This is a genomic window from Lelliottia wanjuensis, assembly GCF_030238365.1.
In the GTDB taxonomy this organism is placed as follows: Bacteria; Pseudomonadota; Gammaproteobacteria; order Enterobacterales; family Enterobacteriaceae; genus Enterobacter; species Enterobacter wanjuensis.
Map to the genome: position 1 here is coordinate 1 of NZ_JASSOT010000061.1, position 230686 is coordinate 230686.

A 230686-nucleotide genomic window follows, 5' to 3' on the forward strand; every position below is an offset into this window, starting at 1 on the left:
GCCAGCGTTCAATCTGAGCCATGATCAAACTCTTCAATTTAAGTTTGATGCTCGTGAATTAAACTTCGTAATGAATTACGTATGTTCACTCAGAGACTTTGGTATTCATTTAGCGTCTTGCGACGTTTAGAATCCATGTCACTTTGAGTGCCCACACAGATTGTCTGATAAATTGTTAAAGAGCAGTGCAACGCGGCTTTCGCTCACCGTTGCGAGGTCCCGTATAATACGTTTTCCTCATTCAGAGTCAAGCGTTTAATTTCGCTTTTCTCTGTCGGCGTTCATCGCTGAACCCCTGCTGCTACGGCGGCTTGCGTGCCGTTGTTCCGTGTCAGTGGAGGCGCATTATAGGGAGTTATTCTGTGGCTGCAAGTGTAAATCAGAAAATAATGACTAACTGCTCACTTTCCAGGCAAATCATATCCCAGACATTGAGTTTCGCCTGGTTTTTAAACAAAAACGAGCCCCGGAGGGCTCGTTTTTCAGGTTTTGTGAATTACTGCACGGCCACAATTCGGTCTTCGTTCACTTCGAGACGAATGACTTTCCCTGGAATCAGCTCCCCGGAAAGGATTTGCTGTGCCAGTGGGTTTTCGATCTGCTGCTGGATAGCACGTTTCAGAGGACGCGCCCCGTAAACCGGATCGTAACCATTCGCACTTAACAGTTTCAGCGCGTCGTCGGAGATATGGATCTCGTACCCACGCTCTTCGAGACGTTTATACAAACGCTGCAACTGAATCTGCGCAATAGAAGCAATGTGTTTTTCCCCAAGCGGGTGGAACACGACCACTTCATCAATACGGTTAATGAACTCCGGACGGAAGCTATGGCTAACCACGCCCAGCACCAGATCTTTCATATGACCGTAATCCAGCTCACCGAAACGTTCCTGAATCAAATCGGAACCCAGGTTCGAGGTCATGATCACCACGGTGTTGCGGAAATCGACCGTTCTCCCCTGCCCGTCAGTCAGACGACCATCGTCCAGAACCTGCAGCAAGATGTTGAAAACATCCGGATGCGCTTTTTCCACTTCATCTAACAAGATGACGGAATAAGGACGACGACGAACCGCTTCAGTCAGGTAACCCCCTTCTTCATACCCGACATATCCTGGAGGCGCACCGACCAGACGCGAGACGGAGTGTTTCTCCATAAACTCGGACATATCGATACGCACCATCGCGTCGTCGCTATCGAACATAAAGTTCGCCAGAGTTTTACACAGTTCGGTCTTACCCACACCGGTCGGCCCCAGGAACAGGAACGAACCAATCGGACGATTAGGATCGGACAAGCCCGCGCGGCTACGACGAATCGCATTCGATACCGCTTCGACGGCTTCATCCTGGCCGATGACACGGTGATGGAGATCATGCTCCATACGCAGCAGTTTTTCGCGTTCACCTTCCAGCATGCGGGCAACCGGGATCCCCGTCCAGCGCGCCAGTACATCGGCAATTTCCACATCCGTCACTTTATTACGCAGCAGACGCATGGTTTTGCCTTCTGACTGCGTCGCCATCTCCAGCTGTTTTTCCAGTTCCGGAATTTTGCCGTACTGCAGCTCAGACATACGCGCCAGGTCGCCCACGCGACGCGCCTGCTCAATGGCAATTTTCGCCTGCTCAAGCTCAGCCTTGATCGTCTGGGTGCCCGAAAGCGACGCTTTCTCAGCTTTCCACTCTTCTTCTAATTCGGAATACTGACGCTCTTTGTCGTCCAGCTCCTCATTGAGCATATCCAGACGTTTTTTACTCGCCTCATCAGACTCTTTCTTCAGCGCCTGCTGTTCAAGCTTGAGCTGAATGATCCTGCGGTCGAGTCTGTCGAGCTCTTCCGGTTTCGAGTCTATCTGCATGCGAATGCTGGATGCCGCTTCATCAATCAGGTCGATGGCTTTATCCGGCAGTTGCCTGTCAGCGATATAGCGATGAGACAATGTGGCAGCCGCCACAATCGCCGGGTCCGTAATCTGCACATGGTGATGCAACTCATAGCGCTCTTTCAGACCACGCAAGATTGCGATGGTGTCTTCCACCGTCGGTTCAGCCACGAACACTTTCTGGAATCGACGTTCCAGCGCGGCGTCTTTTTCAATGTACTGGCGATACTCATCGAGCGTAGTCGCGCCGACGCAGTGCAGTTCACCGCGAGCCAGAGCCGGTTTCAGCATGTTCCCGGCGTCCATTGCGCCATCGGCTTTACCGGCACCGACCATGGTGTGCAATTCGTCGATGAACAGAATGACATTCCCTTCCTGTTTCGACAGATCGTTAAGCACGCCTTTTAAACGCTCTTCGAATTCACCGCGGTATTTTGCCCCCGCCACCAGCGAACCCATATCCAGCGCCAGCACTCGGCGGCCTTTCAGCCCTTCCGGCACTTCGCCGTTGACAATACGCTGGGCCAGACCTTCGACGATGGCAGTTTTACCGACGCCCGGTTCCCCAATCAGTACCGGGTTGTTTTTAGTACGACGCTGCAGTACCTGAATGGTACGGCGAATCTCTTCGTCACGACCGATCACCGGATCGAGCTTGCCTTGTTCCGCACGCTCAGTCAGATCGACCGTATATTTTTTCAAAGCCTGACGTTGGTCTTCGGCTCCCTGATCGTTCACGCTTTCACCTCCACGCATTTTTTCAATCGCCTGAGTCACACTGGCGGTTGTCGCACCGGATGATTTCAGCAGATCGGTCAGCGTACCGCGTGATTCAAGCGCCGCCAGAACAAAGAGTTCCGACGAGATAAAGTTGTCCCCACGTTTTTGCGCCAGCTTGTCGCAAAGATTCAGCACGCGCACCAGATCCTGAGAAGGCTGAACATCCCCACCGGTGCCTTCCACCTGTGGCAGACGGCTCAGTGCCTGATCGATAGCCGTGCGCAGCTCGCCAGCATTAATGCCAGCAGACGTAAGTAAAGGACGTACCGATCCCCCTTCCTGATTCAGCAAGGCGCTCATTAAATGAAGAGGTTCGATAAATTGGTTGTCGTGCCCCAGTGCGAGAGACTGGGCATCGGCGAGAGCAAGCTGGAATTTATTAGTAAGACGATCCAGACGCATAACTCCTCCCATAACAGGTCAAATTTGCTACTGGAGATTAAATGAGGTCATCCCTCAATTATTCAAGGTTAATGACCTGAATTATGCGAAAAGAAAACGGCGCGTGCCGGATCGTCTTGATTCGTTAGGTTATATCAGCCAAATGAAACTTGCCATACGACCTGTGGTTTTGTCGCGACGATAAGAGAAAAAATCACCCTTTTCGGTGAAGGTACAGCGATCGCCACCGAAGATCTGCGTCACACCGACATTGCCCAGACGCTGACGGGCAAGCTGATAGATATCGGCCAGATATTTATCCCCTGTCGGTTGGAACGCGCTGACGGCTTGCGGATCTTGTTCGATAAAGGCTTCCCGCACTTCAGGGCCGACTTCAAAAGCCATCGGACCGATGGCCGGACCGAGCCATGCGATGATATTGCCTGGAGCATCATCAAAGCAGGCGACCGTCTCTTCCAGCACACCCGCGCACAGCCCCCGCCATCCGGCATGGGCTGCGGCCACTTCGGTGCCCGCACGGTTACAAAACAGAACCGGCAAACAGTCGGCGGTCATCACGGCACAAACTGTCCCGGGCGTATTGCTGTAGGATGCATCGGCGCGTTTAGAAGCATAGGGTTCCCCCGTCAGCTTCAACACATCTTTGCCGTGCACCTGCTCAAGCCATACGGGTTTTGACGGCAAATTCCCTGCCGCAAACATGCGCTTGCGATTCTCTTCAACGTCTTCAGGGTTATCACCACAGTGAGCCCCCAGATTCAATGACGCCCATGCATCGTGACTCACGCCACCCACACGGGTTGAGCTACAGGCTGCCACGCCTGCAGGAATTGGCCACTCCGGGACAATCAGTTTGGTCATAACCAGTCCACTTTATCCTTATGTTCTTCAAAGTCTGCGCGCATCGCAGCGATGAGATCGACCATATCCTGTGGGATTGGCGCATGCCATTCCATTTCGATACCGGTGATCGGGTGATAGAGACGCAGCATCGTTGCATGCAACGCCTGGCGGTCGAATTTACGCAGAGTGCTGATAAACTCTTCCGATGCGCCCTTCGGCGGACGCGGACGGCCACCGTAAACCTGATCGCCCACCAGCGGATGGGTGATATGGGACATGTGCACACGGATCTGGTGAGTACGGCCCGTTTCCAGACGCAGACGCAGGCGCGTATGAATGCGGAAATGTTCCATGATGCGGTAGTGCGTTACCGCTGGTTTCCCCATCGGATGCACCGACATATGGGTACGTTTGGTCGGGTGACGGCTGATCGGCTCTTCTACCGTGCCGCCGGACGTCATGTGACCAATCGCCACGGCCTCATATTCACGGGTGATTTCACGCAGCTGCAGCGACTCCACCAGACGGGTCTGGGCAGGGACTGTTTTCGCGACCACCATCAAACCGGTGGTGTCTTTATCCAGACGGTGAACGATGCCCGCACGCGGTACGTCAACAATCGGCGGATAATAATGAAGCAGCGCATTCAGTACGGTGCCATCAGGATTACCGGCGCCAGGATGCACGACCAGGCCGCGCGGTTTGTTGATCACCAGAATGTCGTCATCTTCATAGACGATTTCTAACGGGATATCCTGCGCCTCGAAGCGGACTTCTTCTTCTATTTCAGCATTGATGGCGACGGCTTCCCCACCTAACACTTTCTCTTTTGGCTTGTCCCATACTTTGCCGTTAACCAGCACGCGCTGGTCAAGAATCCATTCTTTTATGCGTGAACGCGAATAATCAGGGAACATTTCGGCCAAAGCTTGATCTAAGCGTTGACCGAGCTGATTTTCGGAGACTGTTGCGGTGAGTTCTACTCGTTGTGCCATAGACTGCTTCTTCGTTTAACGTTGGGTTTTACGGCTTTGCCGTATAATATAGTGTGCTATTGTAGCTGGTCTTAATCGGGAGCAGGAAAGAGATTCTCCCGGACAAACATTTGAGGAAAGTCAAAACGTCATGACGCGCATGAAATATCTGGTGGCAGCGGCCACGTTGAGCCTGGCTTTGGTGGGCTGCTCCGGTTCAAATGAACAGGTCCCTGACAATCCGCCGAATGAAATCTATGCGACTGCACAACAAAAACTGCAGGACGGTAACTGGAAACAGGCGATAACGCAACTGGAAGCGCTGGATAATCGTTATCCATTTGGTCCGTATTCCCAACAGGTACAATTAGATCTCATCTACGCCTACTACAAAAATGCCGATCTGCCGCTGGCTCAGGCTGCCATCGATCGCTTCATCCGTCTGAACCCGACTCATCCGAACATCGATTATGTCATGTACATGCGCGGCCTGACCAACATGGCTCTGGATGACAGTGCTCTGCAGGGTTTCTTCGGTGTTGATCGTTCTGACCGTGACCCGCAGCACGCGCGTGACGCCTTCAATGACTTCTCCAAGCTGGTGCGTGGCTATCCGAACAGTCAGTACATCACCGATGCCACCAAGCGTCTGGTGTTCCTGAAAGATCGTCTGTCCAAATATGAGTACTCCGTCGCTGAGTATTACACGCGTCGTGGTGCATGGGTTGCCGTGGTTAACCGCGTCGAAGGCATGCTGCGTGATTACCCGGATACCCAGGCCACTCGCGATGGCTTGAAGCTGATGGAAAACGCATACCGTCAGATGCAGATGAACGCGCAGGCTGAAAAAGTCGCGAAGATCATTGCCGCTAACAGCAGCAATACCTGATCGTTCCCCAAATGCAAAACGGCAGCCCAAGGGCTGCCGTTTTTTTATCCATTATGGTCACTCGCAGAAGCGGTTTCGTACCGACCAATCCTATCAACTATGGCCGCAATTCCTGAGTTCGACAAGGTAAAATTCGCCTGTTCCTGTCTTTCCTCACAAAAAAGCTTCCTTGACAAAAAGTGACAAAATAACGTGATTTAGATCACACATTTTGACATTAGGACAGGTATGCTGGAATCACCAAGACGGAAAGACAAGAGGTAAAATTTATGACAATGAACATTACCAGTAAACAAATGGAAATTACTCCGGCAATCCGCCAGCACGTCGCAGACCGTCTCGCCAAACTGGATAAATGGCAAACTCATTTGATTAACCCGCATATCATTCTGTCTAAGGAACCACAGGGTTTTACCGCTGACGCAACTATCAATACTCCTAACGGCCATCTGGTCGCCAGCGCGAAACACGAAGATATGTACACCGCTATCAACGATTTGATCAACAAGCTGGAACGGCAGCTCAATAAAGTGCAACACAAAGGCGAAGCCCGTCGTGCCACCACCTCGGTGAAAGACGCAAGCTATGCCGAAGAAGTTGAAGAAGAGTAATCCTTTAAATTGAGTGTCCCGCTAACGCGCCTCCGGGCGCGTTTTTTATTGACAGGATGAAAACAGTACGGGTACTTTAAAGGTCTCAATCACAGGATGAACTCATGACACACACTCCGTTTTTCTTCGCATTCTTTTTTACCTTCCCCTGAATGGGAGGCGTTTCGTCGTGTGATAAAGAATGCGAAGACGAACAACAAGGCCTCCCACACCGGGGGGCCTTTTTTATTGATAACAATAAACGAAATAGGCAACGCTATGACATCGGAAAACCCGTTACTGGATCTGCGAGTAAAAATCAGCGCACTGGATGAAAAACTGCTGGCGCTGCTGGCCGAACGCCGTACCCTGGCCGTCGAAGTGGGCAAAGCCAAGCTGGACTCCCACCGCCCGGTACGCGACATCGATCGTGAGCGCGATCTGCTGGAGCGACTGATCGAGCTGGGTAAAGCACACCATCTTGATGCCCACTACATCACTCGCCTGTTCCAGCTGATCATCGAAGATTCCGTCCTGACCCAGCAAGCGCTGCTGCAACAACATCTGAATAAAACCAATCCGCACTCCGCGCGCGTGGCATTCCTCGGACCAAAAGGCTCTTACTCGCATCTGGCGGCGCGCCAGTATGCCGCCCGCCATTTCGAAGAGTTCATTGAAAGCGGCTGCGCGAAATTTGCCGATATCTTTAATCAGGTCGAAACCGGACAAGCGGACTATGCCGTCGTGCCGATCGAAAACACCAGCTCCGGCGCCATTAACGATGTCTATGATCTGCTCCAGCACACCAGCCTGTCGCTGGTTGGCGAGCTGAACATTCCGATTGATCACTGCGTACTGGTTTCTGGCTCAACCGATCTCAGCCAGATCGATACGGTCTACAGCCATCCGCAGCCGTTCCAGCAGTGCAGCCAGTTCCTGAATCGCTATCCGCACTGGAAAATTGAGTACACCGAAAGTACCTCAGCGGCGATGGAAAAGGTGGCGCAGGCGAACTCTCCACGTGTTGCCGCGCTCGGCAACGAAGCGGGCGGCGCGTTGTATGGCCTGCAGGTACTGGAGCGCAACCTGGCGAACCAGACGCAGAACATTACCCGCTTCGTGGTACTGGCGCGTAAAGCGATTGATGTGTCCGACCAGGTTCCGGCGAAAACGACGCTGCTGATGGCAACCGGCCAACAGGCAGGTGCCCTGGTTGAAGCCCTGCTGGTGTTACGTAATCACAATCTGATCATGACCAAGCTGGAATCCCGTCCGATTAACGGGAATCCATGGGAAGAGATGTTCTATCTCGATATCCAGGCCAACCTGAAATCAACGTCCATGCAGAACGCCCTGCGCGAACTGGGCGAAATCACCCGCTCAATGAAAGTACTGGGCTGCTATCCGGGCGAAAACGTGGTGCCGGTCGATCCGGTTTAACGTTCGACAAGCCGGCTTTTCTTCATCCCTGCCACGCTGACGGGCAGGGTGAAGATCGCCCCGGAGAGCGGATAGTCCGCCACTTCCTGACTATCCATATTTTCGCGCGTAGTGGTGATAAACAGCGTTTTCATCTCATTGCCGCCAAAACAGACCATCGTCGGGCAACGCACCGGCAGGCGATACTCTTCCAGCTGTTCGCCCTGCGGGGAAAATCGCGCAATACGCCAGCCATCAAACAACGCGCTCCAGTAACAGCCCTCGACATCCATCGCTGCCCCATCAGGAATGCCCTCGCCCTCCTCGAACCGGCGAAACACCTCACGCGCCCCCGGCTCGCCCTGCTCATTCAGCGGCGTACGGTAGATCACGCGATTCGGCGTGTCGGAGGTGAACATCCACCGTTTGTCCGGACTAAACGCGAGGCCGTTGTGCCCGTGAATATCACACTGAATCACTTTCGGCGTCAGGTCGTTATCAATGCGCATCAGCATCGCGCCGTTGTAATCGCCCGGCCCCCAAAACGTGCCGGCATAAAAACGCCCGAGGTGATCGGTTCCGCCATCGTTAAAACGAGCCAGCTGAGGATTCGACGGGTTATCGCAGACTTTACGCTGGAGCAGGCCATGCTTATCCGTCAGCCAGATCGCGTTACGCATCGCGACGATAAACCCGCCCTTTTCGCGTATGGCAAAACAGCCGACCTCTTCATGGAAGGAGAGAACAGAGTGTTGACCAGAAGAGAGATGATAGCGATGAATTTCGCCTTCCAGAATATCGGCCCAATAGAGCGCATTCTCGCTCTCGCTCCAGGTCGGGCATTCCGGTAAGTGCCCGGTGTAATCGAATAAAACCTGCGGTTCAGCCATGACAAATCCCCAAAATAAAAAAAGCCAGCAGTGCTGGCTTTTAGTATATACATCATCGGATTACTGGCGACTATCGTTCGCCTGGCGTAACAGGGTACGGCTCTCGCTCTGGAAGCGCTTCGCGTAATCGCCGAACCAGTGCTCCACCTTGCGGAAACTGTCGATAAACGCCTGCTTATCGCCCTGCTCCAGCAGCGCTATCGCTTCACCAAAGCGCTGGTAGTAGCGTTTGATCAGCGCCAGATTATTCTCTGACGACATAATAATGTCCGCATACAACTGCGGATCCTGGGCAAACAGACGCCCGACCATCGCCAGCTCCAGGCGGTAAATCGGCGAGGAGAGCGCCAGCAACTGCTCCAGCTGCACGTTCTCTTCCGCCAGATGCAGGCCGTAAGCGAAGGTCGCAAAGTGGCGCAGCGCCTGAATGAAGGCCATGTTCTGATCGTGCTCTACCGCGCTGATGCGGTGCAGACGTGCGCCCCACACCTGAATCTGTTCCAGGAACCACTGGTACGCTTCCGGTTGACGACCGTCGCAGTAGACCACAACCTGTTTCGCCAGACTGCCGCTGTCCGGGCCGAACATTGGGTGCAAGCCCAGCACCGGCCCGTTATGGGCTGCCAGCATCGCCTGCAGCGGTCCGTTCTTCACGGAGGCCAAATCCACCAGAATGCAATCTTCCGGCAGAGGCGGAAGTTTGCCGATAATCTCTTCGGTCACATGAATCGGCACGCTGACGATCACCATGCCCGCATCGGCCATCAGCTCTGGCGCACGCGCCCAGTCTTCTTTTTCAAGAATGCGCACCTGGTAGCCAGAAAGCGTCAGCATCTTCTCAAACAGACGCCCCATCTGACCGCCGCCGCCGACGATCACCACCGGACGCAGCGACGGACAGAGGGTTTTAAAGCCCTTATCGTTTTCGCTGGAGTAGGATTCACGCATCACGCGACGCAGGACATCTTCAATCAGATCGGGAGAAACGCCCATCGCCTGGGCCTCATGACGTCGGGATGCCAGCATCGACGCTTCGCGCTCTGGCACGTAAATCGGCAAACCGTATTTACTTTTGACTTCCCCGACTTCAGCAACCAGTGACATCCGGCGCGCCAGCAAATCCAGCAGCGCCTTATCCACCTCATCAATTTGATCGCGTAGTGCGGTCAATTCTGCAACCATAACAAACCTCTTAAGCCAGACGCGTCGCCAGCTGGCCGTTCAAATCTTTGTGGATCTCACGCAGCAGCGCGTCAGTCGCTTCCCAACTGATGCACGCATCCGTGACGGAGACGCCGTGTTTCATGGCGCTGCGCGGCTGTTCGGATGACTGATTACCCTCGTGGATATTACTCTCAATCATCAGACCGATAATCGAACGGTTGCCATCTTTGATTTGCGCGACAACGGATTCCGCTACCGCAGGCTGGCGACGGTAATCTTTATTGGAGTTACCATGGCTGCAATCTACCATCAGAGCCGGGCGCAGTCCCGCCTGTTCCATCTCTTTTTCGCACTGTGCAACATCTGCCGGGCTGTAGTTTGGAGCTTTACCGCCGCGCAGGATCACGTGACCATCCGGGTTGCCCTGAGTTTGCAGCAGGCAAACCTGGCCGGCCTGGTTGATCCCGACAAAACGGTGCGGCATCGCCGCAGCGCGCATGGCGTTGATCGCCGTTGCCAGACTTCCGTCAGTGCCGTTCTTAAACCCAACCGGCATCGACAGACCAGAGGCCATCTCGCGGTGAGTCTGTGATTCTGTGGTGCGCGCACCAATCGCGGACCAGCTAAACAGATCGCCCAGGTATTGCGGGCTGTTCGGATCGAGCGCTTCAGTCGCCAGCGGCAGCCCCATGTTCACCAGCTCCACCAGCAGACGACGCGCGATCTTCAGACCGGCTTCCACATCAAACGAGCCATCCATGTGCGGATCGTTAATCAATCCTTTCCAGCCCACGGTGGTACGAGGTTTTTCAAAATAGACGCGCATGACCAGGTAGAGGCTATCGCTGACCTCCTCTGCTAATGCTTTAAATCGACGAGCGTATTCAATCGCGGTTTCAGGATCGTGTATGGAGCAAGGCCCGCATACCACCAGCAGACGCGGATCGCGACCGGCAATGATGTTGGAGATGGTCTGGCGGGAGTGCTCGATCTGCGCTTCCTGTTCAGAGCTCAGCGGGAATTCCTGCTTCAACTGATCGGGCGTGATCAAAACCTGTTCGTCGGTAATATGTACGTTGTTCAGCGCGTCTTTTTGCATGATGGCGATCCTGTAATGCTCGTTTGCGATAGTGGTTTCCTCGATGAGGTGAACACACAATATCATACCTAGTAAAGATTTCAATCCAAAATACGTAAACATTACGTTACATTAGGCACTTTAAGGCAAAAAACATTCGATTAATCCGTAAACTTAAAATTACACAACGATTCTCTCTTGCCAGGCTATGCTCAAGAAAAAGGAGAATGATTATGCGTCCAACGGTTTTCGCCTTGCTGGCACTATTTTTGACAGGCTGTCAGATTAACCCCTACACCTTCCAGCCCACCTGGACGGGCACCAGCTGGTTCACGGCCGGTAAAGAAGATGCCATGAATGGCGTGTCGATCAAAAGTAACGAAACCCTCGCCGATAATTTCAACGATCCTGACGTTGATCGTAACGAATACCTGCGTGGCTATGCCGACGGGCAGAAAAAAATATGCACTGAGGATTTTGTCTACGCCTGGGGAGTATCCGGGAAAGTATTTCCTGCGAGCTGCGATACAGCAGAAAATGCAGACCTGTTACGCAAATCCTGGCAAAAAGGAATGGATGAAGGGATGCGCGGCTCACGGCTTAATTAATTTAATAACATAACCATTTCATTTAGTTGCGAATAAGATTTAACTTAAGTCACCAAAAATTCCACATAATGACTGTTCAGGTAAACAATGGTATTCTGCCCGCAATATTTAAGGACATATATTTCCAGAGCGGTATGGCGGATTCTGGTGAGACATTTTTTTACGTTCCCTTTGTGCCACCTCATTCTGGCGCTCACGTTATGCCTTGTCGGCGGACAGACTTTCGCCGCAGCCATGACAGAAAAAGACAAGTCAGTGCGTTCCATCGTTTCTGGCATCGTCAGCTACACACGTTGGCCGTCGCTTTCTGGCCAGCCTAAGCTCTGCATCTACTCGTCGTCCCGTTTTACACAGGCGCTCAGCGACAGCGGCTCTGCGGCGTTACCCTACGTTCCGCTGATTGTTCACAATGAGACTGAGGCATTAAATGCCACCTGCGATGCCGTTTATTTTGGAAATGAATCGCCTGCTAATCAACTTCAATTATTCAGGAATTATCAGGGCCGGGCGTTACTATTAATCGCCGAACAAAACCCGGAATGCGTTATTGGCAGTGCTTTCTGCCTGATAATTAATGAAGAAACAGTGAGATTCTCCGTCAATCTGGATGCCCTGTCTCGCAGTGGCGTAAGAGTGAATCCGGATGTGTTAATGCTTGCCCGGAATAAGAAGCATGAATAAGGAACTTTCTACAACGCCACGCCCAACGTTTAAAAGAACGCTGCAGCGTATTAGCATGATTAGCGTGGTTATTACCATGACGCTAATATGGTTATTATTGTGTATTGCTTCGGTTGTGACGCTGAAACAATATGCGCAAAAAAATCTCGAATTAACCAGCGCCACCATGAGCCGCAGCCTGGAAGCGTCGTTAGTCTTTAATGATGCGACTGCCGCCAGCGAAACGCTTGCGACGCTGGGGAAACAGGGCCAGTTTTCCGTCGCCGAGGTGCTCGACGCCCGCCGCAATCAGTTTGCCTATTGGTCGTGGAACCCTGACGAGAATACCGACACGCTGAGCCCCCTGGTCAGCCGCTGGCTGTTCCCTGTCCCGGCAACCCAGCCCGTCATGCATAACGGCAAGGTTATCGGGGAAGTTCGCATCACCGCGCGCGACAGCCTGATCAGCCACTTCATCCTGACCTCATTTGCCGTCCTGACGGGATGTATTCTCTTCGCCGCCTTTGTGGCGTTGACCATCACCCGCTCTTTGCATGACGGGATCGTCACGGCGCTGCAAAACATCACCGACGTGGTGCATGACGTCAAAACGAACCGTAATTTCGCGCGTCGTGTAGAAGACGAGCGCATCGAAGAGTTTCACCGCTTTGGTCTGGACTTCAACAGCCTGCTCGATGAAATGGAAGAGTGGCAGCTCAAACTGCAGGCGCGGAACGCACAGCTGATGCGCACGGCGATGCACGATCCGCTGACCGGGCTGGCTAACCGCGCCGCTTTTCGCAGCAGTATTGCGGCGCTGATGAACGACTCTTCCGCCCAAATGAATTCCGCCCTGTTGTTCCTGGATGGCGACAACTTTAAGCAGATCAACGACACCTGGGGTCACGCGGCGGGCGATTGCGTGCTGATTGAAGTGGCCAGCCGTATGGTGGAGTTTGGCGGGAAACGTTATCAATCTTACCGTCTGGGCGGCGATGAATTTGCCATGATCCTCTACGGCATTCACTCCCCGGAAGACGTTCAGCAGATCTGCACTGCGCTTTCGCAGAAATTCCTTCTGCCCTACGACCTGCACAACGGGCATACGGCAAAAATGTCACTCAGCATTGGATTTGCTCTGGCGTGGGAAAATACCTCCGTTGAGGCATTACTGGAGCAAGCCGACCGCAATATGTATCAGGTGAAACACCAGCGTCCAACATTAATTTCGTAAAAAAAGGAACACGTTATGTTAAGGCGATATCTCGCTCCAGTCTTACTGGCCTCAACGATTCTGGCAGGCTGCCAGGCACCGCCTCAGGGTAAATTCAACGCAGAACAGATCGCGGCGATGAAATCCTACGGTTTTAACGAAATGAACGGCGACTGGTCCCTCGGCCTGTCGGCCAAAATCCTGTTTGGTAAAAACGAATATCAGCTACGACCGGAGAGCGAGCAGCAGATCCAGACCATGGCGACCAGACTGGCCGCAACGGGCCTGGTCCACGCGCGCATGGACGGACATACGGACAACTACGGTGAAGAGAGTTACAACGAATCCCTCTCTTTAAAACGCGCTAACGTCGTGGCAGATGCCTGGGCGAAAGGGGCCAATATTCCGCGCAGCAACCTCACCACGCAGGGATTAGGTAAAAAGTACCCGGTCGCCAGTAACGCAACCTCACAAGGACGCGCTGAAAACCGCCGCGTTGCGGTAGTCATCAGCACGCCTTAGGCCATTATTTGGTGGATTCAGACAGGGACAGAATCGACTGCGCGCGCCAGCGCAGCCAGTCAATCAGCACGAAAAAGGCCAGACTGAACCCCATCACCGGCATCATCATTCCCAGCATCACGCTGATAAACAGCGTCACTCCTCGCCCGCTGGCGGGGAGTGCCAGCCAGCACTGGCAGAGCGTGAGCACCGGATTCCCTGCGGCCTGCGCCGGACGACGCATCCACCACATCCGATATCCCCATGCGATCAACACGCACAGCCCTGCACCGAAGACGATCAGGACCAGCTGATTCACCAGGCCAAACAGGATCCCCATATGGAAATCCACGCCCCAACGCGTTAGTTTTGCCATCAGCGGAAAGTCCGCAAAACGCGTCTGATCGAGGATCTGCATCGAATGCGGATCAACGGCAACGGCATCGACCTGCGTTGGCCAACCCCTGTCGATCTCAGTGACGGTCCATGCCTTGTCTGAACTTTTCGCGGGGCGAATTTCGAGTTTGTTCGCATCAATCCCGGCATTTCTCGCCGCGTGCAGGACGTTATCAAACAGCGTCAGATCCATCGCCATTTCAGGCATCATCATCCCGCCGTGATGCCCGCGATGTTCGGCGTGAGGATCAACGTCTGCCGCGGGACCGTGCAGCTGAGTGTTCACCTGCGGCGTCAGCCAGTTCATTTGCGTGCGCAGCTTATCGACGTTTCCACCCGCCCACTGCGACCAGGTCAGTCCGGTGGCCGAAAACAGCAACATGCCACCCAGCAGCCCCCAGCCGAGCGCGACGTGCACACGACGGCGATTCTGGAACCTGTTATTGATGCGCCGCTTCGGACGGGTGTAAAACCACAGTGCAATTCCGCCCAGAGCTGCGATCCACATCCAGGAGGCGGCCAGCTCGCTATACAGCCGCCCAACATCCCCCAGCATCAGCGAGCTGTGCAGATAGTCGATTTTCTGGCGCAGCGGTAAAATTCCGCTGGTGCCGTAGACCGTGATATCGCCGCGAACCTCCAGACTCACCGGATCGATGAAAATCGCCCGGTTTTCCGACGGTCCAAGCATCGGGTCGGCAAACATCACCCGCGTGGTTTCACCGCCGATAAGACCCGGCCGCACGGCCTGCAGGCGCAGGTCTTCCCCAATCGCTTTTTCTGCCACCGCAATTTGCTCAGCCAGCGGTTGAGCTTCCCCGACGGTGTCGGTATGAAGCGCATGTTGATACAACCTATTTTCGAGCTGCGGCGTCGCCACATAGAGCGTACCCGTCAGCGCAGCGAAAAAAATGAACGGGCCGACAAACAACCCGATATAAAAATGGAGGCGTCGCAGCAGGTTTCCCCATGCTGCGCGTGGCGTAATGGCAGTCATACTTTTCCTTTGTGCAGGCAAAACGTTATCGATGCGCAAAAGCGCATTCTTTATGGTTTACAGGGAAAGAGCAGACAGCAGCGGCGGAGCGCGGGTATCAGGATACAACCAGGGGAAAAAGTGCCAGTGACTGACCGCCTGTCGCGGTGGTTTCACGCGCTGGCGCAGTAATACCGCGCACAGCAGCACAATCAGCGCCAGCATCACGCCCGGCACATGGGCCAGAAGCACACAATAGCCACAGGCTTCGGCGTGATCGAGCGGCATTGAGTGCGACGTCTCGCCATGATGCTCAGCCATCGACATCTGGCTCATATCATGGTGCATCCCCGGCATCGCACTCATGGGATCTTTTTGTAGCGAAATGGAAATGAGAGGTGCCACCACGATCAGCAGGATCGCAAACAGCGCGGTCCAGGCCGCTGCGCGTTTCAAGGCTGACTGATGCAGTGCGTTATTCACTTACCCTCCGCTAGAGAGCGGGTATTGTAAATGATTTATGACGAGAGGGTTAACAAGCGGAGCGGATTTAGATAAAAAAGGGCCGGCCTTGCGGCCAGCCCTTTTAACAGGATGTTGCTTAAGCGAGTCTTAGTTCAGACGCTCTTTGATACGAGCAGACTTACCAGTACGCTCACGCAGGTAGTACAGTTTAGCTTTACGTACAGCACCACGACGTTTGACAGTAATGCTGTCAACTACTGGAGAGTGAGTCTGGAAGACACGCTCAACACCTTCGCCGTTGGAAATTTTACGAACAGTGAATGCAGAGTGCAGACCGCGGTTACGAATAGCGATAACCACGCCCTCGAATGCCTGCAGACGTTTTTTGGAACCTTCAACAACCCATACTTTCACTTCCACGGAATCACCCGGACGGAATGAAGGTACGTCCTGCTTCATCTGCTCTTGTTCAATTTGCTTAATAATGTTGCTCATAATTTAATCTCTTATCCTGGGTAAACTGATATATCGGGAGCGTATTACGCTTGCCCATCATGTTTATGTTGCTGTTGTGCGTGCTCTTTTTTGAACTCCGCCAGCAACCTTACTTGCTCTTCAGTCAGAGCCAGGTTTTCCAGAAGTTCAGGTCTTCTAAGCCAGGTTCGGCCCAGCGACTGCTTCAAACGCCAGCGACGTATCTCGGCATGGTTCCCCGACAGCAATACCGCCGGTACTTCCATCCCTTCTAACACTTCAGGGCGGGTATAGTGTGGGCAGTCCAGCAATCCATCAGCAAAAGAGTCTTCTGTTGCTGAAGCTTCATGGCCCAGTACACCCGGAATAAACCGGGCAACGGAGTCAATCAGCGTCATTGCCGGTAACTCACCACCGCTGAGAACGTAATCGCCGATTGACCATTCTTCATCAATTTCGGTCTGAATTACGCGCTCATCTATCCCTTCATAGCGACCACATACCAGAATCAGTTTCTGATTCGTGGCCAGTTCGCTTACGCCCGCTTGATCAAGCTTGCGTCCCTGAGGTGACAGATAAATCACCTTCGCGCCTTCACCTGCCGCGGCTTTTGCTGTATGGATCGCATCCCGTAAGGGTTGCACCATCATTAACATCCCCGGTCCGCCGCCGTAAGGACGTTCGTCCACGGTACGGTGCCGGTCATGCGTGAAGTCACGAGGACTCCAGCTTTCGATGTTCAGCAGGCCTTTTTTTACTGCCCGGCCAGTTACCCCGTAATCAGTAATCGCGCGGAACATTTCAGGAAACAGGCTAATTATGCCAATCCACATAGCGCCGTCTTTTACCGTTTATCCGGAGAATTTAAAAACCAGGATCCCAATCTACTTCGATAGTTCGCGTAGTGAGATCGACTTTCTTGATAACCTGCCCATCGAGGAACGGAACCAGCCGCTCCTTGATGCCAAATGCATCTTTCAGGTTTGCCTTAATGACGAGAACGTCATTTGACCCGGTTTCCATCATGTCGATGACTTTGCCCAGGCCATAGCCTTCAGTGGTGACCACCTGGCAACCCATAAGGTCTTTCCAGTAGTAATCACCCTCTTCCAGCGAAGGCAGCTGCGATGAATCGACGACAATTTCGCAATTGGTCAGCAGATTCGCCGCATCGCGATCGTCAACGCCTTTCAGCTTGATCACGATATCCTGATTGTGGTGACGCCAGCTTTCCAGCTCGACCGCTTCCCACTTACCACCTTTCTGGATAAACCAGGGCTGGTAGTTAAAAATGCTTTCAGCGTCTTCAGTGGAGGAAAACACTCTGAGCCAACCACGGATACCGTAGCAAGAACCCATTTTTCCCAATACGATCGGTTCAACAGGTGCTTTATTGCTCATCATGACCACCGTGACAGATTAAGCTGCTTTGTTTGCTGCTTTGATAAGCGTAGCAACGCGATCGGAAACAGTAGCGCCCTGGCCAACCCAGTGAGCGATACGATCCAGATCCAGACGGGTTTCTTCTTCAGAACCGCTAGCGATCGGGTTGAAGAAACCAACGCGCTCAATGAAGCGACCGTTGCGTGCATTACGGCTGTCAGTCACAACAACCTGGTAGAACGGACGCTTTTTTGCGCCGTGACGTGCTAAACGAATAGTTACCATAACATCCTCTTGTGTGAATAAAACACAGGGCCCCATCGAGGAACGGAGCCCAGTGTCATATTAAAAGCCCGAAAATTTTACTGATTTCTGGGGAAAATGCAATCAACAGTTACTCAGTCTGCTGTAAATGGCAGGCAAGCCAGGCCAATCAGCGGCCCGGGAAGCCTGGGGGCATCATTCCCTTCATGCCACGCATCATTTTCGCCATTCCGCCCTTCTTCATTTTCTTCATCATGCGCTGCATGTCGTCGAACTGTTTCAGAAGGCGGTTAACATCCTGCACCTGCATGCCGCAACCGGCGGCGATGCGGCGTTTGCGCGACCCTTTGATGATTTCAGGCTTCGCACGCTCTTTCAGCGTCATCGAGTTGATGATCGCCTCCATACGCACCAGCACTTTGTCATCCATCTGCGCTTTCACGTTATCAGGGATCTGGCCCATGCCCGGCAGTTTGCCCATGAGGCTTGCCATGCCGCCCATGTTTTTCATCTGGCGGAGCTGCTCGAGGAAGTCGGTCAGATCGAAACCGTCGCCTTTTTTCAGCTTGCTCGCCAGCTTCTCAGCCTGCGCGCGGTCAACCTTGCTTTCGATATCTTCGATCAGCGACAGCACGTCGCCCATGCCGAGAATACGGGAGGCGATACGGTCCGGGTGGAACGGCTCCAGCGCTTCGGTTTTCTCGCCGACACCGAGGAATTTAATCGGCTTACCGGTGATATGACGAATAGAGAGCGCCGCACCGCCGCGGGCGTCACCGTCCACTTTGGTCAGCACGACACCGGTTAACGGCAGCGCTTCGTTGAACGCTTTCGCGGTATTCGCCGCATCCTGACCGGTCATCGCATCGACAACAAACAAGGTTTCAACCGGATTAATCGCGGCGTGAACCTGTTTGATTTCGTCCATCATCGCTTCGTCGACGTGCAGACGACCGGCGGTATCCACCAGCAGCACGTCGTAGAATTTCAGCTTCGCTTCTTTCAGCGCTGCATTGACGATATCCACGGGCTTCTGGGCAACGTCGGATGGGAAGAAGTCCACGCCGACCTGCTCTGCCAGGGTTTCAAGCTGTTTGATCGCCGCCGGGCGATAGACGTCGGCAGAGACCACCAGCACTTTTTTCTTGTGCTTTTCGCGCAGGAACTTACCCAGCTTACCAACGCTGGTGGTTTTACCCGCACCCTGCAGACCGGCCATCAGCACCACCGCAGGTGGCTGCGCGGCCAGGTTCAGGACCTGGTTCTCTTCGCCCATTGCCGCAACCAGTTCGTTGCGAACAATTTTGACGAACTCCTGACCCGGGGTCAGGCTCTTGTTCACTTCATGACCAACCGCTTTCTCTTTTACGCGGCTGATGAACTCGCGCACAACGGGCAGCGCCACGTCGGCTTCGAGCAACGCCATGCGCACTTCGCGCAGCGTTTCTTTCACATTGTCTTCGGTAAGGCGCCCACGGCCGCTGATGTTGCGCAGCGAGCGCGACAAACGATCGGTTAAATTATCAAACATTGTCTCTCGCCTGAGGTAGAAACGTTAGGTCGCGACAGCGACACGTACATAGAATTTTGCCGGAGTATAACATGAAGGCGTCTTTGTTGTTATGCAACGGTTGGAGCGCGCGTCACGTAACGTTATACTGCTTATCTTTCTTATTAAGACAACTGTCGACGCCTATATGCCTGTTTTCGCACTGATCGCCCTTGTTGCCTACTCTTGCAGCCTTGCGCTGATTATTCCTGGCCTGCTGCAAAAAAACAGCGGCTGGCGGCGCATGGCTATTTTGTCGGCAGTGATCGCCCTGGTCAGCCATGCGTTTGCGCTGGAATCGCGCATTATTCCGGGCGACGGCAGCGTACAAAACCTGAGCGTTCTCAACGTTGGCTCGCTGGTCAGTCTGATGATCTGTACGGTGATGACCATTGTCGCCTCCAAGAATCGCGGCTGGCTGTTACTGCCGATTGTCTACGCCTTCGCGCTGATCAACCTGGCGTTCGCCACCTTCGTTCCCAATGAATTCATCACCCACCTGGAAACCACACCGGGCATGATGGTGCACATCGGTCTGTCGCTCTTCTCTTACGCGACGCTGATCATTGCGGCGCTCTACGCGATGCAACTGGCGTGGATCGACTACCAGCTGAAAAACAAAAAACTGGTTTTCAACCAGGAAATGCCGCCGCTGATGGTCATTGAGCGTAAGATGTTCCACATCACGCAGATCGGTGTGGTGCTACTGACGCTGACGTTGTGTACGGGTCTGTTTTATATGCAAAATCTGTTCAGCATTGAGAATATCGATAAAGCGGTGCTCTCCATCATTGCGTGGTTTGTCTATATTGTCCTGTTATGGGGCCATTATCATCAGGGCTGGCGCGGTCGTCGCGTCGTCTGGTTTAACGTAGCGGGCGCTGGCATCCTGACGCTGGCCTATTTTGGCAGTCGCGTCATACAGCAGTTCGTCGGCTAAGCAACAAAGGAGTTCCCCCTGGAACACATCTCCACCACCACGCTGATCGTTACGCTGATCGTCATGGTGGTTATCTCCGCCTATTTCTCAGGTTCGGAAACCGGCATGATGACCCTCAACCGCTACCGGTTACGTCATCGCGCTAAACAGGGCAACCGTGCCGCCCGACGCGTCGAAAAGCTGCTGCGTAAACCCGATCGCCTGATTAGCCTGGTGCTGATCGGCAACAACCTGGTCAATATTCTCGCCTCTGCGCTCGGTACCATCGTCGGGATGCGTCTTTACGGCAACGCGGGTGTCGCCATTGCCACCGGCGTTCTGACCTTCGTCGTCTTAGTGTTTGCGGAAGTCCTGCCAAAAACCATTGCCGCACTTTATCCCGAGAAAGTCGCCTATCCGAGCAGCTTCCTGCTGGGACCGCTGCTGATCCTGATGATGCCCCTGGTGTGGCTACTGAACATGGTCACGCGCCTGCTGATGCGCATGGTCGGCATTAAAGCCGACGTGGTGATCAGCAGCGCGCTGAGCAAAGACGAACTGCGCACCATCGTACACGAATCCCGCTCGCAGATTTCTCGCCGCAATCAGGACATGCTCCTGTCGGTGCTGGATCTCGAAAAAGTGAGCGTTGACGACATCATGGTGCCGCGCAATGAAATCGTCGGGATTGATATCAACGACGACTGGAAAGCCATCGTCCGCCAACTGACCCACTCCCCCCATGGCCGCATCGTGCTTTATCGTGATTCACTCGACGACGCCATCAGCATGCTCCGCGTACGCGAAGCCTACCGCCTGATGACCGAGAAAAAAGAGTTCACCAAAGAGGTGATGCTCCGCGCCGCCGATGAGCTTTACATCATTCCCGAAGGCACACCGCTGAGTACCCAGCTGGTTAAATTCCAGCGCAATAAAAAGAAAGTCGGCCTGGTGGTCAACGAGTATGGCGATATTCAGGGGCTGGTAACGGTCGAGGATATTCTGGAAGAGATTGTCGGTGATTTTACGACGTCAATGTCGCCATCGCTTGCCGAAGAGGTCACGCCGCAAAACGACGGTTCGGTGCTGATCGACGGGAGCGCCAATGTGCGTGAGCTCAACAAAGCCTTCAACTGGCACCTGCCGGAAGACGACGCTCGCACCATCAACGGTATGATTCTGGAAGCACTGGAAGAGATCCCGGCGTCCGGCACCCGTGTGCGCATCAGCCAGTACGATATTGATATCCTGGACGTGCAGGACAATATGATCAAACAGGTGAAAGTTATCCCGGTCAAACCGCTGCGGGATAGCGTGGCCGAACGGTAATGTTGTAGGCCGGGTAAGCGCAGGCGCCACCCGGCACTACAGCGGCAAATTACGCCTTCGCTTTCGCGACAGTCACCATCGCGGCACGGATCGTACGACCGTTCAGCGTGTAACCTTTCTGCATCACAGCCAGCACATTGCCTGCCGTCACCTCTTCAGATTCCACCATCGCAATCGCCTGGTGGACGTTAGGGTCCAGCGCCACGTTGGTATCGGCAACCACTTCCACACCGAACTTACGCACGACGTCGAGCATGGATTTCAGCGTCAGCTCAAGGCCTTCGACCATCGCCGCCATGTCCGGATTGCCTTTATCAGCCACTTCCAGCGCACGATCCAGGCTATCAATCACCGGCAGCAGCTCGTTGACGAATTTCTCCAGCGCGAACTTATGCGCCTTCTCCACGTCAAGCTCAGTACGGCGACGCAGGTTTTCCATTTCCGCTTTGATACGCAGCACGCTTTCGCGCTCGCGATTTTGGGCTTCAGTTAACTGAGCTTCCAGATTCGCAATTTTTTCATCGCGCGGATCCACCTGCTCAGCAGAAGCATCCGGCTCTACAGCCTCAACTTCTTCGTGCTGTTCCATGATAATTTCTTCCGGGGCTTGCCCCTCAGGCGTTTTCTGTTCTTTACTACTCATGAATTTCTCCGCGTTTTTCTGCATTCATCTCGCTAACTTCGCTTATTATGGGGATCAGTTTCCGGGATTCAAGGGAACAAAGCATATTGTCACCATCATTCGGCACAAGGACCTCCAGAAAATGAATAATCATTTCAAGTGTATTGGGATTGTCGGACATCCACGTCACCCTACCGCGCTGACGACACATGAAATGTTGTATCGCTGGCTGTGCGCGAAAGGTTACGAAGTGATGGTGGAGCAGCAAATTGCGCAGGAACTGCAGCTTAAAAATGTGAAGACCGGTACGCTGGCGGAGATCGGCCAGCAGGCGGATCTCGCCGTCGTGGTCGGCGGCGACGGTAACATGCTCGGCGCCGCCCGCACGCTGGCGCGCTATGACATCAAAGTCATCGGCATCAACCGTGGCAACCTGGGCTTCCTGACCGACCTCGACCCCGACAACGCTCACCAACAGCTGGCCGATGTCCTGGATGGTCACTACATCAGCGAAAAACGCTTTCTGCTCGAAGCGCAGGTTTGCCAGCAGGACTGCCAAAAACGGATCAGCACGGCCATCAATGAAGTGGTTCTTCACCCGGGCAAAGTCGCGCATATGATTGAGTTCGAAGTTTATATCGACGAAGTCTTTGCCTTCTCTCAGCGCTCAGACGGCCTGATTATCTCCACGCCGACTGGTTCCACCGCCTATTCCCTTTCCGCTGGCGGACCGATTCTGACACCTTCGCTGGATGCCATCACCCTGGTGCCGATGTTCCCGCATACCCTTTCGGCTCGCCCGCTGGTCATCAACAGCAGCAGCACCATCCGCCTGCGCTTCTCGCACCGCCGCAACGACCTTGAAATCAGCTGCGACAGCCAGATTGCCCTGCCGATTCAGGAGGGGGAAGATGTCCTGATCCGGCGTTGCGATTACCACCTGAATCTGATTCACCCGAAAGACTACAGCTATTTCAACACATTAAGCTCAAAGCTTGGCTGGTCAAAAAAATTGTTCTAAATTTGCATCCAGCACTTTACTGTATATAAAACCAGTTTATACTGTATGAAAATACAGTTATGGTTTTTCATACAGGAAAACAATTATGCTGGCACAACTGACCATCAGCAACTTCGCCATTGTTCGTGAGCTTGAGATCGACTTTCAGAGTGGAATGACGGCCATTACCGGTGAAACCGGTGCAGGTAAATCTATTGCCATTGATGCGCTCGGGTTGTGTCTCGGCGGTCGCGCAGAAGGCGACATCGTGCGTACGGGCGCTAATCGCGCCGATCTCTGCGCGCGCTTTTCCTTAAAAGATACCCCTGCCGCGCTGCGCTGGCTCGAAGTGAATCAACTCGAGGATGGACGTGAGTGTTTACTTCGCCGCGTCATCAGCAGCGATGGGCGCTCCCGCGGTTTTATCAACGGCACAGCGGTTCCTCTCTCTCAGCTCCGCGAGCTGGGTCAGCTTCTGATTCAAATTCATGGCCAGCATGCGCATCAGCAGCTCATTAAACCTGAACAACAAAAAGCCCTGCTTGATGGTTATGCCGGTGAGTACGCGCTCACTCAGCTGATGGCCGAGCACTATCGCCAGTGGCACCAGAGCTGCCGCGAACTGGCACTGCATCAGCAGCAAAGCCAGGAACGCGCCGCGCGCGCTGAGCTGTTGAACTACCAGTTGAAAGAACTCAATGAATTTAACCCACAGCCGGGCGAATTTGAGCAGATTGACGAAGAGTACAAACGGCTAGCGAATAGCGGCCATCTCATTTCGACCAGCCAACAGGCGCTAAATCTGCTGGCTGATGGCGAAGATATCAACCTGCAAAGCCAGCTCTATACCGTGCGCCAGCAGGTCACTGAACTGGTCAGTCTCGACAGCAAGCTGTCTGGCGTGCTCGATATGCTGGAAGAAGCGGCGATTCAGATTTCCGAAGCGGGTGAAGAGTTGCGCCATTACTGCGAACGCCTGGATCTCGATCCGAATCGTCTGTTTGAGCTGGAGCAGCGTATTTCTCGTCAAATCTCTCTGGCGCGTAAACACTACGTCACGCCGGAAGAGCTGCCGAACTATCACCAGTCACTGTTGGATGAACAACAGCAGCTGGACGATCAGGCCGACTCGCTGGAAACGCTCTCTCTGGCGGTGAATGTTCACCATCAGCAGGCGCTGGCTACGGCTAAACAGCTTCACGAAGTGCGTCAGCACTATGCGCAGGAGCTGGGCCAGCACATCACCGACAGTATGCATGCGCTGTCGATGCCGCACGGCGTCTTTACCATTGACGTCAAATTTGAAGTCAATCATCTGACAGCAGAAGGCGCAGACCGCATTGAATTTCGCGTGACCACCAACCCCGGCCAGCCGTTACAGGCCATTTCCAAAGTCGCTTCGGGTGGTGAACTGTCGCGTATCGCCCTGGCGATTCAGGTGATCACCGCGCGTAAAATGGAAACTCCGGCGCTGATTTTCGATGAAGTGGACGTGGGGATTAGCGGCCCGACCGCTGCCGTCGTCGGCAAACTGTTACGTCAGCTCGGCGAGTCAACTCAGGTCATGTGCGTGACCCACCTGCCGCAGGTGGCGGGTTGTGGGCATCATCATTTCTATGTCTGCAAAGAAACCGATGGTGAAATGACGGAAACCCATATGCACCCGCTGGATAAAAAGGCGCGCCTGCAAGAGTTGGCGCGGCTGCTCGGCGGCAGCGAAGTGACGCGCAACACACTGGCGAATGCGAAAGAACTGCTGGCCGCATAAACTTTTTCGGGATCTCAGGGTCATACAGAACAACAAAAACGCCGTCAGACCGGTTTCAAAGTGGGGCAAGGTCTATTATCATCGGCATATAACATATGAGCCGCGTATTGCTCGGGCCCGAAAAGGAATCAAATCACATGCGCTGTAAAACGCTGACCGCTGTCGCAGCGGTTCTTCTGATGTTGACCGCAGGTTGTTCCACTCTGGAGCGAGTGGTTTACCGTCCTGACATCAACCAGGGGAACTACCTCACACCTAACGATGTGTCTAAAGTTCGTGTCGGCATGACACAACAGCAGGTCGCTTATGCACTGGGAACCCCGATGATGTCCGATCCGTTCGGCACCAACACCTGGTTCTATGTTTTCCGCCAGCAGCCTGGCCATGAAGGCGTGACTCAGCAGACGCTGACCCTGACCTTCAACAGCAGCGGTGTGTTGACCAACATCGACAACAAACCGGCGCTCACCAAAGAGTAAGGTTTCAGAAATGCAAAAGGTGCTCACTGAGCACCTTTTTTGTTTCTTACGCTGTTTCGTACTACTTCCCAGCTTTCTCCGCGCGCTGACGGCGCAGTTCTTTAGGATCGGCAATCAGCGGACGATAAATCTCAACGCGATCGCCATCGTTCAGCGCATCCGTCAGTTTTACCGGACGGCTGTAGATCCCCACTTTATTCTTGCTCAGATCGATATCGCTGCGCAGTTCCAGCAAGCCAGAGGCGCGAATCGCTTCTTCAACGGTGGCACCCTCTTCCAGCTTCACGCGCTGCAGATACTGCTTCTCCGGCAGTGCATACGCCACTTCCACCGTTATTTTAGGCGACACTGTAAACCTCTTTGGCGCGGACCGTGAAAGCCTGGACCATGTTCGAGGCCAGCTCTTTAAAGATGCGGCCAAACGCCAGTTCGATCAGCTTATTAGTGAACTCAAAGTCCAGATGGAACTCGATGCGACAGGCATCTGCGCTCAGAGGCGTAAACTTCCAGCCCCCCATCAGCTTTTTGAACGGGCCATCCACCAGATGCATCAAAATGCTTTGATTATCGGTCAGCGTATTTCGGGTGGTAAACGTCTTACTGATCCCTGCTTTAGAGACATCTACCGCAGCAGTCATCTGCGTCGGGCCAGCGTCCAGCACCCGACTCCCGGTACATCCCGGAATAAACTGCGGATAGGACTGAACGTCATTCACTAACTGGTACATTTGTTCCACACTGTAGGGGACAAGCGCAGTACGACTAATCTGAGGCATAGCATTTTCCATGGTCACACAACGGATAAATAATAACATTTATCCCCTGTTAAAAAAACGCTAAGGCTTATCTCGTGCTAAGATAGCGCGTTGGACCTCACAGGATGCAATCGCAATGAGGTTACTTTTTGAACTCAGATTACCTATGGCTTCACGACACTTATGACGAAGAAAAAAGCACATAAACCTGGCTCGGCAACCATTGCGCTGAACAAGCGTGCCCGCCATGAGTATTTCATTGAAGAAGAATTCGAAGCTGGCCTTGCGTTGCAGGGCTGGGAAGTCAAATCCCTGCGTGCAGGGAAAGCTAACATCAGCGACAGCTATGTGATCATGATTGACGGCGAAGCCTTCTTGTTTGGTGCGAACTTTACGCCGCTGGCCGTCGCCTCTTCGCACTATGTTTGCGACCCAACGCGCACGCGTAAACTGCTGCTGAACCAGCGCGAACTGGCTTCACTCTTTGGCCGCATTAACCGCGAAGGTTACACCGTCGTCGCCCTGTCTCTGTACTGGAAGAACGCCTGGTGCAAAGTGAAAATTGGCGTAGCAAAAGGTAAGAAACAGCACGACAAACGTGACGATGTGAAAGACCGTGAATGGCAGGTCGACAAAGCGCGTATCATGAAGCACGCAGGCCGTTAATTTCTGCCTGAATTTTGTACTTTTCAAAGTGATTTAAGAACTTATCGTTCCACGCTGGCATCACCGATGCCAGTTCTGGTATACTGAGTTCAACACATTGGGGCTGATTCTGGATTCGACGGGATTTGCGAAACCCAAGGTGCATGCCGAGGGGCGGTTTGCCTCGTAAAAAGCCGCAAAAAAATAGTCGCAAACGACGAAAACTACGCTTTAGCAGCTTAATAACCTGCTAAGAGCCCTCTCTCCCTAGCTTCCGCTCTTAAGACGGGGATCAAAGAGAGGTCAAACCCAAAAGAGATCGCACGGATGTCCTGCCTGGGGCTGAAGTGTTAAAACTAATCAGGCTAGTCTGGTAGTGGCGTGTCAATCCGCAGGTGCCAGGCGAATGTAAAGACTGACTAAGCATGTAGTACCGAGGATGTAGGAATTTCGGACGGGGGTTCAAATCCCCCCAGCTCCACCAAAAATTCTTGGTTGAAGGTCACCAGAGCCTGATACGAAGTCCTGAAAGCCCGCACGGCGCAAGCCTGCGGGCTTTTTTGTGGCTAAAATCTGTCACGAGAGTTTAAAACCGAACCTCAAAGGCAACTCAGCCTGACACTTCATAGACCATTAACGGTTATCTCAAATAACATAATTGCCAATAATCAATTCATCACTACAGGCGTAATATTTCGATCGTTAATGCGCTTTTCACTGTGCCTTGAGTTGGCGTTTGCCCGGATAATTTCACCAGACCCAGTCCAACAATCGTATTATAAAGATTGGCGCGGAAATAATCGGTGTTCACATTCACCACATTACCTTCCTGATCGTAAACACCGACGCCGACACCCTGAGCGGCCCCTTCGGTTGTATCGGTATTTGCCAGAACTTTTCCGGTCGCTTCATCGGCAGTCCCGACAAATTTATAGGCAATGCGGCTATCCAGCAGCAAATTGTGGCACCCCTGATCACCGGTTACGGACAGTGAAACCCCTTCATCGGGTGTCGTTTTTACGCCCTGCTCGCGCAGGTTTGTCACATCAGTACTTAGATTAACCAGTGCTTTAGAGACATTCACCGTACACGACGCGCTGGTGTCAGGAGTTCCCGTGACATTACCGGCAATATCGATGGTGGCAGATGTATCTATATCTTCAGCATGTGCCGTCGCCATCACAAACAGTGCTGAAATAGCTAAACCTAAAATGCGCTTGTTCATATACAATCCTTATATATTTAATATTTAAAATAGGCGAAATACACTAACTCTTGATGCACAATGTATTTCCCTATTGAATTTAAAGGCGTTTACACCGAATCCGAGAATATAATATTGCGGTGATTGTGTGTCTTACGGACGCGGGTATTTGATCCATTTCTGGATTAAATAAAGGGGAGGTTATCCTGGGCTAAAGAGTTATTGCGCCCGAACGGGCGCTTGCGTTAAAAATCTCTAAACGAGGACGGTCTTCTACAAATTCGCCATCTCATACTTCTTAATCTTCCGATACAGCGTCGCAATCCCAATCCCCAGCTCATCCGCAGCCTGTTTTTTATTGCTGTTACGACTCAGCGCGCCGCGGATCATCTGCCGCTCCATCTCCTCCAGCACTGTCACGCTCTCATCCTCGCAAGTCGTACTCGATCCAGGCAATTGAACCTCGCCAACTCTCCTGCTGCTCACCAGATTTGGCGGCAGTAATGAGATATCAATCACGCTACCGGACGGCACGACGTTCACCAGGTACTCGATCAAATTGCTCAATTCACGAATGTTGCCGGGCCACTGGTACTCTTTCAGAAAAGCGATAACGTCGGGTGCGACGCCGGGATAGACCAGGTTCAGGCGACGGGTATGCAGATGCAGGAAATAGTGGATCAGCAGCTCGATATCCTCCTGCCGCTCACGCAGCGGCGGCAGATTAAGCGGAATGACATTCAGGCGGTAGTAAAGATCCTCGCGAAACTTCCCGTTGCTAATGAGTTGCTCGAGATTCTGATTGGTGGCCGAAATAATGCGGATATCCACCGGCAGCGGATGGCTGGCCCCGACTGGCTGAATCTCCCGAGACTCTATAGTGCGCAGCAGTTTGGCCTGCAGCGATAGCTGCATATCACCAATTTCATCGAGGAACAGCGTCCCATGATTCGCCGCCTGAATCAGTCCGGTTTTACCGTTGGCGAGCGCCCCAGTAAAGGCGCCCTTCACGTAGCCAAACAGTTCGCTCTCCAGCAGCTGCTCCGGGATAGCGGCGCAGTTGATGGCGATAAACGGCTGGTCCCGACGGTCGCTCAGCTTATGAATCGCACGGGCGACCACCTCTTTACCAGTGCCACTCTCTCCGGCAATCATTACGCTGGAAGGGCTCGGCGCGACGCGGCTCATGAGCGTTTTTAACTGCCGCATCGGCGGACACTCCCCCACCATGGCCTCAATCTGCGGCCCCTCCTGAACATGATTCAAATCAGTAGAAGAGTGAGACTGATGAAACGCCATCAAAAACAGCCACTGATCCTGCACCGCATGCAGCTGGCCGATAATCAGCTCCTTCTTATCCTCAATGGAGATGACGTGCTGCATGTGGCCGTGTCTGAAGTTACCTTCAAAAGTCAGAGGGCTGAAATGGATGCTTTTTCCCATAATATTGTTGTGTGTGGCGCCCATGATCTTTAACGCCACCTGATTCGCACAGATGACTTTCTGATCGCGCCCCACCACCAGAACGCCCTGATCCATATTTTCAATCATAGTGGTGAAGAGCTTCTGAATATTGTCGCTGCCCGCCTGATCTTGTAAAAGACGAGCAACAAATATGGAAGAGATATGTCGAACGTAATCAGAAAACGCCTGAATATTGTCATTAATTCGCTCCTGCTGCTCGCAGGTCAGCGCCACCAGGCTAATGACTCCCACACATTGATCCTGGTATATTACCGGCGTTCCCAAAAACGCCTTCTCTTTACAATTCTCTTTATGGGAGCAATCGGTACACAGGGGATCGAAACGCGAATGCGTCACCACCTTCTCTTTTTTTGTTTCTATTATGTAACATAATAACCGGGAGTTTTTGCTGAGTTTTCTCCCCAGAAATTTACCATACGCCCCCGTTCCGGCGACCCTACACAAAGTATTATCAACAATCTCCACCTCAAGCTGCAGCACGCTTGAGAGCATCCTTGCAAACTGTTGAATAGTAGGCTGAATTTGCATAAGAATAGAGGGTGTATTAGAGGAAGTCATAATCAACCTTTTCATATTGTGCATCGGGCGACATATCCGAAAGCGTCATGCCACGTCTTTTCCACAATGATACTACGCTCTCTTTAGCAGGAATTGACATAGAGAGTTTTGTTTCCCGCTTCGTAGCCAAAAATATGCAGCCCTTATCACATTTTCATATCATTATGATATTTAGCACCGGCCTTTTATCAATTTCGCGAAGAGACTCAGCCTAATTTCACTTGATCAACCAGACCCATTGTATTGCCATTAAACATCCTCCTGACTCTCTCGCCTGGTATTACATACGTCTCAAACAAATTCGTGATTAGCTTCGCAAAATCATCACCCTTTCACGCCTGACAGTTCTGCAATTTAGATCTGGCGCACTAATTGCTTGTTGTGCATTAGCGCTGGCTGTCGCTATTTCGGTACCCCCGCACATCCGACCGCACAGCAATCATTAAGCTCGTTACTTACAATCAGGATTGAAAATGAAAACTGTCAACGAATTGATTAAGGATATCAATCAGCTTAATTCTCACCTCCATGAGAAGGATTTCCTGCTGACGTGGGAGCAATCTCCGGATGAGCTGAAACAGGTGCTGGATGTCGCCGCGGCGCTCAAAGGGCTGCGCGCCGAAAACATCGCCACCAAAGTGTTCAACAGCGGACTGGGGATTTCCGTTTTCCGCGATAACTCAACGCGCACCCGCTTCTCCTACGCCTCGGCGTTAAACCTGTTAGGCCTTGCTCAGCAGGATCTCGACGAAGGGAAATCGCAAATCGCCCACGGGGAAACGGTTCGCGAAACGGCCAACATGATCTCCTTCTGCGCGGACGCCATCGGGATCCGTGATGACATGTATCTCGGCGCGGGTAACGCCTATATGCGTGAAGTCGGCGAAGCCCTGGACGACGGCCACCAGCAGGGCGTTCTTCCGCAGCGTCCAGCGCTGATCAACCTGCAGTGTGATATCGACCACCCGACCCAATCGATGGCCGATCTGGCCTGGCTGCGCGAGCATTTCGGCTCGCTGGAAAACCTGAAAGGCAAAAAAATCGCCATGACCTGGGCCTACTCCCCAAGCTACGGCAAACCGCTGTCCGTGCCACAGGGGATTATCGGTCTGATGACCCGCTTCGGTATGGACGTCACTCTCGCACATCCGGAAGGTTACGACCTGATCCCAGAAGTGCTCGAAGTGGCCGAAAGCAACGCCAAAGCCTCCGGGGGCAGCTTCCGTCAGGTGACGGATATGGCCGAAGCCTTCAAAAACGCGGACATTGTTTATCCGAAATCCTGGGCCCCTTACAAGGTCATGGAAAAACGCACCGAGCTGCTGCGAGCCAACGATCACGAAGGTTTGAAAGCCCTGGAGAAAGCCTGCCTGGCGCAAAATGCTAAACACAAAGACTGGCACTGCACCGAAGAGATGATGGCGAAAACCCACGAGGGCGATGCCCTGTACATGCACTGTCTGCCTGCGGATATCACCGGCGTTTCATGTGCCGAAGGTGAAGTGGCCGAAGCGGTCTTCGAAAAATACCGTATCGCCACCTACAAAGAGGCGAGCTGGAAGCCTTACATCATCGCCTCAATGATCCTGTGCCGCAAATACGCCAAACCTGGCCAGCTTCTGGCTGAGTTGCTCAGCGAAGGGCAGAAACGTATCAAATAATTCACCCGGCTGGCAGACCCGCCAGCCGTCTCTTTTACACCAGGGAGAAGGATCGCCTATGTCTACTTTCTCAATGAAGATGGATATTGCCGACAACCATTTTTTTACCGGGGAACACTCGTCGCTGTTCTCTCGCCAGCAGGCGCAGCAGGCCCGTCAGTTCCATCAAAAAATAGCCGGTTACAGGCCAACCCCCCTGTATGCCCTGAATGACCTGGCCGCCCTGTTCGGTGTGCACAAAATTCTGGTCAAAGACGAATCTCAGCGCTTCGGCCTCAACGCCTTCAAAATGCTGGGTGGTTCGTACGCCATCGCCCAACTGCTGTGTGAAAAATACCAGTTAGATATCAACGCCCTCTCCTTCAATACGCTGAAAAACAGCATCAAAGAGAAGATGACCTTCGCCACGACTACCGATGGCAACCACGGACGTGGCGTGGCCTGGGCGGCAAAACAGCTTGGGCAAAATGCGGTGATCTACATGCCGAAAGGCTCCGCGCAGGAGCGCGTTGACGCCATTCTTCGCCTCGGCGCGCAGTGCATCGTCACCGACATGAACTACGACGATACCGTCCGCTTCACACTACAGATGGCACAAAAAAACGGCTGGGAGGTGGTGCAGGACACCGCGTGGGAAGGCTACACCAAAATCCCGACCTGGATTATGCAGGGTTACGCGACCCTCGCCGACGAAGCGGCCGACCAGATGTCCTCCCTGGGGATTGCCCGCCCGACACACGTCTTCTTACAGGCTGGTGTTGGCGCGATGGCCGGCGGCGTGCTCGGTTATCTGACCAACGTCTACGGCGCACATGAGCTGACCTCAGTCATTGTTGAGCCGGACCAGGCCGACTGCATTTATCGCTCCGGCGTAAAAGGCGACATCGTCAATGTTGGCGGCGATATGGCCACCATTATGGCGGGCCTTGCCTGTGGTGAACCCAATCCGCTGGGCTGGGAGATCCTGCGCAACTGCGCCAGCCATTTCGTCTCCTGCCAGGACAGCGTCGCGGCGCTAGGGATGCGGGTGCTGGGCAATCCTCTCGGCAACGACCCCGCCATTATCTCCGGTGAATCCGGGGCCGTCGGCGTGGGGCTACTTGCCGCCATTCACTGCCATCCCGACCGCGATGCGCTAATGCAAAAACTCGGGCTGGACAGCCACTCCGTGGTGCTGGCGATCAGTACCGAAGGCGACACAGACGCGAAGCACTACCGGGAAGTGGTCTGGGAAGGCAAACATCCGGCAGCGCGCTAACGCATTTTCATTTCATCCCGAAACACGGGAAAACAAGGACTGGAGAACAACTCAATGGCTAAGCAAATTCCTTTCAAACTGATTACCGAAAAAGCAAAACATTATCAGGACGATATGACACGTTTTCTGCGCGACATGATCGCCATCCCGAGCGAAAGCTGCGATGAAAAGCGCGTCGTGCACCGCATCAAAGAAGAGATGGAAAAAGTCGGATTCGACAAAGTGGAAATCGACCCGATGGGCAACGTGCTCGGCTATATCGGTCACGGCCCGCGTCTGGTGGCGATGGATGCTCACATCGATACCGTCGGCATCGGCAACATCAAAAACTGGAACTTTGACCCGTATAAAGGCATGGAAACTGATGAACTGATCGGCGGGCGCGGCGCGTCCGACCAGGAAGGCGGCATGGCCTCCATGGTCTACGCCGGGAAAATCATCAAGGATCTGGGGCTGGAAGATGAGTACACCCTGCTGGTGACTGGCACCGTGCAGGAAGAGGACTGCGACGGCCTGTGCTGGCAATACATCATTGAGCAGTCCGGCATCCGTCCGGAGTTCGTGGTCAGTACCGAGCCCACCGACTGCCAGATCTATCGCGGCCAGCGCGGACGCATGGAAATTCGCGTCGACGTTCAGGGCGTCAGCTGTCATGGCTCTGCGCCAGAACGCGGCGACAACGCCATCTTCAAAATGGGCCCAATCCTCAACGATCTGCAGGGTCTTTCGCACAACCTGGGCAACGATGAATTCCTCGGCAAAGGCACCCTCACCGTCTCCGAAATATTCTTCACCTCGCCAAGCCGCTGCGCGGTGGCGGACAGCTGCGCCGTCTCCATCGACCGCCGTCTGACCTGGGGCGAAACCTGGGAAGGCGCGCTGGAAGAGATCCGCGCCCTGCCAGCGGTCAAAAAAGCCGGTGCAGTCGTTTCTATGTACAACTACGACCGTCCTTCATGGACCGGTCTGGTCTACCCTACCGAGTGCTATTTCCCAACCTGGAAAGTGGAAGAGAATCACTTCACCGTCCGCGCCCTGAGCAACGCCTATGAAGGCCTGTTCGGCAAAGCGCCGGTCGTCGACAAGTGGACCTTCTCCACCAACGGCGTCTCGATCATGGGCCGTCACGGCATTCCGGTGATCGGCTTTGGTCCAGGCAAAGAGCCAGAAGCGCACGCGCCGAACGAGAAGACCTGGAAATCACACCTGGTTACCTGCGCCGCCATGTATGCCGCTATCCCGCTGAGCTGGCTGGCAACCGAATAATCGCTTTTCGCATCACCTCCCGCCGCGTCCACGGCGGGAGTCTGGGGTTTTCTATGCGCCTGTTGATTAAAAATGGCCTTGTCGTCAACGCCGACGGACAGGCAAAGCAGGATCTGTTGATCGAAGGGGGTCGGGTTAAACGCCTTGCCCCACGTATTGAGGTTGAGCCGACCTGCGAGATTATTGACGCCGAGGGGTGCTACGTCATGCCCGGCGGAGTCGATGTTCATACCCACTTTAATATTGATACCGGCCTCGCACGCAGCTGCGATGATTTTTTCACCGGCACCCGCGCCGCCGCCTGTGGCGGGACAACCACCATTGTCGATCATATGGGCTTTGGCCCGTCGGGCTGTCGACTGCGTCATCAGCTTGAGGCCTACCAGGGCTACGCCGCCTATAAAGCAGTGATCGACTACAGTTTTCACGGCGTGATCCAGCACATTAACGCCGCCATTCTCGATGAGATTCCGATGATGGTCGAGGCAGGTATCAGCAGTTTTAAACTTTATCTGACCTATCAGTACAAACTGAACGACGACGAGATTTTACAGGCGCTGCACCATCTGCATCGCGCCCACGCGCTCGCCACCGTCCATCCGGAAAACGACGCGGCCATCAAGCAAAAACGCGCCGAGTTTATCACCGCCGGGAAAACCGCCCCACGCTATCACGCCCTAAGCCGTCCGGTGGAGTGTGAAGCCGAAGCCATCGCCAGGATGATCAATCTTGCCCAGCTCGCAGGTAACGCGCCGCTGTATATCGTGCACCTTTCCAACGGTCTGGGGCTGGACTATTTACGCCTTGCCCGCGCCCGCCATCAGCCGGTGTGGGTCGAAACCTGCCCGCAATATTTGCTGCTCGACGACCGCTGCTATGAACGCGACGACGCGCTGAAGTTTATTCTCAGCCCACCGCTGCGTAATGCCAGCAACAACGACGCCCTGTGGTGCGGTATTGCCGATGGTGGAATTGACGTAGTGGCGACCGATCACTGCACCTTCTCGATGGCCCAGCGCCAGCAGATCTCCGGTGGTGATTTCAGCCGCTGCCCGAACGGTCTTCCGGGTGTTGAAAACCGCCTGCTGCTGATGTTCTCCAACGGGGTGATGACCGGGCGTATCACGCCGGAGCGCTTCGTCGCCCTGACCAGCACCAACCCGGCAAAACTGTTTGGCATGTGGCCGCAGAAAGGGCTGCTCGCCCCCGAATCGGACGCCGACGTGGTGATCATCGATCCGAAAAGAACCACCACCATCCGCCACGAGATGTTGCACGACAATGCCGACTATTCGCCGTGGGAAGGCTTTATCTGCCAGGGGGCGATTCGCCAGACCCTTTCCCGAGGCCGGGTGATTTATCACAACGGGAAATTTACCGGCAGTGCCGGACAGGGCCGCTTTATCCGCCGTCAGCCTTTTTCCGCTAAGCACGCTCCCGCCACGGGAACACATTTCAATGAGAGGAATCAATGAGTAAAAAAATTGTTCTCGCCCTGGGCGGGAATGCCCTGGGCGACAATCTTGCCGGGCAAATGCAGGCTGTGAAGCAAACGGCGCACGCGATCGTTGACCTGATTGCGCAGGGTCATCAGGTGGTAGTCACCCACGGCAACGGTCCGCAGGTAGGGATGATCAATCTCGCCTTCGAAGCTGCCGCCAGAACCGAAGCCCACACCCCAATGCTGCCGATGTCCGTCTGCGTGGCCCTGAGTCAGGGTTACATTGGCTACGATCTGCAAAACGCCCTGCGTGAAGAGCTGCTCAGCCGCAACATGCCCATTCCTGTCGCCACCTTGATTACTCAGGTGGAAGTGGATGCCAACGACGAGGCTTTCCGCAACCCGACAAAACCCATCGGATCTTTCTTCAGCAAAGATGAAGCCGACGCGCTCACCCGCCAGGGCTATACCATGAAAGAGGACGCCGGGCGCGGCTACCGCCGAGTCGTCGCCTCGCCGAAGCCACTGGATATTATCGAAAAAGAGACGGTAAAAGCGCTGATGAACGCCGGTCAGGTGGTGATCACCGCCGGTGGCGGCGGAATTCCGGTGATTCGTGAGGGCAACCATCTGCGCGGTGCCAGCGCGGTCATTGATAAAGACTGGGCCAGCGCGCGACTGGCGGCGATGATCGACGCCGATATGCTGATTATCCTCACCGCCGTGGAGAAGGTTGCCATCAACTTTGGCAAGCCTAACGAGCAATGGCTGGAGAAGCTTTCGTTGAGCGATGCCGAGCGCTTCATTGCCGAAGGGCATTTCGCCAAAGGCTCCATGCTGCCCAAAGTGGAAGCGGCGGCCTCTTTCGCCCGTTCACGTCCCGGTCGTCAGGCGCTCATCACGATGCTGAGCAAAGCCAAAGAGGGCATAGAAGGTAAAACCGGGACGATTATCGAAGGTTAATCAGCAACCGCCTCTGCCATCATCAGGCCCCCAGGGGCCTGATTTTTTACCTGCAAAAGCTCCGCCAGCACGCTGATGGCAATTTCATTCGGCGTTTCGGCCCCAATGTCATACCCCACCGGAGCGCGCAGACGGGCGATATCCGCTTCCGCCACGCCGTTTTCCCGCATCTGGCGGACAAACACCTGCACCTTGCGCCGACTGGCCAGCAGCCCAAGCCAGGCCACCGGCAACACAATCAGCTTATCCAGCGCCTCGCGATCCTGGTTATTGGTGGCGATCAGCACAAAGTTTTCCGGGCAAATCGCCAGTTGTTCAACGGCAGTTCCGAACGTGGGGGCATGCAGCAAAGTGGTCGATGGCGGAAAGTAGTCCGGGTTCAGGCTCTCTTCGTGAATATCCGCCACCACAACGTCAAAACCCAGCAGCGCCGCTCCGTGCGCAATCGCCCGATTCACGTGACCGCCACCGATCAAGACCAGACGCGGGCGCAGGCCATGCACGCTGATGTAAACCGACATCGCCCCGCCACAGTCAGACCCCACTGCGTCGCTGCCGTTGCGCGCCATGCGCCCGTGAAACATTCTCGAGGCCTTCTCCTGCATCGCCTCCAGCGCTTCGGTAATCACCCTCCGCTCCACCATTCCCCCGCCAATGGTCCCCACGATAGAGCCATCATCGCGGACCAGCATCTGGGCGGAATGTCTGGGCGTAGAGCCGCGGCTGTCGACGATTTGCGCCAGTGCAAACGCCCGGTTTTGCTCTTCAAGCCGTGCGGCTTCTGCGAAAATATTCATAACGACCTCGATGATTATTCCTTTGATCTCAATCCTGTTTGCCATGCAAGGTTTGTGCTGATTTCCTCCCTGTCGTGCTAAAGCGTGAGCGTCGTCGGCTTATTTGCCTTTTCAGTCCCCTTTTCGTCCTGCCGCGATAATCCCTCGGTGCTTACTATTATCATTCTGATAGCTCACTTCTGTTTTTGAGAAATAAAACCTCGGCTTAAAAAAGAGTGATTTTAATTCGCATCAGGCATTGGGGAATTATTTATCCTATTGCCTCCGACTTTCGATCTGGTTCACAAATTTATTCAATCACGGGCCGTGAGCTAACAGGTGGTGTGATTATTGCTCTCCTTCTCCTCATTCACTGGAATTATCACAACACGAGCAATGTCTTTCTGAAAAATTAAGGAGAAGGTTATGGGGGATATTATGCGTCCCGTTCCGTTTGAGGAACTCTTGACGCGCATTTTTGATGAATACCAGAGCCAGCATTCCATTTTTGGTATTCCGGAACAGCAGTTTTATCAGCAGAAAGCACCACACAGCCTGAGTGTGTTTGGCGAAAACTGCGCAACGCCCGTAGGCCCTGCCGCCGGGCCGCACACCCAGCTAGCGCAGAATATCATTACCTCCTGGCTGACCGGCGGGCGGTTTATCGAACTGAAAACCGTGCAAATACTCGACCGCCTGGAACTGGAAAAACCCTGCATCGATGCGGAAGACGAATGTTTTAACACCGAATGGTCAACGGAATTTACCCTTCTGAAAGCCTGGGATGAATATCTCAAGGCGTGGTTTATTCTGCATCTGCTGGAAGAACTCTTCCCCCTCACTCCCGTCGAAAATGGCAAATCCTTTATTTTCAATATGAGCGTCGGGTATAACCTCGAGGGAATTAAGCAGCCGCCGATGCAGCAGTTTATCGATAATATGATCGATGCCTCCGCCCAGCCTAAATTTGCCGAATATCGCAACACACTCACCCGCTGGTTGCAGGATGAGTCCTTTATTAATCGCGTCAATCCGGCAGCGAAGCGATATCACCTTGCGACGCTGGCCCAGCGCATTCCGGGCAAGTTAGTGCAGAGCATCACGTTGTCCACCATGCATGGCTGCCCGCCGGATGAAATCGAAGCCATCTGCCGCTACATGCTGGAAGAGAAAAACCTCAACACCTTCGTGAAGCTCAATCCGACGCTATTAGGCTACCCGCGCGTGCGCGAAATTCTCGACGCCTGCGGCTTCGGGTACATCAAGCTCAGTGAAGAATCCTTCGAGCACGATCTCAAAATTGATCGGGCGCTGGAGATGCTCAACCGTCTGGTCTCCCTCGCCAAAACGCGCTCGCTGGGCTTCGGGGTGAAACTCACCAACACCCTCGGCACGCTCAACGACAAAGGCGCGCTGCCGGGCGGCGAAATGTACATGTCCGGGCGCGCGCTGTTCCCGCTGTCGATCAACGTTGCGGCGCTGCTGTCGCGCGAGTTCGACGGCAAGCTGCCCATCTCCTACTCCGGCGGGGCCAGCCAGGTCAATATCCGCGAGATCTTCGAAACCGGGATTCGCCCAATCACCATGGCGACGGATCTGCTCAAACCCGGCGGCTACCTGCGCCTGACCGCCTGCCTGCATGAGCTGGAGTCCTCCGACTGCTGGGAGATGCCGCGGATTGACGTCGCGCGCCTGAACGCCCTGGCCGAAAAAGCGACGACCATGGCCTATACCCAGAAAAGCTGGAAGCCGGAGGACCGCATTGAAGTCGCCGAACCGCTGCCAATGTTCGATTGCTACGTCGCCCCCTGCGTCACCGCCTGCGCCATCAAGCAGGACATTCCGGAATACATCAGCCTGCTGGGGCAGCAGCGATACGCCGACGCGCTTGAGCTTATCTACCAGCGCAACGCCCTGCCCGCCATCACCGGCCATATCTGCGATCACCAGTGCCAGTACAACTGTACGCGCCTCGATTACGACAGCGCACTCAACATCCGCGAACTGAAAAAAATCGCCCTCGAAAAAGGCTGGGAGGAGTATCAGCGTCGCTGGCACAAACCGGCGGGTTCCGGTTCACTTCATCCGGTCGCCGTGATCGGCGCGGGTCCGGCAGGGCTGGCGGCGGGCTACTTTCTCGCTCGCGCCGGACATCCGGTCACGCTGTTCGAACGCGAAGAGAACGCCGGTGGCGTGGTCAAAAACATCATTCCTCAGTTCCGCATCCCGGGCGAACTCATCCAGCATGACATCGATTTTGTGGTCGACCACGGGGTGAAAATTGTTTACGGCTGCGACCCGCATTTGAGCGTGGAAAAGCTCCAGCAGCAGGGCTTCCACTATGTGCTGGTCGGCACAGGAACCAACAAAAACAGCGGCGTGAAGCTGCGCGGCGATAACCCGAACGTGCGCAAGTCCCTCGACTTCCTGCGCGAATTTAACCGCGGCGATACTCTGCATCTCGGCAAACACGTGGCCATTGTCGGGGCGGGGAATACGGCGATGGACTGCGCCCGTGCGGCCTTGCGCGTACCGGGGGTAGAAAAAGCCACCATCGTCTATCGCCGCTCGCAGCAGGAGATGCCGGCCTGGCGGGAAGAGTATGAAGAGGCCCTGCATGATGGCGTCTCCTTCCAGTTCCTGAGCAATCCGGAGCAATTTAACGCCGATGGGACGCTTATCGTGCAGGTGATGACGCTCGGCGAACCCGATGAAAAAGGCCGTCGCCGCCCGGTCGACACCGCTGAAACCCGCACGATGCAGGTCGATACGCTGATCACCGCCATCGGCGAACAGCAGGACACCGACGCGCTGGCCGCGATGGGCATTCCGCTGGACGCGCAGGGCTGGCCAGAGGTCAATGCCGACGGGGAGACCCGCAAACCGGGCGTGTTCCTGATTGGCGATGTCCAGCGCGGTCCGTCTTCCATCGTCGCCGCCATCGGCAATGCCCGGCGGGCGACGGACGTGATTCTGGCGCGGGAAAATATCGCCAGTTCTCACGCCAACAAACACTGGAACAACGTCGATCCGGCGCAGGTTTATCAGCGCAAAGGGGCGATTGCCATCGCTGAAATCAGCAAAGACGACAGCGATGCGTTTGTTGCCCAGGAGGCTAGCCGTTGTCTGGAATGCAACTATATCTGCAGTAAGTGCGTCGACGTCTGCCCGAACCGCGCCAACGTCTCCATCGCCGTACCGGGCTTCCAGAACCGCTATCAGACGCTGCATCTTGATGCGTACTGCAACGAGTGCGGGAACTGCGCGCAGTTCTGTCCGTGGCAGGGAAAACCGTACAAAGACAAAGTCACGGTATTCAGCCTGATGCAGGATTTTCTGCACAGCAGCAACCCCGGTTTCTTCGTCGACAACCACAGCGTACACGTCCGGCAGAACGACCAAACCTGGCAGCTCGCGATCGGTCAGGACAGCCAGTTCACCGAGGTTCCACCGGAGCTGAGCGCGCTCTGTCGCATCATCAGCCATGTCCATCAGCACCACAGCTATCTGCTGGGAGGCGTTGAAGTATGAGTATTATCATTCTGAAAAATGCGACGGGCGTGCAGCTGCATCCGGCGAAAGTGTGGGAAAACGTCGACATCGCCATTGAAAACGACGTCATTCTGGAGGTCGGCCCGTCGCTCGCCGCGCGCTATCCGCAGGCGAAAAGCAAAGAGATGAACGGGCGAATCGTCATGCCGGGGATGGTTTGCGCGCATAACCACTTCTACTCGGGACTATCGCGCGGCATTCAGGCGACGATCCCCCCCTGCCCGGATTTTATCTCAACGCTGAAAAACCTGTGGTGGCGTCTCGATCGCGCGCTGGACGAAGAGTCGCTCTACTACAGCGGGCTGATTTGCGCGCTGGAGGCGGTGCGCAGCGGTTGTACCGCGGTGATTGATCACCACGCCTCGCCTGATTACATCGGCGGTTCACTCAGCCAGTTGCGTAACGCCTTCCTGAAAGTCGGCCTGCGCGGTATGACCTGTTTCGAAACCACCGATCGTAACGGCGGCACCAAAGAGCTGGTAGCCGGTGTCGAAGAGAACATTCGCTTCGCCGGGGAGATCGACGCGGCTCGAAAAAAAGGCGAGCAGCCGTATCTGGTTGAGGCGCACATTGGGGCTCACGCGCCCTTTACCGTCCCCGATGAAGGGCTGGGAATGCTGAAAGAAGCGCTCAAAATCACCGGGCGCGGCCTGCATATTCACGCCGCCGAAGACGGGTACGACGTTTCGCACAGCCATCACCGCTACGGGAAAGATCTGCTGGTGCGCCTCGCCGAATTCGACCTGCTCGACAGCAAAACGCTGGTCGCCCACGGCCTCTATCTTTCCGAAACGGATATTGCGCTGCTGAATGCCAGCGACGGTTTTCTGGTACACAACGCCCGCTCCAATATGAACAACCACGTCGGGTATAACCAACATTTACTCGAAATACGCAATCTGGCGCTAGGGACCGACGGCATTGGCTCCGATATGTTTGAGGAGATGAAGTTTGCCTTCTTCAAACACCGCGACGCGGGCGGGCCGCTGTGGCCGGACAGCTTTGCCCGCGCATTGAGCAACGGCAACGAGCTACTGAACCGCAACTTCAACGCTCGCTTTGGCCGCCTTGAAGCGGGCTTCAAAGCGGATCTGACGGTGTGTGACTATCAGCCTCCGACGCCGCTTATTGCCGAAAACATCGCCGGGCATATCGCCTTCGGCATGGGGTCTGCCAGCGTGTGTGGTGTGATGGTCAACGGCGTGATGATCTATGAAAACCGGCAGTTTACCTTCGACTGCGAACCGATCTTCGCCGAAGCACGAAGGGTGGCGAAGAAACTCTGGGCGCGGATGGATAACCTGTCCTGATAAAAAAATCCCCCCGGCGAGACGCAGCGGGGGGATTTTTTCGCGCCAGCCTTCACCAACTGACGGTATCGGCCTGGCGCTTTTGTCGCAGCGCCACAAGCTGCTGTTCAGTCATGAGACTCAGCGCCGCCGTCGGGCAGGCTTCGACACAGGCCGGGCCGCGCTCCCTGCCAGCACACAGACTGCATTTCACCATCGCCGGTAATTCCCCAGCCTTAATCTCAATGGTAATCGCGCCAAACGGACAAACCACCGCACAGCGCTGGCAGCCGATACATTTTCCGGCATCGGCTTCAACCCGCTCTTTCCCCATCGATAACGCTCCGCTCGGACAGACCGCCACGCAGGGCGCGTTCTCGCACTGATGACACATCACCGGAACGCTCAGGGTATCCAGGCGCAACACGGTAAGTCGCGGCTGAAGTTTGCCCCCCGGCGCGCCGTGCTCCAGCGCGCAGGCCAGTTCGCAGGTCCGACAGCCAATGCAAGCTTCCGGGCTGGCAAAAATAAAACGCGTCATGCTTCCTCCTCACGCTTAAACAGCGTCAGCATCTCCTGCGCCGCCTGACGTCCAGCCACCATCGCCGTGACCACCAGATCCGCGCCGTGAACGGCGTCTCCGCCCGCAAAAACCTTGTCATTGCTGGTTTGCGTCGTGCCGCGATCTTTCCCGCCGGTGCAAATTTGCCCCCAGCGGTCGAGCGCGATCCCGTTCCCGCGCAGCCACGGCATATCGTGCGCCTGGAAACCAAAGGCCATGATCAGCACGTCGGCAGGCAGTTCAAATTCCGACCCGGCCACCGGCTGCGGACGGCGGCGTCCATCCGGGCCGGGCTCGCCCATTTCAGTGCGGATCAGCCCAATGGCGCTCACCTGGCCTTTGCGGTTGGACTGAATAAAACGCGGCTGCACGTTGAACTGAAACTCCACGCCCTCTTCGCGTGCGTTACCGACCTCTTTCTTCGAGCCGGGCATACTTTGCTCATCGCGGCGATAGGCGCAGGTGACGCTGGCGGCCCCCCGGCGAATGGCGGTGCGCAGGCAGTCCATTGCTGTATCACCGCCGCCGAGCACTACCACGCGTTTGCCCTTGATTTCGGTCAGCGGGTACTCCGCCACCTCTTCGAGGCCCATCACTTCGCGGGTACTGGCGATCAGGAAAGGCAGTGCCTGAATGACGCCCGGCAGCGTTTCGCCCTCCAGCCCGGCAGCCATCAGGCCATAAGTGCCCACGCCGAGGAACACGGCGTCATAGTTGTCCACCAGCTCATTGAAAGCGATATCGCGGCCCACCTCCTGATTAAGGTGAAAACGAATCCCCATTTCACTGAAAATTTCGCGCCGCACCGCAAGAATATTTTTATCGAGTTTGAAAGGCGGAATGCCAAAGGTCAGCAGCCCGCCAATTTCCGGATGACGATCAAACACATCCACCTGCACACCCGCGCGCGCCAAAATATCGGCGCAGCCCAGCCCCGCAGGCCCGGCCCCGATCACCGCCACCCGCTCTTTACGCGGCACCACTTCGCCGATTTGTGGTCGCCAGCCCATCGCCAGAGCGGTGTCGGTGATATAGCGCTCAAGATTGCCGATCGCCACCGATCCGCCTTCGTTTTTCAGCGTGCAGGCGCCTTCGCAGAGCCTGTCCTGCGGGCACACCCGGCCACAGATTTCCGGCAGCGAGCTGCTCTGATGGCACAGCTCGGCGGCCTCAATAATTTTGCCCTCATTCACCAGACGGATGAAATCCGGAATGGCGTTATGCAGCGGACAGGTCCAGTTGCACCAGGCCTTTTGCGCGCAGCTCAGGCAGCGCTCGCTTTCATATCCGGCATCGCACTCTGCAAGCGGGCGGTAAATCTCGTCGAAATGCTGTTTGCGCTGTTCAGCATCGACCTTTTTCGCCCCGATGCGCGGCGGTTTGTTCAACATCTCCCGGCGTCGGATGCCGTGAGGCGGCTCCTGCTGCTGCCCCAGTGCCGAGCGGATTTGCCGTTCGCGCCTGAGCTGGTTGAGCGCCTTTTCATCTACCAGGCGCAGCGCCTGCGTCGGGCAGTTCGCCACGCAGGCCTGTTGCCCGGAGGCATTTTCACTGCACAGATCGCATTTTTGCGCCAGCAGCGGCGATGACTCGTCGTTCGCCACCATCTCAATGGCCCCAAACGGACAGGCGATGACGCAGTTTTTACAGCCGATGCACGCCTCCTGGCGGAACTGCACGCTGTCGTTGGCGAACAACAGCGCCTGGGTAGGGCAAACAGCGACGCAGGGCGCGTCATTGCAGTGATGGCAGGTAGTGGCGCTGCTGGCACCGCGCTTAAAAATCACATGAATGCGTGGAAGAAAATCACTTCGCTGCTGCGGCCAGCTATCCTGGTGATGGGAGAGAACGCAGGCGACTTCGCAGGCATGGCAGCCAATACAATTCGCCGCATCCGCGACAATAAATTTATTCATTTGCTTCCCTTTATTATTCTGAAATGACTCAGGGAAGCTATGCAATTATCAGGCGATGTTTGGTTGAGGGATTTTTCGAAACGCCATTTTGCGAGCCATATCAAAAACTCGCTCGACAACCCGGATATTTAAAACGTTAACCTTTTGAAAATATGGATGCTATCTGCGACGACCATACCATTATGAGAGATAATTCTTCTCAATGTGATATCGCCAGAGAGTATGTATTGGAATTCGCCTCGCAAACTTATTTCAGGGCATTTCATTATTTCCGACGACGCGTGATTTAATTCACAGAATATATTCATCACGGGTTTGCGCATTCATTTCTGGCACAGCTTACGCATAACACTCTCCGTGTGCGCAACATGCTGGTGATCTCATCAGCGCAGGGAGGCTAAGGCCTTCGAATCGTAACTTCAGCTTTCAACCCAATCGGTGTGCTGGGGTCGTACAGGAGACAACCTTTTTATGAAAGACATGGCCATTCCGGCTCCACGAGCCACAGGGTCAACCGCTCCGGTTGACGAAATTCTGCCCATAACTCAAATGGTCCTCTACGGTCTGCAGCACGTGCTGGTGATGTACGCCGGTGCGGTGGCGGTGCCGCTCGTGGTGGGCAGCGCGGTGGGGCTTCCCCCCGAGCATATTATTCTACTGATCAGTGCCGATCTGTTTGTCTGCGGCATCGCTACCATCATTCAGTCCATGGGCGCGACCCAGTGGCTGGGCTGTAAACTGCCTCTGATTCAGGGGTGTACTTTTGCGGCGTTGATCCCGATGGTGCTGATCGGCAAGCAGTACGGCATCGGCGGGATTTCCGGCGCGGTGATTGTCTCCGGGATTTTCATTCTCTGCTGCGCGCCCTGGATTAGCCGCCTGGTCCGCTTCTTCCCGAAAGTGGTGATGGGCGGGATCGTCACGCTGATCGGCCTGTCGATAATGCCCGTGGCGGGAGGCTGGATTGGCGGCGGCTCAAGCGAAATGCCCGGATTCGGCAATCTGTTCTGCCTGCTGATGGGGGCCATCACCCTGGTGATTATCCTTAATATTTACACCTTCGCCTCGGGGGTGATTAAAAATACCTCCGTGCTGATCGGGCTGGTAATCGGTACCGTGCTGTGGAGTTTCTTCAAGCCGCTCAATTTCAGCCTCGTCCATACCACCCCGTGGATCCACCTGCCGACGGTGATGCCCTTCGCGAAGCCTGAGTTTCACATTATCCCCGTCGCGCTGCTGTCGATGGTGATGGTGGTCGTGATGGTAGAAACCATGTCATCGATGATGGCGACGGGCGATATCGTGGGCAAAAAAGTGGATGCGGTGATGCTGCGCAATGGCCTTAACACCTGCGGGCTGGCGACCACCTTCTGCGGCTTCTTTAATCTGTTCCCCTACGCCGCCTTTGCGCAGAACGTCGGGCTGATCGGCCTGACGGGCGTTCGCAGCCGCTATGTGGTTTCCGTCTCGGGAATGATTCTGGTGCTGATGGGCATTTTCTCCAAAATGGCGGCGCTGGTGGTGCTGATCCCGAAACCGGTTCTCGGCGGCGCGGGGATTGTGATGTTCGGGATGGTGGCCGTGTCCGGCATTCGCACGCTGGGGCAGGTGAACTACCGCAATAATAACAACGGGATGGTGGTGGCGTTGACCCTGGGTCTCGGCATGATGCCGGTACTGGTGCCTAATCTGTTTAGCCAGTTCCCGCCGATAGTTCAGCTGTTCCTGCACAGCGGGATCACCATCGGGACGCTGACGGCGATTGTCGCCAACCTGACGCTAAACGGGAGTGTGCCTTTCCGCGTTTCCCACGACGCACTGGTGCCAGACCCGCTCCCGCCCAGCTCGGCGGCGCGTAATATGGCGGTGAGAACCGTGCGGATGTGGCTCCTGCTGCGCAAAGTGCAAAAAGAGCAGCAGCTTCTGCAGCAGGAAGAGAAGTGATGGCAACCCGACTTTTGGTTGCGGCGATCATTCTGGCGCTGCTGGCGGTTCCCGCCGTTCAGCAGGCCATCGACCTGGGGCTGAGCAGCCGCTTCAGCTTCGGGTTACTCTTTTAACGAGCCAAAAAAAACGCCCCGGCAGGCAGGCCACCGGGGCGATGCAGAAAAAGATTACTTTGAAGTCATCGTGCAGGCTCGACCACTCCATTGCGCGACCTGCGAATACTGCGCTGGCGTATCAACATCCCAGTGAATGCCCTGCTCTCCCACACTCACCACGTGCGTTTCGATCTGATTGATTACGTCTTTTAGCGTGGTACCTTCCGGCGCGTGCGCGATCAGCGCTTTGGCTCGCTGAGGCAACAAAATGGGATGTCCTTTCCCCCGATTGTGTCCGGGGATCAAGCAGACGTCCCGATCTCCGCCAGACCACAGGGTGCGATAAACGTCGGGAGTGACTTCCGGCATATCCCCTAGCGCGAGGAAAAAACGTGCAGAGGTCACCGCAGCCACCCCGCACTGAACGGAGGAAAACATCCCCGCCTCGTAGTCAGGGTTCTGGATAACGTCGATGCGTGGATGATCCTGGTAGTACAGCGCCAGCTCATTGCCGCGATGTCCGGCCACCAGTATCACGCGATCGCAAAACGATAACGCGCTGGCAAGCGCGCTATCGAGGATTGTCCCGTCGCCCCAGGGCATCATCAGTTTCCACTTTCCCATCCGGCTGGAAAGACCCGCCGCCAGCATGACGCACTCTTTTGTTTGCCTGGTACTCACCCTCTTCTCCTCCGGTTACACCGCCGCCTGCGCGGCGGTGTCGGTTCGACTTACCCTTTCAGTACAGCTTTGATGGAGGTGATGATCGGCTGATATCCGGTGCAGCGGCAGAGGTTGCCCTCCAGCGCCTCTTTTAGCTCGTCATCGTCAGGAGTGGGGTTCACGTCCAGCAGCGCTTTGGTGCTCATCAGTACACCCGGCGTGCAAAAGCCGCACTGCACGCCGCCGTGGCGGACAAAGGCATTTTGCAGGCGCTTGCCGACCGGATCGCGATACAGCCCTTCGACGGTCTCAATCTCTGCCCCGTCGCACTGGGCGGCCAGCAGCAGGCATGAGCACGCCGATTTGCCATCGACAACAATCGTACAGGCCCCGCACTCCCCGACGGAGCACCCTTCTTTGGTGCCCGTCAGCTGCAGGTCGTCACGCAGAAAATCGATCAGGCGCTGGTTGTCTTCGACATCACGAGAAACGCGAATGCCATTCACAATAAGCTCAATATGATTCATGGTCATGGCTCCTTATTTGCTCTGCTCTGTCATCACTTCCAACAGCATCTGCCGGAACATATCGATAAATACCGGAATCTTGTACGGGGCAGACCAGCGCCCGCCAATTGCGCCTTCGATCAGGGTATGAAGCACCTGCTCCGCATGCGCGATGGTGTCAGCCGTCAGACGTTGCCCCACCAGGGCCTGCTCGACGACCGTCAAACGCTGCGGCTTGCTCATCAGCGCCCCATCCACCAGCCGACAGACCTGAATGATCCCCGCCGCATCCACGTGGAACTGGCCGGTTAAACTCTGGCGGGTGATGTTGAGGGCGTTTCGCCGCCCCAGCTGCAGATACCGCGTAGTCAGCGGCTGTTTCATCGGGGCCGGAAGATGGATATGGGTCACCAGTTCATCCGGTTCGAGGCAGGTGCGATACCCGCCGGTGACAAACTGACTGACCGGCATGCGGCGCACGCCTCGCAGGCTGCGCAGCTCCACTTCTGCGTCGTAGATAATCAGCGGCGGCAGCGAATCGGCGCACGGTGCGGCGTTGACGATGTTGCCGCCAATAGTCGCGCGATTGCGCAGCTGCAGTGAGCCAACCGTGCGACAGGCCGTGACCAGCAGCGGATAGCGCGCCTGAATCAGCGGATGTTTAACCAGGTCGCTAAAGCAAACGCCCGCCCCGACCGATACGCCGCCGTTCACATCAGCTATCTCTTTTAGCTCCCGCAACGCCGCGATATTGACCAGCGGCACGCCTTCTGATTTCATGCGCGCCTGAACCAGCACATCGGTACCACCCGCAATCGGCACAGCCTTAGTGTCAGCCAGCAGGGTGAGCGCCTCTTCCAGCGTGTGAGGGATTTTTAACGAAACGGAATTGAGGCGGTGGATCTGCTTTTTCTCTTCGGAGTCGAGCATCAGCTCGCTTTGACGTTCCGGTTTTTTCAGGTTGTAGCCGAGCCTGACCTGCTCGAGCGTCAGCGGCAGAGTGCGGTTATGGCGCTCAATGGCAAAACTCACCGCATTGTTTAACGCGGCCGCGCCCAGCTCCAGCACCGGCTCGCCGATCACTTTCGCTCCCATCGGCCCGGCGTTGTCATGGTTCTCAACGGCGATAACGTCGATGTGCGGCATGTCCTTGATGGTCGGCAGCAGGTAGGTATCAAAGTTTTCCGACTTCACCACGCCGTGCTCGGTGTTGAAATCTTCCAGCATGCCATAGCCGATCATCCCCTGCAGGACGCCGCCATAAACCTGGCCGACAAACCCGACCGGGTTGATGACTTTGCCGACGTCGTGGGTCGCCACCACGTCGTTCACCGTCACCTTGCCGGTGCGCGTGTCCACCGCAACGTCGGCGATCTGACAGCCGTAAACCCAGGTAAAGTACGGGCTACCGCTCCCTTTTTCTTCGTCCCAGTGAATATCCGGAGCCACGTGCCAGCCGTAGGATGACAGATTTGCGCCGGTCGCTTTGGTCATGTCGACCACCTGCTGGAAGCTCAGGCTGTGCTCAGGATGATGGCGATGGAACACGCGTCCTTCCCGCCAGACCAGATCCTCATCGCTTCCGGCTTTCAACGTCTCTTTGATCGCCGCCGCCATGCGTTTTTTGATCTTATTGGCCGCGCTCAGAATGGCCTGTCCGCCCATCAACGTGCCGCGCGAGGCCACCGTCGAGCCGCCATCGGCAATCATCGCCGTCGCCGGTTCGCTGAACATCACCCGATCAAGCCCGATACCAAAGGCTTCGGCTGCCAGCAGCGACATGGTGGTTTGCAGCCCCTGCCCGTTCTCCGACACCGACGTGGAGATGTTAACGCTGCCGTCCGCATTCACCTGCATCAGCGCCGACGACGCATCCAGCCCTTCCGCCCCCAGCGAGCAGCCGCGATGGCTTAGGGCAAAACCGATGCCGTAGCGAATTGGGCCGCCCTGCGCATTGAGTTCCCGGTAGTGCGCCCGCTTCGCTTCAAACTCCGCCTTAATCAGCGATTTTTGCAGAACCTCTTCGGCGGAAACCTTGTGTTTATCGAAGACCTGCCCGGCCATGCTGGTATCACCCTGCTGCAACACGTTGCGCAGACGGAATTCCACCGGCGACAACCCGATGATCTCCGCCACTTCATCCATCAGGGATTCGTTGGCAAAAATCACCTGCGGTGCGCCGTAGCCGCGATAGGCCGAGGTGTAGTTATTGTTGGTGTAGACGCCCGTCACATCGACGCGCACGTTTGGAATGTTGTACGGGCCTGCCGCCTGGACCGAGCTGCGCCAGGTCACAAACACCGTCTGCCCGGAGTAGCTACCGCCGTCGGCGATAATCTCGATTTTCATCGCCTGAATGTGGGCGTCGTCGTCGAGCCCGATGCGGTATTTCATTTTATAGGGGTGGCGTTTATAGCTTTCCCGCATCGACTGTTCACGGTTGTAGGTAAACTTCACCGGACGTCCCGTCAGGTGAACCAGTAGCGCCGCGCGACACGCCAGGTTATCAATGATGTCATCTTTGCCGCCAAACGAGCCGCCCAGTACCGAGCGTTTCACGTTCACTTTGGCCTGCGGGAGGTCGAGATATTTGGCCACGATGCCGCGAATACGGTGCGCATTCTGAATCGAGCCGGAAATGGTCATGATCTGCTCGTTATCATCCAGATACGCGGTGATCGATTCCGGTTCGATATAGCCATGTTCCTGGAATCCGACCTCATATTCACGTTCAAAAATGCGCGTGGAAGCGGCAAACCCGGCGTCAATATCGCCTTTCACCGTGTGATGGTGATTAATGATGTTGCTGTCCAGCTCGCTGTGAATCAGCCGGGCTCCGGGCTTCATCGCCTCTTCGGGAGAGGTAATCGGTTCCCAGGGGGTGTAAGTTACCTTGATTTTGTCGACCGCAAGACAGGCGACTTCATAAGATTCGGCAGCCACCACGGCAATCACATCGCCGCGATAGGCGATTTCACGATCGATAATCGGGGGATAGTCGGGAATAATCACGCCCAGGCTGCGTTGACCGGGAATATCTTTCCAGGTCGCGATTTTTATCACCCCAGGGACCTTCTCCGCCTCCGACAAATCCACAGAATCAATTCGCCCGGCGGGGATATCGACATATCGACACGCGCCATACAGCATATTCTTCATTCTGATGTCATCGCCGTACACGGCCTTGCCATTCACCTTCGCAAGCCCGTCTACCCGCGGCACCTCATTGCCAACCAGCAATGTTTCCATGTTGTTTCCTCTCCGCTAACAGAAAAAAGATAGGGTGATGAAGCAATGGCTGTGCCATCTCTCGTGGCAGAGGGAATTTGAATAGCGTTCTGTGAAGTCAATTCAGAAAAAATCGTGCGAGGGGGTAACGTGGGATCGAGGGGCACGACGCGCCCCTATCAAATGGAGAAAACGCGTATCACTATGATAAAACTATCTCTATCGGGAAGGAGGTTAGTTCTTTAAGATCTTATCAACCCAGGCAATCACGCCAAACAGCACAATAAAAGCCAGCTGCGCCCGGCTTGCCACTATTCGCCCGTCCAGCAATCTCACGATTAACATGCAACAGACGACGATAGCGAGCCAGTAGGTCACACTGAGCACGCTGAGTTTTACCGGGTGATTTCTGCGTAGGGTAATCAATCGGATAAGAATAATCAGCAGCGCGGTTATTTCATAGAGAGCGAGATAATCCATGATGACACCTTTATTTTTTGTCTGCTAAGCGTTTTAGTAAAATATCAATGATGGTATTAATCAGTCTGACGGCGATGGCTGCGGTTAATGCGGCGGTAAATGTTTTGTTGAGTTCCGGTGCCGGGCTGATAAATTTATCCATGCCTTTGTTTAACAGGTTGGTTGTGCTTTCGGCACAGCTGACGCCTAAAATAAAGGAGACCACGAAATAAGCGCTGCGCTGCCAAAAGCTCACATATTTGATATTGACGGTGTAGATAATGGCGCCGCAGGCCGCTCCGGCCAGTAACGAAATACTTTCATATTGAGTCAATAATGTCATCGGCATCTCATTCCAAAAAGGAAGTGACGAAAGAGAAGTCAACAAATCCATAGTAGTTCCCCTTTAAATGAGTCAGTCCCGGCCTAAGCCGGGACGATGATTAGGGTGATTATTGAGTGTCAACCAGGCAGGACAGTGTCTGAGAAAGCAGAACGCTGGTGCTCGCCGCAGGCTGTACGGTGTAATAGACTTCGGCGTAGCCTTTATAGCCGGCGCCATTTGGATAGAAGTACTGATTATCCACGGTGAAGACCACTTTGGTCTGTCCGTCGACAACCGCTGCGTTGCCCGTGGTTTCAGTCTGGGTGATCAGGCGGCCCTGCTCGTCAAAACCTGACCAGAAGTAGGTGACAGAATCACCCGCCGCGATGCTTGAGTACTGAATTTCAACGTCAACGCCGTCGCCCGCATCGCTGATGTTAATCCACGGATCGGCATCAGCCACCACCGGTTTAGCCAGACTTGGCATAACCTGACCGTCGTCGGAAACCACAACCGGCACCGGTGAAGAGTTCACCGTATTTCCGGACTGGGTCGTGGAACTGTAATAGACGCTATAAGTGCCATTTTTAAGGCAATCTGGCGACATTTCGTTGGTCACATCAATAATGAATGGCGGATGAACCGTGTCGGTAATAATAAATTCACGGCTGTCAGCCTCGCCCCAGTAGAAGGTGACAATCTGGTTGAGTTCAATATTGTCGTAAATTGGAATTTCCGCCTGCACACCGAATTGCAGATCGTAATGATCGAGAGTGAATAAATCATCGGCGTTAGCATTGGTGATTGTCGGCGCAACATGCGGCGTATAGGTGTTGATGACGTATTTGCGGCCCACGAGATCATCCGCAGTGGTCGCCGTCACGCTGACGGTGCTCGCACCAACGGTGGCGGTAACGTCGATCTTAGCGATACCTGATGCATCGGTTTTTGATGTCACGTCAGAAAGCGCCCCGCCTACAATGGCCCAGTTCACAACGATATCCGCTACCGCAGGTTTACCATCGGTTAAGATGGTTGCAGAAACGTTAGAGACCTGAGAACCATCGTTAGCAATTGGGTTTGGGGTGGCGCTTAATTTTGAAACGGTGTTAGCCATACTATTTACCTTATTAATATAAACGATACCATCTGTATCGGGGTCCATAATAAACAGCCACACCGCACAGCGTTGCGCTTAATACAGTCACCCAACGGGCAATAAATAGTTTTCTGGACAGCGCGCAATAAAAAGCCGCTGATTAAAACAGCGGCTAAAGAAAGGCAGTCATATTTAGAACGGATTATTACTCCAGCCGGTCGATGGGAAATAGCCCCCATTTACCGATGAGAAAAACTCTGCCACGCTAAAATCATCCGCCGCCGTATTTGGCGTGACGGTTAATACGGTGGAAGAGCTGGTCGTTTTCACCGACAGACCATAGATAATATTATCCAGGCCGCGCTTCAGGGCGATATATTTCCCCGTGGTGAAGGATTTGGTCACACCGCCGGTAGTCAGATTCAGCGCATTCAGCACGTGCTTTTTATCCTCCTCGGTGACGTAAAATAGCGTGTTCCCGTCGACGGAAAAGGCGCTCTGGATAAATACGGTGCTCAAACCCGTCACTGATTCAGTCAGATGAACATCCAGCACGTTACCGGCGATGGTGAACTGACCGTACACCAGGCTGGCGTTATTCCGCTGGACAGCGATGTTGTTTTTGCTGATATCAATGCAGGTTGGGACGCCGCCACACGGCAGGAAGACCGCGCTGTGGCTGACCACCTGGTTGTCTTTGCAATAGACATTCACTAGCTTGTACATGCCCTCTTTTTCAGCCACGTAGAACAGCCAGCAGCCGCCGTTGGCGGTATCACCCACAATACTCAGCGGCGAATTGATCATCGCCTCGACGGGCAGTGCGATAATGGCCTTCGCGTCCACCGAGGAGTCATTCATAAGATTGCGCTTGATATGGGCGTAGTTCAGGCCAACGCTGTCGATGAAATACAGGTGGGCATCGTCCGCCGCGCTGGCATCGGGCGCAAAGGCGCAGTTAGCCACATTGGCAGGCAGACTATCAAATAACCCGCTGGCATCGGCGACGGTTTTAAACGTCGAATCCATCAGGTATTTACCCAGAATATAATATCCTGTGCCGCCCGGCAGCGTGATGACATTACCGAAGTTATCCGAATCCACCGGGACCAGCGGGAACCCCGGAGATTCTATTTGCATCACATCATTCGTGAAGTCAAAAATACTGCGGTGATTAGCGCTGCCAGGAAACCAATATTGCTGATACGTTTCAGAATTAAAAGTCATAATATCCTCTCATTTCTACTGGAATGAAAAATCACCCTTACCGAATGGCAAGGGTGAGGACGCTTATTTCAGGGCGTTGATCTGGTATTGAATATTGCCGAAGGTCGCGGAGCTGTTAATGTCCTGGTTCAGCATTTCCGTCACTTCAATTGCCCCTGTTTCAGGGATTTCGGTGATGGTTAATACCGGGTCGATGCTGGTAAACAGGTTCGTGCCGTAGACCGTGCCGTTTGGCGCCAGCTTCAGGGAGAGATACTGATAGCCGTACACATAGCTGGAATCAGCAGAGTAAGAGGCCTGGCTGTCAATCTCATACACCCATACCTGGTTTTTCTTGGCGCTATCCAGCTTTTTCAGGAAATAGAGCTTGGTCGCGGAAGCGTTGAAATCAGGTGTCAGGGTGGCCGTTGAATTACTGACCAGCGCCTGATTGATGACCGAGAAACCGGTCGATACTTTGAGTTCGCCCACCATGATCTGATTGTTGACGGTGACGGCAATCTTATTGCCAAAGGTCACAATCGAGCTGGTTTTGCAGTCCACGGCGGCCGTGATGCTGGAGAACGGCGAGAGCATGATATGCACCGGCGCGGTGGTGCTGACGCCGGTGGTATCGCACTTGTAAGCCACCATGGTGTTCGCATTGGCCAGGGTTAAGACCCAGAACTCATTCTCGTTCACACAGGCCAGGCCAAACGGCGTCGCCACGCCATTGTCATTATTCAACGACTGGGTTCCCACCCAGTTCGCTTTCCCGCCCAGGCCGAACGGGAAATTCACAATGGCATAGTTGAGATGCTTGGTTGAGCGATCCACATAGAAAACATAATAGGTGGGAATGGATTCCGAGCAGCTCGGCGCAATAATACTGGTCAGGTAAGTGTGATCCAGCGTATCGAGCTTATAATCCGGATTAACCAGATTATGGTAGCCATCATAGATATTATTGCCGTCGAAGAATAAAACCCATTTACCGGTTTGCGGGTCGCAAATAGTGGATTCCTGCTGAGCGGTATTGGCTTCAACGACGCCCGGCATAGCGCCCGGCTCACGGTTGAGCGTATTGTTGGCGTTGTTAAAGTTATACAGCATGCGTGCCGTGGAGGTTGAGCTGGTTTGCGGCGTACCCGCCATCCACTGCATCTGCGCCTGTAAAGAAGGGATCTTTGCGCTTGCTTTTAATTCATCCATTTTTATCTTCTCTTGAGATTAGAAATAATAAGTGCAATAGCTGCCGTCGGAAGGATTCACCCGAGAGACGGTAATTGCTGTGTTGTTAAGATTATTTGCGGTAATACTGAATATCACCGGGCTGCTGACATTGACGTTCAGGTCGGTAACGAGACCTCCTTTATTCACTCCATCGATATAAATATCTGCGTTGTTATTGGTACTCAGGGTAAAGTTGCCCGCCTCTTCACTGACGGACAGCTTGAATTCGCGATTGCCGGTGCCAGGGATATAAGGTTCGCTGGTCAGGAGTGGGACGGTGATATCGTTGGTGCGCTCGGTTTCAAAGCCCACCGTGGAAGCAGGAATTGAGCTGCCGATAATCTGCGCGGTAATGGTGTTGTTCAGCGTGTCGCTCCCGGAGATATTGGTTTGCGCATACCCCTGGAAGTCGGTATTGATGGTGATGGTTTTGAGTTTGTTGTTGGTGAAATAGTTATTGCCGAACAGGCTGAACTCCACGGCGACATTGCGCAGCGGCACGCCGTTGTCCATCGCCAGATACTTCACGAAGCATCCCTGAATCACGGTGTTATTCCACGGCGCGTAGCCGGTCGAGCCGCCGAGATAGCTTGATCCGGTGATGACATCGCCCTCGGTATCAATGTTAGCCACGCTGTCGTCGGAGTAACCAATCCCGCCGGAGTGGAAGTTCACCGTGTAGTTAACGACGGCATAACCTTTGCCCGTTGGGGTGATGTATTTCGAAGGCACCGTGAAGGTCATTGTCTGCAGTCGGGCTTCATCCGCCGTGACGCTGCGGGTGGCGGAATAGACCGTGCCCGGCACCGGCGTGATGTCCGTGCCTGTATAGCAAGACCAGAACAGACTGACGCTGTCCCCTTCCGCCATCGACGGATAGCTGACATCGACCGGCGTGCCGCCGTTGCTCATCGCATCCGTTTCCGTGATGACGCCGTCATCCAGGGCTTCCGGCACCGTCGGAGCCGGCAGTTCGAGGCTATGGGTCACGTCGACGCCAATTTCGGCGGCGAGGGAACTGCCCTGCTCACCGGAGGCAAACAGCACGTTGTAGTAGCAGATGCCGTATCCGATGCCAATCGGCAGGATCTCCGCGGTCGGGATGTTAACCACAAAGCCGCCGCTGAGATCCGTCTCTTTCACCAGGGTAATAAACTGCCACTCCGTTCCGGCGACCGGATCGCCATTTTGCGAGTAGCCCTGCCAGTGGGTGGTGACCGTATCGCCCACGCTGATGGCCGGATAAGCCGGGATCTGCACCGGCGTGCCGTTATCGCTGGCCGCTTCGTCCGCATCGATCCACTCATCGTCACCCTCAATAAAGACCGGCGGCGGCAGCGTGTTCCCGCTGGAGGTATTGATGTTGACGAAGCCGTTTTCCGAGCGCTCATTGCGGATGTCCGTGTGGGTCACGACATACCAGGCGCGCGCACTGTCCATATTTTCCGGAATGATAAACGCCGTGCTGATGGTGACGTTGAACCCGCCCAGTTCGCTCTCCTGAACCGTATGCGAAACGCTGGTGATGCTCTCCTGAATCACTTTTCCGTCGCGCGTCCCGACCCAGTACAGGGTGACGTTATCGTCCACGGCGATGCCCGGATAGTTAGGGATGGTGACCGGGGTGCCGCCGCCGCTCATGGCGTCGTCGTAGTCGAGGCTGTTATCGGCCCCCGCTTCCGGGAAGAGTGGCGGAGGCAGCGTGCCGGTGGAGGTTCTGTCGATAATCACTTTGCCGATGTTCGACCAGAAGCTGTTTTGCGCCGCGTCCACCAGGTTGTATTGCACCTTGTAGACTCCGTCGGGGAGCAACAGCGCGGCCTGCGGGTTGATCGCGGACGGCCACGGGAAATATTGCCCCATCGGGCCTTCGCCAAGACCAATAGAGTCAATAGCCACGCTTTCAAACCACAGCTCGAGAAAATCACCCGGTGCCGCATTTTCATACTCGGCAATATTAATAAGCACACCCGATGTAGAGAGTTCGGCCAGGTTGATCACGCCATCATTTTCCATTTGCGGAAATGATGGCGCATATAAAGTTTTTACAGGCATAAATATCCCTTTTAGGAAAATAATGAGTTCGTGACAGAGGCACTATAAGGATTCAGGAGGAGACGAATGGGGCAGAAATGAATAGCGAGAAATGCATTTTTTGCACAGCTACCGTTTCGATGAGTGTAAGAGTTGGCAATCTTTGTAATATTGACTTACATCTTAGCGGTTTTATCACATCGTGCTTTTTGTCGCTTTTCGGATTTTCTCCGATAGAATGTTTTCAAGGATACTCAACGACCGGAAGCCTGATGAATATTCCCCGAAAGCATGTCAACGATATAATCAACCACTTTATTAATAACACCCATCTGACGACAAAAATTAGCGTTTACAATCCAGGCGAAAACGACCGGACGCTGCTCGATGACGACTGCGTATTAATGGTTATTGAAGGGTATATTTCACTGGTTCGCGAAAAAGATGGCATTATCATGGCTTCTTTTGAAGGCCCTTACATCATAAAAATCTGCTCCTCGGGCGTATTTAATAAGATGCGTCTTAGTCAGGACAGTAACTTTTCCTATATCACCTGCAGACGTAGCGATTTTTATCAATACATCGGCGAGAAAGACCTTTGGTATAGCCTGGTCCAGATTCTGGAATACAGCACCTGGCAGCTTTACTCTAAAATAGAGATGATGACCCACGGCAGCGTCTATGACAGCGTGAAGTTCTATTTGGGAAAACTAAACAGTCATCCCGCGCTATGTCAGAAAGAGAATGTTTGTCAATATATTGTTGTCAGAACGGGTTATGCAAAAAGCGGAGTGATGGCGATTCTGAATGAATTACGGAAAGGAGGCTATATCACGATTGTGCGCGGTAAGTTAACCGGGTGCACTAAATTGCCAAATAAATTCTAAATTAACACGAGCGCTCGTGATCGTTATTAGAACAATTTGCTAATGTGCTTGATGATATTGGTTAGTTCTTCGTTGTGCTTAGCGCTCCGACGCGAATAAAAGTAGGTGGTTATTCTGATGTCATCGAGCAAGATGGTATGACTGCGGTTGATGTTCATCATCTCACAGGTGGTGAGCGGCAACAGCATGTACCCCGTGCCGTTGGCTGACATCAGCAGGAAGTCAAGGATGGAGCCGTTGACGCCGCGGATCCGCGGGGTGAAATGCACCGCCTTCTCCAGCACCCCGGACAGACGCATCTGCGCGCTGGTCACCATATTTTCCCTGACCAGCAGCGGTATCTCTGCCAGTTTTTCCGGGTCGTTTTTGAGCTCGCTGTTGGTTATTAATAATAACGCGCTGCTACTGTGGCTCTGGGCGACGACGGTTTGCGGAACGGGAAAATGATGGTTACTGACGATCAACGTATTGTGGCCCAACTCTCCGGCATCAAAATCCTCTTGTGTAATTTTCCTGCGGCTCAGTTGATAAGGTAACAGGCTCTTTTTCAGGCTGGACTCAATAATATCTGCGGGGTTATCAGGGAACGAGCTGTCAAGGATAATCTGTGTGACATTCTTTTTCCGCGTGGTCCCCAGTCGGTCTTCAATATGCATTATCTTTCGATATAAAGGCTCGGTTTGCTCGTATATCTCGAGCGCATATTCCGTTGGCTTAAACAGTCCATGCTGGCGAATAAATAATTTTTCTCCAAAGAGTGTTTCGAGTTCGTTAATCGTTTTACCCAAAGGTGAACGTGTAATAAAAAGTTCTTCACAAGCTTTGTTTAGACATCGCTTCTCCATTACCGTCATGAAATATTTCAGTTTCTTTGTTAATAAGAAGTGCATCAGTCTTTCCCCTTATCTACTCTAAAATTCATTGCAGTCCGCATCATCATATTGGTGTGTGATGGAATAGCAAATGCTGTTTATTTTCTCTCTGTGCCTTTGATAAATGTAAATTATCATGTTAGTCCAGGTTATATGAGCAACTTCTGCCCAAACCCGTGCAAGATTGGACCGGTCTAAGAATTTTCGGATATCGTTAATGTCACGCGGATTAACCTGGCTTCTCGGAAATAATTTTAAACATCTCGCGTTCAAATCTGGAAGTGCGTCATGTAGCGTTTTTTTATTGCAGGTCAGTGTGGTAAATAGTGTGGTGAAAATGGCGGGGCTAATATTTTATTAAAGACAACTGTATTTATCGACGTGGCATTAAACAATGTCTCTCTGAGCCACCGCTCTGGCAAAAGATTTATCCAACTCACCGCAGTGATTCTTGTAAATAGGTTATATTCGCATGTATAAAAAAAGAATCCCGCCGACTCCGGCGGGCTATATTCGGCAGTGGCTGATATGGACGCAAATTGCGCTACAGATTATTTTTCCTTTTTTTACCGTCTTTCCTGCCAGCGCCGGGGAAGTCAAGGATGACGGGCAGGAATACGCCTCCCTGAGCGACAATATTAATCAGGTTGCCAGCACGCTGGCGGCAAATAATCTCCAGCAAAGCCTCTCTCAGGCCAAAGGCAACCTGGTCTCCGGCGTCACATCCTCGGCGTCGTCCTCCGCGCAGGCGTGGCTCAGCCAGTTTGGCACCGCGAAAGTACAGCTGAATGTCGACCAGGACGGCAACTGGGATCAAAGCTCGCTGGATCTGCTGGTTCCGCTTTACGATGACAAAAAATCGATGCTATTCAGCCAGTTTGGTTTGCGTAAACCCGACGATCGATTGACGACCAACCTCGGGATGGGGGTGCGAACCTTTTATCTCGACAACTGGATGCTGGGCGGCAACGCCTTCTTTGATGATGACATGACCGGCAAAAACCGACGCGTGGGCTTCGGGGCGGAAGCCTGGACAAACTTCCTGAAACTCTCGGCCAACGGCTATCTGGGCACCACCCAGTGGCACAGCTCCCGCGACTTTGACGACTACAACGAAAAGCCTGCCGATGGCTTTGATATTCGGGCCGAGGCATATCTCCCCGCACTTCCGCAGCTCGGCGCAAAAGTCATTTATGAAAAGTACTACGGCGATAAAGTGGCACTGTTTGATAAAGATGACCTGCAAAAAAATCCGTCTGCTGTCACCCTCGGCGTGAACTACACCCCCGTTCCGTTGATCACCGTGGGCACCAACTATCGCCGCGGTCAGGACGACATGAACGATATGCAGTTTCAGGTCGATATGCGATTCGACTTTGGCCACGACTGGCGTTATCAGCTCTCCCCGGACAACGTGGCGCTGCAGCGCAGCCTGGCGGGAAGCCGTTACGATGTGGTCGAGCGTAACAACCAGATCGTGATGCAATATCAGAAGAAAGAGACTCAGGGCGTGACCACCCTGCTGCTGACGGCCCTGACGGATTACAGCCCGGCGGATGGTCTGGCGCAGAACACGCTCCAGGTCCAGGCGCTGGATGCCAAAGGGGATAAGGTCAAAGGCGCGCCTGTGGCCTGGTCCGCCTCCGGCAACGCGAAGCTGGACAGAACCGCCGGCTCAACGGATGCCGAAGGGATGATGACGATTAATATTTCCGATGCTCAGAATGAAATCGTCAACGTCACCGCCACCAGCGGCAGCGCCTCCACCACTCTGCCGTCGCACTTTAACGAGGTCAAAGCGGCGAAACTGGTGCTGACGGTGGATAAAAACGGCAGCTTCGCCAACGGCCAGGCGACGGACGATGCCACGGTTCACGTGTCGGACATCAACGATCATCCGGTGGCGAACGCGAAAGTCGCCTGGGCGCTTGAGGCCCCGGCGAAGATCGCGGAATCTCAGGCGGTCACGGATGCCGAGGGGCTGGCGCACGTCAAAGCCACCTCCCTGGTGCCGGGTGAATCTGTGCTGTCGGTCAGTTCAGGTGATCTGTCCGATCAGAAAACGCTGCAGTTTGTCGTCAACGCCGAACAGGCCAAAATCACCGACTTTAGCGTCACCGTCGATAACAGCCCCGCCAACGGCAAAACACAAAACAGCGCGCTGATAACCGTTAAAGATCCCTCCGGAAATCCGGTCAAAGACCAGCCGGTAACGGTGAAAGCGGACAAATCGACGGTCGCGTTTGGCGCACCGGCCAAAGCGCGCGCGGCGACGCCGGGCCAGACCGATGACAAAGGGGAGCTGCGCGTCTCATTCAGCGACACGGTAGCAGAAAACGTGCAGCTCACCGCCACGCTCAGCAACGGCGACAGCAAGCAGACGCAGGCGACCTTCGTGGCCGACAGCGAAAGCGCGACGTTACACGACCTTAAGGTGACGAAGGACGGCGCGCTGGCGAACGGCACCGATGCCGACCACGCAGAGGTGACGGTGCTTGACGGCCAGGGCAATCCGCTTGCTAACCAGCTGGTCACCTGGAGCGCGACGCCGCAGGGCACCAGCTTCCTGCCCGCCAGTACCAGCACCACCGACAGCGCGGGTAAAGCGCAGATCGGCTACACCAGCAAGATCGCGCAAACCATCCAGCTGAGCGCCACGCTCGCCAACGGCGAAAAAGCCAGCACCGCGTCGCTTTTCGTCCCGGATGCCAACAGCGAGCAGATTAAAACCTACACCGTCACCGGCGGGGCGGTAGCGAACGGCACCGCGACCAACAGCGCCACGGTCATCGTGACCGATAGCTTTAACAACCCGGTCGCGAGTGAGAAAGTGACCTGGACGCTCTCCGGCACGGCGGTCGGGTCAGCGCCGGAAAGCACCACCGATACCGCCGGTAAAGCCTCAATCACCCTCACCGACACCAAAGCCGAGACCGTAGGCGTGAAAGTGGCCCTGAAAAATGGCGCCACTGAAACTCAGGACTCGGTGTTTGTCGCCGACAGCGAGCACGCGCTCATCACCTCATTGCAGGTGACGAAGGACGGCAGCCCGGCGGATAACAAAACGCCTGACACGGCAAAAATCGTGGTGATGGATAGCCACAATAATCCGGTGAAAGATGCCGTGGTGACCTGGACGTTCGACAGCGCCTCAGTCACCGCCCCCGCCACCAGCAAGACCAATAAAGACGGCGAAGCCAGCGTGGACTACACGGATGCCATTGCCGAGTCGGTTAATCTCACCGCCACCCTGGCCAACGGCGAGCATAAAAGCGTGGCAAGTCAGTTTGTCGCCGATGTCGCCTCCGCCAAAGTGGCGCTTGCGATGCTTAAGGACAACCAGCTTGCCGATGGGCAAAAAGAAGACGTGGTCAAAGCGGTGGTCACGGATGCGCTGGGCCATACGCTGGCGAATCAGACCATCACCTGGAGCACCAGTACCACCACGGCCTCCGTTGAGCCGACCAGCCAGACGAACATCACCGGTGAGTCGCAGGTGAACGTCACCGATACCGTCGGGGAAGCGGTGAACATCACCGCCACGCTCGCCAACCAGGCCGCGGCGTCGCAGACGGTGAGTTTCACCTCGCACAGCGTGACGGCGATCCAGCAATACCGCAGCCCACAGAAGGCGGACGGCAGCGGGCAGATCTACTTCACGGCGACGGTGACCAACGAAAAAGGGGCGCCGGTAAAAGATTCACCGGTCACCTTTAGCACCACGGGTCATGGCGTGCTGAGCGCCACCACGGTGAATACGGATGGGAACGGCGAAGCAGAGGTCACAGAGACGGATGTGACGCCGGAAGTGGTGACGGTGACGGCGAAATCTGCCGATTACGCGCTGGATGCCGGGAAAAGCACCACCGGGGAGTTTACCCAGGATCAGATCACCGCCCTGACCGCGAACGGCAAGAGTTTTGCCCCTGACGCCGGGTTCCCGAAAACCGGTTTCCTCTCGGGGAGCTTTACGCTGGAGATCGGCAATACAACGGCGAACAACGCCAACTATACCTACACCAGCGATAACAGCTGGCTACGCCCGGACAGCACGCCCGGTAAGTACATCATGGCGTCGCCCCCGACCGTCGACATGAAAACCGTGACCCTGACGGCCACGCCAAAATCCGGTCAGGGGCAGCCGCTCACCTATGTCGTACACCTCGATCACTGGTTTACCAACATCGCGCGGTCATCGAAAGATCCGACGGTCGCCGATCAGGACTGTCTCAATAAAGGGATGACTATCCCGGGTTACAAATTACTGTCCGATGTGCCTCCCAGCAGTCAGGGTGTGCGTGCTGTCGGCAGTTTGTGGGGAGAATGGGGCGATCTGAGCACCTACAGCAACTGGTCGACGGCCAGTACCGCTCAGTCGATGTGGGCGGCGGAAGATGGCGTTCACGAAACCCGCATTTTCGTCCACTGGCGTGATGGCTATGTGAACGAGAACATCCCGTCCGACAATATGGACGAGGTGTGCCTGGCGTTCTAAGCAGCAGAGAAGACTGGCGTTCGCAGAGTGGGCGGACGCCAGACTCAGACCCCTTTGATCCACTTACAGTTTTATCCTAAAGCCATGCCGCTTCGCTCGTGCCATCCTTAATCACGCTCATAACATGAATAACGTGAATTGAGGATATTATGAAAAAGACAATTATCGCATTATCTGCACTTCTGCTGGCTTCCCCTGTTTTTGCCGCAACCACACACGCAACCGACGACACCGTTGCCGCCGCGAAAGCGAACGCTAACGACGCGAAGCAAAAACTGCATGAAGAGCAGAACAAAGGTGAAGAGCTGAAGCTCAAAAACCAGCACGCCGCGGAAGGCAAAAGCGAGAGCTTTGGCAGCAAGGTGAGTGAGGATTCCCAGAAGGCATGGCACAAAACCAAAGAAGGTACCGAGAAAGGTTGGGATGCCACCAAAGAAGGGACCGAGAAAGGCTGGAATAAAACCAAAGAAGGCGCATCTTCTCTGGAAAAGAAAGTCACTGAGTAAGTTATCTCTCCCCGAAAAGGCCGCCATCGCGGCCTTTTTTATTTGCAGGCCGGTGCGGTCTGAATTGCCCGGTGGCGCTGCGCTTACCGGGCCTACAAAAGCCAGTTCGGAGGGTTTTGTAGGCCGGGTAAGGCGAAGCCGCCACCCGGCGCATACACCGCTGCGGCCCCAATTCGCCCGGTGGCGCTGCGCTTACCGGGCCTACAAAGTCCAGTTCGGAGGGTTTCGTAGGCCGGGTAAGGCGAAGCCGCCACCCGGCGCAAACGCCGCTGCGGCCTCAATTGCCCGGTGGCGCTGCGCTTACCGGGCCTACAAAGGCCAGTTCGGATGGTTTTGTAGGCCGGGTAAGGCGTAGCCGCCACCCGGCGCAAACACCGCTGCGGCCCCAATTCGCCCGATGGCGCTGCGCTTACCGGGCCTACAAAGTCCAGTTCGGAGGGTTTTGTAGGCCGGGTAAGGCGAAGCCGCCACCCGGCGCAAACACCGCTGCGGCCCTAATTCACCCGGTGGCGCTGCGCTTACCGGGCCTACAAAGGCCAGTTCGGAGGGTTTTGTAGGCCGGGTAAGGCGTAACCGCCACCCGGCGCAAACACCGCTGCGGCCCCAATTCGCCCGATGGCGCTGCGCTTACCGGGCCTACAAAGGCCAGTTCGGAGGGTTTTGTAGGCCGGGTAAGGCGAAGCCGCCACCCGGCGCAAACACCGCTGCGGCCCCAATTCGCCCGGTGGCGCTGCGCTTACCGGGCCTACAAAGTCCAGACCGGATGGTTTTGTAGGCCGGGTAAGGCGTAGCCGCCACCCGGCGCAAACACCGCTGCGGCCTCAATCGCCCGGTGGCGCTGCGCTTACCGGGCCTACAAAGACCAGCCCGGAGGGTTTTCGTAGGCTGGGTAAGGCGAAGCCGCCACCCGGCGCAAACAGCGAAAGTCTCAACTTTATTTCCCCTCACCCCGAATAAATCTCCCTCCCCGTGCGTTTACCCCTTGCCCGCATACTGGAGATCCGCCCGATGATTCGCCCTTTGATATTTGTGCTCGCCCTGCTCTCCCCTGCCCTTTACGCGCAGCCGGTCAGCTATGTCATCAATACCGAGAAAACCCCCATTACCCTCTCGTGGCACGCCTTCGGCGGTATCCTCTCCTGGGCCAATCTCAACGGCGTGACCGGGAACGTCACCCTGGATCCGAAGAATGAGTTCAGCGATCGCATCGAGGTCACCATCCCCGTCTCGACGCTGGTGGCGTCCAACCGCCTGCTCACCTGGCAGCTCAAGAGCGATATGTTTTTCGATGCCGCGCGTTACCCCACGATCCAGTTCAACAGCACGCGAATCGTCACGCTCGGCGACGGGCATTTCAGGGTGTTTGGCTCACTCAAGGTCAGGGACATTACCCGCCCGGTGATCCTGGAGGCGACGCTGGAAGAGCACAAAGCGCAGGAGTCCATCTCGCTGCACGCCACCACCGCCATCTCGCGATCCGCCTATCAGATGGACAAATTTGCAATGGTGGTGGATGACCGCATCAATATCAAAATTGAGATCCAGGCCAGCGCCTCATAGCAGCGCCAGCTGCAGCTGACGCGCGCTGGCCTTAAGCTGCGTCGCCGGGTTGCGACCAATCAGCACAAACTGATAGTCCCTGTCGCGCCACCAGGCAACATTCATCCCGTGCCGCTGTTCGTTGCTGATATCGGTCACATCCCCCTGCTCAAGGGGGGAAATACACAGCGCCATCGGCCCGAAATCCGCATGCATCCAGACGATCTGAGCGATCGCCGTGCTCTCGTAGCGCAGCATGCGGATCATCTTCAGCTCCGCATCGGCCAGAGCCAGCTGCGGCTCACTCACTTTCAGGCCGATATCCTCGGCGGTGCGCACGATCCCCCTGGCAATGAGCGGCGGTGAGTTGTCCACATCCAGCAGAGTTTCGGCGCTGTAGAGCGACATATACTGCGCCTCAAGATCGCGAATACGTTCGTTCTCCGTGTGCAACGCCACCGACGGACGCGCCAGATAGCCGAGCCCGGAACCGATCAGCAGAAAACTGACGGACGCGGCGATAAGCGCCCGGCGGCTGACACCGGGCCGGGACGCCGGAGTGTTTGCCAGCCAGATCTCCAGCCGTTCCTCCATCTGCGCCGACGGCGCCTCTTCCAGCAAAGGCGCAAACGCGCGCTGATAATCCTGATGGCTGGTTTTCAGCTCCTCCGTGCGCATCGAAAGCCGCTCGTCGTGGTCAAGCTGCTCTGCAAAGACGCGGGCGTCGTTGGGGTCCATCTCGCCATCCAGCCAGGCGACAATCGCATCGTCCTGATAAGGAGGCGTAAAACGTAACGATTTCAAGAGCGTTTCTCCTTTGCTGCCGGGCGGGCGTCCAGGGTTTTCGCCAGTTGGGCCCGCGCCGTGGCCAGGCGGCTCATCACGGTGCCGATGGGGACCGACAGCGTGTCAGCCGCCTCCTGATAGGTAAATCCTTCGACGTAGACTAAAAACAGCGTGTTGCGCTGGGCTTCGGGAAGAGCATTCACCCGCTGCATGATTTTCTGATAGTGAATGCGATCCTCATCCTGTCCGTGGGTATCCGGGGCGATCAGCTCTTCGCTGGGCACAAACCCCTGCCCCTGACGGACGTGGCGGGCGCGCAGATCGGAGATCCAGATGGAGTGGAGAATCGAGAACAGCCACCTGTCGATGCGGGTGCCCGGCGTGTATTGCGCGCTCCGTTCGAGCGCGCGGACGCAGGTCGACTGAACCAGCTCCTCAGCCAGATCCCGGTTTCGCGACAGCACCAGCCCGTAGCGCCAGAGGCGCGTCAGGTGTGCTGCCAGCTGTTGGCGAACGTCACTGGTGGTGATTTTTCATATCCTCCCGCTGCAATCAGGATTCCGGATGACCGTTGATCGCCGCCTGCAGATCGCGATACTCCTCGCAATCCTGGCCGCAAATCCCGGCAATGACTTTCAGCTGCTCTTTCGCCAGATCCGGGCGACCTTTCACCATCCAGGCTTCACCCAGATACTCACGTGCTTTGGCGTAGTTGGGTTGCAGGGCAAGGGAGCGCTGATAATAGCCGATGCCCTCATCCGTGCGCCCCAGTTTGCGGGTCGCATAGCCGCGATAGTTCCACGCCTCTGCCGTATTGGCATTTTTCAGGGAGTCCAGCAGATTCAGCGCCGCCTGGTACTCCCCTTTTTTCGCGAGGTGGTACGCATAATTGGTTTTGTCCTCATCGCTGAGGCTGCTGGTTTTCTCCGGGACACAGGTCTTACTCACGCTGTCGTACACCTGCCCCGACGGGCAGTCCGGCGTTTTACTCTCAGTATCATTATTGCCCATCGCAAAGACCTGCGGGGCCTGTAAGAAAAATAACAGCGCCGGGATGGCGAGGGTTTTAGCGAAGGTACGAGGAAGCGATGACAGAGCGTTCATTTTCTACTCCTGGTTCGGTGGTTGTCAGGTGAACGAGGAGTAAACGCCTGAGCGCCCGCTTCTATTCGACGAAAAGGGAAGATTTATCGGTGCCGAAAATCATACTAACGGCCTATGCAACCTGATAACGGAAAAGGATAAATTGAGCCAACAATAAAGCCCGCATTTATTATTAGCGTATCTAGCAGATTATTGCCGCTTCGCCACTCCTATTTTTCATTCCGGTCGCAAACATAATATATCGTATAAATGATTCATTCACCGCATCTAAAATAACGTTTTAGCCCTCCTTAATTGACCGCGTATTTACATTCAATAAATTCAAATATATTCACTGAATTAATTCGCATTATATCCAAAGCCGAAAAGAGAAAAAAACACCGCAGCCGCACGCCGCGCGGGATACGGTGGGAAACTGGCTTATAGCCATCTTGATAAAACTATTCAATTCAGAAGGGGTTAACTGCAGGTTACCGGTGCTTCATTTGCATAATCTGATATTTATAGCTATATCATTTTTAGTCCATTTAAATAATATCTTTATAAATCACAGGGCTTTATATAACACAAAAAACACCGAATACAAGTCAAGCCAAAGTAAATAAATAGCTTCACCTGATGTTGCCACTCTATTCGCTGGCGGGCATCGGCCGCTCTGAAGAAATCAACGGTAAGCACTATCGTCAAAAATAGTGAATTCGCCGGGGGCGCTCTTTACCCGCAGAAAAGTGATGGCTTCGTCTTGCACGCCATTTCAATAAAAATCTGTTGGGAGTCATCAATATGAGCCAAATCTCTGTCATTTCGAAACTTACTGGCGTGGAAACCACCACAGAAGGCACTCAGGTTACTCTGGATCACTCCTCCATTGTGAAGCTTCACGTCGGCCGGGCCGACATTTCCCACTACACGCGCAGCGGCAACGATCTGATCGTCAGCCTGCACTCCGGCGAAGTCATTACCCTGAAAAACTTTTACCACGGCGACGCACAGGGCGAGAGCCAACTGGTGCTGCAGGAAGGCAACGGCGCGCTGTGGTGGATTGAAGACCCAACCGCCGCAGAACATTACGAGGCGATTGCCTCAACGGATGTCCTGATGGGCTCCTCCGGCGATGGCGGCGGCGCGGCCATCTGGCCGTGGGTGCTGGGCGGTGTTGCCGTCGCAGGCGGGATCGCCCTTGCCGCGGGTGGTGGCGGCGGAGGTGGTGGCGGCGATGACGACAATCCGACCAACCCTGGCAATCCGGGGAACCCGACTGACCCGGACACCACGCCGCCGAACGCGCCAACCAACCTGCAGTTCTCCGGGGATGGGACCTCGGTGTCAGGGACCGCAGAGCCTGGCAGCACTATCACCCTGAAAGATGCCAACGGCAATCTGGTCGGCACCGGGAAAACCGGCAGCGACGGGAAATTCACCATTGAACTCGGCACCCCGCTGACCAACGGCGAGCAGATAACTGCCACCGCCACCGACTCCTCCGGCAACGTCAGCAAAGAGGGTCACGTCACCGCGCCGGATCTGGTCACGCCAGATGCACCGGACATTTTGATTGTTAACGACGATGTCGGGAGCGAAACGGGCCCGCTGTCCAACGGCCAGCGCACGGATGACGCGCGCCCGACCCTGAGCGGGATCGGCGAAGCGGGCACCACCATCACCATCTTCGATAACGGCACCAAAATCGGCACCACAACCGTCGACGCTAAGGGCAACTGGAGCTTTACCCCGCCGAACGCGCTGTCCAACGGCAGCCATACTCTGACCTCTACCGCCACCGATGCGGCGGGCCACACCAGCGCGCCGTCTGCCGGGATCACCATTGTGGTCGATACGGTGGCGCCTACGGCACCGGTGATTTCCAGTGTCACCGATGACGTCGACCCGGTCACCGGGCCGCTCAACAACGGCGGCAGCACCAACGATCAGCGCCCGCTGCTCACCGGCACCGCCGAAGCCAATTCCACGGTGACGATCTACGATAACGGCATCGCAATCGGCACCGTCACCGCCGCCGCGAACGGCAGCTGGACCTTTACCCCGTCGGTCAATCTGAGCGAAGGCAGCCATGTGCTGACGGTTCGCGCCACCGACGTGGCCGGGAATACCAGCCCCGCCTCGCCGGGCTTTACTATCACCGTCGATATCACCGCCCCTGCCGCGCCGTCGGCGTTTGTGGTGAACGATGAAGTCGGCTCGATCCGCGGCGCGGTTTCCGCCGGCCAAACCACCGACGCCAGCCAGCCACGCCTCACGGGCCGCGGCGATCCGGGCAGTACGATTATTATTTACGATAACGGCGTGGAAGTCGGGAGAGTGACCGTCGGCCCGAACGGCCTGTGGGCCGTAGCGCCGAATGGCCCGCTGTCGGAAGGCCCGCACTCGGTCACGGTGCGTGAAATTGACGCCGCCGGAAACCCGAGCGGCCTGTCGCAGGCCATCAACTTTATCGTCGACACTGTCGCACCGACCCAGCCGGTGATCGCCTTAAACCCTGCCGGGAATCAGGTGACCGGCACCGCCGAACCGAACAGCACCATTACCATCACCAACGGCACGGGTCAGAGCTGGACGGGCACGACAGATAGTAGCGGTAACTTCACCATTCCGCTCAGCCCTGCGCAGACCAACGGCCAGACCATTTCCGTCATCGCCTCTGATGCCGCCGGGAACGACAGCATTCCCGCTACCGTCGTCGCCACCGACACTATCGCGCCGAACCCACCGGCCGATCTGACCGTCGCCGGTAACGGCGCCAGCGTCAGCGGCACCGCCGAAGCCAACAGCACCGTCACGGTCAAAGATCCGGGCGGCAATGTCATTGGCACCGGCACCACCGACGGGACCGGCCATTTCACCGTGCCTGTCGCTCCGCCGCAAACCAATGGCGAAGTGCTGGAAGTGATCGCCAAAGACCCCGCGGGCAATGTGAGTCAGCCGGGTCATGCCGATGCACCGGACACCACCGACCCGCTGGCACCGGATAATCTGGCTGTCTCTGACGATGGCACCACCGTCACCGGCACCGCCGAGCCGGGCAGTACCGTCAGCATCAAAGGCCCGGATGGCACCGAGCTGGGTCACGCCACGGCGGGCGATAACGGCGACTTTACCGTCACCATTACTCCGCCGCAGCTCAATGGCGAAACGCTGACCGCCGACGCGACGGATCATGCGGGCAACACCGGGCCAACCGCCTCGGTGGATGCCCCGGATATCACCCCGGCGCAAACCCCGGTGATCACGTCGGTGTATGACGACGTAGCCAACGGCATCGGCGATGTCGCGAACAATGGCCTGACCAACGACGCGACGCCAACCATTCGCGGCACCGGGGAGCCGGGCACCACGCTCTATCTCTTCAGCGGCAGCAATCAGATCGGCACTCTGACCATCCCGCCGAGCGGTATCTGGGAGTACACCCCATCGGTGCACCTGCGCGAGGGCGGGCACGTCCTGACCGCCACCGCCATTGACGCCGCCGGGAACGCCAGCGGCACCTCGAACAGCTGGAGTATTACCGTCGACAGCGCGGCCCCTGCGGCACCTGTCATTACCTCCGTGGTTGACGATGTCCCAGGCAGAACCGGTCCGCTCGATACCGGTGAAATCACCAACGATGCTCGTCCAACCCTCAACGGCACGGGCGAACCCGGGGCGACCATCAGCGTGCGTCTGGACGGCGTGCAGATTGGTACCGCCGTGGTCAGCGATGGCGGTTCATGGACCTTTACCCCGACGCAGGCTCTCCCGGAAGGCGGCCCGCATACGCTCACCGCCGTGGCGATAGATCAGGCCGGGAACGTCGGTTCCCCTTCGAACGGATTTGAGATCATCGTCGACACCACGCCGCCACCGGCCCCGTCGATCGCGACGGTCACCGACAACACCGGGAGCGTCACCGGCCCGGTCACCAGCGGCACGCCGACGGATGAAACCCGTCCAGTGCTGACGGGCAACGCTCCGCCGAATACGATTATTACCGTGTACGACGGCACCACTCTGCTCGGCACCGCCACCCTCAACGGCAGCGGCGGCTGGAGCTTTACCCCACTCACCCCGCTCACCAACGGCACCCACTCCCTGACGGTGGTCGCGACCGATTCCGCAGGCAATTCCACCTCGTCACCGCCATTTAGCCTGGTGGTGGATACCGTCGCCCCGGCGACGCCAGACTCCCCGGACGTGACCGTCAACCCGGACGGCCAGCCAACCGCGCTGAATCCTGGCGAAGCGACGCGCGACACCACGCCGACCTTAAGCGGCACCGGCACGCCGGGCGATACGGTGACCATCTACATTGACGGCGTTAAACAGCCTGATGTGATCACCGTTCAGCCGAACGGCACATGGACCTGGACGCCGACTCAGGCGCTGCCAAATGGCTCTTACGATGTCGCCCTGACCGTGACCAACAAAGACGGCGCGGGCAACGAAAGTGCGCCATCTCAGCCGGTGACCATCATCATTGATACCGATCCGCCAGCGACCCCAACCGCACCGGTGGTGACCGATAACGTCAGCCAAATCACCGGCCCGGTTGCGGATAACACCAGCACCAACGATTCACGTCCGGTGCTGAGCGGCACCGGTACCGCCAACGACGTGATCATTATTTATGACAGCGTGGGCGGCGCGGCGAAAATCGAAGTGGGCCGCGTCACCGTCGGCGCGGACGGCAACTGGAGCTGGCGGCCAGACACGGCGCTGACCCAAACCACCCATGCCTTCACCACCACCGCCACCGACGAAGCGGGGAACGTGTCGGGCACATCGCCGGTGATTACGGTGACGGTGGATACCACTCCGCCGGTCACGCCTGAAATCACCGCAGGTACCGTCGCTAATGGCGGCTCGACGTCAGACGCCACCCCGACCATCAGCGGGACCGGCACCAGCGGCGATACGGTGATTATCTATAACAACGGGGTCGAAGTGGCTCGCGTGCCTGTCACCGGCGGCAACTGGACCTGGACCAGCCCGTCCGTCTCAGACGGCGCGCTGAAACTGACCGTCTCCTCCGTCGATGCAGCGGGTAACGTCAGCGGCACCAGCCCGGTTTACACCATCACGGTGGATACGGTCGCGCCGACCACGCCGCAGATCGATAGCATCTCCAGCAGCACCCTGGCGAACGGCACCCTCTACACCAATGACAACACACCGACCATCAGCGGCAAAACCGAAGTTGGCAGCACCATCACCGTGCGGATCGACGGCGGCGCACCGCAGCAGGCCACCGTGGATGCCAACGGAAACTGGACGCTGACCCTGCCGAACGGCTCAGCGCTGACGGATGCCCCTCATACCATTATCGTCACCGCCACCGACGCCGCTGGAAACAGCTCCCAGAGCGCGCCGGTCACCGTGACGGTTGATACGGATGCACCAGACGCACCGATTGTCAGTAACCTCGCCGTCGAAGGGACGCCGCTGACAGGGACCGCAGAAGCCGGTTCCACGGTGATCGTCAAAGGGCCAAATAATGTTGAACTGGGCCGCGGCGTGGCCGATTCCGGCGGCAATTTCTCCATTGCCCTGTCTCCAGCGCAGACCAACGAAACCACTCTCACCGTCACAGCGACAGACGCCGCAGGTAACGCCAGCGGTACTACGAGCTATCAGGTCACCGACACGCAGGATCTGCCGGATGTTCCGGCGATCACCTCCATCGTCGATGACAATGGTCTCAGCGGTGACGTTGAGGTGAAAGGCTCAAGCTCCAACGACACCACGCCGATCCTCAGCGGGACCGCCGTGGCGAACAGTATTGTGACCATCTATCTCGATGGCAGCCTGGTGCCCTGGGCGGTTGTCACCGCTGGCCCAACCGGAGCCTGGACAGCCAGCTCGCTGATTCCGCTCGGCGAAGGCCCGCACAGCTTTGCCGCCACCGCCACCGTGGGTGCTGAGACCAGCGGCCTCTCTCCTGCCGCCACCGTCACCATCGATCTGAACGCCCCGAACACACCAATCCTCGGCGCGGTCACCGATGACGTCGGGCCTGGCACCGGCCCACTGACCAACGGACAAATCACCAACGACAGCCGCCCAACCCTGAGCGGCACCGCCACGGCGGGCGACACCATTACCATCTACAACAATGGCACCGCCATTGGCACCGTGGTGGTCGGTTCCACCGGCACCTGGAGCTTTACCCCAGGCGGGGCGCTGGGGGAAGGCAACCACGCCCTGACCATTTCCGCCACCGATCCGGCGGGGAATGAAAGCCCGCAATCTCCGCCGTTCAATATCGTGGTCGATACGGTCTCCACCACGCCGGTGATTGTCGGCGCGGACGATAACGTCGGCACCGTGACCGGGAACGTCCCGTCCGGCGGCACCACCAACGACAGCACGCCGACGCTTTCGGGCACGGCGGAAGCCAACAGCAGTATCGCGATTTTCGAAGGCAGCACCCAGATTGGCACCGCCACCGCCAACGGTTCCGGGAGCTGGAGCTTTACCCCGACCACGCCGCTGGGCGAAGGCAGCCACACCTTTACGGTGATCGCGACCGATCCTCAGGGCAACGTCAGCACCAGCTCGAACAGCTACACCGTGATCGTCGATCTCACCCCGCCAGCGGTACCGGTGCTCACCTCCGTTGCCGATGACGTGCAGGGCGGCGCGGTCGGCAATCTGACCTCGGGGCAGCTCACCAACGATTCCACGCCAACCCTCACCGGGACCGGCGTCACGGGCAGCACCATTCACATCCTGAATAACGGCGTCGAAATCGGCACCGCAGTGGTCGTGGGCGGGGCCTGGACCTTTACACCGCCGACCGGACTGGCAGACGGCGTGTACAACATCAGGATCAACGCCACCGACCCGGCGGGTAACGTCTCGGCGAACTCCCCGGTCTTCTCCTTCACCGTGGATACCACGCCGCCTGCGGCACCGGCCCTCACCTCGGTGCAGGACGACGTCGGCCCGGTCACCGGGAATATCACCGACGGCGGCAGCACCAACGACAGCCGGCCAACCTTTAACGGCACCGGCGAGATCGGGGCGACGGTCACTCTGCTCAGCGACGGACAACCCTTCGGCACCGCGGTGGTGAACTCCCAGGGGAACTGGACTTTCACGCCAACGGCACCGCTGGCCGACGGGGCGCACACCATCACCATCAGCACCACCGACGTGGCGGGCAATACCTCCACCACCAATACCACCTTCACGCTGACGGTCGATACCCAGCCGCCAGCCGCACCGCTGATTATTAACGCCACGGATGACGTCGGCGCTATTCTCGATCCGGTGTTAAACGGCAAAACCACCGACGATACGCGACCACAGCTGAACGGTTCGGCGGAGGCCAACGCCACCATCATCATCTATGAAAATGGCGTCCAGGTCGGCACAGTGCAGGCCAACGGCTCGGGCGCATGGAGCTTCACCCCGCCGAGCGCCCTGAGCAACGGCAGCCACACCTGGACCGCCACCGCGACCGACGCGGCGGGCAACGTCAGCGTGGCGTCTCCGGGCTTCACGGTGATCGTCGATACCATCGCACCGCTGGCTCCGGCCATCACCCAGGCGATTGACGATGTCGGCACCGTCACCGGCCCGCTCGGCAGCGGCCAGACCACAGATGACACCCTGCCGCGCCTGATCGGGACCAGCGAACCGAACGCGACCATCAATATCTATGAGGGCAGCACGCTGCTCGGCACCACCACGGCGGATGCCAGCGGGAACTGGGCGGTGACGATCACCACCGCGCTGACGGCAGGACCGCATAACCTTGTCGCGCAGGCCACCGATGCGGCGGGGAATAACAGCGATCCGTCCCCGAGCTTTAGCCTGACTATCGACCTCACGCCGCCAACCATTCCGGTGCTGCTGACGGTGGTAGATGACGTCGGCACCGTGACCAACCTGACCAGCGGCCAGCTCACCAACGACGCCCAGCCAACCCTCTCGGGCACGGCGGAAGCGGGCTCGACGGTGAAAATCTACGATAACGGCGTGCTGATTGGCTCCGTCACCGCCACCGGCGGCGCGTGGTCCTTCACACCGACCCCGGCGCTGAGCGATGGGCTGCACCCGCTGACCATCACCGCCACCGACGCCGCCGGGAACGCCAGCGGTCCGACAACGGCGTTTGTGGTTAACGTGGACGCCACCGCGCCAATTGCCCCGGTGATCTCGTCGGTGGTCGACGATGTCGGCACCATCACCGGACCGGTGATCAATGGCAATCCGACTAACGATACGACGCCGACGCTGAACGGCACCGCCGAGGCCAACACGACGGTGCGCATTTACGACAACGGCGTGCTGATCGGCACCGTCACCGCCGACGGTAACGGCGTCTGGACGCTGCCGCAGGCGACCATCTCGTTGACCAACGGACAGCATAACTTCACCGCCACCGCGACCGACGCGGCGGGCAACACCAGCGCACCGTCGTCCATCACCTCTATTGTGCTGGATACCGTCGCGCCGGGTGTGCCGGGCACGCTGGCGGTCATCAGCAACGGGACGCACGTCACCGGTCTGGCGGAGGCGGGCAGTACCGTTACCATCACCAGCAGCACCGGGACCGTACTGGGCACGGCGACAGCGGACGGCAGCGGCGCGTTCAACGTCACCATTTCACCGGCGCAGACCAACGGCGAAACCCTGCTGGCCTTTGCGACCGATAAAGCCGGTAACGCAGGCGCCACCAGCAACGTCATCGCGCCATTCACTAACCTGCCGAATGCGCCGCTGATTACCACCGTCAACGACAACGTCGGGACCATCACCGGCAATCTGACCAACGGCAAATCTACCGATGACACCACGCCAACCCTGAGCGGGACGGCGCAGCCGAACTCCACCATTACGCTGTACAACAACGGCGTGGCGATGGGCACGGCGACCACGGATGTCAACGGTAACTGGACCTTTACCACGCCGGTGCTGGGCGAAGGCTCCCACGCCTTTACCGCCACCGCCACCAACGTCATCGGCGGCACCGGGCCGGTCTCGCTGCCGACGACGGTCATCGTCGACACCATCGCCCCGAACGCGCCGAACGGCACCTTCAACGCCGACGGCAGCGTGCTGACGGGCACCGCCGAAGCGGGCAGCACCGTCACCATTCGTCTGGCGGATGGCTCAATAGTCACCACGACGGCTAACGCCGGAGGCACCTACAGCTACAGCTTCCTCAATAAACAGACGGAAGGTCAGACCCTGCAAATCACCGCCACCGATGCGGCGGGCAACACCTCGACGCCGGGCTCGGCGCTGGCCCCTGTGGTGCCGCTGTCGGCCAGTTCAAACGTGGAGGAGCTGGCACTTGGCACCACGGCGACGGTGACGAACGCTCAGTACAGCGACTACGGGTCTCTGCTGGTCGGCGCGCTGGGCAACGTCCTGACGCTGCTCGGCAACGACACGGCGCAGGTCGGCTTTACGGTCAGTGCGGGCGGAAGCGCAGATATCTCGATCAACGCCAACGCCACGGGCGTGGTGCTTTCTCTGCTCAATACCCTGGAAGTGGTGGTGCAGCGCTGGGATGCGGTCAATGGCACCTGGACCACGGTGGTGGATACCGGTCTGCCGCAGTTTGCCAACCTGCTGACCCTCGGGGCGAGCGGCGTGACGCTCAACATGACAGGGCTGGCGGACGGGCAATATCGCGTGCTCAGCTACAACACCAACCTGCTGGCAACCGGGTCCTACACCAGCCTCGACGTAGATGTCACCCAGACCAGCGCCGGGACGGTGACGGGCGTCACCACCCAATCCGGAAACGTGATTTATGACGTTGACCCGACCACCGGCAGCGACAACGCCCCGGCGGGCACCCGCATCACGGCAGTCACCGATGCGCAGGGCCACACGGTAAACGTGACCGCAGACGGAACGGTGATCCAGGGTCAGTACGGCACCCTGACCATCAACCTCGACGGGAGCTACACCTACACCCTGACCAACACCAGCGCCGCCGTTCTGGGGCGGACCGAAAGCTTCACCTACACCATCGGCCATAACGGGGCCAGCGCCTCGGCGCAGCTGGTGATCTCGCTCGGGGCGAACACCGTCACCAACAGCGTCACAGCGGTGGACGATACGGCGAGCTTCACCTTCGACACCAGCGTGCACGCCATCAACAACGGCACCTCGTCCCAGGGTGGCTTTACCGTTGTCGGCGTGAACCTCGGCAACACGCTGGGGCTGAACCTCCTCGACGATCTGAGCAATCCGATCATCTATAACGTGGCGGAAGGCACCACCCGCACCATGACCATCCAGGCCTCCGTGGGCGGCGTGGCGCTCGCCTCGGTGTTCGACCTGTACGTCTATAAATTCAACGAGGCGACGCAAACCTTCGAGCAGATGCGCGTCCAGCCAGGCTGGCTGCGTGCGCCGCTGCTGGGCGGAACCTCAGCCACCCTGACGCTCAACCTGCCGGCGGGTGAATACCTGTTCCTGCTGAACACCGCGGCGGGGATCACGGCCCTGACGGCCTACACCCTCAACGTGCTGGAAGACCATGTCTACACCGTCTCAAGCGTCGGCGGCAGCACCACCGGCGATGTGCTGGCGGATGATATCGCTCCTGCCGGGACGCACGTCACCTCGGTGAACGGGGTGACGGTCAACGGCACCGGCGTCACGACCATTCAGGGGGAATATGGCACCCTGACCATCAATGCGGACGGGAAATACACCTACACCCTGAACAGCGGTGTCGGGGCCGATCACATCAAAACGCCGGATACCTTCGTCTACACCGTGACCGCGCCAAACGGCGATAAAGACACGGCGTCGCTGAACATCACCCCAACGGCACGGGCGATGGATGCGGTGAACGACGTCAGTGCGGTGATGGACGTGACCTCGGTTCACCACACCTCGGCTTACTCGGACACCACCGTCGGAAGCGCCAGCTGGCAAGCGGCGCTGCTGGCCTCCACTCAGGGCAGCGGCAGCGGCACCTTTGTGGTCGACCCGAACACGGCGCTGCATAACGTGGTTCTGCACTTCAACGTCGCGTCATTGCTCTCTCTCGGCGGGCTGACGGTGGACTGGGTGCTGTCGAACGGCTCGACCACCATCCGCAGCGGTTCGTTCAACGGCGGATTACTGCTGGGCGGCACCGCGACGGTGAACCTCAGCGGGCTGGATCTGGATGCGGGCACCTACACCCTCTCCTACACCGGGAAAATGGGCGCGCTGGCGGCGGGGCAAATCACCATCACCCCGGACGTGGTGGGGACCACTTACTCCCTCACCCAGTTCGATTCCACCAGCGGCCACACCGTCAACGGCAACATCTTTGACGGGACGGATTCGCAGGGGGCGATGGATCAGCTGCACTCGGTCGATACCCGTCTGAGCATCACCAGCTACAACGGCGTGACCACCACCCTTGACCCGTACACCACCAGCGCCGCTAACGTCACCATTCAGGGGCATTACGGCACGCTCTCCATCGGTGCAGACGGGCATTACACCTACACCATGAACACCGGGGTGTCGCTCTCGAGCATCACCTCGAAGGAGGTCTTCAACTACACCCTGACCGATGCGGCAGGCAAAACGGACAGCGCCTCGCTCACCATCAACATGGCACCGCAGTTCATCAGCTCGGAGCATAACGATGTGATCAACGGGACGGCCTACGGCGATACCCTGATTTATCAGGTACTGAACAACACCGTGGGTAACGCCACGGCGGGCAACAGCACCGGGGATCACTGGACCAACTTCTCCATCAGCCAGGGGGACAAAATCGATATCGGCGATCTACTGGTGGGCTGGAACGGACAGGCATCGACGCTCGGGAACTACGTGCATGTCACCACCAGCGGTAACAACACTGTGATCTCCATCGACCGTGACGGGACAGGGACCACCTACACTAATACCACGCTGGTCACTTTGGACAACGTGCAGAGCAGCTACGACGAACTGGTTAATCAGCACCACAACATCATCACCTGATAGCACAACACAACTGACCCGGGCGTTCAGCGCCCGGGCATGAAGCGGTACTCTTTTATTAGGGATATGACATGGGAATGAAGATGCCTTACTGGTGGCTCTCGTGCTGCCTGATATCTGTGCCCGCGCTCGCTGCCAATCCTGCGGGGGTGATCAACACCGGCTTCCTGAGTGAAGAACAGGAGCTGCCGTCACTGAATGGCCGCGTCGCGCCGGTTGCCGGTAACGCCGCACCCGGCACGCTCAAGCTGGGGGACGCCGTGAACCGCGCCGTCAGCTGGCATCCGACCATCAGCGAAGCGGTCGGGAAACTCTACGAACAATCGGAACAAGTCGACGTCGCCAAATCGAAATACTATCCGCAGGTCAATGCGGGCATGGACGGCGGCTATAGCCACGACGGCAGCAACAACGGCTTTACCCCTTCTTTAGTGCTTTCTCTCTCTCAGATGCTCTACGACTTTGGCAAAGTCGCCAGCCAGGTGCGCGCCGAAAGCGCGGGCGTGGCCCAGCAGCAGGCCAATGTGCTGGTGAGTATTGATACCATCGGCCACGACACGGCGCTGGCGATGGTGCAGGTGCAAACCTGGCAGCAGATGGTGGAAACCGCCAAAGAGCAGCTCGATGCGCTGTCGTCTATCGGCAACCTCGCCCGCCAGCGTAACGACGAAGGGGCGAGTTCCCTGTCGGACGTGGTGCAGACCGACGCCCGTATCGAAGGCGCTCGCGCTCAGCTCATGCAGTATCAGGCGAGTCTCGACAGCTCCCGCGCCACGCTGATGAGCTTTCTCGGCTGGAATAACCTGAACACCATCAGCAACGACTTTCCCGATAACCTGAAACGCAGCTGCGATGTCGCCGAGCCGGACGATCGGCTGGTGCCTGCGGTGCTCTCCGCGTGGGCGCAGGCCAACGTCGCGCAGGCCAATCTCGACTACGCCAACGCCCAGATGACGCCGACCGTCTCGCTCGAACCGGAAGTGCGTCACTATCTCAACGACCGCTACGCGGGCAGTGAGTCGCTGGATCGCACCCAGTACTCCGCATGGGTAAAAGTGCAGATGCCACTCTATCAGGGCGGAGGTCTCACCGCCCGGCGCAACGCCGCCGGACACGCCGTCGAAGCCGCGCAATCAACCATTCAGCGCACGCGCCTCGACGTGCGTCAGAAATTACTCGAATCGCGCAGCCAGGTGATGAGCCTGCTGAGCACCCTGCAAATCCAGGGCCGCCAGGAAGCCCTCAGCGTCCGCACCCGCGAACTCTATCAGCAGCAATATCTCGATCTCGGCTCACGCCCGCTGCTCGACGTGCTGAACGCCGAGCAGGAGGTCTATCAGGCGCGTTTCACCCAGCAGCAAACCGTCGGGCAACTGCACCAGCTGCAGCTGAGCTGCCTGTATAACACCGGCCTTTTGCGTCATTCGTTCGATCTTGAGAACCGCACCATTCAGACTGTGGAGATCCAGCCATGAAGCAAACCGAAAAAACGCTGGGCGAAAGTATTTCTGAAGAGACGCTGGAGCACTGGGCGCAGGCCTTTGGCTATGTCGCCACCCGCTATCGCGTGGCCTGCTCGCCAGGCGCACTGGTCGCCAGCGCGCCGTGGCTGAAGGGCAAACCGATGGTCCCGGCGCTGACCCAGTTGGCGCGCGAAGCGGGGCTCTCCTTTCAGCTTCTGACCGCCACGGAGCAGTCCATCAACAGCTGGAAACTGCCGGTGGTGGTTGAGCTCAACGAAGGAAAAATCGGCGTCATCGAGCACTTCGACGGCGACGATACCCTCGATATCAACTTCATCGACACCTCGCCGCACAACAATCGCGTGTCGATGACCGCCCTGCTGCCAGCCATTCGCCACGTGGTCGCCCTGCGCCCGCTGGCGGCGCTGAAAGACAGCCGCGTCGATGCCTATATTTCCAAATACCGCCCGGACTGGCTCTACCGCCTGGTGATGCGCGACATGCGCCCCTACACCTGGGTGATGCTGGCGGCGCTGTTCATCAACGTGCTGTCGCTCTCCGGGATCGTCTTTTCGATGCAGGTGTATGACCGGGTGATCCCCGCTCAGTCCTACCCGACGCTGTACGTCCTGACCATCGGCGTGTTGATCGCCACCTTGTTCGGCTTTGTGCTGCGCATCGCGCGCGGGCACATTATGGATCTGCTCGGCAAACGCGCCGATCTGCGCGTCTCGGATCGGGTGTTTGGGCACGCCCTGCGCCTGCGCAACAGCGCGATCCCGCGCTCGACCGGGAGCTTTATTTCCCAGCTGCGCGAGCTGGAGCAGATCCGCGAGATGGTCACCTCCTCCACCATTTCAACGATTGTCGATCTGCCGTTCTTCTTCCTGTTCGTGGTAGTGCTGGCGATCATCGCCCCGCAGCTGGCGTGGATCGCCCCCGTCGCCGCGGTGCTGATGGTCCTCCCCGGCCTGCTGCTGCAGAAGAAACTCGCGGCGCTGGCGAAGCAATCCGCCCATGAATCCACCCTGCGTAACGCCGTGTTGGTGGAGAGCGTGCAGGGGTTGGAGGACATCAAGCTGATGCAGGCGGAGAACCGCTTTTTGCAGCAGTGGAACAGCTACATCCAGATCACCGCCGAGTCCGGTCTGCGCACCCGCGAGCTGACGCAGAACCTGATCAGCTGGGGAATGACCATTCAAAGCCTGGTTTACGCCGGGGTGATCGTGGTCGGCGCGCCGATGGTGATCGACGGCACGCTCACCACCGGTTCGGTGGTCGCCGCCTCGATGCTGGCCTCGCGGATGATCGCCCCGATGGCGACCCTGTGCGGCGTGCTGGCCCGCTGGCAGCAGGTGAAAGCCGCCAAAGAGGGGCTGGACAGCATCATGCAGCTGCCGACGGAGAATCAGCGCGAAGAGTCGCCGATCCGCCAGGATGTGCTGCGCGGGCATTACCTGTTCGATCAGGCGCAGTTTCGCTATCACCCGGAAGATCCGCGCATGGCCCTGCGCATCAACCGGCTGGAGATCCAGCCCGGCGAGAAAGTGGCGATCCTCGGGCGCAACGGCGCGGGGAAATCCACGCTGCTGCAGGCGATGTCGGGCGGGATGGATCTGGCGGGCGGCGAACTGCGTCTCGACAACCTCAGCCTGCCGCATCTCGACGTGGCGGATCTGCGGCGCAACGTCGGCTTTATGACCCAGAACGCCCGGCTGTTCTACGGCACCCTGCGAGAAAACATTACCCTCGGGATGCCGTGCGCGACCGATGAGGAGATCTTCGCGGTACTGGAGATGTGCGGCGCGGCGAGCTTTGTACAGAAACTGCCGAAAGGGCTCGACTACCCGATCATGGAGAACGGCGTGGGGTTGTCCGGCGGGCAGCGTCAGTCGATCCTGCTGGCGCGCATGTTCCTGCGCGATCCCAATATCGTCCTGCTGGATGAACCGACCGCCTCGCTGGACGAGCACACGGAGCGCGAGTTTCTCCAGCATCTCGGCGAGTGGCTCGGCAACCGGACGCTGATCGTCGCCACTCACCGCGTGCCGGTGCTGGAACTGGTGGAGCGCGTGGTGGTGCTGAAAGAGGGCATGCTGGTGATGGACGCGCCGAAAGCGCAGGCCCTGAGCAACAGCCGCATGCAGCAGCAGGCAAACGGACGGGAGTGGAAAAATGAAAATCAGTCAGCGTGACGTGGCGGCGATGGACGATCTCGATAACGCTCTCGACTCCGAAAGCGGCTACTCGGGCGCCCGGCGGATCGTGATCCTCTCCCTGCTCCTGTTCATCATCGTCGGCGTGTGGGCGTGGTTCGGCATTCTCGACGAGGTCTCGACCGGGACGGGGAAAGTGATCCCCAGCTCGCGCGAGCAGGTGCTGCAGTCTCTCGACGGCGGGATTTTGACCGAGCTGAACGTGCGCGAGGGGAATCTGGTGCAGGCGGGTCAGGTGCTGGCGCGGCTCGACCCTACGCGGTCGGAATCTAACGTCGGCGAAAGTGCGGCGCGGTATCGCGCATCGCTGGCCTCCAGCGTGCGTCTGACGGCGGAGGTGAACGATCTGCCGCTGGTCTTCCCCCCTTCCCTGAAAAAATGGCCGGACCTGATCGCCGCCGAAACCCGGCTCTACACCTCTCGCCGCGCGCAGCTTGATGACACCCAGCGCGAACTGAGAGCGGCGCTGGATCTGGCGAATAAAGAGCTGGCGATCACCCAGCGGCTGATCAAAACCGGTGCCGCCAGTCGGGTGGAAGAGTTACGTTTGCAGCGGCAAAAAAGCGATCTGGAGCTAAAACTCACCGACGTGCGTTCGCAGTATTACGTGCAGGCCCGCGAGGCGCTGTCGAAAGCCAACGCCGAAGTGGATATGGTCTCGGCGGTGCTGAAAGGCCGCGAAGACTCGGTGACGCGCCTGACCGTGCGATCGCCGGTCCGCGGGATCGTGAAAAACATCAAAGTGACCACCATCGGCGGCGTGATCCCGCCTAACGGCGAGCTGATGGAGATCGTGCCGGTGGACGATCATCTGCTGATCGAAACCCGCCTGTCGCCGCGCGATATCGCCTTCATCCACCCGGAGCAAAAGGCGCTGGTGAAAATCACCGCCTACGATTACGCCATCTACGGCGGGCTACACGGCGTGGTCGAAACCATTTCGCCGGACACCATTCAGGACGAGGCCAAACCGGAAGTGTTCTACTACCGGGTGTTTATCCGCACCAGCCAGGATTATCTGGTCAACAAAGCGGGCCGGAAATTCTCGATCGTGCCGGGGATGATTGCGACGGTGGACATCAAAACCGGAGAGAAATCGGTGATGGATTACATGATTAAGCCGTTCAACCGGGCGAAAGAGGCGCTGCGGGAGCGGTAAAAAAGCCCGGTGTCGCTGCGCTTACCGGGCCTACAGGGTTTTGTAGGTCGGGTAAGCGTAGCGCCACCCGACGGGTTTTCTGCCACTCCATACATTTTTCCTGAAGCCACCTCGCAGGACGAAATTTCTTCTTCATTTCCCCCTTTCAGCCTCACTCGACGAGGCGTATTTTCCCGTGACTTCAGAGGCTGTTTCTGACTGCATTGAGCCAAAAGTCGGGTCAAATTCTGATTAAGTAATAATCGGCAGAAATGCACTTGCGCACAGTGCATCGGTGCAATACCATTAACGCAGCTTCAAAGGGACAGGAGCTAAAATGCATCATGTTGAAGAACATTAATAACTTTCGCGATCAGTGGCTTGAGGATTTCTTCCTGTATGGAAAATCTCACAAAATATTCCCCTCAAGCATTGAAGCCGCCCTGGCGAGAAAACTGGATATCATCAATGCCGCAACGTCCCACAGGGATTTGCGCTCGCCGCCAGGCAATATGTATGAAGAACTTAACCCACCAATGTCAGGGTTTTCTTCCATACGAGTTAACAAACAGTACAGACTGATATTTAAATGGGTGGCCGGTAAAGCCGAAGACCTCTACCTCGCCCCGCATAAATACAAGCCTTATAAATAGTGAGGTATCCTACATGACTTCCCAACAATCCCTCCGCAAACCCACTACGCCGGGTGATGTGTTGCAGTACGACTACCTTGAGCCGCTGAACCTCAAAATTGCCGATTTGGCCGACATGCTTAACGTGCACCGCAACACCATCAGCGCGCTGGTGAACAATAACCGCAAATTAACCGCTGACATGGCGATTCGTCTCTCCCGCGTCTTTGATACCTCCATCGAGTTCTGGCTCAATTTGCAGCAGAACGTCGATATCTGGGAAGTGCAGAACAACGCGCGGACACAGGAAGAGATGAGCCGTATCAAAACGATTGCTGAGGTTCTCGCAAAAAGAAAGTCTGACCAGCAGGACATCGCCTGAACTCTGCTACAGTACCGCCAACATAAAATTCAGGGAGTGAGCATGCGCCAGAGAACCATTGTTTGTCCGATTATCCAGAATGACGGGGCATATCTACTGTGCAAAATGGCGGCGGATCGCGGGGTGTTTCCCGGCCAGTGGGCGCTGTCGGGTGGCGGCATGGAGCCTGGTGAAACCATGGAGCAGGCGCTGCGCCGTGAGATCCGCGAAGAGCTGGGCGAGGCCCTTGAGATCACCGACGTCAAACCCTTCGCCTTTCGCGATGACATTCGCGTCAAAACCTACGCCGACGGCACCACCGAAGAGATTTACATGATCTACCTGATCTTCGACTGCATCAGCGCCAACCGTGACGTGACCTTTAACGAAGAGTTTCAGGAGATCGCCTGGGTGCTGCCGGAATCCTTAAAAGAGCTGGATCTCAACGAGGCGACGCGGATCACCCTCTCGCAAAAAGGGCTTCTGTAATCAGTTCACCTGCGGTGCAGCCGAGAGATACACCCGCACATAGCGCGTAAACTTACCCAAAAACACCCCCGCGAATACACCGCCGGAAACAATTGCAAACGCGCTCATTCCCGGCTGTTGCAGCGTCTCGGGCGAGACGACGGTCATGACGCCTAAGACGTATTTCACGCCGAACGCCAGCAGCATAAATGGCAGCGCTGAGTAGTCGGCCTGTCGATAAATGCTGCGGGGCTGTGCCGCGCGGGTGGTATTCACTTGCTTAACCAGCAGATAGCCCAGCGCCGCGCCCGCCAGCAGCCCGGCGATCCACAGCGTGCAGGTCGCGACGGTGAGTTTGCGAAACACCACCAGATCGTAGATATCCCAAATCAGAAAGATCGCGGGAATAATCGCGAGCTTTTCCAGGGCTACGATGGCCGGTTTTCGGGCTTTGATACCGCGGGAGATCAGGAAGATAAACAGCACCCACACCCAGACGGGCGTGTGAGTGATCACTCCGGTGATGAATTCTGTCATAGGAATTACCGTCAGTGAGATTTTCGCACCGGGATAGTATTACGCACAATGGCGACCGCGCCATCATGCGTAAGTGGGTTCAGAGCGAAATTTTCAGGCGTCGAACTGCCTCTTTCAGCTGCTCATCCGTGGCCGTCACGAAGGACATGCGCAGGGTCGAATGGTCCGGGTTGCTGCAATAGAAGAACTCGCCCGGCACGAACACCACGCCGTTCGCCAGCGTCTTCGCCAGCCACTCGGTGGTGTTGAGGCCGTTGTTGAATTTTGCCCACAGGAACATCCCGCCCTTCGGCTTGTGGAAGGTCAGCACATCGCCCAGCTCGTTTTCCAGCTCAGTGGCAAAGGTCTGATATTTCTGGCGATAGGCATCGCGGATCAGCGCGATCTGCCCGGCGAGACGCCCGGTTTGCAGATACTCAAAAGTCATCAGCTGCGACAGGGTGCTGGTGTGCAAATCGGTGGTTTGCTTCAGATTCACCACCGCCCGCTTCAGCCACTCCGGGACCACCAGCCAGCCGACGCGGGTGCCCGGGGCGAGGATTTTGGAGAAGGTCGAGGTGTAGACGACGTTTTCTTCGTTGCCAATCGCTTTGGCGTGCGCCATCAGCGGGCGGAACACGTCAGAGGTGTAGTTGATCTCGCTGTACGGGTCGTCTTCGATAATCACGAAATCGTAGCGTTTTGATAACTCCACCAGCTGTTTGCGGCGGTTTTCAGAGAGCGTCACGCCGCCGGGGTTGCCGAAGGTCGGCACGATATAGACGGCTTTGATGGTTTTGCGGCTGACCAGGGCTTCGAGTTCATCGACCTTCATCCCTTCCCCGTCGGTGCCGACGGATTCAAGATTGGCCTGCGCCAGGCTAAAGACCTGCAGCGCGGCGAGATAGGTCGGGCTTTCCACGACGAAGGTGTCGCCAGGGTTGATGAGCGCACGCGCCAGAATATCCAGCGACTGCTGCGAGCCGGAGGTGATGACCACGTCATCGGCCTGGCAGGCGATCCCGCGCTCAGCGCAGATCTGGCCGATGGCGCTGCGCAGTTCCGGATAGCCCTCGCTCAGGCCATACTGGAAGGCCTCGCCAAAATGGCGGGATAACACGGCATCGGCCGCGATTTGTAATCCTTCGTGATCGAACAGATCGGGATTCGGAATGCCGCCGCCGAGGGAGATCACTCCCGGCATTTTGCTGTGTTTTAACAATTCACGGATGGCGGAAGATTGCAGGCTTTGCACGCTGCTGGCGAGTTTGTTCTTAGACATACTGTCGGAGCCCTGTAGTTCTGATTTTTATGATGTTCATAGTGTTAGTAACACATCTGTGGGGCTTTGATCATCACTTTTAGCGCCATTACTGGTCTTCTTTTGGAATGATTGAGATATGCCCGTTGCGCTCAAGGATGGCGTACTTAATTTTGCTGAACTCTTCGATACCCTGCGTCTGGCGCGCGGCGACTAAAATATCGTCGCAGGAGACGTCCACCTTTTTCAGTTTGTCCGGTAACGGCATACCGTTTTCCAGCAGAATGACCGGGGAGCCATCGAGGACCGTTTCGGCACCGGAAATGTACTTTTTCATCAGCCCAAAAAGCATATCTATGACTACCAGGGTCACAATAGTGAGCATCGCGCCCGTAACCGAAAAATCATTTCCCAGCAGCGCCTGCTGGGTCGCCTCACTGATAATCAGCAGTAAAATCAGATCGAAGCTGGTCATCTGCAATAACGCGCGACGCCCCGCCACTTTAAATACCACCAGCAGGATCAGATAGATTGCCAGTGCCCGGAAAACCATCTCCATATTGCGCTCCTAAGGATAAATAAACTGCCAGAAGCGGATTTCCGGCTCGCTGTTAACCTTGATTGAATTAACTGATTTGCCCATGCCCGTGGGCGTAACAAACATCCGCACGGAGAAATCACCTTGCGTTTTCACATTGCGATAAATCAAATACAGCGTTTTTCCCTCACTGAACATGCTATCGGGCTGCGGTGAAATGGCACCAGGCTCAAACATCGTATTTAATTCACCATTAATACTGAAAATATAACTTTCGGCAGGTAATGATCGGGTAGAAAAGTGCAGTTCGAATTCTGTTTGCAGGCGACCAAAACGTTCATAGTGAATAGCCAGCGTGTGCGCGTTATTTTCTTTTTGCGCCGAGCTAAAATAACCGTTCGAAAACAGCCCAGACAGGGCAGAAATAATAATGGCCAGCAACACCACCAGCCCAACCTGGCGGAATAAGGCCTCAAAGTTCAGACCACGTCTGCTTTCCGTAATGCCGGGTAATCTCTCTTTTTCTCGCGCCATTGCTCACCTCATTGCCTCGCGCTCTGCTCAGCAAGATGATTTTTAAGGATAAACACTTTATGGATTATCCCGTTTGTTAGATTAAGCAATAGCCACAGCGGGGGATAAGTCAAGCCATCTCCCCGTGAATATTTCAACAATGTAAAGCTACCAAAATCAGGGAGAGCGCGTTTCGGCCCTACCAATATCAGGGAGGACGATATCAGGAATAAGCTCCCCTTTAGGATAATTCCCCATTTCATCCGTTAGGTAAAAAACCAACAATTTAATCCGTTTTATTTGCTATGGAATATCCATGACATTTGCCGGTCATCTCCGGCACTCATCACCATTAAATGAAAATAAAGGATTACGGGAAATGAATAAAATATCTCTGGCGGTATTGGTGGCGGTAAGTCTGGCCAGCGGCGCAGCTCTGGCGGATAACCACACGGTTTCTCTTGGCTATGCGCAGAGCAAAGTTGAGAACTTTAAAAATATCCGCGGCGTTAACGCGCAATATCGCTACGAATGGGATTCTCCGCTCAGCGTCATGGGTTCTTTCACCTATATGAGCGGCGATGACGATCAGCGATATTATGTCGATTCTGATTCGGTCAAAAATCATATCGACGTGAAATATTATTCATTGATGGCGGGTCCGGCGTATCGCATTAACGACTATGTGTCGTTATATGCCCTGGGCGGCGTGGCACATACCAAAGCCGACGGGGATTCTACCTGGGTGAACGCGGGTGACGGGTACACGCAGAAAGACAACATCTCAGAAAAATCGACTTCGTTTGCGTACGGTGCGGGCGTGCAGTTTAACCCGACCGCAGAACTGGCGATTAATGTCGGTTATGAGGGGACGAACGCGGATCTGCAGGGCGACCATTCGATTAATGGCTGGAATGTGGGCGTCGGGTATCGGTTCTAAGCGGCGTTTGTGCCGGGTGGCGGCTTCGCCTTACCCGGCCTACGGGTCGGTGCAATATTTAGGCCGGGTATTAAGCCGCACGTATGCCTTGTAATAGATGATCTATGTAATACGTCAATTTCGGCAACGGGCGTAAATCCTGGCGCCACAACAGATGCACCGGCCTCGGTTCCGGCGTGAAATGCTCCAGCACCCGAACCAACCTGCCATTCGCCAGCTCGTCGGCCACCAGCACCTCCGGCTGCAACAACAAACCCGCCCCCGCTACCGCCGCGGTACGTAATCCGTACCCGTCGTTACAGCGCAAAATCGCATCGCGCTTCCAGCGCACCTCCCCTTCCACGCCCGGCAGCCGCCACTCGTTGCGCGCGGTCCAGACCGTGTGCGACAGGCAGAGATGATCGACCAGATCGGCAGGTGTTTGCGGCGTCCCGTGGCGCGCCAGATACGCCGGAGCCGCGCAGATCACCATCCGATACGGACACAGATACTTCGCCACCAGATCGTCGTGACGAATATCGCCGATGCGGATCGCCAGATCGAAGCCCTCATTGACCATGTCCACCATCCGGTTGGTCAGATCCAGTTCGACGCGCACGTCTGGCCAGGTCTGTAAAAAGGTCGCCGTGAGCGGAGCGATCACGCAGCCGCCAAAGGAGGTCGGCGCGCTGATGCGCAGCGTCCCGGCCGGGGCCGCGCGCAGGCGTTCCACCGAGCTTTCGGCAATCGACACCTGCTCCAGCACCCGTTTCGCCTCGTCGTAAAACACCCGCCCGGCGTCGGTGAGGCTTTGACGACGGGTGTTGCGCTCCAGCAGGCGCGTGCCAAGCTGTTCCTCCAGCAGCGCGATGTATTTTCCGACCATCACCGCCGACATCTCCAGCCGCGCCGCTGCCTGCGTAAAGCTGCCGCTCTCGACCACGGCGATAAAGGTCTCCATGCCGCGAAGCTTATCCATATTGCAAACCTCTGGTTAGTAATCTTCTAACTTTAGCCCAGTTTATCTCAGTTCTGATTTATTAAAGAATGGAGGCTCACAACCTGAAGGAGTCTGCTATGAAAATCGTCATTATTGGTGCCAGCGGCACGGTCGGCCGTGCCGTGACAGAAGAGTTGAGCCGTAAACACGAGGTGATCCGCGTCGGTCGCACGCAGGGTGATGAGCAGGTGGATATCACGTCGCAGGCCAGCGTGCAGGCGCTGTTCGAAAAGATCGGCCCGGTGGACGCGATTGTCTCTGCCAGCGGTGGGCTGCATTTTGGTCCGCTGGCGACCATGAAAGACAGCGATTTTGACCAGGGCTTGCAGGACAAACTGTTAGGACAGGTGCGCCTGGCGCTGACCGGTCAGCACTACCTGAATGAGGGCGGGTCGATAACTCTGATCAGCGGGATTGTCGCTCACGAGCCGATTGCTCAGGGGGTGAACGCGACCACGGTGAACGCGGCGCTGGAAGGCTTTGTCCGCGCCGCGGCCTGCGAACTGCCGCGCGGAATTCGTATCAACCTGATTAGTCCGACGGTGCTGACGGAATCCGCCGAAGCGTACGACGGATTTTTCCCCGGCTTTGAAAGCGTGCCTGCCGCCACCGTCGCGCTGGCCTACCGCCGCAGCGTGGAAGGCGTGCAGAGTGGTCGGGTTTATAAAGTCGGTTACTGAGGTTTGACGGCAGCGATCAGCACCAGCATCGGTCGCTCCGCCTCTTCCGCCAGCGCGGGCCAGGCGTCAATCTGCGCCTGCGTTGGGCCCCACTCGTTGACTTCCCGAAGCGTTAAACCTGCTTTGATCAGCGCATTCAGCGTGGTGCCGAGCGTGCGGTGATATTTGATCACCCCGTCCGCCAGCCAGTTGCTGACGCGCTGCCCCTCCTGCTGATACTGATTCACGCCCCAGAACCGCGCGCCGTTGTCATCCGTCAGCCAGCCCTGGCGCGAGGCGCAGGTGTAGATCGGGTGTTCCATCGAAAAGACCAGGCTGCCGCCGGGTTTGAGCGCGCGCTGAACGTGGCTGAACAGCGTGTCGAGTTCAGGGAGATAGTGCAGCGCCAGCGAGCTGTAGACCAGGTCGAGGCTGTTTTCTTCCAGTTGCAAAGATTCCAGATCGCTGCGTTGGTAGGTGATGGCCGCATCGGTGGTGAGTTCAAGCGCGCGGGCGAGCATTTTTTCCGAAATGTCGACGCCCATCACCTGTGCCGCCCCCATTTCGCGCGCGCTGCGGCAGAACCAGCCGTAACCGCAGCCGAGATCGATGACCGATTTTCCCGTCAGATCGGGAAGCAGGGATTTAAGCGCCGGCCATTCCGGCGCGCCGTCGAGGCCGTGGACCGAGCGCGGAAGCTGGGCGTAGCCCTCGAAAAACGCCGGATTGTCGTAGATATTTTGTGCCATCGCAGATCCCTCTTTGTGAATATGCGTAGCAGTATATCGCATGGTATGGGTTTTGTAGGCCGGGTAAGGCGTAGCCGCCACCCGGCAGCAAGCGGCTGTGCGGCCTAAAACGCCCGGTGGCGCTGCGCTTACCGGGCCTACAAAAACTTATGCCCCGACGTTACCCCACACCAGGTTCCCGTTATGGAACGTCGCGGTGCGCGGGGAGATGCGCGCCACGGCTTCGGCGGAACAGGAGGCGTCCACCAGCACAAAGCTCGCGGCATCCTGCGCTTTCGGCCACACCCGTTCGCCCTTGTCGTTCAGCGGCAGCACGTCGCCGGTGGCGATCCCCAGCGCGCGTGACAGGGTCTGCTCGTTCGGGCGGATGTAAAGCTGTGCGTAGAGATTGGCTTTTTCCAGCATGTCGCCCAGACCGTACGGCGACCAGTGGTCGATCACGCTGTCGGTGCCCGTCATCACAAATACGCCTTTATCGCGCAGCTGCTTAAGCGGCATATGCAGGGTGCCAATCGGCACCGTCGAAGCAATGGTGATCTGTTGCGCCGCCATGCGCGTGGCGATGGCATCCACCTCTTGCTCGTTCAGCGTCGCCAGCGCGAAGCCGTGGCTGATGGTCAGCTTGCCCTTCAGTTCCGGGGTTTTCTCGACCGTCTCGACCATATAATTCACCGCCGCCACGCCCGCCGGGCTGGTTTCGTGCAGGTGAATATCCACCCCTTTATCGTAATCCAGCGCAATCTGGAACATGGTGTCGAGGGATTTTTCCATCGCGCCATCGACGTTGGTCGGGTCCAGCCCGCCGACGTACTGCGCTCCGGCCTGCATCGCTTCGCGCATCAGCGGCTCGGATTTCGACAGCAGCAAACCGTGCTGCGGGAAGGCGACGATTTCACAGTCAAAACCGGGTTTACGCCGCGCCAGCACCGCCTGCAGATTTTCCAGATTTTTCAGGCCAGAGGTCGGCTCGATATTGCAGTGGCTGCGGGCGATGGTCGAGCCTTTGGACTGGATCAGATCGATCAGCTTTTCCGCGCGCTCCTGCGTGTAGGGCTGCAGCTCCGGCAGCAGCTTTTGCTCGAGGCGGATCATGTCCTGAATCGTCGTTCCCGCCGGGCGATTGAGCGAGCGCCACGGGCCGCCGTAGAAGGTTTTATCCAGATGGATGTGCATGTCGCGCATCGCCGGAAGCATCAGCTTGCCGCCCGCATCGTAGTGCGGAAGCGTGCTGTCGGCGTGGCTGTTGTTGTCGCGCAGGGCGACGATTTTGCCGTCCTGAATTTCCAGGGTTTTTAGCTCGGTGCGGGTGCTGGTTGCGACACCGCCGTCGAAGTTAAACCCGGCCTCCAGCAGCACGTTGTCGAGGTAATAGTGTTTCGCGGTGATGTTCATCGGTTTGCCCGTCTCGCAAGTTTTATTCGCTGTCTCAGCAGCATACGCGACGGAACCGGTCGCGCCAAACAGCGCGCAGGCAGTGACCATTTTGCCGCTCTGGCTGATAAACTCCCGGCGGCTTTTATTCTCTTTCATCTTATCTTCCTTATCTCTTTCTTACGCATTCACGATGTGGGTGCCGGTCTCACCGCGCAGCGCCGCAGGCAGGCAGTCTGGCGAGGTGATAATGACCCGTTTGCCGCCCTGTTGCAGGAACGCCAGGCTGGCGACAATTTTCGGCAGCATGCTGCCCGCCGGGAAATGGCCCTCTTCCATGTAGCGCGTCATTTGCGCCACGTTGACGGTGTCGAGCGCCTGCTGATTCGGCTTGCCAAAGTGAACGCACACTTTCTCCACGCCGGTGGTGATCACCAGCACGTCGGCTTGGATCTCGCGCGCCAGCAGCGCGGTGGAGAGATCTTTATCAATCACCGCGTCGACGCTCTGATAATCCCCTTCTGGCGTGCGGATCACCGGAATCCCGCCGCCACCGGCACCGATCACCACAAAGCCTTTTTGCGTCAGGGTTTTGATGGCGTCGGCTTCGACGATGCGCACCGGCTGCGGCGAGGCGACCACGCGACGGTAGCCGCGCCCGGAATCTTCCACAAAGTGCCAGTCCGGATGAGCGAGCTGCAGCTCGTCGCGCTGGGCTTCACTGAAAAAGGCGCCGATGGGTTTGGTGGGATGGGTAAAACCGGGATCCTGTAGATCGACTTCCACCTGGGTGACCACCGTCACCGCCTTTTGCTCACCGCGCGCGGCGAGGCGATTGTTCAGCGCCTGCTGGATCAGATAGCCGATCCCGCCCTGAGTGTCGGCGACACAGTTGGCGAGCGGCGTCAGGGGCAGACCTTCGCGCTCGTGGGCGATCTCCGCGCGACGCAGATCGAGGCCGACCTGCGGGCCGTTGCCGTGGGTGAGGACGATGTCGTAGTCGGAGGCGAGCATCTCTAATACCGATTCCGCGACCGCTTTGACCGCCTGCGCCTGGTGTTCAATCGACTGGCTGGCGTTGTCTTTGATAATGCTGTTGCCACCGATGGCGACGACCATGAGTTCTTTCATGTGTTTTCCTTTAGATTGGTGCGGTCTGGGGCCCTCACCCCGGCCCTCTCCCACAGGGAGAGGGAGAAACCGGTTCCCTCTCCCTGTGGGAGAGGGTTAGGGTGAGGGCATCAGGCATTATCAGGACTCTGAAACCGGCGCTGCCGCCCGCGTCACTTCGCGGCTATCCAGCACGTGTTTCACCACAAACATCCCGCTCATCATCAGGTACGCCGTCACAAACATCAGCGAACTCCCTTCGGCGAAACCGACTACCGGGGCGTGGATGACACCGAACATCGCCAACAGTGCGCCCACTGCTGCAGCAATCGCTCCGCGCAGCGGTTTATTGATGATGGCGAAGATAGCGATACAGCCCCAGAGCATGCTGGCGAGCGGTGCGCCGTTGCCCAGATGCACCAGCCCTTCGTAGTAGATGCCTTTACTGTGCAGCACGTCGGTGCCAATCTTCGCCGCATTCGTTCCCGCCGCCCCCATCACGCTGTTCATCATGGTCAGCGCCCAGTTGGCGATCCACGGGAACAGGCAGATGAAGATGACGGGCACCTCCACTTTGGGCGTTTCCCTCACCACCTGGTTGGCGGTGACCACGCCGATAAACACCAGAATCGGCACGATGGCGGTCATCGGAATGATGGCGAGCATAAAGGCCCCCAGCCCGAACAGCGGCACGATGAACATAGTCACGCCCGACGCCAGGGTATAGCCGATGCTCGCGCCCATCGCTTTCCAGCCCGCGTGGCCGACGTAGACCGTCACCGGGAACGGGTTGCCCATCAGGCAGCCGAGCATGGAGGCCAGACCGTTCGCCAGCATCACTTTGCGGGTCGGGTATTCGTCCCCTGCCGCGTGGGCGCTTTCGATGTTTTCGAGGTCAAAGATGTAGTTCGCCAGACCCAGCGGAACCGCCGACGCCAGATACGGCAGAGCGTGCGGTAAACCTTGCATGAAACTGTCAACGTGGACTGACGGCGGGTTAAAGCCGAACGAGGACATGGACGCTTTGATCGCTTCCGGGCTTTGCAGACCGGAGATCCACGCCAGCGCGGTCCCGGCGATCAGCAGCAACAGACCGGTCGGGATGCGGGCGAAGATCGGCTTTTTACCGAACCAGTTGATGAAGATCAGCAGCAGCACGATGAAGGAGACCGTCGGCGCTTCGAACGCCTGCAGCATCGGGTTCATCGCCAGCAGCAGCAGGCCCAGACCGGACAGGCACGACAGCAGCACGGTACGCGGGATCATCTTGCGGATGGTTTCACCGAGGAACGAGCCGCCCGCCAGAATCATCGCTTCCACGAAGCACCACACCAGACCAATCTGGATGGCAAAATCCGCGTCGCCGGTCTGCTGGTAAACCGGCATCAGCACCAGGAACGTCACCGTGAAAATGGACGGGGCGCTCGGGCCGGACGGCAGCGCCGTCACATCACTGCGCCCGGTGTCGCGCTGCATCTGCAGGCCAAACCACGCGTAGCAGATGCTGGCGACCAGTACCGCCAGCCCGAAGGCTGGCGCGATGCGTCCATAAACAATCTCTTTCGGGATGCCGACGACAAAAATGAGCAGTCCCATCATGGTCAACAGGTTAGTCAGGTTATTGGTCATGAGCCCGAAATAGGCCGCCCAGTCACCTCTTTTCCACTCCAGTTTCATGCTTTTCATGAATGCTTACCTTATAAAAAGTAGCGATCGCGGAAGGTCAACAGCGCCTTTTCAAAACAGCTAAATGGCGGGTGAACGATGCCCGCCCCAATCATGCCGATCCCGGCGTCTTTGTGGGCAATGGCGGTGTTGATCACCGGCAGAATGCCGCTGGCAGCGACTCTGGTGATATCAATCGCCGTCGGAATGCCCATAAACGAGAGCAGCGGAATGGTGACGTTCGGGTTTTCGCCGAGGGTGATTTCACGCATCTGGCGCGAGAAGTCGATGGCTTCGTCCACCGTGCCGCCCACCAGCGCCACAATCGCCGGAGCCGTCGCCATCGCAAACCCGCCGATGCCGTAGGTTTCGGTGATGGCGCTGTCGCCGATATCCAGACCGGAGTCTTCCGGCTTGTAGCCCGCAAACATCGGGCCAATCACCTGCTGCGCCGGGCCGGTAAACCACTGCCCCGGCAGGCCGGAGATGCGCAGACCAAACTCAAAACCGTTGCGCGCCATGGTGGTGACGACGGTGCTGTACTCGATCCCGTGCGCGGCATCGAGCGCGGCTTTGCACATCGCCATCCACGTCGGGCCGGAGAAGTAGTCGCTGCTCGCCACGAACTCAAACACCTGACGCTGTTGCTCCACCGGATAACCGGCCTGAATCAGCCCCGGCGTCAGCGCCTGGATCAGCAGCGTGGTGCCCGCGTTGTTGCGGTTGTGGCACTCGTCGCCCATGTGCAGGGCCTGGGCCAGCATCAGGCGCAGATCGATTTCGCCGATGATGTTCATCGCATCGCGCAGCATCGGGCCGAGCACATCGCGCATCCAGTTCAGACGATCGATGACGCTCTGGTCGTTAGCGCCCATGCGCAGGATTTTCGCCATCTGCTCGCTGAGGTTGGTGAACGCCCGGTTGCCGTAGGCTTTGTTCTCGACGATGTGCATGAACATTGACGCCGAGGTGACACCCGCCATCGAGCCGACGCAGTCGTGTTCGTGGCACGGCGAGAAGGTAATTTCGCCGGATGCAGCGAGGCGCCCGGCGTCGTCCAGATCGCTTGCCAGCCCTTCAAACACCAGCGCGCCCGTTACCGCGCCGCGCATCGCGCCGCACATGTTTTCCCACGCGACCGGCGGCCCGGCATGCAGGATGGTGGTGCGGGTCATGCCTGGCACCACGTTAATGGCCTGGTCGAAGCCCACCAGCACCGGATGAGACTGGATAATGCGCTCCAGCGCCTGTTGGTTGGCGGCGGCGATTTTGTCGGCGAGCGTGGAGTGCGCCAGCTGATCCAATGCTTCGACCACCTGCAGATTGCCCTGCCCCGGCGGCGTCCAGTCGAGCTGCGTGACCGGCACGTGCTGTTTTTTCAGGTCGTCGCTGAACAGGGCGATGCCGACGTTGATGACGTTCAGCGGCTGGTTAAATAAGGTTTTCATCAGGCTTTCTCTCCTTTGCAGACAAATTCACGCGCCAGTAATCCGGTATTGCTGCTGCTGCTGGCCCAGATCACGCCCGCGTCCGTCAGCAACTGGCACTGCTGCGAAAGCGACGGTGTATCCAGATCCGTGCCGAGCACGTAGCCGAGGATCTCCAGCGGGCGGTTGTCCGCTTTCGCGATAGCCTGCGCCTCTTTGATGGCGTCAATCATCACCCCGACCGGGTCTTCGTGAGAGCCGAAACCGAGCACAAAATCCATCACGATCACCCCCACTTCCGGGTCGTGTGCCTCCTGCAACAGGCGGCTGATGCGGTTGGTTGGGTCGATCATCGGGTGCGGTTTGCCGTTGGTGAAACCGTCGTCGCCAAAGTCGAGGAAGGTATGAGCCTGGCTGACGTTGAGATCGGCCAGCCGTTTGGTCGGGTCCGGCTGAATGTTGCTGTAGACGTCGTCGAATTTTTCCAGCGCCGCGAACATCGCTTCGTCGCACAAAGTGCCGCCGCAGAACAGGCCGCGAATATACTTTTGCTGCGGGGTCAGACGGGCGCGGACTTCTTCAATGAGCGGCCAGTTGAGCGGGTGCAGATCCAGCGACTCTTTTTTGATGCCGGTGAGGAGGACCGCTTTCAGGGCTGCCTCTTTGGTGCCGCGCGCGAACTGCAGGCCGTCTTCATCGGCGGGCGGCTCGTTGCGCCCGAGGAAACAGACCACGACCGGTTTGCGGCAGGCGCGGGCGCGGGCCAGCACTTTTTCAGCCACTTTTGGCGCAGGCGGTTTCGAGATGAGGGCGATCACCTGGGTGGCGTCGTCGGCTTCCAGCATTTCAATGGCGTCGAGCATCATCAGGCCGCCGATTTTTTCGCTTAAATCGCGCCCGCCGGTGCCGATCAGCTGCGAGATCCCGCCGCCGAATTTATGAATGCGCGCGCTCAACTCCTGGCTGCCGGTGCCCGATGCGCCAACGATGCCAATCGGCCCGCGACGGACCGCGTTGCCAAAGCACAGGGCCGCGCCGTTGATAATGGCGGTGCCGCAGTCCGGGCCCATCATCAGCAGGCCTTTCTCATGGGCCAGCTGCTTGAGTGCCAGTTCGTCGTCGAGGCTGACGTTATCGGAGAAGAGCATTACGTTGAGATCGTTCTCCAGCGCCTGGCGCGCCTCGCGGGCGGCGAACAGACCGTTGACGGAGATCACCGCCAGGTTGCTGTCGGGACGATGCGTTTTGGCGCTGGCGAGCGTGGCGAAACGGGATTCGTGCGCGCCGCCGCTCTCTTTGCGGGTAAATAACGCTTCGATGGCCGCCAGAGTTTCGTCGTCAGCGGCATCGCCTTTAATCACGATCATCAGGTCGCCGTTTTTAGCGTCCTGCAGTTCCGGCGTTAATAAGCCTAAATTTTTGAGTACGCCTTTATTCATTTCGGTCGCCATCGCCACAAACGCCTGGTCCACGCCGGGCAATTTATTGGCTTTGGTCGAGACCGACATCAGCGAGACCGAATCAAAATAAGTGTTCTTTTTAATAACGATTTTGGTGGGCATGTTTCCTCCCGAATGCGGGCAAAAGGGGGCCGTCATCATGATGAAGTCATGATGGTAAAGGTGAAAATTTTCAGGTCAGGCAAGCCCGGAAAGGCTTGCCGGATACATTATGCGCCGGCGGCTAACAGCAGTTCGGCAATGGCGTGATAGCCTTTTTCGCGCGCCAGTTCGAGCGGGGTTTTACCGTATTTATCGGTCATGTGCGGATTGGCGCCGTGGTCGAGGAGTAATTTGACGATCTCCTGCTGTTTCGCCCCGCCGTCGTTGAGGACGATGGCTTCCAGCAGTGGCGTCCAGCCGACAAAGTTGGTGTGGTTGACGTTGATGTCCGTGTGGGTCAGCAGTTCGCGGACAATCTCCACGTGACCTTTTTCGCTGGCAGGCGTGATGCCGACGCCGCCGAAACGCGACAAGCGGTCGAGATCCGGTTTCGCGGGCAGAACAATGCGCAGCAGGGTTAGATCGTTTGTCAGACAGCTAATTAAGAACGGGTTAAAACAGGTCTGATCCTGCTGGTCGATATCCGCCCCGGCGGAAATAAGGAATTCGACGCAAGAGTAATGCTTTTTCAGGCTGGCAGTAATAATGGCGGTTCTTTTCTGGCGGTTGGTGGCGTTGATATCTACCCCTTTTTCCAGACAGGCTTTCAGCGCATCCAGATTGCCCTGCTCTGCCGCCAGCAGAAATTCAGTAACGAGTTCATTTGCAGACATATTCAGACTCCGATGTTTTCATTTCTGATGCCCTGAGAATAGCAACAGCCCCGCGATAAAAGAATCCGCTTAAATTTCATTCATCGTAAGCCGAGACATTATTGAATCAAAATCAACAGTCGGGTCAAAACGTGCGTGGGTGCAATGTTTTTCTTATCTTTGACGCACTTTTCACGCGCTAAACGGCTTTCTGCTTATGGCTCGACACGCCTTGACTGGCGCGGCCTGAAACAAAATAACAGAAGTGTGATAGTGCTCAAATGAGTTGTAACCGCAGTGTTAAATATTGTTCAAAACTGATTGCCGTCACGGGCGATTACAAATAGATTCAACAATACTGCCGGGCGAATAAATAAGGGCGAGCCATGAATTCTATTTTTACCGAAGAGAACCTGCTGGCCTTTACCGCGGCGGCGCGCTTCGGCAGTTTCAGCAAAGCCGCCGAGGAGCTGGGCGTGACCACGTCGGCCATCAGCTACACCATCAAACGGATGGAGACCGGGCTGGACGTGGTGCTCTTTGTGCGCAATACGCGCAGCATCGAGCTGACGGAGTCCGGGTTTTACTTTTACCGTAAAGCCACCGATCTGCTGAATGACTTTCACGCCATCAAGCGCGGGATCGATACCATTTCGCAGGGCATTGAGGCGCGGGTAAGGATTTGTATTAATCAGCTGCTATACACCCCGCGCCACACCGCCCGCTTATTACAGGTTTTGAAGAAACAGTTTCCGACCTGCCAGATCACCGTCACCACCGAGGTGTATAACGGCGTGTGGGATTCGATAATTAATAACCAGGCCAATATAGCGATTGGCGCGCCTGATACCCTGCTCGACGGCGGCGGGATTGATTACACGGAAATCGGCGCGATCCGCTGGGTATTCGCCATTTCTCCCCAGCATCCGCTGGCGTTTTCCCCTGAGCCAATCGCCGAAAGCCAGCTGCGGCTCTATCCGAACATCATGGTCGAAGACACGGCGCATACGATCAATAAAAAGGTGGGTTGGTTGTTGCACGGACAGGAGGCGATTCTGGTGCCGGACTTTAACACCAAATGTCAGTGTCAGATCCTCGGGGAAGGAATTGGTTTTTTACCGGAGCATATGGCGCGGGAGGCGGTGGAAGAAGGGTTGCTGGTGACGCGGCGGATTAATAATCCTCGCCAGGATTCCCGCATGCTGCTGGCGACGCAACATGCGGCGACCGGCCAGGTCACCCGCTGGATCAAACAGCAGTTTGGACCGCAGGGGGTACTGACCGGGATTTATAACGATTTACTGTGGCGGGATTAATCGCGGGACTGCACCCAGAAGGCGTGAATAAGCCCGGGGATGTAACCCAAAAGCGTCAGCACGATATTAATGATAAATGCCCAGCCGAAGCCTTTGCCCAGCAGCACGCCCAGCGGTGGGATAAGAATTGTAAAAACGATACGCCAGAAACCCATACTTTCTCCATACTCCATACAAGCTAAAAAAGATCATTGTTAAAAAAGAGTTATTAACTCTAAGCGTAGCGAGTTTAGCCTGGCCTGCCATTTTGCCCGCGCGCTTTTACGCTCCTTTACCCTCTTTACAATCACTTAGGCTGGCGATTAAGGGGTATTCGGGCATGACAACTGTACCCGGCTTCCGACGTGGGCTAAGGTAAGACATACCAAAACGAGGAGATCATTATGTTTACAGTTGGAGATGTTGTGCAGCCACGTATGGGCGGCCCGAAATTGAAAATCGTTGAAGTCCATGAGGATCAGATTGTTGCCGTACAGGCAAGCAACGAGCAGGGAGAGAAGTTTACGCTGAAGGCGGCAGACGTGACGCTGTATAAAGAAGACGGCGATTTCGGCGTCTGCTGAAAGCTCAGGGCGGTGAGATACCGCCCTGATGTACCACTTAGATCAGGAAATCATCCAGTGATTGACCGTTAGCCAGCGCGTTCGCGATTGGCTTAGGCGTACGGCCCTGGCCGGTCCAGGTTTTTTCTTCGCCGTTGACGTCAGTAAAACGATATTTCGCTTCACGCGCCTGACGTTTTTGCGGCTGGCTGGCGCCCTTCAGAACGTCTTTGCCCAGCAAGTCTTCCGGAGAAATACCGTCTGCTTTCATCAGCTCTAACAGCGCATTAATTTTCTGCTGCTGTTCTGCCTGCTGGCTCTGCATTTCATCTTGCTCATTACGTTTTTCTTCCGTAACGATGCGGAATTTTTCCAGCATTTCTTCAAGCACATCAATTGAGAATTCACGCGCCATTGCGCGAAGGGTACGGATATTATTAAGATTTTGTAACATTGAAGACATATTACTGAAGACCTTTTATGAGTTGATTCAATGAGCAATAGTTCAATATGGTAATCCACTTTACTTTGAATATCCATTAATTTCCTCCCTGACTTTTATTGAGGATATTCAAAAATATTTATTTAATTATCGTTACCTTTATTTGCACTCCTCGCAAAATTGCATTTAGTTTATCGCCCCGTTTCTATTTCAAAACGGCGTTCGTCGTGTGATTCTTCGCCCGTCACTTCTACATTTCTGAATAATCATTCACCTGCGCGGCATAACAACACAAAAACCAATGTCAGAATAATTCACCGCAAAATGCGCTTTGGAAGCAGATTCTTCACCACAAACTCACTTTTCATTCTGCGGGAAGGAGAGTCTGCTGAACGCCAGTTTCGTGCGGTTGAACCCTCATTGATAAAACAAACTTAACATATTGATTTTAAAAACTGTTTACAGGTGTAAAACAGAAAATGCCGAGGGTTGCAGAAAGGAACTCGGTTTAGAGCATTTTGTGGACAAAACGCCATTAAATAAAAATTAATCACTCATTGTGACTTTCAAAGCAGAGAGATACTCTATACACGCTCAAGAAAGCAACCTAAAGCACCAATCGCTGCGGGTAAAATCTCTGTTTTGTGTTTATCTCAAGGAGTTCGGACATGTTCTCACCGCAGTCTCGCCTGCGCCATGCAGTTGCAGACACTTTCGCGATGGTTGTCTACTGTTCCGTAGTGAACATGCTGATCGAGATATTCCTCTCCGGAATGTCTTTTGAGCAGTCCCTTTCTTCCAGACTGGTGGCGATCCCGGTTAACATTCTTATTGCATGGCCGTACGGTTTTTACCGTGATGCGGTGATGCGCGTGGCGCGCCGTTTTAGCCCATCTGGCTGGATGAAAAACCTGGCGGACGTGCTGGCGTATGTCACCTTCCAGTCCCCGGTGTATGTGGCGATTTTGCTGACCGTTGGCGCAGACTGGCATCAGATTGCCGCTGCCGTCAGCTCGAATATTGTGGTGTCGATGTTGATGGGTGCCGTCTACGGCTACTTCCTCGACTACTGCCGCCGTCTGTTTAAAGTCAGCCAGTATCATCAGTCTCAGGCGTAACGTGCTGCGACTGGCCGCTGCCAGTCGCGTGTTTACTGCGGTTCGCCAAACAAACCTGTCAGAAATCTCTCCAGCGCCATGCGGGAGCTAAAACCATGCGGAATGCCGTAATGCTGGTGACGTTCTCCGGCTAAATAGAGCGGAAATTCCTGATAGTGATCGCAGGTTTTGATATCTGTGGCCGGCTCAGCAAACGACAAACTGCGGTCTTTCAGCGTGGGGTGAATAATCAGCGCAGTGCGTCCCATTCGGGCTTCACGGTTAACGTAAACATAATTATCGCCGCGGCGATATCCGTATGTTTTCTGTGTCACTGCATCCATGATGAAACCCGCTTTTTCAAGAACGCGCGCCACCTCATCGGGTCGTAAATACATATTTTATCCTCGTTATCTTTTCCTGCGGGCCAACCTTACAATATTCAGCATTAGCAACGCTTTCAGATAAATCCATAAAGGCTCCGATAAGTCGTGACTCGCTTCAGATATTAAAAACCTGGACTAAACTGTGTGTGAACGCAAAATTATGGAGGATCGTATGTTTAACAGACCGAACCGAAACGATATTAATGACGACGCTCAGGATATTCGTAACGATGTCAGCCAATTAGCAGACACACTGGAAAACGTTTTGAAATCCTGGGGCTCTGATGCGAAGGACGAGGCGGATGTCGCCAGGCGTAAGGCTCAGTCTCTGCTGCGTGAAACCCGCGCCCGGATGCATGGCCGCTCGCGCACCACGCAGGCCGCCTGCGATGCCATTGGCTGTGCCAATACGTTCATTCGCGAAAAACCGCTGTATGCCGTGGGGACCGTCGCCGCGGTGGGGATTTTTATCGGTGCGTTACTGACGCTGCGTAAATAGTCCTTAAAAGGTGATTCGTTGACCCTCGTTCGCTCCGGCGTTCGGGGGTTTTTATTTTTCGCTCAAAAAAACAGCGCAAACCGCGTACAGCCTGCCCCTCCTCGCTGCGTTCATCATCGAGGCTAAATCAATCGTTAAATCCCATATCTTGTATGGTTGAAACTTACATCAACTACATCTAGTATTCCTTTTGACAAGACACACACAACCTGACGCGTTCATTCGCGCCGCTCCCTTATTCTAAATGGAAATACGAATCATGAGCATTACTATTTACACTCGTAACGACTGTGTTCAGTGCCACGCCACCAAACGTGCAATGGAAAGCCGCGGCGTCGAGTTTGAGATGGTGAATGTGGACTTACAGCCTGATGCGGCAGATACCCTGCGCGCACAAGGATTTCGTCAGCTTCCGGTGGTGATCGCCGGGGAAACCAGCTGGTCAGGCTTTCGCCCGGACATGATTAACCGCCTGCAAACTCAGGCCGCCAGCGCATGAGTCTGATCGTCTACTTCTCCAGCAGCTCGGAAAACACGCTGCGCTTTATTGAGCGCGTCGGGCTGCCCGCGGTGCGTATTCCGCTTAACGAGCGCGAGCGGATTCAGGTAGACGAACCTTACATTCTGGTGGTCCCCAGCTACGGCGGCGGTGGAACGGCGGGCGCGGTGCCCCGCCAGGCGATCCGCTTTCTGAATGATCCCCATAACCGGGCACTGATTCGCGGTGTGATCGCGGCAGGCAATCGCAACTTTGGCGATGCTTTCTGTCGCGCCGGGGATGTTATCTCGCAAAAGTGCGGCGTGCCGTATCTCTATCGTTTTGAACTGATGGGGACACAGCAGGACGTAGAGAACGTGCGTAAAGGAGTGAATGAATTTTGGCAACGACAACCGCAGAACGCGTAATGCAGGGATCGACGGATTACCATGCCCTGAACGCCATGCTGAACCTCTACGATCGTGAGGGGCATATTCAGTTTGGCAAAGACCACGAGGCGGTCGACGCCTTTTTCGCCGCCCACGTTCGGCCAAACACAGTGCCGTTTGCCAGCCAGCAGGCGCGGCTCGACTACCTGGTCAACGAGGGTTATTACGAAGAACGCGTGCTGACGCGCTACGACCGCGCTTTCGTGGTGAGCCTGTTTGAACGCGCCCACACCAGCGGTTTTCGTTTTCAGACTTTCCTCGGGGCCTGGAAGTATTACACCAGCTACACGCTCAAAACCTTCGACGGCAAACGCTATCTGGAAAGTTTTGAAGACCGCGTCTGCATGGTGGCGTTAACGCTCGCGCAGGGCGACGAAGCGCTGGCGCAGCAACTGACGGATGAGATCCTCTCCGGGCGTTTCCAGCCTGCGACGCCAACGTTCCTCAACTGTGGCAAGGCCCAGCGCGGCGAATTGGTCTCCTGCTTCCTGCTGCGCATCGAAGATAATATGGAGTCGATTGGCCGCGCGGTGAACTCGGCGCTGCAGCTCTCCAAACGCGGCGGCGGCGTGGCGTTTTTGCTGTCGAACCTGCGGGAATCCGGCGCGCCGATCAAGCGCATTGAGAACCAGTCGTCGGGCGTGATCCCGGTGATGAAGATGCTGGAAGATGCGTTTTCCTACGCCAATCAGCTGGGGGCGCGTCAGGGCGCGGGGGCGGTCTATCTCCACGCCCATCACCCGGACATCCTGCGTTTTCTGGATACCAAGCGCGAAAATGCCGACGAAAAAATCCGTATCAAAACTCTGTCGCTTGGCGTGGTGATCCCGGATATCACCTTCCAGCTGGCGAAAGAGAATGCCGGGATGGCCCTCTTCTCGCCGTACGATATCGAGCGCATCTACGGCAAGCCCTTCGGCGATGTGGCGATTAGCGAGCTGTACGACGAGCTGGTCGCCGACGACCGCATTCGTAAAAAATACATCAACACCCGCGACTTCTTCCAGACCCTGGCCGAGATCCAGTTTGAGTCCGGCTATCCGTACATCATGTATGAAGATACGGTGAACCGCGCCAACCCGATTGCCGGGCGCATCAACATGAGCAACCTGTGCTCGGAGATTTTGCAGGTTAACAGCGCGTCCACTTACGATGAGAACCTGGACTACGCGGAGACTGGCAAGGATATCTCCTGCAATCTCGGCTCGCTGAATATTGCCCACACCATGGATTCGCCGAATTTTGGCCGCACCGTGGAGATCGCCATTCGCGGCCTGACGGCGGTATCGGACATGAGCCACATCCGCAGCGTGCCGTCGATTGAAGCCGGGAATGCCGCGTCCCACGCCATCGGGCTTGGGCAGATGAACCTGCACGGCTATCTGGCGCGGGAAGGTATCGCCTATGGTAGCCCGGAGGGGCTGGATTTCACCAACCTCTATTTCTACACCATCACCTGGCACGCCCTGCATACCTCGATGATGCTGGCCCGCGAGCGCAACCAGCGTTTCGCCGGATTCGAGCAGTCGCGTTATGCCAGCGGGGAGTATTTTAATCAGTATCTGGAAAGCGACTGGCAGCCGAAAACCGACAAAGTGCGCGCGCTCTTTGCCCGTGCCGGAGTCCATCTCCCGACGCGTGAGATGTGGCAGCAGCTGCGCGCCGACGTGATGCAGTACGGCATCTACAACCAGAATCTACAGGCGGTCCCGCCGACCGGATCGATCTCCTATATCAACCACGCGACGTCGAGCATTCATCCGATCGTCTCGAAAATTGAAATTCGCAAGGAAGGCAAAACCGGGCGCGTGTACTACCCCGCGCCGTTTATGACCAACGAGAATCTGGCGCTGTATCAGGATGCCTATGAGATCGGCCCGGAGAAGATTATTGATACCTACGCCGAGGCCACGCGCCATGTGGATCAGGGGCTATCCCTGACGCTGTTCTTCCCCGATACCGCCACCACGCGGGATATCAACCGGGCGCAGATCTACGCCTGGAAGCGAGGGATCAAAACCCTGTACTACATTCGCCTGCGTCAGCTTGCGCTGGAAGGCACCGAAATTGAAGGCTGCGTGTCCTGCGCGCTGTAAGGAGAAAGGATGAAACTGTCACGCGTCAGTGCCGTTAACTGGAACAAGATCCAGGACGACAAAGATCTGGAGGTGTGGAACCGCCTGACCAGCAACTTCTGGCTACCGGAAAAGGTGCCACTCTCCAACGATATTCCGGCGTGGGCGACGCTCAGCCACGCCGAGCAGCAGCTGACCATCCGCGTGTTCACCGGGCTCACGCTGCTCGACACTATTCAGAATACCGTCGGCGCCCCGGCGCTGATGGCCGACTCGCTGACCCCGCACGAAGAGGCGGTGATGTCGAATATCAGCTTTATGGAGGCGGTCCACGCCCGCTCATACAGCTCGATTTTCTCGACGCTGTGCCAGACCAAAGATGTCGATGCGGCCTATACCTGGAGCGAAGAGAGCGCCTCGCTGCAGCGCAAAGCCCAGCTGGTGCTGGAGTATTATCAGGCCGATGAGCCCCTGAAGAAGAAAATCGCCAGCGTGTTTCTGGAATCCTTCCTCTTCTATTCTGGCTTCTGGCTGCCGATGTACTGGTCGAGCCGCGGCAAGCTCACCAATACCGCCGATTTGATTCGCCTGATCATTCGCGATGAAGCGGTACACGGGTATTACATCGGGTATAAGTATCAGAAAGGGCTGGAGAAAATTAGCGAAGAGAAGCGCGAAGAGCTGAAAGGTTTTGCCCTTGATTTGCTGATGGATCTCTACGATAACGAGCTGAGCTACACCGAAGAGCTATATGCGGGCACCGGCTGGGAGGAGGATGTGAAAGCCTTCCTCTGCTACAACGCCAACAAAGCGCTGATGAATCTCGGCTACGAGGCGCTGTTCCCGCCAGAAATGGCGGAGGTGAACCCGGCGATTCTGGCGGCGCTCTCGCCGAATGCCGACGAAAACCACGACTTCTTCTCGGGCTCCGGGTCGTCTTACGTGATGGGTAAGGCGGTGGAGACGGAGGATGAGGACTGGGATTTCTAGCGCGGCGTTATCCCCTCACCCTAACCCTCTCCCCAAAGGGGAGAGGGGATCGCTCGGTGCGGTCTTTTCTCCCTCGCCCCTTTGGGGAGAGGGCCGGGGTGAGGGGAAAATAACGAATCTGAATTTAATATAAATTCCACTTCCTCCCCCACAAATATCCCCCATCATCTATACTGTAATTCCAGCGTCATATTCTCCTGAATTATTCCGATTCAGAAGAAATTCCCCGACCGCGCGGCAAAAATCTCAGAAAAATTCAACACCCGCTCAGCCCTTTCCTCATGGGAAATTCAGCCGTTTCGCTAACGGCAAAATTCGTGCCACAAGCGGCACAAGGGTTGTCTCAGATTCTCAGTATGTTAGGGTATGGCCAGTTCATTATTTTTAATGGTATTCATATCGACGCAATCAAATAACGGGAATATTTCTATTGCATGGCAATTAAATTAGAAGTTAAAAATCTATATAAAGTATTTGGCGAGCATCCGCAGCGCGCGTTCAAATATATTGAAAAAGGACTTTCAAAAGAACAAATCCTGGAGAAAACAGGATTATCCCTTGGCGTTAAAGACGCCAGTCTGGCAATTGAAGAAGGCGAGATTTTCGTCATCATGGGATTATCCGGTTCGGGTAAATCGACCATGGTTCGCCTTCTCAATCGCCTGATTGAACCCACCCGCGGACAGGTGCTGATTGATGGCGAAGACATCGCCAAAATATCTGACGCCGAGCTTCGTGAGGTGCGCAGGAAAAAGATAGCGATGGTCTTTCAGTCATTCGCGCTAATGCCACATATGACGGTACTGGATAATACCGCCTTCGGTATGGAATTAGCGGGAATCCCTGCGGCGATTCGTCAGGAAAAAGCGCTGGATGCATTACGTCAGGTGGGGCTGGAAAATTATGCCCACGGCTATCCGGATGAACTTTCTGGCGGGATGCGCCAGCGCGTCGGTTTAGCCCGCGCATTAGCCATCAATCCCGATATTTTATTAATGGATGAAGCCTTCTCGGCGCTCGATCCATTAATTCGTACCGAGATGCAGGATGAGCTGGTAAAACTGCAGGCAAAACATCAGCGAACCGTGGTCTTTATTTCCCACGATCTCGATGAAGCGATGCGTATTGGCGATCGTATTGCCATTATGCAAAACGGCGAAGTGGTGCAGGTCGGTACACCGGATGAAATTCTGAATAATCCGGCCAATGATTATGTTCGCACCTTCTTCCGCGGCGTGGATATTAGCCAGGTGTTTAGCGCCAAGGATATTTCCCGTCGTGCGCTGGACGGCATTATTCGTCGCACGCCAGGTTTTGGCCCGCGTTCGGCGCTCAAACTGTTGCAGGATGAAGACCGCGAATATGGCTATGTCATTGAACGCGGGAATAAATTTGTGGGCATTGTCTCCATCGACTCTCTGAAAAAAGCGCTTAGCGAAAACCAGGGAATCGATGCGGCGTTACTCGACGCTCCGCTTGCCGTGGACGCCGAAACGCCGCTCAGCGAGTTGCTCTCTCACGTCGGCCAGGCGCCCTGTGCGGTTCCGGTTGTCGGGGAAGAACAACAATACGTCGGCATCATTTCAAAACGCATGTTGCTGCAGGCTTTAGATCGCGAGGGGGCAAACAATGGCTGATCAATCAAACCCGTGGGGAACCACAGAAGCGGCGGATAGCGCCGCACAATCGGCAGACGCGTGGGGCACTTCCGCGCCTGCACCCGCTGACGGCGGCGGTACGGCAGACTGGCTCACCAGCGCGCCCGCTCCGGCACCGGAACATTTCAATATTATGGACCCGTTCCATAAGACGCTGATCCCGCTCGACAGTTGGGTGACCGAGGGCATCGACTGGGTGGTGACCCACTTCCGTCCGGTGTTCCAGGGCATTCGCGTCCCGGTGGATTACATCCTGAACGGCTTCCAGCAGATGATGCTCGGCATGCCCGCGCCCGTCGCTATCGCCCTGTTCGCCCTGATTGCGTGGCAGTTCGGCAGCGCAGGCATGGGGATCGCCACGCTGATTTCACTGATTGTGATTGGCGCGATCGGTGCCTGGTCTCAGGCCATGATCACTCTGGCGCTGGTCCTCACCGCCCTGCTGTTCTGCGTGGTGATCGGCCTGCCGATGGGGATCTGGCTGGCGCGCAGTCCGAGGGCGGCGAAAATTATTCGGCCGTTGCTGGATGCGATGCAGACCACACCGGCGTTTGTCTACCTGGTGCCGATTGTCATGCTGTTCGGGATCGGGAACGTGCCGGGTGTGGTGGTGACCATTATCTTCGCCCTGCCGCCGATCATCCGTCTGACCATTCTGGGGATTAACCAGGTGCCGGCCGATCTGATCGAAGCCTCGCGCTCGTTCGGTGCCAGCCCGCGCCAGATGCTGTTCAAAGTACAGCTCCCGCTCGCGATGCCGACCATTATGGCGGGCGTGAACCAGACGCTGATGCTCGCCCTGTCGATGGTGGTGATCGCCTCGATGATCGCCGTGGGTGGACTCGGCCAGATGGTTCTGCGCGGGATCGGTCGTCTCGATATGGGGCTGGCCACCGTGGGCGGCGTCGGGATCGTGATCCTCGCCATCATTCTTGACCGCCTGACTCAGGCTGTCGGTCGTGACTCACGCAGTCGCGGCAACCGCCGCTGGTACAGCACCGGCCCGGTCGGGTTGATTACCCGTCCATTCATTAAATAAGGAACAACGATGCGACATAACATCCTTTTTGCCACAGCGTTTGCCACCCTTGTCTCCACCAGCGCATTCGCCGCTGATCTGCCGGGCAAAGGCATGACCGTTCAACCGGTTCAGAGCACCATTTCGGAAGAGTCCTTCCAGACCCTTCTCGTCAGCCGCGCGCTGGAGAAGCTGGGCTACACGGTGAATAAGCCGAGCGAAGTGGATTACAACGTGGGTTACACCTCGATTGCCTCTGGCGATGCGACCTTTACCGCCGTGAACTGGCAGCCGCTGCATGATGATATGTATGCCGCAGCGGGCGGGAGTAAGAAGTTTTACCGCGAAGGCACCTTCGTGACCGGTGCGGCGCAGGGCTATTTAGTCGATAAGAAAACCGCCGACAAATATCACATCACCAACGTTGAGCAGCTGAAAGATCCGAAGATCGCCAAACTGTTCGACACCAACGGTGACGGCAAAGCCGACATGATGGGCTGTTCGCCGGGCTGGGGCTGTGAAGCGGTGATTAATCACCAGAACAAAGCCTTCGATCTGGAGAAGACCGTCGACGTGAGCCACGGGAACTACTCCGCAATGATGGCCGATACCATCGCCCGCTTTAAAGAAGGCAAACCGGTGATCTACTACACCTGGACGCCGTACTGGGTGAGCGATGTGCTGAAACCGGGTAAAGACGTGGTGTGGCTGCAGGTGCCGTTCTCGTCCCTGCCAGGCGAACAGAAAGACATCGATACCAAACTGCCGAACGGCATGAACTACGGGTTCCCGGTGAACACCATGCACATCGTTGCCAACAAAGCCTGGGCTGAGAAAAACCCGGCGGCGGCGAAGCTGTTCTCGGTGATGAAACTGCCACTGGCGGATATCAACGCGCAGAACGCGATGATGCACGAAGGCAAATCGTCTGAAGCGGATGTTCAGGGTCACGTTGACGGCTGGATCAAAGCCCACCAGCAGCAGTTCGACGGCTGGGTGAATGAGGCGCTGAGCGCGCAGAAGTAAGGTTTTCCCCTCTTCCAAAGGGAGAGGGGGATTTGGTTCCCTCTCCCACAGGGAGAGGGTTAGGGTGAGGGCATCAGGCCGCACAATCTCACCCTCCCAACCCTAAACCGCACAAACCACCACGCAACAAATCCCCAACATTCACATTCATCCGTTATGATGGTTTCTGAAAAAATAATCACTTAACTTACGATTGTTGAACCCCATGACAAAAACATCTCAAGGGCTTAGCCCGGCACTTATTCTGCTCATGTCCGTGGCAACCGGCCTGGCGGTGGCCAGTAACTACTATGCGCAGCCCCTGCTCGACACTATCGCCCGCGCCTTTTCTCTCTCGGCCAGTTCAGCCGGATTTATTGTCACCGCCGCCCAGCTTGGCTATGCCGCGGGGCTGCTGTTCCTCGTGCCGCTGGGCGATATGTTTGAACGCCGCAGACTAATCGTCTCGATGACGCTGCTGGCCGCAGGCGGGATGTTGATCACCGCCTCCAGCCAGTCGCTGGGGATGATGATCCTCGGTACGGCGCTGACCGGGCTGTTCTCGGTGGTGGCGCAAATCCTCGTCCCGCTGGCCGCCACCCTCGCGGCTCCTGAAAAACGCGGAAAAGTCGTCGGCACGATCATGAGCGGCCTGCTGCTGGGGATTTTGCTGGCGCGTACCGTGGCCGGGCTGCTGGCGAGTCTTGGCGGCTGGCGGACGGTCTACTGGGTCGCCAGCGTGTTAATGGTGGTGATGGCCTTTGCCCTGTGGCGCGGTCTGCCAAAAGTGAAGCAGGAGAACCATCTCAACTACCCGCAGCTTCTCGGTTCGGTTTTCAGCCTGTTCACCCAGGATAAACTCCTGAGAACGCGCGCCCTGCTGGGCTGTTTCACCTTTGCGAACTTCAGCATTTTATGGACCTCGATGGCCTTCCTGCTGGCCTCACCGCCGTTCAACTATTCCGAAGGGGTGATTGGCCTGTTCGGTCTGGCGGGAGCGGCCGGTGCGCTGGGGGCACGTCCTGCCGGGGGGCTGGCGGATAAAGGCAAATCCCATCTGACGACGTCTGCCGGGCTGGTCCTGCTGCTGCTCTCGTGGGCGGCAATCTGGTACGGGCATATCTCGGTGCTGTCGCTGATTGTCGGGATTCTGGTCCTCGACCTGACGGTCCAGGGCGTGCATATCACTAACCAGACGGTGATCTACCGGGTGAAACCTGAGGCGCGTAACCGCCTGACCGCCGGTTACATGACCAGCTACTTTATTGGCGGTGCGGCGGGCTCGCTGATTTCAGCTTCCGCGTGGCAGCACGCGGGCTGGACGGGGGTGTGCGTGGTGGGTACGGTTGTCGCCGCCATCAACCTGCTCATCTGGTGGCGCGGATATCACCAGCAGGAAGCCATTATCTAAGCTTTACATCGGTTTGGGGCGACTTAGGGTGTTAAGCAGCCCCACACTCTGTTAAGGTGAGCGTAATTATTTATCCCAGAAATTTTACTGTGGGTGACATATTAGATTACCGCATGAAAAGTTTAGACCTGGTGGCTTCACCACTCCCCTGCAGATCGCTGACATCTCCATCCCGTTTGAAACTTCATGCTGTTTCGCATCACCCGACCCCGTCTTTCATGGGCGTTTGCCCTTCCTTTTCTGTGCTTACCGGGTCACGGACTCACCCGGCACTTTCTGACAGTGATATCAGTTTGGCGGATATAACCGCACAAATAATTCATTTACATTATTTGTCACTGTCGTTACTATATCGACTGTAATTAATGAGGTCATACCCAAATGGATAGTTCGTTTACGCCCATTGAACAAATGCTTAAATTTCGCGCCAGTCGTTATGAGGACTTCCCTTATCAGGAAATCCTGTTAACCCGCCTGTGCATGCACATGCAGGGTAAGCTGCTGGATAACCGCAATAAGATGCTGAAAGCTCAAGGGATTAACGAGACGTTGTTTATGGCGTTGATTACCCTGGAGTCTCAGGAAGATCACAGCATTCAGCCTTCGGAGCTGAGCTGCGCACTGGGTTCGTCCCGTACCAACGCGACCCGCATCGCCGATGAGCTGGAAAAACGCGGCTGGATTGAGCGCCGTGAAAGCGACAACGACCGCCGTTGTCTGCATCTGCAATTGACCGACAAAGGTCACGAATTCCTGCGCGGGGTGCTTCCACCTCAGCACAACTGTCTGCATCAACTTTGGTCTGCCCTGAGCACCACCGAACGCGATCAGCTCGAGCACATCACTCGCAAGCTTCTCACCCGTCTGGATCAGATGGATGAAGAAGGCGCCATTCTTGAGGCGCTGAGCTAACGCGACGACACGCTCAACCATCCAGATTTAATAAAAAAATTGATAGGCCAGCACGTCACACTGCTGGCCTTTCTGACAACAGGTCGGCTCAGCCGATGTGAAAATAAGAAGATCGTGGAGAACTACAATGAGCGCAAATGCGGAGAACACTCCCCCGCAGCAACCGGTCAACACTAAGAAAGGCAAACGCAAGAGCGCCCTTCTGCTGCTGACTTTGCTCTTTATTATTATTGCCGTGGCATATGGGATCTATTGGTTTTTAGTACTGCGTCATATTGAAGAAACCGATGACGCATACGTGGCAGGGAACCAGGTTCAGATTATGGCGCAGGTGTCGGGCAGCGTGACGAAAGTCTGGGCTGACAATACCGACTTTGTGCAAAAAGGGGATGTGCTGGTCACGCTCGATCCGACCGATGCCCAGCAGGCGTTTGAAAAAGCGCAGACTCAGTTGGCCGCCAGCGTGCGTCAAACCCGCCAGTCGATGATCAACAGCAAACAGCTGCAGGCGAGCATCGACGTGCAGAAAACTGCACTGGCTCAGGCGCAGAGCGACCTCAACCGTCGCGTGCCGCTCGGCACCGCCAACCTGATTGGCCGTGAAGAGCTGCAACACGCCCGTGACGCTGTGGCCAGCGCGCAGGCGCAGCTCGACGTGGCGATCCAGCAGTACAACGCCAACCAGGCGATGATTCTGGGCACCAATCTGGAAGAACAGCCTGCCGTCAAACAGTCGGCAACCGAAGTGCGTAACGCATGGCTCGCCCTGCAGCGTACCAAGATTGTCAGCCCGATGACCGGCTATGTATCGCGCCGCTCCGTTCAGCCTGGCGCCCAGATAAGCCCAACAACGCCGCTGATGGCGGTGGTTCCGGCCTCCAATCTGTGGGTGGATGCGAACTTCAAAGAGACGCAGCTGGCCCACATGCGTATTGGCCAGACCGCGACTATCGTCAGTGATATCTACGGCGACGACGTGAAGTACACCGGTAAAGTGGTCGGTCTGGATATGGGGACCGGCAGTGCCTTCTCCCTGCTGCCTGCGCAGAACGCCACCGGTAACTGGATCAAAGTGGTTCAGCGTCTGCCTGTGCGTATCGAACTGGATGGCAAACAGCTTACCGATCACCCGCTGCGCATCGGTCTGTCGACCCTCGTCACCGTGGATACCGCCAATCGTGACGGTCAGATGCTGGCGAACCAGGTTCGCACTCATCCGGCCTATGAAAGCAACGCCCGTGAAATCAGCCTTGATCCGGTCAACAAGCTGATTGACGACATCGTGAAAGCGAACGCCGGTTAATCCGAAGGTGAGCGGTATGCAACAGCAAAAACCGCTGGAGGGGGCGCAGCTGGTCATAATGACCATTGCGCTGTCGCTGGCGACATTCATGCAGGTGCTGGACTCCACCATCGCAAACGTGGCGATCCCGACCATCGCCGGGAACCTCGGCTCGTCCCTGAGCCAGGGGACCTGGGTGATCACCTCGTTTGGGGTCGCGAATGCGATCTCCATTCCGATTACCGGCTGGCTGGCGAAGCGCGTCGGGGAAGTTCGGCTGTTCCTGTGGTCAACGGTGTTGTTCGTCATCGCCTCCTGGGCGTGTGGCATGTCCAACAGCCTGACGATGCTGATCTTCTTCCGCGTGATCCAGGGGATTGTGGCCGGGCCGTTAATCCCGCTGTCGCAAAGTCTGCTGCTGAATAACTACCCGCCCGCCAAGCGCTCCATCGCGCTGGCGCTGTGGTCGATGACGGTGATTGTCGCCCCGATTTGCGGGCCGATTCTCGGCGGGTATATCAGCGATAACTACCACTGGGGCTGGATCTTCTTCATCAACGTACCAATCGGTGCGGCGGTGGTGTTGATGACGCTGCAGTCGTTGCGCGGTCGGGAAACCAAAACCGAACAGCGGCGTATCGACGGCGTCGGCCTGGCGCTGCTGGTGCTGGGAATTGGTAGCCTGCAGATTATGCTCGACCGGGGTAAAGAGCTGGACTGGTTCGCCTCGCAGGAGATCATCGTGCTCACCGTCGTCGCGGTGGTGGCGATCAGCTTCCTGATTGTCTGGGAGCTGACGGACGATAACCCGATCGTCGATCTCTCGCTCTTCAAGTCGCGAAACTTCACCATCGGCTGCCTGTGTATCAGTCTCGCCTATATGCTCTACTTCGGCGCGATCGTTCTGCTGCCGCAGCTGTTGCAGGAGGTATACGGCTACACCGCGACCTGGGCGGGTCTGGCCTCTGCGCCAGTCGGTCTGATTCCGGTCCTGCTGTCGCCGATTATTGGTCGCTTTGCCCATAAACTCGACATGCGTCGACTGGTGACATTCAGCTTTATTATGTATGCGGTGTGCTTCTACTGGCGTGCGTATACGTTCGAACCGGGAATGGACTTTGGCGCGTCCGCGTGGCCGCAGTTTATTCAGGGCTTTGCCGTGGCGTGCTTCTTTATGCCACTCACCACCATCACCCTGTCGGGACTTCCGCCAGAGCGAATGGCGGCGGCATCGAGCCTGTCGAACTTCACGCGTACGCTGGCGGGCTCCATCGGGACGTCGATTACCACGACGCTGTGGACTAATCGCGAGTCGTTGCACCATGCGCAATTGACCGAGTCGGTAAACGCCTTCAACCCGAATGCCCAGCAGATGTATTCCCAGCTGGAAGGTATGGGGATGACGGAGCAGCAGGCGTCGGGCTGGATTGCCCAGCAGATCACCAACCAGGGGCTGATTATCTCTGCCAATGAGATTTTCTGGTTCTCCGCAGGGATATTTATCCTGCTGCTGGGGCTGATCTGGTTTGCCAAACCGCCGTTCGGCGCGGGCGGTGGCGGCGGTGGCGCGCACTAATCTGGCGCCTCGCCGGGAAAGTTGTCCGTTTCGCGACAGCTTCTGTCAGTTCTGATAAAGCAGCGCTCCTGAAATCGCTTCACGATAGTGAAAAGACAACAGGAGCGCATCATGCTGAAACACCCCGCACAAAAATATCAGCCTTATCCCCCGATCTCCCTGCCCGACCGCCGCTGGCCGGAGCAGCGTATCACCCAGGCACCACGCTGGCTCTCCACCGATTTGCGCGACGGGAATCAGGCGCTGGCCGAGCCGATGGACAGCGCGCGCAAGCTGCAGTTCTGGGAGTTACTCCTCGGCTGCGGTTTTAAAGAGATCGAAGTCGCCTTCCCGTCCGCCTCGCAGACCGATTTCAACTTTGTTCGCCAGCTCATTGAAGAACATCGTATTCCCGATGATGTCACCATTCAGGTGCTTACCCAGGCGCGGGAAGATTTGATTGTCCGCACCTTCGAATCATTGCGCGGCGCGAAACGGGCGACCATCCATCTGTACAACGCCACCGCCCCGCTGTTCCGCCGCCTGGTGTTTGGCATGGATAAAGCGCAGATTGTTGAGCTCGCCGTACGCTCGACGCGCCAGATCCGCACCTTGTGCGAGGAGAACCCGGACACGCTCTGGCAGTACGAATACTCCCCGGAAACCTTCTGTTTTACCGAACCGGAATTTGCGCTGGAGATTTGCGAAGCCGTCGCGGAGATCTGGCAGCCGTGCGCCGAGCGGCCGATGATCCTCAACCTGCCTGCCACCGTGGAAGTCAGCACGCCGAACGTCTACGCGGATCAGATTGAGTATTTTTGTCGTCACTTTAGCCGCCGGAACGAGGTGTGTATTAGCGTTCACCCGCATAACGATCGCGGCACGGGCGTGGCCAGCGCGGAGCTGGCGGTGATGGCGGGAGCCGACCGCGTGGAAGGTTGCCTGTTCGGTAACGGCGAGCGCACGGGGAATGTCTGCCTGGTGACGCTGGCGATGAATTTGTACAGCCAGGGCGTGAGCCCCGGTCTGGATTTCAGCAACATGACGCAGGTGGTCGAGGTGGTGGAGAGCTGCAATCAGTTGCCCGTTCACCCGCGCCATCCGTGGGCGGGACGCCTGGCGTATACCGCCTTTTCCGGCTCCCATCAGGATGCGATTAAAAAAGGCTTTGATGCCCGTCAACCGGACGAGCGCTGGGAGATGCCCTATCTGCCCGTCGATCCGCAGGATATCGGCTGCTCCTACGAGGCGGTGATCCGGGTGAACAGCCAGTCGGGGAAAAGCGGCAGCGCGTGGCTTATCGAGCAAAACCACGGGCTCAAACTGCCCCGCGCCCTGCAGCAGGATTTCAGCCAGCACGTGCAGCAGGAGACCGACAGCCACGGCAAAGAGATGACGCAAAACGCCCTGTGGCAGCTGTTCCGCGCGCGTTACGGCCTGGTGGCGACGCCGCATTTTGCTCTGCAAAGTTACCGCAGTGAGAGCCAGCAGGACGGCCAGCAGCGCCTGACCGCGACTATCGCCGTCGAGGGCGGTACGCGTCAGCTTGAGGGTCAGGGGAATGGTCTGTTATCGGCGGCGGCCAGCGGAATCAGCCGCTGGCTGAACACGCCGTTTGTGATTAAGGATTATCACGAGCACTCGCTGGGGGGGCGCAGCGACAGCCGCTCGGTGGCGTACATTCGCTGCCTGTTCCAGGACGGCAGCAGCCGCTGGGGTGTCGGGATTGATAACGACGTAGCGCGCGCCTCGCTTCAGGCGTTGCTCAACGCCGTCGGCTAAGCGTTCCTGAAATAGTCGCTGGGTGAGATCCCCATCACCCGGCGAAACATCGCCGTGAACGCGCTGTGGCTGCCGTAGCCTAGATCGAGCGCCACACGCAGGACCGGCTGGCCTTGCGCCAGCCGAACCAGCGCCTCCAGCAGGCGCGCCCGCCGCGTCCATTCCCCGAAACTTAATCCGGTTTGCTGCTGAAAATGGCGGTTCAGGGTGCGCTCGCTCATGCTGGTGAGGCTCGCGGCCTGCGCGCTGCTCCAGAGAAGTTCCGGCGCATTGCGGATCTGCTGACACAGTTGGCGCAGCACGTCCGTTTCCGGTTCAGGCAAGCAGAATGGCAGTACCGGCATCAGGCGGATTTCATCAAGGATCAGCTCATAGATGCGCTCATGGCGACTGCCGGGGGAATACGATTCGGGGAGATCGAAAGCACTGACGATCAGTTCCCTCAGTAAAGGGGAGATCTGGACGATCTGGCATGACGCGGGCAGATCGGCGCGCGCCAGGGGATCGATAAACAGCGTTCGTGCCGCAACGTTGCCGGTGATGCGTATCGCGTGCGGCGTCCCGGCGGGCAGCCAGACGCCGCGCCCGGGTGGCACGACCCAACATCCGGCCGCCGTATCAACGCGCACCACGCCGCTCAGGCTGTGCAGCAGCTGGGCGCAGTCGTGCTGGTGCCAGGGCTCGCTGTCGCCATTTTGATAATCATGGGCGAAAGGAACCAGCGGGCGATTGGCAAAGGAGAACGTTGAGGTTGTGGTCATAGGGTTTCGCAGGAGGGCGGCGTGGGTGCCGGGTGGCGGCTGCGCCTTACCCGGCCTACGGGACCAGCGTGTCTTTGTAGGCCCGGTAAGCGCAGCGCCACCGGGCATCGGCTGGCACCCTGCTAGATGTGCAATTCCTGCAGCGTTTCTTTCGGCAGCGCCAGCTCTTCGTTGCTGTTCACGCGAACGTCACGATCGATGATGTGACGCGCGATCTCCTGTGCCTCTTCCAGAGAGTGCATCTGATAAGTGCCGCACTGGTAGATGTTCAGCTCAGGGATCTGGTTCTGCTCTTTCACTTTCAGCACGTCGGCCATCGCCGCTTTCCAGGCATCCGCCACGCGCGTTTCATCTGGCTGACCAATCAGGCTCATGTAGAAACCGGTACGGCAGCCCATCGGGGAGATGTCGATGATTTCCACGCCGTTACCGTTCAGGTGATCGCGCATGAAACCGGCGAACAGGTGCTCCAGGGTGTGAATACCTTTTTCTGGCATCACTTCTTTGTTCGGCACGCAGAAACGCAGGTCGAATACGGTGATTGTGTCGCCGTGCGGGGTATGCATGGTCTTCGCAACACGGACAGCAGGTGCTTCCATACGGGTGTGGTCGACTGTGAAGCTATCTAATAACGGCATACGTCACCTCCGATAGTGATTATTTTTAAAATAAAATGAACTCTTTGTTTCCCTGCGCGTCTGAGTACATGAAAGACGCGCATTTGTTATCATCATCCCTGATTTCAGAGATGTATATTTTGGCCACAGCGATGTGGCCTTTTTCTTTTCTGTCAGGCGTTCTTCGCCAGAAACTCATCAAACGATTCGGCATCCGCAGCTTCCACTTCACGCTGACGCACCACTGATGCCTCGCGCTCTGCCACGAAATCCTCTTCGCTTAAGACTTCCAGCGGCTCCTGCTGCAGCATGTCGCGATACTGCGCGGCAAGCGAACGGCCGGTTCCACCGATACCTTGATCAATCATAGAACGCAGAATGCGCGCTGAGAACGTCAGTTCCGGGTTATCAAAAGATTCGACCAGCTGATCGCACACCTTCTGATACTCCTCACCGCCGTACACGCTGTCCATCGTCTGCGCCACACGTTTGAGATCGCGGAACAGGTCTTTGCCGACTTTCGCCAGCGGGAACTGCGCCGTTTCACAACCGATGCCGAGCGTCAGGCCAGGCTTGCGCCCTTCCAGAATCACACGATTCCAGTTGGTGCGCGTACAGAGCAGTTCGTCAGAACTCATCTCTGGCGCATCCGCCAGCACGCACCAGACCATAAACAGGTCGAGGAAACGCACCTGCTGCTCGTCGACGCCAATCGGCGAGAACGGGTTGATATCCAGCGAGCGCACTTCAATGTACTCAATGCCGCCGCGCTCCAGCGCATCCGACGGCGCTTCGCCGCTGCGCGTCACGCGTTTCGGGCGGATCGGCGCATACAGCTCGTTTTCAATCTGCAGCACGTTGCTGTTGATCTGCAGGCGCTTGCCGTCTTTTTCGAGGCCGATTTTCTCGTACTCTTCCGACGGCGTTTTGATCGCTCGCTTCAAGCCTGCCACATATTCGTGCAATTCGTTAAACGTAATTCCGAGATTGCTTTGCGACTTATTGGTATAACCGAGATCGCTCAGGCGCAGAGAGGTGGCGTACGGCAGGTAATACATGCCGCAATCGGTCTTCTCAAACGGCAGCGTGGTCGGTTTGCCCTGCAGGAACGAAGAGCAAATCGCAGGCGAAGCACCAAACAGGTACGGGATCACCCAGCCAAAACGGTAGTAGTTGCGGATCAGACGAAAATAGCCCGCCGAGATCGACTCTTTATCCGTTTCGCCGCACTTCGCCTGCCAGAACGCCATCGGCAGCGAGAAGTTGTAGTGCACGCCGGAGATGGTCTGCATCAGCGCGCCGTAGCGGTTTTTCAGCCCTTCGCGATAGAGCGTTTTCAGGCGACCAATGTTCGAGGTGCCGTATTGCGCCAGCTCAATGTCCTGCCCCTGCTCGATGTAGCAAGGCATGCTCAGCGGCCACATGCGCTCATCGCCCAGTTGACGGGCGGTAAAGCGGTGAACATCGCGCATCAGCGTCAGCATGTGGTCAATATCGCCGTCGACGGGCGTAATGAACTCCAGCAGCGCTTCGGCAAAATCGGTTGTGATCCATTTATGTGTCAGCGCAGAGCCTAACGCTTCAGGATGGCCTGTTGTTGCCAGGCTGCCATCTTCGTTTACGCGCAGTGTTTCGCGCTCAAGCCCACGCTGAATGCCCTTCAGAGCCTGAGGGTGTTTTTCCAGCCAGGCCAGCGCCTGTGATACGTCCGGGATCAAATTGACCTCCCGCCTGTCAAAATAAGAGTTATCCAGCATAAATTGTAATGGTTGACGATTGAAGGTCGCTTTTTCATTCCACCAATTAGTGCCACCACGTCATGCCCTGCAGTGTTACGAGTGCCACGAGGACATAGCGCAACGCCTTGCCAAGGCATAAAAAAAAGAGCACCGGTCCCCAGGAGATGCGCATCCATCCCGCCAGCAGACACAGCAAATCGCCTATAACAGGCATCCAGCTTAGTAACAGCGTGACAGCACCATAGCGTTTAAGCCAGCCTGCTGCCTTTTCCTGCCAGCGTGATTTTTCACGCAGCGGAAAGAAACGCCCAAGAATAACGTTAGTCAGCCCTCCAAGGCTATTACCCATTGTTGCTATTACTACCAGCAACCAGGGCTGACTGACGCCAGATAACAGCATCGCGACCAGCACCACTTCCGAATTACCCGGTAAAAGTGTGGCACTTAAAAAACTGCTGGCAAATAAAGAAGCAAGTGACAGCAGGTCACTCACAGCAGGCGAACATCCACAGCATCCATTCCGGCAGCCTGTGCGGCCTGAATGCCAAAGTCGGCATCTTCAAACACCACGCACTTATTCGCCGGGACGCCCATCAGCTGTGCGCAAAGCAGGAAGGTGTCCGGAGCGGGTTTATGGTTTTGAACATGATCGGCGGCGACAACCGCAGAGAAATAGTGGCGCAGGCCCAGATGATTGAGCAACGCTTCGGCCACCGCGCTTTCACTGCCCGTACCGACGGACATCGGGCGACGACCGTGCCACGCTTTGACCACCTCAATCAGCGGTAAAGGGGTTACGGTGTCTAACAGCATGGCTTTGACAGCGTCAGTTTTTTCACGGGCAAGCAGATGGGGATCGAGATCGGCGTGGTTCAGTTCAATCACCGCCTGAGCGATTTGCCAGGTGGGTGAGCCATTGAGCGCGACCATCGCCTGTAAATCGAACGTCATGCCATAACGACCAAGAACGTCATTCCAGGCTTTACGATGTGTGGGTTCGGTGTCCAGGATGGTGCCATCCATGTCGAAGATCAGACCGTCATACTGTGCGTACATCGTGCTCTCGCCAAACGATTAACAAAATATTACTTTATCGTAAACGAGGATTTTTGTCGCTGATTCTGGTTGGGATTAGATTGGATGTGACGAAGAAATAAACTTTAAGGGAAACAAGGAGAAGAGATGGTGCATCCGGGAGGATTACTCGGCTGCGCCTCGCCCTACGGGCCGTTGCTGAAGCAACGTTATCCTCCCTGGTGCTCGCGATTATCTCGCAGACCTTGAAACAACAGTGTTGCTGTTATCTCGGAGAATATGGTGCATCCGGGAGGATTCGAACCTCCGACCGCTCGGTTCGTAGCCGAGTACTCTATCCAGCTGAGCTACGGATGCATCAGGGTACTGCTATTGACATAGTAAATGGTGCATCCGGGAGGATTCGAACCTCCGACCGCTCGGTTCGTAGCCGAGTACTCTATCCAGCTGAGCTACGGATGCATCGGGATTTACTATTTTACTGCTTGATACGTCATATCACTTCGAAAGCAATACAAGGTAATAGATGGTGCATCCGGGAGGATTCGAACCTCCGACCGCTCGGTTCGTAGCCGAGTACTCTATCCAGCTGAGCTACGGATGCATCAGGGGGTACTGCTTTTACTGCTGATTCAATGTCACTCAACAAGCCGCAACACTGAGAATGATGGTGCATCCGGGAGGATTCGAACCTCCGACCGCTCGGTTCGTAGCCGAGTACTCTATCCAGCTGAGCTACGGATGCAAAATGGCGGTGAGGCGGGGATTCGAACCCCGGATGCAGCTTTTGACCGCATACTCCCTTAGCAGGGGAGCGCCTTCAGCCTCTCGGCCACCTCACCACACAACGCCTCTTTCGAGTGCTTCGAGTAACTCGTTAAGAGCTTCTCGTCGCTGCGTGGCGCATATATTACTTTCTGGGACTTATAAGTCAAACAATTTTCCACAAGCTTTTATCGTTTGCACAAATCACACTCAATTCGCATGTAAAAGCTGCAAAGAGGGTGTTTTATAAACGGATTTTGCGGGCATCAGCACAGAAATCCTCAGGCTAAATTGCGGACTTTGGGCGAGATAAGGTCTGGAGAGTGACAAAAAACAGAAGGAATGAAATCGAACGGTAACTTTATGCAGGAAGAATATCGAGAGGGTTGCGTCTCGCCGGGCGGCGAGACGCGATAATATCAGTAACTGGACTGCTGGGATTTTTCAGCCTGGATACGCTGGTAGATCTCTTCACGATGGACAGAGACTTCTTTAGGGGCGTTCACACCAATACGTACCTGGTTACCCTTCACCCCTAAAACTGTCACGGTGACCTCATCCCCAATCATGAGGGTCTCACCAACTCGACGAGTCAGAATCAGCATTCTTTGCTCCTTGAAAGATTAAAAGAGTCGGGTCTCTTGTATCCCGGCATTATCCATCATATAACGCCAAAAAGTAAGCGATGACAAACACGTAATGTGTAAGCAGTCACGGCATCACATTCTGTTAAACGTAAGTTTAGCCGATATACACAAACTCAACCTGACTTTATCGTTAGCGATAGCGTAGTGATAAGAACGCCATAACCCTGAAGTTATGGCGTCTGTTTACGCTTTGTAATTATTACAGTTTAGCGCTTACCCAGCTTTCAACGCTGGCCAATGCTGCTGGAAGTGCTGCCACGTCCGTACCACCGGCTTGCGCCATGTCTGGACGACCACCACCTTTGCCACCCACCTGCTGGGCGACCATGCCAATCAATTCCCCTGCTTTCACGCGATCCGTCACATCCTTAGAGACGCCCGCAATCAGAGAAACCTTACCTTCTGCCGCTGTCGCCAGGACGATAACCGTGGAACCGAGTTGGTTCTTGAGATCATCAACCATGGTGCGAAGCATCTTAGGCTCAACGCCTGCCAGTTCGCTGACCAGCAGTTTAACACCTTTAATATCAACCGCTTTGCTGGAAAGGTTTGCACTCTCCTGCACCGCAGCCTGCTCTTTCAGCTGCTGCAGCTCTTTTTCCAGCTGACGGGTACGTTCCAGCGCGCTACGCACTTTCTCGCCCAGGTTGTGGCTGTCGCCCTTCAGCAGCTGCGCAATGTCGTGCAGCTGATCGCTTTCTGCGTGCAGGCTCGCCATCGCACCTTCGCCGGTCACGGCTTCGATACGACGCACACCCGCCGCAGTACCTGATTCAGACAGGATACGGAACAGGCCGATATCACCCGTACGCGAGGCGTGAGTACCGCCGCACAGTTCGGTAGAGAAATCACCCATGCTCAGCACACGAACGCGCTCGTCGTATTTCTCGCCGAACAGCGCCATCGCCCCTTTCGCTTTCGCTGCTTCCAGATCCATGATGTGGGTCTCGATAGGCAGGTTACGACGAATCTGAGCGTTGACCATGTCTTCCACCGCGCGGATTTCAGACGGTTTCATCGCTTCGAAATGGGAGAAGTCAAAACGCAGCACTTTGTCATTGACCAGAGAACCTTTCTGAGCAACGTGTGTACCCAGTACATCGCGCAGAGCGGCGTGCATCAGGTGCGTGGCAGAGTGGTTCAGACGAATGCGCGCACGGCGAGCTTCATCCACTTCCGCTTTCACGCCCGCACCCACTTTCAGGGAGCCTGAAGCGAGTTTGCCGACGTGACCAATTGCCTGGCCGTATTTCTGAGTATCGGTGACGGTAAAGGCAAAGTCGTTACCTTTCAGTGCGCCTTTATCGCCCACCTGGCCGCCCGATTCCGCGTAGAACGGCGTTTTGTCCAGAACCACAACCGCATCCTGGCCTGCGCTGATGCTGTCCACGGCTTTGCCGTCAACAAACAGCGCGGTCACTTTGCCGGTCAGTTCCAGATGATCGTAACCCTGGAATTCAGACGCGCTATCCACGCGGATCATCGCGTTGTAGTCTGCGCCGAAACCGCTGGATTCACGCGCACGGCGGCGCTGCTCTTCCATTGCGGCTTCAAAGCCTGCTTCGTCTACTTTAATGTTGCGCTCACGGCACACGTCGGCGGTCAGATCGACCGGGAAGCCGTAGGTGTCGTACAGACGGAATGCGGTGTCACCATCCAGCGTATCGCCGGTCAGCTTAGACAGCTCTTCGTCGAGCAGAGCCAGACCGCGCTCAAGGGTACGCGCAAACTGCTCTTCTTCGGTTTTCAGAACCTGCTCAACCTGCGCCTGCTGGCGTTTCAGTTCGTCGCCCGCTGCGCCCATGACGCCAACCAGTGGCCCCACCAGCTTATAGAAGAAGGTGTCTTTCGCGCCCAGCATGTTGCCGTGACGGATCGCACGACGAATGATACGACGCAGCACGTAGCCACGGTTCTCATTCGACGGGATAACGCCGTCGGCAATCAGGAACGCACAAGAACGAATATGGTCCGCGATAACGCGCAGGGATTTGTTGCTCAGATCGGTCGCACCGGTCACTTCCGCCACGGATTTGATCAGGGTGCTGAACAGATCGATGTCGTAGTTGGAGTTGACGTGCTGCAGAACAGCCGCGATACGCTCCAGACCCATACCGGTGTCCACAGACGGCTTCGGCAGCGGTTCCATGGTGCCGTCAATCTGACGGTTGAACTGCATGAAGACGATGTTCCAGATCTCAATGTAGCGATCGCCGTCTTCTTCTGCGGTTCCCGGAGGGCCGCCCCAGATGTGGTCGCCGTGATCGTAGAAGATCTCGGTGCACGGACCGCAAGGACCGGTGTCACCCATCTGCCAGAAGTTGTCAGACGCGTAAGGCGCGCCTTTGTTGTCGCCGATGCGAATAATGCGCTCACGCGGGATACCGACTTCTTTTTCCCAGATTTCGTAAGCTTCATCATCGGTTTCGTAGACAGTTACCCACAGACGCTCTTTCGGCAGGTTGAACCAGTTTTCACCGGTCAGCAGTTCCCACGCGTATTGAATAGCGTCGTGTTTGAAGTAGTCGCCGAAGCTGAAGTTGCCCAGCATCTCGAAGAAAGTATGGTGACGTGCGGTGTAGCCGACGTTTTCCAGATCGTTGTGTTTACCGCCCGCACGCACGCAACGCTGTGACGTTGTGGCGCGGGAATAATTACGCTTGTCGAGACCAAGGAAAACATCCTTGAACTGGTTCATCCCGGCGTTGGTAAACAGAAGAGTCGGGTCATTGTTCGGTACCAGGGAGCTGCTGGCAACAACCTGGTGTCCCTTACTATGGAAAAAGTCGAGAAACGCCTGACGGATCTCAGCGGTGCTCTTGCTCATAATTATCCTGAAATCAAGCTAACGAAATGTCGCAGCCAGCCTGTCTCTGTTGATGCCCGGACGGACTGACTACTGGAAAAAGTGGGAATAAGATAAGTTTTCTTGCAAGGGAAGTAAAATCCCGCATGCGCTCAATCGGCAAAATTACGCCATATATCCTGAATATCTTCCATCAGGAAGCCGCGGTACAACAAAAATCGCTGGATTTTGACTTTTTCTGAAAATTCGCGCGAAAGGGGTTCACCGTACTTGCGCACGGCCTGCTCGCGGGCCAGTTCACACCAGTCAATGTCGCATTCACGCATCGCCTGTTCGGTGGCCTCACGAGGGATACCTTTTTGGTTGAGTTCCTGACGGATCCTGGCCGGGCCATAACCCTTGCGGCTGCGGCTGGCGATAAAGCGAGTCACAAAACGACTGTCGTCGAGATAATGGTATTCATAGCACCAGGCAATGACGCGGTCATAATCTTCTGCCGTGGCATCGATAGCTTCCGGGCCGTTTTTCCCCATCACCGGAGCCGAGAGTTTGCGGCGCAGCTCTTGTTCACTGTGGTCACGCACCGCCAGAATGCGCACTGCGCGATCCAGTAAACGCGCGTAGGCAGGGCGACGCGGGGTGTTTTCGCTCATAACAAACCTGCTGTTTTACAAATGCAAAAAGGGCCGCAATCGCAGCCCTTGTTTTTAGAAGAAGTGGTTAGAAATCTTCTTTGGTTTCTTCAACGTCAGCACTGTCGACAACGAAGTCAGGCTTAGAGTCCTGGTTGTTGAGAAGCAGTTCACGCACTTTCTTCTCAATTTCTTTCGCTGCTGCCGGGTTTTCTTTCAGCCAGGAGATAGCGTTCGCTTTACCCTGACCGATTTTGTCGCCGTTGTAGCTGTACCAGGCGCCCGCTTTTTCAATCAGCTTCTCTTTCACGCCCAGGTCAACCAGCTCGCCGAAGAAGTTGATGCCTTCGCCGTAGAGGATCTGGAACTCCGCCTGCTTGAACGGTGCGGCGATTTTGTTCTTCACCACCTTCACGCGGGTTTCACTACCGATGACGTTATCGCCCTCTTTCACCGCGCCGATGCGACGGATATCCAGACGGACAGAAGCGTAGAACTTCAGCGCGTTACCACCGGTGGTGGTTTCTGGGTTACCGAACATCACACCAATCTTCATACGGATCTGGTTGATGAAAATCAGAAGAGTATTAGATTGTTTCAGGTTACCGGCCAGCTTACGCATCGCCTGGCTCATCATACGTGCCGCGAGGCCCATGTGAGAGTCACCGATTTCGCCTTCGATTTCCGCTTTTGGCGTCAGCGCCGCAACGGAGTCGACAACCAGCACATCGACTGCACCTGAACGCGCCAGGGCGTCACAGATTTCCAGCGCCTGCTCACCGGTATCCGGCTGAGAACAGAGCAGGTTGTCGATATCAACACCCAGTTTACGGGCATAGACCGGGTCCAGCGCGTGCTCGGCGTCGATGAACGCACAGGTTTTACCTTCGCGCTGTGCGGCGGCAATCACCTGCAGCGTCAGGGTTGTTTTACCCGAAGATTCCGGCCCGTAGATTTCTACGATACGGCCCATTGGCAGGCCGCCCGCGCCCAGTGCGATATCCAGAGAAAGCGAACCGGTGGAGATAGTTTCCACGTCCATGGAACGGTCTTCACCCAGGCGCATGATGGAGCCTTTACCAAATTGCTTTTCAATCTGGCCGAGTGCTGCCGCCAACGCTTTCTGTTTGTTTTCGTCGATAGCCATTATTACTCCTGTCATGCCGGGGAACTGCGCCGGATAGTGAATTCTGTTCTGTTGGTGCAATTATACTGTATGGTCATACAGTATCAAGTGTTTTGTAGAAATTGTTGCCAGAGCGTTTTTAACGCGTATTCCGTCGCCTGTCTGCGCACGCTTTCGCGGTCACCGCTGAAGCATTCGCGGAAGGTAACGCCCTGCCCCTGCGAGGTCGCAAAACCAAACCAGACGGTGCCGACCGGTTTCACATCGCTGCCGCCATCCGGCCCGGCGATGCCGCTGATGGAGATCGCGTAATCCGCACGCGCGGCTTTGAGCGCGCCTATCGCCATTTCCACCACGACCGGTTCGCTCACCGCGCCGTGCTGTTCGAGCGTCGATTCACGCACGCCAATCATCTGGGCTTTGGCTTCGTTACTGTAGGTGACAAAACTGCGTTCGAACCAGGCGGAGCTCCCCGCGATGTCCGTAATCACTTTTGCCACCCAGCCGCCGGTGCAGGATTCTGCCGTCGTTAAGGTCGCGCCGCGCTGCTTCAACGCCAGCCCGACAACTTCGCTCAGCTGCATCAATTCATGGTCAGTCATCATCGCTTCAGGCTCCTGAAAAACATGCAGCACAAGATAGCACTTTCTCATGGGATATGGGGATGAGGTTCCGGTTTTACGAGGAGGCTTCAGAAAAAAGCCGACGCGGTCGCATCGGCTTTGAAAAGCGAATTACTTCATGCTGTCGGCGAGCGTATTCACGTTGTGGCGAAAGGCGTTCACATAGGTGTCCGCCACGCCGCCTTTGGCGGAGAGCGCTTCAGGATAGAGTTCACCGCCCGGCTGCGCGCCCGTCGCACTGGCAATTTGCTTCACCAGACGCGGATCGAGCTGGTTTTCCATAAACCAGGTTTTAACCCCGTCAGCCTTAATCTGATTGATGATCTCAGCCACCTGCGCGGCGCTGGCCTCGCTCTCGGATGACAGCCCTTGCGGTGCCATAAAGGTCACGCCGTAGGCGCGGCTGAAATAGCCGAAAGCGTCATGGCTGGTGAGCACTTTACGTTTCTCCTGCGGGATAGCACTAAAGCGCGATTTCGCCCAGCCGTCGAGCTGTGTCAGCTGCGCAATGTAAGGTTTGCCCGTAACCTCCAGCGCCGCTTTCTCTTGCGGATCAGCCTTGACCAGCCCCGCCAGAATATTTTGCGCGTATAACGCCCCATTGGCGGCGCTGTTCCAGGCGTGCGGATCGGTCACGGTTTTGCCGTCTTCCTCCAGGGTATGTGTTTTGATCCCGGCTGATGCGACGACCAGCGTGCCTTTAAAGCCCGAGGCTTTCACCAGACGATCCAGCCACCCTTCCAGCCCGAGGCCGTTGACCACCACCACATCTGCCTTACTTAACGCGGCGCTGTCTTTCGGCGACGGCTCAAAGGTATGCGGATCGCCGTCCGGTCCCACCAGCGTGGTGACCTTCACATGATCGCCGCCCACTTCCTGGGTGATGTCTCCCAGAATAGAAAAACTGGTCACCACGTTCAGCGTCTTTGCCAGCGCGCCGTGAGACATCAGCCCCAGCGCGAGCGCCATCATTATTCCTGTCTTCTTCATCTTTTCCCCTTGCGTTAAAAAAGCGCGCGCAGCCTGCTGCGCGAGCCACATAAAACCGAAATAAAGAACCATGCGCTTGCGGTCAGCACGATGGAGGGCCCGGCAGGCAAGCTCGCCGCCCACGACAGGCTCAATCCGAGCCAGGCGCAGAACACGCCGCTGACGCCCGCCATCAGCAGCAGTCCCGGCAGAGTATGCATCCAGCAGCGTGCGGCCACGGCGGGGAGCATCATCAGTCCTACCGCCATCAGCGTGCCGAGCACCTGGAATCCAGCGACCAGGTTCAGCACCAGCAATGCCAGGAACAAACCGTGTAACAGTGCGGGAAGCCGTCGGGAATTAACCTGCAGCCACGCGGTATCAAAGGCCTCGGTGACCAGCCCCCGGTAAAACAGCGCCAGCAGCATTAAGGTCAGGCCGCAGACGCCCGCCACGAATAGCGCCGCATCGTTATCCACCGCCAGAATCGAGCCAAAAAGCAGATGCAACAGATCGACGTTTGACCCGCGCAGGGAAACCAGCGTGACGCCGAGCGCCAGCGAGCCCAGATACAGCCCGGCAAAGCTGGCGTCCTCTTTCAGGGGCGTGCGTCGACTAACCAGGCCTGCCACCAGCGCCACGACGATCCCGGCGATGAACCCGCCAAGACTCATCGCCAGCAAAGACATTCCGCTGACCAGATACCCCACCGCCACGCCCGGTAAAATGGCGTGCGACAGTGCATCGCCCATCAGGCTCATCCGCCGGAGCAGTAAGAAAACGCCAAGCATCGTGGTGCTGACGGAGAGCGCGAGGCACACCACCAGCGCGCGGCGCATAAAGCCGTATTCGATGAACGGCTGGAAGAAAATATGCCAGATCATGCGACTCTCACCCGCTCGGTGCCCCAATGAGGCGTCGCCGTATCGAGGCGCAACGTCTGCGGAAAATGGCGCGACACGCGTTCGCTGTCGTGTAATACCGCCAGCACCGTCTGCCCGCTCAGATACATGTCCAGCATCAGCTCCATCAGCACGTTACAGGTGGCTTCATCGACGCCGGTAAAAGGCTCGTCCAGCATCACCAGCGGCGCGTTCTGCACCAGCACGCGGGCGAAAAGCATGCGCTGGAACTGGCCGCCCGAGAGTTCGTCGATGGTGGCGGTCCCAAGATCCTCAAGACCGACGCGTTCAAGCGCTTCAGCGATCCTGAGCCGGGTTTCGCGGCGATACGCCTTCAGCAGGGAGATTTTCGGCCAGCAGCCCATGCTCACCACGTCCTGAACAGTCAGCGGGAACTGCGCTTCCAGGGAGTGACGCTGCGCCAGCCAGCCGATCGTCGGGCGTTTTTCGCGCCAGCGAAATCCCCCGCTGACCGGCGGAATAAATCCCGCCAGGGTTTTGAGCAGCGTCGATTTGCCGCAGCCGTTGGCCCCGACAATCGCCGTCATGCTGCCGCGCTCGATGACGCCGTTGAGCGCCTGAGTCACCGGCTGGCGGTCGTATCCCGCCACCAGGTTTTGCAGTTCAATCATGGAAGAACCACCGCCCAGCGCACCGCCAGGCCAATGAGCACAATCAGAATGGCCGCCAGCCACAGCCGGTTGAGCGCGGAAAGAGAAAAGAGAGACATCGTTGCACCGCCAATAAATGTTATAACATAACAATAATCAAATGCGATGCGGATGTAAACGCGAATCAAAAAGAGGGAGTGTGGCGAAATGTTTCTGTGCGGAGGAGTGTGTTGCCCGGTGGCGCTTCGCTTACCGGGCCTACAAAACCGTCGTAGCCGCCACCCGGCAATCTCAAAGCAAACTACTGACTAAACGGCGACGTCCCCGGAACGCGCGCCAGCGAGACCGCCTGACCAAGCTGCCACACGGCCATCGCATAGTGCGTGCTGTGGTTATAGCGGGTGATGGTGTAGAAGTTTGGCAGACCGTACCAGTACTGATAGCCGGTGCCGATATCCAGACGCAGCAGGCTGGCCGTCTGATGATTACCCAACGATTGCATCGGCGTTAAACCTGCCGCCGCCAGCTGCGACACGCTGTAGTTGGTTTTGAAGCCATTCTCCAGCCCTGGCGCCTGGCCGTTCGCCTGCACCGCCACCGGATCGCCCTTCACCCAGCCGTGCGCTTTGAAGTAGTTCGCCACGCTGCCGATGGCATCCACCGGATCCCATAGATTGATATGCCCGTCGCCGTTAAAGTCGACCGCATACTCTTTATAGGAGGACGGCATAAACTGGCCGTAGCCCATCGCGCCTGCGAAGGAACCTTTCAGATCGAGCGGATCGTCCTGCTCGTCGCGCGCCATCAGCAGGAAGGTTTCCAGCTCAGACTGGAAGTATTCCGCACGACGCGGATAGTTAAAGGAGAGCGTCGCCAGCGCATCGAGAATGCGGGTTTTGCCCATCACGCGGCCCCAGCGGGTTTCGACGCCGATAATCCCGACGATAATTTCCGGCGGCACGCCGTACACCTGCCACGCGCGCGTCAGGGCATCCTCATACTGATTCCAGAACGCCACGCCGTTTTGCACGTTGTCCGGGGTGATGAATTGTTTGCGATAGCGCAGCCACGCGCCGTTTGGCCCGGTCGGCACCTGCGCCGTCGGTGCCTGGCGGTCCATCAGACGCAGCACGTAGTCCAGACGTTTCGCCTGAGACAGAATCTCGTGCAGCTGCTGTTTGTTGAACCCATGTTTGTTCACCATCTTATCAATGAACTGCTCGGCGGCCGCGTTGTTCGCGAAATCCCCGCCCATCTGCATCATGTTGTGCTGCGGCTCGAGGAGAAAACCACCCGATGGGGTGCCCGCCGTCTGTTGAACTTCCTCTGTTTTCGGTTTGCTGCTACAGGCAGCAAGCATAATCAGCGCGGGTAGGAGCGCTGCGTAACGACGCTTGACCATGAGACATCCATTTAAACGAATTCGATAAGTGGCAAGTATGGTAAAGCATCCTCAATGCCTCAAGGAAGCGGTTCTGCGACCCTTCGCAAAACTTTTGTCATTCCTTAAGATTCTGACCTTTCGAATGCACTATCATGAGCGCTGCCCTTCTGTTTGCTCCGCGCAGACAGGAAGAGAAAGGAACGCTAACCGGAGAGAAAGATGAGTGATTTTCTGCTAAACACAGGCCGTCAGACGTTAATGCTGGAGCTTCAGGAAGCCAGCCGACTGCCGGAAAGGCTGGGCGAGGATTTTGTCCGCGCGGCCAATACCATCATCCATTGCGAAGGCAAAGTGATTGTCGCAGGCATCGGGAAGTCCGGCCATATCGGCAAGAAAATTGCCGCCACCCTCGCCAGCACCGGCACCCCCGCCTTCTTTGTCCATCCGGCCGAAGCGCTGCATGGCGATCTGGGGATGATTGAAAGCCGCGACGTGATGCTGTTTATCTCCTACTCCGGCTCGGCGAAAGAGCTCGATTTAATCATTCCGCGCCTGCAGGAAAAATCGGTCGCCCTGCTGGCGATGACCGGAAAATCACGCTCACCGCTGGCGCTGGCCGCCAAAGCCACGCTGGATATTTCTGTGGAACGCGAAGCCTGCCCGATGCATCTCGCCCCGACCTCCAGCACCGTCAACACCCTGATGATGGGCGATGCGCTGGCGATGGCGGTAATGCAGGCGCGCGGCTTTAACGAAGAAGATTTTGCCCGCTCGCATCCGGCGGGTGCGCTGGGCGCGCGGTTGCTGAACAAAGTGCATCATCTGATGCGCACCGACGACGCCATCCCGCAGGTGAAACTCACCACCAGCGTGATGGACGCAATGCTCGAACTGAGCCGCACCGGCCTGGGGTTAGTCGCCGTGTGTGATGAGACCGGGCTGGTCAAAGGGGTCTTTACCGACGGCGACCTGCGTCGCTGGCTGGTCGGCGGCGGCAAACTGGAAGCCATCGTCAGCGATGCCATGACCACCGGCGGCCTGACGCTCAACGCCGAAAGCCGCGCCATCGAAGCCAAAGAGATCCTGATGAAACGCAAAATCACCGCCGCACCGGTGGTGGACGACAGCGGCAAGCTGTGCGGCGCGATCAACCTGCAGGATTTCTATCAGGCCGGAATTATCTAGCCCTTCAGCCCAAGACGTTTCGCCAGCCGATGCAGGTTGGCGACGTCTGTCTCTAACGCCCGGGCGCTGGCCGCCCAGCTGCGGTTATTCTGCTCCAGCGCGCGGGTGATCATCTGACGCTGGAAAGCTTCCGTCGCCTCACGCAGGTTTTCAGCGGTTATCGCGGGCGCGTCCGCCACCGCGACAGGCATCGCCTCGTCATGCAGGGCAAAATGCCGGGCGTGGATCACCACTTCATCGCCGGTCCGCGCCGCGCGCGCCAGTACCACCGCACGGTGGATGGCATGTTCCAGCTCGCGCACATTCCCCGGCCAGCCGTAGCTCAGGAGATGGCGGCGCGCGCCGGGGCTGAGCACCACGCGGGAGAGTCCCATTTTTAGCCGACACTGCTCGCAGAAATAACCTGCCAGCAGGACCACATCTTCACCGCGCTCGCGCAGCGGCGGAACCGAAAGCGGAAACACACTTAAGCGATGGAACAGATCGGCGCGGAAATTCCCGGCCAGCACCTCCTCGCGCAGATCGCGGTTCGTCGCCGCCAGTACACGCACGTCCACCCGCAGGCTACGGTCGTCGCCGACGCGCTGAATATCACCGTACTGCAACACGCGCAGCAGCTTGGCCTGCAGTGCCAGCGACAGCTCGCCGATTTCATCGAGGAACAGCGTGCCGTTGTCGGCCATCTCAAACTTGCCGCTGCGGTTGCTGATCGCCCCGGTAAACGCCCCTTTCGCGTGACCGAACAGCTCGCTCTCCGCCACGCTCTCCGGCAGCGCGGCGCAGTTCAGATAGACCAGCGGATTGACCGCCCGCGGCGAGCCTTCGTGGATCGCCTTCGCCACCAGCTCTTTGCCGGTGCCGGTTTCCCCGCTGATTAAAACGTTCAGATCGGACGCTGCAACGATATCGATCTCTTTTTTCAGCTGCATCATGCCCGCCGACAGTCCGATCATCTCCGTGTGCGCCACCTGCTCAAACGCCGCCGGGCTGCCCGGCAAAATGTTCTGGCTCTCCAGCTGTTCAATCAGCAGCGCGTTGTTCAGCGCCCCGGCGGTCAGAGCGGCAATCAGGCGCAACTCTTCGTCGCTAAAAGAATCGAACTGATCGGGCTGAAGCCCGTCGAGGGTCAGGGCACCAATCAGGTTTTGCCCGGCGAACAGCGGCAGGCCGATGCAGGCATGGACTTTCAGGCTCTCCTGACCAGGAATTAAACCGTCGTAGGGATCGGGCAGATCGCTGTCAGCCGGGAAACGCACCACGTCGCCCGCACGGGCAATGGTTTCGAGACGCGGATGGCCTTCAAGCTTAAAGCGCCGTCCCAGTACGTCCTGCGCCAGCCCGTCGATCGCCAACGGAATGAACTGCCGCCCTTCGTAGCGCAGCAGCGCCGAGGCGTCGCAATCCAGCACGTGGCGCAGGGTGGAGATCAGCCGCTGGAAGCGGTCCTGATGGCCGATACCGGTCTGTAATTCAATGGCGATCTTCGCCAGCACTTCTACGGAAAAGCTCATTTGCGCCTCGCGGTCATTTTGACAATCCATACTGTCATATTGACGATAAATCGCATAGTCATATCGACTACCTCTTGCGGGTGACTTTTTATAAAACCATTTTAAATTAACAACTTAAAAAACTGGCACGCAACTTGATATAGCTAAACCATCTTATTGAAAAACACCGTCTTAATTTGAGGTTGCTATGTCTATTCTGGTTAAAAATAACATTCATTGGGTTGGCCAACGTGACTGGGAAGTGCGTGATTTTCACGGGACCGAATACAAAACGCTGCGCGGCAGCAGCTATAACAGCTATCTGATCCGTGAAGGCAAAAACGTGCTGATCGATACCGTCGATCACAAATTCAGCCGCGAGTTCGTGCAAAACCTGCGCAGCGAAATCGATCTGGCTGACATTGATTACATCGTGATTAACCATGCGGAAGAGGACCACGCGGGCGCGCTGACCGAGCTGATGTCTTATATTCCGCACACGCCAATCTACTGCACCACCAACGCCATCGATTCGATAAACGGCCACCATCACCACCCGGAATGGAATTTCCACACCGTCAAAACCGGCGATGCGCTGGACATTGGTAACGGCAAGCAGCTGATCTTCGTCGAAACCCCGATGTTGCACTGGCCCGACAGCATGATGACCTACATGACCGGCGATGCGGTGCTGTTCAGTAACGACGCTTTCGGCCAGCACTACTGCGACGAACGTCTGTTTAACGACGAAGTGGATCAGACCGAGCTGTTCGAGCAGTGCCAGCGCTACTACGCCAATATCCTGACCCCGTTCAGCCGCCTGGTGACGCCAAAAATCACCGAAATCCTCGGCTTTAATCTGCCGGTCGATATGATTGCGACCTCGCACGGGGTGGTCTGGCGCGAAAACCCAACGCAAATCGTGGAGCTGTATCTGAAATGGGCGGCGGACTATCAGGAAGATCGTATCACCCTGTTCTACGACACCATGTCCAACAACACCCGCATGATGGCAGACGCCATTGCCCAGGGCATTAACGAAGTCGATCCGAACGTGGCGGTAAAAATCTTCAACGTGGCGCGCAGCGATAAAAACGAGATCCTGACCAACGTCTTCCGCTCGAAAGGCGTGCTGGTCGGCACCTCCACCATGAATAACGTGATGATGCCGAAAATCGCCGGTCTGGTCGAAGAGATGACTGGCCTGCGTTTTCGCAACAAACGCGCCAGCGCCTTTGGCTCCCACGGCTGGAGCGGCGGCGCGGTGGATCGTCTCTCTACCCGTCTGCAGGATGCCGGTTTCGAAATGTCGATGAGCCTGAAAGCGAAGTGGCGTCCGGACATCGACGCGCTGGAAATTTGCCGTCAGCACGGCCGCGACATCGCGCGTCAGTGGGCGCTCGCTCCACTGCCGGAAGCGGCCCCAAAAGCGCCTGAACAGAAAGACGATTGCGCCTGCGCTGCGGCGGCAGCCGCCGATCTCGGCCCTTGCATGCAGTGCAGCGTCTGCCAGTGGATTTACGATCCTGCCCTCGGCGAACCTTTACAGGATGTCGCCCCAGGCACCCCGTGGCGCGACGTGCCAGACAATTTCCTGTGTCCGGAATGTTCCCTCGGGAAAGACGTCTTCGACGAACTGGCGACGGAGGCAAAATGAGCCACGGCATTGTGATCATCGGCTCGGGCTTTGCCGCCCGCCAGCTGGTGAAAAATATACGCAAGCAAGACACCAACGTCCCGCTGACGCTGATCGCCGCCGACAGCATGGACGAGTACAACAAACCTGATTTGAGCCATGTCATCAGCCAGAATCAGTGCGCCGACGACCTCACCCGCCAGACGGCGGGGGAGTTCGCCGAACAGTTTAACCTGCGCCTGTTCCCGCACACCTGGGTGACGGACATCGATGCCAGCGCCCGTGTGGTGAAGAGCAAAGACCAGCAGTGGCAGTACGACAAACTGGTGCTGGCGACGGGCGCGTCTGCCTTTGTGCCCCCCGTTGAAGGTCGCGAACTGATGCTGACGCTGAACAGCCAGCAGGAGTATCAGGCCTGCGAAACCCGGCTTCGTAACGCGCAGCGGGTGATGATTGTCGGCGGCGGTCTGATTGGCACCGAACTGGCGATGGATTTTTGCCGCGCCGGGAAAGCGGTCACCCTGGTCGATCACGCCGCCAGCATTCTGTCGGCCCTGATGCCAGCGGAAGTGAGCAGTCGCTTACAGCATCGCCTGACCGAGATGGGCGTCCATGGGCTTCTGAAATCTCAGCTCCAGAGCCTGACGGAAACCGAAAATGGCATTCGCGCCACGCTGGATCGCAACCGCAGCGTTGAGGTGGACGTGGTCATCGCCGCAACGGGTCTGCGCCCGGAAACGGCGCTGGCGCAGCGAGCCGGAGCGGACATTCACCGCGGTGTGAAGGTGGACAGCTATCTGCAAACCTCGCAGCCCGACATTTATGCCCTCGGCGACTGCGCGGAAATCAACGGGCAGGTCCTGCCGTTCCTGCAGCCAATTCAGATAAGCGCGATGTATCTGGCGAAGAATCTGCTTGGGGTCAACGCACCGCTGAAGCTGCCCGCGATGCTGGTGAAAGTCAAAACGCCAGAGTTGCCGCTGCATCTCGCGGGAGAGACGCAGCGCCAGAATCTCAACTGGCACATAGCGATTGAGCCACAGGGGATGGTCGCAAAAGGCATCGATGGTGACGGCCAGCTGCGCGCCTTTGTGGTCAGCGAAGATCGGATGAAGGAGGCTTTCGCTCTGCTAAAGTCGCTGCCCGTTTAACCCTTAACCCTCTGCCACGTTTACTTAACCTTAGGATTTTATTATCCGCTACCCCGTTTTTACGGGGTATTTTTTTGCGCATTCTATTCACAAGGTAAATGCAAAGAAGATAAATCATCGCCATCAGTCCCTTTTTTATTATTTATATGAATACATAGAGCGAAAGGAGTGAATATATAAATGCGCGTTATTCATTCCTCTCGAACCATATATATTTTATATTTTTTGATAAATTGATTATCAGGCGTAATTTAATTGAAACAGATAATAAAAAGCAATTTATGCTTAGATTATTTTTTTAAATAATGATTAGACACATCAGCCAGCCCCAGCGCATCGTAGCCGCGCCAGCGGTAGTTCAGCATCGACAGGCACCAACAGACAACAAACAAACCGATAACAATAAATCCGGCGTCGCCGAGATTATTATTAATGGCAGCCACCGCGTCCCAAATACTGCCGCTTAATGCAAATTTATCCATAATCAGGCCGAGCGCTTCCAGGCCGCCGATAAATAACGCCACCACCACCGAGGTCCCCGTGATGGTCATATTGTAATAAAGCTTGCGCTGCGGTTTATTGAATGCCCAGCCGTAGGCGCCAATCATCAGTAAATTATCGAGGGTATCCACCAGCGCCATGCCGCTGGCAAACAGGGCCGGAAAGATCATAATCGACCACACCGACATGCCGTTCGAGGCGCTGGCGGCTGAAATCCCCAGCACGCCGATTTCGGTGGCAGTATCAAACCCGAGGCCAAACAGAAAACCGACCAGATACATCTGCCAGCTTTTGCTCACCAGACGAAACGTCGCGCCAAACAGCCAGCTCATCACCCCGCCCTGCGCCACGGGTTCAGCATTGACCGCCTGACCTTTTTTCAGCGCCTGAAAACTGCGCCAGACGCCGCGGAGAATGACCATGTTCACCAGCGCCATCGCCAGTAAAAAGGTGGCGGAAACGGCGGTGCCGATCAGGCCGCCGGTCTCGTGAAACCAGCTCATGTTCTTTTGAAACGCCGTCGCCGTGGCGGCAATCGCTACCGAGGCTAGCACCACAATGGTCGAGTGCCCCAGCGAAAACCACGCCCCGACGCCGGACGGCCGTTTACCCTGCTGCATCAGCTTGCGCGTCACCGTATCAATCGCGGCGATATGATCGGCGTCGACCGCGTGGCGCAGGCCGTAACACCACGCCAGCAGGCTCGCCGCCATCAGCGTGGTACTCCCGCTGAAGGTGTGCCAGGCCCAGCCCCAGGCGAGCAGATTAGCCGCCAGCAAAATCAGAAGAAGCGGTTCGTTATAGAGGCGTCGAAGCATGTCAGTTCCTGTGTGCGAGCATTCGGGCGGCAGCCACCGCCGCCTGCCCGAACGAAATCGCCCCATCGCCCGCGGGTAACTGCCCAGGAAACAGGAGCGTAAATTCAGAGAGATAGCATTGCAGCCGCACGCGCAGCAGTCGGTTGTGCAGCACGCCGCCGCTAAAGCAGAGTGTCGAAATACCCAGGCGTTCGGCGTGATGAACCATCAGTTCTGCGAGCCCTTTTGCCAGCGCGTCATGGAAGGCCCACGCCCGTTCGGCGGGCGTCGCCTGCCAGTCGAGCCACTGCTGCCAGAATGTGGACATATCGTCCACCGCCAGCGTCACCGGATGATGCATGCCGGAGCAGGTCGCGGCGAGGGCTTCAAGCTGACAGGCAGCTTCGCCTTCGTAACTTTGCCTGTCGGGCGCAATGCCGAGGGCACAGGCCACGGCGTCAAACAGCCGTCCGCAGGAGGAGGCCTGCGGGGCGTTGATTCCCCGCGCCACCGCCGTCGCCAGCAGCGGCCAGTTGTGCGCCTGCACGGCGCGCATTTCAGGCCGGGCCTGCCAGTCCGGAACAAACGCCAGACACTGCGCCAACAGATTCCGCCACGGCTCGATGGCCGCCAGATCCCCCCCCGGCAGCGCCACCGCAGGCAAACCGCCAAGGTGAACGCATTCCAGATAATTCACCCGCAGGCACTCGCCGCCCCATAGCGCGCCGTTCTCGCCCATCCCGATCCCGTCGAGTGTCAGGGCAATCACGTCGCCGCCGTTGAGCGGCCAGCCGTTTTCGGCCAGACACGCCGCCGCGTGAGCATGGTGATGAAGCACTGTCTCTTTCGGCAGCGCCAGCGCTTCGGCCCACCGGGCAGAACGGTAGCCCGGATGAGCATCGCACACCACGCGTTCCGGCTGGAAATCATACATCTGCTGAATTACCTCCAGCGCCCCGCGCCACTGGCGTTCGACACCGTCGTCGTTCAGATCGCCAAAGTGCTGACTCAGCACCGCCTCCCCGCCGCGCACCAGGCAGAAGGTGTTTTTCATCTCCGCGCCGAGACAGAGCATCGGCGGGATATCCGTAAAGCCTGCGGGGAGCGAAATGGCGTCCGGGACAAAACCCCGCGCACGGCGCAGCATCGCGCCCTGCGCGTCCATCACCGAATCATCCATGCGCTGCAGGATGTCGCGGTTATGCAGCAAAAATCCGTCGGCGAGTTCGCCCAGTTCCTCCAGCGCCTGTTCGTTGTTGAGCGCTGGCGGCTTGCCGCTCAGATTGCCGGATGTCATCACCAGCGGGCGGGCGCAGTCGTCCATCAGCAGATGTTGCAGCGGGTTGGACGCGAGCATCACGCCGATGCAATCGAGATCCGGCGCGATGTTGTGCGGCAGAGGCGGCAACGCGCTTTTCGCGGTCAGCACAATGGGTGCGGCGGGAGAAAGTAAACGCTCCCTGACGGGGGCAGGTAAGCCATCGGCATGAGGCAGCATCACCGCCAGCGGTTTCGCCGGACGATGCTTCCGCTCGCGCAGGCGCGCCACGGCCAGTTCATTATTCGCGTCGCAGGCCAGATGAAAACCGCCGAGGCCTTTGATCGCCACGATTCCGCCGCTTTTCAGCATCGCAACGGCAGCCGCTAAGGCGTCATCACGCGTCAGGCGACGGTCACCGGCGCGCCACTCCAGCTCCGGCCCGCAGTCCGGGCACGCCACCGGCTGGGCGTGAAAACGCCGGTCCGCCGGATTGCGGTATTCGTGCTCGCACGGCGCACACAGCGGAAAGGCGGCCATCGCCGTATCAGGCCGGTCGTAGGGCATGGCGCGAATGATGGTAAAACGCGGGCCGCAGTGGGTGCAGTTGATGAAGGGATAGCGGTAGCGGCGTTCGCGCGGATCGCGCATTTCAACGAGGCACGCCGGGCAGGTCGCCGCGTCCGGGACGATTTGCGTCGCCATCGCCCCGCCCGCGCTGTGGCGGATGGTGAACTTCGCAGGCAAATGCGGCCAGGTCAACGGCTGAGTTTCAACGCTGTCGATACGCGCCAGCGGCGGGCAGTCCAGCAACAGCCGCTGTTGAAACGCCGTCGCCTCATCCGCCAGGCGCACCAGCACGCCCTCCCCGTCGTTACAGACGTCACCGCGAAGGCCAAGCTGATTCGCCAGCTGCCAGACGAAGGGGCGGAAACCTACCCCCTGCACTTTGCCGCGCACCCGCAGCTGCACGCCGTTACGGCTCATGATGACTAAAACAGCATCGATGACGAGGTGTCGAACGCCGCGCGGCGACGCTTCTCGGCGCTCATCTGTTCCAGCTTATTACGATCGACGCAGACCAGGGCGTGCGTCGGGCAGGCTTCGATGCACGCCGGGCCGCTTTCGCGGTGGTTGCACAGATCGCATTTGTTGGCTTCGGCTTTGTCGGCGCGCACGCCCAGGCCCGCGCCGCTGTTGCGCACAACCGGACGCACGACCACTTCCATCGCGCCGTACGGACAGGCCACGACGCAGGTTTTACACCCGATGCAGCGCTGCTGCATCACCTGCACAAAGCCGTTTTCACGGTTAATCGCCCCGTTAGGGCAGACATTCGCACAGGGCGCGTCTTCGCACTGGCGGCAAATCGCCGCCGTTGAGATATTCACGCCCTTGATGACATGAATACGCGGCAGGAAAGATTCCGGGGTCAGGGACGCGCAGTCCTGCTGCGCCTGATGGGACACAACACACGCCACTTCACAGGTACGACAGCCAATACATTTACTGGCATCAGCCATAATAAAACGGTTCATCTGCTTCTCCAGCATTAAGTTATGCGGCGAAACATACATAAAGCGTGCCACATTTTAATTCACTGATTTCACTGAACTTAATCAGTGGCCCCAGATGTCATCGTCACGAGTGACGATGACATCTGTCGACATCAGACATGAACGTGAGCGGCAACCGAATCACGCAGGATTAGCTCACCGGGGAAGGCCTGTTGATAGTTGAACTCGCCGCCGTCGAGCATAAAAATCAGGCGGCTGATGGTCTCTTTGATCATCTCCGTGACCGGAATACGCACGCTGGAGAGCGAGGGCACGATGTAGGGGGCGATAGCCACATCATCAAACCCAACCACCGACACCTCGCCCGGCGTGGCGATCCCGCTTTCATGAAGCTGTTTCAGCGCACCGATCGCCATATCGTCATTGCTGGCGACCAGTGCGGTAAATTTTGCGTTGCGTTCAAGCAGCGTGGCAACGCCCGCCGCCCCGCTCTCCGGGGTCCATTTCCCCTCGACCTGCAACTCGTCGCGCAGGGGAATGTAGTGCTGTAACAGCGCCTCTTTGTACCCGGAAAGACGCTCGATACCGGTCGGGGAATCCAGCGAACCGGTGATAAAAGCGATATCCCGATGGCCCATCGCAATCAGCTGCGACACCGCGTCCTGGCACGAGGTTTTATGATCGGACCACACGCAGTGGCTGCTGTTTTTGCGCAGTCGACGGTTCAGCACCATGATCGGCTGCTCCTGCTTTTCGATAATCTCATCCATCTCATCGACGCTTAAAAAGCGCGGATAGATGATGATCGCATCGCAGCGCATGTCGAGCAGATACTGGATCGCCTCGCGCTCTTCGTCGGCGCTGTGCTTCCCGTCCGCCAGAATCAGCTGACGGCCTTTTTCTTCCGTCATGCGCGCCGCGTGGAACAGCAGTTCGCTGAAATAGACGCCGTGATACAGGGTGTTGGTGACCACCAGCCCCAGGGTTTGCGTCCGTTTGGTGGCGAGGTTTCGCGCCAGTAAATTCGGGCGGTAGCCGCTCTCTTCAATCGCCTGAAAAACCCGGTCTTTTGTCTCCTGGCTCACGTAGCCATTGCCCGAAAGCACCCGAGAAACCGTGGCCTTCGACACCCCTGCCCGCTTCGCCACTTCCAGCATCGTGGTCATCTGAATATTCCGTCTAAAACTGATGCGCCGAAGTGTACTGCACCGCGCGAAAATTGTCGCAGCGCGTATCTCACGCTTTTGAATGGTCAAAGTGATCGCTATCACGAATGTAAAAAATGCATAAATCACCATCTTGTTTCATACGAAGAAACTCATCATGATTTTGTGGAACCGGTTTCCTACACGTTCTCACTATTACAACAGGATCACTTCCGATGGCCAAAAATTATGCCGCGCTGGCGAAAGACGTTGTCAGCGCGCTCGGCGGCAAAGACAACATCGTCGCCGTCACCCACTGTATGACGCGCCTGCGCTTTGTGCTGCAGGACGAAAGCGCCATCGACAGCGCGACCCTCAAAAGCATCAGCGGCGTGCTCGGCGTGGTGCGCAATGACAATCAGTGCCAGGTGATTATCGGCAACACGGTTTCTCAGGCGTACCGCGAAGTGGTGAATCTGCTGCCCGCCGGAATGCGTCCTGCTGAGCCGCAAGGTCCGCAAAAACTGACCCTGCGCCGGATCGGCGCCGGGATCCTCGACGCGCTGATCGGCACCATGTCCCCGCTGATCCCGGCGATCATCGGCGGTTCGATGGTGAAGCTGCTGGCGATGATCCTCGAGATGACCGGCGTGCTGACCAAAGGCGCACCGACGCTCACCATTCTGACGGTGATCGGCGACGGCGCGTTCTTCTTCCTGCCGCTGATGGTGGCCGCCTCTGCCGCCGTGAAATTCAAAACCAACATGTCGCTGGCGATTGCCATCGCGGGCGTGCTGGTCCATCCGAGCTTTATCGAGCTGATGGCGAAAGCCGCCCAGGGCGAGCACGTGGAGTTCGCCTTTATCCCGGTCACCGCAGTGAAATACACCTACACGGTGATCCCAGCGCTGGTGATGACCTGGTGCCTGTCGTACATCGAACGCTGGGTGGACAAGATCACCCCGGCGGTGACCAAAAACTTCCTCAAACCAATGCTGATCGTGCTGATTGCCGCCCCGCTGGCCATCCTGTTGATTGGTCCGATCGGTATCTGGATTGGCACCGCGATTTCCGCGCTGGTTTACACCGTGCACGATTATCTCGGCTGGCTGTCCGTCGCCATCATGGGCGCGCTGTGGCCGCTGCTGGTGATGACCGGGATGCACCGCGTCTTTACGCCAACCATCATCCAGACTATCGCCGAAACCGGCAAAGAAGGGATGGTCATGCCGTCGGAAATCGGCGCGAACCTGTCGCTCGGCGGTTCTTCGCTGGCGGTAGCGTGGAAAACCAAAAACCCGGAGCTGCGCCAGACGGCGCTCGCGGCGGCGGCGTCCGCCATCATGGCGGGGATTTCTGAACCGGCCCTGTACGGCGTGGCGATTCGCCTGAAACGCCCGCTGATTGCGAGCCTGATCAGCGGCTTTATCTGCGGCGCGATCGCCGGTATGGCGGGGCTTGCCAGCCACTCCATGGCGGCACCGGGCCTGTTTACCAGCGTCCAGTTCTTCGATCCGGCAAACCCGATGACCATCGTCTGGGTGTTTGGCGTGATGGCCCTGGCCGTGGTGCTCTCCTTTGTTCTGACCCTGATCCTCGGCTTTGAGGATATCCCGGTCGAAGACGAGGCTGAGAAAGCCCGCGCCCTGCAAACCGCACCGGTTCCGGCACACGAGGCGCGAGCCTGATGAATAACGAGGTCAACATGTCTGTTTTTCCAGAAGGATTTTTATGGGGCGGTGCACTGGCCGCCAACCAGAGTGAAGGCGCTTACCGTGAAGGCGGCAAAGGGCTGACCACCGTCGATATGATCCCCCACGGCGCGAACCGGATGGCGGTGAAGGTCGGGAAGGAAAAACGTTTTACGCTTCGCGACGACGAGTTTTACCCCAGCCACGAGGCGATTGATTTTTACCATCGCTACAAAGAAGACATCGCCCTGATGGCGGAGATGGGCTTTACGGTGTTCCGCACTTCCATCGCCTGGAGCCGTCTCTATCCGAACGGCGACGAGCCGCTGCCGAATCAGGACGGCATCGCCTTTTACCGCGCGGTGTTTGAAGAGTGCAAAAAGTACAACATCGAGCCGTTAGTGACCCTGTGCCACTTCGATGTGCCGATGCACCTGGTCACCGAATACGGCTCCTGGCGCAACCGCAAAATGGTCGATTTCTTCGCCCGCTATGCGCGCACCTGTTTCGAGGAGTTCAACGGCCTGGTGAAATACTGGCTGACCTTCAACGAGATCAACATCATGCTGCACAGCCCGTTCTCGGGCGCGGGGCTGGTGTTTGAAGAAGGCGAAAACGAAGATCAGGTGAAATACCAGGCCGCGCACCACGAGCTGGTGGCGAGCGCGCTGGCGACCAAAATCGCCCACGAGGTGAACCCGGAAAACCAGGTCGGCTGCATGCTGGCGGGTGGGAATTTCTATCCTTACTCCTGCAAGCCAGAAGACGTGTGGACGGCGCTGGAAAAAGACCGCGAGAACCTGTTCTTTATCGACGTGCAGGCGCGCGGCAGCTATCCGGCCTACTCGGCGCGCGTGTTCCGCGACAAAGGGGTGACGATTGTTAAAGACCCGGCTGACGACCAGATCCTCAAGCACACGGTCGATTTTGTCTCGTTCAGCTATTACGCGTCACGCTGCGCCTCGGCGGAGATGAACGCCAACAACACCAGCGCGGCGAACATCGTCAAATCCCTGCGCAACCCGCACATCGAAGTGAGCGAATGGGGCTGGGGCATCGACCCGCTGGGCCTGCGCATCACGATGAACATGATGTACGACCGCTACCAGAAACCGCTGTTCCTGGTGGAAAACGGGCTCGGTGCGAAAGACGAGATCGACGCGAATGGTGAGATCCACGACGACTATCGCATCAGCTATCTGCGCGAACACATCCGCGCGATGGGCGATGCGATTGAAGACGGCGTCCCGCTGATGGGCTACACCACCTGGGGCTGTATCGATCTGGTGGCGGCATCCACCGGGGAGATGAGCAAGCGCTACGGGTTTGTGTATGTCGATCGCGACGACGCGGGCAACGGCACGCTGGACCGGAAACGCAAAAAATCGTTCTGGTGGTATAAGAAGGTGATTGCGAGTAACGGGGCGGATCTGGGGTAGTCAGTTTTTGTAGGCCGGGTAAGGCGTAGCCGCCACCCGGCGGAAACAGCGCTGCGGCCTGAAATTGCCCGGTGGCGCTGCGCTTATCGGGCCTACAAAACTCTGTAGACCAGGCAACAACGGCTCATAACTGCGCAAATCCCCCATCCGCTTCCCACCCCGCCAGCCGGGAATAGACCAATTCTACCGCCGCTTTAATCGCTGGCGTCATCGGGTAATAAAACCCGACAATATCCGGCTGAATGCCCAAAAACAGCACCTCGCCCACGTCGTCTTTAATCTGATCGACCAGATAGTTGAGCGGCATATTGTGGGTGGTCATCATGAACATCTCCGCGATATCGTCCGGGTCGATCAGACGGATTTCGCCGGGGTTGAGCCCCATGTCCGTCGCATCGACAATCAGCAGACGGTCCGGGCGCAGTTCGCGCAGGGCGACCACGTCGTTTTCCGGCGCGCTGCCGCCGTCGATCACCCGCCAGTTGCCCTGCGGATTCGCGAAGCACATTTCCGCCAGCAGCGGGCCTGCGCCGTCATCGCCCATCATGCTATTGCCGACACACAGTAAAACGTCAGTCACGTAATCTCCTCACCATCAGGTAGATGGCGCTCTCCTGATGAATATCATGCAGCATGCTGAGCAGCGTTTTGCTCCACGCCTGCTGGGCGGGGGTTTGCACCGCCAGCGCCGCGTCAAAGGCGTTCGCCAGCATGGCGATATGGTTGCTGTCGATGACGATCTCGCCATACTTCGGCACGCCTTCCATTTTACGCCGCGCCGTACTGCCCGCCTCCAGCGTGCCGATCCACGCCAGATACTCTTGCCACGGGCAGCTCAACGCCGCCTCTAGACAGTCGATCACGCCAAGGTGGTGGCCAATCGCCAGGCTGTAATAGACCACCTGCTGGGCCGCATCCGGCGTCGCATCGTTCTCATCGATAAATTTACGGCTCAGCTGACTGAACACCACCTGTTCGCTCATCGGATGCGCGCCTCGTCGACCACCTGGTTGAGGTTCGCCACGATCTCGTTCAGACGCGGATCTTTTTCCGCCTCCAGCCAGCGCTCAACCTGATGCTCGCCCTGGCTCAGCAGACGCAGATAGTCATCGGCAATCTGGCGGCCATAGCGATATCCGGCAAGACGACGCGCCGTCCTGTCGACTTTCACCCGCAGCGGCTGCACCATGTCCGGATGCAAAATCTGCGCGGGCTGATTGTCGATTTCCCCCGGCTCGCGGGCGTGGATTTTCTGCTCCAGCAGCCCCAGCGCCATCGCAAAACCGTACAGCGTCGCGGCAGGCGTCGGTGGGCAGCCGGGAATATAGACATCCACCGGCACGATTTTGTCGGTGCCGCCCCACACGCAGTAGAGATCGTGGAAGATGCCGCCGCTGTTGCCGCACGCCCCGTAGGAGATGCAGATTTTCGGATCCGGCGCCGACTGCCAGGCGCGCAGCGCCGGAGATCGCATCGCGCGCGTCACCGCGCCGGTGAACAGCAGAATGTCCGCATGACGCGGAGACGGCACCACTTTGATGCCAAAACGTTCGGCGTCAAACAGCGGCGACAGAGTGGCGAAGATTTCAATCTCGCAGCCGTTGCACCCCCCGCAGTCCACGCGGTAGACGTAGGCGGAACGTTTGATTTTCTTTAGCAGGGACGCTTTCATGTTGGCGATGGATTCATCCACCGTCATCGGCACCGGAATGCCGTTATCGTCGCGCGGGCCGAGTAAATTATTCATCAGCTGGCTTCTCTCATGTGGCGGGTAATATCGATGCGGTCGGACGGCAGCAGGCACTTCTGACGCTTGCACTCCGGGCAGGTTTCAAACCCTTCCCGGTGCAGTTCCGCGCGCGCATCGCCGTTGTGTTTCAGCAGCGCGATGGCGTAGTCGATCTCTTTTTGCACGGCGAACGGATGGTTGCAGACGCGGCAATGGCACAGGTCAAAGCGCGACTGCTGAAGGAAATCGGTTTTGTTCCACACCGCCAGCTCGTACTCCTGCGAGAGCTTAATCGCCGCCGTCGGGCAGACCTCTTCGCAGCGGCCGCAGAAAATGCAGCGCCCGAGGTTGAACTGCCAGGCCAATTCATTCGTTGCCAGATCCGTCTCCACCGTCAGGGCGTTCGACGGGCAGGCGTTCACGCACGCCGCGCAGCCGATGCACTGCTGCGGGTTGTGCTCCGGTTTGCCACGAAAGTTTTTATCGACCGGCATCGGCTCAAGGGGATAACTGCTGGTGACCGTGCCGGTTTTGATCACTTTTTTGATAAAGGTAAACATGACGGCTCCTTATTTCAGCGGCGAGTTCTTGCGCTCGATGCTGTAGCGTTCAAGCTCTTTGTACGGCACCACCTGGCTTTTCTTCTTGCGTACATCCACCACCGTCATGCGGTCGGTACAGGAGTAGCAAGGATCGAGGCTACCGATGATCAGCGGCGCGTCAGACACCGTGTTGCCGCGCAGCATGTAGCGCAGGGTCGGCCAGTTGGCGTAGGTCGCCGCACGACAGCGCCAGCGGTAGAGCTTCTGGTTGTCGCCGGTCATGCTCCAGTGGATATCATCCCCGCGCGGCGCTTCGGAGAACCCGAGCGCGAAGCGGTTCGGAATATAGGTAAAGCCTTCCACCGCCAGAGGACCGCCCGGCAGGTTATCCAGACCAAAGTCGATCATATTCAGCGCGGTAAAGACTTCGTTGATGCGCACTTTCAGGCGGGAAATCACGTCGCAGCCCTGCTCGGTGTGAACCGTCATCGGCAGCAGGCCGTAGCCAACGAACGGATGATCGGCGCGGGTATCGCGGGCGTGACCGCTGGCGCGCACCATCGGGCCGACGTTGCTGAAGTCGCGGGCGATCTGCGGATCGAGACGACCCACGCCGACGGTACGCTGCTCGATGTTGGGCGTGCTGAGCAGCATATCCACCAGATCCTGCACGTCGCGGCGCATCTGCTGCGCCAGCAGGCGGGTCTGGATCATGTCGTCTTTCAGCAGATCGCGGCGAATCCCGCCGATCAGGTTCAGACCGTAGGTTTTACGCGCCCCGGTGAGGATCTCCGCCATTTTCATCGAGGCTTCACGGACGCGGAAGAACTGCATAAATCCGGAATCAAAGCCGACGAAGTGACAGGCCAGGCCGAGGTTGAGCAGATGCGAGTGCAGGCGCTCCACTTCCAGCAGAATGGCGCGGATCATCTGGGCGCGCTCCGGCACCACGATCCCCATCGCGTTTTCCACCGAGGTGGTGTAGGCGGTGCTGTGGGCGAAGCCGCAGATCCCGCACACGCGATCCGAGAGGAAGGTGACTTCGTTGTAACCCATGCGGGTTTCCGCCAGTTTTTCCATTCCGCGGTGGACGTAGAACAGGCGGTAATCGGCGTCGATAATGTTTTCGCCATCGACAAACAGGCGGAAGTGGCCCGGTTCATCGGAGGTGACGTGCAGCGGGCCAATCGGCACCACGTTGTTCTTTTTGCTGCCGAGTTCGTTGATGAACTCGTAGGTTTCGCTGTCGGTGGTCGGCGCAGGACGCTGGCGATAGTCCATGCTGTCTTTGCGCAGCGGGTAGAGTTCATCCGGCCAGTCGTCGGGAAGCACCAGACGACGTTCATCCGGCAGGCCGACCGCGATCAGACCGTACATGTCGCGCACTTCGCGCTCGCCCCACACGGCAGCAGGCACGCGCGGCGTGACGGATGGGTATTCCGGTTTATTCGGATCGACTTCGACGCGCACCGTAATCCAGCACTTCTCGCCCTGCTCCATCGACAGCACGTAATAGACCGCGTAGTTGCCGCACAGCTGGCGTTCGTCGTTGCCGAACAGCACCGACAGCCAGCCGCCCTGCTGGTAATAAAGAAACTCCACCACTTCCGGCAGATAGTTCACCTTGATGGTGACGGTGATCTGGTCTTTGGTCTGCCAGCTCTCCTCCAGCACCACGCCGGGAAACGCCTGATGCAGTGCGGCGAGATACTGTTGACCTGTTTTTTCTTCAGACATGCTAAAACTCTCTGTAATCACGTCACCAGCAAGGAGACGAAGGCTAAAAAGGCGAACCCGAAACCGGCCCAGGTGATGCGCGAAGTGGCGTTGAAACGCAGACGCGCCATGCTGTTTTCAAACAGGGCGATGATCAGCACACCGACCACCAGCTTGAGCACGGCCATTACTACCGCCAGCAGCAAACCCGCCGCCGTGAAGTGCGTCATCTGTCCCCACGGGAAGAAGACGCCGACAAACATCTGCAGCACCACCAGCTGTTTAAGGCTGATGCCCCATTTCAGGACCGCAAAACCGTAGCCGCTGTACTCCGTGAGCGGGCCTTCCTGCAGCTCCTGCTCCGCTTCCGCGAGGTCAAACGGCAGTTTTCCCATCTCGATAAAAGTGGCGAACGCACAGGCGCAGAGGGCCAGAATCAGCGGAACGCTGCGGGCAACCGGCCAGTGATAGACGGTATCCGCGATAAAGCTGATGTGGGTCGAACCCGCGACCTGCGCCGCGACCCACAGGCCCAGGAGCAGAATCGGCTCAACCAGCACGCCGAGCATCGCTTCGCGGCTGGCGCCGATACCGGTAAACGGACTGCCCGTATCCAGCCCGGCAATCGCAAAGAAAAAGCGCGCGATGGCGAAGAGGTAGATCAGGGTAATCAAATCACCCAGCACCGGCAGCGGCGACGCGACCGTCACCACCGGCAGCGCAGTGGCGATGGTCAGCATCACGCCGACCATCACGAACGGCGTCAGGCGGAAGACCCAGCCGGAGGCATCCGGAGCGATGCTCTGACGACCCATCAGCTTGAAGAGATCGCGGTACTCCTGGAGGACGCCAGGACCGCGACGGTTGTGCATCCGGGCGCGGGCCACGCGGGTGATGCCCGAGAGAAGTGGCGCAGCGGCGAATAACACCAGCGCCTGAAGTAATGCCAGTAACAGACTCATGTCAGGCTCCTCGTGAAATCACAATCACCACCAGCACCGCCAGCTCGACCAGCGCCAGGCGACGGAACAGCGTGGGCGCGACCGCGCTTTGCCAGCCGGGGATCATCCTGACCGGATTCAGGGCGTGGCGCAGTTTCAGCACAAAGGCGAAGTTCTCTTTCACCGGCATCGCAAAACCGTGTGCGGTAATCACCATCGACTGCTCGTGCTCATACCCGCACGCCCATGCCGTGCCGCGTGAACGGGCGGGCAGACGGTCGCGTTTGAAGAACATCATCAGCACAAGCGGCAGAAGCGGCGCGGCGATCAGCAGCAGAGCTATCATCGGCTGCGAAACGGCGGTGTGCGCGGTGGTGAGCGGCAGTGGAACCGCCGAACCCAGCAGCGGCAGCAGCCACGGCGCAGCTACCCCGCCTGCGATGCAGCACAGGGCCAGCAGCACTACGCTCGCCGTCATCAGGGCCGGTGCGCAGCGGGCGTTTTCCGCCTCGCGGGTGCGCGGCGCGCCGAGGAAGGTGACGCCGTAAACTTTCGCCATACACATCACCGCCAGCGCGCCGGTGATCGCCAGACCGACAACCAGCATCGGCCCCAGCAGACGGGCGATAAAGACGTCGCTCTGGCCGAGAGCAAAGAAGGACTGATAGATCACCCACTCACCGGCAAAGCCGTTGAGTGGCGGCAGCGCGGCCATCGCCATCAAACCGACCAGCATGGCGAGCGAAATCAGCGGCATTTTCTTGCCGATACCGCCGAGCTTCTCGATATCGCGATGCCCGGTGCGGAACCAGACGCTGCCCGCCCCGAGGAACAGCGTGCTTTTAAACAGGCTGTGGTTAACGAGGTGATACAAACCGCCGATAAACCCGGCGGCGATCAGCGCCGGATGGTTCAGCGCCAGGCCGGTCAGCCCCGCGCCCAGACCGAGCAGGATGATGCCGATGTTTTCCAGGGTGTGATACGCCAGCAGACGCTGGATGTTGTGCTCCATCAGGGCGTACAGGCCGCCGACAAACGCGGTGATCATCCCGGCAATCAGCAGCACTACGCCCCACCACAGCGGCGGCTGGCCGCCAACCAAGGAAAGGGTCAGGATGCCGAACAGACCGACTTTCATCACCACCGTCGAGAACAGCGTCGCGGCGGGGGCGGACGCATTGGCATGCGCCTGCGGCACCCAGCCGTGCAGGGGAATAATCCCCGCCAGCAGACCAAAGCCGACCACGCCCAACAGCCAGATATCCGCGCCGAACGGCAGCATCTGCGCGCGGGCGCTCAGGAGATCGAGCTCCAGCGTGCCGTAGCGCTGCCACACCAGCCAGCAGGTCAGCGCCAGCAGGACGGTGCCGAGACGCCCGAGGGCAAACCACAGTTTCCCGGACGGGCTGCACCCGGTCAGGAACACGCCGCACAGGGCCATGATTTCCGCCATCACCACCAGCGCGGCCAGGTTGCTGGCGACCACCGTACAGACGGCGGCGGCGAGCAGGAGATTAACCAGCAGACCGTTCGGTTTGGTCTGCGGATGGCGATGCCAGTCAATGTTGAACAGACTGACGAACAGGCCGCACAGGCCAAAGGTGATGAGCCAGATCGCGTTCAGCGGTGTGAGCTGGACGGTGTGGCGAACCAGCGGCATCACGCCTTGCGCATGCAGACCGCCGGTAAGCACCATAAATCCGGCGCAGGTTGTGATCGCACCCCCCAGCGCGCCGCCGATCCCGGCGGTCCATCCGCTGAGGGTTTTGTGGAACGAGAAGAGCAGCGACAGCACGGCGGCAGCCACAAACCAGGCCACGGCGCTGTTAATCAGAGTCACAGCGTTCATTTCGCCCCCTCGTTTTGCGCCTGGAACAGCGAAAGATCGCCAAAATCGGTATTTATCGTCAGCTCGCGTTTGCGTTTACTGGTGCGCGCGATATCGCGGATGTTGACCAGAATCAGCGCTTTGGTCGGGCAGGTGCGCACGCACGCCGGGCCTTGCTCATCGAAGCTGCACAGATCGCATTTCACCGCTACGGCGCGCACGCCCGGCACCCAGTCCAGCAGGCTGCTGACGCGGGCCGGTGCGGGAGGCGCTGGCGGCGCTTTTGGCGAGTTGGCGTTGGCCGGAATATGCAGCGGGCGGCTGCCGGAAAATTCAATCGCGCCAAACGGACAGGCGATGCCGCACAGCTTGCAGCTCACGCACAGGCTCTCGTTCAGCTGCACCGCGCCATCGATACGGGTGATGGCATTCACAGGACAGACGCCCGCGCAGGGGGCATCCTCACATTGATGGCAGAGCTGCGGGGCAGACTCTTTTTCATTACGCATAACGCGCAGGCGCGGCATCGACTGCAGCCCGTGCAGACGGTGTGTTTCGGAACACGCCGCTTCACAGGTGTGGCAGCCAATACAGACCGTCGAGTCAGCAATTACAAAACGGTTCACCGGGTAGTCCTCAGGACAGTGTCATTTTTGACGACGACGTGCCATCTCGACACATCTCGACACGTAAACATCAGGCAGTGCGCGATTCGCTCACCAGTTCGTGCAGATTCACCGGGAGGTTGTGTTCCACCGCCGCATAGAGGCCGTCGTACACCGGCGCGATTTTTTCCAGATAGTGTTCAAGCACCTGGTGGCGATCGCGGGTGCTGACGTGACCGTCAACCATGCCGTCGGTCATCAGCTGCGCCTGGGCAATGCGCTGCCTTTCGCCGTCTTTGGTTTCGACGTGGTATTCGATGACATGGCTGTTGAAGTTGTCCGCCAGGGTGACGTAAATCGTGAAGTGGCCGAAGAGGATGAAGCACAGATCCTCCTGCGCCGCACAGCTCATGGCGTGGTGCAGATGGGCTTTTGACAGGGTGATGCCCTGAACCAGTGAGTTGCAGTAGAGGTGCCACTGCTCCTGTAATTGTTGATGGCGTTGCGCGATGTAATCCGCTTTTTCGCTAAGTTCCCAAATAGTCATCTCAGGTATCCGGTTAATGGAGATGAGGGCTGATAAGCAGATTTTGTGCCAGTTTTTATCATGCTGATATTTATCGATTTTTTATCATCATCACTGTCAACATCAGCGTGTCGACGTGTCATTTCGTCAGCGCCGACATCGTCACGCCTTATCTCAAATTAAGCTGGCATCGTTATTGCATTAACGCCTAAAACATCAGGAGGCGTCATGCACGAAATCACCCTCTGCCAGCGCGCGCTGGAACTTATCGAACAGCAGGCCAGGCAGCACCACGCAAAACGCGTCACCGGCGTGTGGCTGAAAGTCGGGGCGTTTTCCTGCGTCGAGCCCAGCGCCCTGACCTTTTGCTTTGAGCTGGTGTGCCGCGACACGCTGGCGGAAGGCTGCGAGCTGCATCTCGAAGAGCAGCAGGCCGAATGCTGGTGCGAGACCTGCCAGCAGTACGTCACGCTGCTGTCATCGAAAGTGCGAAGCTGCCCGCAGTGTCAAAACACCGGGCTTAGGATCGTCGCGGACGACGGCTTGCAAATCCAGCGCCTCGAAATAGACCAGGAGTAAATCATGTGTAGTACCTGCGGTTGCGCCGAAGGCAACCTGTATATCGAAGGGGACGAGCATCGCCCCCACTCCGCGTTTCGCTCCGCGCCCTTCTCTCCCGCCCCGCGCAACGCATCAGCGTTGACCGGCCTGCGCTTTGCGCCGAAGCCATCGGACGAAGGCGACCTGCATTACGGCCACGGCGAAGCGGGCACCCACGCGCCGGGCATGAGCCAGCGTAAAATGCTGGAGGTGGAGATCAACGTGCTGGACAAAAATAACCAGCTCGCCGCCCGCAACCGCGCGCGTTTCGCCGCTCGCCAGCAGCTGGTGCTGAACCTGGTTTCCAGCCCCGGCTCCGGCAAAACCACCCTGCTGACGGAAACCCTCAAACGCCTGAACCAGCGCGTCCCGTGCGCGGTGATCGAAGGCGATCAGCAGACTGTGAATGACGCCGCGCGTATTCGTGAAACCGGCACCCCGGCCATTCAGGTGAATACCGGCAAAGGCTGTCATCTGGATGCGCAGATGATTGCCGACGCCGCGCCGCGTCTCCCCCTTCCTGATACGGGCATTCTGTTTATCGAGAACGTGGGCAACCTCGTCTGCCCGGCCAGTTTCGACCTCGGTGAACGACATAAAGTGGCGGTGCTCTCCGTCACCGAAGGGGAAGACAAACCGCTGAAATACCCGCATATGTTTGCCGCCGCCTCGCTGATGCTGCTCAACAAAATTGACCTGCTGCCGTACCTCGATTTTGACGTCGAGAAGTGCCTGGCCTGCGCCCGGGAAGTGAACCCGGAGATTGAAATCCTGATGGTCTCCGCCACCAAAGGCGACGGCATGGAGAGCTGGCTGAGCTGGCTGGAGAACGAGCGATGTGCATAGGCGTTCCAGGACAGATTCGCGCCATCGACGGCAACCAGGCCAAAGTCGAAGTCTGCGGGGTGCTGCGCGATGTCGATCTCACGCTGGTGGGCGTTGTGGATGAAAACGGCGCCTCACGCCTCGGTCAGTGGGTGCTGGTCCACGTCGGTTTTGCCATGAGCGTGATTAACGAAGACGAGGCCCGCGACACCCTCGCGGCGCTGCAAAACATGTTTGAAGTCGAGCCGGACGTCGGCGCGCTGCTGTTTGGCGAGGAGCGTTAAACCATGCGCTACGTTGATGAATATCGCGCCCCGGAACAGGTGATGCAGCTGATCGCGCATCTGAAAACGCGCGCTTCGCTGCTGGAGTACACCGCCGCGCGCCCGCTGCGCATCATGGAAGTGTGCGGCGGCCACACCCATGCCATTTTCAAATTCGGCCTCGACCAGCTCCTGCCCGATAACATTGAATTCATTCACGGCCCCGGCTGCCCGGTGTGCGTCCTGCCGATGGGCCGCATCGACAGCTGCATTGAGATTGCCAGCCAGCCGGAGGTGATCTTCTGCACCTTTGGCGACGCCATGCGCGTGCCGGGGAAAAATGGTTCGCTGATGCAGGCCCGCGCGCGCGGCGCGGATGTGCGGATCGTCTACTCGCCGATGGATGCCCTCAAGCTGGCGGCGGAGAACCCGGCGCGTAAAGTGGTCTTTTTCGGCCTCGGGTTTGAAACCACCATGCCCGCGACGGCCATCACCCTCCAGCAGGCCAAAGCGCAAAATCTCACGAACTTTTTCTTTTTCTGTCAGCACATTACGCTGATCCCCACCCTGCGCAGCCTGCTGGACGAGCCCGACAACGGCATCGATGCGTTTCTGGCGCCGGGTCACGTCAGCATGGTGATTGGTACCGGGGCCTACGGTTTTATCGCCGCCGACTATCATCGCCCATTAGTGGTTGCTGGATTCGAACCACTTGATCTACTACAAGGCGTGAACATGCTGGTTGAGCAGAAAATAGCAGCCCTGAGTACGGTGGAAAATCAGTATCGCCGCGTGGTCCCCGATGCGGGCAACCGGCTGGCACAAGAGGCCATCGCCGAAGTGTTTAGCGTCGAAGGCGACAGCGAATGGCGCGGGCTGGGGCTGATTGCCGAATCCGGCGTCCATCTGACCGAGGCCTATCAGGCATTCGACGCCGAAGCGCATTTTCGGCCTGTGCCGCAGCAGGTGTGCGACGCCCCTCGCGCCCGGTGTGGCGCGGTGTTAACCGGTAAATGCAAACCGCATCAGTGCCCGTTATTTGGCAACACCTGTAATCCGCAAACCGCGTTTGGCGCGCTGATGGTCTCTTCCGAAGGAGCCTGCGCCGCGTGGTATCAGTACCGCAATCAGGAGTGTGAAGCATGAAGACGGTGGAAATGGCCCACGGCAGCGGCGGACAGGCGATGCAGCAGCTGATTGGTCAGCTGTTTATGTCCGCCTTCGACAACCCATGGCTGGCAGAGCAGGAAGATCAGGCGCGTATCGCGCTCTCATCCCTGACCGCCCAGGGCGATCGGCTGGCGTTTTCCACCGACAGCTACGTCATCGACCCGCTGTTTTTCCCCGGCGGTGATATCGGCAAGCTGGCGGTGTGCGGCACGGCGAACGATGTGGCGGTGAGCGGGGCGATCCCTCGCTTCCTCTCCTGCGGTTTTATCCTCGAAGAGGGGCTGCCGATGGAGACCTTAACCGCCGTCGTCCACAGCATGGCGCAGACCGCGCGCGATGCGGGCATCGCCATCGTCACCGGCGACACCAAAGTGGTGCAGCGCGGCGCGGCGGACAAACTCTTTATCAATACGGCAGGCATGGGCGCGATCCCTACGGAAATCCACTGGGGCGCACAGCAGCTCGCGGTTGGCGATGTATTGATGGTCAGCGGGTCGCTGGGCTGTCACGGCGCGACGATCCTGAATCTGCGCGAAGGACTGGGGCTGGACGGCGAACTGCAGAGCGACTGCGCGGTGCTGACGCCGCTTATCCAGACGCTGAGCGACTGCCCTGGTGTCAAAGCCCTGCGCGACGCGACGCGCGGCGGTGTGAATGCCGTGGCCCACGAATTCGCTGCCGCCAGCGGCTACGGAATTGAACTGGTCGAAAGCCAGCTGCCCGTCAAACCGGCGGTGCGCGGCCTGTGCGAACTGCTGGGTCTGGATCCGCTCAACTTTGCCAACGAAGGCAAACTGCTGATTGGCGTGGAACGCGCTCACGCCGAAGCGGTTCTGGAAAAACTGCGCGCCCATCCGCTCGGGCAGAATGCCGCTATCATTGGTGAGGTGGTTGAACGCAAAGGGGTGCGACTGACTGGCCTGTATGGCATCAAACGCACGCTGGATCTCCCGCACTCGGAACCGTTACCCCGAATTTGCTAGAACCACGCGAAAAGTGGTCAGCACTGTTTCTCTTTTTTTGCCAGTTTCTTTGGAAGCGATATGTCGTATACACCGATGAGTGATCTTGGACAGCAAGGGCTGTTTGATATTACGCGCACACTTTTACAGCAGCCCGATCTGGGTTCACTGAGCGATGCGCTCACCCGGCTGGTCAGGCAGTCTGCGCTGGCAGACCGCGCCGCGATTGTGCTCTGGAACAGTACCAGCCAGCGTGCGAGCTACTTTGCCACGCGCGACAACGGCAAGCCCGTCGAATATGAAGATGAAACGGTGCTGGCGCACGGCCCGGTGCGCCGTATGTTGTCGCGCCCGGACGCCCTGCACTGCAACTTTGAGGAGTTTCGTCAGGCCTGGCCGCGGCTCGCCGACAGCCCGCTGTATTCGCCCTTCGGTCACTACGGCCTGCTGCCGCTGGCAGTGGATGGCCGCATCTTTGGCGGCTGCGAATTTATCCGCAATACCGATCAGCCCTGGAGCGAAGCGGAATACGAGCGCCTGCATACCTTCACCCAGATCGTCAGCGTGGTTGCGGAGCAGATCCACAGTCGCGTCACGGATAACGTCGATTACGACTTGCTGAGCCGCGAGCGCGATAACTTCCGCATTCTGGTCGCCATCACCAACGCGGTACTCTCCCGGCTGGACATGGACGAGCTGGTGAGCGAAGTCGCCAAAGAGATCCATCACTACTTTAAAATTGACGCCATCAGCATCGTGCTGCGCGGTCATCGCAAGGGCAAACTGACGATTCACTCCACGCACTATCTGGATGAAACCAACCCGGCCCACGAGCAGAGCGAAGTCGACGAAGCGGGAACGCTCTCCGAGCAGGTGTTCAAAAACAAAGAGATGCTACTGCTTAACCTCAGCGAGCGCGACGAGCTGGCGCCCTACGAGCGGATGTTGTTCAACTCCTGGGGCAACCAGATCCAGACTCTGTGCCTGCTGCCGCTGATGTCCGGCAACACCATGCTCGGCGTGCTGAAACTCGCCCAGTGCGAAGAGCACATCTTCACCACCACCAATTTAAAACTGCTGCGCCAGATCGCCGAGCGCATCGCCATTGCGCTCGATAACGCCCTGGCCTATCAGGAGATCCACCGCCTGAAAGAGCGGCTGGTGGACGAAAACCTGGCCCTGACCGAACAGCTGAACAACGTCGACAGCGAATTCGGCGAGATCATCGGCCGCAGCGACGCCATGTTCAGCGTGCTCAAACAGGTCGAGATGGTGGCCCAGAGCGACAGCACGGTGCTGATCCTCGGCGAAACCGGCACCGGGAAAGAGCTGATCGCCCGCGCGATCCACAACCTCAGCAACCGCAACAGCCGCCGGATGGTGAAAATGAACTGCGCGGCGATGCCGGCAGGCCTGCTGGAAAGCGACCTGTTTGGTCACGAGCGCGGCGCGTTTACCGGAGCCAGCACCCAGCGCATTGGCCGTTTTGAACTGGCGGATAAAAGCTCGCTGTTCCTCGATGAAGTGGGCGATATGCCGCTGGAGCTGCAGCCAAAATTGCTGCGCGTATTGCAGGAGCAGGAGTTCGAGCGTCTCGGCAGCAACAAGCTGATCCAGACCGACGTGCGCCTGATCGCCGCCACCAACCGCGATCTGAAAAAGATGGTCGCCGATCGCGAGTTCCGTAACGATCTCTACTATCGCCTGAACGTGTTCCCGATTTGCCTGCCGCCGCTGCGCGAGCGTCCGGACGATATTCCGCTGCTGGTTAAAGCCTTTACCGCCAAAATCGCCCGTCGGATGGGACGCAATATCGACAGTATTCCGGCGGAAACTCTGCGCACGCTTTCCGCGATGGAGTGGCCGGGCAACGTGCGCGAGCTGGAAAATGTGATTGAGCGGGCGGTGCTGCTCACGCGCGGGAACGTGCTGCAGCTTTCCCTGCCGGAGGTCATGGTTTCACAGGAACCGATGCCGGTGGCAGAGCGCCCACAAGAGGGCGAAGACGAATATCAGCTGATTGTCCGCATCCTGAAAGAGACCAACGGCGTCGTCGCCGGGCCGAAAGGTGCCGCGCAGCGTCTGGGGCTGAAACGCACCACCCTGCTTTCGCGCATGAAACGCCTCGGGATTGAGAAGGATATGCTGGTCTGATTCACACCCTCTCCGGGGGGAGAGGGTTTCCTTTCAAATTCATGTTATAAATTTCCCGGTACATCCCATTCAACTGTTCTCCAGGAGGTAACATGTCTGTTTCCGCACGCAACCAGCTCGCCGGTACCGTCAGCGCCACATCGCACGGTGCCGTTAACGATGAAGTTGAACTCACCCTGACCGGCGGTGCAAAACTGGTGGCGATCGTCACCACCAGCAGCAAAGAGGCGCTGGGTCTGGCACCGGGGAAAGAAGCGATTGCGCTGATCAAAGCGCCGTGGGTGACGCTGGCGACGGAAGAGTGCGGCCTGAAGTTTTCCGCGCGTAATCAGTTCGCAGGTGCGATCAGTCAAGTGACCGAAGGTGCGGTTAACGCCACGGTGCATGTGAAAACTGATGCAGGGTTTGAAATCGTTGCAGTGGTCACCAACGAGAGCCGCGAAGAGATGCAGCTTGCGGCGGGTAAGCGCGTTATCGCCCTCGTAAAAGCGTCTGCCATTCTTATCGCCACCCGCGCATAATCCTCAGTTGCCGTACGGTGTGCGGCGCTATTTCTTTGGGCGGTACTTTTCCGGCAACTCCGGCACCGGACGGCGATCGTCAATCAGATGGCGAATCGTCAAAATCGGGTGTCGCCATAACATCCGTGGCCCGGCCCAGCGCATCACCTGCTTCATCTCTTCCCGTTTCGCGGGCTGGTAGCAGTGAACGGGACACTGTTTGCAGGCGGGTTTTTCTTCGCCAAACACACACTTATCCAGACGTTTATCAGCATAGGCGTTCAACGCCTGATAATGCCCCACCTCGCGCGATGCCTCAGGGCATTGCCGCGCATACAGCGCAATCATTTTGCTGATGGTCTCTTTTTCGCGAGAGATGCGTTTTCCTGACATGTCACGTTACCGGTCAATAAAGTGCATTTATAATACATTTTTATAGCCCCCGTTTCAGCCCGTTTCATTATTTGCATTCCATTTTCTGAAGACCGCTTCCAGTTTTAAACCTATCCTTGCCGCATTTTACTGGTATTTTATACAGGTAAATTTAATGCCACCTGGCCGCTGTTAAGGGAGTTTTTTTATGTCAGAAATGATCGCTGTTCAGCCGCAACGCCATCTTAAAGTGGGCTACTTCAGAAAGCGCCACGAAGATCGGAACACCAAAATCCCCAAACGCTATAGCGTACACGCCGCATTAAGCCTGAAAGGCGACTGGCTGGAACAGGCAGGATTTAAAACCAATTCGCAGGTCCGGGTGGTGGTAGAGCACGGAAAATTACTCATTGAGCTCATGGATAAACCGGTGGCGTAAACTCTCGACTTTTTACTGCGCCTGGTCATTTTTTCATGCGACAATAGAGGGAATTAACGAGCTGTTGGCCGCTCAAAACGCAACAATTTCAAAGAAATGGATATCATAACTCCATGAGCACAATCGACAATTTAACCGCGCATACCCCGATGATGCATTGGTGTGTTGACGCTGATTAATAACGATTATTGTCCATCAGAGAATAAAAACCACATTTTAACCTACACTTTTGTAACTATCTGATTTTACGAATATTGTTTACTGTACTCATCCAGCGTTATAATCCCTCTGTTTTTCCATCCCTCTAATAACACAGGGCATCTCCATGAGCCGATATCATGTATCCAGCAGTGAAGGCCAGTATGAGAAAGACTCTGGCGAGCAGGTTTTGGCTAATAAGCTGGGGATCGCTACTTCTGATGAGATGGATGAGGCTGAACTTGTCCTGTTAGAACAACTCTACCAGTCCGTTTTTGAAGAACAGTTCCCGGAAGGACGGCTCAGCGTAGCCATGCTAAAAAGCTGGCATCGCCGCTGGTTAGGCAACATCTACGAGTGGGCTGGACAAGAAAGAGCGGTTAATATCAGCAAAGGCGGCTTTATGTTTGCCCCCTCAGCACAGTTGCCAAAACTGCTGAACGAATTCGACACTAAGTATCTGGCTCAATACACACCGTGTAGCGGTATGGACGAAGAACAACTCATCACCGCTATCGCCATCACCCATGTCGAGCTGATACTTATCCATCCATTCAGAGAGGGAAACGGACGCCTGTCGCGACTGCTAGCCGACGTGATGGCCGTTCAGGGTGGGTACAAACCGCTGGATTATCAAAGCTGGGAGCAAAACAAAACCCAGTATATCTCGGCTATCCATGCAGGTGTATCAATGGACTACGAGCCGATGAAACACTGGGTCGGTGAGGCATTAAGAAGGTGTTAAACCGCAAGACGCAAATGAGCAAATTTTTTGCGTGTGGCTTCAAGTGAAGCTTCGATCTTCGCGGATGACTGCCCTGTTTCAACAGCCGTAGATGTTGCTACTGAGCGAACGATATCAGCACGAGATGGCTTAGCGTAGCTTGCCTGAGTTTTTTTGTTGTTGCTCATAATTACTCCTGAAAAGCAGAATCTGGGCTGAAAGACATCGTTCAAACAGTATACCAAAATTTCTACGCAAATTCACTGCAAGCCCTGTCAAAAGACTCACTCAACGGGCAAGTCCTTTAAGTAATACATCAAGTATAAATCGGGTGACTAACGAGCAACATCCTTATCAGACAGGTAAGCAACTGAATGTTTCTCAAATGCCCCCATGCTTTCAATGACAGCATCAATCGTTTCTTCGCCCAAAAATGCCTTACCACAAACTGGCCAACTGAGATTAAATGTTATGCAGCTAGTCCTTCTCATTTCTTGGGTTTTGTTAACCTATCTTTGGTACTTAGGGTGTAAGAAACGCTCAACGAATTGCGCTGAAATGATCGTTTTTCCAATAAATGCTTACGCTAATCCAAGTTCAGTATGTCTTTCACCTCAGGAAGTTCTCTATGCGCCCGCAAGTACACTACTGCTGCGCGCGATAACTTTTCAGTATCTCTTACCATTCGACGCAACTTAGCTTTGGCTTCTTGCACATTATCGTTAGTCTTTATTTTGCGAACCTGTCTCTCCACTTCTAAGCGTACTATGTTCCTGGCTCTGACTATTCTGCTTTCGTGGAGGTGAAATATTTCAATAGAATTTTGTACTTTTGTTTGCTGCTCTACTGTTGCTGATGGCTTAGCGAGTGGCAGCCCATCGTTATCAAACCAAAGCAACTTCTCATCATCCGGATTGAAAGGATCAAGAAAGTACGGTCGTTCATTGTTCAGTTTGTTTTGGTCCGCAGGTGTAAAGGCCCTCTCGTCTGGGTTTTCAAGTGGGAAACGGCATGCTTTGCCCCCCTCAGTGTCATCGAATACTCTACGACTATTACAGAACGTGCAAGCGCAACGATAATTTTGCCAATCGAATGCTAACCACCAATAACCATCATGTTGTTTATCATCTTCTACCTTATTCTTTGGTCTGAAATGATCAACCGGCATATCTGACCGGATCTCCTCGGCTTCGCAATACCAACATTTTCGCTTTAAAGGCTCTGGTAGCAATTTATAGAATTCACGCCAAATATTTGAGGAAGCGACTCTTTTTAATATCGCTTTCCTTGCTTCTTCGTCCGGGGCGGCAATTAATTCAGCATTTGCTTGCTCAGCCATATCATTCCACGCCTGAGTCAAGCATTCCTCAATCTCATCCTTACAAATCCAACGCATTAATGACTTTCCTCATGTTTGGCGTGGTACTTATTACGAAGAAACTCAAGGTAATCTGGGTCATCCGTTGCCAGGTTGAAACCCAAATGCTCGAGTTGAGCATTAAGCCTAGCCAGGTACTGCTCTTCATCCTCAGGCGGAAATCCTTGCTCCCGAACAAGTTTTTCTTTAGATAAAGTTTCCTTTGCAGCGAGCGCATTTCTGCTTGTAAGCCTTTGGTTAGTATCATCATCAAGAGTAGTCTGCAGACCGAACATATCGCTACGCAAAATTAAGTTAATTCCCATTCCTCGCGGATTTTCATCAGGCATCTTGGCCGATATTTGCTTTTCATCATCGCGTTTCATTACCTGAACTTGCTCTTTCTTCAGCTCGGCAATAGCTAGAGGGTGATGAGTTACCATCAGCAAGTGACTGGTTTCATGATTAGGTACAAATTCATGCAAGAAGTTAAGATATTTAACGGCCCAAGAGGGGTTAAGATGAGTGTCAGGTTCGTCGAGTAAGGATAAGGAATCTTTTCCACCAGTGAACCTGAGTAGGCCCAAGACGGTCAATAGCTGCTGCTCACCTTCGCTGAGTTCACGGAAAGTGAGAGGCTCCGTGCTGCTGGATACTTTCACCCGTATACTAACCTCAGAGATAATTTCTGACAGCAGAGTGCTTTCAAGCATTTTAAACAGTTCGTCAGCACTGAGATCCTTAGCAAATTCATGTAGTGCGTTTACATCAGGTAAAAATAGATGGAAGAACTCATTACGAATATAACTACCTGTTAACGACGTATCTTCTTGACGAGTTACTTTTATCGGTGACAATGTGTGCTGTATCAATTCATCCAAAAAGCGACGAACTACACCTTGTGCTCCCCAGAATAATTCCCCCTTCTGCTTAGCCCACTCAGGTTGGCGCATCACAAAATGAATACTATCCAACCCCTCAATACCCAAATGCTCCTTAATAAACTTGCGCTGAGGACTATTTTCATCTGACAGGAAAAATGCCAAGAGCACAAACTGGCTGTGATAGGGTTTGGCATAAAATAGAGAACGAATATCTGCTTTCAAGTCAAGCTTGTTGTAGAGTAGGTTTCGATAATAATCATCACGATGCTTTCGAAAGTATTTTTCTAATCTATCCGATGGTCCAGAATAATAGGCGAACAGAAAGTTAGGAAGAAACTCTGCTTGTTTGGTTTTCTTATCGCGTTTCACTTTGGAGAAGGGTGTAAGCTTGAAATCCGCTTTGCTATCGTGTTTATCTTTGACATAAACTTGGTATTGCTTTGCTAGCGTTCCGCGGTCTGGATCTGCATCAACCTTAACGTCATACCACTTAACCCCGCCTTCCTCACCTAGTTGATAGTCCAACTCATAAGAAAATGTTGGTGCTTCACCTAAATCAAGATTGCGAAATATAGCAACCAAAGCCTCCAGAACGTTGGATTTACCGGAACCATTACGGCCTACGATAACGGTCATCAAGTGGTTTTCGTCAAAGTCCACTTTCACGTTTTCAAGATTTTTAAAGCGTGAGCGAATATGCAGTTTGTCGACTTTCATGGGCTGTCCTTAGTTCTTTGCTTTATTATTAGCCAAGGCGAACCAATCTTGACTGTCGCCACCGCGCTCAAGCTTTACAATGGACTCTTCGATGGTAAGAGCGTCACGAATATCCAGAAAGAACTGTTCCAGTTGCTCAGTACTGCTATCGTTGGGGTAGCCAGCCGCCGCTAACAACTGCTGACCACTAAGCGGTTCTCCAGCTTGCTTTAACGCTTCAACCACTTTAATGGGTTTACTCATACGGTTACCTTTTTTTTTGTCTACCGCGGGGCGTTTTGGCTTCGGTTGTCTTTTGATAACTTCACGTTCGGCCTTAATTTTTTCCAGCAGGGCTTCGGCGCTGTTTTTTCCGCTGATTAAATCTGGATTAGCGGCGCGCCAGTCAGCAGTAAGATCACCCCGGAAAGCTTTGGCTAAGATGGATTGAGATATTTTATTGACACGATCTAGTGCGGCATTGGCTTTTTGCTCGATGCTATCGGCAAAGTCGAATAGCTGTTCTACATGGCGGACGACTTCGGTTTGTTCCTCGGTTGGAGGAACTGCAATCACTAGGTTGCTTACATCCCCAATCCTATAATGTTTAACGCCTGTACCTACAGCCAATTCTTCTGAACGTTTTCTAAAATTTGGATCCATTAACGAAATAAGTAAAAACTTGGCAGACATGTATCTTTCAACAGGACGAATGAGCATGGTCCTTTGACCTAAACATAACTTATGTTTAGGTGGAATAATTTCTGCTTCACCCATAGGCGCTTCACGTGTAAATATTATATCGCCTGGTTCAGGTGGACAGCGACGAGACCAATATTTGTATGTATCATCAGAGACAAATTTCAAATTATCCCAAATAAATTTACCATCGCGAATATTCGATGTTCTGATTAGGGGGAGGCCAACATTAGAGTATGGGGCTGTTTTGTTATGACAGTCAACGATCATTAATACACAATCTTCAAGTTGGCTCCATGACCACATTTCAGGCAATTTTACTTCATTAAGTTTGGTTTGATTTGAGTATTCTTTGACCCGCTTTAACACGCGCTTAACTTCGTTATGATCTGGATTATTTTTAATCCAAGATTTTTTTTCTTTTTGGATGTTGTGTAGCACATTATCCACACATTCAGTTTCTTCCCTCCACTTCTCCGTCAACTTGCCACTTACAGCCGCAACGAGCACGGATTGGCGAAAAATTTTTAGAATTTTAGGAATGCGTTCGAGGCGGGCTTTGGTGGCTTCAACTTGTGCAAGCAGGGTGTCGAGTTTGTCGGCAATAACTTTTTGCTCAGCCAACGGAGCTAGAACAAAGGGGGCAGTTACCCCATCCTTTGTACCAAGTCGAGGCATATTTACGCCATAGCTCACAGAATTTACAAACTCTAAAAACATTTCGCTTTTTAGCCAGTAAAAGAGGTACCTATTGTCAATATATGGTTCAGCATTTAGAGGAATGATTTCAGTCGAACAAACCCCAGAGTTGTCCGCAATAACAACCTTATTTAAGTAAGGTCGTAGTTTTCCGTAAAGAACGTCTCCTTTACTGAATTTATTTTTTGTGCTTTTAAATGGTCGTGCACTGGCATCTAACCGTTGAATGATCTTCGAGCTATCTTTTTCTATATCTTCAAGTTCAAGTATCCAAGTATCGCCTGTAACGTCAGATAATTCACATTTTTCAGTTTTACCGTAGGAAACTACGTCACCGAGCTGAACTGTCAGCCATGGTAGAGAAGTCACAACCATTATTCAGCCCCTTCCAATGCGACCAGCAAACAACTCAGCTCACTAAGTGCAGCTTCCAATTCTTCTTTTGCCGCCCGTGCCAATATGTCCGGTTCGGGTAAACCAGCTGCACCTACGCTGTTGCTATCTTTCAACCAAGAGATATCCAGTGAGTCAACTTTGTTGTTTGCAATCCACTCACGGCTAAAGCTGCGCCAGCGAGAATGGGCGAGATAATCATCAATGTCCTGATTTTCGTCTACGGCATCTTCATCTACTTCAGTCTCTTGAGCACCAAAACTATATTCACCTTCTGTACGCTTGCTGGTTCCATCAGGGCTGTCACCAAACACTTTCTCGAATGCACCAAGGTGTGGGTCTATGCCTAAGTCCTCTGGTGCAAAGCCAATGTCGGGATTACCAAAGGGCGTGCGCTTACCAAAACTTGGCATATTGGTACGTAGGTCGTATACCCAGACATTTTTAGTACAGTTCTCTTGCTGATATTTGTCTTTGGCGGAGCCTTTGGTAAAGAACAAGACGTTAGTTTTAACGCCTTGAGCGTAAAAAATACCGGTAGGCAGGCGCAAAATAGTATGCAAATTGCACTTATTCATTAAGTCGCGGCGTACATCAGTACCGGCACCGGATTCAAACAGTACGTTATCTGGCAACACTACAGCAGCCCGACCGCCAGCTCTAAGCCCCAAATAAATATGCTGCAAAAAAGCGATTTGCTTATTTGTATTGGGGAATGGAATATCGCTGCGCAAAGGACGCTGTCCCCCAGCCTTATTACCAAAGGGAGGATTGGCTACAATTACATCAGCCTTATCCAATTCCAATGCATCATCAGTCAGTGCATCACCGTAAATAATATTTGCATCTAAATCATGTAGAAAGGTATTCATTAAGCAAATTCGACGAGTATTTTTTTCTATTTCCACCCCTTGATATTTAGGAGAGTTGGATTTGTATTTTTCTCGTGAATATTTAGTTCGAATATAGCTGTCAGCAGAAACTAAGAAACCACCACTTCCCGTCGCTGGGTCTTGGATTAAGTCTCCAAGATTTGGCTGTATTAATCTTACTATAGTGTTAACTAAAGAGCGTGGCGTAAAATACTGCCCAGCCCCCGAACGAGTATCCTGAGCACTCTTATCAATTAATCCGCTGTAGAGATCACCAAATCCATCTTTTCCTACTTGGTGCCACTCTATTTTCGAAATACCGTCGACAACAGCTTTTAAATTCTCAGAATGGGAGAAAACAGTTGTAGGGAATGCGTAAATCTCCCTTATGACTTCATTTTTAACATGCGCCCCCAAGTGGGTGAGCATCTCTTGATAGAACCCTAGTAATCCCTGCTCTTCATGGGACTCTAGATCAGCCCATCGATAGCCTTCGGGTATCAATTTTTCTGAACCATTTTCCTGAGCAATCTTGAGAAACAGTAGATAACTTAGCTCTGAAACATACTGATAATAGGTGATACCGTCACCTCTAAGTATGTTACAGAGATTCCAAATTTTTTGAACGATTGTTTCTTGCTTCATATTTTCAATTAACTCAGGATATAAGTGCGCTCACTTTAAATGAGATTACACCATAACATAATGAAAAGATACAATAATTTCTCCGAATGCCAGCCTAATCTACAAGATCTTAGATAACGTATATCTCGATAGTTAATGCTTTTTCTGAATCAGCAGGTATGGATGGGACCAGTCAGTAACCTCCTCGTATGAAACAAACCCATCTTGTTCCAATGCGCACACACCTGAATGGGTTCTTGCATAATCATACACTGCTCTACTTTCCAGTCCCTGTAACATGTGCGACAACAGCTTTCGGCGCATCACATCTGACTTCCTGCGTTTACGCGACGCCACATCTTTAAAGGTGATGTTGAATAGTTGCCCTATCACATTGGCAACGCATTTGCCGTAACGGTAAGTGGATCACGTTTTACCCGTTATTGACATTACATTAGTTGCCTTAAAAACCTCGGCTGGAGCGGAACTTATAGCCCTCATGCTACCAGAACAACTGGTAGTACGAGATTAAACTAGATGGGTTACAGACCGGATGCCATTGAGGCACAGCTCGCTCATGCAGATACAAATAACGTTCGTCGCACATATAACCATGCGACCTATCTTGAGGAGCGGAAAGTGATGATGCAGGAATGGGCAGATAAACTTGATGTCTGGGTACAAAGAATAACCAAATGAAGCGGGAATTGACCCAATGATTGTCGATTTACTCTTTGGCTACAGCGTGAAGATCGTTACGTCCAAGATTGTGGTTGCTTACCAGCGAAAGCCTTTCGGGAAAGTCTAAACTCTGCATGCCCTGTTTGGTTAATAGGTTTCAGAAACACATCATCGGGAAGGACCATTAATAGCTCAAAACGTTCATATATCCAAAGCATTAGCAGGTTAACATAGTTTTGAGAACAACAGAGTCTAGCTATAAAAAGGATATTTGTTATGCCAAATAATCGTGATGATTTCACTCCCGCAATTAAAAGAGATTTAGCTGATCGCGTAGGCTGGATCTGCTCCTATCCGCAGTGTGGACAAAGTACAATCGGTCCAGCGTCTGAGTCCGAAGCCGAAAAGATAAACAATGGGATTGCAGCACATATTTGTGCAGCTGCGCCGGGTGGGCCCAGATATGATAGCAGCATGTCTCCTGCAGAGCGTAAATCCATAAGCAATGGGATATGGATGTGCCGTAATCATGGTAATCTAATCGACGCAGACGATAGCAATTTTTCGGTAGAGGAACTTAAGCAGTGGAAAAAAGATGCAGAATCGGCGGCTTATGCACGTCTTTCTTATCCTATCCAAAGTCAATCAGTAGGTTATTCTCAACGAGATATTAATATTCTCGTTGCTTATACAGACATTTTTAGCTACCAGTATATTCAACAACTTATAAATGAACCTTTCCGCGCAAAAGTACCTGTAGCTGTGATCGATCCTTTATATAACTGTATGAACCTAATGGGTAATCCAAATTATTCGTTTAATGCACCTGATTTGGAAATAATTAGGAAAGAGTTAAATGACAAGATAATTGCTTTTAATACACACTTTAGTAAAGAAAGTGGCGGGAATCCTACATATTATGATTACATTGATCTTAATTTAATACGACAACGAAATCCAAATAGTGTAGATTATTACGTTAAGTATATTGAAAATACACAGTTGCTTGCATCATGCGTAGGCGATGTTGCCATGAAACTTCTCAATATCCGAGCGAGACTTTAATGCTTTCTATTTGCTGTTAAATTTTAATATTTGTAATTTATTTTCAATAAAATTTAGCTAAAGTCCTAACCATTAGGAAAGGACTTCATTGACGATAGCATATATAAAAATAATAACAGTCAGCGAATAAACCAGCTTTTATACTGTTCACTAGAAATATCCAAGGCTACACCAAACTGGCAGGATACAGTTGTTATCAAGGCTTCACCCTGACCAAGACGTTCTTTAGATTGGGTCATTGCAGCACTTTCAAGAATAAAACCAGAGGCCATAAAATAAGTACCAATCTGGATATTCCATGTACCTTGTGGCATACCGTTAGATCCGATCCTATATCCACAAGGTGGTCTTAATGCTTGTTTCAGAACACTTGCGTCCATCTGGAAATAAGATAAAGCTGACTCACCTGCTTCCCCTGAACCACCCTCATAATTAGTTTCTGGATATACACAACTAGAAAGTTCTATTGCATCGTGATACCTAGATATGTTGGAGCGGCTAGTAACAATAAAGATCATATCAAGATTTATGCCACCAAATTGAGAACCTTGATACATTCGAATTGTTTGTGCCCTGGTTTTATATAATGCATGCTTAGTTAAATCCAACTTACCGAAAGCTTTTTCCATTAGTCCACTGTATGCCATGTTACCTGCTAGAGCCATTTTCTGCGAGGTACTTTGTATGTCGCTCATATATGCATCAAAGGGTTGAACCATTGCACTACTCCCTGACAACCCAAAATCATTAACTATAGGGGCTATAAATTCAGTAGTTGTGTATCCTGGGCATGTTAATTTTACAATAGCATCTGGCACATTACCTGAATACATATCATCAAGGTCTAACGGTATCTTTGACATTTAGTTATCCCACAAAAGTTTGTTGGCAAAGGCCAATCCATAATCATCAATATTGGAAGGTGGTCTGATAGAACCTGCATTACTAGGCATAATAGGAGCAGGTTGTGAGGGAATAACAGATGGATTATTATTTCTTGTATTTTTCAATACTTCATTCTCACGAACCAACGTAGAAGAACTAGCGTCCAGTTGAGCAGGTTTAGCAATAATACCAGAAGCAGTAGGTGTTAATGGTGTATCACCAGCTACAATACCGGATGCTCCTGATGGTGTTATTCCGGTCTGTTGTCCAGTATTCATCGGCATAACCGCTTGGCTTGTTGTATCAACCGCAGTAATACCTTTAGCCGCATTTTCTTTAGTTAATACAGCTTTTGCTACGGCCCATTCTCGTTGATATCTAGCGGTCATAGATCTTTGTGTACTTATAGGACTCTTGCTGTAATCCTGCTGGATATGAGCAATTCTATCTTGATAAATAGTATCAATCATTTTTGCTTGGTCTTGTGGGCCATCACCTGATATACCAGCCTCTTTAAATGCCCTTTCAAGCTTGCTGGCACCACCCGATGAGCCATAAGCAACTGCTGACACATAAGCGGCTTCCTGCACTGCTTTAGACTGTTTATTTATATCAACACCAGTATTCTTCTGAACTCTGTTTACCACAGGGTTATAATGAGTAGCTATTATGAAATCATCCTGTGCTTTATCCATTGCAGCAGCACCTTCAGAAGTTGAAGTAAATTGCCTGTATGCTGCATTGAATGCAGGTGTTCCAGGAGTCAAGCCAGCGAATTGTCCCGCAAAAGCCTTAGCTTGAGGACTACGCATAAACTCACCCATAGTACCTGTTTTGGATGCTATCTGATGCCCACCGTAACTAACTCCGCCTATATCCCCAGCCCCTGTTGAAATAGACCGTACATTACCGCGAGATTCAAAATAACCAGACATACCCCCCCGTTCATTACCTGCCATGACTGTATTAGCAACATCCTCAGCTTCATTTCCGGTATTTGAGACAGTTGATTTAATACTATTTAATGCTTCTGGGGGGAGTACTCCTCCCGGCTGATTTTTTGTAGGTCCAAAAAATCCACCACCCCCACCGCCAAACATATTAGCAAGCCAATCCGATACATTACCACCAGTCATAGCGTCTGCTGACACACCCATTGTAACCATAGGGAATATACCAGTAGGTAACACATTGGACACCCACCCCATTAGCTTATTCACTAAACTATGTTGGCCTGCATCATCTACATAAGCATCTGCTTTAGCACTGCCATCTATTCCGGCATCAATAAGGTCGCTGACTTGTTTTTGATCTTGTGCGGGTAATGAATCAATAGCAGTAATAGATTTCTGTGTTTTAATCTGCAATGAATCGATTGAATTAGACGGTTGATTTTCGCCACCTGTAGATGTGATAGATTTACCCACATCTTGTTTCTGGTTAATCACATCCAGAGCAACACCAATACCCTGAACATTTTTAGCATCCACACCTTTCTGGTTAGGTATCACGGTTGTATTAACATAATCCATAATGGCAGAGTATACTTCTGGATAGGCAGAAGGCATAGCAGAACTCTCCATTATCTGCATCAGCCTCTGTACATTACCACCTGCGGTATTATTAATATAGTCACTGATATTCTGAGTGCTCAGACAACTTTTCTGATACTTGCGGAGTTCTTTTATATCATCTTCGTCATATTTTCCGCTTTTAATCATTTCATCTACATACATAGCCTCAGCTATTGGGCCTTTTTTCTTGATAGCGTCAGGAATATTATCTTGTGGGTCTTCAAATAAACCTGTTGCGCTTGAGCCAAGGAAACTACCGCCAACAGAACCGATTATTCCGCCGATTACACCACCAATAGCAGTACCGACAATAGGAACCACTGAACCAATAGCAGCACCTGCTGCGGCTCCAGCCCAAGCGCCTCCCATACTACCAACGGTAGAACCTACGGCTTCTTTGCGTTCAGCAGTATTATTGGCCGTCGCATAATCGTAAGCACCAACCGCCACGTTAGCTACACCGCTTGCCTTACCTAATACTGATTTAGCGCCTTTAGCTAATGCACCACCAGCACCCTCACCTAAAATGCTTGTTGCTGCTTTGGTAGCACCTTTACTGGATAATGCAGAGACACCTGTTTTAGCGGCAACCTTAGGAGCGGCTGCATAAATAGCAGCTTCCGTTAACGGATTAGCAGATGATTCAGGAACAGCAACCCCTTGTGGTGTCATGGGAGCCGCTTCTGCGTCATCACCTGACAACATAAGGTAGCCAGCACCGGCAGCCGCTGCTAATTTACCCCACTTACCACCTTTACCAAGAAGTTTCAGTAATCCTTTGCTACCCCCACCTCTTAATGCGGCACGTTCAGCAGCTCCAATAGCTCCAGATTCAGCAGCACGAGTTGCTGTACCACCACCGCGTTTGAATAAGCCTTTAGCTTTACCCGCTACTTTCGCTCCTACATATCCAGCTCCAATACCTGCTATATCAGAAACCTTATCTGAGATTGCACCATCGGTAGCCATATCTACTACATTGAGGCCAGGTATCATACTCATCAAGAGTTTGGTTATATCACTGCCGTGCTCACTGGCTTTACCGGCTGCGGCTCCACCTACAAAAGCGGCGCCGCTTTTCAGTTTGGCCTTAGTGGTGTCAGACAGTCCACGTTTCTTCAATCCAAATTCTATTTGTTGTAGGGTATGCAGGGTTCTTGTTTGCAGGGAACTGGTTTCAAGATGCTTTAATAAAGGTCCCAGCTTATTTAACTTGGCCGACATAGCATCAGATGAATTAGCAATTGCCTTTAATTGATTCAACTCATTAAGAAATTTATTACTATCCCCCAAACTAACGATGATATTATTCAGCGCATGTATCTGCGTCTTCTCATCTTTAGATGAATCCTGAGCTATTTTAATTAAGTCATTAAGCCTATCGACAGATTGAACCTCACTATTCATCCTATCAACTAACTCTATAAGCTGTTTTGTAGATTGTTCAGTTAAATCTGTCTGATTTTTAGTAAATGCGAGGAGTTCCTTGAATGCGGGACTCTTATCAAACATGCCAGAGCTGCCAATAGCCTGAGCCAATTGTTTGGCAGAATGCAATTTAGCCTGCTTACTGGTGTCGCCATTCACAGCCTTAACAATATCATCAGATAAATTAGATAGGCTTGTCTGCAAAACCGAGTTTAAGTCAGTAGATAATCCCGTCATCTTTTGGAGGTATTTATCTAACTGTTGATACTGAGTAGCATTTAATTTCTGCCCCTGTTGAAACAACCGGGCCAGTTCAGCATCCTGCGTTTTACTAAGTGCCTGTGCTACCTTTAAACTTTCCAATTGTTTCTTCAACAGGGTAGCAGCTTGCTCATTACCCGTGGTAATAGCAGAGTCGAGATCTTTAGTTACCCTCTTGATAACCTTTTGGCTCACCATAGAGCTTTGTTGGACAGCCTTATTAATGGCTTCTATAAATTTCTTATCTTGTTTAACAGAGCCGCCGCTGGCAGCCCTGGCTAATCTGGAAACGCCGATGTACATTATTATCTCCGTTTCATGGCTTCATATGCTTCCGGAAATAGCTGACGGAAATCAGTAAAACTTTCGATAAGATCAAAATCTGGCTTTCCATAGTCTGTAAGAAGCCCCTTTACTGGAGTCTCTCCCTCTAACAATAAATCATCAACGAACTTAGTATCCTTTAAGTGATCTGGAACTACACTTTTATCTATGCTTCGCTCTTTCCTATTTTTACTATTCTCAACACTCATTTGTTATTCCTTATATAAATAATGGCTCAATTGGCTGTTTATTAAGTATTGACATGAATAAAATTGACTTAAATCAAATAAAATGAATTTATTTAAACATTCCTAATATCTGTATATTTGATGATACTCATATATAAGGACACATAATTCACCCTCTTTATGTAACCTCACTTAACTTATCAATATTAAAAGGAATTATCATGACTTCAACTGCTTAAATGCGCATATTTACTCATGCCAATTTACAGCTATAATAGTAGCTAATTACAGCATATTGAAATTTAAAATCATGATGAACCATATTTGCTATACCAGAATAATCCTTGATACGTATTATTATAGGTTTTCAAATGCAAAGAAAAATGACACCTCATGATGTTCAAGAAAAAATACGTTCGACCTTGAGACTCACCAGAAAAAGATTGAAACTATCACAAAAAGAATTAGCTGATAAATCAGGCGTACCGCTAGGTACTATTAAAAAGTTTGAACATACAGGTAATATTTCGTTTAGACAATTTATACTGATCTATGCAGCTCTTAATGACATAAGCCAGATAGTTTATTTAACTAGCAGTCAAGATATTAAAAAACAGCCAACGAACAATTAAATAGATATTAATATCCACAATAAGAAATCGGGATAACATCAAATGAATATAATCAGCTTTGCCAACACTCGTCCATACGATGTATATAAATGGTCCACAGAATACTTCTTACAGAATGGATGCTCAAAGAATAAAATCCAACTCATTCATCCCAACACCAGATATAACAAAAGGGCAAAAGTCATTATATGTTGGTTCATTGAAGCCCTCCAGAAGGACATAGAACTTATAAATAAAGAGGATGCTATTATTATCTTAATGGATAACAGAGAGACTGAACTGGAGAGATATGGGATTTTAATTGCAGATACGCTTAGGCCGAACAAATGTACAGATAAAGCCAGCTTCACATCTATTATATCAAGCGCGTGTTGCAATTTACCAAAATCATAAATAACTTTTATTCATCTAAAATCATCAATACCACATTCAACAAAATAGTAGAAACCCAGGGTATCTCATGACTCGTATTCACCAATTAATCAGGAAGCACCTCAATATTAGAAAAGCATCAGTTCAAGATAAAATAACCGTGGTTAGCCTCGCGTACATACTAAAAGTAGCATCGGCAAAAGATCTAAATGCTGTAGTTTTACGTTACACAAGTCAGAATGCTTTAGCCTATCGAACAAGCCTCAATCATCATTACGTGATTAAGAATATTAAATTCTGGTTGTGGTATTGCATATACAGCGGATTGAATGAAGAAGAAGCTGACGAGGCGTCTGATAACTTCGATATCCGTCCTAAAGATTTCCCTCTTTATCACCTGCTGAAACGGAGTCAATACTGGAAGGCCATTAAACAATTAAGCCTCAGCCAAACAAAAGAAGGTGGATTGCGTTATAAGGCCTGGTCTAGCTTACATCGGTTTGAGAGTATTATTCAAAAAGTCCTGAAAGAACAAGAGACTTATTTAAAGAAGTATATCCACAAGAAGCTTAAATTCCTAACCTTCAGTGGATATAGCGATGTTGAAGATATTTATTTTGAATTGCAGTACGCCGGGGTGATGGGTCTTTACAAGATGTATCCTATGTTCGACAGCAGGTTACATCTTACAAATATTTATAAAAGGTCAATTCAAAATTTTGGGTGCAACCAGATTAAGCACCATACGACACAGGGACGTTCAGTACTAGACAGGCAAGCAGACGGTACATTCCAGAGCAGAAAGGTATCACTTGATTCATTAATGTCTGTAGATTCAACTATTGAAGGTGACTACAGCTTATCAGGTGAAGACGAAGACACAAACGCGCTATCCTATGAAGATATTAACAATAAATTAGCTGTCCGAAAAGCACTGGCCAAAGTTACACATAAAGAGAAGCGGTTATTGGTTCTTTTAAAAGGAAACTATGATAAAGGGTTTTCATCATATCTACATAAGAACGGTCACAGTGACTCAGACGAATTATTCGACAAGATGCTCAAGTCAGGAATTCATAAATATGTAAATCTCGCAGCCAAATATCTAAAGATGAGTGTCTATGATGCTCACTCTTGTCTTATAAAATTAAGAGCAGTCGTTCAGTAACCATTAAAAATCACACTAATATTATTAAATAGAGGATGCTATGCAACCCACCTTATTTGTAGTTGGAACATTAGCTGATATTAATTTCGTCCATACCATTCTTGAAGCTATTGACTTTAATGTTACAGCCAGCAATCTTTATAAGATTAATAAAATACGATACAAACATATTAATAATGAAGAAAAACACGAAGTATGTCACATTGATAAAGATGTCAAATTGCAAGGATGTATATTTGCATTGCCTACCGGTCACGATTTTAACATCATGAAAGAATTAATTGTGTTGAATCTTGAAATGCAATGCACAGATCGAAAGCATAAAATTAAGTTTTACTATAACATAGCACAAATAGATAAACTCTCAGATATTATACAGTTCAGATCAGGTGATGCTACATTCAGCAGTTTCCTTAAAACTTGCAGTCAATATAATACACTAATACAAGATTATAAATAATCATCAAGATTCATTATTGCCATAGCCTATAATCTGACTATAATAGATGCGCTTCCACTTTTCACTGTAAGGGTTGGTTTGTTACTGGAGTGATTAGTGGAAGTAACAACTCAATATTTCCTCACAAGTTTAAGATATGGATGTTTCCACTCCTTTTCAATATTCAGCTTCCGGTTACTAACAAACCCATCGTGTTCCAATGCACACACACCTGAATGGGTTCTTACATAATCATACACAGCCCTACTTTCTAACCCTTGAATCATATGAGCCAGTAGTTTCCTGCGCATCTGCTGTGGTTGTCGTTTGACTCCAGGTTCTTTATAAGTACAGTTAAAATTCTGACCTACTGCATTTCTTACACACAGGCCATATCGGTTTGTTTTTCCTGTCGAACAATAATGATTTACCAGCTTTGTCAAAGCTTTTCGCAAGGGTTTCATAAAAATCCTCCACTGCTCAAGAACTGTCCTGCATTTATCCTCACCAAGAAACTTATTTAATTTTTTAAACACAGATGCTTTAGGGGATAAACTGACAGTCCCTGCATTAAAAATGGTTGCAAATCTGATCTCCTTTGCATGTTCCTCTTCAACCTCCAATTTATTTATAATATAATCTGTATCTAATCGCTTCAGGCATTTATCTGAAATCCCTATTTTATTAAATTCATGCCTCAGGATCTCAAGCTGACAACTTTTTATATCATAATTATAAGCAGATTCTAGACATGCCTTTTTCATATTGCCCGGAAGATATTGATATCCCGTACCTACTTCAAATGATCGCCCCCCTAGCTTTGCTGATTTATAAGCTTGTTTATACTTTACTATCAATGGTTCCAAAGAAACGATTTGTGATTCAACAGAGCAAAGGTGTGATATAAAATTATAATAATACCCCATGTTGACAGGGGTTGGATTCTGATTGCAATAATCCATCAAAGCATCTATGTTAATTGATATATATCCTATACTGTAATATACTTCCTTCAAAACATCCCTGAAGGATGAATCTTTAACATTTCGCTCAGATGTCATATGTTTAATCTTTTGTTTTCCTACATTATTATTTAATATGTCATTTAGTTTTTTTATACAACCCCGCTTATTATAAATATCAGTCAAGTATGTATATCGGTCATCTTTAGATAAATATTCCTCTCGTTCTTCAGGAAAGAGTTGAGCCAAAAAACCCTTTGATAAGGAAAACTCCCTACATTTTCTTGTGCAGTAATCATTTTCGATAATTTTAATTACCCCTTCTTTTGCTAACTCCTCAAGAGCTCTGTCAAAGGGTAAATTTCTGGATTGTTTGAATACTTCTGGCGCAACATCTATGCCTAGTTCATAAGGGAACGGTACAGAATATGTCCATTCTTTATCACCTTTAAACCTTGCTCTCTTCTTTGTGTTTCTACTCACCGTGGCACTACAGATCAGATGCTGAAGAAAATATGCAATAGCCGAGTAGTATTTTCTTTTATCACACGCTTTCCTGCGGTTTGCAATAGGGATACTGAAAATTATACGCTTATATGCAGTTAATGTTCTATCTGTAACTAAGATATTTTTCTCTGTGCTATATGGTTTCATAATAAATTCTCATTGTTTATTTATTTTTACAACAAGAACTTATTGATATTTCTGCAAATAATAGCTAGACGCGGTTTTTGATAGCTAACTCAAAAACCTGATTTTTTAAATTAACCGTATCCAGAGCATTATCTTTATATAGAAATGCATGTTATATAAGGTCTATAAAGAGACATATGTATTATTATATATCTGAGTTTTACCAGACTATAGCCATATATATATCATGCTCGCTGATAGCACCTGGGTGCGATGATATGATATATTTTTTTTTGTGCTTCTTTTTTTGCACCCTTCCTGATTCTGAGCACTTTCTGAGGGATGACGGCGTTACTGGATTACCGCTTGCCTTTTGGAATTATTAAAGAAAGCATTGAAGATGTGAGACAGAGCTTTGTAGTCGACAGATTCATCGGTCAATCAAATCTGTAATAATGTACTTAGAAGGTTTTAGCCGCAGATAACTGACGGCTTTGCGCCGATTCAGTGGGTTTATTTTCCAGTAGAGCGATAATTCATCACCAATTTACTAAAAATTTGCCATGACTTGTACTCATTCTTGTCAATGATATCTTGAATCAAAGATTAAAATTCTGATTTACCTTCTTTTGATAATGCAGGATAACATCATTGAATAAGTCGATTATTTTTTTAAAATTAGAAAAATCAATTTCCTTATGATTTTGCTTTACAATTATCTCCGCAAACTTTCTTTTTCCATAATGCTGTTCTTTATCAAATTTATTCTCAGCCGTGAAAGTTTTACTACCAAGCGTCTTCGAGAGTGTCTTACTATCAAAGAAATCCTCTATTTTTGACTCTTTCTTATCACCAATAAGCGGTGTTTTTACTATATAAAGGTTCTCACACACATAAGTAAATCCGTCACAAACTTCTCTGAAGTCGCTAAAATCACGGTTTATAATGCCATCTATACTACTTGAACCACTATCATTATCTAGTAATACTATTACAGGAAATACCTTTGGCGGGGAAGTGTATCTCCTCATTGACTGCCGATATGTTTTAATAAATTTTATGTTATTGCCTGTCCCATCTGTTATATCCAACAGTTTTCCCAATGTCCGGGTCTGCTTATAGATGGATAAATCTAATCTTTTTTTGGCTCCTTTTCTAATCAATTGAAGTTCAGGATAGCTATCAACAAGGCTCTGGAAAGCATATTTCAGATATATATTATCTGTTTCTCCTTCACATATGATGATCGTGCTTTTATTTGCAGCAAAGTTTTTATAGAACAAAAAAGAAGCATACATCCTTTCGAAAGAATCATGCTGAGATATATGTTTACACCCGCGTGTACCATTAACACCTGCTCTGATATTATATATAAAACTGAGCATACCATTTAGTCTTTCTAAACTGACATTCTCTTTTTTACCATCAATAGAAATAAAAGCAGTATTGATCTTAAAGAAACTATCTGCCATTGCGCGTACAAGATGCTTCACTTCACTTTTCACGCTTACCTTTTGATTAACAACTAATCCTGTGACATCTTGTCGTGAATTACTTAATTGTATCCTCGTCTTGCTATCATTAACTTTAAATCCTGCTCTATCGATCTCATTCCTTAATTTTTTACCAATAATGATCTGTATGTCATTGATGCTTGCAATTGATTCAGGGAAGGTTTTCTGATTGGTGGAAAATGTAATATCATCAACATAGCGAGTATAAAAACATTTATTCCTTTTAGCCAAGGAACTAAGTTTTACATCTAATATTTGACCTATTAGATTAGATATTATCGGTGAACAAGGACTTCCCTGAGGGAGTTTATTTTCATTGCAAGCTATTTGAGCAATAACGGATGCAACCTTTTCTGTTAATGCAAAGTTCTTATTGTAAATAAAATACCCTCTAACTCTACCAAAGTTAATGGTATCGAAAAAATTTTCAAGATCTATATTTAGAACTAGGTTTTTATTCTTATGCTTATAGGCATTCGTAAGAATGGATTTACCCTTAACAAAGCCATGTGCTGAAGTTTCAGTTTCCCTATCTTTACTAATCTGGTCAACACATTCCTGTAACCCCTTGGCAAGTCGTTTCTGGAGTTCTTTGAGTTTTCGTTCAGGAGCAGTAATACACCGATCTTCTCCACTTTTCTTTTTTATCTTAAATGTATTATATTTTACCTTACTTTTATATATCGTATAGGTTAATGCGGCAGGAGAACAACCAAGAATATGGGCAACATCAGATATGTTCTTAGCTTGTTTTAATTTTGTCAAAAATGACATGAGCAAACCTTTATATAGAGAATAGTGGGCACTATAGAAACTCTTTAGCACAGCGTGAGGCATTTACCTCTGGCGTAAAGCATACTTAGGGCGTTGCCTCTAACATTTTTTTCACATATCACGAAACATGATACAAAATCTATCTATAGGCCCACAGACATCCTAATCAGATCCAGCAATTATTTCAACATGCAGAGTAGCTTATGTCTTGAGAAGAACATCCTGATATACAGTGATAGATGCAAGTTATGCCACTAAGCAGCGGCTTGAACTTACCTAACTAACAGGCCTAAACGTTTCAGGCACTTAGTCCACAGCTTCCAAACCTGCTCCTTATCAAATAATTCGATCTTGTGTTTCTCAATGATGCCTTCAATTTTCCTTGAGATACGCCGTGTGTTCTGAGAAAGCCTCATATGCCGTTTCCATGCATTAAGGGTAAAACTCTTTGGCCTTTCCCGGAAGAACTTATCGATCTCCAAATAGGTATCCAGCCCTGTTTTGTACACCTCAAGACGTTCAAACGGATTAGCCATCTTATGCAATTCCTTCAGCATCACAGGCTCTTTCTGCTTACCTTTCTTCCTCTTACTTCCCGGTTTAGCATCTGGCTTAACACGGGCTTCTATGCGCAAAAACATCGGGTGGTCGTTCAGATTGATCTCCAGCTTCCCATCCACCTCACGGAATTTACGGGTTGATCCAGTGATATCAACTTTCTCATAAACCAGCATATGTAGATCAGACCTCACGCTGCCCAAACGAACTCCTGGCAATCCATCTGTACTAAGGTAGCTATCATCTCTGCGTATCCTCTTGACCCCCCAGATATAGTCATCTAGCCAGCAGCCATAAAGATCCAACGCCACATCGACCTGTGTTATCCATGCGGTTCTTAGCAGAGCCAACAGTTCCCCCTTCATGCGGTCATCCAGCCACTTAATTAACTTATCCATTTCTTCTGGTTCCAGATGCTGAGGCCGTATATCAAGACGAACAGCAGCAGCATGTTTATTAATAGGGTCAAAATCGATATGTATTAACATGCGGCCATTCTTAAAAATAAGAATCGCCCACCGATAACGATCCGGTCTCTTATCTTTGTGCTTATTCTTGATTAAGCGAGTTTCATAGTGTTTCCAAGATTTATTCCCTGTATACCTTAACCTCTTGTATAGAAACTTATATAATTTTGATTCTACATTCACATCCAACATGACGGTTATTTTGTCGGCCCGTATTTTCATTTTATGGCCTTCATTGCTATAACCTGCATCTTGAGATCCACAGCGTTCTACGTTCTTTTTGTTCAGAAGCATAATAATTCCTGATTTTAAGAAATAGAGAGCCATGCTGATTTTCATAAGCTCCCTATTCAATTTATCTTGTGTTTATAACGGGCTATTAGAGGAACTAACTTTGAGTTACCCAGCCAGTTGTACTTTCTGCAAGTTCTCAATGTGTTGCTCAATCTCATCCAGACGCCATGCAACACGTCGTGCTCCAATCTGCACCGGAGCGGGTAACAACCCAGCTTTGATCTGCCGATACACTGTTGCACGTGAAATTGGATAGATTTTCATGAGTTCTTTGAGAGAAATCAGTTGTACGTTCTTCATTGCTTTGTGCCTTGAGTTACGTGCAGGAATTGCACGTAGAGGCATTTACAACTTACTGTTTTTCCTTGATTCATGCATTCCATGACGGTCATTGCTATAAAAAACTCGTTTATGACCGTCATCGCATATATTTTCTTGTGATGACGGTCATAGATAACAATCAATGGGAGGAGTACGCTACCATCCATTGCGGTACAATGACGGTCATTGCCTCATAAACCAAAAGTTGCAGGGAGACGTATGAAAAAAGATAGTGATGACTCTGAACAGCTCGTAGTGAAACGAAATAGCCGCAAATCTCTTGCAGAAAAATTTGGGCCATCTATAAGCTTAAACTTGCATGACGATAGCCGCGAACGGCTGGTTGAGATAGCTCAGTGGCTCAATCCTTCATATTATAATGAACTTAAGAAGACTAAAGGACTTGTACTTCGCCAAACAATCAGCAATCTAATTAACATGATTTATATTGATAGTATCTATGAACCTAAAACAAAAGCTGCTAAAACGCTTAAAAAACTGTATGAACGTCACTTTGAATTAATTAGCAATCCTGAAATTGATCTAATTAAACTAAAATCCACCTTAACCAAGGAATATGCTAAACCTATAGATATAAAAAAAGGGAAGCTAGTTATTACCGAAAAGGGTTGGACCTATAAAGATCTAAAGCTAATTCAGGATTACCATTGGGTTATTCAAACTATGGAAGAGCTCGATGGTATTTCACGAAAACAAGTTAAAAACACAAGCACGAAGAAATAATTCGACTGGCTTCATCACTGCGCCTGTCGTACAACGCGGTAGTACTGATATCTCTGTGCCCCGCTAACTGACGCACAATGTTGACATCAGCGCCCTGCTCCAGCAGCCGGGTAATGAAAGTTCTGCGCAGGTCATGCGGAGTGAACGCTTCCAGCCCCGCTACTTCAGCTAACTGGTCAAGAATGACGGTAACACCTGCTGGTGTCAGCGCCTTCTGACCTACAAGCCCACTGCGGCAGATACCGGTGAATATTGCGTTACCGTTGCCCTTAGCCTTCAGCCACGCCTGTATCGCACGGGCAACCATGGGCGACACTGTAATCTGACGATGCTTTCGCCCTTTTCCCTGCCGTACCGTCAGTGTCTGCGTTTTCGGGCAATAGTCCTTTATATCCAGCGCGACAAGCTCGCCAACGCGCAACCCCGCACCACACAGCGTAAGAACAATAGCTTTATCTCTCAACTGGCGTAACTTTTGCGGATGCGCTTTCGTTGCCTCAATCAACCTTTTCACTTCTTCCCTGTTCAGCGCCCTCCCTTTATTACCGCTGTCGCCTTTAACGCGCTTCACCGTCTTAATGCGAGCAAGAGAATCAGCATCCAGCAGTTGCAGGTTGAAAGCCGTCTGGGTGACACCTTTCAGTGCCGCCAGTACCATATTGACCGTCGCCACAGCGTAAGTATTGTCCAGCAGGGTCGCCCTGACTTTAGCCACGTGCTCATAGCGTAACTGCGTCCAGTCATAACTATGGGCCGTTCCGTTATGCTGGAGTATGGCAGCACTCAGATTTAACAGACTCAACATGCTTTTTCTTCCGCTGACGGCAAGCCCGTTGAGATACACGTCTACCACGCTGGTTTCCTGCTGCTGCGCTGCTAATTTCAGTCGGCTCATAGTTAGTCTCATTAATACATGTTAAACCAAGTTACTTTCACACCAGCCCAAGTTCGGCCATCGAAACTGTTTGATCGCCGGCAACGATAAAGTGGTCGAGAACCCTCACATCCAGCAGTTCCATAGCCAGTTTAATTTTTTGAGTTATCCGCTTATCGGCATCGCTGGGTGAGGCTTCGTTACTGGGGTGGTTGTGGACGAGGATGAGTGCTGCGGCATTGTGCTGGATAGTGGCTTTGATGATTTCTCTGGGGTAAACCACCGTCTGGCTTAATGTTCCCTGAAACAACTCATGGAAAGCCAGGACTCTGTGCTGGTTATCAAGCAAGAATACGCCAAACACTTCTCTTTCATATTGCGCCAGCCGGAACAGCAAATAGTCACGTACATCATCAGGTGAAAGCAGTTTGCGTCCTTTCCGTACCTGTCGCGCAAGTATGCGTTTGGCTTGCTGGATAACAGCCTGATCATTCGGACTCATGAGTTCACCTCTCCACGCTCAATAAAATAGATACCATCCGGGTAAAGCTGGAGTTTCCCTTCCTCATAGCGAAGTGAGTATCTGCTACGTGCTTTTTTCCTGTAACTGCTGCTGTCAAAGAAATATAAGTTTTGACTATCTGCATGAATAACAACTGACCAGTGAAATTGATCGCGTATGATTATTGCCCTGCTGTCGTTGCCCTCTAAATAAGACTGGATAGCGCGAAGAATTCTTGTCTTACTCAATGAACTTTGTGATTTGAAAGGTTGAGTGACCGTGACAGGGTATTTTCTGTATCGACTCTGAGAAAGGTCATTCAGCAATATATCCATTTGCGCGGAACCCATACCAGTAGTTAAACATTCAATAAGAGGCCAGTGCTGGCTATAACGTTGCAACAATGATTTGAATAATGTCTTTCTTTTTATTTTATTCCCATACAGCCAGTACATCATATTGGCTATACTATAAAAACCACATAAACAATCCAGATCGCCCTGCCGTGATGGCGTTACTTTATTTTTCATTGCTGATTCGCATCTTACTCATGACGTCATGATACTTATTTTTCGCGCGGGTTACTTCACTTAATCTTTATACTGCTATTAGTTAATCCCATGATGTTATCACAGTATATATTTTCGTTTTCCAGTATCGAATAAAATTTCGCTGCCACAGCTCAAATAATTCTTCTCCGTCTTCAATCTGCATATCACCCATCATAAAGTGCCATACATAGCCATGTGACCAGCTCACATCAAACTCCTTTTCCAGCTCTGGGTATGGATGTCCCATGTAGCTAAAGTCTGTCAGATAATCGAAATGCCATTCTTCATTTCGTTTTATCAGCCTGATTTCAACAGGATGAAACCCACCACTTTCACTGGAATAGTCATCATCGCGAAAGTTAATGACAACAGACCTTGATGCTGAATAATCAGGCCATTGGGATAATTCGCTGTAGATGGCATTAATAAAAGCGGGACTGATGGGCAAATTTATATTGGATTGATGGATAAGCATTTCAGCTTTCATTGTGCGTTTTCCAGTTAATTTGATTTATACGTATAGCTGTAATAAACCATTATGGTTTCAGTCAGAATTAAAGTTATACGTTGAATATCAAGCATATTAATAATGCAATGATACTGACTTGAATATAAATATAACCAGCCAGTGACGCACACATTAGCAACAAATAAATTTCAAAGCAAATAATTTCACAAAGAAACCATTTGCTCATTGATAATATCTAGAGGGCATTTTAATTAAACAACGAGGGATTATTTAGTATTCAGGGATAATTCAGCCGCTACCTGTTCCATAACTATTTTCAGCATTTTCTCGCGTGAAGAAGGCTTCATTGTTTTGAAGAGCTGAATCCAGAGATTTAATTGTTCATCACCATTAGCATGCACGTCCTGCTTTTTACTTCTTTCAGTTTTCAGACTCATTCCCGCAGCACTGATATGGTACACAAACCCCTTATGACCGGTTCGTTTCCTCTTTAACTCCGGGTGCATCTCCGCCAGCTTCTCCAGACGTAAACGCGCACCTCGTGCTGTTGAGGGCATTCCTTCCCTGCCTGCAAATCCCTCAGCCGTCAGCCACTGATCTGCATCATCGTTAATGGACAAGGTAGAAAACGGTGTTTGTTCGGTCATAAGTTTTCCATAAAAATACATCAGAATATCAATGCATTGGCAAAATAAGCACAAATACCCACAATGGGAATATTGAAAACTTCCGTTAGTTCCCATTTAATGTTCACGTACTAAGTAAATGGAGTTAATACCGTGAATAACATAACAGCATCGCAAAAAAGGCGATCAAAAGGAACCCTCCAGGACTGGCACAGGGCCGATATCGTGGCAGAACTTCGCAAGCGTGGAATCAGCCTTTCGCAGCTATCACGCGAACAAGGGCTGGCCTCCAGAACACTGAACAATGCCTTTGAACGCCACTATCCCAAGGCTGAAAGCATTATTGCCAGGGCTCTGGACATGGTTCCTGAACAATTGTGGCCAAGCCGCTATACAGGTAAATCCCCCAAAAGAACTGTAGTTTTGGATAAAAAGGATCAGAAATGACAATCAGCATCAGGGACGTTGTAGAAAGCTTTGAATACCTGTTTGGTTCCTTCTACCGCAAAGAATTTATCAAGACGCATCACTTCAATAAGGGTAACGAAAGGGAACTTTTACCACTGGTGAGATGGTATCTTTTAGGTCGCTATGACGACCGTGTATACCCCGAGTTTAAAGCCCGTCTTCAGGGAAGTCTTACAGGGAGTGGTTACATTGACTTTGTGATTGGCGACATCGCCGTTGAGTTTGCCGTTCGCAGCGCAACAGCCTCTAAAGCATCGATATCAGCAACAGTCCAGACTACCGAAATGAAGGAGCTCATGAAGTATGACGGTAAAGCATTACTGGTCTTATTCGACTTCTCTGACTCTTCTTACAGCGAACCAGAGATCGATGAGTTTCGGTACATCCCCTCATTAGGCAAGGGAAATCACAAATGCTCTGCATTTAATTTAGCCTACTTCTATATTGCCAGAAGAAGGCCATTTGAACTGGCAGGATCTCAAAGAATATCCGTATTTACTGATTAAGGAAGTCTTAATGAAAAAGGTCTTAATATTAGGAAGTATGATTCTGTTATCGGGCTGCGGCGATAATACACCTAAATGTAATAGCGATGATACTTTAGATACTCTTAGAAGTGTTATAAGCCAAAATAAAGGGCTTTGGGAAAATCTATCAATAGACAATATTAGGACAGTAAAAAAAGATGCTAGCGTGGGTATTGGCTATTGTGCAGCAGATATATCATACACAATAAAAGCAACTCCTAAGACAGCATTTATCGGTATAACAGAGGATACTAATTTTAATAGCGCCATTACCTTTACAACTCAGTTAACGGATGATGGTAAAAATATCTATGTAAATGTATGGGGATTGCAATAATCCATTTAACGAAAGGTGAAAAATGAAAAGAACATTTTTAATAATTCTGATGGCATTTGCGTTACATGCACAGGCAGCAGAGTTACATCGAATTGCAGATCTTAATGAACAAAAAACTTCTGACAATGCTGGAGTATTTACCAAAGGATCCTGGAACAATCTGAAAATCCAGTTAAATGGCTCACCAGATCCCAACAATGTAGATTTAGCAATGTATGGAACATGTAATATTGAGATGGATAAATCCAGCTACACACATAACGTAATAAAGGCAAAAGAAGGATACAGTATTCATGAATACACCTTTAACGAAAATACCTGCAATGTGAAGGTCGAAATACTGAATAGAAAGCCACAGGAAGCCCGAGTGACCACAACTGATGCTTGCCAGAGTTTTTGTGGTGCTCAGGGAGCCATACACACTGTCTTGGATGGCTATTATCGCTAACGGAAGCAACGCCGGGGGTGAATTTAGCCCCCTTCTCTTTGTATGAGACTAAAAATGATAGAACGCCTATCCCTCACAAATATACCTCCATTCTGCACATCGACACTGGAGTTTTCGCAGATTAACATTATCTATGGTGAATCAGATCATTTTCTGCGACTGCTATATATCCTCAGGAAATTCATTACTTCCCCATATAGCAATGACACCTTACATGATCATATCGCTTATTTATTAGGCAATACTGACTATAATATCAATCTGTCTTACGAAGGGAAAATACTGGAAGCAACACCAGCAAACACACTTTATAGGCAATCGAATGCCCTGCCTCCTGTTTACTTACCCTACACGGGGCTAATTCAACTTCATAGATTGTTGAACCAGCATGATATGGACATAGAGCAAATATACAAGGACATGATGGTGTTAATGAACCGAAGATCGGTAAGTAACAGAACAGATAGCCGCATTTACGATTCATATCTTTTCATGCTGCACAAATGCCAGGCATTGCTAGATGGGCATGGATTTTATGATTCCAGATGCGCTCAGTTTACATTTAAGAAAAATGGGGTTGAGCAACCGTTGCACTGGATGAACTCAACCGATAATGTATTAGCAAGCCTTGAATGGTTGATACAGAAAGGGGGATTGTTGGATGAAGGATGCCTATTTTGGGGACAAGTTAACATATGCAATACACATCTACTCTGCGAGTTAATCGATACAATCAGCTCCCGAAACCAGATATTTTTGACAACGACAAATAATAATATATTAAGCTCTTTGATAACGGAGTTATCCAACGATAAGTTAGCAGTATTTAACTGCAAAGATCTTATCGCGATGTAATCCCTTCTTCATATAAAAACATTAAGGCTACAAGATGGATATTTTTGAAGAAATGAAAAAGGCTACATTAGCTCGTATTATGAAAGCTAAGAATCTCAATTCTGAAGAAGAGTGGTTGAAATATTACCTTCACGGGCATCATTTTGGTTTATCCACTACTGCCTATGACCACTTCATTGATAAACCTAAACTTGATTTAGGTATCAAATTCCCTGATAACATTATCTGTATTAAGACGGATGATTGTTTCTTCCCAAAAGAATTCCAGCAAAATCCGTGTCAAGAGATTGTCATTTTAGATACGGATAAACAGCAGGTGCTGTATTACCTATTGTGTATAGGGCAGGCTGATACGGTATGTCCTCTATCTTGGCATATTGCTGAACCTCGCTATGATGAAATCCTCAGTAAAATTGGGTTAATTATCCTCCAATATGTGTTAGGTCAACATGTATTGTGTATCGACCATCGTAACATGTATTCGGGTAACATTTATTATTGGCACGGTATTATCAGAGCATTAAGTGAGAAAGGCTATCATGTATATAGCATAGTTGCTCCTGACAAAGCTGTAGATCATATTGATTTTGCAAGGGCACACCCTATCACTCAGCAGAATATGCGCGGCAATTTCATTGAAAAATTAGCGTCGGTAGATAATTATTGTTTTCTTATCAAAGAATAAAAAACAACCAGAATAGATGGCAAACTGTTAATAGTGTAAAATTTCCATCACCTATTAAAAACAAAATTAATTTAACCTTAGTAACATCGGCCGATATTTATCGTAATACTTTGAACGTTTCACCATCTCATTTAAAGGGAAGAATAAAAATCACTGAAAGCAACTCCTGGATATTTTTTTCTCACTTCTGCTAGTAATCCATACAGAGTATTGTTTGAGTTACCCAACATTGCATTTGCACTAAGAACTTGCTGGAATGTGGGAGGTATATTAACACCACCATCAATCGCAGATTGAAGCAACGACAGTATTGGTCCATTACCCACTGCACTATGCCTCGCTTAGGGCGATGATTTCCGCCAGCGTTGTCGTACTATGCAGAACATAACAACCTGTTCAAATGACTTCAAGTTTGGCTCTGATGATAGTTAAAATCTACAGGTCACTTTCCCGCTTGAGTGTTACTGCTCATTGGCGATAAACTGGACATTGAGGTTGGTTCCAGCTTTCATATACAAGGATTATTCGGCATTATGGCTGAGTTAAAGATAGTAAAAGATTGGGGTGGTTTTGAAAAATTTATAGCTCAGATCCACGAAGATGGCGATGTTATCGTTCAACATAACCAAACACTTACAGGTAAATCTGGAGCCTCAAGGCAAATAGACGTTGTAGTAACGGTACAAAAGGGACCATATGAATATCTAACTCTTATCGAATGTAAATTTTGGAATAGCTCAGTTAAACGTGAACAAATAGATGTGCTCTGGGCAAGTATGCAAGATCTAAATGCGTCTAAAGGTGCATTTTTCACCACAAAAGGGTTTCAAAAAGGAGCACAAAAATATGCAGAATCGAAAGGGATCTCTTTATATAAAGTACGAGAAATAACTGATGATGAATGGGGGAAACCAGGAAGAGTAATAGATATTTACCTTCAGGTCATTCAACGCACTGTCAGAAATTTCGTACCCGAAGTAAATGGTATTGCTGCTATCAACGGTGCAAAATTGCCAGCATCTGATGCCCCACTTCCAATAAATATTTCGTTGGGTGATGACAACAGCAGTTGTATGATAGTTTCTGAGCATAAAAAGAAGTATTCTACATTCGAAGCATTGATTACTCATCATAGCTTAGAGGTTATGAAGATTTATCTTGCAAATCCACCTCTCATAAATAGCGGTGAAGAATGTGTCCGTTACCTCTTATATCCGGTTAATCTATTATTCCCCAAAAACATTATTATCAAACAAAACTCATTTTTATTTAAAATGCCAAAAATATCATTTGAAGTTGGGATTAAAGTCCATCAATCTCGTATAATTGTCGATCGTAGTTCCAAACTTGCATATGCCCTCGCTGTCGTAGATTGTATAAATAAGAAAACCTTTGCAGTAAGTAAAGCCTTAGATCAGCCGAAACCTATTTGGACCCCATTGATTAATCATGACAAAATACAAGTTCAAAGCGGTTCAGATGAGAAACCTATTATCAACGGCAGCATTTTAGCCGTATCTATTAAAAATTTCTTCAGTCCAGATGAAATGGATGGACTCACGCCAACTGAACTGCGCCGATATGATATGATATGATATGATGAATAGTACAGCAGGTTACTGATTTAAGATGTAACCGTTTTTTAGTTTCCTGTTGGCATATGATAGGGTTCGGGAGCTTATAACTTCCCTGCATTCACAAAGGTCATACATAACTCGGTAGGAACAATTACGCTTTTCCAGGCCCCGTTGTTCTTTCCCAATCCAGCGTTAACCAGACCGTCCAAAAAAGCCTCATCCATTTCCACTGGTTGATCAGGGGTGATGGCTGTAAATGCCGCTAACTCTCCGATATCAAATGAAGGAATACGTTCAAGAGCAACCAGCAAACGCCGAAGAACATCAAAATCAATCTCTTCCCGTGCGAATGCCTTGAGGAACTCAGCCGCAACTTCAGGCTTATTTTCACTTTCCATCCGCTCGATGATTTCAATCAGCCTTGCGCCAGCCTTGCCAGCGAACTTATCGTCTTCATTCAATCGTTCGGTCATATTAATCCGCTCAGCATCAGACAAGTCTGAGAAGTGGGTGAGGAAACGAATAACCTTTTCAGTAAATAGCTGATCCCTAACAGAGCTGGCGGCTTTGTATAGGCCAACAGTAGTGCTTACAAAAGGGATAGATTCAAGCACATTTGATTCAATCAAAGAGTCAATACCAAGCTCGGCGTATTCCTTGCCCAGATCGACTATCACATTAGATTTTAAGGCGCTAACTAATGCGCAGCCACGTTTGGTGTCTTTTGTCATGATTCCCCAGTTACACATTTCTCTATAGATAGTTCAGGCTGAGGCTATGGAACCAAACGCAGGAAAACCATGCAACTATTTTGCGACGACGTTCGATGAGTGCTGCTGCGCTTGATTCAACTGTGGATGCGCTAGCTCGTAATGCAAGCTTCTATTTGCCTAATGTGCGAACGTTGTCACCTGTAAGCGACCCTCTTTCACGTGGGCCATTTTTAAGTATGAGTAACGTCCCCCCCATCCCAAAGTGGAGACTGGCCTTTAGTACACCATAACGCTGATGGCAGATACCTTAAATTGCTACCCCAATTGTCCAGACAGCAGATGCTCGTAAAGAACTAAACCGTATGCCAAAAACTTAACCATTGTCACAACTAACGAATTGTAGCCGAAACGCTGGCAGCGTATTGTAGTTATGCTTCCCTAACGTTATGAATTTTTGTTGATTTTACATTCAAAAATGATAGTTACAGGTAGAACTATGACAATATTGCAGGAGATTTTGACTTGGACGCAGGGACTTCCTGCGTGGCAGAGCGATGCAGTTTCTCGCTTATTAGTGAAACAGACGCTTACACCACAGGATCATGAAGATTTGTATGCGTTACTCAAACTTAATTTTGGAATTCCTGACCCCAAAAATCGCCAAGCTAAGCCACTAACTGCCGATCAAATTCCAGTGCAGGTTAAGAAAGACACAGATATCAAACTATCTACCATCAAAAACCTTCACAGTGTTAACGCTATTGCAGAAAATCAGCAGTTGGTGATAGGTCCAACAGGCATGACTGTTATTTATGGCGATAATGGATCAGGCAAGTCGGGATATTCGCGAGTTCTGAAACAAGCCTGCCGTGCTCGCGATCAATCAGAACCAGTTCATCCCAATGCTAATTTACCAGAAGTCAAAGCTGGCAATGCTCAGGCATCATTCAACATCACTATTGATGGAACTGACAAGGAGGTAACCTGGTATCAAGGAAAAGAAGCACCGCCTGAACTTTCTTCTTTCGCGATCTTCGATACGCGTTGTGCTCGTGCCTATTTAGATAATGAGGATGACTTTTCCTATGTGCCATACGGTTTGGGTGTATTCGAGGCCCTTGCAAAGGTATGCCAACAACTAAGAACCTCTATTGAGGCAGAACAAAAACAATCAGCTGTAGATCTGACCACATTTGCTCATCTACATGGTGAAACAACTGTGGGTAAGTTGATCTCCGCGCTCAATGCGAAATCTAGCATTGCACAAATTGAAGCCCTCGCAACTCTCAAGCCCGAAGAACTTACATTACGAGGGACCCTGGAGAAAAGCCTCAAAGAAAACAACCCGAAAGATAAAGCGGGCTTATTGCGGTTACGCGCACGCCGCGTTACAGCACTTGCTACAAACACAGTAGAAAAAGGGCTTATCGTTGGCCCTGAAGCTATTGCCAAGCTTAAAGCCCTTGCTGATAAATTCCGTACAGCCCAAGCAGCCGCCTCTCTCGCCGCGAAGAACTTTAAGGAAGGTGAAAACTTTTTGCCTGGAACAGGAGGAGAAGCATGGCGAGAATTATTTGATGCAGCCCGAAAATTTGCTTTAGAAGCCCATCCAGATAAGCCTTTTCCAAACCTTGGACGAGACGATGCGTGCCCGCTGTGCCAACAACCCTTGGCTGAAGGTGCGGAAAGATTCCTTCGATTTGAATCGTTTATACAAGCAGAGACTGAAAAAACTGCTCAGACATGCCGCAAGGCACTCGCTGATGAATACCGTCCATTCAAATCAGCAGTTATTACGTTGAACTTTGATGAAATAACACAGGCCGAGATAGCCGAAATTGCCCCATCATTAGTTGTCGAAATTAAGTCTTTCGAAGCTGCATTGGCCATTCGGCACGAAGCAATCAAAACAGCTATTGTTTCGAATGACTGGACCGGGCTAAATGTAGTCTTAGACAGTCCGGTGGATAAGTTAAAAGAGTTAGCAAATAAACTGAATACCGAAGCGGAAGCTTTGGAAAAAGCATCGAATGAAGAGGCTCGCGCTGTTTTGCTTAAGCAGCTTGGAGAATTGGATGCACGACTAAAACTCAGCCAGGTCAAGGAAGCCGTACTTACAGCGGTGACGAAACTTGGACACCTAGCAAAGCTCAAAAGCTGTCTCAGCGCAGTCAGAACAAATGCGATATCCATTAAAGCATCCGAACTAGCGGAAAAGGTCGTATCCAAAGAACTGGCTGACGCATTGAACCGGGAATTTAGAACACTGGGAGTTGGTAGCTTGAGTGTTTCCTTGCAAAGCCGTACAGATCGAGGGAAAGCACTGCACAAGCTTAAACTTCATTTGCCACAAAGTCGCTCGCCAGGAGAAATATTAAGTGAAGGTGAACAACGAGCCATTGCGCTCGGTTCGTTTCTGGCTGAAGTAGGATTAAGCGACAGCAAAGGAGGTGTAGTCTTCGACGATCCTGTATCCTCCCTAGACCATCGCCGTCGAGAACGTGTAGCCAAACGCCTCGCAACTGAAGCGTTGCAGCGACAAGTTATCATTTTCACCCATGACATCTACTTCCTCTGTCTGTTAACCGAAGAAGCAAAGCAAGCGGGTGCAACAGTGTTCACACAAAGTCTTACGCGCCGTGCAGAAGGCTTCGGTATTGCAGATCCTGAGTTGCCGTTTGAGGGAAAAAATACAAGTAAACGCGTTGGCGCCTTAAAAGCGCAGCAACAGTTAATTGCCAAACTTTACAAGGAAGGCAATGAGCAGGAACATCAGCGACAGACAGTTGACGCATATTTTCGCTTACGCATGGCATGGGAACGAGCAGTAGAAGAAGTTCTCCTGCGCGAGGTTATCCTTCGTTTCCGCAAGGGCGTAGAAACACAAAGGCTCATTGGTGTTATTGTAGACGATAATGACTATGCACAAGTCCATGCGGGGATGAGCAGGTGCTCCAACTACGCCCATGATAAAGCTATGGCAGGTGGCGTTGCAATTCCTGATCCAGAGGAACTTCTTGCTGACATTACCGCGTTAGAGAATTGGCGCGCCCAAATACACAAACGCTCAGAAGATACAGCTAAGAAGCGCAAAATGGGACCAATTGTTGCAGCGGTATAAGGGAACGAAAGCTGGAAATGGTCTGACATTCTCATTTCCAGCTTAGCTCTCCCCCACCGAGATATGAAACCAACACTCGATTCCCTAGGATATAATCATCCTGGGTACACAGAATGGTACATAACCGCTAAAAAGCTCATGATTACTGGGGCAAGCATTATCCAGATCAACTCGCAACCAACCTATCCAGATGGCCAGCCCAAACCTGCAACCACTGCTTGCACTCCGCATCATACTTATAAAGATTATAGATCCCCTCTACGCCTCCGCGAGTATGCCCCAAAACCGCTTCTGCAACTTCGTTTGGGCACTGCAAACGCGATAGTCCTGTACGCACAGTGCGCCGTAAATCATGCGGTGTCCAACTTGGTATATCCAGCATTTTCCCTGACTGCCGCAAATGCCACGCATTTTCAGTAAGGTATTTTTGCTGTATTGGTAGTTTCGTTCGGGATGAGGGAAACAAGTAAGTATCGGAGTTAAGGCGAAGAACCTTCAAGAACTCTATCGCCTGGGTACACAACTGAACATACCGTTCAACGCCTGTTTTAGTTTCACGCAGATGAATCGTTCCTTTTTCGAGGTCAACATCCTTCCACGCCATATCGCAAACCTCACCGGTACGGCATCCTGTCCAAAGGGTCATACGCAGAACATTTTTAATCACAGGTGGATAGGCTGAACCCGGCAACCACTTGAGGAATTTAGCCAGCTCCGCGTCACTCAGAACACGAGTACCGCGGCCATTAGTAAGCTTAATTCGTGTTTGCCGTAAGCTGGATTTTGCTAACAATGCTGGGTTAGCGAAACTCTCATCAAAGCGCCCCAAACCGATGGCGAATTCATAAGCGAGAGAGAGCTCTCTCAGAACGTTACCCGCCTGAACATTTGCACCTCTGGCTACAACGCCATGAATCAAATCGATAATATCTTTTCGGGTAATCTCAGCGGCATTCTTTGTCCCCAGATACTTCACTGCATCACCATAGAGCGTGCGGCGAACTTCAGCTTGTCCTTTCTTCTTCCTTACGCCCGGAATGATTTTTCCGTCTTTCGTTTTACGATCTTCAATGTGCTCAGTGAGATAAAGTTCAACCAGCCCCTGAACGGTAAAGTCAGGGATTTTCTCTTGCTCAGCTTCCTTTGCTTTCTGTAATTTTTCCTGTTTAAGCTCAGTTGCCGGACAGCGGCCTTCCTGACGCAACAGTTTTAACTCATGGAGCTTAAGGCGAGCGGCAGAAAGAGATGTCTGCGGAAAATGACCAATTTTAACCTGTACGAGTTTGCCTGTTGTGGGGCTTGTGTAGCGGTAGAAAAAAGACTTAACGCCAGTTGCACCACAGAAGACCCGCAAACCACGATTTTCGCCAACATCGGCTTTATCCTTATCTCCGGGTTTCATCGTTTCTATCGCTTTAAACGAAAGTGGCCTTCCCTCTTGTTTTCCTGCCATAAAGACTCCGTTATCATGTTCCCTACGCAATCATGGAATGAAAGTGTAGGTTGTGCAGTATATAACCATATTATACCAACCTACAGTTTATAAACCTACACTTTAATCTACATTTTTATGTAGGATTTCATGAGATCCAATGAAACTGAGTGAAGCACAATGAGAACAATGAATATCACTAACACATTAAAATTAAAGAAAATGGACATCACAAACCGATGAACACTATCGAAAATTTAGACTCACACACACCAATGATGCAGCAGTACCTGAAACTGAAAGCTCAGCATCCGGAAATTCTGCTGTTTTATCGTATGGGCGACTTTTACGAGCTTTTTTATGACGATGCCAAACGGGCGTCGCAACTGCTCGACATCTCGCTGACCAAACGTGGCGCATCAGCGGGTGAACCGATTCCGATGGCGGGTATTCCGCATCATGCGGTGGAAAACTATCTGGCGAAGCTGGTGAATCAGGGTGAATCCGTCGCCATCTGCGAACAGATTGGCGATCCGGCCACCTCGAAAGGTCCGGTGGAGCGCAAAGTCGTTCGCATCGTCACGCCAGGCACGATTAGCGACGAAGCCCTGCTCCAGGAGCGTCAGGACAACCTGCTCGCCGCAATCTGGCAGGACAGCAAAGGTTACGGCTACGCCACGCTGGATATCAGCTCCGGGCGTTTTCGCCTGAGCGAACCCGCTGACCGCGAAACCATGGCGGCAGAACTCCAGCGCACCAATCCGGCGGAGCTGCTTTACGCCGAAGATTTCGCCGAGATGGCCCTGATCGAAGGGCGTCGCGGCCTGCGCCGTCGGCCGCTGTGGGAATTTGAAATTGATACCGCGCGCCAGCAGTTAAACCTGCAATTTGGCACCCGCGATCTGATTGGCTTTGGCGTGGAAAACGCCCCGCGTGGCCTGTGCGCCGCGGGCTGTCTGCTGCAGTACGTGAAAGACACCCAGCGCACGACCCTGCCGCACATTCGTTCCATCACCATGGAGCGTCAGCAGGACAGCATCATTATGGATGCCGCCACGCGCCGCAATCTGGAGATCACCCAGAACCTCGCGGGTGGAGTAGAAAACACCCTCGCCGCCGTGCTCGACAGTACGGTCACGCCGATGGGCAGCCGCATGCTCAAGCGCTGGCTGCATATGCCGGTGCGCGATACGGCGGTGCTGGTAAGCCGCCAACAGACGATTGGCGCCTTGCAGGATCGCTTTACGGATCTGCAGCCGGTGCTGCGTCAGGTGGGCGATCTGGAGCGTATTCTGGCCCGTCTGGCGCTGCGCACGGCGCGTCCGCGCGATCTGGCCCGCATGCGTCACGCCTTCCAGCAGTTACCTGAGCTGCGTGCGCAGCTGGCGGAAGTCGACAGCGCGCCAGTGCAAAAGCTGCGTGAAAGCATGGGGGAATTTACTGAACTGCGCGAGCTGCTGGAGCGCGCGGTGGTTGAAGCGCCGCCGGTGCTGGTTCGCGACGGCGGTGTGATTGCCCCTGGCTACAACGAAGAGCTGGACGAATGGCGCGCCCTGGCGGACGGTGCGACGGATTATCTGGATAAACTGGAGATCCGCGAGCGCGAGCGTCTGGGGCTCGACACCCTGAAAGTCGGGTACAACGCCATTCACGGCTATTACATTCAAATCAGCCGCGGGCAGAGCCACCATGCGCCGATCCACTACGTTCGTCGCCAGACGCTGAAGAACGCCGAGCGCTACATCATTCCAGAGCTGAAAGAGTACGAAGACAAAGTCCTCACCTCCAAAGGCAAAGCGCTGGCGCTGGAAAAACAGCTCTATGAAGAGCTTTTCGACACGCTCCTGCCGCACCTGGCCGATATGCAGCTGAGCGCCAGCGCGCTGGCCGAGCTGGACGTACTGGTCAACCTGGCAGAACGGGCTGACACGCTGAATTACACCTGTCCGACATTCACCGACAAGCCGGGCATTCGCATCAGCGAAGGGCGTCACCCGGTGGTGGAACAGGTGCTCAACGAGCCGTTTATCGCCAACCCGCTGAATCTCTCTGCCCAGCGCCGGATGCTGATTATCACCGGTCCGAACATGGGCGGTAAAAGTACCTACATGCGCCAGACCGCGCTGATCGCCCTGCTGGCCTATATCGGCAGCTACGTTCCAGCGCAAAGCGTGGAGATTGGCCCTATCGATCGCATCTTCACCCGCGTGGGCGCGGCGGACGATCTGGCCAGCGGTCGCTCCACCTTCATGGTTGAGATGACCGAAACCGCCAACATTCTGCACAACGCCACGGAAAACAGCCTGGTGCTGATGGATGAGATTGGTCGCGGGACTTCGACCTATGACGGTCTTTCCCTGGCCTGGGCGTGCGCCGAAAGTCTGGCGAATAAGATCAAAGCGCTGACCCTGTTTGCGACTCACTACTTTGAGCTAACCCAATTGCCGGAGAAAATGGAAGGCGTCGCCAACGTCCATCTCGATGCCCTGGAGCACGGCGATACCATTGCGTTCATGCACACGGTGCAGGATGGCGCGGCCAGCAAAAGTTACGGCCTGGCCGTTGCTGCGCTGGCGGGTGTGCCAAAAGAGGTGATCAAACGCGCGCGCCAGAAACTGCGCGAGCTGGAAAGCCTTTCGCCAAACGCGGCGGCGACGCAGATTGACGGTTCGCAGATGTCGCTCCTGTCCATGGCGGAAGAGACGTCACCTGCGCTTGAAGCGCTGGAGAATCTCGATCCGGACTCCCTGACGCCGCGTCAGGCGCTGGAGTGGATTTATCGCCTGAAGAATCTGGCGTAAATTCTCGCACTCAGCATTAACCGGCTCTGGTGCGCAGATAGTCAATAAAGACGCGCACCTTAGCCGAAACATGCTGCGCATCGGGATAAACAGCGTAAATGCCCTGCTGCGCAAAACCGTAGTCGGGTAACAGATGCACCAGCCGCCCTTTTTCCAGTTCGGCTCTCACCAGCCATTCAGGCAACAATGCCACGCCAGCTCCCGCGAGCGCAAAGGCCATCAGCGCCTGAGCGCTGTCGGCAAACAGCCGTGCAGGGCGCTTAATCTCTAACAGCACACTTTTCCCGCTGACATCGGTCACCTGCCAACGCAGCGGTGCAGGAAGACGTTCGTGAATCAACCACTCGGCCTGCGCCAGTGCATCCAGCGAATCAACCGGATTTGCGGCCAGCCATTCAGGAGCGGCCACGGGGTAAATCGCAAAACGTGAAATCAGCGCCGCGTGATAGCGAGAGTCGGCAAGCTGACCCAACCGAATGGCGACATCGAAACGCTCTGCAATCAAATCAGCATGATGCGAAGAGGCGACGTGGCGTATCCGTAAATCCGGGTGAAGCCGACTAAACTCCGCCAGAACCGGGATAATCACCTGCGCGCCATACTCCGGTGTGGAGGTGATTCTCAGCTCACCGCTCAGGCCAACATGGCTGGATCTGACCTCATCCTGTAAATTCTCCGCGGCTTTTAACAGCTCGACGCCGCGCTGGTAAAAGAGCGAACCCGCTTCCGTCAGCGTAATACGCTGCGTCGAGCGCAGGAGAAGCGTTACACCCAACTCGTTTTCCAGCTGGCGAATATTGAAGCTCACGACGGCTTTTGTTTGCCCGAGCGCAGTCGCCGCTGCGGTAAAACTGCCGGTGTCCACCACGGCGACGAACGTCGTCATTCGCTGTAAATTGAGCATAACTGTCACCATTACTGTCAAAATTATTTTGACAGTATATCGCCAGGAACGCCGTTTATCCCTCGCTTTCAGACAGATACATTACCGCTCCTTAACGGAGGGTAAAACATGGCATACCGTAGTAAAGTCGCCATCGTGTTTCTGCTGGGCTTTTTTCTCGATCTCATCAATATGTTCATCGCCAGCGTCGCGTTCCCGACAATGGCCGTGGCGTTTCATTCATCCGCCCCGGCGCTGGCATGGGTCAGTAACGGGTATATCGCGGGCATGACGCTGGTCATCCCTTTTAGTGCTCTCATCACCCGCCGTCTGGGTGCAAAGCGGCTTTTCATTCTTTCTCTGACCCTGTTTTGTGTCGCGGCCACTGCTGCCGGTATGTCTGACTCATTGAATCACCTGATCTTCTGGCGTGTTTTACAGGGTGCTGGCGGTGGATTACTTATCCCGGTTGGACAGGCGCTGGCATGGCAACAGTTTAAACCGCACGAACGGGCTGGTTTATCGACGGCGGTAATGCTGGTCGCACTTCTCGCACCTGCGTGCGCCCCTGCACTGGGTGGAGTTCTGATTCAGTTCTTTCACTGGCGATGGATCTTTTTTGCCCCACTGCCGCTTGCCGTTGTCACGCTACTCCTGGCTTGCCTGTGGCTTAAAAACGAGACTGCTCCGCCCGGCCCTGCAAGATTGCTGCATTTCCCCCTGATGTCCGATCCGCTGCTGCGTTTCTCAATGCTGGTCTATCTGTGCGTGCCGGGGATATTCATCGGCGTGAATGTGGTCGGCCTTTTTTACCTGCAAAGCGTGGCGAAGATGACCCCGGCGGCGACCGGAGCGCTTATGCTTCCCTGGTCCCTCGCTTCGTTTATCGCCATTTCAGCCACCGGAAAATATTTCAACCGCCTTGGCCCGCGCCCGCTCATTATCACCGGCGGTCTGCTGCAGGCAGCCGGAATCGCGGGTTTGTCGACAGTCTCTGCCGCCACGCCCGAATCACTCACTATTGCCCTCTTCGTCCTGATGGGCGCAGGTGGCAGTCTGTGCAGCAGCACAGCTCAGAGCACCGCATTTCTCAATGTTGCCTTTGAAGAGATGCCGGATGCCAGCGCCCTTTGGAACATTAATCGTCAGCTGAGTTTCTTTCTTGGCGCGACGCTGCTGGCGCTGATACTCAGTACGCTGCAACAGGTTTTCACCCCTACTCAGGCCTGGCATGGGGTGTTTATTTTGTCATCCGTAATCACGCTTTTGCCCATCATGAGTGCGCTGCGCCTCAACAACCAACAGGTGCTTATGCATCTTCATAAGGAAACATCATGAATACATTCGAAAATAAAATCATTGAGACGCATGTCGCCATTGAAAACTGGCTAGGGAAAGGCGCAGGCGATCACGAAGCGCTGATGGCCCACTTCAGCGAAACATTCAGCATGGTGACATTAACCGGCGCTTGTCTGGATTATCCCGCCCTGAAAGGGTTCTTTTTGGCGCAGCGCGGAGGCCGTCCGGGGCTGTCCATTACCGTGGACAGCGTGGAAGTGCTGGAGACATGGCCAGAAGGTGCCGCGCTACGGTATCGGGAGATTCAAAGCCAGCCTTCAGCCGCCACCACCGTGCGATGGTCTACGGTGCTGTTGATCAAACAAGGAGAAAGTGTGCTCTGGCGTCATCTTCACGAAACGGCCCAGGGATAGAAAAGAAAAAGGCCCGTCTCTCGACGGGCCTCTTTTAGATGAAAACTCGCTTATTCGCGGAACAGCGCTTCGATATTCAGCCCTTGCCCCTGCAGGATTTCACGCAGGCGACGCAAACCTTCTACCTGAATCTGACGAACACGTTCACGAGTCAGGCCAATTTCACGGCCCACATCTTCCAGTGTCGCAGCTTCATACCCCAACAGACCGAAACGACGTGCCAGCACTTCACGCTGTTTGGCGTTCAGTTCGAACAGCCATTTGACGATGCTCTGTTTCATATCATCGTCTTGCGTGGTGTCTTCCGGACCGTTGTCTTTTTCATCGGCCAGGATGTCCAGCAGCGCTTTTTCGGAATCGCCACCCAGCGGGGTGTCGACGGAGGTAATGCGCTCGTTGAGACGCAGCATACGGCTTACGTCATCAACCGGTTTATCGAGCTGCTCGGCAATCTCTTCCGCACTTGGCTCGTGGTCCAGTTTATGGGACAACTCACGCGCAGTACGCAGATAGACGTTCAACTCTTTGACGATGTGAATCGGTAGGCGAATCGTACGGGTTTGGTTCATGATTGCCCGTTCGATGGTCTGACGAATCCACCAGGTCGCGTACGTAGAGAAACGGAACCCACGTTCTGGGTCAAACTTCTCAACGGCGCGGATCAGGCCCAGGTTGCCCTCTTCAATCAGATCCAGCAGTGCCAGACCACGATTGCTGTAACGACGAGCAATTTTCACCACCAGACGCAGGTTACTTTCAATCATGCGGCGGCGTGAGGCGACATCTCCACGCAATGCGCGACGCGCGAAATAGACTTCTTCTTCGGCCGTTAACAGTGGGGAATAACCAATCTCCCCAAGGTAAAGCTGAGTCGCGTCAAGCACACGCTGTGTGGCGCCCTGCGATAACAGCTCTTCTTCAGCTAAATCGTTATCACTGGGTTCCTCTTCAACCAAGGCTTTCTCATCAAAAGACTCGGCTCCGTTCTCATCAAATTCCGCGTCTTCATTTAAATCATGAACTTTCAGCGTATTCTGACTCATAAGGTGGCTCCTACCCGTGATCCCTGAACGAGACACCCTGAAGCGGTATGCCCCGTCAAATTATCGCTGCGGTAAATATTGCAGCGGGTTTACGGATTTCCCCTTGTAACGAATTTCAAAATGCAAGCGTGTAGAACTGGTGCCGGTGCTACCCATGGTAGCGATTTTTTGCCCCGCCTTGATTTCTTGTTGCTCCCGGACCAGCATTGTATCGTTATGGGCGTAGGCACTCAGGTAATCATCGTTGTGTTTGATGATAATAAGATTACCGTAACCGCGCAGAGCATTACCGGCATACACAACGCGTCCGTCTGCGGTCGCGATGATTGCCTGTCCTTTACTCCCTGCGATATCGATCCCTTTATTTCCCCCCTCGGAGGAAGAGAAGTTCTCGATAACCTTGCCATCAGTCGGCCAGCGCCAGGTTGAAATTGGCACACTGGAAGATTGACTGCTGGCAGTCGGTACGGAAGAGCTAACCACAGGTGCCGTCACCGGTGCTGTGACGACAGTCGCAGACGGCTTATTATTCGGCAACATTTTGTTAGCACTCTGTTCACCTGAATCCTCAGAATACGTAATTGTTGGCTGTGAAGCAACCACCGCGCTGGTATTTTGCGCAGGTTTAACGCTGTTATTTTGCGCGGTGACATCCGCCGCTGAAACGGAGTTGCCTGGCGTCAGTGGCGTACCGGTGGCGTTGCCCACCTGGAGCGTCTGCCCGACTTCCAGACCATACGGGGCCTGCACGTTATTTCGCTGGGCGAGGTCACGGAAATCGTTCCCGGTGATCCACGCGATATAGAACAGGGTGTCGCCGCGTTTCACAGTGTAGGTGCTGCCGCCGGTATAACTTCCTTTCGGAATGTTCCCATACTTGCGGTTATAGACTATACGGCCATTTTCGGTCTGCACAGGTTGTTGCACTGGCTGAATCTGAGTTGGCTGCGTGCTCGGGACGTGAACAGGCTGGATCTGCGGAGTTTGCTGCGGTGCCGCAGTCCCCATTTTAGGCGGAGGTGTAATCAGCATTCCACCGGAAGTGTTCCCCGAATTGCTGCTTCCGCCGACTGAGCTCACTGGCGCAGGGGCGTTATTGGAACTCGTACAACCTGCCAGCCAAAGCGAAACCAATGACAATGCCGCAACACGGCTGATGGTGAATTTCGGGCTTCCCGCGCTCATTTATCCCCCAGGAATGTGTTAACTACCAGTGACTTAAAATTAACCGTGATGGCTCGAACCTTTTGCGCCACACCATACGCTGAATTTTTCCGAATAACCCTGGAAAATTCCGAGTATCAGGCAAGCTCTCCTTTGACCAGAGGCACAAAGCGCACGGCTTCTACGGTATCGATAATGAACTCGTCGCCCCGTCGAGAAACACGCTTAAGCAGCTGTTGTTCATCGCCCACCGGCAAAACGAGAATGCCGCCGTCGTCCAGCTGCGCCAGGAGCGCAGACGGGATCTCAAGCGGTGCTGCCGTCACGATAATGGCATCAAACGGTGCCCGGGCCTGCCAGCCCTGCCAGCCATCGCCGTGACGGGTTGAAACGTTGTGTAAATCAAGCTGCTTAAGGCGACGGCGGGCGTGCCACTGCAAGCCTTTGATTCGCTCGACGGAGCAGACATGATGAACGAGATGGGCCAGAATCGCCGTCTGATACCCTGAACCGGTGCCGATCTCCAGCACGCGGGATTCCGGCGTCAGCTCCAGCAGTTCGGTCATCCGCGCCACCATGTACGGCTGCGAAATCGTCTGCCCCTGCCCTATCGGCAAGGCCACGTTTTCCCACGCTTTGTGTTCAAACGCCTCATCCACAAATTTCTCACGCGGTACCTGTGAGATAGCCTCAAGCACACGCTCGTCGGTGATGCCCTGAGTGCGCAATTGATTCAGAAGAGCTTGTACACGTTTACTTACCATTGTGTGTTCACCCCGGCACGTTCCAGCCAGCCTGAGACCACATCTTGCGCGTTATACGCGGTTAAATCCACGTGCAGCGGCGTGACGGAAACGTAGCCTTCGTCCACGGCGGCAAAATCCGTATCCGGCCCGGCGTCGCATTGCTCGCCAGGCGGACCAATCCAGTAGAGGGTGTTTCCGCGTGGATCCTGCTGCGGGATTACTTTGTCCGCCGGATGGCGGCTGCCGCAGCGCGTCACGCGAATGCCTTTGATCTCCTCAAGGGGCAGATCCGGCACGTTAATATTCAGAATACGTCCGGTGCGCAGCGGCTCGCGGCTGAGCGCACGCAGGATGGAGCAGGTCACGGCGGCCGCCGTGTCGTAGTGCTTATGGCCGTTGAGAGACACCGCCAGCGCCGGGAACCCGAGATGACGCCCTTCCATGGCCGCTGCGACCGTGCCCGAGTAAATCACGTCATCGCCCAGGTTTGGGCCAGCGTTGATGCCTGACACCACCACGTCCGGGCGCGGGCGCATCAGCGCATTGACGCCGAGGAAGACGCAGTCCGTCGGCGTCCCCATCTGTACCGCGATGTCACCATTATCAAACGTAAAGGTGCGAAGGGATGATTCCAGCGTTAAGGAGTTGGACGCACCGCTGCGGTTACGATCGGGAGCAACAACCTGCACCTCGGCAAATTCGCGCAGGTGTTTCGCCAGCGTCTGAATGCCAGGCGCATGGATCCCATCATCGTTACTCAGCAATATTCGCATAGTCACCCGACGTATTGATTAGTTCCCTGACAACACTGGTGGCAAAGCTCCCGGCCGGCAGCCAAAAACGTAACTCGACGGTGACGTCATCCCACCAGTTCCAGCTCAGCTGCTGCGGATAGAGCAGCATCGCACGGCGTGCCGCCTCGACTTTCTCCCGCACCAGCAGTGATTGTAATTCTGTCTCTTCTGCTACCGCTGCCTGCTCTGCGACAAGCGCCTCGCCCTGCGGCCCCCACTCTCCCGAGCCGGGCAGCGCGGCGGTAATCATCAGCGTTTTGTTATCGACGCGCGCCTGCAGATCGGCCATTTCGTCGCTTGTTGCCACAAACCAACTGCCGCGTCCCGCTAATTGTAGCGCATCGCCGACAACAACTTGATTCGCGTCCGGTTTTTTCAGTCGTTCGCTCACAATCTGATTAAACAACGCACTGCGGGCCGCCGACAACCAAAAACTGCGTTTATTCCTGTCGCGCACGGGGGCATTGCTCTGCGCCCAGCGCAGCGCGCCCTGCAGGTTGCTGCCGCCCAGCCCAAAACGCTGAGCGCCGAAATAGTTCGGTACGCCCTGCTCGCTGATGGCGGTCAGGCGTTTTTCCACGTCATCGCGATTCGTGACTTCACGCAGCACCAGCGTAAAGGCGTTGCCCTGAAGCGCGCCCAGGCGCAGCTTGCGCTTGTGGCGGGCGTACTCCAGCACCTTACAGCCTTCCAGCTCAAATTTGCTTAAATCAGGCATCACATTGCCCGGCACGCGCGCGCACAGCCACTGCTCCGTGACCGCGTGTTTATCTTTTTGCCCGGCAAAGCTCACTTCACGGGCGTGGATCTTCAGGAATTTTGCCAGCGCATCGGCCACAAATCGAGTGTTGCAGCCATTTTTCAGAATGCGAACAAGCACATGTTCGCCTTCGCCGTCCGGCTGGAATCCGAGGTCTTCTACTACCACGAAATCTTCCGGGTTGGCTTTCAGCAGGCCATTGCCCTGGGGTTTGCCGTGCAGATACGTCAGGTTATCAAACTCGATCATTTGCCCGCCTTCACTAGCAGCGCGACGGCCTCGCAGGCGATCCCTTCGCCACGCCCGACAAATCCGAGTTTTTCCGTGGTGGTGGCTTTGACGTTAACGTCATCCATATGACAACCGAGATCTTCAGCGATAAAGACGCGCATCTGCGGGATATGCGGCAGCATTTTCGGGGCCTGGGCGATGATGGTCACATCGACGTTGCCCAGGGTGTAGCCCTTGGCCTGAATACGGCGCCAGGCTTCGCGCAGCAGCTCACGGCTGTCCGCGCCTTTAAAGGCCGGGTCCGTGTCCGGGAACAGTTTGCCAATATCGCCAAGCGCTGCCGCGCCGAGCAGGGCGTCGGTTAAGGCATGCAGCGCGACATCGCCATCAGAATGCGCCAGCAGGCCCTGTTCAAAGGGAATGCGTACGCCGCCAATGATAATCGGGCCAACGCCGCCAAAGGCGTGTACGTCAAAACCGTGTCCAATTCGCATTATGCCTTCTCCTGAGGGATCGTACGGGTAAGATAAAATTCCGCGAGCTGTAAATCTTCCGGGCGCGTCACTTTTATATTATCAGCGCGCCCCTCAACAAGCTCAGGGTGGAAACCGCAATACTCCAGCGCCGACGCTTCGTCGGTGATGGTTGCGCCTTCATTGAGCGCGCGGGTTAAGCAGCTGTTGAGCAGTTCGCGGGGGAAAAACTGGGGGGTCAGCGCGTGCCATAAATCGACGCGCTCAACGGTATGGGCAATCTTCTGCTGCCCTGGCTCGGCGCGCTTCATGGTATCGCGCACGGGTGAGGCCAGAATGCCGCCGGTGGTGCTGGTTTCGCTGAGTTTGAGCAAACGGGCCAGATCGTCCTGATGCAGACACGGTCGTGCGGCGTCATGCACCAGCACCCACTGCGCATCACCTGCGGCGCGAAGGCCAGCCAGAACGGAGTCGGCGCGCTCTGCGCCACCATCAACGACGGTAATCTGTGGATGATTTGCCAGCGGTAACGCGGCAAAACGGGCATCGCCCGGACTGATGGCGATCACGACGCGCGTCACCCGTGGGTTCGCCAGCAGCGCCGCCACGGAGTGTTCAAGGATCGTTTTGTCGCCAATGGAAAGGTACTGCTTAGGACACTCTGTTTGCATGCGCCGACCGAAACCTGCTGCCGGTACCACAGCGCATACATCCGAAAAAGTCACTGCCATGTCGTAATCCTGGGCCTGATTATCGATTGTTTTGTGCTGAGCCCTGACTGCGTTTAGACGCATCCGGCACCAGACGATAAAAGGTTTCGCCCGGCTTGGTCATACTGAGTTCGTTACGTGCGCGTTCCTCAATCGCCTCTTGCCCGCCATTGAGGTCATCAATTTCAGCAAAGAGTTGATCGTTTCGCGCTTTAAGTTTTGCGTTCGTTGCCTGCTGTGCCGTGACGTCGTCATTGACGCGGCTGTAGTCGTGAAGACCGTTCTTACCGAACCACAGCGAATACTGCAGCCAGACCAGCAAAGCCAGCAACAGCAGTGTTAATTTACCCATCCAGCCCCCTGAAAAACGGCATCATCATCCCATAACTTTCCGTTCGACTCTACTCTGGGGTTTTAATTATGTCTTAAGTTAGCCCATCAGCCATAAAAACAGCAGGCCAAAGATGATCACTACCGTAGCAATGGTGATAACGGTGCTGTAGAGCAGCCGCCCGTTGAGCAGCGAGTGCAGCGCAATGCCGACCACCACCGCGACGGGCATCAGTGCGAGGAAGAAAGGCCAGGTGTAGAGGAAGAAAAACAGCGTATTGCGGCCATAGATCGCGAACGGGATGCCGAGCGCCAGCAACCACGAGGCGAAGCCGACCACGGCCCCAGGAAGTGACCAGGTCGTCTCGTCATCAGCCGATACGGTTTCCGACCCGGTGATAATGTAATTCTCACTGTTACGCATAGCAGATCCTGTGACCATGACACATCTTACGGGCAGCGAGCTATCCGTTCGATACCGTCTCAGGATCTGATAATATCGCCCCGTCTGAGCAGGTCTAATAATTGGCTTACTAAATTTGTTACCAATTGTTGACCCTCCAGGTGAATTTCTGGCGATTCAGGCGCTTCGTAAACCGAGTCAATGCCGGTGAAATTGCGCAACTCTCCCGCCCGGGCTTTTTTATACAGCCCTTTAGGATCGCGCGCTTCGCACACCTCAAGCGGCGTATCAACGAACACTTCGATAAACCGCTCTTGCCCCACGCGCTCGCGCACCATCTGCCGCTCAGCGCGATGGGGCGAGATAAACGCGGTTAACACCACCAGACCGGCATCGGCCATCAGGCTCGCCACTTCACCCACGCGGCGAATATTCTCTTTGCGATCTTCGTCGCTAAAGCCCAGATCGCTGCACAGGCCGTGACGGACGTTGTCACCATCGAGTAAATAAGTGCTTACACCCTGCTTATGCAGCGCCTCCTCCAGCGCCCCGGCGACGGTGGATTTCCCCGAGCCGGAGAGCCCGGTAAACCACAGCACTACCCCACGGTGACCGTGGAGTTGTTCGCGCGCGCTGAGCGTCACCGGGTGAGGATGCCAGACGACGTTCTCATCGTGCTGGGCCATTATTTGCCTCCCAGCAAATCGCGTGCGCCCCAGTGCGGGAAGTGTTTGCGCACCAGCGCGTTCAGCTCCAGCTCAAAGGCGCTGAATTCAGACGGCACGGCGGTCGCCTGCTCGTGTGGTTCGCGCACCATCCCGGCACCGACGGTGACGTTGGTCAGACGGTCGATAAAGATCAGCCCGCCCGTCACCGGGTTTTGCTGATATTTGTCGAGCACCAGCGGCTCATCAAAGGTGAGATCCACCAGCCCAATCCCGTTCAGCGGCAGCTCGGTGACCTGATGCTGCGCCAGATTGTTGATGTCCACCTGATACTGAATACCATCCACGCGCGCCCGGGTTTTCTTGCCCGCGATTTTAATGTCATAGCTCTGACCCGCCGTCAGCGGCTGTTCCGCCATCCACACCACATCCAGGGAGGCACTCTGCACGGCCGGTACGCTCTCCTGCGCGTCCAGCAGCAGATCGCCGCGGCTGATATCAATTTCATCTTTCAGCACCAGAGTGACCGCTTCGCCCGCGCCTGCTTCCGGCAGATCGCCGTCGAAGGTCACGATACGAGCAATGGTCGATTCCACGCCGGACGGCAGCGCCTTCACGCGCTGGCCGACTTTAACGACGCCGGAGGCAATGGTCCCGGAGAAGCCGCGGAAATCGAGGTTCGGACGGTTCACATACTGCACCGGGAAGCGCATCGGCTGGCTTTCCACCGGGCGCTGGATTTCCACGGTTTCCAGCACTTCGAGCAGCGTCGGGCCGCTGTACCACGGCATATTCACGCTCTGGGTGGCGACGTTGTCGCCTTCCAGCGCGGAGAGCGGCACGAAGCGGATATCCAGATTGCCCGGCAGCTGCGCGGCAAAGGTCAGGTAGCTCTCGCGGATCTCGTTGAATTTCTCTTCGCTGAAATTCACCAGATCCATTTTATTGACCGCCACCACCAGATGTTTGATGCCCAGCAGGGTAGAGATAAAGCTGTGGCGACGGGTCTGATCCAGCACGCCTTTGCGCGCGTCCATCAGCAGGATCGCCAGCTCGCAGGTCGACGCGCCGGTCGCCATATTGCGGGTGTACTGCTCGTGCCCCGGCGTATCGGCGATGATGAATTTGCGTTTCTCAGTGGAGAAATAGCGGTACGCCACGTCGATGGTAATCCCCTGCTCGCGCTCTGCCTGCAGACCATCCACCAGCAGGGCCAGGTCGAGTTTTTCGCCCTGCGTGCCGTGACGTTTGCTGTCGTTGTGCAGGGAGGAGAGCTGGTCTTCGTAAATCTGTCGCGTGTCGTGCAGCAGGCGGCCAATCAGGGTACTTTTCCCGTCATCGACGCTGCCGCAGGTCAGAAAGCGCAGCAGGCTTTTGTGCTGCTGAGCGTGCAGATAGGCTTCCACGCCGCCTTCATCAGCAATTTGTTGTGCAATAGTGGTGTTCATGGCGGCTCCTTAGAAATAACCCTGACGTTTCTTCAGCTCCATTGAGCCTGCCTGGTCGCGGTCAATCATGCGCCCCTGTCGCTCACTGGTGGTGGAGACCAGCATCTCTTCGATGATCTCCGGCAGCGTCTGCGCGTTCGACTCCACCGCGCCGGTCAGCGGCCAGCAGCCCAGCGTGCGGAAGCGCACCATCTGTTTCTTGATCACTTCGCCCGGCTGCAAATCAATGCGATCGTCGTCGATCATCATCAGCATGCCGTCGCGCTCCAGCACCGGGCGCTCAGCCGCCAGATACAGTGGCACGATTTCGATATTTTCCAGATAGATGTACTGCCAGATATCCAGCTCGGTCCAGTTGGAGAGCGGGAAGACGCGGATGCTTTCGCCTTTGTTGATCTGGCCGTTGTAGTTGTGCCACAGCTCCGGGCGCTGGTTTTTCGGGTCCCAGCGGTGGAAGCGGTCGCGGAACGAGTAGATACGCTCTTTGGCGCGGGATTTCTCTTCGTCACGACGCGCGCCGCCGAAGGCCGCATCAAAACCGTATTTGTTCAGGGCCTGCTTCAGCCCTTCGGTTTTCATGATGTCCGTGTGTTTCGCGCTGCCGTGGACAAACGGGTTGATGCCCATCGCCACCCCTTCCGGGTTTTTGTGCACCAGCAGCTCGCAGCCGTAGGCCTTTGCGGTACGGTCGCGAAACTCGTACATCTCGCGGAATTTCCAGCCGGTATCGACGTGCAGCAGCGGGAACGGCAAGGTGCCCGGATAGAAGGCTTTACGCGCCAGATGCAGCATGACGCTGGAGTCTTTGCCGATGGAGTACATCATCACCGGGTTCGAAAATTCGGCAGCCACCTCGCGGATAATATGGATGCTTTCCGCTTCGAGTTGCCGCAGGTGGGTCAGTCGTTTTTGGTCCATAACCAGTCCTTAAGCCAGATTCACCACAGAAGAGCCAAAGCTTTCCGGGTTGGTTGTGTGTTGAAACCAGGCGAGCGTCTGATGCAGCTCAACCACCTCTCCCACCACAATCAGGGCGGGCATGGGGGCATTTTTCGCCAGGTTTGCAAGGTGTTGTAAGGTGCCGGTCGCGACATGCTGATCGCTGCGCGTTCCGCGTGAAATCACCGCCACCGGCGTCGCCTTATCGCGCCCGTGACGAATCAATTGTTCGCTGATGTCAGCGGCTTTCATGGTGCCCATGTAGATAGCCAGCGTCTGACGACTCTGCGCCAGCTGCGCCCAGTCAAACGGCGTGCTGTCGGCTTTGTAATGCCCGGTGACGAATGTCACGCTCTGGGCGTAGTCGCGATGCGTGAGCGGGATGCCGGCGTAGGCCGTCACCGCAGAGGCCGCCGTGATACCAGGCACGACCTGAAACGGCACGCCCGCCTGCGCGGCTGCCTGCAGCTCTTCGCCGCCGCGCTCGAAGATAAAGGGGTCACCGCCTTTGAGGCGCACCACGGTTTTTCCGGCCAGTGCGGCGTCAATCAGCATCTGGTTGGTTTCGTGCTGCGGCACCGAGTGCTCGCTCGCCCGTTTACCGACGCAGATTTGCTCGGCATCGCGACGAATAAGCTCACGCACCTCGTCGCTCACCAGATGATCGTAAAAGACCACGTCTGCCTGCTGAATAACCTGCAGACCGCGCAGCGTCAGCAGCCCGGCGTCTCCCGGCCCGGCACCGACCAGAATAATTTCGCCCTGCTGTTTTTCCGAAGCCTGAAGCGATTGCTCCAGCTCGCGCTCGGCTGCCTGTTCGTTTCCCACCGCCATCAGGCTGGCGAAACGCCCGCGGAAGGCCTGTTCCCAGAAGCGGCGGCGTCCGGCGGTCGTGGTCACGTGCGATTTCAGGCGTTCACGAAAACTGCCCGCGACCTCCGCCATTCGGCCCAGGCTTGCAGGCAACAGCGCTTCGACCTTTTCGCGCAGCAGACGCGCCAGTACCGGCGCGTTGCCGCCAGAGGAGATGGCAATCAGCAGCGGAGAACGGTCGACAATCGAGGGGAAGATAAACGAGCACAAAGGCTGATCGTCCACCACGTTCACCAGCCGGTGGCGCGCATTGGCCGCGTCGAACACCCGACGGTTCAGGGCGCGATCGTCCGTCGCGGCAATCACCAGCACCACATGGTCCAGCTGTGACTCATCAAACTCTGACGCTGTGACAATCTGCACCTGCGCGCCCGCCCGCTGTAAAAAAGCGATTTTGCGATCGGCGATTTCGCCCGTCCCGACAACCAGCACCGGACGGTCTTTTAATGAAGCAAACAGCGGCAGATAGTCCACGATGGGGCAACTCGTCTCAACAACAGGAATAGTGGGACTATAGGGGGCGGCTTAGAGTGAATGAAATTACGAATTGGAATGAGTAGTTACTCAATGGAATAACGACTCAGGAAAGCTAATATCAAAAAGTGCTTAACGCGCGAAATATCGGGCATTTAAGAGCAAATGAAATTGTGTAACCGCGGTCACAGTTTCATACTAGGCGCGTTAAAATTTTGTTCTATTTTTTAAGGACTCACTATGTTTCGCGCAATGCGCCACCGTATCGCTGCCCTGGCGTTCGGCGTTTGCTGTATCCTCCCGGCTCAGGCAACCACTCACCCGTTGGGTGATATCGCATCTACTCAGGCGCGCCATATTGCGACCATGTTCCCGGGCCGAATGACGGGCACGCCCGCAGAAATGCTCTCGGCGGATTACGTTCGCCAGCAGTTTGCACAGATGGGCTACCAGAGCGATATTCGCGCCTTTCACAGCCGCTACATTTATACCTCACGCAATAACAGCAAAAACTGGCACAACGTGACCGGCAGTACGGTTATTGCGGCGCATGAGGGCAAAACGGCGCAGCAGATTATTATCATGGCGCATCTGGATACCTTCGCGCCGATGAGCGATGCGGACACCGACAACAATCTCGGCGGCCTGACGCTGCAGGGGATCGACGATAATGCCGCCGGTGTTGGCGTGATGTTAGAGCTGGCCGAGCGCATGAAAGACATTCCGACCCAATACGGCATTCGTTTTGTCGCCACCAGCGGCGAAGAGGAAGGTAAACTCGGCGCGGAAAATCTGCTGGCGCGCATGAGCGCGGCGGAGAAGAAAAACACCCTACTGGTGATCAATCTCGACAACCTGATCGTCGGCGATAAGCTCTATTTCAACAGCGGCAAAAGCACACCGAATTCCGTGCGCAAATTGACGCGCGACCGCGCGCTGGCCATTGCGCGCAGCCAGGGCATTCTGGCGGCGATCAATCCGGGGCGTAACCCTGATTACCCGAAAGGCACCGGCTGCTGCGGCGATGGCGAAGTCTTTGATCAGGCGGGGATCCCGGTGCTGTACGTCGAGGCGACGAACTGGTCGCTGGGCAAAAAAGATGGCTATCAGCAGCGCAACAAATCCAAAGCCTTCCCCGAGGGCACCAGCTGGCATGATGTAAGGCTGGACAACCAGCAGCATATCGATCAGGCGCTGCCCCAGCGCATCGAACATCGCAGCCGTGACGTGGTGAAAGTGATGCTGCCGCTGGTGAAGGAGCTGACGAAAGCGGGGAAAGCCTGAGCAGAAAAGGGAATGGGTGCATGAGGTTAAACCCTGACAGCGCGATACGCGGGGTTACCCCCGCGTTGTTGCTACTTCTTCGGTTCGCAAGCAAGAACAGCTCTGAACTCCATACCACGCTCTCTGACACTCAACTCGCAAAGCGAGTCTCGCACCATCAAGGTGAATCCTAATGCTGTGGCACACAGCACGATGATTGCCACCAGGGCGTATTTGGTCAGCATGTATTGCCTCCATGCAAAGAAGAGGCTAACATCCGAACTGTTCGGGTTCAGACGTCGGCCTCAGGTGGATAGAAATATCTCCTGGGGCTTTCGCCTAACTGGAACCTTGAAAATGCTCAAAGCCAGTTAGCCTCAAGCACCCGCCGCCATAGTACGTACCACACCGTCCCTGCCCAAACCTGTCGTGCTAAATGCAGAATGCGCCTCGCAATAAAAATGCCCCCGCTCATGACAAACGGAGGCATCAGACAGCTTTCAACTCAAAACTTACCCTTCGTGCAGCCCGCACTCGCGCTTGAGCCCGAAGAAGCGCGTCTCTTCTTCTGCCATGCCCGGCTCCCACTTGCGGGTGGTATGGGTGTCGCCCACCGACAGATAGCCCTGATCCCACAGCGGATGGTATTTCAGCCCGTGCTGTTGCAGATACTGGTAAACGGTGCGGTTGTCCCAGTCGATAATTGGCAGGACTTTAAATACCCCGCGCTGAATGCCCAGCACCGGTAAACTCGCCCGACTGCCGGACTGCTCACGGCGTAAACCAGCAAACCAGGTTTTAGCGTTCAGCTCACTCAGCGCCCGATTCATCGGCTCGACTTTATTGAGCTCATTGTATTTCTCAATGCCCTCAACGCCCTGCTCCCACAGCTTACCGTAGCGCGCTTCCTGCCACGCTGCGCTTTGCTCCGCGCGATAGACCTTAAGATTCAGCTTGAGTTTATCCGTCAGCTCATCGATGAACTGATAGGTTTCCGGGAACAGGAAGCCGGTATCCGTGAGGATCACCGGAATGTCCGGGCGGATCTGATTCACCAGATGCAAACTCACCGCCGCCTGAATGCCAAAGCTCGACGAGAGCACATAATCGCCCGGCAGGTTTTCCAGCGCCCACGCGACGCGGCCCTGTGCGTCGAGTTTCTCAAGCTGGGCGTTGGTTTCTGCGAGCGCGAGAATGCGTTCGACTTTGGGCAGATCGTTAAGGGCGTTTAGATCGAGTCTGGACATAAGTTCCTCACTGTTTGCGTTGCCTGATGGCGCTTCGCTTATCAGGCCTACAAAAACCGTCTGCGCTAGCGCCACCGGGCAACAGACCGCACTACTCCCAGAAATCCCGCGCCGGATCGAGCACCGGACGGACGATGCCCGCACGCACCGTAAAGTCGCCGAAGCCTTCACCCGCTTCGCGCTCTTTCGCCCAGCGTCCGACCAGTTCGTCGAGGGAGTCGAGAATTTCCGGTTCAGTAATATTTTCGCGATACATGCGCGGAATGCGCGTCCCGCTGCGGTTCCCGCCAAGATGGACGTTGTAGCGTCCCGGCGCTTTCCCCACCAGCCCCAGCTCCGCCAGCAGCGCACGGCCACAGCCGTTCGGGCAGCCGGTCACGCGCATCACGATGTGTTCGTCGCCGATGCCGTGTTTCTCCAGCACCGCTTCCACTTTATCGGTGAACGACGGCAGGAAACGCTCGGCCTCGGCCATCGCCAGCGGACAGGTCGGGAAGGAGACGCAGGCCATCGAATTTTCGCGCTGCGGTTTCACCGCATCCATCAGCGTATGCTCGCGCGCCAGCTTCTCAATCTTCGCTTTCTGGCTTTCCGGCACTCCGGCGATGATCAGGTTCTGGTTCGCCGTGATGCGGAACTCGCCTTTATGGATCTTAGCAATTTCCAGCAGACCGGTTTTCAGCGGACGGCCTGGATAATCCAGAATACGACCGTTCTCGATAAACAGCGTCAGGTGCCATTTATTGTCGATGCCTTTCACCCAGCCGATACGATCGCCGCGACCTGTGAACTCGTACGGGCGGATCGGCGCGAAGGTAATGCCTGCACGACGCTCCACTTCCGCCTTGAAGGTCTCGACGCCGACGCGCTCAAGGGTGTATTTGGTTTTCGCGTTTTTACGATCCGTACGGTTGCCCCAGTCGCGCTGGGTCGTCACCACCGCTTCGGCCACCGCCAGGGTGTGCTCCAGCGGGATATAGCCAAACTCGCTCGCCGTACGGGCGTAGGTTTTCTTGTTGCCGTGCTCAATCGACAGACCGCCGCCCACCAGCAGGTTAAAGCCCACCAGCTTGCCGTTCTCGGCAATCGCCACGAAGTTCATGTCGTTGGCGTGCAGATCGATATCGTTCTGTGGCGGGATCACCACGGTGGTTTTGAACTTACGCGGCAGATAGGTCTGACCGAGGATCGGCTCTTCGTCCGTGGTCGCGACCTTCTCCTGATCGAGCCAAATCTCCGCATAAGCGCGAGTGCGCGGCAGCAGATGTTCAGAGATCTTTTTCGCCCATTCGTAGGCTTCGGCGTGCAGCTCAGACTCGAACGGGTTCGAGGTGCAAAGCACGTTACGGTTCATGTCGTTGGCGGTCGCCAGCGCGTCGAGACCCACGGAGTGCAGCATCTGATGCACCGGCTTGACGTTCTTCTTCAGAATGCCGTGGAACTGGAAGGTCTGACGGTTAGTCAGACGAATGCTGCCGTAAATAGTGTTGTCATGGGCGAACTTATCAATCGCCTGCCACTGCTTCGTGGTGATGACACCACCCGGCAGACGACAGCGCAGGAGCATCGCATGACGCGGTTCGAGTTTTTGCTCAGCACGCTCGGCGCGGATATCGCGGTCGTCCTGCTGGTACATGCCGTGGAAGCGGATCAGCAGGAAGTTGTCGCCTTTGAAACCGCCAGTCAGACCGTCATTTAAATCTTCGGCAATGGTGCCGCGCAGGTAGTTGCTCTCTACCTTCATGCGCTCGGCGTCCGTCAGTTTGCCTTCGACCACCAGTGGGCCAGGGTGTTTTTCGCTCATTAGTAGACATCTCGCTGATAACGGCGCTCTACGCGCAGCTCACTTAAAAATTCGTCCGCCGTTTCGGCATCCATACCACCGAATTCGGCAATCACTTCCAGCAAAGCCTGCTCGACGTCTTTCGCCATGCGATTCGCGTCGCCACAGACATAAAGATGGGCACCGTCATTGATCCATGCCCACAGCTCTGCGCCCTGTTCGCGCAGTTTGTCTTGTACGTATATTTTTTGTTTCTGGTCGCGAGACCAGGCCAGATCGATGCGGTTCAGCACGCCCTCTTTGACGTAGCGTTGCCACTCCACCTGATAAAGGAAATCTTCCGTAAAGTGCGGGTTGCCGAAGAACAGCCAGTTTTTGCCCGGCGCTTCATCCGCCGCGCGCTGCTGCAGGAAGGCGCGGAACGGCGCGATGCCGGTGCCAGGACCAATCATGATCACCGGTGTTTCCGGGTTGGCCGGCAGACGGAAGTTGTCGTTGTGCTCGATGAACACCCGCACTTCGCCCTCTTCTTCGACGCGATCGGCGAGGAAGCTCGATGCCCCACCGGCGCGCGCCCGGCCTTCAATATCAAAGCGTACCGCGCCGACGGTGATGTGCACTTCGCTCTCCACTTCCGCCTGCGATGAGGCGATGGAGTAGAGGCGCGGCGTCAGCGGACGCAGCAGGCCGATGAGTGCCTCGGCATCCAGCTGAGCTGGCGCAAAACGCACCATGTCAACAATCGGCGTGGTCGCCGCGTAATGCTGGAGTTTGGCTTTGTCGCCCACCAGCGGCAGCAGGGATTCGCTGCGCGTCAGAGTGGCGTAATTCTCAACGATGTTCGCCGTGTTGACCGTCAGCTCGAAATGCCACTGGAGCGCTTCGGAGAGCGGCAGGGTTTTGCCGTCATGGGTGACGGTTTCGGTGCCTTTCAGCCACAGCAGCTCTACCAGCTCTTTCACAAGCTTTGGATCGTTCTGATACCAGACGCCGAGCGCATCGCCCGGCTGATAGCGTAAACCGGAATCCCCGAGATCGATTTCGATATGGCGAACGTCTTTTTCCGAGTTGCGACCGGTGATTTTCTGGTTCACCGACAGGCTCGCCGTCAGCGGCGCTTCTTTGGTGTACGGGCTGGTCAGCACTTCGTTGACCACGCCCGACGCGGTCACCGCGGCCTGCGCGGCGGACTCCGTCGGGACGCGCGCTTTCAGCACCTCAACGATGCGTGCGCGCCACTCGGCAGCGGCGGGCTGATATTCCACGTCAGCATCCACGCGATCGAGCAGGCGCTCTGCGCCCAGCTCCGCCAGTTTGCTGTCGAAGTCTTTGCCGGACTGGCAGAAGAATTCATAGGAAGTATCGCCGAGGCCAAAGACCGCAAACGCGGTGCCGTCGAGTTTTGGCGCTTTTTTCGAGAACAGGAATTTATGCAGCGCAACCGCTTCTTCCGCCGGTTCGCCCTCGCCCTGCGTGGAGGCCACCACGACCACCAGTTTTTCTGACGCGATTTGTTTGAATTTATAATCCCCGGCGTTGACCAGGTTCACGTTCAGTTTGGCGGCCAGCAGGTCGTCGCGCAGCGCTTCTGCCACGCGGCGGGCGTTGCCCGTTTGCGACGCAGAAATCAGCGTAATCGCCGGGATTTCAACGGCAGCAGGCGCTGCGGTGACAACAGCCCCAGGCTGTTGATTAAGCATTCCCCAGAAATAACCGGAGACCCAGGCGAGCTGGGTGGGTGACAAATCAGTGGTGGCCGCCTGAAGGCGCGCCAGTTGCTCCGGGTTCAGGGGAAGCAAATTCGAAGGTGGGGCCTGTGTTGTCATGCGTTGTTATGTTCCAGTAGCAAAGCGGAATTTATGCAAAAAGACCAAACTAGAGATAAGGTTAACGGCGGGAATAATAACAATTAAAGAAGGGATGGAAATAATAAATAACCAAAAGAACTAACCGCTTTTAGTCATGGTTCTTAACATTAAAACCGATAAAGCAACCTGTTGAATTAGCTGGCTTTTATAGTCACAAAGGATGAGAAAAGCTCGCATCCGGGACAAGGGCCGTTTTAGTTAATGCGAAAAAAGGGTCTTTCCGGTACTATGCGGCGGTTTTTTCCGCATTCGCATTACTGAGAGCACATCATGTCCACCACACTGTTTAAAGATTTCATCTTCGAAGCCGCCCACCACCTGCCGCATGTTCCAGAAGGACACAAATGCGGCCGTCTGCACGGACACTCGTTCATGGTGCGTCTTGAAATTACCGGTGAAGTCGATCCGCACACGGGCTGGATCATGGACTTCTCCGAGCTGAAAGCCGCTTTCAAGCCGACCTACGACCGACTCGATCACTATTATCTGAATGATATTCCCGGCCTTGAAAATCCGACCAGCGAAGTGCTGGCGAAATGGATCTGGGATCAGATGAAACCTCTGGTTCCGCTGCTGAGCAGCGTGATGATCAAAGAGACCTGCACGGCCGGCTGCGTTTATCGCGGCGAGTGATTTTTGCCTTTGAGGCAGCGGTCAAACTCCCTTTAATTTCGCTATGTTAGGGTTGTGCGTTCTCAGGAAAAGGAGCGCAAGGTGGCGGACGATTTTGACCTTATTATCATTGGCGCAGGGATTGCCGGTTCGACCTGCGCTCTGCTCAGTGCCCGCGCCGGATTGTCCGTTCTGCTCATCGAGCGCGGCGAACAGCCCGGCAGCAAAAACCTCTCTGGCGGCAGGCTTTACGGTTACGCCCTCGCCGATATTCTCCCCGATTTTCACACTCATGCGCCCTTAGAGCGGCGTATTACCCGCGAGCATTTCTCTCTGTTAACCGCTGATGGGGCGACGACCCTGTGCGCGCAAAACCCGGCGAGCCCGTCGTGGAGCCTGCTCCGCGCCCGGTTCGATCCCTGGCTGGCCGCGCAGGCGGAAGCCGCGGGCGCTCAATTGCTGTGTGGCGTGACTGTCGATGCGTTGCACCGCGAACAGGGCCGCATTACGGGCGTGATGTGCGAGGGAGAGTTGCTGAGCGCGCGCGTCGTGGTGCTGGCCGAAGGGGCAAACACCCTGCTCGCCGAGCAGCAAAATCTGGTTTCTCGCCCGTCGATGGAGCAGATGGCGCTGGGCATTAAAGAGACGCTCGCCCTTGACCCCGCGCGCATTCAGGACCGTTTCCATCTGGAAGAGAACGACGGCGCGGCCTGGTTGTTCAGCGGGCAAATCTGCGGCACTAAACCCGCCGGAGCGTTCCTCTACACCAATCAGCACTCCCTTTCGCTGGGGATTGTCGCGCCGCTGGCGTCCCTGCGAAACGGCCCTGGCTCCGCCTCCTCTCTGCTGGCAAAACTGAAACATCACCCGACGCTGCGCCCGTTAATTCGCGACGCCGAACCCCTGGAATATGCCGCCCATCTTGTGCCGGAAGGCGGTCTGAATTCGGTGCCCCTGCAGCGCGCCGGTGAGGGCTGGCTACTGATTGGCGATGCCCTGCGCACCTGCATCAATACCGGCGTGACGGTCCGGGGGATGGACACCGCGATGCTAAGCGCCCAGGCCGCCGCGCAGGCGCTCATCGGCCATTTCCACGCGCCTGAAAAACCACTGCAAACGCTGTTTGACCGCGAGCTGGAACGCAGCGCGCTCTGGCATCAGCTCCAGCGCTACCGCGATGTTCCTGCCCTGCTGCAGCGGGAGAGTTTTTATCACCAGTGGCCGGAATTCAGCCGTGCCGTGATGCGCGATTTAACGCGCGCAGGAGCCGACGCTAATCCGCCCCTGTGGCGCATCCTGTTGCGTCATACGCGCCGCTTCGGCGTTGCGCGGATGGGCGCTGATATTCTGAGGAGTCTGCGATGTCTGTAAACGAAAGTCTGGTGCACAATTGCTACCATCCCGCCACAGAACCCCACATTCAGCTGCGAGAAAACCTCCGCGACGAGCAGATTTTACTCCTGCAAAAGATCTGCCCTGCAGGGTTGTTTACGCCCGATTCTGCTGGCAGGGTAAATGTGCATTTTCAGGGCTGCCTGGAGTGCGGCTGCTGCCGACTTCTGGCGGGCAGCGACGCGCTAGCCGGGTGGCAGCATCCCCCTTCCGGCGCGGGGCTGACCCTGCGTTTTGGCTAAAAATAATAAGGATCAACGCGTGCCAATTCTTCACCTGCTCAGACAAAACCCGGTTATCGCGGCGGTTAAAGACAACGCCAGCCTGCAGCTGGCTATCGATTCAGAGTGCCAGTTTATTTCCGTGCTCTACGGCAATATCTGCACCATCACCGGGATCGTGCAAAAGATCAAACAGGCCGGGAAAATGGCCTTTATCCATGTCGATTTACTGGAAGGGGCGTCGAATAAAGAGATCGTGATTCAGTTTCTCAAGCTGGTGACCCAGGCCGACGGGATCATCAGCACCAAGCCGAACATGCTGAAAGCCGCCCGCGCCGAGGGCTTTTTCTGCATTCACCGCCTGTTTATCGTCGACTCGATTTCGTTTCATAACATCGATAAGCAGGTGGCGCAGTCCAACGCCGACTGCATCGAAATCCTGCCGGGCTGTATGCCGAAGGTGCTGAACTGGGTCACGGAAAAAGTGCGCCAGCCGCTGATTGCGGGCGGTCTGGTGTGCGATGAAGAGGACGCCCGCAACGCGATCGCCGCCGGCGTGCTGGCGCTCTCCACCACCAATACCGACGTCTGGACGCTGGCAAAAGATCTGAATTAAACCCGGCACGCCACCAGCGCCTGAAGCACTTCCTGCGCATCTCCCACCACACCCACGTCCGCCGCGGCAAACACGGCGGCGTCTCGATCCTGATTGATCGCCACAATAAACCGACTTTGCGCCACGCCCGCCATAAACGCCGACGCGCCGGACGCGCCCGCGATCAGGCACACCTCGGGTGCGACGCTTTGTCCGGAGATCCCGAGCATTCGTTGTTCATCGCAGCCGCCCGCCATCACTCTTTGCCGGGTGAAGGCGGGCTCAGCGTCGAGTGCAGCGGCGAGTTGTTCAAAAATCTCACCCGTCGCTCCCTGCCCCGTCGCCAGTACAACGCGCGCGGACTGCAACGGATGCGCGGATTTGGTGAGGATTTCAGGCTCCGGTAATCCGCCAGAAATCTCAATCGGCACCATCTCTGTGGTGGGAATATCCGTCGGGAACACAGCATTAAGGCGAGGAAGATTCGCCGCCAGCGACAGGCAAATCGGGCGACGTTCAGGCCGCAGCGTGGCCGTCAGGGCGCTGCCGTAAACGGCTTTGGTGACGGTGTGCGTCTCGTTGTTCCAGCTCTGGACCTGGCAAATTGCGCTTCCGTGCAGACGCCACGCCAGCCGGGTGGCCAGTTCGTCGCCTGCCGCTGAGGAGGGAAACAGCACCATCTCCGGCGAATCGGTGATAAACGCCGCTTCCAGCGCGGGCAGCTGCGCCTCTGTGTTTCCTCCGTTTACGCGCCAGCAACACTGCGGGTGAAGTTGATGAGCGGCCAGAAAATCCGCCATCGGGCCTTCGTCTTCGGGTTTGAGTATCACCATCGCGATCTTCATGGCTTCATCCTCTGCGCCAGGTAATCATTCCACAGACGCTGCGCGGCCTGCGGGGCGGGTTCGTCGATGATGATCCCGCTGCGGCGAGGGAGGTGGCGCGCGAGACTGAGGCAGGAGATTGTTGCTGCCGCCACCTCGCATGGCCGCTGTTCGATCTCCGCTTTCGCCGCCGCCAGCCGCGCCCGCATGCCCGGCACCCGCAGCGCCATCTGCCCGTGATTCTGCACTCTCAGCACTGCTGGCTGATGCACCGACCACCGGCTGCGCTGGTGCAAATCCTCACACTCGACGATAAAGCCCTCTCCGTCCACGTTCAATCCGCATACGGAAGACAAACAGGGCCAGCCGAGCATCTCCGCCAGCAGCCAGCCGGTTTGTCCGTTCTGACCTTCGCTGCTTTGCGTGCCCAGCAGCACCAGACCCGCGTTCTGTTCCCGAACCTGTTCCGCCAGCTGCTGCGCCACAAACGCGGGGGAAAAGCGGAGCTCCTCCTCGCAGGTCAGCAACGTCCGGCGGGAAAACCCCAGCGCCGCCAGATGGCGCAGCATCGGCAGCGCGCGGTCGTCGCCAATCGTCACTGCGCTGAGTTCCAGTGCAGGATTAACGTCGCGCGCCAGCAGCATCAGCTCCGCCGCGCCCTGCTCGTCATTGCCCATGAGCGAGCGCATCAGCGTGCGATCCGGGCCCGTTCCACTGCGGGCCGCCGCCTGCCAGTCGGCCTCTGACAGCATCGACAGATCCGGCTCGGCCTTAAATGCCAACAGAATGTTCATTCACCTTTCCCAGCGGCTTTGGCGGCAGCTCGGCCGCCTCCACCAGCGATAGATTTTTGGTTTCCGGCGCCCACAGGAGCGACACCAGCAGCCCGACCAGCAGGACCGCGACCAGCATCAGCAGCGTGTTGCGCATTCCCCAGGAGAGCAGCGCCATCGGCAGCAGCCCGGTGGCGATCGCCGCGCCGAGTCGGCTCATGGCGGTGGCGAAACCCACGCCCAGGGAGCGAATGTCGGTCGGGAAACTCTCAGCGGGCAGAATTCCGACCAGGTTGCTCGCCGCCGAAATCGCGGTGCTGAACAGCACGAACAGCAGCAGGATCAGAGTGCTGTTGCTGGCGGGTGTGAAGGCCAGCGCCGTGAGCGTCAGCGCCAGCAGCAGAAAGCTGCTGATGAGAAACTGGCGTCGGGAGAGCGACCAGGTGAGCACCAGCCCGAGCAGCGCGCCGACAATCAGCAGGCTGTTGAGGATCAGGCTCGCGGTCAGGGCATCTTCCAGACCAATCGTCCCGGCGATGGTCGGCAGCCAGGTGTAAATCACAAACCACGGCACCACCAGACAGATAAAGAACAGGCTGTTAAACGCCGTGCGCCGCCAGTAGCGGGCGGAAAACAGCGTGCGGATATGGCGGGTGGTGACGCTGGCAATTTCATCGCCGGGCAGCACATTCGCCCCCAGAAAGCGCCGCACCACCGCGTGCGCTTCGCCGATCCGCCCCTGGCGCATCAGCCAGCGGGGCGATTCCGGCGTGCCCATCCGCAACAGGGTGATCGCCAGCGCCGGGAAGGCGGCGGAGGCCAGCAGCCAGCGCCAGGTTTCGGGTTCACTGTTGATCCACAGATGCCCCGCCACGCTCGCCAGCACGTAGCCGATGGTCCAGACCACGCTGAACGCGCCGAGCAGCATGCCGCGATAGCGTTTGGGGGAAAATTCCGCCAGCAGCGTGTGGCCCACGGAGTAGTCGCCGCCGAGGCCAAAACCGATTAAGACGCGCAGAAAAATCAGCTGTTCCGGCGAGGTGACAAAAAACTGCAGAAAGGAGGCCAGGGTGATCAGCAGAAAGCTGAAGGTGAAGATGCGCTGGCGGCCAATGTGATCGGAGATCCAGCCCAGAATCAGGCTGCCGAGAAACAGACCAAACAGCGCCGAGCCGCCGACCATCCCCTCCTGCATCGCCGTCAGGTTCATCTGTGACTGGAGCGGAATAATCGCGTAGCCGATGACGCCGAGCACGTAGCCGTCGGTCAGATGGGCACCAAAAGTGAGACCGGCAATACGCCAGTGAAAGCGGGTTAGCGGCAGATCGTCCATTCGTACGGGTGACGCGCTCATGGCTCCCCCTTCAGGAAAAAGGACGGCTTCCCCGAGGAGAAGCCGTAGCAGTGATTATTTTTCAATCGGATAGATGGTTCCGGTATTCATAATGCCATTCGGATCGAACTGTTTTTTCAGCCCTTCCAGCAGCGCCCAGGCGGTGCCGTGCTCCGCTTTCGCCCAGTGCACGCGGTGCTTACCGATACCGTGGTGGTGCACCATCGAACCGCCGAGGGCGATCGTCTCTTCGCAGATGATTTTGTTCAGCGGGTTGTGGTACTTGTCGATCTCCTCTTCCGGCTTACAGTCCACCACGTTGTAGTCGTAGACGAAGTACATGTTGGTGCCATTGATGTAGCTGTGGGAGGAGTGGCCGCCGAGCATGGTGATGTCGTCCGCGTGCGGGAATTCAGTGCGGATACGGTGGATCACGCGCTCGTAAATCTGGTTGATGCAGCTCCAGTCACCGGACACTTCGGTGGTGAAGCCCATGTTGCCGGTTTTGAGGATCTGCACGCGCTCGGCAGCCACTTTTTCCGGGCCCCAGTTGAGGTTGTTGAACCAGTTTTCGATCAGCTTGCTGTCCACGCGGGTGCACTGCGGGTAGCGCGCCACAATCTCGGCGATCCCTTCCCCGGTGGCGCGCGCCATGCGCGGATTGCCTTCGGCCATAAAGATCATCACGCATTTGCCTTCAGCAAAATGGGTGAAGTGCTGCGTTCCGTCTTCGGCGTCGTACAGGCGGGCAATCGACGGACGATAGCCTTCGACCATCACTTCGCGCAGGATCTCAAAGCCGGTTTTCATCTCGTCGAGAATGTAGCCATAGTAGAGATTGTTTTCCGGGGTGAATTTGAAAATTTTCACTGTCACTTCAGTGATGTAGCACAGCGCCCCTTCGTTGCCGATGATGATATGACGGATGTCAGGCCCGGCGGCACGACGCGGCACGTTCTTGATGCGGGTAATGGTGCCGTTCGGCAGCACCGCTTCCAGCCCGACCACCATATCTTCGATCGCGCCATAAAGAGTGGAAAACTGGCCGATACTGCGCGTCGCCACGAGCCCGCCCATCTGCGCCAGCGGTTTGGACTGCGGGGAATGGCCGGTGGTGTAGCCTTTGGCGCGCAGCGCGTTTTCCAGCACTTCCAGCGGGACGCCGCACTGGGCGGTGGCCTGCATGTTTTCGATATCAATATCGATAATTTTGTTCATCCCGGAGCCGTCGAGCACCAGCGAGTTTTTCACCACCGTTTCCAGCCCGCCTTCCGTTGCGGAAGCTCCCGTACGCGGTACGCCGTTGATTTTGTGCTGATTCATAAATGCCAGCACGTCGGAAACCTGCTGCGTCGAGCCAAGTTTCACCACCGCCGCGGGCAGAGGCAGGGTAAACACGCCGTGAATATCGGCATATTTTCGAAAGCGGTCGACGCTGTTTTTCTTCAGTACGTTTTCATCGGTCACCACGCGCTCGGGACCGACAATTTCTTTTACCTGTTCAACAATTGCTTCGCGGGATAAAGACATAATAATTCCTTTCTGATTTAACGGTAATAAACAGAAACCACCGGATTAAGCGGAAAATGATTAACGGACTAAATAGCCGCCATCGACAACTAATAAATGACCATTGACATAATCAGACGCACGACTGGAGAGATAAACCATCGCCCCCATTAAATCCTGAGTATCGCCCCAGCGATTCGCCGGAATATGATCCAGTACGCGCTGATTGGTTTCAGGATTACTGCGGGTAGCGGTGGTAATTTCCGTGGCGTAATATCCCGGCGCAATGCCGTTGACCTGAATATTATATTGCCCGAGTTCGTCACAATAGGCTTTGGTGAATCCAGCGAGGGCATGTTTTGTCGCCGAATAGGCCGGGGACCACTGGCCGCCTAAATAAGAGAACAGCGAACAAATATTAATGATTTTTCCGCTCTGCTGCGGGATCATAATTTTCGCCGCTTCATGGCTTAATTCAAATGCCGCCGTCAGGTTGACGTCGATCATCGGGTCCCAGTCAGCACGACCAAAATCCAGCACTTTATTCAGCTTACAGATCCCGGCGTTGTTAACCAGAATATCGACGGTGCCAAAACGCTCGCAGCAGGCGGCGATAATCTTGCGCGGCGCGCCGTCGCCGGTGATGTCCACCTGCATAAATTCGACTTCCACGCCCTGCTGCTCAATCAGCTCGCGGGTTTCGCCGTTGTCTTTGATAAAGCTCGGGATAAACAGGTTGGCTCCCGCTTTTGCCAGCGCCATGGCGAACGCCTGGCCCAGGCCGCTGTTGCCCCCGGTGACGATCGCCGTTTTTCCCTTCAGGGAGAAGAAATCCATAGAAAATGCGTTAAGCGACTCGATAGACATAATGTGGCTCCACAATCCTTTAGGCAAAAAAAAAGAAAGGCAACTTCCCCCGGTAAGAGGGAAGTCACCTTTCTCATGTTCTCTGGTAACTGTGGATAATTTGTAGCATAGCCAGGTAGAGTCTAATGTGATGGAAATCACAGAGCCGTGTTTCAGCCCCATGAAATAACAAATGGTCAGAAGCGTGATTATTCTCACACTCAAACACCGTCACGCATGTTATTTGTAGTGTAATTACTAGAGACCAAGAGAAAAGTAATCCTCCTGAAAAGGCGGTTTACTTTTCTCTTTTTTTTGTTTGTTTTTTACCCTATTAACCTGCACCACTAACGTGAGAGATCCCTATGCAACATTCACCCTGGCGTCGCTGGATTACCCTCGCCATTATTAGTTTTAGCGGTGGCGTGAGTTTTGATCTCGCCTATTTGCGCTATATCTATCAAATCCCGATGGCAAAATTTATGGGATTTAGCAATACCGAAATAGGGTTAATCATGAGTACTTTCGGAATAACCGCAATTATTCTCTACGCGCCGAGTGGGGTTATTGCCGATAAATTTTCGCACCGCAAGATGATTACCTCCGCGATGATCATTACCGGCCTGCTAGGATTTATCATGGCCACCTATCCCCCGCTGTGGGTGATGCTGCTGATTCAGGTGGCGTTCGCCATCACCACTATTTTGATGCTTTGGTCGGTATCCATCAAAGCCGCGTCAATGCTCGGCGACAGCAGCGAGCAGGGTAAGATCATGGGCTGGATGGAAGGGCTGCGTGGCGTGGGGGTAATGTCGCTGGCGGTGTTTACCATGTGGGCCTTTTCGCGCTTTGCGCCGGACGACGCTAACAGCCTGAAAACGGTGATCATGATCTACAGCGTGGTCTACATTCTGCTCGGGATCTTGTGCTGGTTCTTTGTCGCCGACGGGACGAGCCAGAACGCGCCCGGCGCGGTGGCAGACAAGAAAACCTTTCAGCTCAGCGACATTCTTTCGGTTCTGCGCATCAGCACCACCTGGTACTGCAGCCTGATTATTTTCGGGGTGTACACGATCTACGCCATCCTCAGCTACTCCACCAACTATCTGACGGAAATGTACGGTATGTCGCTGGTGGCGGCGAGCTACATGGGGATCGTGATCAATAAAATCTTCCGCGCCTTCTGCGGCCCGCTCGGCGGGATCATCACCACCTACAGCCGGGTGAAATCCCCGACGCGGGTGATTCAGATCTTGTCTGTGGTCAGTGCGCTGACGCTGGCGGCGCTGCTCGCCACCAACAGCCAACCGCAGTCCGTCGCCATCGGGATTGGCCTGATTCTGCTGCTGGCCTTTACCTGCTACGCCTCTCGTGGGCTCTATTTTGCCTGCCCCGGCGAGGCGCGTACGCCGACCTTTATCATGGGCACCACCGTCGGGATCTGCTCGGTGATCGGCTTTCTGCCGGATGTCTTTGTTTACCCTATCGTCGGCCACTGGCAGGATACGCTGCCTGCCGCCGAAGCCTATCGCAATATGTGGATGATGGGACTGTGCGCCGTGTGCATGGTGATCGTCTTTACGTTCCTGCTGTTTCGGAAAATCAAAGGAGAAGAGCAATGTCGAAGCATTACATCATTGGAATAGATGGCGGGAGTCAGAGTACCAAAGTGGTGATGTACGACCTCAAGGGAAACGTGGTGTGCGAAGGCAAGGGGCTGTTGCAGCCGATGCACACGCCCGATGCCGACACGGTGGAACATCCCGACGACGATCTCTGGACTTCCCTGTGCGCTGCGGGAAAAGATCTG

General features: G+C 54.6%; 205 protein-coding genes, 5 tRNA genes, 1 other RNA gene, 3 pseudogenes and 1 other annotated feature (1 of these 215 cut by a window edge). Of the genes and pseudogenes, 89 read left to right on the forward strand and 125 right to left on the reverse strand.

The genetic code is table 11. From position 1 onward, the window contains the following. Positions 1 to 496: 496 nt before the first annotated feature. The 3 genes from clpB to rluD form a co-directional block, all read right to left on the reverse strand. Positions 497 to 3070 carry an ATP-dependent chaperone ClpB gene (gene clpB, locus QQF33_RS11725; protein ID WP_282494242.1) on the reverse strand — a complete coding sequence of 858 codons (2574 nt, stop codon included), beginning with the start codon at positions 3068 to 3070 and terminating at the stop codon, positions 497 to 499. Between the two features lie 129 nt (positions 3071 to 3199). Beyond that, a complete protein-coding gene (yfiH, locus tag QQF33_RS11730) occupies positions 3200 to 3931 on the reverse strand; it encodes a purine nucleoside phosphorylase YfiH (protein WP_285150021.1) in 732 nt (243 codons plus the stop codon). Then, complete coding sequence (gene rluD, locus QQF33_RS11735; protein ID WP_282494240.1) at positions 3928 to 4908, reverse strand: 23S rRNA pseudouridine(1911/1915/1917) synthase RluD; 981 nt, start codon at positions 4906 to 4908, stop codon at positions 3928 to 3930. The genes yfiH and rluD overlap by 4 nt, the downstream gene beginning before the upstream one ends. A gap of 130 nt (positions 4909 to 5038) precedes the next feature. On the opposite strand from rluD, the gene bamD reads away from it, so the two are divergent. The 4 genes from bamD to pheA all read left to right on the forward strand — a co-directional run bounded on the left by bamD (position 5039) and on the right by pheA (position 7806). Beyond that, entirely contained in the window at positions 5039 to 5776 is a 738-nt protein-coding gene (gene bamD / locus QQF33_RS11740; RefSeq protein ID WP_095282962.1) for an outer membrane protein assembly factor BamD, read from the forward strand. 269 nt (positions 5777 to 6045) lie between these two features. Then, entirely contained in the window at positions 6046 to 6387 is a 342-nt protein-coding gene (gene raiA, locus QQF33_RS11745; protein ID WP_095282963.1) for a ribosome-associated translation inhibitor RaiA, read from the forward strand. Between the two features lie 103 nt (positions 6388 to 6490). Then, positions 6491 to 6616, forward strand: a sequence feature (Phe leader region). Continuing rightward, positions 6492 to 6539 carry a pheA operon leader peptide PheL gene (gene pheL, locus QQF33_RS11750; RefSeq protein WP_261628237.1) on the forward strand — a complete coding sequence of 16 codons (48 nt, stop codon included), beginning with the start codon at positions 6492 to 6494 and terminating at the stop codon, positions 6537 to 6539. (Overlaps the previous feature by 48 nt.) A gap of 29 nt (positions 6617 to 6645) precedes the next feature. After that, on the forward strand, positions 6646 to 7806 hold the full coding sequence (pheA, locus tag QQF33_RS11755) for a bifunctional chorismate mutase/prephenate dehydratase (protein WP_282494239.1): 1161 nt from the start codon (positions 6646 to 6648) through the stop codon (positions 7804 to 7806). Here the strand turns inward: pheA and QQF33_RS11760 are convergent. Genes QQF33_RS11760 through aroF form a run of 3 tightly spaced genes read right to left on the reverse strand, consistent with a single transcriptional unit; the run spans position 7803 to position 10938 of the window. Then, on the reverse strand, positions 7803 to 8675 hold the full coding sequence (locus tag QQF33_RS11760) for an SMP-30/gluconolactonase/LRE family protein (protein ID WP_285150024.1): 873 nt from the start codon (positions 8673 to 8675) through the stop codon (positions 7803 to 7805). The genes pheA and QQF33_RS11760 overlap by 4 nt on opposite strands. A gap of 60 nt (positions 8676 to 8735) precedes the next feature. Next, positions 8736 to 9857: a bifunctional chorismate mutase/prephenate dehydrogenase gene (gene tyrA, locus QQF33_RS11765; protein ID WP_285150025.1), complete on the reverse strand. Its 1122-nt coding sequence runs from the start codon at positions 9855 to 9857 to the stop codon at positions 8736 to 8738. 10 nt (positions 9858 to 9867) lie between these two features. Further along, positions 9868 to 10938 carry a 3-deoxy-7-phosphoheptulonate synthase AroF gene (gene aroF / locus QQF33_RS11770; protein WP_282494236.1) on the reverse strand — a complete coding sequence of 357 codons (1071 nt, stop codon included), beginning with the start codon at positions 10936 to 10938 and terminating at the stop codon, positions 9868 to 9870. 212 nt (positions 10939 to 11150) lie between these two features. Here aroF and QQF33_RS11775 point away from each other — a divergent pair, with 212 nt between their 5' ends. The 4 genes from QQF33_RS11775 to QQF33_RS11790 all read left to right on the forward strand — a co-directional run bounded on the left by QQF33_RS11775 (position 11151) and on the right by QQF33_RS11790 (position 13920). After that, positions 11151 to 11525, forward strand: coding sequence for a DUF2799 domain-containing protein (locus QQF33_RS11775; protein WP_282494235.1), 375 nt, complete (start codon positions 11151 to 11153; stop codon positions 11523 to 11525). A 147-nt stretch (positions 11526 to 11672) separates the two neighbouring features. Further along, positions 11673 to 12206, forward strand: coding sequence for a YfiR family protein (locus tag QQF33_RS11780; RefSeq protein ID WP_390888473.1), 534 nt, complete (start codon positions 11673 to 11675; stop codon positions 12204 to 12206). Then, on the forward strand, positions 12199 to 13419 hold the full coding sequence (dgcN, locus tag QQF33_RS11785) for a diguanylate cyclase DgcN (protein WP_282494233.1): 1221 nt from the start codon (positions 12199 to 12201) through the stop codon (positions 13417 to 13419). The genes QQF33_RS11780 and dgcN overlap by 8 nt, the downstream gene beginning before the upstream one ends. A 15-nt stretch (positions 13420 to 13434) precedes the next feature. Next, the gene (locus QQF33_RS11790; protein WP_285144988.1) at positions 13435 to 13920 is read left to right on the forward strand and encodes an OmpA family protein; all 486 of its coding nucleotides are present in this window, start codon (positions 13435 to 13437) and stop codon (positions 13918 to 13920) included. 4 nt (positions 13921 to 13924) lie between these two features. Here QQF33_RS11790 and QQF33_RS11795 read toward each other — a convergent pair whose 3' ends face one another. The 7 genes from QQF33_RS11795 to ffh all read right to left on the reverse strand — a co-directional run bounded on the left by QQF33_RS11795 (position 13925) and on the right by ffh (position 19388). Next, entirely contained in the window at positions 13925 to 15292 is a 1368-nt protein-coding gene (locus QQF33_RS11795) for a PepSY-associated TM helix domain-containing protein (protein WP_285157853.1), read from the reverse strand. 57 nt (positions 15293 to 15349) lie between these two features. Beyond that, positions 15350 to 15754 (reverse strand): DUF2946 domain-containing protein, encoded by a 405-nt coding sequence (locus tag QQF33_RS11800; RefSeq protein ID WP_285157854.1) that lies wholly within the window; start codon positions 15752 to 15754, stop codon positions 15350 to 15352. 129 nt (positions 15755 to 15883) lie between these two features. Then, entirely contained in the window at positions 15884 to 16231 is a 348-nt protein-coding gene (gene rplS, locus QQF33_RS11805; RefSeq protein WP_095282974.1) for a 50S ribosomal protein L19, read from the reverse strand. A gap of 44 nt (positions 16232 to 16275) precedes the next feature. Then, on the reverse strand, positions 16276 to 17043 hold the full coding sequence (trmD, locus tag QQF33_RS11810) for a tRNA (guanosine(37)-N1)-methyltransferase TrmD (RefSeq protein ID WP_282494229.1): 768 nt from the start codon (positions 17041 to 17043) through the stop codon (positions 16276 to 16278). Between the two features lie 31 nt (positions 17044 to 17074). After that, positions 17075 to 17614 (reverse strand): ribosome maturation factor RimM, encoded by a 540-nt coding sequence (gene rimM / locus QQF33_RS11815; protein WP_100779247.1) that lies wholly within the window; start codon positions 17612 to 17614, stop codon positions 17075 to 17077. A gap of 15 nt (positions 17615 to 17629) precedes the next feature. After that, positions 17630 to 17878, reverse strand: coding sequence for a 30S ribosomal protein S16 (gene rpsP / locus QQF33_RS11820; protein WP_014171249.1), 249 nt, complete (start codon positions 17876 to 17878; stop codon positions 17630 to 17632). Positions 17879 to 18026: 148 nt separating this feature from the next. Then, positions 18027 to 19388, reverse strand: a complete 1362-nt coding sequence (gene ffh, locus QQF33_RS11825) for a signal recognition particle protein (protein ID WP_154128876.1) — start codon at positions 19386 to 19388, stop codon at positions 18027 to 18029. Between the two features lie 166 nt (positions 19389 to 19554). Between ffh and QQF33_RS11830 the strand changes: the two genes are divergently transcribed. Next, positions 19555 to 20346, forward strand: coding sequence for a cytochrome C assembly family protein (locus QQF33_RS11830; protein ID WP_282494228.1), 792 nt, complete (start codon positions 19555 to 19557; stop codon positions 20344 to 20346). Positions 20347 to 20364: 18 nt separating this feature from the next. Beyond that, positions 20365 to 21654, forward strand: a complete 1290-nt coding sequence (locus QQF33_RS11835) for an HlyC/CorC family transporter (protein WP_100779245.1) — start codon at positions 20365 to 20367, stop codon at positions 21652 to 21654. A gap of 49 nt (positions 21655 to 21703) precedes the next feature. Here QQF33_RS11835 and grpE read toward each other — a convergent pair whose 3' ends face one another. Next, a complete protein-coding gene (grpE, locus tag QQF33_RS11840) occupies positions 21704 to 22297 on the reverse strand; it encodes a nucleotide exchange factor GrpE (protein ID WP_285157855.1) in 594 nt (197 codons plus the stop codon). Positions 22298 to 22418: 121 nt separating this feature from the next. Here grpE and nadK point away from each other — a divergent pair, with 121 nt between their 5' ends. The 3 genes from nadK (at position 22419) to bamE (ending at position 25523) form a co-directional block, all read left to right on the forward strand. Further along, entirely contained in the window at positions 22419 to 23297 is an 879-nt protein-coding gene (nadK, locus tag QQF33_RS11845) for an NAD(+) kinase (RefSeq protein ID WP_015960089.1), read from the forward strand. An 85-nt stretch (positions 23298 to 23382) separates the two neighbouring features. Then, positions 23383 to 25044: a DNA repair protein RecN gene (gene recN / locus QQF33_RS11850; RefSeq protein WP_285154561.1), complete on the forward strand. Its 1662-nt coding sequence runs from the start codon at positions 23383 to 23385 to the stop codon at positions 25042 to 25044. 137 nt (positions 25045 to 25181) lie between these two features. Then, positions 25182 to 25523: an outer membrane protein assembly factor BamE gene (gene bamE, locus QQF33_RS11855; RefSeq protein WP_015960091.1), complete on the forward strand. Its 342-nt coding sequence runs from the start codon at positions 25182 to 25184 to the stop codon at positions 25521 to 25523. 61 nt (positions 25524 to 25584) lie between these two features. Here bamE and QQF33_RS11860 read toward each other — a convergent pair whose 3' ends face one another. Both QQF33_RS11860 and QQF33_RS11865 read right to left on the reverse strand, forming a co-directional pair. Next, positions 25585 to 25872 (reverse strand): RnfH family protein, encoded by a 288-nt coding sequence (locus tag QQF33_RS11860; RefSeq protein WP_282494225.1) that lies wholly within the window; start codon positions 25870 to 25872, stop codon positions 25585 to 25587. Next, positions 25862 to 26299 (reverse strand): type II toxin-antitoxin system RatA family toxin, encoded by a 438-nt coding sequence (locus QQF33_RS11865; protein ID WP_282494224.1) that lies wholly within the window; start codon positions 26297 to 26299, stop codon positions 25862 to 25864. Before QQF33_RS11865 ends, QQF33_RS11860 begins: the two co-directional genes overlap by 11 nt. Before the next feature lie 162 nt (positions 26300 to 26461). Here QQF33_RS11865 and smpB point away from each other — a divergent pair, with 162 nt between their 5' ends. Beyond that, positions 26462 to 26944: an SsrA-binding protein SmpB gene (gene smpB, locus QQF33_RS11870; RefSeq protein WP_282494223.1), complete on the forward strand. Its 483-nt coding sequence runs from the start codon at positions 26462 to 26464 to the stop codon at positions 26942 to 26944. A 99-nt stretch (positions 26945 to 27043) separates the two neighbouring features. After that, positions 27044 to 27407: a transfer-messenger RNA gene (gene ssrA, locus QQF33_RS11875) on the forward strand. Between the two features lie 195 nt (positions 27408 to 27602). Here ssrA and QQF33_RS11880 read toward each other — a convergent pair. Next, the gene (locus QQF33_RS11880; RefSeq protein WP_282494222.1) at positions 27603 to 28148 is read right to left on the reverse strand and encodes a fimbrial protein; all 546 of its coding nucleotides are present in this window, start codon (positions 28146 to 28148) and stop codon (positions 27603 to 27605) included. A 252-nt stretch (positions 28149 to 28400) separates the two neighbouring features. Further along, positions 28401 to 30170 (reverse strand): sigma-54 interaction domain-containing protein, encoded by a 1770-nt coding sequence (locus QQF33_RS11885; RefSeq protein WP_285157935.1) that lies wholly within the window; start codon positions 30168 to 30170, stop codon positions 28401 to 28403. A 473-nt stretch (positions 30171 to 30643) separates the two neighbouring features. On the opposite strand from QQF33_RS11885, the gene ygeW reads away from it, so the two are divergent. The 5 genes from ygeW to arcC are packed head-to-tail and all read left to right on the forward strand — an operon-like array spanning position 30644 to position 36759. Continuing rightward, a complete protein-coding gene (gene ygeW / locus QQF33_RS11890; RefSeq protein WP_282494221.1) occupies positions 30644 to 31831 on the forward strand; it encodes a knotted carbamoyltransferase YgeW in 1188 nt (395 codons plus the stop codon). 58 nt (positions 31832 to 31889) lie between these two features. Next, a complete protein-coding gene (gene dpaL / locus QQF33_RS11895; RefSeq protein WP_285154523.1) occupies positions 31890 to 33089 on the forward strand; it encodes a diaminopropionate ammonia-lyase in 1200 nt (399 codons plus the stop codon). 54 nt (positions 33090 to 33143) lie between these two features. Further along, positions 33144 to 34355 (forward strand): YgeY family selenium metabolism-linked hydrolase, encoded by a 1212-nt coding sequence (locus tag QQF33_RS11900; RefSeq protein ID WP_282494219.1) that lies wholly within the window; start codon positions 33144 to 33146, stop codon positions 34353 to 34355. A gap of 53 nt (positions 34356 to 34408) precedes the next feature. Next, a complete protein-coding gene (hydA, locus tag QQF33_RS11905) occupies positions 34409 to 35830 on the forward strand; it encodes a dihydropyrimidinase (protein ID WP_285157856.1) in 1422 nt (473 codons plus the stop codon). Then, on the forward strand, positions 35827 to 36759 hold the full coding sequence (gene arcC, locus QQF33_RS11910) for a carbamate kinase (RefSeq protein ID WP_285157857.1): 933 nt from the start codon (positions 35827 to 35829) through the stop codon (positions 36757 to 36759). Before hydA ends, arcC begins: the two co-directional genes overlap by 4 nt. 17 nt (positions 36760 to 36776) lie before the next feature. Here arcC and QQF33_RS11915 read toward each other — a convergent pair. Next, positions 36777 to 37556 (reverse strand): annotated as a pseudogene (locus QQF33_RS11915) (XdhC family protein); the annotation flags it as partial. A gap of 405 nt (positions 37557 to 37961) precedes the next feature. Between QQF33_RS11915 and ygfK the strand changes: the two are divergent. Both ygfK and ssnA read left to right on the forward strand, forming a co-directional pair. Further along, positions 37962 to 41066, forward strand: coding sequence for a putative selenate reductase subunit YgfK (ygfK, locus tag QQF33_RS11920; protein WP_285157858.1), 3105 nt, complete (start codon positions 37962 to 37964; stop codon positions 41064 to 41066). Further along, positions 41063 to 42397, forward strand: coding sequence for a putative aminohydrolase SsnA (ssnA, locus tag QQF33_RS11925; RefSeq protein ID WP_285157859.1), 1335 nt, complete (start codon positions 41063 to 41065; stop codon positions 42395 to 42397). The genes ygfK and ssnA overlap by 4 nt, the downstream gene beginning before the upstream one ends. Positions 42398 to 42449: 52 nt before the next feature. On the opposite strand, the gene QQF33_RS11930 is transcribed toward ssnA, so the two are convergent. Both QQF33_RS11930 and ygfT read right to left on the reverse strand, forming a co-directional pair. After that, a complete protein-coding gene (locus QQF33_RS11930; RefSeq protein ID WP_285157860.1) occupies positions 42450 to 42917 on the reverse strand; it encodes a 4Fe-4S dicluster domain-containing protein in 468 nt (155 codons plus the stop codon). Then, entirely contained in the window at positions 42914 to 44854 is a 1941-nt protein-coding gene (ygfT, locus tag QQF33_RS11935) for a formate-dependent uric acid utilization protein YgfT (protein ID WP_285157861.1), read from the reverse strand. The genes QQF33_RS11930 and ygfT overlap by 4 nt, the downstream gene beginning before the upstream one ends. A 471-nt stretch (positions 44855 to 45325) precedes the next feature. Between ygfT and QQF33_RS11940 the strand changes: the two genes are divergently transcribed. Then, complete coding sequence (locus QQF33_RS11940) at positions 45326 to 46798, forward strand: nucleobase:cation symporter-2 family protein (RefSeq protein WP_285157862.1); 1473 nt, start codon at positions 45326 to 45328, stop codon at positions 46796 to 46798. 170 nt (positions 46799 to 46968) lie between these two features. On the opposite strand, the gene QQF33_RS11945 is transcribed toward QQF33_RS11940, so the two are convergent. The 9 genes from QQF33_RS11945 to QQF33_RS11985 all read right to left on the reverse strand — a co-directional run bounded on the left by QQF33_RS11945 (position 46969) and on the right by QQF33_RS11985 (position 57670). Further along, complete coding sequence (locus QQF33_RS11945; protein WP_390888475.1) at positions 46969 to 47547, reverse strand: NTP transferase domain-containing protein; 579 nt, start codon at positions 47545 to 47547, stop codon at positions 46969 to 46971. Positions 47548 to 47627: 80 nt separating this feature from the next. After that, positions 47628 to 48086 carry a (2Fe-2S)-binding protein gene (locus tag QQF33_RS11950; RefSeq protein ID WP_282494210.1) on the reverse strand — a complete coding sequence of 153 codons (459 nt, stop codon included), beginning with the start codon at positions 48084 to 48086 and terminating at the stop codon, positions 47628 to 47630. A 12-nt stretch (positions 48087 to 48098) separates the two neighbouring features. Then, positions 48099 to 51314 carry a molybdopterin cofactor-binding domain-containing protein gene (locus QQF33_RS11955; RefSeq protein WP_285157864.1) on the reverse strand — a complete coding sequence of 1072 codons (3216 nt, stop codon included), beginning with the start codon at positions 51312 to 51314 and terminating at the stop codon, positions 48099 to 48101. Between the two features lie 213 nt (positions 51315 to 51527). After that, positions 51528 to 51773 (reverse strand): hypothetical protein, encoded by a 246-nt coding sequence (locus QQF33_RS11960; protein WP_282494208.1) that lies wholly within the window; start codon positions 51771 to 51773, stop codon positions 51528 to 51530. Between the two features lie 10 nt (positions 51774 to 51783). Further along, positions 51784 to 52146 (reverse strand): putative holin, encoded by a 363-nt coding sequence (locus tag QQF33_RS11965; protein ID WP_282494207.1) that lies wholly within the window; start codon positions 52144 to 52146, stop codon positions 51784 to 51786. A 58-nt stretch (positions 52147 to 52204) separates the two neighbouring features. Further along, positions 52205 to 53194 carry an Ig-like domain-containing protein gene (locus QQF33_RS11970; RefSeq protein ID WP_285150798.1) on the reverse strand — a complete coding sequence of 330 codons (990 nt, stop codon included), beginning with the start codon at positions 53192 to 53194 and terminating at the stop codon, positions 52205 to 52207. A 174-nt stretch (positions 53195 to 53368) separates the two neighbouring features. Continuing rightward, a complete protein-coding gene (locus tag QQF33_RS11975) occupies positions 53369 to 54316 on the reverse strand; it encodes a hypothetical protein (protein ID WP_285150799.1) in 948 nt (315 codons plus the stop codon). Positions 54317 to 54466: 150 nt separating this feature from the next. Then, positions 54467 to 55594, reverse strand: coding sequence for a hypothetical protein (locus QQF33_RS11980; RefSeq protein WP_285150800.1), 1128 nt, complete (start codon positions 55592 to 55594; stop codon positions 54467 to 54469). A gap of 18 nt (positions 55595 to 55612) precedes the next feature. Further along, entirely contained in the window at positions 55613 to 57670 is a 2058-nt protein-coding gene (locus QQF33_RS11985; RefSeq protein WP_285157865.1) for a hypothetical protein, read from the reverse strand. A gap of 251 nt (positions 57671 to 57921) precedes the next feature. On the opposite strand from QQF33_RS11985, the gene QQF33_RS11990 reads away from it, so the two are divergent. Continuing rightward, positions 57922 to 58536: a helix-turn-helix domain-containing protein gene (locus tag QQF33_RS11990; protein WP_285150802.1), complete on the forward strand. Its 615-nt coding sequence runs from the start codon at positions 57922 to 57924 to the stop codon at positions 58534 to 58536. A 26-nt stretch (positions 58537 to 58562) separates the two neighbouring features. Here the strand turns inward: QQF33_RS11990 and QQF33_RS11995 are convergent, their stop codons facing one another. Next, positions 58563 to 59426, reverse strand: a complete 864-nt coding sequence (locus QQF33_RS11995) for a LysR family transcriptional regulator (protein WP_285150803.1) — start codon at positions 59424 to 59426, stop codon at positions 58563 to 58565. 454 nt (positions 59427 to 59880) lie between these two features. Between QQF33_RS11995 and QQF33_RS12000 the strand changes: the two genes are divergently transcribed. The 3 genes from QQF33_RS12000 to QQF33_RS12010 all read left to right on the forward strand — a co-directional run bounded on the left by QQF33_RS12000 (position 59881) and on the right by QQF33_RS12010 (position 65969). Then, positions 59881 to 63903, forward strand: a complete 4023-nt coding sequence (locus tag QQF33_RS12000) for an Ig-like domain-containing protein (protein ID WP_285157866.1) — start codon at positions 59881 to 59883, stop codon at positions 63901 to 63903. A 149-nt stretch (positions 63904 to 64052) separates the two neighbouring features. Continuing rightward, positions 64053 to 64409 carry a hypothetical protein gene (locus tag QQF33_RS12005; RefSeq protein WP_285150805.1) on the forward strand — a complete coding sequence of 119 codons (357 nt, stop codon included), beginning with the start codon at positions 64053 to 64055 and terminating at the stop codon, positions 64407 to 64409. Between the two features lie 1008 nt (positions 64410 to 65417). Then, positions 65418 to 65969: a YceI family protein gene (locus QQF33_RS12010; protein WP_285157867.1), complete on the forward strand. Its 552-nt coding sequence runs from the start codon at positions 65418 to 65420 to the stop codon at positions 65967 to 65969. Here QQF33_RS12010 and QQF33_RS12015 read toward each other — a convergent pair. The 3 genes from QQF33_RS12015 to QQF33_RS12025 are packed head-to-tail and all read right to left on the reverse strand — an operon-like array spanning position 65964 to position 67838. Next, entirely contained in the window at positions 65964 to 66752 is a 789-nt protein-coding gene (locus QQF33_RS12015; RefSeq protein WP_285157868.1) for an anti-sigma factor family protein, read from the reverse strand. The two genes, QQF33_RS12010 and QQF33_RS12015, sit on opposite strands and share 6 nt — an antisense overlap. Continuing rightward, positions 66749 to 67264, reverse strand: coding sequence for a sigma-70 family RNA polymerase sigma factor (locus tag QQF33_RS12020; protein WP_324724410.1), 516 nt, complete (start codon positions 67262 to 67264; stop codon positions 66749 to 66751). The genes QQF33_RS12015 and QQF33_RS12020 overlap by 4 nt, the downstream gene beginning before the upstream one ends. 22 nt (positions 67265 to 67286) lie before the next feature. Beyond that, positions 67287 to 67838, reverse strand: coding sequence for a tetratricopeptide repeat protein (locus QQF33_RS12025; protein WP_282492912.1), 552 nt, complete (start codon positions 67836 to 67838; stop codon positions 67287 to 67289). Positions 67839 to 68621: 783 nt separating this feature from the next. Between QQF33_RS12025 and QQF33_RS12030 the strand changes: the two genes are divergently transcribed. The 7 genes from QQF33_RS12030 (at position 68622) to nudI (ending at position 86089) form a co-directional block, all read left to right on the forward strand. Next, positions 68622 to 79790 (forward strand): BapA/Bap/LapF family large adhesin, encoded by an 11169-nt coding sequence (locus QQF33_RS12030; RefSeq protein ID WP_285157869.1) that lies wholly within the window; start codon positions 68622 to 68624, stop codon positions 79788 to 79790. Positions 79791 to 79861: 71 nt separating this feature from the next. Further along, positions 79862 to 81265, forward strand: coding sequence for a TolC family outer membrane protein (locus QQF33_RS12035; RefSeq protein ID WP_285157870.1), 1404 nt, complete (start codon positions 79862 to 79864; stop codon positions 81263 to 81265). Further along, positions 81262 to 83448: a type I secretion system permease/ATPase gene (locus QQF33_RS12040; protein WP_285157871.1), complete on the forward strand. Its 2187-nt coding sequence runs from the start codon at positions 81262 to 81264 to the stop codon at positions 83446 to 83448. Before QQF33_RS12035 ends, QQF33_RS12040 begins: the two co-directional genes overlap by 4 nt. 10 nt (positions 83449 to 83458) lie before the next feature. After that, complete coding sequence (locus QQF33_RS12045) at positions 83459 to 84628, forward strand: HlyD family efflux transporter periplasmic adaptor subunit (RefSeq protein WP_282492915.1); 1170 nt, start codon at positions 83459 to 83461, stop codon at positions 84626 to 84628. A 323-nt stretch (positions 84629 to 84951) separates the two neighbouring features. Then, entirely contained in the window at positions 84952 to 85260 is a 309-nt protein-coding gene (locus QQF33_RS12050; protein ID WP_282492908.1) for a type II toxin-antitoxin system RelE/ParE family toxin, read from the forward strand. 13 nt (positions 85261 to 85273) lie between these two features. Then, positions 85274 to 85621: a HigA family addiction module antitoxin gene (locus tag QQF33_RS12055; protein ID WP_285144898.1), complete on the forward strand. Its 348-nt coding sequence runs from the start codon at positions 85274 to 85276 to the stop codon at positions 85619 to 85621. A gap of 42 nt (positions 85622 to 85663) precedes the next feature. Continuing rightward, a complete protein-coding gene (gene nudI, locus QQF33_RS12060) occupies positions 85664 to 86089 on the forward strand; it encodes a nucleoside triphosphatase NudI (protein ID WP_285150810.1) in 426 nt (141 codons plus the stop codon). On the opposite strand, the gene QQF33_RS12065 is transcribed toward nudI, so the two are convergent. The 4 genes from QQF33_RS12065 to QQF33_RS12080 all read right to left on the reverse strand — a co-directional run bounded on the left by QQF33_RS12065 (position 86090) and on the right by QQF33_RS12080 (position 88917). Next, positions 86090 to 86605 (reverse strand): DUF6622 family protein, encoded by a 516-nt coding sequence (locus tag QQF33_RS12065; protein WP_285150811.1) that lies wholly within the window; start codon positions 86603 to 86605, stop codon positions 86090 to 86092. It lies immediately after the preceding gene. Between the two features lie 79 nt (positions 86606 to 86684). Further along, positions 86685 to 87866 (reverse strand): aminotransferase-like domain-containing protein, encoded by a 1182-nt coding sequence (locus tag QQF33_RS12070; protein WP_285157872.1) that lies wholly within the window; start codon positions 87864 to 87866, stop codon positions 86685 to 86687. An 88-nt stretch (positions 87867 to 87954) separates the two neighbouring features. Continuing rightward, a complete protein-coding gene (locus QQF33_RS12075; RefSeq protein ID WP_282492903.1) occupies positions 87955 to 88404 on the reverse strand; it encodes a DUF421 domain-containing protein in 450 nt (149 codons plus the stop codon). Positions 88405 to 88413: 9 nt separating this feature from the next. Continuing rightward, entirely contained in the window at positions 88414 to 88917 is a 504-nt protein-coding gene (locus QQF33_RS12080) for a hypothetical protein (RefSeq protein WP_285150812.1), read from the reverse strand. Positions 88918 to 89275: 358 nt separating this feature from the next. Here QQF33_RS12080 and QQF33_RS12085 point away from each other — a divergent pair, with 358 nt between their 5' ends. Then, on the forward strand, positions 89276 to 89836 hold the full coding sequence (locus tag QQF33_RS12085; protein ID WP_285157873.1) for an Ail/Lom family outer membrane beta-barrel protein: 561 nt from the start codon (positions 89276 to 89278) through the stop codon (positions 89834 to 89836). 70 nt (positions 89837 to 89906) lie between these two features. Here QQF33_RS12085 and QQF33_RS12090 read toward each other — a convergent pair whose 3' ends face one another. After that, entirely contained in the window at positions 89907 to 90794 is an 888-nt protein-coding gene (locus QQF33_RS12090; protein WP_285157874.1) for a LysR family transcriptional regulator, read from the reverse strand. A 68-nt stretch (positions 90795 to 90862) separates the two neighbouring features. Between QQF33_RS12090 and QQF33_RS12095 the strand changes: the two genes are divergently transcribed. Continuing rightward, on the forward strand, positions 90863 to 91495 hold the full coding sequence (locus QQF33_RS12095) for a short chain dehydrogenase (protein ID WP_282492899.1): 633 nt from the start codon (positions 90863 to 90865) through the stop codon (positions 91493 to 91495). Here QQF33_RS12095 and QQF33_RS12100 read toward each other — a convergent pair. The 7 genes from QQF33_RS12100 to QQF33_RS12130 form a co-directional block, all read right to left on the reverse strand. Beyond that, entirely contained in the window at positions 91489 to 92223 is a 735-nt protein-coding gene (locus QQF33_RS12100; protein ID WP_285157875.1) for a class I SAM-dependent methyltransferase, read from the reverse strand. The two genes, QQF33_RS12095 and QQF33_RS12100, sit on opposite strands and share 7 nt — an antisense overlap. 147 nt (positions 92224 to 92370) lie before the next feature. Continuing rightward, a complete protein-coding gene (locus tag QQF33_RS12105; RefSeq protein WP_285157876.1) occupies positions 92371 to 93753 on the reverse strand; it encodes an amidohydrolase family protein in 1383 nt (460 codons plus the stop codon). Positions 93754 to 93774: 21 nt separating this feature from the next. Beyond that, positions 93775 to 94725, reverse strand: a complete 951-nt coding sequence (locus QQF33_RS12110; protein WP_285157877.1) for a carbamate kinase family protein — start codon at positions 94723 to 94725, stop codon at positions 93775 to 93777. A 120-nt stretch (positions 94726 to 94845) separates the two neighbouring features. Beyond that, the gene (locus QQF33_RS12115) at positions 94846 to 96390 is read right to left on the reverse strand and encodes a xanthine permease (protein WP_285157878.1); all 1545 of its coding nucleotides are present in this window, start codon (positions 96388 to 96390) and stop codon (positions 94846 to 94848) included. An 11-nt stretch (positions 96391 to 96401) separates the two neighbouring features. Further along, a complete protein-coding gene (locus QQF33_RS12120; RefSeq protein WP_285157879.1) occupies positions 96402 to 97817 on the reverse strand; it encodes a YlbE family protein in 1416 nt (471 codons plus the stop codon). Next, on the reverse strand, positions 97817 to 99358 hold the full coding sequence (gene fdrA / locus QQF33_RS12125; protein WP_285157880.1) for an acyl-CoA synthetase FdrA: 1542 nt from the start codon (positions 99356 to 99358) through the stop codon (positions 97817 to 97819). The genes QQF33_RS12120 and fdrA overlap by 1 nt, the downstream gene beginning before the upstream one ends. 107 nt (positions 99359 to 99465) lie before the next feature. Then, on the reverse strand, positions 99466 to 100071 hold the full coding sequence (locus tag QQF33_RS12130) for an ankyrin repeat domain-containing protein (RefSeq protein WP_282492892.1): 606 nt from the start codon (positions 100069 to 100071) through the stop codon (positions 99466 to 99468). 365 nt (positions 100072 to 100436) lie between these two features. Here QQF33_RS12130 and QQF33_RS12135 point away from each other — a divergent pair, with 365 nt between their 5' ends. Further along, positions 100437 to 101366 carry a LysR substrate-binding domain-containing protein gene (locus QQF33_RS12135; protein ID WP_282492891.1) on the forward strand — a complete coding sequence of 310 codons (930 nt, stop codon included), beginning with the start codon at positions 100437 to 100439 and terminating at the stop codon, positions 101364 to 101366. On the opposite strand, the gene QQF33_RS12140 is transcribed toward QQF33_RS12135, so the two are convergent. Next, positions 101363 to 101521, reverse strand: coding sequence for a YqaE/Pmp3 family membrane protein (locus QQF33_RS12140; RefSeq protein WP_282492890.1), 159 nt, complete (start codon positions 101519 to 101521; stop codon positions 101363 to 101365). The two genes, QQF33_RS12135 and QQF33_RS12140, sit on opposite strands and share 4 nt — an antisense overlap. 228 nt (positions 101522 to 101749) lie before the next feature. Here QQF33_RS12140 and QQF33_RS12145 point away from each other — a divergent pair, with 228 nt between their 5' ends. Then, complete coding sequence (locus QQF33_RS12145) at positions 101750 to 101929, forward strand: hypothetical protein (protein ID WP_282492889.1); 180 nt, start codon at positions 101750 to 101752, stop codon at positions 101927 to 101929. A 37-nt stretch (positions 101930 to 101966) separates the two neighbouring features. On the opposite strand, the gene stpA is transcribed toward QQF33_RS12145, so the two are convergent. Continuing rightward, complete coding sequence (gene stpA, locus QQF33_RS12150) at positions 101967 to 102371, reverse strand: DNA-binding protein StpA (protein ID WP_095283013.1); 405 nt, start codon at positions 102369 to 102371, stop codon at positions 101967 to 101969. Between the two features lie 647 nt (positions 102372 to 103018). Between stpA and alaE the strand changes: the two genes are divergently transcribed. Further along, complete coding sequence (alaE, locus tag QQF33_RS12155; RefSeq protein WP_285144883.1) at positions 103019 to 103468, forward strand: L-alanine exporter AlaE; 450 nt, start codon at positions 103019 to 103021, stop codon at positions 103466 to 103468. Between the two features lie 32 nt (positions 103469 to 103500). Here alaE and QQF33_RS12160 read toward each other — a convergent pair whose 3' ends face one another. Beyond that, positions 103501 to 103845 (reverse strand): DUF2002 family protein, encoded by a 345-nt coding sequence (locus tag QQF33_RS12160; RefSeq protein WP_100779198.1) that lies wholly within the window; start codon positions 103843 to 103845, stop codon positions 103501 to 103503. 160 nt (positions 103846 to 104005) lie between these two features. Here QQF33_RS12160 and QQF33_RS12165 point away from each other — a divergent pair, with 160 nt between their 5' ends. The 13 genes from QQF33_RS12165 (at position 104006) to leuA (ending at position 118947) form a co-directional block, all read left to right on the forward strand. Next, complete coding sequence (locus tag QQF33_RS12165; RefSeq protein WP_285157881.1) at positions 104006 to 104332, forward strand: DUF883 domain-containing protein; 327 nt, start codon at positions 104006 to 104008, stop codon at positions 104330 to 104332. Positions 104333 to 104576: 244 nt separating this feature from the next. Then, entirely contained in the window at positions 104577 to 104831 is a 255-nt protein-coding gene (gene nrdH, locus QQF33_RS12170) for a glutaredoxin-like protein NrdH (RefSeq protein ID WP_095283017.1), read from the forward strand. Beyond that, positions 104828 to 105238: a class Ib ribonucleoside-diphosphate reductase assembly flavoprotein NrdI gene (nrdI, locus tag QQF33_RS12175; protein ID WP_285150821.1), complete on the forward strand. Its 411-nt coding sequence runs from the start codon at positions 104828 to 104830 to the stop codon at positions 105236 to 105238. The genes nrdH and nrdI overlap by 4 nt, the downstream gene beginning before the upstream one ends. After that, a complete protein-coding gene (nrdE, locus tag QQF33_RS12180) occupies positions 105211 to 107355 on the forward strand; it encodes a class 1b ribonucleoside-diphosphate reductase subunit alpha (RefSeq protein ID WP_285157882.1) in 2145 nt (714 codons plus the stop codon). Before nrdI ends, nrdE begins: the two co-directional genes overlap by 28 nt. A gap of 9 nt (positions 107356 to 107364) precedes the next feature. After that, positions 107365 to 108324, forward strand: a complete 960-nt coding sequence (gene nrdF, locus QQF33_RS12185; RefSeq protein ID WP_282492884.1) for a class 1b ribonucleoside-diphosphate reductase subunit beta — start codon at positions 107365 to 107367, stop codon at positions 108322 to 108324. 434 nt (positions 108325 to 108758) lie between these two features. Next, entirely contained in the window at positions 108759 to 109961 is a 1203-nt protein-coding gene (gene proV / locus QQF33_RS12190) for a glycine betaine/L-proline ABC transporter ATP-binding protein ProV (protein WP_282492883.1), read from the forward strand. Then, positions 109954 to 111021, forward strand: a complete 1068-nt coding sequence (gene proW, locus QQF33_RS12195; RefSeq protein WP_282492882.1) for a glycine betaine/L-proline ABC transporter permease ProW — start codon at positions 109954 to 109956, stop codon at positions 111019 to 111021. The genes proV and proW overlap by 8 nt, the downstream gene beginning before the upstream one ends. 9 nt (positions 111022 to 111030) lie before the next feature. Beyond that, positions 111031 to 112026, forward strand: a complete 996-nt coding sequence (gene proX, locus QQF33_RS12200; protein ID WP_285144879.1) for a glycine betaine/L-proline ABC transporter substrate-binding protein ProX — start codon at positions 111031 to 111033, stop codon at positions 112024 to 112026. A gap of 205 nt (positions 112027 to 112231) precedes the next feature. Then, complete coding sequence (locus QQF33_RS12205; RefSeq protein ID WP_282492880.1) at positions 112232 to 113416, forward strand: MFS transporter; 1185 nt, start codon at positions 112232 to 112234, stop codon at positions 113414 to 113416. 381 nt (positions 113417 to 113797) lie between these two features. Beyond that, complete coding sequence (gene mprA, locus QQF33_RS12210) at positions 113798 to 114328, forward strand: transcriptional repressor MprA (protein ID WP_100779188.1); 531 nt, start codon at positions 113798 to 113800, stop codon at positions 114326 to 114328. A gap of 127 nt (positions 114329 to 114455) precedes the next feature. Next, on the forward strand, positions 114456 to 115631 hold the full coding sequence (gene emrA, locus QQF33_RS12215) for a multidrug efflux MFS transporter periplasmic adaptor subunit EmrA (RefSeq protein ID WP_282492879.1): 1176 nt from the start codon (positions 114456 to 114458) through the stop codon (positions 115629 to 115631). A gap of 16 nt (positions 115632 to 115647) precedes the next feature. Beyond that, on the forward strand, positions 115648 to 117186 hold the full coding sequence (gene emrB, locus QQF33_RS12220; protein ID WP_282492878.1) for a multidrug efflux MFS transporter permease subunit EmrB: 1539 nt from the start codon (positions 115648 to 115650) through the stop codon (positions 117184 to 117186). Between the two features lie 111 nt (positions 117187 to 117297). Then, positions 117298 to 118947, forward strand: coding sequence for a 2-isopropylmalate synthase (gene leuA / locus QQF33_RS12225; protein ID WP_285150823.1), 1650 nt, complete (start codon positions 117298 to 117300; stop codon positions 118945 to 118947). Here the strand turns inward: leuA and QQF33_RS12230 are convergent. The 19 genes from QQF33_RS12230 to mltB form a co-directional block, all read right to left on the reverse strand. Continuing rightward, positions 118944 to 119708 carry an AraC family transcriptional regulator gene (locus QQF33_RS12230; protein ID WP_285150824.1) on the reverse strand — a complete coding sequence of 255 codons (765 nt, stop codon included), beginning with the start codon at positions 119706 to 119708 and terminating at the stop codon, positions 118944 to 118946. The two genes, leuA and QQF33_RS12230, sit on opposite strands and share 4 nt — an antisense overlap. Positions 119709 to 119830: 122 nt before the next feature. Then, positions 119831 to 120346 carry an S-ribosylhomocysteine lyase gene (gene luxS / locus QQF33_RS12235; RefSeq protein WP_100779183.1) on the reverse strand — a complete coding sequence of 172 codons (516 nt, stop codon included), beginning with the start codon at positions 120344 to 120346 and terminating at the stop codon, positions 119831 to 119833. 152 nt (positions 120347 to 120498) lie between these two features. Next, a complete protein-coding gene (gene gshA / locus QQF33_RS12240; protein ID WP_285150825.1) occupies positions 120499 to 122043 on the reverse strand; it encodes a glutamate--cysteine ligase in 1545 nt (514 codons plus the stop codon). 85 nt (positions 122044 to 122128) lie between these two features. Beyond that, positions 122129 to 122557, reverse strand: a complete 429-nt coding sequence (locus QQF33_RS12245) for a YqaA family protein (RefSeq protein WP_285144875.1) — start codon at positions 122555 to 122557, stop codon at positions 122129 to 122131. Next, positions 122554 to 123120, reverse strand: a complete 567-nt coding sequence (gene yqaB / locus QQF33_RS12250) for a fructose-1-phosphate/6-phosphogluconate phosphatase (protein ID WP_285150826.1) — start codon at positions 123118 to 123120, stop codon at positions 122554 to 122556. The genes QQF33_RS12245 and yqaB overlap by 4 nt, the downstream gene beginning before the upstream one ends. 259 nt (positions 123121 to 123379) lie before the next feature. After that, positions 123380 to 123456: transfer RNA gene (locus tag QQF33_RS12255), tRNA-Arg, on the reverse strand. Positions 123457 to 123484: 28 nt separating this feature from the next. Further along, positions 123485 to 123561: transfer RNA gene (locus tag QQF33_RS12260), tRNA-Arg, on the reverse strand. Between the two features lie 65 nt (positions 123562 to 123626). Continuing rightward, a tRNA-Arg gene (locus tag QQF33_RS12265) sits at positions 123627 to 123703 on the reverse strand. Between the two features lie 64 nt (positions 123704 to 123767). Further along, positions 123768 to 123844, reverse strand: a tRNA-Arg gene (locus tag QQF33_RS12270). 4 nt (positions 123845 to 123848) lie between these two features. Further along, positions 123849 to 123941 (reverse strand) — tRNA-Ser (locus QQF33_RS12275). 342 nt (positions 123942 to 124283) lie between these two features. Continuing rightward, positions 124284 to 124469, reverse strand: a complete 186-nt coding sequence (gene csrA, locus QQF33_RS12280; protein WP_000906486.1) for a carbon storage regulator CsrA — start codon at positions 124467 to 124469, stop codon at positions 124284 to 124286. A 241-nt stretch (positions 124470 to 124710) separates the two neighbouring features. Continuing rightward, complete coding sequence (alaS, locus tag QQF33_RS12285) at positions 124711 to 127338, reverse strand: alanine--tRNA ligase (RefSeq protein WP_282493078.1); 2628 nt, start codon at positions 127336 to 127338, stop codon at positions 124711 to 124713. Positions 127339 to 127469: 131 nt separating this feature from the next. Beyond that, entirely contained in the window at positions 127470 to 127970 is a 501-nt protein-coding gene (gene recX, locus QQF33_RS12290) for a recombination regulator RecX (protein WP_285144872.1), read from the reverse strand. Between the two features lie 67 nt (positions 127971 to 128037). Continuing rightward, a complete protein-coding gene (gene recA, locus QQF33_RS12295) occupies positions 128038 to 129096 on the reverse strand; it encodes a recombinase RecA (RefSeq protein WP_282493076.1) in 1059 nt (352 codons plus the stop codon). 83 nt (positions 129097 to 129179) lie between these two features. After that, complete coding sequence (gene pncC, locus QQF33_RS12300) at positions 129180 to 129677, reverse strand: nicotinamide-nucleotide amidase (protein WP_282493079.1); 498 nt, start codon at positions 129675 to 129677, stop codon at positions 129180 to 129182. A 132-nt stretch (positions 129678 to 129809) separates the two neighbouring features. Continuing rightward, a complete protein-coding gene (locus QQF33_RS12305; RefSeq protein WP_285144871.1) occupies positions 129810 to 130688 on the reverse strand; it encodes a metal ABC transporter substrate-binding protein in 879 nt (292 codons plus the stop codon). Positions 130689 to 130702: 14 nt separating this feature from the next. Then, on the reverse strand, positions 130703 to 131551 hold the full coding sequence (locus QQF33_RS12310; RefSeq protein WP_285150827.1) for a metal ABC transporter permease: 849 nt from the start codon (positions 131549 to 131551) through the stop codon (positions 130703 to 130705). Then, on the reverse strand, positions 131548 to 132201 hold the full coding sequence (locus tag QQF33_RS12315) for a metal ABC transporter ATP-binding protein (RefSeq protein WP_285144869.1): 654 nt from the start codon (positions 132199 to 132201) through the stop codon (positions 131548 to 131550). The genes QQF33_RS12310 and QQF33_RS12315 overlap by 4 nt, the downstream gene beginning before the upstream one ends. Positions 132202 to 132481: 280 nt before the next feature. Further along, complete coding sequence (gene mltB / locus QQF33_RS12320; protein ID WP_285144868.1) at positions 132482 to 133582, reverse strand: lytic murein transglycosylase B; 1101 nt, start codon at positions 133580 to 133582, stop codon at positions 132482 to 132484. Positions 133583 to 133783: 201 nt separating this feature from the next. Between mltB and gutQ the strand changes: the two genes are divergently transcribed. After that, positions 133784 to 134749 carry an arabinose-5-phosphate isomerase GutQ gene (gene gutQ / locus QQF33_RS12325; protein WP_285150828.1) on the forward strand — a complete coding sequence of 322 codons (966 nt, stop codon included), beginning with the start codon at positions 133784 to 133786 and terminating at the stop codon, positions 134747 to 134749. On the opposite strand, the gene norR is transcribed toward gutQ, so the two are convergent. After that, the gene (norR, locus tag QQF33_RS12330) at positions 134746 to 136260 is read right to left on the reverse strand and encodes a nitric oxide reductase transcriptional regulator NorR (RefSeq protein ID WP_285150829.1); all 1515 of its coding nucleotides are present in this window, start codon (positions 136258 to 136260) and stop codon (positions 134746 to 134748) included. The genes gutQ and norR overlap by 4 nt on opposite strands. Positions 136261 to 136447: 187 nt before the next feature. Between norR and norV the strand changes: the two genes are divergently transcribed. Beyond that, entirely contained in the window at positions 136448 to 137896 is a 1449-nt protein-coding gene (gene norV / locus QQF33_RS12335; protein ID WP_285150830.1) for an anaerobic nitric oxide reductase flavorubredoxin, read from the forward strand. Then, entirely contained in the window at positions 137893 to 139026 is a 1134-nt protein-coding gene (gene norW, locus QQF33_RS12340) for an NADH:flavorubredoxin reductase NorW (protein ID WP_285150831.1), read from the forward strand. Before norV ends, norW begins: the two co-directional genes overlap by 4 nt. A gap of 290 nt (positions 139027 to 139316) precedes the next feature. Here the strand turns inward: norW and QQF33_RS12345 are convergent, their stop codons facing one another. The 4 genes from QQF33_RS12345 to QQF33_RS12360 form a co-directional block, all read right to left on the reverse strand. After that, on the reverse strand, positions 139317 to 140345 hold the full coding sequence (locus QQF33_RS12345) for a HoxN/HupN/NixA family nickel/cobalt transporter (protein ID WP_285150832.1): 1029 nt from the start codon (positions 140343 to 140345) through the stop codon (positions 139317 to 139319). 1 nt (position 140346) lies between these two features. Further along, a complete protein-coding gene (hypF, locus tag QQF33_RS12350; RefSeq protein ID WP_285150833.1) occupies positions 140347 to 142569 on the reverse strand; it encodes a carbamoyltransferase HypF in 2223 nt (740 codons plus the stop codon). Positions 142570 to 142574: 5 nt separating this feature from the next. Continuing rightward, on the reverse strand, positions 142575 to 143120 hold the full coding sequence (hydN, locus tag QQF33_RS12355; RefSeq protein ID WP_285150834.1) for an electron transport protein HydN: 546 nt from the start codon (positions 143118 to 143120) through the stop codon (positions 142575 to 142577). A gap of 131 nt (positions 143121 to 143251) precedes the next feature. Continuing rightward, entirely contained in the window at positions 143252 to 144265 is a 1014-nt protein-coding gene (locus QQF33_RS12360) for a LacI family DNA-binding transcriptional regulator (protein ID WP_285150835.1), read from the reverse strand. 215 nt (positions 144266 to 144480) lie between these two features. Here QQF33_RS12360 and ascF point away from each other — a divergent pair, with 215 nt between their 5' ends. Beyond that, positions 144481 to 145932 carry a PTS cellobiose/arbutin/salicin transporter subunit IIBC gene (ascF, locus tag QQF33_RS12365; RefSeq protein WP_285157883.1) on the forward strand — a complete coding sequence of 484 codons (1452 nt, stop codon included), beginning with the start codon at positions 144481 to 144483 and terminating at the stop codon, positions 145930 to 145932. 17 nt (positions 145933 to 145949) lie between these two features. Continuing rightward, a complete protein-coding gene (locus tag QQF33_RS12370; RefSeq protein WP_285157884.1) occupies positions 145950 to 147374 on the forward strand; it encodes a 6-phospho-beta-glucosidase in 1425 nt (474 codons plus the stop codon). A 124-nt stretch (positions 147375 to 147498) separates the two neighbouring features. Here the strand turns inward: QQF33_RS12370 and hycI are convergent, their stop codons facing one another. The 9 genes from hycI to hycA form a co-directional block, all read right to left on the reverse strand. After that, on the reverse strand, positions 147499 to 147954 hold the full coding sequence (hycI, locus tag QQF33_RS12375) for a hydrogenase maturation peptidase HycI (protein ID WP_285157885.1): 456 nt from the start codon (positions 147952 to 147954) through the stop codon (positions 147499 to 147501). Further along, positions 147947 to 148357: a formate hydrogenlyase maturation HycH family protein gene (locus QQF33_RS12380; protein WP_285150838.1), complete on the reverse strand. Its 411-nt coding sequence runs from the start codon at positions 148355 to 148357 to the stop codon at positions 147947 to 147949. The genes hycI and QQF33_RS12380 overlap by 8 nt, the downstream gene beginning before the upstream one ends. Then, positions 148354 to 149121: an NADH-quinone oxidoreductase subunit B family protein gene (locus tag QQF33_RS12385; RefSeq protein ID WP_282493059.1), complete on the reverse strand. Its 768-nt coding sequence runs from the start codon at positions 149119 to 149121 to the stop codon at positions 148354 to 148356. Before QQF33_RS12385 ends, QQF33_RS12380 begins: the two co-directional genes overlap by 4 nt. Next, the gene (locus QQF33_RS12390; protein WP_285157886.1) at positions 149121 to 149663 is read right to left on the reverse strand and encodes a formate hydrogenlyase complex iron-sulfur subunit; all 543 of its coding nucleotides are present in this window, start codon (positions 149661 to 149663) and stop codon (positions 149121 to 149123) included. The genes QQF33_RS12385 and QQF33_RS12390 overlap by 1 nt, the downstream gene beginning before the upstream one ends. Positions 149664 to 149672: 9 nt before the next feature. Beyond that, positions 149673 to 151382, reverse strand: a complete 1710-nt coding sequence (locus tag QQF33_RS12395; RefSeq protein ID WP_282493057.1) for a hydrogenase large subunit — start codon at positions 151380 to 151382, stop codon at positions 149673 to 149675. Positions 151383 to 151399: 17 nt separating this feature from the next. Further along, positions 151400 to 152323 carry a respiratory chain complex I subunit 1 family protein gene (locus QQF33_RS12400; protein ID WP_285157887.1) on the reverse strand — a complete coding sequence of 308 codons (924 nt, stop codon included), beginning with the start codon at positions 152321 to 152323 and terminating at the stop codon, positions 151400 to 151402. A 1-nt stretch (position 152324) separates the two neighbouring features. Further along, the gene (gene hycC, locus QQF33_RS12405) at positions 152325 to 154151 is read right to left on the reverse strand and encodes a formate hydrogenlyase subunit 3 (RefSeq protein ID WP_285157888.1); all 1827 of its coding nucleotides are present in this window, start codon (positions 154149 to 154151) and stop codon (positions 152325 to 152327) included. Next, positions 154148 to 154756: a 4Fe-4S dicluster domain-containing protein gene (locus tag QQF33_RS12410; protein WP_282493054.1), complete on the reverse strand. Its 609-nt coding sequence runs from the start codon at positions 154754 to 154756 to the stop codon at positions 154148 to 154150. The genes hycC and QQF33_RS12410 overlap by 4 nt, the downstream gene beginning before the upstream one ends. Before the next feature lie 70 nt (positions 154757 to 154826). Beyond that, positions 154827 to 155282: a formate hydrogenlyase regulator HycA gene (gene hycA / locus QQF33_RS12415; protein WP_282493053.1), complete on the reverse strand. Its 456-nt coding sequence runs from the start codon at positions 155280 to 155282 to the stop codon at positions 154827 to 154829. Between the two features lie 207 nt (positions 155283 to 155489). Here hycA and hypA point away from each other — a divergent pair, with 207 nt between their 5' ends. The 7 genes from hypA to QQF33_RS12450 all read left to right on the forward strand — a co-directional run bounded on the left by hypA (position 155490) and on the right by QQF33_RS12450 (position 161756). After that, entirely contained in the window at positions 155490 to 155840 is a 351-nt protein-coding gene (gene hypA, locus QQF33_RS12420; RefSeq protein WP_285144850.1) for a hydrogenase maturation nickel metallochaperone HypA, read from the forward strand. A gap of 3 nt (positions 155841 to 155843) precedes the next feature. Continuing rightward, the gene (hypB, locus tag QQF33_RS12425; RefSeq protein WP_282493051.1) at positions 155844 to 156707 is read left to right on the forward strand and encodes a hydrogenase nickel incorporation protein HypB; all 864 of its coding nucleotides are present in this window, start codon (positions 155844 to 155846) and stop codon (positions 156705 to 156707) included. Further along, positions 156698 to 156970: a HypC/HybG/HupF family hydrogenase formation chaperone gene (locus tag QQF33_RS12430; protein ID WP_282493050.1), complete on the forward strand. Its 273-nt coding sequence runs from the start codon at positions 156698 to 156700 to the stop codon at positions 156968 to 156970. The genes hypB and QQF33_RS12430 overlap by 10 nt, the downstream gene beginning before the upstream one ends. Before the next feature lie 3 nt (positions 156971 to 156973). Further along, entirely contained in the window at positions 156974 to 158095 is a 1122-nt protein-coding gene (hypD, locus tag QQF33_RS12435) for a hydrogenase formation protein HypD (RefSeq protein ID WP_285157889.1), read from the forward strand. Beyond that, the gene (gene hypE, locus QQF33_RS12440) at positions 158092 to 159102 is read left to right on the forward strand and encodes a hydrogenase expression/formation protein HypE (protein WP_285157890.1); all 1011 of its coding nucleotides are present in this window, start codon (positions 158092 to 158094) and stop codon (positions 159100 to 159102) included. Before hypD ends, hypE begins: the two co-directional genes overlap by 4 nt. 60 nt (positions 159103 to 159162) lie before the next feature. Next, positions 159163 to 161235, forward strand: coding sequence for a formate hydrogenlyase transcriptional activator FlhA (gene flhA, locus QQF33_RS12445; protein WP_285157891.1), 2073 nt, complete (start codon positions 159163 to 159165; stop codon positions 161233 to 161235). Between the two features lie 92 nt (positions 161236 to 161327). Next, the gene (locus QQF33_RS12450) at positions 161328 to 161756 is read left to right on the forward strand and encodes a TOBE domain-containing protein (RefSeq protein ID WP_285157892.1); all 429 of its coding nucleotides are present in this window, start codon (positions 161328 to 161330) and stop codon (positions 161754 to 161756) included. A gap of 27 nt (positions 161757 to 161783) precedes the next feature. On the opposite strand, the gene QQF33_RS12455 is transcribed toward QQF33_RS12450, so the two are convergent. Then, a complete protein-coding gene (locus QQF33_RS12455) occupies positions 161784 to 162128 on the reverse strand; it encodes a nitrous oxide-stimulated promoter family protein (protein ID WP_285157893.1) in 345 nt (114 codons plus the stop codon). A 187-nt stretch (positions 162129 to 162315) separates the two neighbouring features. Here QQF33_RS12455 and QQF33_RS12460 point away from each other — a divergent pair, with 187 nt between their 5' ends. After that, a complete protein-coding gene (locus QQF33_RS12460; protein ID WP_282492825.1) occupies positions 162316 to 162546 on the forward strand; it encodes a SymE family type I addiction module toxin in 231 nt (76 codons plus the stop codon). A gap of 325 nt (positions 162547 to 162871) precedes the next feature. Next, positions 162872 to 163489 (forward strand): Fic/DOC family protein, encoded by a 618-nt coding sequence (locus QQF33_RS12465; protein WP_285157894.1) that lies wholly within the window; start codon positions 162872 to 162874, stop codon positions 163487 to 163489. Here the strand turns inward: QQF33_RS12465 and QQF33_RS12470 are convergent. From QQF33_RS12470 to QQF33_RS12490, 5 genes are all read right to left on the reverse strand, one after another. Continuing rightward, a complete protein-coding gene (locus QQF33_RS12470; RefSeq protein ID WP_000069461.1) occupies positions 163486 to 163656 on the reverse strand; it encodes a hypothetical protein in 171 nt (56 codons plus the stop codon). The two genes, QQF33_RS12465 and QQF33_RS12470, sit on opposite strands and share 4 nt — an antisense overlap. A 398-nt stretch (positions 163657 to 164054) precedes the next feature. Beyond that, the gene (locus QQF33_RS12475; RefSeq protein ID WP_285157895.1) at positions 164055 to 164807 is read right to left on the reverse strand and encodes an HNH endonuclease family protein; all 753 of its coding nucleotides are present in this window, start codon (positions 164805 to 164807) and stop codon (positions 164055 to 164057) included. A gap of 56 nt (positions 164808 to 164863) precedes the next feature. After that, positions 164864 to 166426, reverse strand: a complete 1563-nt coding sequence (locus QQF33_RS12480; protein WP_285157896.1) for an AAA family ATPase — start codon at positions 166424 to 166426, stop codon at positions 164864 to 164866. A gap of 9 nt (positions 166427 to 166435) precedes the next feature. Beyond that, the gene (locus QQF33_RS12485; protein ID WP_285157897.1) at positions 166436 to 168178 is read right to left on the reverse strand and encodes a restriction endonuclease subunit S; all 1743 of its coding nucleotides are present in this window, start codon (positions 168176 to 168178) and stop codon (positions 166436 to 166438) included. Beyond that, positions 168178 to 169713, reverse strand: coding sequence for a class I SAM-dependent DNA methyltransferase (locus QQF33_RS12490; RefSeq protein WP_285157898.1), 1536 nt, complete (start codon positions 169711 to 169713; stop codon positions 168178 to 168180). Before QQF33_RS12490 ends, QQF33_RS12485 begins: the two co-directional genes overlap by 1 nt. A 441-nt stretch (positions 169714 to 170154) precedes the next feature. On the opposite strand from QQF33_RS12490, the pseudogene QQF33_RS12495 reads away from it, so the two are divergent. Together QQF33_RS12495 and QQF33_RS12500 are read left to right on the forward strand one after the other, a co-directional pair. Beyond that, positions 170155 to 170391 (forward strand): annotated as a pseudogene (locus QQF33_RS12495) (tyrosine-type recombinase/integrase); the annotation flags it as partial. A 258-nt stretch (positions 170392 to 170649) separates the two neighbouring features. Continuing rightward, complete coding sequence (locus tag QQF33_RS12500; RefSeq protein ID WP_285157899.1) at positions 170650 to 171438, forward strand: hypothetical protein; 789 nt, start codon at positions 170650 to 170652, stop codon at positions 171436 to 171438. Positions 171439 to 171557: 119 nt separating this feature from the next. Here QQF33_RS12500 and QQF33_RS12505 read toward each other — a convergent pair whose 3' ends face one another. From QQF33_RS12505 to QQF33_RS12515, 3 genes are read right to left on the reverse strand one after another with little or no spacing between them, the layout of a single operon-like run. Continuing rightward, the gene (locus QQF33_RS12505) at positions 171558 to 172301 is read right to left on the reverse strand and encodes a hypothetical protein (RefSeq protein WP_285157900.1); all 744 of its coding nucleotides are present in this window, start codon (positions 172299 to 172301) and stop codon (positions 171558 to 171560) included. Further along, positions 172302 to 175889 (reverse strand): VgrG-related protein, encoded by a 3588-nt coding sequence (locus QQF33_RS12510; RefSeq protein WP_285157901.1) that lies wholly within the window; start codon positions 175887 to 175889, stop codon positions 172302 to 172304. 2 nt (positions 175890 to 175891) lie between these two features. Continuing rightward, on the reverse strand, positions 175892 to 176119 hold the full coding sequence (locus QQF33_RS12515; protein WP_285157902.1) for a hypothetical protein: 228 nt from the start codon (positions 176117 to 176119) through the stop codon (positions 175892 to 175894). A gap of 350 nt (positions 176120 to 176469) precedes the next feature. Here QQF33_RS12515 and QQF33_RS12520 point away from each other — a divergent pair, with 350 nt between their 5' ends. The 3 genes from QQF33_RS12520 (at position 176470) to QQF33_RS12530 (ending at position 178730) form a co-directional block, all read left to right on the forward strand. Next, positions 176470 to 176730, forward strand: coding sequence for a helix-turn-helix domain-containing protein (locus QQF33_RS12520; protein WP_285157903.1), 261 nt, complete (start codon positions 176470 to 176472; stop codon positions 176728 to 176730). Positions 176731 to 177190: 460 nt separating this feature from the next. Then, positions 177191 to 178270: a hypothetical protein gene (locus QQF33_RS12525; protein WP_285157904.1), complete on the forward strand. Its 1080-nt coding sequence runs from the start codon at positions 177191 to 177193 to the stop codon at positions 178268 to 178270. A gap of 40 nt (positions 178271 to 178310) precedes the next feature. Further along, the gene (locus QQF33_RS12530) at positions 178311 to 178730 is read left to right on the forward strand and encodes a hypothetical protein (RefSeq protein WP_285157905.1); all 420 of its coding nucleotides are present in this window, start codon (positions 178311 to 178313) and stop codon (positions 178728 to 178730) included. A gap of 110 nt (positions 178731 to 178840) precedes the next feature. Here the strand turns inward: QQF33_RS12530 and QQF33_RS12535 are convergent, their stop codons facing one another. The 4 genes from QQF33_RS12535 to QQF33_RS12550 form a co-directional block, all read right to left on the reverse strand. Then, positions 178841 to 180325, reverse strand: a complete 1485-nt coding sequence (locus QQF33_RS12535) for a hypothetical protein (RefSeq protein WP_285157906.1) — start codon at positions 180323 to 180325, stop codon at positions 178841 to 178843. 578 nt (positions 180326 to 180903) lie between these two features. Beyond that, positions 180904 to 182592: a retron Ec67 family RNA-directed DNA polymerase/endonuclease gene (locus QQF33_RS12540; protein WP_285157907.1), complete on the reverse strand. Its 1689-nt coding sequence runs from the start codon at positions 182590 to 182592 to the stop codon at positions 180904 to 180906. A gap of 272 nt (positions 182593 to 182864) precedes the next feature. After that, a complete protein-coding gene (locus QQF33_RS12545) occupies positions 182865 to 183956 on the reverse strand; it encodes a hypothetical protein (protein WP_285157908.1) in 1092 nt (363 codons plus the stop codon). Positions 183957 to 184016: 60 nt separating this feature from the next. Further along, positions 184017 to 184211: a helix-turn-helix transcriptional regulator gene (locus QQF33_RS12550; protein ID WP_285157909.1), complete on the reverse strand. Its 195-nt coding sequence runs from the start codon at positions 184209 to 184211 to the stop codon at positions 184017 to 184019. Between the two features lie 240 nt (positions 184212 to 184451). Between QQF33_RS12550 and QQF33_RS12555 the strand changes: the two genes are divergently transcribed. Next, entirely contained in the window at positions 184452 to 184976 is a 525-nt protein-coding gene (locus tag QQF33_RS12555; protein WP_285157910.1) for a hypothetical protein, read from the forward strand. On the opposite strand, the gene QQF33_RS12560 is transcribed toward QQF33_RS12555, so the two are convergent. The 5 genes from QQF33_RS12560 to QQF33_RS12580 all read right to left on the reverse strand — a co-directional run bounded on the left by QQF33_RS12560 (position 184951) and on the right by QQF33_RS12580 (position 188019). Then, complete coding sequence (locus tag QQF33_RS12560; RefSeq protein ID WP_285157911.1) at positions 184951 to 185871, reverse strand: tyrosine-type recombinase/integrase; 921 nt, start codon at positions 185869 to 185871, stop codon at positions 184951 to 184953. The two genes, QQF33_RS12555 and QQF33_RS12560, sit on opposite strands and share 26 nt — an antisense overlap. A 37-nt stretch (positions 185872 to 185908) precedes the next feature. Next, on the reverse strand, positions 185909 to 186352 hold the full coding sequence (gene radC, locus QQF33_RS12565) for a RadC family protein (protein ID WP_086529302.1): 444 nt from the start codon (positions 186350 to 186352) through the stop codon (positions 185909 to 185911). Continuing rightward, a complete protein-coding gene (locus QQF33_RS12570) occupies positions 186349 to 186882 on the reverse strand; it encodes a hypothetical protein (RefSeq protein ID WP_285157912.1) in 534 nt (177 codons plus the stop codon). Before QQF33_RS12570 ends, radC begins: the two co-directional genes overlap by 4 nt. An 82-nt stretch (positions 186883 to 186964) precedes the next feature. Next, positions 186965 to 187390 carry a DUF2787 family protein gene (locus QQF33_RS12575; protein WP_285157913.1) on the reverse strand — a complete coding sequence of 142 codons (426 nt, stop codon included), beginning with the start codon at positions 187388 to 187390 and terminating at the stop codon, positions 186965 to 186967. Positions 187391 to 187638: 248 nt separating this feature from the next. After that, positions 187639 to 188019, reverse strand: coding sequence for a hypothetical protein (locus tag QQF33_RS12580; protein WP_285157914.1), 381 nt, complete (start codon positions 188017 to 188019; stop codon positions 187639 to 187641). Positions 188020 to 188151: 132 nt separating this feature from the next. Between QQF33_RS12580 and QQF33_RS12585 the strand changes: the two genes are divergently transcribed. The 6 genes from QQF33_RS12585 to QQF33_RS12610 all read left to right on the forward strand — a co-directional run bounded on the left by QQF33_RS12585 (position 188152) and on the right by QQF33_RS12610 (position 192913). Continuing rightward, positions 188152 to 188445 carry a helix-turn-helix domain-containing protein gene (locus QQF33_RS12585; protein WP_285157915.1) on the forward strand — a complete coding sequence of 98 codons (294 nt, stop codon included), beginning with the start codon at positions 188152 to 188154 and terminating at the stop codon, positions 188443 to 188445. Then, positions 188442 to 188972 (forward strand): hypothetical protein, encoded by a 531-nt coding sequence (locus tag QQF33_RS12590; RefSeq protein ID WP_285157916.1) that lies wholly within the window; start codon positions 188442 to 188444, stop codon positions 188970 to 188972. Before QQF33_RS12585 ends, QQF33_RS12590 begins: the two co-directional genes overlap by 4 nt. Before the next feature lie 10 nt (positions 188973 to 188982). Next, a complete protein-coding gene (locus QQF33_RS12595; protein ID WP_285157917.1) occupies positions 188983 to 189330 on the forward strand; it encodes a hypothetical protein in 348 nt (115 codons plus the stop codon). A 22-nt stretch (positions 189331 to 189352) separates the two neighbouring features. Then, positions 189353 to 189778, forward strand: coding sequence for a hypothetical protein (locus QQF33_RS12600; RefSeq protein WP_285157918.1), 426 nt, complete (start codon positions 189353 to 189355; stop codon positions 189776 to 189778). Positions 189779 to 190667: 889 nt separating this feature from the next. Next, positions 190668 to 191318 (forward strand): hypothetical protein, encoded by a 651-nt coding sequence (locus tag QQF33_RS12605; RefSeq protein WP_285157919.1) that lies wholly within the window; start codon positions 190668 to 190670, stop codon positions 191316 to 191318. Positions 191319 to 191851: 533 nt separating this feature from the next. Further along, entirely contained in the window at positions 191852 to 192913 is a 1062-nt protein-coding gene (locus QQF33_RS12610; RefSeq protein ID WP_285157920.1) for a restriction endonuclease, read from the forward strand. An 83-nt stretch (positions 192914 to 192996) separates the two neighbouring features. Here the strand turns inward: QQF33_RS12610 and QQF33_RS12615 are convergent, their stop codons facing one another. Next, positions 192997 to 193626 carry a hypothetical protein gene (locus QQF33_RS12615; RefSeq protein WP_285157921.1) on the reverse strand — a complete coding sequence of 210 codons (630 nt, stop codon included), beginning with the start codon at positions 193624 to 193626 and terminating at the stop codon, positions 192997 to 192999. Positions 193627 to 194104: 478 nt separating this feature from the next. Here QQF33_RS12615 and QQF33_RS12620 point away from each other — a divergent pair, with 478 nt between their 5' ends. Beyond that, entirely contained in the window at positions 194105 to 196729 is a 2625-nt protein-coding gene (locus tag QQF33_RS12620) for an AAA family ATPase (protein WP_285157922.1), read from the forward strand. Positions 196730 to 196895: 166 nt separating this feature from the next. On the opposite strand, the gene QQF33_RS12625 is transcribed toward QQF33_RS12620, so the two are convergent. After that, positions 196896 to 198182, reverse strand: a complete 1287-nt coding sequence (locus QQF33_RS12625) for a tyrosine-type recombinase/integrase (protein WP_285157923.1) — start codon at positions 198180 to 198182, stop codon at positions 196896 to 196898. Between the two features lie 218 nt (positions 198183 to 198400). Here QQF33_RS12625 and mutS point away from each other — a divergent pair, with 218 nt between their 5' ends. Then, entirely contained in the window at positions 198401 to 200962 is a 2562-nt protein-coding gene (mutS, locus tag QQF33_RS12630) for a DNA mismatch repair protein MutS (RefSeq protein WP_285157924.1), read from the forward strand. 16 nt (positions 200963 to 200978) lie between these two features. Here the strand turns inward: mutS and QQF33_RS12635 are convergent, their stop codons facing one another. Next, positions 200979 to 201866, reverse strand: a complete 888-nt coding sequence (locus QQF33_RS12635) for a LysR family transcriptional regulator (RefSeq protein ID WP_285157925.1) — start codon at positions 201864 to 201866, stop codon at positions 200979 to 200981. A gap of 108 nt (positions 201867 to 201974) precedes the next feature. Here QQF33_RS12635 and QQF33_RS12640 point away from each other — a divergent pair, with 108 nt between their 5' ends. Together QQF33_RS12640 and QQF33_RS12645 are read left to right on the forward strand one after the other, a co-directional pair. After that, the gene (locus QQF33_RS12640; protein ID WP_285157926.1) at positions 201975 to 203183 is read left to right on the forward strand and encodes an MFS transporter; all 1209 of its coding nucleotides are present in this window, start codon (positions 201975 to 201977) and stop codon (positions 203181 to 203183) included. Then, on the forward strand, positions 203180 to 203557 hold the full coding sequence (locus tag QQF33_RS12645; protein ID WP_285157927.1) for a DUF4440 domain-containing protein: 378 nt from the start codon (positions 203180 to 203182) through the stop codon (positions 203555 to 203557). The genes QQF33_RS12640 and QQF33_RS12645 overlap by 4 nt, the downstream gene beginning before the upstream one ends. A 50-nt stretch (positions 203558 to 203607) precedes the next feature. Here the strand turns inward: QQF33_RS12645 and rpoS are convergent, their stop codons facing one another. The 13 genes from rpoS to cysG all read right to left on the reverse strand — a co-directional run bounded on the left by rpoS (position 203608) and on the right by cysG (position 214610). Beyond that, positions 203608 to 204600, reverse strand: coding sequence for an RNA polymerase sigma factor RpoS (gene rpoS, locus QQF33_RS12650; protein ID WP_095283101.1), 993 nt, complete (start codon positions 204598 to 204600; stop codon positions 203608 to 203610). A 60-nt stretch (positions 204601 to 204660) separates the two neighbouring features. Continuing rightward, positions 204661 to 205785 carry a murein hydrolase activator NlpD gene (nlpD, locus tag QQF33_RS12655; protein ID WP_285157928.1) on the reverse strand — a complete coding sequence of 375 codons (1125 nt, stop codon included), beginning with the start codon at positions 205783 to 205785 and terminating at the stop codon, positions 204661 to 204663. 116 nt (positions 205786 to 205901) lie between these two features. Then, a complete protein-coding gene (locus QQF33_RS12660) occupies positions 205902 to 206528 on the reverse strand; it encodes a protein-L-isoaspartate(D-aspartate) O-methyltransferase (RefSeq protein ID WP_285157929.1) in 627 nt (208 codons plus the stop codon). Beyond that, positions 206522 to 207283, reverse strand: a complete 762-nt coding sequence (gene surE, locus QQF33_RS12665) for a 5'/3'-nucleotidase SurE (protein ID WP_285144838.1) — start codon at positions 207281 to 207283, stop codon at positions 206522 to 206524. The genes QQF33_RS12660 and surE overlap by 7 nt, the downstream gene beginning before the upstream one ends. Beyond that, a complete protein-coding gene (gene truD, locus QQF33_RS12670) occupies positions 207264 to 208313 on the reverse strand; it encodes a tRNA pseudouridine(13) synthase TruD (RefSeq protein WP_285154048.1) in 1050 nt (349 codons plus the stop codon). Before truD ends, surE begins: the two co-directional genes overlap by 20 nt. Beyond that, positions 208310 to 208789 carry a 2-C-methyl-D-erythritol 2,4-cyclodiphosphate synthase gene (gene ispF / locus QQF33_RS12675; protein ID WP_285157930.1) on the reverse strand — a complete coding sequence of 160 codons (480 nt, stop codon included), beginning with the start codon at positions 208787 to 208789 and terminating at the stop codon, positions 208310 to 208312. Before ispF ends, truD begins: the two co-directional genes overlap by 4 nt. Then, positions 208789 to 209499, reverse strand: coding sequence for a 2-C-methyl-D-erythritol 4-phosphate cytidylyltransferase (gene ispD, locus QQF33_RS12680; RefSeq protein ID WP_282492815.1), 711 nt, complete (start codon positions 209497 to 209499; stop codon positions 208789 to 208791). The genes ispF and ispD overlap by 1 nt, the downstream gene beginning before the upstream one ends. 19 nt (positions 209500 to 209518) lie before the next feature. Further along, complete coding sequence (gene ftsB / locus QQF33_RS12685; RefSeq protein WP_100779135.1) at positions 209519 to 209830, reverse strand: cell division protein FtsB; 312 nt, start codon at positions 209828 to 209830, stop codon at positions 209519 to 209521. 78 nt (positions 209831 to 209908) lie between these two features. Further along, on the reverse strand, positions 209909 to 210232 hold the full coding sequence (locus QQF33_RS12690) for a DUF3561 family protein (protein WP_282492814.1): 324 nt from the start codon (positions 210230 to 210232) through the stop codon (positions 209909 to 209911). A gap of 59 nt (positions 210233 to 210291) precedes the next feature. Next, positions 210292 to 210897 (reverse strand): adenylyl-sulfate kinase, encoded by a 606-nt coding sequence (cysC, locus tag QQF33_RS12695; protein ID WP_285157931.1) that lies wholly within the window; start codon positions 210895 to 210897, stop codon positions 210292 to 210294. Continuing rightward, complete coding sequence (gene cysN / locus QQF33_RS12700; protein ID WP_285157932.1) at positions 210897 to 212324, reverse strand: sulfate adenylyltransferase subunit CysN; 1428 nt, start codon at positions 212322 to 212324, stop codon at positions 210897 to 210899. Before cysN ends, cysC begins: the two co-directional genes overlap by 1 nt. Positions 212325 to 212333: 9 nt before the next feature. After that, positions 212334 to 213242 (reverse strand): sulfate adenylyltransferase subunit CysD, encoded by a 909-nt coding sequence (gene cysD, locus QQF33_RS12705; RefSeq protein WP_095283121.1) that lies wholly within the window; start codon positions 213240 to 213242, stop codon positions 212334 to 212336. A gap of 9 nt (positions 213243 to 213251) precedes the next feature. Beyond that, positions 213252 to 214610, reverse strand: a complete 1359-nt coding sequence (cysG, locus tag QQF33_RS12710) for a siroheme synthase CysG (RefSeq protein ID WP_285157933.1) — start codon at positions 214608 to 214610, stop codon at positions 213252 to 213254. Positions 214611 to 214850: 240 nt separating this feature from the next. On the opposite strand from cysG, the gene QQF33_RS12715 reads away from it, so the two are divergent. Continuing rightward, positions 214851 to 215894 (forward strand): aminopeptidase, encoded by a 1044-nt coding sequence (locus tag QQF33_RS12715; protein ID WP_282492810.1) that lies wholly within the window; start codon positions 214851 to 214853, stop codon positions 215892 to 215894. A 71-nt stretch (positions 215895 to 215965) separates the two neighbouring features. On the opposite strand, the gene QQF33_RS12720 is transcribed toward QQF33_RS12715, so the two are convergent. The 4 genes from QQF33_RS12720 to cysJ all read right to left on the reverse strand — a co-directional run bounded on the left by QQF33_RS12720 (position 215966) and on the right by cysJ (position 220729). Further along, complete coding sequence (locus QQF33_RS12720; protein ID WP_285144832.1) at positions 215966 to 216118, reverse strand: Hok/Gef family protein; 153 nt, start codon at positions 216116 to 216118, stop codon at positions 215966 to 215968. A gap of 267 nt (positions 216119 to 216385) precedes the next feature. Continuing rightward, positions 216386 to 217120 (reverse strand): phosphoadenosine phosphosulfate reductase, encoded by a 735-nt coding sequence (gene cysH / locus QQF33_RS12725; protein WP_285150857.1) that lies wholly within the window; start codon positions 217118 to 217120, stop codon positions 216386 to 216388. A 91-nt stretch (positions 217121 to 217211) separates the two neighbouring features. Continuing rightward, positions 217212 to 218924: an assimilatory sulfite reductase (NADPH) hemoprotein subunit gene (gene cysI / locus QQF33_RS12730; protein ID WP_285150858.1), complete on the reverse strand. Its 1713-nt coding sequence runs from the start codon at positions 218922 to 218924 to the stop codon at positions 217212 to 217214. Next, entirely contained in the window at positions 218924 to 220729 is a 1806-nt protein-coding gene (cysJ, locus tag QQF33_RS12735) for an NADPH-dependent assimilatory sulfite reductase flavoprotein subunit (protein WP_285150859.1), read from the reverse strand. The genes cysI and cysJ overlap by 1 nt, the downstream gene beginning before the upstream one ends. A gap of 312 nt (positions 220730 to 221041) precedes the next feature. Between cysJ and queD the strand changes: the two genes are divergently transcribed. From queD to QQF33_RS12755, 4 genes are all read left to right on the forward strand, one after another. Continuing rightward, a complete protein-coding gene (queD, locus tag QQF33_RS12740; protein ID WP_282492805.1) occupies positions 221042 to 221404 on the forward strand; it encodes a 6-carboxytetrahydropterin synthase QueD in 363 nt (120 codons plus the stop codon). Positions 221405 to 221485: 81 nt separating this feature from the next. After that, on the forward strand, positions 221486 to 222754 hold the full coding sequence (locus QQF33_RS12745) for an FAD-dependent oxidoreductase (RefSeq protein ID WP_285150860.1): 1269 nt from the start codon (positions 221486 to 221488) through the stop codon (positions 222752 to 222754). After that, complete coding sequence (locus tag QQF33_RS12750; protein ID WP_285157934.1) at positions 222745 to 223017, forward strand: ferredoxin family protein; 273 nt, start codon at positions 222745 to 222747, stop codon at positions 223015 to 223017. The genes QQF33_RS12745 and QQF33_RS12750 overlap by 10 nt, the downstream gene beginning before the upstream one ends. A 19-nt stretch (positions 223018 to 223036) precedes the next feature. Beyond that, positions 223037 to 223612 (forward strand): glycerol-3-phosphate responsive antiterminator, encoded by a 576-nt coding sequence (locus QQF33_RS12755; RefSeq protein ID WP_285150862.1) that lies wholly within the window; start codon positions 223037 to 223039, stop codon positions 223610 to 223612. Here the strand turns inward: QQF33_RS12755 and QQF33_RS12760 are convergent. From QQF33_RS12760 to QQF33_RS12780, 5 genes and pseudogenes are all read right to left on the reverse strand, one after another. Further along, positions 223609 to 224436 (reverse strand): FAD-binding protein, encoded by an 828-nt coding sequence (locus QQF33_RS12760; RefSeq protein WP_285150863.1) that lies wholly within the window; start codon positions 224434 to 224436, stop codon positions 223609 to 223611. The two genes, QQF33_RS12755 and QQF33_RS12760, sit on opposite strands and share 4 nt — an antisense overlap. Next, positions 224433 to 225209, reverse strand: coding sequence for an adenine nucleotide alpha hydrolase family protein (locus QQF33_RS12765; protein WP_285150864.1), 777 nt, complete (start codon positions 225207 to 225209; stop codon positions 224433 to 224435). Before QQF33_RS12765 ends, QQF33_RS12760 begins: the two co-directional genes overlap by 4 nt. After that, positions 225187 to 226607 (reverse strand): annotated as a pseudogene (locus tag QQF33_RS12770) (MFS transporter). Before QQF33_RS12770 ends, QQF33_RS12765 begins: the two are co-directional and overlap by 23 nt. Then, positions 226597 to 228051, reverse strand: a complete 1455-nt coding sequence (locus tag QQF33_RS12775; protein WP_282492799.1) for an FAD-binding oxidoreductase — start codon at positions 228049 to 228051, stop codon at positions 226597 to 226599. The pseudogene QQF33_RS12770 and the gene QQF33_RS12775 overlap by 11 nt, the downstream one beginning before the upstream one ends. A gap of 60 nt (positions 228052 to 228111) precedes the next feature. Further along, a complete protein-coding gene (locus QQF33_RS12780; protein ID WP_285150865.1) occupies positions 228112 to 228897 on the reverse strand; it encodes an SDR family oxidoreductase in 786 nt (261 codons plus the stop codon). A gap of 344 nt (positions 228898 to 229241) precedes the next feature. Here QQF33_RS12780 and QQF33_RS12785 point away from each other — a divergent pair, with 344 nt between their 5' ends. Next, positions 229242 to 230522, forward strand: coding sequence for an MFS transporter (locus QQF33_RS12785; protein ID WP_282492797.1), 1281 nt, complete (start codon positions 229242 to 229244; stop codon positions 230520 to 230522). Continuing rightward, on the forward strand, positions 230495 to 230686 hold the 5' end (the start) of the coding sequence (locus QQF33_RS12790; protein ID WP_285150866.1) for an FGGY-family carbohydrate kinase. It continues 1287 nt past the right edge of the window; only the first 192 of its 1479 coding nucleotides appear in the window; its start codon is at positions 230495 to 230497; the stop codon falls past the right edge of the window. Before QQF33_RS12785 ends, QQF33_RS12790 begins: the two co-directional genes overlap by 28 nt.

Coding starts and splice junctions, on each gene's coding strand:
- clpB (WP_282494242.1), bottom strand. CDS start 3,070: ATGCGTCTGGATCGTCTTACTAATAAATTCCAGCTTGCTCTCGCCGAT.
- yfiH (WP_285150021.1), bottom strand. CDS start 3,931: ATGACCAAACTGATTGTCCCGGAGTGGCCAATTCCTGCAGGCGTGGCA.
- rluD (WP_282494240.1), bottom strand. CDS start 4,908: ATGGCACAACGAGTAGAACTCACCGCAACAGTCTCCGAAAATCAGCTC.
- bamD (WP_095282962.1), top strand. CDS start 5,039: ATGACGCGCATGAAATATCTGGTGGCAGCGGCCACGTTGAGCCTGGCT.
- raiA (WP_095282963.1), top strand. CDS start 6,046: ATGACAATGAACATTACCAGTAAACAAATGGAAATTACTCCGGCAATC.
- pheA (WP_282494239.1), top strand. CDS start 6,646: ATGACATCGGAAAACCCGTTACTGGATCTGCGAGTAAAAATCAGCGCA.
- QQF33_RS11760 (WP_285150024.1), bottom strand. CDS start 8,675: ATGGCTGAACCGCAGGTTTTATTCGATTACACCGGGCACTTACCGGAA.
- tyrA (WP_285150025.1), bottom strand. CDS start 9,857: ATGGTTGCAGAATTGACCGCACTACGCGATCAAATTGATGAGGTGGAT.
- aroF (WP_282494236.1), bottom strand. CDS start 10,938: ATGCAAAAAGACGCGCTGAACAACGTACATATTACCGACGAACAGGTT.
- QQF33_RS11775 (WP_282494235.1), top strand. CDS start 11,151: ATGCGTCCAACGGTTTTCGCCTTGCTGGCACTATTTTTGACAGGCTGT.
- dgcN (WP_282494233.1), top strand. CDS start 12,199: ATGAATAAGGAACTTTCTACAACGCCACGCCCAACGTTTAAAAGAACG.
- QQF33_RS11790 (WP_285144988.1), top strand. CDS start 13,435: ATGTTAAGGCGATATCTCGCTCCAGTCTTACTGGCCTCAACGATTCTG.
- QQF33_RS11795 (WP_285157853.1), bottom strand. CDS start 15,292: ATGACTGCCATTACGCCACGCGCAGCATGGGGAAACCTGCTGCGACGC.
- rplS (WP_095282974.1), bottom strand. CDS start 16,231: ATGAGCAACATTATTAAGCAAATTGAACAAGAGCAGATGAAGCAGGAC.
- trmD (WP_282494229.1), bottom strand. CDS start 17,043: ATGTGGATTGGCATAATTAGCCTGTTTCCTGAAATGTTCCGCGCGATT.
- rimM (WP_100779247.1), bottom strand. CDS start 17,614: ATGATGAGCAATAAAGCACCTGTTGAACCGATCGTATTGGGAAAAATG.
- rpsP (WP_014171249.1), bottom strand. CDS start 17,878: ATGGTAACTATTCGTTTAGCACGTCACGGCGCAAAAAAGCGTCCGTTC.
- ffh (WP_154128876.1), bottom strand. CDS start 19,388: ATGTTTGATAATTTAACCGATCGTTTGTCGCGCTCGCTGCGCAACATC.
- QQF33_RS11830 (WP_282494228.1), top strand. CDS start 19,555: ATGCCTGTTTTCGCACTGATCGCCCTTGTTGCCTACTCTTGCAGCCTT.
- grpE (WP_285157855.1), bottom strand. CDS start 22,297: ATGAGTAGTAAAGAACAGAAAACGCCTGAGGGGCAAGCCCCGGAAGAA.
- nadK (WP_015960089.1), top strand. CDS start 22,419: ATGAATAATCATTTCAAGTGTATTGGGATTGTCGGACATCCACGTCAC.
- recN (WP_285154561.1), top strand. CDS start 23,383: ATGCTGGCACAACTGACCATCAGCAACTTCGCCATTGTTCGTGAGCTT.
- bamE (WP_015960091.1), top strand. CDS start 25,182: ATGCGCTGTAAAACGCTGACCGCTGTCGCAGCGGTTCTTCTGATGTTG.
- QQF33_RS11865 (WP_282494224.1), bottom strand. CDS start 26,299: ATGCCTCAGATTAGTCGTACTGCGCTTGTCCCCTACAGTGTGGAACAA.
- smpB (WP_282494223.1), top strand. CDS start 26,462: ATGACGAAGAAAAAAGCACATAAACCTGGCTCGGCAACCATTGCGCTG.
- QQF33_RS11880 (WP_282494222.1), bottom strand. CDS start 28,148: ATGAACAAGCGCATTTTAGGTTTAGCTATTTCAGCACTGTTTGTGATG.
- QQF33_RS11885 (WP_285157935.1), bottom strand. CDS start 30,170: ATGACTTCCTCTAATACACCCTCTATTCTTATGCAAATTCAGCCTACT.
- ygeW (WP_282494221.1), top strand. CDS start 30,644: ATGAAAACTGTCAACGAATTGATTAAGGATATCAATCAGCTTAATTCT.
- dpaL (WP_285154523.1), top strand. CDS start 31,890: ATGTCTACTTTCTCAATGAAGATGGATATTGCCGACAACCATTTTTTT.
- QQF33_RS11900 (WP_282494219.1), top strand. CDS start 33,144: ATGGCTAAGCAAATTCCTTTCAAACTGATTACCGAAAAAGCAAAACAT.
- hydA (WP_285157856.1), top strand. CDS start 34,409: ATGCGCCTGTTGATTAAAAATGGCCTTGTCGTCAACGCCGACGGACAG.
- arcC (WP_285157857.1), top strand. CDS start 35,827: ATGAGTAAAAAAATTGTTCTCGCCCTGGGCGGGAATGCCCTGGGCGAC.
- ygfK (WP_285157858.1), top strand. CDS start 37,962: ATGGGGGATATTATGCGTCCCGTTCCGTTTGAGGAACTCTTGACGCGC.
- ssnA (WP_285157859.1), top strand. CDS start 41,063: ATGAGTATTATCATTCTGAAAAATGCGACGGGCGTGCAGCTGCATCCG.
- QQF33_RS11930 (WP_285157860.1), bottom strand. CDS start 42,917: ATGACGCGTTTTATTTTTGCCAGCCCGGAAGCTTGCATTGGCTGTCGG.
- ygfT (WP_285157861.1), bottom strand. CDS start 44,854: ATGAATAAATTTATTGTCGCGGATGCGGCGAATTGTATTGGCTGCCAT.
- QQF33_RS11940 (WP_285157862.1), top strand. CDS start 45,326: ATGAAAGACATGGCCATTCCGGCTCCACGAGCCACAGGGTCAACCGCT.
- QQF33_RS11945 (WP_390888475.1), bottom strand. CDS start 47,547: ATGCTGGCGGCGGGTCTTTCCAGCCGGATGGGAAAGTGGAAACTGATG.
- QQF33_RS11950 (WP_282494210.1), bottom strand. CDS start 48,086: ATGAATCATATTGAGCTTATTGTGAATGGCATTCGCGTTTCTCGTGAT.
- QQF33_RS11955 (WP_285157864.1), bottom strand. CDS start 51,314: ATGGAAACATTGCTGGTTGGCAATGAGGTGCCGCGGGTAGACGGGCTT.
- QQF33_RS11960 (WP_282494208.1), bottom strand. CDS start 51,773: ATGGATTATCTCGCTCTCTATGAAATAACCGCGCTGCTGATTATTCTT.
- QQF33_RS11965 (WP_282494207.1), bottom strand. CDS start 52,146: ATGGATTTGTTGACTTCTCTTTCGTCACTTCCTTTTTGGAATGAGATG.
- QQF33_RS11970 (WP_285150798.1), bottom strand. CDS start 53,194: ATGGCTAACACCGTTTCAAAATTAAGCGCCACCCCAAACCCAATTGCT.
- QQF33_RS11975 (WP_285150799.1), bottom strand. CDS start 54,316: ATGCAAATAGAATCTCCGGGGTTCCCGCTGGTCCCGGTGGATTCGGAT.
- QQF33_RS11980 (WP_285150800.1), bottom strand. CDS start 55,594: ATGGATGAATTAAAAGCAAGCGCAAAGATCCCTTCTTTACAGGCGCAG.
- QQF33_RS11985 (WP_285157865.1), bottom strand. CDS start 57,670: ATGCCTGTAAAAACTTTATATGCGCCATCATTTCCGCAAATGGAAAAT.
- QQF33_RS11990 (WP_285150802.1), top strand. CDS start 57,922: ATGAATATTCCCCGAAAGCATGTCAACGATATAATCAACCACTTTATT.
- QQF33_RS11995 (WP_285150803.1), bottom strand. CDS start 59,426: ATGCACTTCTTATTAACAAAGAAACTGAAATATTTCATGACGGTAATG.
- QQF33_RS12000 (WP_285157866.1), top strand. CDS start 59,881: ATGTATAAAAAAAGAATCCCGCCGACTCCGGCGGGCTATATTCGGCAG.
- QQF33_RS12005 (WP_285150805.1), top strand. CDS start 64,053: ATGAAAAAGACAATTATCGCATTATCTGCACTTCTGCTGGCTTCCCCT.
- QQF33_RS12010 (WP_285157867.1), top strand. CDS start 65,418: ATGATTCGCCCTTTGATATTTGTGCTCGCCCTGCTCTCCCCTGCCCTT.
- QQF33_RS12025 (WP_282492912.1), bottom strand. CDS start 67,838: ATGAACGCTCTGTCATCGCTTCCTCGTACCTTCGCTAAAACCCTCGCC.
- QQF33_RS12030 (WP_285157869.1), top strand. CDS start 68,622: ATGAGCCAAATCTCTGTCATTTCGAAACTTACTGGCGTGGAAACCACC.
- QQF33_RS12035 (WP_285157870.1), top strand. CDS start 79,862: ATGGGAATGAAGATGCCTTACTGGTGGCTCTCGTGCTGCCTGATATCT.
- QQF33_RS12040 (WP_285157871.1), top strand. CDS start 81,262: ATGAAGCAAACCGAAAAAACGCTGGGCGAAAGTATTTCTGAAGAGACG.
- QQF33_RS12045 (WP_282492915.1), top strand. CDS start 83,459: ATGGACGATCTCGATAACGCTCTCGACTCCGAAAGCGGCTACTCGGGC.
- QQF33_RS12050 (WP_282492908.1), top strand. CDS start 84,952: ATGTTGAAGAACATTAATAACTTTCGCGATCAGTGGCTTGAGGATTTC.
- QQF33_RS12055 (WP_285144898.1), top strand. CDS start 85,274: ATGACTTCCCAACAATCCCTCCGCAAACCCACTACGCCGGGTGATGTG.
- nudI (WP_285150810.1), top strand. CDS start 85,664: ATGCGCCAGAGAACCATTGTTTGTCCGATTATCCAGAATGACGGGGCA.
- QQF33_RS12065 (WP_285150811.1), bottom strand. CDS start 86,605: ATGACAGAATTCATCACCGGAGTGATCACTCACACGCCCGTCTGGGTG.
- QQF33_RS12070 (WP_285157872.1), bottom strand. CDS start 87,866: ATGTCTAAGAACAAACTCGCCAGCAGCGTGCAAAGCCTGCAATCTTCC.
- QQF33_RS12075 (WP_282492903.1), bottom strand. CDS start 88,404: ATGGAGATGGTTTTCCGGGCACTGGCAATCTATCTGATCCTGCTGGTG.
- QQF33_RS12080 (WP_285150812.1), bottom strand. CDS start 88,917: ATGGCGCGAGAAAAAGAGAGATTACCCGGCATTACGGAAAGCAGACGT.
- QQF33_RS12085 (WP_285157873.1), top strand. CDS start 89,276: ATGAATAAAATATCTCTGGCGGTATTGGTGGCGGTAAGTCTGGCCAGC.
- QQF33_RS12090 (WP_285157874.1), bottom strand. CDS start 90,794: ATGGATAAGCTTCGCGGCATGGAGACCTTTATCGCCGTGGTCGAGAGC.
- QQF33_RS12095 (WP_282492899.1), top strand. CDS start 90,863: ATGGAGGCTCACAACCTGAAGGAGTCTGCTATGAAAATCGTCATTATT.
- QQF33_RS12100 (WP_285157875.1), bottom strand. CDS start 92,223: ATGGCACAAAATATCTACGACAATCCGGCGTTTTTCGAGGGCTACGCC.
- QQF33_RS12105 (WP_285157876.1), bottom strand. CDS start 93,753: ATGAAAGAGAATAAAAGCCGCCGGGAGTTTATCAGCCAGAGCGGCAAA.
- QQF33_RS12110 (WP_285157877.1), bottom strand. CDS start 94,725: ATGAAAGAACTCATGGTCGTCGCCATCGGTGGCAACAGCATTATCAAA.
- QQF33_RS12115 (WP_285157878.1), bottom strand. CDS start 96,390: ATGAAAAGCATGAAACTGGAGTGGAAAAGAGGTGACTGGGCGGCCTAT.
- QQF33_RS12120 (WP_285157879.1), bottom strand. CDS start 97,817: ATGAAAACCTTATTTAACCAGCCGCTGAACGTCATCAACGTCGGCATC.
- fdrA (WP_285157880.1), bottom strand. CDS start 99,358: ATGCCCACCAAAATCGTTATTAAAAAGAACACTTATTTTGATTCGGTC.
- QQF33_RS12130 (WP_282492892.1), bottom strand. CDS start 100,071: ATGTCTGCAAATGAACTCGTTACTGAATTTCTGCTGGCGGCAGAGCAG.
- QQF33_RS12135 (WP_282492891.1), top strand. CDS start 100,437: ATGAATTCTATTTTTACCGAAGAGAACCTGCTGGCCTTTACCGCGGCG.
- QQF33_RS12140 (WP_282492890.1), bottom strand. CDS start 101,521: ATGGGTTTCTGGCGTATCGTTTTTACAATTCTTATCCCACCGCTGGGC.
- QQF33_RS12145 (WP_282492889.1), top strand. CDS start 101,750: ATGTTTACAGTTGGAGATGTTGTGCAGCCACGTATGGGCGGCCCGAAA.
- stpA (WP_095283013.1), bottom strand. CDS start 102,371: ATGTCTTCAATGTTACAAAATCTTAATAATATCCGTACCCTTCGCGCA.
- alaE (WP_285144883.1), top strand. CDS start 103,019: ATGTTCTCACCGCAGTCTCGCCTGCGCCATGCAGTTGCAGACACTTTC.
- QQF33_RS12160 (WP_100779198.1), bottom strand. CDS start 103,845: ATGTATTTACGACCCGATGAGGTGGCGCGCGTTCTTGAAAAAGCGGGT.
- QQF33_RS12165 (WP_285157881.1), top strand. CDS start 104,006: ATGTTTAACAGACCGAACCGAAACGATATTAATGACGACGCTCAGGAT.
- nrdH (WP_095283017.1), top strand. CDS start 104,577: ATGGAAATACGAATCATGAGCATTACTATTTACACTCGTAACGACTGT.
- nrdI (WP_285150821.1), top strand. CDS start 104,828: ATGAGTCTGATCGTCTACTTCTCCAGCAGCTCGGAAAACACGCTGCGC.
- nrdF (WP_282492884.1), top strand. CDS start 107,365: ATGAAACTGTCACGCGTCAGTGCCGTTAACTGGAACAAGATCCAGGAC.
- proV (WP_282492883.1), top strand. CDS start 108,759: ATGGCAATTAAATTAGAAGTTAAAAATCTATATAAAGTATTTGGCGAG.
- proW (WP_282492882.1), top strand. CDS start 109,954: ATGGCTGATCAATCAAACCCGTGGGGAACCACAGAAGCGGCGGATAGC.
- proX (WP_285144879.1), top strand. CDS start 111,031: ATGCGACATAACATCCTTTTTGCCACAGCGTTTGCCACCCTTGTCTCC.
- QQF33_RS12205 (WP_282492880.1), top strand. CDS start 112,232: ATGACAAAAACATCTCAAGGGCTTAGCCCGGCACTTATTCTGCTCATG.
- mprA (WP_100779188.1), top strand. CDS start 113,798: ATGGATAGTTCGTTTACGCCCATTGAACAAATGCTTAAATTTCGCGCC.
- emrA (WP_282492879.1), top strand. CDS start 114,456: ATGAGCGCAAATGCGGAGAACACTCCCCCGCAGCAACCGGTCAACACT.
- emrB (WP_282492878.1), top strand. CDS start 115,648: ATGCAACAGCAAAAACCGCTGGAGGGGGCGCAGCTGGTCATAATGACC.
- leuA (WP_285150823.1), top strand. CDS start 117,298: ATGCTGAAACACCCCGCACAAAAATATCAGCCTTATCCCCCGATCTCC.
- QQF33_RS12230 (WP_285150824.1), bottom strand. CDS start 119,708: ATGACCACAACCTCAACGTTCTCCTTTGCCAATCGCCCGCTGGTTCCT.
- luxS (WP_100779183.1), bottom strand. CDS start 120,346: ATGCCGTTATTAGATAGCTTCACAGTCGACCACACCCGTATGGAAGCA.
- yqaB (WP_285150826.1), bottom strand. CDS start 123,120: ATGTACGCACAGTATGACGGTCTGATCTTCGACATGGATGGCACCATC.
- csrA (WP_000906486.1), bottom strand. CDS start 124,469: ATGCTGATTCTGACTCGTCGAGTTGGTGAGACCCTCATGATTGGGGAT.
- alaS (WP_282493078.1), bottom strand. CDS start 127,338: ATGAGCAAGAGCACCGCTGAGATCCGTCAGGCGTTTCTCGACTTTTTC.
- recX (WP_285144872.1), bottom strand. CDS start 127,970: ATGAGCGAAAACACCCCGCGTCGCCCTGCCTACGCGCGTTTACTGGAT.
- recA (WP_282493076.1), bottom strand. CDS start 129,096: ATGGCTATCGACGAAAACAAACAGAAAGCGTTGGCGGCAGCACTCGGC.
- pncC (WP_282493079.1), bottom strand. CDS start 129,677: ATGACTGACCATGAATTGATGCAGCTGAGCGAAGTTGTCGGGCTGGCG.
- QQF33_RS12305 (WP_285144871.1), bottom strand. CDS start 130,688: ATGAAGAAGACAGGAATAATGATGGCGCTCGCGCTGGGGCTGATGTCT.
- QQF33_RS12310 (WP_285150827.1), bottom strand. CDS start 131,551: ATGATCTGGCATATTTTCTTCCAGCCGTTCATCGAATACGGCTTTATG.
- QQF33_RS12315 (WP_285144869.1), bottom strand. CDS start 132,201: ATGATTGAACTGCAAAACCTGGTGGCGGGATACGACCGCCAGCCGGTG.
- mltB (WP_285144868.1), bottom strand. CDS start 133,582: ATGGTCAAGCGTCGTTACGCAGCGCTCCTACCCGCGCTGATTATGCTT.
- gutQ (WP_285150828.1), top strand. CDS start 133,784: ATGAGTGATTTTCTGCTAAACACAGGCCGTCAGACGTTAATGCTGGAG.
- norR (WP_285150829.1), bottom strand. CDS start 136,260: ATGAGCTTTTCCGTAGAAGTGCTGGCGAAGATCGCCATTGAATTACAG.
- norV (WP_285150830.1), top strand. CDS start 136,448: ATGTCTATTCTGGTTAAAAATAACATTCATTGGGTTGGCCAACGTGAC.
- norW (WP_285150831.1), top strand. CDS start 137,893: ATGAGCCACGGCATTGTGATCATCGGCTCGGGCTTTGCCGCCCGCCAG.
- QQF33_RS12345 (WP_285150832.1), bottom strand. CDS start 140,345: ATGCTTCGACGCCTCTATAACGAACCGCTTCTTCTGATTTTGCTGGCG.
- hypF (WP_285150833.1), bottom strand. CDS start 142,569: ATGAGCCGTAACGGCGTGCAGCTGCGGGTGCGCGGCAAAGTGCAGGGG.
- hydN (WP_285150834.1), bottom strand. CDS start 143,120: ATGAACCGTTTTATTATGGCTGATGCCAGTAAATGTATTGGCTGTCGT.
- QQF33_RS12360 (WP_285150835.1), bottom strand. CDS start 144,265: ATGACCACGATGCTGGAAGTGGCGAAGCGGGCAGGGGTGTCGAAGGCC.
- ascF (WP_285157883.1), top strand. CDS start 144,481: ATGGCCAAAAATTATGCCGCGCTGGCGAAAGACGTTGTCAGCGCGCTC.
- QQF33_RS12370 (WP_285157884.1), top strand. CDS start 145,950: ATGTCTGTTTTTCCAGAAGGATTTTTATGGGGCGGTGCACTGGCCGCC.
- QQF33_RS12380 (WP_285150838.1), bottom strand. CDS start 148,357: ATGAGCGAACAGGTGGTGTTCAGTCAGCTGAGCCGTAAATTTATCGAT.
- QQF33_RS12385 (WP_282493059.1), bottom strand. CDS start 149,121: ATGAATAATTTACTCGGCCCGCGCGACGATAACGGCATTCCGGTGCCG.
- QQF33_RS12390 (WP_285157886.1), bottom strand. CDS start 149,663: ATGTTTACCTTTATCAAAAAAGTGATCAAAACCGGCACGGTCACCAGC.
- QQF33_RS12395 (WP_282493057.1), bottom strand. CDS start 151,382: ATGTCTGAAGAAAAAACAGGTCAACAGTATCTCGCCGCACTGCATCAG.
- QQF33_RS12400 (WP_285157887.1), bottom strand. CDS start 152,323: ATGAGTCTGTTACTGGCATTACTTCAGGCGCTGGTGTTATTCGCCGCT.
- hycC (WP_285157888.1), bottom strand. CDS start 154,151: ATGAACGCTGTGACTCTGATTAACAGCGCCGTGGCCTGGTTTGTGGCT.
- hycA (WP_282493053.1), bottom strand. CDS start 155,282: ATGACTATTTGGGAACTTAGCGAAAAAGCGGATTACATCGCGCAACGC.
- hypA (WP_285144850.1), top strand. CDS start 155,490: ATGCACGAAATCACCCTCTGCCAGCGCGCGCTGGAACTTATCGAACAG.
- hypB (WP_282493051.1), top strand. CDS start 155,844: ATGTGTAGTACCTGCGGTTGCGCCGAAGGCAACCTGTATATCGAAGGG.
- QQF33_RS12430 (WP_282493050.1), top strand. CDS start 156,698: ATGTGCATAGGCGTTCCAGGACAGATTCGCGCCATCGACGGCAACCAG.
- hypD (WP_285157889.1), top strand. CDS start 156,974: ATGCGCTACGTTGATGAATATCGCGCCCCGGAACAGGTGATGCAGCTG.
- hypE (WP_285157890.1), top strand. CDS start 158,092: ATGAAGACGGTGGAAATGGCCCACGGCAGCGGCGGACAGGCGATGCAG.
- flhA (WP_285157891.1), top strand. CDS start 159,163: ATGTCGTATACACCGATGAGTGATCTTGGACAGCAAGGGCTGTTTGAT.
- QQF33_RS12450 (WP_285157892.1), top strand. CDS start 161,328: ATGTCTGTTTCCGCACGCAACCAGCTCGCCGGTACCGTCAGCGCCACA.
- QQF33_RS12455 (WP_285157893.1), bottom strand. CDS start 162,128: ATGTCAGGAAAACGCATCTCTCGCGAAAAAGAGACCATCAGCAAAATG.
- QQF33_RS12460 (WP_282492825.1), top strand. CDS start 162,316: ATGTCAGAAATGATCGCTGTTCAGCCGCAACGCCATCTTAAAGTGGGC.
- QQF33_RS12465 (WP_285157894.1), top strand. CDS start 162,872: ATGAGCCGATATCATGTATCCAGCAGTGAAGGCCAGTATGAGAAAGAC.
- QQF33_RS12470 (WP_000069461.1), bottom strand. CDS start 163,656: ATGAGCAACAACAAAAAAACTCAGGCAAGCTACGCTAAGCCATCTCGT.
- QQF33_RS12475 (WP_285157895.1), bottom strand. CDS start 164,807: ATGGCTGAGCAAGCAAATGCTGAATTAATTGCCGCCCCGGACGAAGAA.
- QQF33_RS12480 (WP_285157896.1), bottom strand. CDS start 166,426: ATGAAAGTCGACAAACTGCATATTCGCTCACGCTTTAAAAATCTTGAA.
- QQF33_RS12485 (WP_285157897.1), bottom strand. CDS start 168,178: ATGGTTGTGACTTCTCTACCATGGCTGACAGTTCAGCTCGGTGACGTA.
- QQF33_RS12490 (WP_285157898.1), bottom strand. CDS start 169,713: ATGAAGCAAGAAACAATCGTTCAAAAAATTTGGAATCTCTGTAACATA.
- QQF33_RS12500 (WP_285157899.1), top strand. CDS start 170,650: ATGCCAAATAATCGTGATGATTTCACTCCCGCAATTAAAAGAGATTTA.
- QQF33_RS12505 (WP_285157900.1), bottom strand. CDS start 172,301: ATGTCAAAGATACCGTTAGACCTTGATGATATGTATTCAGGTAATGTG.
- QQF33_RS12510 (WP_285157901.1), bottom strand. CDS start 175,889: ATGTACATCGGCGTTTCCAGATTAGCCAGGGCTGCCAGCGGCGGCTCT.
- QQF33_RS12515 (WP_285157902.1), bottom strand. CDS start 176,119: ATGAGTGTTGAGAATAGTAAAAATAGGAAAGAGCGAAGCATAGATAAA.
- QQF33_RS12520 (WP_285157903.1), top strand. CDS start 176,470: ATGCAAAGAAAAATGACACCTCATGATGTTCAAGAAAAAATACGTTCG.
- QQF33_RS12525 (WP_285157904.1), top strand. CDS start 177,191: ATGACTCGTATTCACCAATTAATCAGGAAGCACCTCAATATTAGAAAA.
- QQF33_RS12530 (WP_285157905.1), top strand. CDS start 178,311: ATGCAACCCACCTTATTTGTAGTTGGAACATTAGCTGATATTAATTTC.
- QQF33_RS12535 (WP_285157906.1), bottom strand. CDS start 180,325: ATGAAACCATATAGCACAGAGAAAAATATCTTAGTTACAGATAGAACA.
- QQF33_RS12540 (WP_285157907.1), bottom strand. CDS start 182,592: ATGTCATTTTTGACAAAATTAAAACAAGCTAAGAACATATCTGATGTT.
- QQF33_RS12545 (WP_285157908.1), bottom strand. CDS start 183,956: ATGAAAATCAGCATGGCTCTCTATTTCTTAAAATCAGGAATTATTATG.
- QQF33_RS12550 (WP_285157909.1), bottom strand. CDS start 184,211: ATGAAGAACGTACAACTGATTTCTCTCAAAGAACTCATGAAAATCTAT.
- QQF33_RS12555 (WP_285157910.1), top strand. CDS start 184,452: ATGAAAAAAGATAGTGATGACTCTGAACAGCTCGTAGTGAAACGAAAT.
- QQF33_RS12560 (WP_285157911.1), bottom strand. CDS start 185,871: ATGAGCCGACTGAAATTAGCAGCGCAGCAGCAGGAAACCAGCGTGGTA.
- radC (WP_086529302.1), bottom strand. CDS start 186,352: ATGAGTCCGAATGATCAGGCTGTTATCCAGCAAGCCAAACGCATACTT.
- QQF33_RS12570 (WP_285157912.1), bottom strand. CDS start 186,882: ATGAAAAATAAAGTAACGCCATCACGGCAGGGCGATCTGGATTGTTTA.
- QQF33_RS12575 (WP_285157913.1), bottom strand. CDS start 187,390: ATGAAAGCTGAAATGCTTATCCATCAATCCAATATAAATTTGCCCATC.
- QQF33_RS12580 (WP_285157914.1), bottom strand. CDS start 188,019: ATGACCGAACAAACACCGTTTTCTACCTTGTCCATTAACGATGATGCA.
- QQF33_RS12590 (WP_285157916.1), top strand. CDS start 188,442: ATGACAATCAGCATCAGGGACGTTGTAGAAAGCTTTGAATACCTGTTT.
- QQF33_RS12595 (WP_285157917.1), top strand. CDS start 188,983: ATGAAAAAGGTCTTAATATTAGGAAGTATGATTCTGTTATCGGGCTGC.
- QQF33_RS12600 (WP_285157918.1), top strand. CDS start 189,353: ATGAAAAGAACATTTTTAATAATTCTGATGGCATTTGCGTTACATGCA.
- QQF33_RS12605 (WP_285157919.1), top strand. CDS start 190,668: ATGGATATTTTTGAAGAAATGAAAAAGGCTACATTAGCTCGTATTATG.
- QQF33_RS12610 (WP_285157920.1), top strand. CDS start 191,852: ATGGCTGAGTTAAAGATAGTAAAAGATTGGGGTGGTTTTGAAAAATTT.
- QQF33_RS12615 (WP_285157921.1), bottom strand. CDS start 193,626: ATGACAAAAGACACCAAACGTGGCTGCGCATTAGTTAGCGCCTTAAAA.
- QQF33_RS12620 (WP_285157922.1), top strand. CDS start 194,105: ATGACAATATTGCAGGAGATTTTGACTTGGACGCAGGGACTTCCTGCG.
- QQF33_RS12625 (WP_285157923.1), bottom strand. CDS start 198,182: ATGGCAGGAAAACAAGAGGGAAGGCCACTTTCGTTTAAAGCGATAGAA.
- mutS (WP_285157924.1), top strand. CDS start 198,401: ATGAACACTATCGAAAATTTAGACTCACACACACCAATGATGCAGCAG.
- QQF33_RS12635 (WP_285157925.1), bottom strand. CDS start 201,866: ATGCTCAATTTACAGCGAATGACGACGTTCGTCGCCGTGGTGGACACC.
- QQF33_RS12640 (WP_285157926.1), top strand. CDS start 201,975: ATGGCATACCGTAGTAAAGTCGCCATCGTGTTTCTGCTGGGCTTTTTT.
- QQF33_RS12645 (WP_285157927.1), top strand. CDS start 203,180: ATGAATACATTCGAAAATAAAATCATTGAGACGCATGTCGCCATTGAA.
- rpoS (WP_095283101.1), bottom strand. CDS start 204,600: ATGAGTCAGAATACGCTGAAAGTTCATGATTTAAATGAAGACGCGGAA.
- nlpD (WP_285157928.1), bottom strand. CDS start 205,785: ATGAGCGCGGGAAGCCCGAAATTCACCATCAGCCGTGTTGCGGCATTG.
- QQF33_RS12660 (WP_285157929.1), bottom strand. CDS start 206,528: ATGGTAAGTAAACGTGTACAAGCTCTTCTGAATCAATTGCGCACTCAG.
- surE (WP_285144838.1), bottom strand. CDS start 207,283: ATGCGAATATTGCTGAGTAACGATGATGGGATCCATGCGCCTGGCATT.
- truD (WP_285154048.1), bottom strand. CDS start 208,313: ATGATCGAGTTTGATAACCTGACGTATCTGCACGGCAAACCCCAGGGC.
- ispF (WP_285157930.1), bottom strand. CDS start 208,789: ATGCGAATTGGACACGGTTTTGACGTACACGCCTTTGGCGGCGTTGGC.
- ispD (WP_282492815.1), bottom strand. CDS start 209,499: ATGGCAGTGACTTTTTCGGATGTATGCGCTGTGGTACCGGCAGCAGGT.
- ftsB (WP_100779135.1), bottom strand. CDS start 209,830: ATGGGTAAATTAACACTGCTGTTGCTGGCTTTGCTGGTCTGGCTGCAG.
- QQF33_RS12690 (WP_282492814.1), bottom strand. CDS start 210,232: ATGCGTAACAGTGAGAATTACATTATCACCGGGTCGGAAACCGTATCG.
- cysC (WP_285157931.1), bottom strand. CDS start 210,897: ATGGCCCAGCACGATGAGAACGTCGTCTGGCATCCTCACCCGGTGACG.
- cysN (WP_285157932.1), bottom strand. CDS start 212,324: ATGAACACCACTATTGCACAACAAATTGCTGATGAAGGCGGCGTGGAA.
- cysD (WP_095283121.1), bottom strand. CDS start 213,242: ATGGACCAAAAACGACTGACCCACCTGCGGCAACTCGAAGCGGAAAGC.
- QQF33_RS12715 (WP_282492810.1), top strand. CDS start 214,851: ATGTTTCGCGCAATGCGCCACCGTATCGCTGCCCTGGCGTTCGGCGTT.
- QQF33_RS12720 (WP_285144832.1), bottom strand. CDS start 216,118: ATGCTGACCAAATACGCCCTGGTGGCAATCATCGTGCTGTGTGCCACA.
- cysH (WP_285150857.1), bottom strand. CDS start 217,120: ATGTCCAGACTCGATCTAAACGCCCTTAACGATCTGCCCAAAGTCGAA.
- cysI (WP_285150858.1), bottom strand. CDS start 218,924: ATGAGCGAAAAACACCCTGGCCCACTGGTGGTCGAAGGCAAACTGACG.
- cysJ (WP_285150859.1), bottom strand. CDS start 220,729: ATGACAACACAGGCCCCACCTTCGAATTTGCTTCCCCTGAACCCGGAG.
- queD (WP_282492805.1), top strand. CDS start 221,042: ATGTCCACCACACTGTTTAAAGATTTCATCTTCGAAGCCGCCCACCAC.
- QQF33_RS12750 (WP_285157934.1), top strand. CDS start 222,745: ATGTCTGTAAACGAAAGTCTGGTGCACAATTGCTACCATCCCGCCACA.
- QQF33_RS12760 (WP_285150863.1), bottom strand. CDS start 224,436: ATGAAGATCGCGATGGTGATACTCAAACCCGAAGACGAAGGCCCGATG.
- QQF33_RS12765 (WP_285150864.1), bottom strand. CDS start 225,209: ATGAACATTCTGTTGGCATTTAAGGCCGAGCCGGATCTGTCGATGCTG.
- QQF33_RS12775 (WP_282492799.1), bottom strand. CDS start 228,051: ATGTCTTTATCCCGCGAAGCAATTGTTGAACAGGTAAAAGAAATTGTC.
- QQF33_RS12780 (WP_285150865.1), bottom strand. CDS start 228,897: ATGTCTATCGAGTCGCTTAACGCATTTTCTATGGATTTCTTCTCCCTG.
- QQF33_RS12785 (WP_282492797.1), top strand. CDS start 229,242: ATGCAACATTCACCCTGGCGTCGCTGGATTACCCTCGCCATTATTAGT.